196 protein-coding genes, 2 tRNA genes, 1 other RNA gene and 6 pseudogenes (1 of these 205 cut by a window edge) are annotated in these 230,686 nt (G+C 58.7%); 97 read left to right on the top strand and 108 right to left on the bottom strand.

Annotated elements, in window-relative coordinates:
- The 4 genes from AC07S6_RS11940 to mrcB all read right to left on the bottom strand — a co-directional run.
- A protein-coding gene (locus AC07S6_RS11940; protein WP_014719928.1) for an acetolactate synthase 3 large subunit crosses the window boundary here: on the bottom strand, positions 1-474 show its 5' end (the start). Its footprint begins 1,251 nt before the window's first position; the window shows 474 of its 1,725 coding nt (coding positions 1-474); the start codon lies at positions 472-474; its stop codon lies beyond the left edge, outside the window.
- Positions 475-906: 432 nt separating this feature from the next.
- Positions 907-1,236 (bottom strand): YqcC family protein, encoded by a 330-nt coding sequence (locus AC07S6_RS11935; protein ID WP_014719929.1) that lies wholly within the window; start codon positions 1,234-1,236, stop codon positions 907-909.
- Complete coding sequence (locus AC07S6_RS11930; protein ID WP_054917942.1) at positions 1,236-1,970, bottom strand: tetratricopeptide repeat protein; 735 nt, start codon at positions 1,968-1,970, stop codon at positions 1,236-1,238. Before AC07S6_RS11930 ends, AC07S6_RS11935 begins: the two co-directional genes overlap by 1 nt.
- Positions 1,971-1,986: 16 nt before the next feature.
- A complete protein-coding gene (gene mrcB / locus AC07S6_RS11925; RefSeq protein ID WP_495112365.1) occupies positions 1,987-4,311 on the bottom strand; it encodes a penicillin-binding protein 1B in 2,325 nt (774 codons plus the stop codon).
- Between the two features lie 118 nt (positions 4,312-4,429).
- On the opposite strand from mrcB, the gene AC07S6_RS11920 reads away from it, so the two are divergent.
- The 3 genes from AC07S6_RS11920 (at position 4,430) to AC07S6_RS11910 (ending at position 6,900) form a co-directional block, all read left to right on the top strand.
- A complete protein-coding gene (locus tag AC07S6_RS11920) occupies positions 4,430-5,986 on the top strand; it encodes a bifunctional aminoglycoside phosphotransferase/ATP-binding protein (protein ID WP_495112364.1) in 1,557 nt (518 codons plus the stop codon).
- A 92-nt stretch (positions 5,987-6,078) separates the two neighbouring features.
- Positions 6,079-6,423, top strand: coding sequence for a pentapeptide repeat-containing protein (locus AC07S6_RS11915; RefSeq protein ID WP_495112363.1), 345 nt, complete (start codon positions 6,079-6,081; stop codon positions 6,421-6,423).
- Positions 6,424-6,627: 204 nt separating this feature from the next.
- Positions 6,628-6,900: a TfoX/Sxy family protein gene (locus AC07S6_RS11910; RefSeq protein ID WP_057975457.1), complete on the top strand. Its 273-nt coding sequence runs from the start codon at positions 6,628-6,630 to the stop codon at positions 6,898-6,900.
- A gap of 243 nt (positions 6,901-7,143) precedes the next feature.
- Here AC07S6_RS11910 and AC07S6_RS11905 read toward each other — a convergent pair whose 3' ends face one another.
- From AC07S6_RS11905 to AC07S6_RS11895, 3 genes are read right to left on the bottom strand one after another with little or no spacing between them, the layout of a single operon-like run.
- Positions 7,144-7,911: a heme ABC transporter ATP-binding protein gene (locus AC07S6_RS11905; protein WP_495112362.1), complete on the bottom strand. Its 768-nt coding sequence runs from the start codon at positions 7,909-7,911 to the stop codon at positions 7,144-7,146.
- Positions 7,911-8,948 carry a FecCD family ABC transporter permease gene (locus AC07S6_RS11900; protein ID WP_034127021.1) on the bottom strand — a complete coding sequence of 346 codons (1,038 nt, stop codon included), beginning with the start codon at positions 8,946-8,948 and terminating at the stop codon, positions 7,911-7,913. Before AC07S6_RS11900 ends, AC07S6_RS11905 begins: the two co-directional genes overlap by 1 nt.
- Entirely contained in the window at positions 8,945-9,823 is an 879-nt protein-coding gene (locus AC07S6_RS11895; protein ID WP_054917953.1) for a heme/hemin ABC transporter substrate-binding protein, read from the bottom strand. Before AC07S6_RS11895 ends, AC07S6_RS11900 begins: the two co-directional genes overlap by 4 nt.
- Positions 9,824-9,979: 156 nt before the next feature.
- Between AC07S6_RS11895 and AC07S6_RS11890 the strand changes: the two genes are divergently transcribed.
- A complete protein-coding gene (locus AC07S6_RS11890; protein WP_495112361.1) occupies positions 9,980-10,297 on the top strand; it encodes a Rieske (2Fe-2S) protein in 318 nt (105 codons plus the stop codon).
- Here AC07S6_RS11890 and sfsA read toward each other — a convergent pair.
- Both sfsA and AC07S6_RS11880 read right to left on the bottom strand, forming a co-directional pair.
- Entirely contained in the window at positions 10,294-11,007 is a 714-nt protein-coding gene (sfsA, locus tag AC07S6_RS11885; protein WP_014719939.1) for a DNA/RNA nuclease SfsA, read from the bottom strand. The two genes, AC07S6_RS11890 and sfsA, sit on opposite strands and share 4 nt — an antisense overlap.
- Positions 11,007-12,179, bottom strand: coding sequence for a pyridoxal phosphate-dependent aminotransferase (locus tag AC07S6_RS11880; protein WP_054898029.1), 1,173 nt, complete (start codon positions 12,177-12,179; stop codon positions 11,007-11,009). The genes sfsA and AC07S6_RS11880 overlap by 1 nt, the downstream gene beginning before the upstream one ends.
- Positions 12,180-12,499: 320 nt before the next feature.
- Here AC07S6_RS11880 and dksA point away from each other — a divergent pair, with 320 nt between their 5' ends.
- The 13 genes from dksA (at position 12,500) to AC07S6_RS11815 (ending at position 31,200) form a co-directional block, all read left to right on the top strand.
- Positions 12,500-12,943: an RNA polymerase-binding protein DksA gene (gene dksA / locus AC07S6_RS11875; protein ID WP_003194150.1), complete on the top strand. Its 444-nt coding sequence runs from the start codon at positions 12,500-12,502 to the stop codon at positions 12,941-12,943.
- An 83-nt stretch (positions 12,944-13,026) separates the two neighbouring features.
- Positions 13,027-13,914 (top strand): tRNA glutamyl-Q(34) synthetase GluQRS, encoded by an 888-nt coding sequence (gene gluQRS / locus AC07S6_RS11870; protein WP_072448353.1) that lies wholly within the window; start codon positions 13,027-13,029, stop codon positions 13,912-13,914.
- 62 nt (positions 13,915-13,976) lie between these two features.
- Positions 13,977-14,153: a hypothetical protein gene (locus tag AC07S6_RS11865; protein WP_003176118.1), complete on the top strand. Its 177-nt coding sequence runs from the start codon at positions 13,977-13,979 to the stop codon at positions 14,151-14,153.
- A complete protein-coding gene (locus AC07S6_RS11860; protein ID WP_003194154.1) occupies positions 14,137-17,091 on the top strand; it encodes a sensor histidine kinase in 2,955 nt (984 codons plus the stop codon). Before AC07S6_RS11865 ends, AC07S6_RS11860 begins: the two co-directional genes overlap by 17 nt.
- Before the next feature lie 22 nt (positions 17,092-17,113).
- Positions 17,114-18,550 (top strand): sigma-54-dependent transcriptional regulator, encoded by a 1,437-nt coding sequence (locus AC07S6_RS11855; RefSeq protein WP_096144125.1) that lies wholly within the window; start codon positions 17,114-17,116, stop codon positions 18,548-18,550.
- A gap of 695 nt (positions 18,551-19,245) precedes the next feature.
- Positions 19,246-20,649, top strand: coding sequence for a polynucleotide adenylyltransferase PcnB (locus AC07S6_RS11850; RefSeq protein WP_003194157.1), 1,404 nt, complete (start codon positions 19,246-19,248; stop codon positions 20,647-20,649).
- Positions 20,650-20,651: 2 nt separating this feature from the next.
- Positions 20,652-21,137 carry a 2-amino-4-hydroxy-6-hydroxymethyldihydropteridine diphosphokinase gene (gene folK, locus AC07S6_RS11845; protein WP_032902683.1) on the top strand — a complete coding sequence of 162 codons (486 nt, stop codon included), beginning with the start codon at positions 20,652-20,654 and terminating at the stop codon, positions 21,135-21,137.
- Between the two features lie 363 nt (positions 21,138-21,500).
- The gene (panB, locus tag AC07S6_RS11840) at positions 21,501-22,301 is read left to right on the top strand and encodes a 3-methyl-2-oxobutanoate hydroxymethyltransferase (protein WP_014719944.1); all 801 of its coding nucleotides are present in this window, start codon (positions 21,501-21,503) and stop codon (positions 22,299-22,301) included.
- Positions 22,298-23,149 (top strand): pantoate--beta-alanine ligase, encoded by an 852-nt coding sequence (panC, locus tag AC07S6_RS11835; protein ID WP_014719945.1) that lies wholly within the window; start codon positions 22,298-22,300, stop codon positions 23,147-23,149. The genes panB and panC overlap by 4 nt, the downstream gene beginning before the upstream one ends.
- 224 nt (positions 23,150-23,373) lie before the next feature.
- The gene (pgi, locus tag AC07S6_RS11830) at positions 23,374-25,038 is read left to right on the top strand and encodes a glucose-6-phosphate isomerase (protein WP_034127010.1); all 1,665 of its coding nucleotides are present in this window, start codon (positions 23,374-23,376) and stop codon (positions 25,036-25,038) included.
- Positions 25,039-25,143: 105 nt separating this feature from the next.
- Positions 25,144-27,081, top strand: coding sequence for an acetate--CoA ligase (gene acs, locus AC07S6_RS11825; protein WP_495112360.1), 1,938 nt, complete (start codon positions 25,144-25,146; stop codon positions 27,079-27,081).
- A gap of 92 nt (positions 27,082-27,173) precedes the next feature.
- A complete protein-coding gene (locus tag AC07S6_RS11820) occupies positions 27,174-28,190 on the top strand; it encodes a class I SAM-dependent rRNA methyltransferase (RefSeq protein ID WP_495112359.1) in 1,017 nt (338 codons plus the stop codon).
- Positions 28,191-28,278: 88 nt separating this feature from the next.
- Positions 28,279-31,200, top strand: a complete 2,922-nt coding sequence (locus tag AC07S6_RS11815; protein WP_495112358.1) for a DUF748 domain-containing protein — start codon at positions 28,279-28,281, stop codon at positions 31,198-31,200.
- A gap of 820 nt (positions 31,201-32,020) precedes the next feature.
- On the opposite strand, the gene AC07S6_RS11810 is transcribed toward AC07S6_RS11815, so the two are convergent.
- The 16 genes from AC07S6_RS11810 to rlmE form a co-directional block, all read right to left on the bottom strand.
- On the bottom strand, positions 32,021-32,641 hold the full coding sequence (locus AC07S6_RS11810; RefSeq protein WP_014719949.1) for a BON domain-containing protein: 621 nt from the start codon (positions 32,639-32,641) through the stop codon (positions 32,021-32,023).
- Positions 32,642-32,935: 294 nt separating this feature from the next.
- Complete coding sequence (gene pnp, locus AC07S6_RS11805) at positions 32,936-35,041, bottom strand: polyribonucleotide nucleotidyltransferase (RefSeq protein ID WP_003194180.1); 2,106 nt, start codon at positions 35,039-35,041, stop codon at positions 32,936-32,938.
- Positions 35,042-35,236: 195 nt separating this feature from the next.
- Positions 35,237-35,506, bottom strand: a complete 270-nt coding sequence (gene rpsO / locus AC07S6_RS11800) for a 30S ribosomal protein S15 (RefSeq protein WP_003177875.1) — start codon at positions 35,504-35,506, stop codon at positions 35,237-35,239.
- 260 nt (positions 35,507-35,766) lie between these two features.
- On the bottom strand, positions 35,767-36,684 hold the full coding sequence (gene truB / locus AC07S6_RS11795) for a tRNA pseudouridine(55) synthase TruB (protein WP_014719950.1): 918 nt from the start codon (positions 36,682-36,684) through the stop codon (positions 35,767-35,769).
- 3 nt (positions 36,685-36,687) lie between these two features.
- Entirely contained in the window at positions 36,688-37,083 is a 396-nt protein-coding gene (gene rbfA / locus AC07S6_RS11790; RefSeq protein WP_003176137.1) for a 30S ribosome-binding factor RbfA, read from the bottom strand.
- 159 nt (positions 37,084-37,242) lie between these two features.
- Positions 37,243-39,759 carry a translation initiation factor IF-2 gene (infB, locus tag AC07S6_RS11785; RefSeq protein WP_003194185.1) on the bottom strand — a complete coding sequence of 839 codons (2,517 nt, stop codon included), beginning with the start codon at positions 39,757-39,759 and terminating at the stop codon, positions 37,243-37,245.
- 27 nt (positions 39,760-39,786) lie between these two features.
- Positions 39,787-41,268, bottom strand: a complete 1,482-nt coding sequence (gene nusA / locus AC07S6_RS11780) for a transcription termination factor NusA (RefSeq protein WP_003194187.1) — start codon at positions 41,266-41,268, stop codon at positions 39,787-39,789.
- Between the two features lie 47 nt (positions 41,269-41,315).
- Complete coding sequence (rimP, locus tag AC07S6_RS11775; protein WP_032873230.1) at positions 41,316-41,774, bottom strand: ribosome maturation factor RimP; 459 nt, start codon at positions 41,772-41,774, stop codon at positions 41,316-41,318.
- A gap of 140 nt (positions 41,775-41,914) precedes the next feature.
- A tRNA-Met gene (locus AC07S6_RS11770) sits at positions 41,915-41,991 on the bottom strand.
- 96 nt (positions 41,992-42,087) lie between these two features.
- Positions 42,088-42,173 (bottom strand) — tRNA-Leu (locus tag AC07S6_RS11765).
- 22 nt (positions 42,174-42,195) lie between these two features.
- Positions 42,196-42,579 carry a preprotein translocase subunit SecG gene (gene secG / locus AC07S6_RS11760; protein ID WP_003194191.1) on the bottom strand — a complete coding sequence of 128 codons (384 nt, stop codon included), beginning with the start codon at positions 42,577-42,579 and terminating at the stop codon, positions 42,196-42,198.
- A gap of 4 nt (positions 42,580-42,583) precedes the next feature.
- The gene (gene tpiA, locus AC07S6_RS11755) at positions 42,584-43,339 is read right to left on the bottom strand and encodes a triose-phosphate isomerase (protein ID WP_153475667.1); all 756 of its coding nucleotides are present in this window, start codon (positions 43,337-43,339) and stop codon (positions 42,584-42,586) included.
- 66 nt (positions 43,340-43,405) lie between these two features.
- Positions 43,406-44,743 (bottom strand): phosphoglucosamine mutase, encoded by a 1,338-nt coding sequence (gene glmM, locus AC07S6_RS11750; RefSeq protein WP_003194195.1) that lies wholly within the window; start codon positions 44,741-44,743, stop codon positions 43,406-43,408.
- Positions 44,744-44,759: 16 nt separating this feature from the next.
- Positions 44,760-45,611, bottom strand: coding sequence for a dihydropteroate synthase (folP, locus tag AC07S6_RS11745; RefSeq protein ID WP_034127005.1), 852 nt, complete (start codon positions 45,609-45,611; stop codon positions 44,760-44,762).
- Positions 45,612-45,619: 8 nt separating this feature from the next.
- Complete coding sequence (gene ftsH, locus AC07S6_RS11740; protein WP_019817951.1) at positions 45,620-47,530, bottom strand: ATP-dependent zinc metalloprotease FtsH; 1,911 nt, start codon at positions 47,528-47,530, stop codon at positions 45,620-45,622.
- Between the two features lie 200 nt (positions 47,531-47,730).
- A complete protein-coding gene (rlmE, locus tag AC07S6_RS11735; RefSeq protein ID WP_014719954.1) occupies positions 47,731-48,381 on the bottom strand; it encodes a 23S rRNA (uridine(2552)-2'-O)-methyltransferase RlmE in 651 nt (216 codons plus the stop codon).
- A gap of 107 nt (positions 48,382-48,488) precedes the next feature.
- Between rlmE and AC07S6_RS11730 the strand changes: the two genes are divergently transcribed.
- Positions 48,489-48,797, top strand: a complete 309-nt coding sequence (locus AC07S6_RS11730; protein WP_003176146.1) for a YhbY family RNA-binding protein — start codon at positions 48,489-48,491, stop codon at positions 48,795-48,797.
- Positions 48,798-48,806: 9 nt separating this feature from the next.
- On the opposite strand, the gene AC07S6_RS11725 is transcribed toward AC07S6_RS11730, so the two are convergent.
- The 8 genes from AC07S6_RS11725 to grpE form a co-directional block, all read right to left on the bottom strand.
- Positions 48,807-49,211, bottom strand: a complete 405-nt coding sequence (locus AC07S6_RS11725; RefSeq protein WP_060764103.1) for a hypothetical protein — start codon at positions 49,209-49,211, stop codon at positions 48,807-48,809.
- A 28-nt stretch (positions 49,212-49,239) separates the two neighbouring features.
- On the bottom strand, positions 49,240-49,716 hold the full coding sequence (greA, locus tag AC07S6_RS11720) for a transcription elongation factor GreA (RefSeq protein WP_032873232.1): 477 nt from the start codon (positions 49,714-49,716) through the stop codon (positions 49,240-49,242).
- A gap of 2 nt (positions 49,717-49,718) precedes the next feature.
- Positions 49,719-52,940: a carbamoyl-phosphate synthase large subunit gene (carB, locus tag AC07S6_RS11715; RefSeq protein WP_003194205.1), complete on the bottom strand. Its 3,222-nt coding sequence runs from the start codon at positions 52,938-52,940 to the stop codon at positions 49,719-49,721.
- A 105-nt stretch (positions 52,941-53,045) separates the two neighbouring features.
- Complete coding sequence (carA, locus tag AC07S6_RS11710; protein ID WP_003194208.1) at positions 53,046-54,182, bottom strand: glutamine-hydrolyzing carbamoyl-phosphate synthase small subunit; 1,137 nt, start codon at positions 54,180-54,182, stop codon at positions 53,046-53,048.
- A gap of 259 nt (positions 54,183-54,441) precedes the next feature.
- On the bottom strand, positions 54,442-55,248 hold the full coding sequence (gene dapB / locus AC07S6_RS11705) for a 4-hydroxy-tetrahydrodipicolinate reductase (protein ID WP_014719957.1): 807 nt from the start codon (positions 55,246-55,248) through the stop codon (positions 54,442-54,444).
- Between the two features lie 10 nt (positions 55,249-55,258).
- Positions 55,259-56,383: a molecular chaperone DnaJ gene (gene dnaJ, locus AC07S6_RS11700; RefSeq protein WP_014719958.1), complete on the bottom strand. Its 1,125-nt coding sequence runs from the start codon at positions 56,381-56,383 to the stop codon at positions 55,259-55,261.
- Between the two features lie 316 nt (positions 56,384-56,699).
- On the bottom strand, positions 56,700-58,616 hold the full coding sequence (dnaK, locus tag AC07S6_RS11695; protein ID WP_495112357.1) for a molecular chaperone DnaK: 1,917 nt from the start codon (positions 58,614-58,616) through the stop codon (positions 56,700-56,702).
- A 102-nt stretch (positions 58,617-58,718) separates the two neighbouring features.
- Entirely contained in the window at positions 58,719-59,279 is a 561-nt protein-coding gene (gene grpE, locus AC07S6_RS11690) for a nucleotide exchange factor GrpE (RefSeq protein WP_003194215.1), read from the bottom strand.
- Between the two features lie 254 nt (positions 59,280-59,533).
- Here grpE and recN point away from each other — a divergent pair, with 254 nt between their 5' ends.
- Positions 59,534-61,207 carry a DNA repair protein RecN gene (recN, locus tag AC07S6_RS11685; protein WP_191949025.1) on the top strand — a complete coding sequence of 558 codons (1,674 nt, stop codon included), beginning with the start codon at positions 59,534-59,536 and terminating at the stop codon, positions 61,205-61,207.
- Between the two features lie 85 nt (positions 61,208-61,292).
- On the opposite strand, the gene fur is transcribed toward recN, so the two are convergent.
- On the bottom strand, positions 61,293-61,697 hold the full coding sequence (fur, locus tag AC07S6_RS11680; RefSeq protein ID WP_003194220.1) for a ferric iron uptake transcriptional regulator: 405 nt from the start codon (positions 61,695-61,697) through the stop codon (positions 61,293-61,295).
- 98 nt (positions 61,698-61,795) lie between these two features.
- Between fur and AC07S6_RS11675 the strand changes: the two genes are divergently transcribed.
- Positions 61,796-62,323 (top strand): outer membrane protein assembly factor BamE, encoded by a 528-nt coding sequence (locus AC07S6_RS11675; protein WP_014719960.1) that lies wholly within the window; start codon positions 61,796-61,798, stop codon positions 62,321-62,323.
- Between the two features lie 306 nt (positions 62,324-62,629).
- Here AC07S6_RS11675 and AC07S6_RS11670 read toward each other — a convergent pair whose 3' ends face one another.
- Complete coding sequence (locus AC07S6_RS11670) at positions 62,630-62,932, bottom strand: RnfH family protein (RefSeq protein WP_127881943.1); 303 nt, start codon at positions 62,930-62,932, stop codon at positions 62,630-62,632.
- Entirely contained in the window at positions 62,925-63,359 is a 435-nt protein-coding gene (locus AC07S6_RS11665) for a type II toxin-antitoxin system RatA family toxin (RefSeq protein ID WP_003194226.1), read from the bottom strand. Before AC07S6_RS11665 ends, AC07S6_RS11670 begins: the two co-directional genes overlap by 8 nt.
- Positions 63,360-63,526: 167 nt before the next feature.
- Here AC07S6_RS11665 and smpB point away from each other — a divergent pair, with 167 nt between their 5' ends.
- Entirely contained in the window at positions 63,527-64,009 is a 483-nt protein-coding gene (smpB, locus tag AC07S6_RS11660; protein WP_014719962.1) for an SsrA-binding protein SmpB, read from the top strand.
- 27 nt (positions 64,010-64,036) lie between these two features.
- Here smpB and AC07S6_RS11655 read toward each other — a convergent pair whose 3' ends face one another.
- Positions 64,037-64,804, bottom strand: coding sequence for an FCD domain-containing protein (locus AC07S6_RS11655; RefSeq protein ID WP_014719963.1), 768 nt, complete (start codon positions 64,802-64,804; stop codon positions 64,037-64,039).
- A gap of 251 nt (positions 64,805-65,055) precedes the next feature.
- On the opposite strand from AC07S6_RS11655, the gene AC07S6_RS11650 reads away from it, so the two are divergent.
- The 5 genes from AC07S6_RS11650 to AC07S6_RS11630 all read left to right on the top strand — a co-directional run bounded on the left by AC07S6_RS11650 (position 65,056) and on the right by AC07S6_RS11630 (position 71,981).
- A complete protein-coding gene (locus AC07S6_RS11650; protein ID WP_490616106.1) occupies positions 65,056-66,750 on the top strand; it encodes a lactate permease LctP family transporter in 1,695 nt (564 codons plus the stop codon).
- Positions 66,751-66,820: 70 nt separating this feature from the next.
- Entirely contained in the window at positions 66,821-69,631 is a 2,811-nt protein-coding gene (locus AC07S6_RS11645; protein WP_495112356.1) for an FAD-binding and (Fe-S)-binding domain-containing protein, read from the top strand.
- Between the two features lie 136 nt (positions 69,632-69,767).
- Positions 69,768-70,046 (top strand): PA2433 domain-containing protein, encoded by a 279-nt coding sequence (locus tag AC07S6_RS11640; protein WP_003194233.1) that lies wholly within the window; start codon positions 69,768-69,770, stop codon positions 70,044-70,046.
- A 94-nt stretch (positions 70,047-70,140) separates the two neighbouring features.
- Positions 70,141-70,537: a transfer-messenger RNA gene (gene ssrA / locus AC07S6_RS11635) on the top strand.
- 187 nt (positions 70,538-70,724) lie between these two features.
- A complete protein-coding gene (locus tag AC07S6_RS11630; protein ID WP_495112355.1) occupies positions 70,725-71,981 on the top strand; it encodes an integrase domain-containing protein in 1,257 nt (418 codons plus the stop codon).
- 382 nt (positions 71,982-72,363) lie between these two features.
- On the opposite strand, the gene AC07S6_RS11625 is transcribed toward AC07S6_RS11630, so the two are convergent.
- The 4 genes from AC07S6_RS11625 to tnpA are packed head-to-tail and all read right to left on the bottom strand — an operon-like array spanning position 72,364 to position 75,217.
- Entirely contained in the window at positions 72,364-72,945 is a 582-nt protein-coding gene (locus AC07S6_RS11625) for a plasmid pRiA4b ORF-3 family protein (protein WP_495112354.1), read from the bottom strand.
- Positions 72,946-72,948: 3 nt separating this feature from the next.
- Positions 72,949-74,454 carry an IS66 family transposase gene (tnpC, locus tag AC07S6_RS11620; RefSeq protein ID WP_495112353.1) on the bottom strand — a complete coding sequence of 502 codons (1,506 nt, stop codon included), beginning with the start codon at positions 74,452-74,454 and terminating at the stop codon, positions 72,949-72,951.
- Between the two features lie 35 nt (positions 74,455-74,489).
- The gene (tnpB, locus tag AC07S6_RS11615; protein ID WP_495112352.1) at positions 74,490-74,834 is read right to left on the bottom strand and encodes an IS66 family insertion sequence element accessory protein TnpB; all 345 of its coding nucleotides are present in this window, start codon (positions 74,832-74,834) and stop codon (positions 74,490-74,492) included.
- On the bottom strand, positions 74,831-75,217 hold the full coding sequence (tnpA, locus tag AC07S6_RS11610) for an IS66-like element accessory protein TnpA (RefSeq protein ID WP_495112351.1): 387 nt from the start codon (positions 75,215-75,217) through the stop codon (positions 74,831-74,833). The genes tnpB and tnpA overlap by 4 nt, the downstream gene beginning before the upstream one ends.
- Before the next feature lie 216 nt (positions 75,218-75,433).
- On the opposite strand from tnpA, the gene AC07S6_RS11605 reads away from it, so the two are divergent.
- The 9 genes and pseudogenes from AC07S6_RS11605 to AC07S6_RS11565 form a co-directional block, all read left to right on the top strand.
- Entirely contained in the window at positions 75,434-76,123 is a 690-nt protein-coding gene (locus AC07S6_RS11605; protein ID WP_495112350.1) for a GntR family transcriptional regulator, read from the top strand.
- A 30-nt stretch (positions 76,124-76,153) separates the two neighbouring features.
- Positions 76,154-77,113, top strand: coding sequence for a chlorinating enzyme (locus AC07S6_RS11600; RefSeq protein WP_492616703.1), 960 nt, complete (start codon positions 76,154-76,156; stop codon positions 77,111-77,113).
- A 25-nt stretch (positions 77,114-77,138) separates the two neighbouring features.
- Positions 77,139-77,408, top strand: coding sequence for a phosphopantetheine-binding protein (locus tag AC07S6_RS11595; protein ID WP_495112349.1), 270 nt, complete (start codon positions 77,139-77,141; stop codon positions 77,406-77,408).
- A 4-nt stretch (positions 77,409-77,412) separates the two neighbouring features.
- Entirely contained in the window at positions 77,413-78,180 is a 768-nt protein-coding gene (locus tag AC07S6_RS11590; RefSeq protein WP_495112348.1) for a thioesterase II family protein, read from the top strand.
- Positions 78,167-79,762, top strand: coding sequence for an amino acid adenylation domain-containing protein (locus AC07S6_RS11585; RefSeq protein ID WP_495112347.1), 1,596 nt, complete (start codon positions 78,167-78,169; stop codon positions 79,760-79,762). The genes AC07S6_RS11590 and AC07S6_RS11585 overlap by 14 nt, the downstream gene beginning before the upstream one ends.
- Complete coding sequence (locus AC07S6_RS11580; protein ID WP_057711097.1) at positions 79,749-80,219, top strand: YbaK/EbsC family protein; 471 nt, start codon at positions 79,749-79,751, stop codon at positions 80,217-80,219. Before AC07S6_RS11585 ends, AC07S6_RS11580 begins: the two co-directional genes overlap by 14 nt.
- Positions 80,220-80,232: 13 nt before the next feature.
- Complete coding sequence (locus AC07S6_RS11575; RefSeq protein WP_495112346.1) at positions 80,233-81,363, top strand: acyl-CoA dehydrogenase family protein; 1,131 nt, start codon at positions 80,233-80,235, stop codon at positions 81,361-81,363.
- A gap of 21 nt (positions 81,364-81,384) precedes the next feature.
- Entirely contained in the window at positions 81,385-81,999 is a 615-nt protein-coding gene (locus tag AC07S6_RS11570) for a LysE family translocator (protein WP_495112345.1), read from the top strand.
- Positions 82,000-82,074: 75 nt separating this feature from the next.
- Positions 82,075-82,342 (top strand): annotated as a pseudogene (locus AC07S6_RS11565) (hypothetical protein); the annotation flags it as partial.
- Here the strand turns inward: AC07S6_RS11565 and AC07S6_RS11560 are convergent.
- The 5 genes from AC07S6_RS11560 to AC07S6_RS11540 form a co-directional block, all read right to left on the bottom strand.
- Positions 82,272-82,541, bottom strand: a complete 270-nt coding sequence (locus tag AC07S6_RS11560) for a hypothetical protein (RefSeq protein WP_495112344.1) — start codon at positions 82,539-82,541, stop codon at positions 82,272-82,274. The pseudogene AC07S6_RS11565 and the gene AC07S6_RS11560 overlap by 71 nt on opposite strands.
- Positions 82,541-83,521: an integrase domain-containing protein gene (locus tag AC07S6_RS11555; protein ID WP_495112367.1), complete on the bottom strand. Its 981-nt coding sequence runs from the start codon at positions 83,519-83,521 to the stop codon at positions 82,541-82,543. Before AC07S6_RS11555 ends, AC07S6_RS11560 begins: the two co-directional genes overlap by 1 nt.
- Positions 83,505-83,858: a hypothetical protein gene (locus tag AC07S6_RS11550; protein WP_103392131.1), complete on the bottom strand. Its 354-nt coding sequence runs from the start codon at positions 83,856-83,858 to the stop codon at positions 83,505-83,507. Before AC07S6_RS11550 ends, AC07S6_RS11555 begins: the two co-directional genes overlap by 17 nt.
- Positions 83,845-85,251 (bottom strand): YfjI family protein, encoded by a 1,407-nt coding sequence (locus tag AC07S6_RS11545; protein ID WP_495112343.1) that lies wholly within the window; start codon positions 85,249-85,251, stop codon positions 83,845-83,847. The genes AC07S6_RS11550 and AC07S6_RS11545 overlap by 14 nt, the downstream gene beginning before the upstream one ends.
- Positions 85,252-86,318: 1,067 nt before the next feature.
- Entirely contained in the window at positions 86,319-86,855 is a 537-nt protein-coding gene (locus tag AC07S6_RS11540) for a LasR-specific antiactivator QslA (protein ID WP_495112342.1), read from the bottom strand.
- A 530-nt stretch (positions 86,856-87,385) separates the two neighbouring features.
- On the opposite strand from AC07S6_RS11540, the gene AC07S6_RS11535 reads away from it, so the two are divergent.
- Positions 87,386-87,508 (top strand): hypothetical protein, encoded by a 123-nt coding sequence (locus tag AC07S6_RS11535; protein ID WP_495112341.1) that lies wholly within the window; start codon positions 87,386-87,388, stop codon positions 87,506-87,508.
- Here the strand turns inward: AC07S6_RS11535 and AC07S6_RS11530 are convergent.
- From AC07S6_RS11530 to dbpB (AC07S6_RS11520), 3 genes and pseudogenes are all read right to left on the bottom strand, one after another.
- Positions 87,502-87,588 (bottom strand): annotated as a pseudogene (locus AC07S6_RS11530) (6-carboxytetrahydropterin synthase); the annotation flags it as partial. The gene AC07S6_RS11535 and the pseudogene AC07S6_RS11530 overlap by 7 nt on opposite strands.
- 45 nt (positions 87,589-87,633) lie before the next feature.
- Positions 87,634-88,071 (bottom strand): hypothetical protein, encoded by a 438-nt coding sequence (locus AC07S6_RS11525; RefSeq protein ID WP_495112340.1) that lies wholly within the window; start codon positions 88,069-88,071, stop codon positions 87,634-87,636.
- A 32-nt stretch (positions 88,072-88,103) separates the two neighbouring features.
- The gene (dbpB, locus tag AC07S6_RS11520; protein WP_095974524.1) at positions 88,104-89,159 is read right to left on the bottom strand and encodes a DGQHR domain-containing protein DpdB; all 1,056 of its coding nucleotides are present in this window, start codon (positions 89,157-89,159) and stop codon (positions 88,104-88,106) included.
- A gap of 181 nt (positions 89,160-89,340) precedes the next feature.
- Here dbpB (AC07S6_RS11520) and AC07S6_RS11515 point away from each other — a divergent pair, with 181 nt between their 5' ends.
- From AC07S6_RS11515 to AC07S6_RS11485, 7 genes are read left to right on the top strand one after another with little or no spacing between them, the layout of a single operon-like run.
- Positions 89,341-90,276, top strand: a complete 936-nt coding sequence (locus AC07S6_RS11515) for a hypothetical protein (RefSeq protein WP_495112339.1) — start codon at positions 89,341-89,343, stop codon at positions 90,274-90,276.
- Positions 90,273-91,394 carry a DGQHR domain-containing protein DpdB gene (dbpB, locus tag AC07S6_RS11510; protein WP_029290753.1) on the top strand — a complete coding sequence of 374 codons (1,122 nt, stop codon included), beginning with the start codon at positions 90,273-90,275 and terminating at the stop codon, positions 91,392-91,394. Before AC07S6_RS11515 ends, dbpB (AC07S6_RS11510) begins: the two co-directional genes overlap by 4 nt.
- Positions 91,391-92,689 carry a tRNA-guanine transglycosylase DpdA gene (gene dpdA / locus AC07S6_RS11505; RefSeq protein WP_495112338.1) on the top strand — a complete coding sequence of 433 codons (1,299 nt, stop codon included), beginning with the start codon at positions 91,391-91,393 and terminating at the stop codon, positions 92,687-92,689. Before dbpB (AC07S6_RS11510) ends, dpdA begins: the two co-directional genes overlap by 4 nt.
- A complete protein-coding gene (gene dbpB / locus AC07S6_RS11500) occupies positions 92,686-93,741 on the top strand; it encodes a DGQHR domain-containing protein DpdB (protein WP_495112337.1) in 1,056 nt (351 codons plus the stop codon). The genes dpdA and dbpB (AC07S6_RS11500) overlap by 4 nt, the downstream gene beginning before the upstream one ends.
- Before the next feature lie 27 nt (positions 93,742-93,768).
- Positions 93,769-94,473, top strand: coding sequence for a 7-cyano-7-deazaguanine synthase QueC (gene queC, locus AC07S6_RS11495; RefSeq protein WP_495112336.1), 705 nt, complete (start codon positions 93,769-93,771; stop codon positions 94,471-94,473).
- Entirely contained in the window at positions 94,470-95,102 is a 633-nt protein-coding gene (queE, locus tag AC07S6_RS11490) for a 7-carboxy-7-deazaguanine synthase (RefSeq protein WP_495112335.1), read from the top strand. The genes queC and queE overlap by 4 nt, the downstream gene beginning before the upstream one ends.
- Positions 95,102-95,539 (top strand): 6-carboxytetrahydropterin synthase, encoded by a 438-nt coding sequence (locus AC07S6_RS11485; protein ID WP_495112334.1) that lies wholly within the window; start codon positions 95,102-95,104, stop codon positions 95,537-95,539. The genes queE and AC07S6_RS11485 overlap by 1 nt, the downstream gene beginning before the upstream one ends.
- Before the next feature lie 4 nt (positions 95,540-95,543).
- On the opposite strand, the gene dpdD is transcribed toward AC07S6_RS11485, so the two are convergent.
- The 9 genes and pseudogenes from dpdD to AC07S6_RS11440 all read right to left on the bottom strand — a co-directional run.
- Positions 95,544-97,787 carry a protein DpdD gene (gene dpdD / locus AC07S6_RS11480; protein WP_495112333.1) on the bottom strand — a complete coding sequence of 748 codons (2,244 nt, stop codon included), beginning with the start codon at positions 97,785-97,787 and terminating at the stop codon, positions 95,544-95,546.
- Positions 97,771-98,301, bottom strand: coding sequence for a phospholipase D-like domain-containing protein DpdK (gene dpdK / locus AC07S6_RS11475; RefSeq protein ID WP_495112332.1), 531 nt, complete (start codon positions 98,299-98,301; stop codon positions 97,771-97,773). Before dpdK ends, dpdD begins: the two co-directional genes overlap by 17 nt.
- Positions 98,298-103,058: a protein DpdJ gene (gene dpdJ / locus AC07S6_RS11470; RefSeq protein WP_495112331.1), complete on the bottom strand. Its 4,761-nt coding sequence runs from the start codon at positions 103,056-103,058 to the stop codon at positions 98,298-98,300. The genes dpdK and dpdJ overlap by 4 nt, the downstream gene beginning before the upstream one ends.
- The gene (locus AC07S6_RS11465; RefSeq protein WP_330735928.1) at positions 103,049-103,786 is read right to left on the bottom strand and encodes a hypothetical protein; all 738 of its coding nucleotides are present in this window, start codon (positions 103,784-103,786) and stop codon (positions 103,049-103,051) included. Before AC07S6_RS11465 ends, dpdJ begins: the two co-directional genes overlap by 10 nt.
- Positions 103,786-106,881: a protein DpdH gene (gene dpdH / locus AC07S6_RS11460; RefSeq protein ID WP_495112330.1), complete on the bottom strand. Its 3,096-nt coding sequence runs from the start codon at positions 106,879-106,881 to the stop codon at positions 103,786-103,788. The genes AC07S6_RS11465 and dpdH overlap by 1 nt, the downstream gene beginning before the upstream one ends.
- On the bottom strand, positions 106,878-107,774 hold the full coding sequence (gene dpdG / locus AC07S6_RS11455; protein WP_495112329.1) for a protein DpdG: 897 nt from the start codon (positions 107,772-107,774) through the stop codon (positions 106,878-106,880). Before dpdG ends, dpdH begins: the two co-directional genes overlap by 4 nt.
- Positions 107,771-110,341: a protein DpdF gene (gene dpdF / locus AC07S6_RS11450; protein WP_495112328.1), complete on the bottom strand. Its 2,571-nt coding sequence runs from the start codon at positions 110,339-110,341 to the stop codon at positions 107,771-107,773. Before dpdF ends, dpdG begins: the two co-directional genes overlap by 4 nt.
- Before the next feature lie 8 nt (positions 110,342-110,349).
- Entirely contained in the window at positions 110,350-113,604 is a 3,255-nt protein-coding gene (gene dpdE, locus AC07S6_RS11445) for a protein DpdE (RefSeq protein ID WP_495112327.1), read from the bottom strand.
- A 776-nt stretch (positions 113,605-114,380) separates the two neighbouring features.
- Positions 114,381-115,211, bottom strand: a pseudogene (locus AC07S6_RS11440) (IS630 family transposase); the annotation flags it as partial.
- 427 nt (positions 115,212-115,638) lie between these two features.
- Between AC07S6_RS11440 and AC07S6_RS11435 the strand changes: the two are divergent.
- The gene (locus tag AC07S6_RS11435) at positions 115,639-116,109 is read left to right on the top strand and encodes a hypothetical protein (protein WP_495112326.1); all 471 of its coding nucleotides are present in this window, start codon (positions 115,639-115,641) and stop codon (positions 116,107-116,109) included.
- A complete protein-coding gene (locus tag AC07S6_RS11430) occupies positions 116,109-116,942 on the top strand; it encodes a hypothetical protein (protein ID WP_495112325.1) in 834 nt (277 codons plus the stop codon). Before AC07S6_RS11435 ends, AC07S6_RS11430 begins: the two co-directional genes overlap by 1 nt.
- A gap of 445 nt (positions 116,943-117,387) precedes the next feature.
- Here AC07S6_RS11430 and AC07S6_RS11425 read toward each other — a convergent pair whose 3' ends face one another.
- Complete coding sequence (locus AC07S6_RS11425) at positions 117,388-117,786, bottom strand: hypothetical protein (RefSeq protein WP_330735921.1); 399 nt, start codon at positions 117,784-117,786, stop codon at positions 117,388-117,390.
- Between the two features lie 542 nt (positions 117,787-118,328).
- Between AC07S6_RS11425 and AC07S6_RS11420 the strand changes: the two are divergent.
- The 3 genes and pseudogenes from AC07S6_RS11420 to AC07S6_RS11410 all read left to right on the top strand — a co-directional run.
- A pseudogene (locus AC07S6_RS11420) lies at positions 118,329-118,643 on the top strand (integrase arm-type DNA-binding domain-containing protein); the annotation flags it as partial.
- Positions 118,643-118,876, top strand: a pseudogene (locus tag AC07S6_RS11415) (hypothetical protein); the annotation flags it as partial. The pseudogenes AC07S6_RS11420 and AC07S6_RS11415, both read left to right, overlap by 1 nt.
- Before the next feature lie 68 nt (positions 118,877-118,944).
- Positions 118,945-119,937: a hypothetical protein gene (locus AC07S6_RS11410; RefSeq protein ID WP_495112324.1), complete on the top strand. Its 993-nt coding sequence runs from the start codon at positions 118,945-118,947 to the stop codon at positions 119,935-119,937.
- Between the two features lie 41 nt (positions 119,938-119,978).
- On the opposite strand, the gene AC07S6_RS11405 is transcribed toward AC07S6_RS11410, so the two are convergent.
- Positions 119,979-120,392: a very short patch repair endonuclease gene (locus AC07S6_RS11405; RefSeq protein ID WP_495112323.1), complete on the bottom strand. Its 414-nt coding sequence runs from the start codon at positions 120,390-120,392 to the stop codon at positions 119,979-119,981.
- A gap of 29 nt (positions 120,393-120,421) precedes the next feature.
- On the opposite strand from AC07S6_RS11405, the gene AC07S6_RS11400 reads away from it, so the two are divergent.
- The 10 genes from AC07S6_RS11400 to AC07S6_RS11355 all read left to right on the top strand — a co-directional run bounded on the left by AC07S6_RS11400 (position 120,422) and on the right by AC07S6_RS11355 (position 135,528).
- On the top strand, positions 120,422-122,023 hold the full coding sequence (locus AC07S6_RS11400) for a DNA cytosine methyltransferase (protein ID WP_495112322.1): 1,602 nt from the start codon (positions 120,422-120,424) through the stop codon (positions 122,021-122,023).
- 88 nt (positions 122,024-122,111) lie between these two features.
- Positions 122,112-123,557 (top strand): ATP-binding protein, encoded by a 1,446-nt coding sequence (locus AC07S6_RS11395; RefSeq protein ID WP_495112321.1) that lies wholly within the window; start codon positions 122,112-122,114, stop codon positions 123,555-123,557.
- Positions 123,558-123,570: 13 nt separating this feature from the next.
- Positions 123,571-126,402: a Z1 domain-containing protein gene (locus AC07S6_RS11390; protein ID WP_495112320.1), complete on the top strand. Its 2,832-nt coding sequence runs from the start codon at positions 123,571-123,573 to the stop codon at positions 126,400-126,402.
- Positions 126,332-127,399, top strand: coding sequence for a PD-(D/E)XK motif protein (locus tag AC07S6_RS11385; RefSeq protein ID WP_495112319.1), 1,068 nt, complete (start codon positions 126,332-126,334; stop codon positions 127,397-127,399). Before AC07S6_RS11390 ends, AC07S6_RS11385 begins: the two co-directional genes overlap by 71 nt.
- Positions 127,399-129,243 (top strand): AIPR family protein, encoded by a 1,845-nt coding sequence (locus AC07S6_RS11380; protein ID WP_495112318.1) that lies wholly within the window; start codon positions 127,399-127,401, stop codon positions 129,241-129,243. The genes AC07S6_RS11385 and AC07S6_RS11380 overlap by 1 nt, the downstream gene beginning before the upstream one ends.
- Before the next feature lie 220 nt (positions 129,244-129,463).
- The gene (locus AC07S6_RS11375) at positions 129,464-131,278 is read left to right on the top strand and encodes a hypothetical protein (RefSeq protein ID WP_495112317.1); all 1,815 of its coding nucleotides are present in this window, start codon (positions 129,464-129,466) and stop codon (positions 131,276-131,278) included.
- A 453-nt stretch (positions 131,279-131,731) separates the two neighbouring features.
- A complete protein-coding gene (locus tag AC07S6_RS11370; protein WP_495112316.1) occupies positions 131,732-132,250 on the top strand; it encodes a cysteine hydrolase family protein in 519 nt (172 codons plus the stop codon).
- A gap of 341 nt (positions 132,251-132,591) precedes the next feature.
- Positions 132,592-132,846, top strand: coding sequence for a DUF6124 family protein (locus AC07S6_RS11365; protein ID WP_054896140.1), 255 nt, complete (start codon positions 132,592-132,594; stop codon positions 132,844-132,846).
- Between the two features lie 106 nt (positions 132,847-132,952).
- Entirely contained in the window at positions 132,953-133,978 is a 1,026-nt protein-coding gene (locus tag AC07S6_RS11360; protein ID WP_495112315.1) for a hypothetical protein, read from the top strand.
- Between the two features lie 116 nt (positions 133,979-134,094).
- Positions 134,095-135,528: an ArnT family glycosyltransferase gene (locus AC07S6_RS11355; RefSeq protein ID WP_495112314.1), complete on the top strand. Its 1,434-nt coding sequence runs from the start codon at positions 134,095-134,097 to the stop codon at positions 135,526-135,528.
- 15 nt (positions 135,529-135,543) lie between these two features.
- On the opposite strand, the gene AC07S6_RS11350 is transcribed toward AC07S6_RS11355, so the two are convergent.
- On the bottom strand, positions 135,544-136,032 hold the full coding sequence (locus AC07S6_RS11350; protein ID WP_014719996.1) for a TIGR00645 family protein: 489 nt from the start codon (positions 136,030-136,032) through the stop codon (positions 135,544-135,546).
- A gap of 162 nt (positions 136,033-136,194) precedes the next feature.
- On the opposite strand from AC07S6_RS11350, the gene AC07S6_RS11345 reads away from it, so the two are divergent.
- On the top strand, positions 136,195-138,018 hold the full coding sequence (locus AC07S6_RS11345) for a hypothetical protein (RefSeq protein WP_495112313.1): 1,824 nt from the start codon (positions 136,195-136,197) through the stop codon (positions 138,016-138,018).
- 59 nt (positions 138,019-138,077) lie between these two features.
- Here AC07S6_RS11345 and AC07S6_RS11340 read toward each other — a convergent pair whose 3' ends face one another.
- The gene (locus AC07S6_RS11340; RefSeq protein ID WP_003194269.1) at positions 138,078-138,395 is read right to left on the bottom strand and encodes a PA4575 family protein; all 318 of its coding nucleotides are present in this window, start codon (positions 138,393-138,395) and stop codon (positions 138,078-138,080) included.
- Between the two features lie 314 nt (positions 138,396-138,709).
- Positions 138,710-141,148, bottom strand: coding sequence for a Lon protease family protein (locus AC07S6_RS11335; RefSeq protein WP_495112312.1), 2,439 nt, complete (start codon positions 141,146-141,148; stop codon positions 138,710-138,712).
- A 263-nt stretch (positions 141,149-141,411) separates the two neighbouring features.
- Between AC07S6_RS11335 and AC07S6_RS11330 the strand changes: the two genes are divergently transcribed.
- From AC07S6_RS11330 to AC07S6_RS11315, 4 genes are all read left to right on the top strand, one after another.
- Positions 141,412-141,900 carry a DUF3015 domain-containing protein gene (locus tag AC07S6_RS11330; protein WP_003194274.1) on the top strand — a complete coding sequence of 163 codons (489 nt, stop codon included), beginning with the start codon at positions 141,412-141,414 and terminating at the stop codon, positions 141,898-141,900.
- Positions 141,901-141,992: 92 nt separating this feature from the next.
- Positions 141,993-143,846 carry an Lnb N-terminal periplasmic domain-containing protein gene (locus AC07S6_RS11325; protein ID WP_495112311.1) on the top strand — a complete coding sequence of 618 codons (1,854 nt, stop codon included), beginning with the start codon at positions 141,993-141,995 and terminating at the stop codon, positions 143,844-143,846.
- Between the two features lie 197 nt (positions 143,847-144,043).
- Positions 144,044-144,400 (top strand): hypothetical protein, encoded by a 357-nt coding sequence (locus AC07S6_RS11320; RefSeq protein ID WP_032895244.1) that lies wholly within the window; start codon positions 144,044-144,046, stop codon positions 144,398-144,400.
- Between the two features lie 90 nt (positions 144,401-144,490).
- Complete coding sequence (locus AC07S6_RS11315) at positions 144,491-144,988, top strand: GreA/GreB family elongation factor (protein ID WP_495112310.1); 498 nt, start codon at positions 144,491-144,493, stop codon at positions 144,986-144,988.
- Here AC07S6_RS11315 and gdhA read toward each other — a convergent pair.
- The 7 genes from gdhA to AC07S6_RS11280 all read right to left on the bottom strand — a co-directional run bounded on the left by gdhA (position 144,985) and on the right by AC07S6_RS11280 (position 153,051).
- Entirely contained in the window at positions 144,985-146,322 is a 1,338-nt protein-coding gene (gene gdhA, locus AC07S6_RS11310) for an NADP-specific glutamate dehydrogenase (protein ID WP_034126961.1), read from the bottom strand. The genes AC07S6_RS11315 and gdhA overlap by 4 nt on opposite strands.
- Positions 146,323-146,668: 346 nt before the next feature.
- A complete protein-coding gene (gene aepX / locus AC07S6_RS11305; protein WP_495112309.1) occupies positions 146,669-147,559 on the bottom strand; it encodes a phosphoenolpyruvate mutase in 891 nt (296 codons plus the stop codon).
- Positions 147,560-147,607: 48 nt separating this feature from the next.
- Positions 147,608-148,453: a hypothetical protein gene (locus AC07S6_RS11300; protein WP_069556913.1), complete on the bottom strand. Its 846-nt coding sequence runs from the start codon at positions 148,451-148,453 to the stop codon at positions 147,608-147,610.
- Positions 148,454-148,477: 24 nt separating this feature from the next.
- Positions 148,478-149,707, bottom strand: a complete 1,230-nt coding sequence (locus tag AC07S6_RS11295) for a pyridoxal phosphate-dependent aminotransferase (protein WP_495112308.1) — start codon at positions 149,705-149,707, stop codon at positions 148,478-148,480.
- A 39-nt stretch (positions 149,708-149,746) separates the two neighbouring features.
- Entirely contained in the window at positions 149,747-150,964 is a 1,218-nt protein-coding gene (locus tag AC07S6_RS11290) for an MFS transporter (protein WP_495112307.1), read from the bottom strand.
- A gap of 33 nt (positions 150,965-150,997) precedes the next feature.
- The gene (locus tag AC07S6_RS11285) at positions 150,998-151,822 is read right to left on the bottom strand and encodes a hypothetical protein (RefSeq protein ID WP_019818016.1); all 825 of its coding nucleotides are present in this window, start codon (positions 151,820-151,822) and stop codon (positions 150,998-151,000) included.
- 35 nt (positions 151,823-151,857) lie between these two features.
- Positions 151,858-153,051 (bottom strand): MFS transporter, encoded by a 1,194-nt coding sequence (locus tag AC07S6_RS11280; RefSeq protein ID WP_495112306.1) that lies wholly within the window; start codon positions 153,049-153,051, stop codon positions 151,858-151,860.
- Positions 153,052-153,146: 95 nt separating this feature from the next.
- On the opposite strand from AC07S6_RS11280, the gene AC07S6_RS11275 reads away from it, so the two are divergent.
- On the top strand, positions 153,147-154,076 hold the full coding sequence (locus AC07S6_RS11275) for a LysR family transcriptional regulator (RefSeq protein WP_073452127.1): 930 nt from the start codon (positions 153,147-153,149) through the stop codon (positions 154,074-154,076).
- Positions 154,077-154,142: 66 nt separating this feature from the next.
- Here the strand turns inward: AC07S6_RS11275 and ettA are convergent, their stop codons facing one another.
- Positions 154,143-155,807 (bottom strand): energy-dependent translational throttle protein EttA, encoded by a 1,665-nt coding sequence (gene ettA / locus AC07S6_RS11270; protein ID WP_014720011.1) that lies wholly within the window; start codon positions 155,805-155,807, stop codon positions 154,143-154,145.
- A 285-nt stretch (positions 155,808-156,092) separates the two neighbouring features.
- On the opposite strand from ettA, the gene AC07S6_RS11265 reads away from it, so the two are divergent.
- Both AC07S6_RS11265 and glyA read left to right on the top strand, forming a co-directional pair.
- A complete protein-coding gene (locus tag AC07S6_RS11265; RefSeq protein WP_495112305.1) occupies positions 156,093-159,944 on the top strand; it encodes a sensor domain-containing protein in 3,852 nt (1,283 codons plus the stop codon).
- A gap of 229 nt (positions 159,945-160,173) precedes the next feature.
- Positions 160,174-161,427, top strand: a complete 1,254-nt coding sequence (gene glyA, locus AC07S6_RS11260) for a serine hydroxymethyltransferase (RefSeq protein ID WP_003194304.1) — start codon at positions 160,174-160,176, stop codon at positions 161,425-161,427.
- A gap of 189 nt (positions 161,428-161,616) precedes the next feature.
- On the opposite strand, the gene yjiA is transcribed toward glyA, so the two are convergent.
- From yjiA to AC07S6_RS11245, 3 genes are all read right to left on the bottom strand, one after another.
- On the bottom strand, positions 161,617-162,573 hold the full coding sequence (gene yjiA, locus AC07S6_RS11255; RefSeq protein WP_089042487.1) for a GTPase: 957 nt from the start codon (positions 162,571-162,573) through the stop codon (positions 161,617-161,619).
- Between the two features lie 184 nt (positions 162,574-162,757).
- A complete protein-coding gene (locus AC07S6_RS11250; RefSeq protein WP_495112304.1) occupies positions 162,758-162,955 on the bottom strand; it encodes a YbdD/YjiX family protein in 198 nt (65 codons plus the stop codon).
- A 14-nt stretch (positions 162,956-162,969) separates the two neighbouring features.
- The gene (locus AC07S6_RS11245) at positions 162,970-165,036 is read right to left on the bottom strand and encodes a carbon starvation CstA family protein (RefSeq protein WP_014720014.1); all 2,067 of its coding nucleotides are present in this window, start codon (positions 165,034-165,036) and stop codon (positions 162,970-162,972) included.
- Positions 165,037-165,210: 174 nt separating this feature from the next.
- Here AC07S6_RS11245 and AC07S6_RS11240 point away from each other — a divergent pair, with 174 nt between their 5' ends.
- Positions 165,211-165,579 (top strand): PilZ domain-containing protein, encoded by a 369-nt coding sequence (locus AC07S6_RS11240; RefSeq protein WP_197882970.1) that lies wholly within the window; start codon positions 165,211-165,213, stop codon positions 165,577-165,579.
- A 129-nt stretch (positions 165,580-165,708) separates the two neighbouring features.
- On the opposite strand, the gene radA is transcribed toward AC07S6_RS11240, so the two are convergent.
- From radA to katB, 3 genes are read right to left on the bottom strand one after another with little or no spacing between them, the layout of a single operon-like run.
- Positions 165,709-167,076, bottom strand: a complete 1,368-nt coding sequence (radA, locus tag AC07S6_RS11235; protein WP_003194313.1) for a DNA repair protein RadA — start codon at positions 167,074-167,076, stop codon at positions 165,709-165,711.
- 35 nt (positions 167,077-167,111) lie between these two features.
- Entirely contained in the window at positions 167,112-167,651 is a 540-nt protein-coding gene (locus AC07S6_RS11230; RefSeq protein WP_495112303.1) for an ankyrin repeat domain-containing protein, read from the bottom strand.
- A gap of 57 nt (positions 167,652-167,708) precedes the next feature.
- Positions 167,709-169,250, bottom strand: a complete 1,542-nt coding sequence (katB, locus tag AC07S6_RS11225) for a catalase KatB (protein ID WP_495112302.1) — start codon at positions 169,248-169,250, stop codon at positions 167,709-167,711.
- 287 nt (positions 169,251-169,537) lie between these two features.
- Here katB and mscL point away from each other — a divergent pair, with 287 nt between their 5' ends.
- A complete protein-coding gene (mscL, locus tag AC07S6_RS11220; RefSeq protein WP_014720019.1) occupies positions 169,538-169,954 on the top strand; it encodes a large-conductance mechanosensitive channel protein MscL in 417 nt (138 codons plus the stop codon).
- A 41-nt stretch (positions 169,955-169,995) separates the two neighbouring features.
- On the opposite strand, the gene AC07S6_RS11215 is transcribed toward mscL, so the two are convergent.
- Entirely contained in the window at positions 169,996-170,772 is a 777-nt protein-coding gene (locus AC07S6_RS11215; RefSeq protein WP_019818025.1) for a ferredoxin--NADP reductase, read from the bottom strand.
- 435 nt (positions 170,773-171,207) lie between these two features.
- Here AC07S6_RS11215 and AC07S6_RS11210 point away from each other — a divergent pair, with 435 nt between their 5' ends.
- Both AC07S6_RS11210 and AC07S6_RS11205 read left to right on the top strand, forming a co-directional pair.
- A complete protein-coding gene (locus tag AC07S6_RS11210) occupies positions 171,208-171,918 on the top strand; it encodes a helix-turn-helix transcriptional regulator (protein WP_038451576.1) in 711 nt (236 codons plus the stop codon).
- Positions 171,919-172,056: 138 nt separating this feature from the next.
- Positions 172,057-173,181 (top strand): methyltransferase, encoded by a 1,125-nt coding sequence (locus AC07S6_RS11205; protein WP_495112301.1) that lies wholly within the window; start codon positions 172,057-172,059, stop codon positions 173,179-173,181.
- A gap of 49 nt (positions 173,182-173,230) precedes the next feature.
- Here the strand turns inward: AC07S6_RS11205 and AC07S6_RS11200 are convergent, their stop codons facing one another.
- Genes AC07S6_RS11200 through AC07S6_RS11190 form a run of 3 tightly spaced genes read right to left on the bottom strand, consistent with a single transcriptional unit; the run spans position 173,231 to position 175,856 of the window.
- Positions 173,231-173,395 (bottom strand): DUF2474 domain-containing protein, encoded by a 165-nt coding sequence (locus tag AC07S6_RS11200; protein WP_197882966.1) that lies wholly within the window; start codon positions 173,393-173,395, stop codon positions 173,231-173,233.
- Between the two features lie 12 nt (positions 173,396-173,407).
- Positions 173,408-174,415: a cytochrome d ubiquinol oxidase subunit II gene (gene cydB / locus AC07S6_RS11195; protein ID WP_034126946.1), complete on the bottom strand. Its 1,008-nt coding sequence runs from the start codon at positions 174,413-174,415 to the stop codon at positions 173,408-173,410.
- A 1-nt stretch (position 174,416) separates the two neighbouring features.
- Entirely contained in the window at positions 174,417-175,856 is a 1,440-nt protein-coding gene (locus AC07S6_RS11190) for a cytochrome ubiquinol oxidase subunit I (RefSeq protein ID WP_019818027.1), read from the bottom strand.
- A gap of 316 nt (positions 175,857-176,172) precedes the next feature.
- Here AC07S6_RS11190 and AC07S6_RS11185 point away from each other — a divergent pair, with 316 nt between their 5' ends.
- Positions 176,173-177,411 (top strand): MFS transporter, encoded by a 1,239-nt coding sequence (locus AC07S6_RS11185; RefSeq protein WP_133634565.1) that lies wholly within the window; start codon positions 176,173-176,175, stop codon positions 177,409-177,411.
- 135 nt (positions 177,412-177,546) lie between these two features.
- On the opposite strand, the gene AC07S6_RS11180 is transcribed toward AC07S6_RS11185, so the two are convergent.
- From AC07S6_RS11180 to AC07S6_RS11165, 4 genes are all read right to left on the bottom strand, one after another.
- Entirely contained in the window at positions 177,547-179,730 is a 2,184-nt protein-coding gene (locus tag AC07S6_RS11180; protein ID WP_495112300.1) for a xanthine dehydrogenase family protein molybdopterin-binding subunit, read from the bottom strand.
- Positions 179,727-180,716, bottom strand: coding sequence for an FAD binding domain-containing protein (locus tag AC07S6_RS11175; protein WP_102666357.1), 990 nt, complete (start codon positions 180,714-180,716; stop codon positions 179,727-179,729). Before AC07S6_RS11175 ends, AC07S6_RS11180 begins: the two co-directional genes overlap by 4 nt.
- On the bottom strand, positions 180,713-181,237 hold the full coding sequence (locus AC07S6_RS11170) for a (2Fe-2S)-binding protein (protein ID WP_495112299.1): 525 nt from the start codon (positions 181,235-181,237) through the stop codon (positions 180,713-180,715). The genes AC07S6_RS11175 and AC07S6_RS11170 overlap by 4 nt, the downstream gene beginning before the upstream one ends.
- 96 nt (positions 181,238-181,333) lie before the next feature.
- The gene (locus AC07S6_RS11165; RefSeq protein WP_495112298.1) at positions 181,334-181,780 is read right to left on the bottom strand and encodes a DUF4879 domain-containing protein; all 447 of its coding nucleotides are present in this window, start codon (positions 181,778-181,780) and stop codon (positions 181,334-181,336) included.
- A 188-nt stretch (positions 181,781-181,968) separates the two neighbouring features.
- Between AC07S6_RS11165 and AC07S6_RS11160 the strand changes: the two genes are divergently transcribed.
- Both AC07S6_RS11160 and trmA read left to right on the top strand, forming a co-directional pair.
- Positions 181,969-183,264, top strand: coding sequence for an NCS2 family permease (locus tag AC07S6_RS11160; RefSeq protein WP_003194342.1), 1,296 nt, complete (start codon positions 181,969-181,971; stop codon positions 183,262-183,264).
- The gene (trmA, locus tag AC07S6_RS11155; protein WP_495112297.1) at positions 183,261-184,340 is read left to right on the top strand and encodes a tRNA (uridine(54)-C5)-methyltransferase TrmA; all 1,080 of its coding nucleotides are present in this window, start codon (positions 183,261-183,263) and stop codon (positions 184,338-184,340) included. The genes AC07S6_RS11160 and trmA overlap by 4 nt, the downstream gene beginning before the upstream one ends.
- A gap of 113 nt (positions 184,341-184,453) precedes the next feature.
- Here the strand turns inward: trmA and AC07S6_RS11150 are convergent, their stop codons facing one another.
- The 3 genes from AC07S6_RS11150 to AC07S6_RS11140 form a co-directional block, all read right to left on the bottom strand.
- A complete protein-coding gene (locus AC07S6_RS11150; RefSeq protein ID WP_197883757.1) occupies positions 184,454-184,918 on the bottom strand; it encodes a DUF2442 domain-containing protein in 465 nt (154 codons plus the stop codon).
- Positions 184,915-185,343: a DUF4160 domain-containing protein gene (locus AC07S6_RS11145; protein ID WP_019818036.1), complete on the bottom strand. Its 429-nt coding sequence runs from the start codon at positions 185,341-185,343 to the stop codon at positions 184,915-184,917. Before AC07S6_RS11145 ends, AC07S6_RS11150 begins: the two co-directional genes overlap by 4 nt.
- 180 nt (positions 185,344-185,523) lie before the next feature.
- Positions 185,524-185,655, bottom strand: coding sequence for a hypothetical protein (locus AC07S6_RS11140; protein WP_495112296.1), 132 nt, complete (start codon positions 185,653-185,655; stop codon positions 185,524-185,526).
- 39 nt (positions 185,656-185,694) lie between these two features.
- Here AC07S6_RS11140 and aroQ point away from each other — a divergent pair, with 39 nt between their 5' ends.
- Positions 185,695-186,141 (top strand): type II 3-dehydroquinate dehydratase, encoded by a 447-nt coding sequence (gene aroQ / locus AC07S6_RS11135; RefSeq protein ID WP_019818037.1) that lies wholly within the window; start codon positions 185,695-185,697, stop codon positions 186,139-186,141.
- The gene (locus AC07S6_RS11130) at positions 186,141-186,989 is read left to right on the top strand and encodes a shikimate dehydrogenase (RefSeq protein ID WP_495112295.1); all 849 of its coding nucleotides are present in this window, start codon (positions 186,141-186,143) and stop codon (positions 186,987-186,989) included. Before aroQ ends, AC07S6_RS11130 begins: the two co-directional genes overlap by 1 nt.
- A gap of 53 nt (positions 186,990-187,042) precedes the next feature.
- On the opposite strand, the gene AC07S6_RS11125 is transcribed toward AC07S6_RS11130, so the two are convergent.
- The gene (locus AC07S6_RS11125) at positions 187,043-187,708 is read right to left on the bottom strand and encodes a TetR/AcrR family transcriptional regulator (protein WP_014720036.1); all 666 of its coding nucleotides are present in this window, start codon (positions 187,706-187,708) and stop codon (positions 187,043-187,045) included.
- 77 nt (positions 187,709-187,785) lie between these two features.
- Positions 187,786-189,687 carry a 3-dehydroshikimate dehydratase QuiC gene (gene quiC / locus AC07S6_RS11120; protein WP_490613964.1) on the bottom strand — a complete coding sequence of 634 codons (1,902 nt, stop codon included), beginning with the start codon at positions 189,685-189,687 and terminating at the stop codon, positions 187,786-187,788.
- Between the two features lie 226 nt (positions 189,688-189,913).
- Between quiC and AC07S6_RS11115 the strand changes: the two genes are divergently transcribed.
- Positions 189,914-191,248 carry an MFS transporter gene (locus tag AC07S6_RS11115; RefSeq protein WP_014720038.1) on the top strand — a complete coding sequence of 445 codons (1,335 nt, stop codon included), beginning with the start codon at positions 189,914-189,916 and terminating at the stop codon, positions 191,246-191,248.
- Position 191,249: 1 nt separating this feature from the next.
- Here the strand turns inward: AC07S6_RS11115 and AC07S6_RS11110 are convergent, their stop codons facing one another.
- A complete protein-coding gene (locus tag AC07S6_RS11110) occupies positions 191,250-192,128 on the bottom strand; it encodes a DMT family transporter (RefSeq protein WP_003194370.1) in 879 nt (292 codons plus the stop codon).
- A 199-nt stretch (positions 192,129-192,327) separates the two neighbouring features.
- On the opposite strand from AC07S6_RS11110, the gene AC07S6_RS11105 reads away from it, so the two are divergent.
- The 3 genes from AC07S6_RS11105 to AC07S6_RS11095 are packed head-to-tail and all read left to right on the top strand — an operon-like array spanning position 192,328 to position 194,649.
- Entirely contained in the window at positions 192,328-192,741 is a 414-nt protein-coding gene (locus AC07S6_RS11105; RefSeq protein ID WP_014720039.1) for a lipoprotein, read from the top strand.
- Positions 192,742-192,786: 45 nt separating this feature from the next.
- The gene (gene ypfJ, locus AC07S6_RS11100; protein ID WP_014720040.1) at positions 192,787-193,674 is read left to right on the top strand and encodes a KPN_02809 family neutral zinc metallopeptidase; all 888 of its coding nucleotides are present in this window, start codon (positions 192,787-192,789) and stop codon (positions 193,672-193,674) included.
- Positions 193,675-194,649 (top strand): alpha/beta hydrolase, encoded by a 975-nt coding sequence (locus tag AC07S6_RS11095; RefSeq protein WP_495112294.1) that lies wholly within the window; start codon positions 193,675-193,677, stop codon positions 194,647-194,649. It abuts the gene before it with no gap.
- A 132-nt stretch (positions 194,650-194,781) separates the two neighbouring features.
- On the opposite strand, the gene AC07S6_RS11090 is transcribed toward AC07S6_RS11095, so the two are convergent.
- Genes AC07S6_RS11090 through AC07S6_RS11080 form a run of 3 tightly spaced genes read right to left on the bottom strand, consistent with a single transcriptional unit; the run spans position 194,782 to position 196,843 of the window.
- Positions 194,782-195,369, bottom strand: a complete 588-nt coding sequence (locus AC07S6_RS11090; RefSeq protein WP_197883745.1) for an HAD family hydrolase — start codon at positions 195,367-195,369, stop codon at positions 194,782-194,784.
- Positions 195,366-196,235: an acyl-CoA thioesterase II gene (gene tesB, locus AC07S6_RS11085; protein ID WP_014720043.1), complete on the bottom strand. Its 870-nt coding sequence runs from the start codon at positions 196,233-196,235 to the stop codon at positions 195,366-195,368. The genes AC07S6_RS11090 and tesB overlap by 4 nt, the downstream gene beginning before the upstream one ends.
- 38 nt (positions 196,236-196,273) lie before the next feature.
- Positions 196,274-196,843 (bottom strand): GNAT family N-acetyltransferase, encoded by a 570-nt coding sequence (locus AC07S6_RS11080; protein WP_014720044.1) that lies wholly within the window; start codon positions 196,841-196,843, stop codon positions 196,274-196,276.
- Positions 196,844-196,920: 77 nt separating this feature from the next.
- On the opposite strand from AC07S6_RS11080, the gene AC07S6_RS11075 reads away from it, so the two are divergent.
- Positions 196,921-197,841: a histone deacetylase family protein gene (locus AC07S6_RS11075; RefSeq protein ID WP_058410084.1), complete on the top strand. Its 921-nt coding sequence runs from the start codon at positions 196,921-196,923 to the stop codon at positions 197,839-197,841.
- A 171-nt stretch (positions 197,842-198,012) separates the two neighbouring features.
- Positions 198,013-199,239, top strand: coding sequence for a TIGR03862 family flavoprotein (locus AC07S6_RS11070; RefSeq protein WP_495112293.1), 1,227 nt, complete (start codon positions 198,013-198,015; stop codon positions 199,237-199,239).
- A gap of 113 nt (positions 199,240-199,352) precedes the next feature.
- Here the strand turns inward: AC07S6_RS11070 and rhlE1 are convergent, their stop codons facing one another.
- Positions 199,353-200,687 (bottom strand): RNA helicase RhlE1, encoded by a 1,335-nt coding sequence (rhlE1, locus tag AC07S6_RS11065; protein WP_034126931.1) that lies wholly within the window; start codon positions 200,685-200,687, stop codon positions 199,353-199,355.
- Positions 200,688-200,735: 48 nt separating this feature from the next.
- A complete protein-coding gene (yedA, locus tag AC07S6_RS11060; RefSeq protein WP_003194388.1) occupies positions 200,736-201,632 on the bottom strand; it encodes a drug/metabolite exporter YedA in 897 nt (298 codons plus the stop codon).
- A 160-nt stretch (positions 201,633-201,792) separates the two neighbouring features.
- Between yedA and AC07S6_RS11055 the strand changes: the two genes are divergently transcribed.
- Complete coding sequence (locus AC07S6_RS11055) at positions 201,793-202,254, top strand: Lrp/AsnC family transcriptional regulator (RefSeq protein WP_054918076.1); 462 nt, start codon at positions 201,793-201,795, stop codon at positions 202,252-202,254.
- A gap of 152 nt (positions 202,255-202,406) precedes the next feature.
- Here AC07S6_RS11055 and AC07S6_RS11050 read toward each other — a convergent pair whose 3' ends face one another.
- The 5 genes from AC07S6_RS11050 to AC07S6_RS11030 form a co-directional block, all read right to left on the bottom strand.
- Positions 202,407-202,673, bottom strand: a complete 267-nt coding sequence (locus AC07S6_RS11050) for an acyl carrier protein (RefSeq protein WP_495112292.1) — start codon at positions 202,671-202,673, stop codon at positions 202,407-202,409.
- Positions 202,663-203,229, bottom strand: a complete 567-nt coding sequence (locus AC07S6_RS11045; RefSeq protein WP_495112291.1) for a hypothetical protein — start codon at positions 203,227-203,229, stop codon at positions 202,663-202,665. The genes AC07S6_RS11050 and AC07S6_RS11045 overlap by 11 nt, the downstream gene beginning before the upstream one ends.
- Before the next feature lie 592 nt (positions 203,230-203,821).
- Complete coding sequence (locus tag AC07S6_RS11040) at positions 203,822-204,433, bottom strand: 3'-5' exonuclease (RefSeq protein ID WP_495112290.1); 612 nt, start codon at positions 204,431-204,433, stop codon at positions 203,822-203,824.
- A 25-nt stretch (positions 204,434-204,458) separates the two neighbouring features.
- Positions 204,459-204,935: a LabA-like NYN domain-containing protein gene (locus AC07S6_RS11035; protein WP_003194396.1), complete on the bottom strand. Its 477-nt coding sequence runs from the start codon at positions 204,933-204,935 to the stop codon at positions 204,459-204,461.
- Positions 204,936-205,053: 118 nt separating this feature from the next.
- Entirely contained in the window at positions 205,054-205,776 is a 723-nt protein-coding gene (locus AC07S6_RS11030) for a DUF2076 domain-containing protein (RefSeq protein WP_495112289.1), read from the bottom strand.
- A 182-nt stretch (positions 205,777-205,958) separates the two neighbouring features.
- Between AC07S6_RS11030 and AC07S6_RS11025 the strand changes: the two genes are divergently transcribed.
- Together AC07S6_RS11025 and AC07S6_RS11020 are read left to right on the top strand one after the other, a co-directional pair.
- Positions 205,959-206,618 (top strand): DUF7847 domain-containing protein, encoded by a 660-nt coding sequence (locus AC07S6_RS11025; RefSeq protein ID WP_032873246.1) that lies wholly within the window; start codon positions 205,959-205,961, stop codon positions 206,616-206,618.
- 41 nt (positions 206,619-206,659) lie between these two features.
- Positions 206,660-207,748: an endonuclease/exonuclease/phosphatase family protein gene (locus AC07S6_RS11020; protein WP_495112288.1), complete on the top strand. Its 1,089-nt coding sequence runs from the start codon at positions 206,660-206,662 to the stop codon at positions 207,746-207,748.
- A 122-nt stretch (positions 207,749-207,870) separates the two neighbouring features.
- Here AC07S6_RS11020 and hrpB read toward each other — a convergent pair whose 3' ends face one another.
- Positions 207,871-210,378: an ATP-dependent helicase HrpB gene (hrpB, locus tag AC07S6_RS11015; protein ID WP_495112287.1), complete on the bottom strand. Its 2,508-nt coding sequence runs from the start codon at positions 210,376-210,378 to the stop codon at positions 207,871-207,873.
- A 252-nt stretch (positions 210,379-210,630) separates the two neighbouring features.
- On the opposite strand from hrpB, the gene pmcY reads away from it, so the two are divergent.
- Both pmcY and AC07S6_RS11005 read left to right on the top strand, forming a co-directional pair.
- Positions 210,631-211,050: a periplasmic Zn2+ metallochaperone PmcY gene (pmcY, locus tag AC07S6_RS11010; protein ID WP_014720057.1), complete on the top strand. Its 420-nt coding sequence runs from the start codon at positions 210,631-210,633 to the stop codon at positions 211,048-211,050.
- A 9-nt stretch (positions 211,051-211,059) separates the two neighbouring features.
- The gene (locus AC07S6_RS11005; protein WP_096144089.1) at positions 211,060-211,953 is read left to right on the top strand and encodes a cation diffusion facilitator family transporter; all 894 of its coding nucleotides are present in this window, start codon (positions 211,060-211,062) and stop codon (positions 211,951-211,953) included.
- Here the strand turns inward: AC07S6_RS11005 and AC07S6_RS11000 are convergent.
- Positions 211,950-212,912 (bottom strand): DUF6515 family protein, encoded by a 963-nt coding sequence (locus AC07S6_RS11000; RefSeq protein WP_289329046.1) that lies wholly within the window; start codon positions 212,910-212,912, stop codon positions 211,950-211,952. The genes AC07S6_RS11005 and AC07S6_RS11000 overlap by 4 nt on opposite strands.
- A 427-nt stretch (positions 212,913-213,339) precedes the next feature.
- Between AC07S6_RS11000 and AC07S6_RS10995 the strand changes: the two genes are divergently transcribed.
- Together AC07S6_RS10995 and AC07S6_RS10990 are read left to right on the top strand one after the other, a co-directional pair.
- Positions 213,340-213,819 (top strand): Lrp/AsnC family transcriptional regulator, encoded by a 480-nt coding sequence (locus tag AC07S6_RS10995; RefSeq protein WP_003194418.1) that lies wholly within the window; start codon positions 213,340-213,342, stop codon positions 213,817-213,819.
- Between the two features lie 196 nt (positions 213,820-214,015).
- Positions 214,016-214,225 carry a DUF2788 domain-containing protein gene (locus AC07S6_RS10990; protein ID WP_025999909.1) on the top strand — a complete coding sequence of 70 codons (210 nt, stop codon included), beginning with the start codon at positions 214,016-214,018 and terminating at the stop codon, positions 214,223-214,225.
- Here the strand turns inward: AC07S6_RS10990 and AC07S6_RS10985 are convergent.
- The 4 genes and pseudogenes from AC07S6_RS10985 to AC07S6_RS10970 form a co-directional block, all read right to left on the bottom strand.
- Positions 214,220-214,855, bottom strand: a complete 636-nt coding sequence (locus AC07S6_RS10985; protein WP_495112286.1) for a pseudouridine synthase — start codon at positions 214,853-214,855, stop codon at positions 214,220-214,222. The two genes, AC07S6_RS10990 and AC07S6_RS10985, sit on opposite strands and share 6 nt — an antisense overlap.
- A gap of 71 nt (positions 214,856-214,926) precedes the next feature.
- Positions 214,927-216,399: an AMP nucleosidase gene (gene amn, locus AC07S6_RS10980; RefSeq protein WP_161936998.1), complete on the bottom strand. Its 1,473-nt coding sequence runs from the start codon at positions 216,397-216,399 to the stop codon at positions 214,927-214,929.
- A 182-nt stretch (positions 216,400-216,581) separates the two neighbouring features.
- Positions 216,582-218,234 carry an acyl-CoA dehydrogenase family protein gene (locus tag AC07S6_RS10975; protein WP_014720060.1) on the bottom strand — a complete coding sequence of 551 codons (1,653 nt, stop codon included), beginning with the start codon at positions 218,232-218,234 and terminating at the stop codon, positions 216,582-216,584.
- Positions 218,235-218,302: 68 nt separating this feature from the next.
- A pseudogene (locus AC07S6_RS10970) lies at positions 218,303-220,698 on the bottom strand (hybrid sensor histidine kinase/response regulator).
- Between the two features lie 275 nt (positions 220,699-220,973).
- On the opposite strand from AC07S6_RS10970, the gene AC07S6_RS10965 reads away from it, so the two are divergent.
- The 4 genes from AC07S6_RS10965 (at position 220,974) to AC07S6_RS10950 (ending at position 224,507) form a co-directional block, all read left to right on the top strand.
- Positions 220,974-221,771 (top strand): hydroxymethylpyrimidine/phosphomethylpyrimidine kinase, encoded by a 798-nt coding sequence (locus AC07S6_RS10965; RefSeq protein WP_019818058.1) that lies wholly within the window; start codon positions 220,974-220,976, stop codon positions 221,769-221,771.
- A 30-nt stretch (positions 221,772-221,801) separates the two neighbouring features.
- On the top strand, positions 221,802-222,431 hold the full coding sequence (gene thiE, locus AC07S6_RS10960; protein ID WP_014720063.1) for a thiamine phosphate synthase: 630 nt from the start codon (positions 221,802-221,804) through the stop codon (positions 222,429-222,431).
- An 11-nt stretch (positions 222,432-222,442) separates the two neighbouring features.
- A complete protein-coding gene (gene hemL / locus AC07S6_RS10955; protein WP_019818059.1) occupies positions 222,443-223,726 on the top strand; it encodes a glutamate-1-semialdehyde 2,1-aminomutase in 1,284 nt (427 codons plus the stop codon).
- 226 nt (positions 223,727-223,952) lie between these two features.
- A complete protein-coding gene (locus AC07S6_RS10950) occupies positions 223,953-224,507 on the top strand; it encodes a tetratricopeptide repeat protein (protein ID WP_034126914.1) in 555 nt (184 codons plus the stop codon).
- A gap of 126 nt (positions 224,508-224,633) precedes the next feature.
- On the opposite strand, the gene AC07S6_RS10945 is transcribed toward AC07S6_RS10950, so the two are convergent.
- Positions 224,634-224,960, bottom strand: coding sequence for a DUF1820 family protein (locus AC07S6_RS10945; RefSeq protein ID WP_003215457.1), 327 nt, complete (start codon positions 224,958-224,960; stop codon positions 224,634-224,636).
- Positions 224,961-225,090: 130 nt separating this feature from the next.
- On the opposite strand from AC07S6_RS10945, the gene miaB reads away from it, so the two are divergent.
- The 5 genes from miaB to lnt all read left to right on the top strand — a co-directional run bounded on the left by miaB (position 225,091) and on the right by lnt (position 230,519).
- Positions 225,091-226,419, top strand: a complete 1,329-nt coding sequence (gene miaB, locus AC07S6_RS10940; RefSeq protein ID WP_014720071.1) for a tRNA (N6-isopentenyl adenosine(37)-C2)-methylthiotransferase MiaB — start codon at positions 225,091-225,093, stop codon at positions 226,417-226,419.
- 230 nt (positions 226,420-226,649) lie between these two features.
- Positions 226,650-227,654: a PhoH family protein gene (locus tag AC07S6_RS10935; RefSeq protein WP_019818064.1), complete on the top strand. Its 1,005-nt coding sequence runs from the start codon at positions 226,650-226,652 to the stop codon at positions 227,652-227,654.
- The gene (gene ybeY, locus AC07S6_RS10930; RefSeq protein WP_003194442.1) at positions 227,647-228,105 is read left to right on the top strand and encodes an rRNA maturation RNase YbeY; all 459 of its coding nucleotides are present in this window, start codon (positions 227,647-227,649) and stop codon (positions 228,103-228,105) included. Before AC07S6_RS10935 ends, ybeY begins: the two co-directional genes overlap by 8 nt.
- A gap of 42 nt (positions 228,106-228,147) precedes the next feature.
- Positions 228,148-228,987 (top strand): CorC family transporter, encoded by an 840-nt coding sequence (locus AC07S6_RS10925; protein ID WP_003194444.1) that lies wholly within the window; start codon positions 228,148-228,150, stop codon positions 228,985-228,987.
- A gap of 8 nt (positions 228,988-228,995) precedes the next feature.
- Entirely contained in the window at positions 228,996-230,519 is a 1,524-nt protein-coding gene (gene lnt / locus AC07S6_RS10920) for an apolipoprotein N-acyltransferase (protein WP_495112285.1), read from the top strand.
- The last annotated feature ends 167 nt before the right edge of the window (positions 230,520-230,686 follow it).

Below are 230,686 nucleotides of genomic sequence, written 5' to 3'. Positions count from 1 at the left end.
CACCACAGGGCCCGGGCGACCGGACTGTGCGAGGTAGAACGCCTTTTTCATGACTTCCGGGATTTCCGACGCGTGCTTGATCATGAAGCTGTGTTTCACGATCGGGCGGGAAATACCGATCATGTCGGTTTCCTGGAAAGCGTCGGTGCCGACCATGGTGCTAGGCACCTGGCCAGAGATGATCACCATCGGGATGGAGTCCATATAGGCAGTCGCGATGCCGGTAATGGCATTGGTTGCGCCTGGGCCGGATGTTACCAGTACCACGCCGGCTTTACCGGTGGCACGGGCGTAACCGTCAGCCATATGGGTCGCGGCCTGTTCGTGGCGAACCAGGATGTGGGTAACAGCCGGTTCCTTGAACAGTGCGTCGTAGACATGCAGCAGAGCACCACCTGGGTACCCGTAGATATAGTCGACGCCTTCGTCACGCAAAAAGCGGACGAGCATCTCACCGCCAGATAAAAGCTCCACGTTGTTCACCTCTAAAACGCCAGAATACCGTCCGTTAAAAAACCGACGGGTCTTAATAGGTTTACTTCTCAACAGAGCATGAGCGACGGTGGTCGCCGACTACGTCAGCACTGACTGAGCAAGTATTGGGATCGTCCCAAGTGTTGCGGGCTTTTCCCACCCAGCGCGAGGTAACGCGTTGCGGGTGTTACAGGTCGGCGCGGATGTGCGCCTCATGATCTGCTGAGCGGGCCTGCTTCTGGCAGTCCCGATACAGCGGACTTTGGATTCTTCTGTTTCACGCCCTTCAAGTCAAGCAATAATTGCGCTTTTTTCCTACTAAGCGCATGAGAACGCAGAAGAAAGGGCTTTGAGGAGGGATAAAACTCGCCTGAATGTCGTCAAGCGGTAGAAATGTGCGCAAGACTGCCGGAAAAACCGGCAGTCAGGCAATTAACGAGCGTCGACGATCAATTGATCGAACTTTTTCAGCGCGTTACGCAAGCCGAGGCTCTCCCGCGGCCGGTCGGCGTAGACCATCTCGGCCATTTCCAGGATCCCCGACGCATTCGGCAAGGGCAGGTCCTGTTCCAGGATCTGCTTCATACGCGCAAGGAAGATCCACTGCAGCCACTGGTGGAAGTCCAGGGTATCGACGGAAAAGGGCTCGACACTGCTGAGCGCTTCAGCACTGGGGGAGACTTCATCCCACCAGCCCTGAACGCGCAGTTCGCGCTCGATCAGCAATAACTGCTCGGCAATCGCGGGAAAACGCGCATCCATCAGAGGCTGACCTTGGCTTTTTGCCGTGCCTGCGCAGCACCCGCTGCATCGCCCTGGGCGGCACGCGCATCCCCGATCAAGGCCCACAGGCTGGCTTGCAGGTCTGGGCGCCCATTGGCCAGGCTCAGGCCACGGCGAGCGAATTGCTCCGCCTGGGGCGCATCGCCCTGGGCCATGCGCACCTGGGCCAGGCGATAGAGCACTTGTGGCTCACGCGGCGCCACGCGCTGGGCACGTTCAAGGCTCGACGAGGCGCCATTCAAATCGCCACCCGCCTGCTGCTGCTGTGCGGTTGTGAGCAACGCCAGCACCGGGCCATCGAGTTGTTCGTCAGCCGACAACCCGCCCGCACTGGACGATGACGGAATACCGCTCGGCGTCGAAGGCATGTTGTAGGTGCCCTGGTTGACCGGCGCGGTTTGAATCGGCGTGGAGTTCACCGGCCCGGAAGTGCTCGGGCCTGGGGTCCATGGCTCGGCACTGATAGGCGCCGAGGTTGCAGCCCCACTGCCGGGCACCATCACCACGACGCCGGAATCCTGGGGAATTGCCTGGGTTGCAGCTTGGGCAGGCCGTTTGACCACGGTCTGACGGAAGCCACCATTGGCCGAAATGCGGTCGTTATTGGAGACGGACGTGCTTGAGTCCACCACAGGGATAGAGCCGCGCTGCACGCTGGAGCAACCGCCGAGCAAAGCCAGAGCCGTAATTGCTGGAATCCACAACTTGTTCACTTGAAACCCTCTTTGCTTAATTCATCCAGCCCTTGACCCAATCCATCACCGAATCCGCGTCAGCAGGGGCACTGCCACTGCACGCGGCGCCGGGTGGTGGTTCGCTGCCGCGAATATACGGCATCTGCACCGCGCCCGGACAGTTGGCATCGGAGCCTTGGCCGGTGTGCGGATCAATCCAGGCCTGCACGATATTGTCCGGCTGCGGCATGTTGAGCGGCAACGGGTCAGCCTTGCGCATGAAACTGGTCCATACCTGCAGCGCGCCGGTGGCACCGGTGAACGGCGTCTTGCCATTGTCGTCGCGCCCCAGCCATACCACGGCCAATACATCCTGGCCGAAACCTGCGAACCAGCTGTCGCGGGAGTCGTTACTGGTACCGGTCTTGCCCGCCAGGGTCAGGTTCGACGGCAGCACGCTGTAGACCGAACGCCCCGTACCCTCGCGCATCACGCGCTGCATGGCATTCTGGATCAGGTAGATGGAGCCGGCGTCGAAGCGCTGCTGAATCTGGAACGGGTAGCGCTTGAGCGGTTCGCCATCGGCGGTCAGCACACTGCGAATACCGCGCATCGGCGTATTGAAGCCACCATTGGCCAGGGTCTGGTACATGGTGGTCACTTCCATCGGCGTCATGGCCGCAGCGCCCAGAAGCATGGACGGGAACGCCGGAAACTCACGTTCGATCCCCAGTCGCGCCAGGGTCTTCAGCACATTCGGCACACCGACTTCAAGCCCCAGGCGCGAGGTCGAGATGTTGTAGGAATGCGCCAATCCTTGATACAGGAACACCGTGCCATGAGAGCGGCGGTCGAAGTTCTTGGGCGTCCATACCTGGCCATCCGCGCCTTTGATCGACAGCGGGTCATCGGACAGCCAACTGGTCAGCGTGTACTTGCTGGGTTTTTCCAGTGCCGTGAGATAGACCGCGGGCTTGACCAGCGAGCCAATCGGCCGCACGGCATCCAGTGCGCGGTTGAAGCCTGCAAAACTGGCCTGGCGGCTGCCGATCATGGCCTGGACCTCGCCGGTTTCCGGGTTGGTCACGACCATGGCGGCTTCGACTTCATCCGAGCCTTTACGGCCAGTCAGGCGCTTGAAGGTGTCGTTGACCGATGCTTCGGCCTTCATCTGCAGGATGGGGTCGAAGCTGGTGAAGATCCGCAGCCCCTCTTCGGTCAAGTCTTCGTCGCGGTAGTCTTCGCGCAGTTGGCGCTTGACCAGGTCGATAAAGCCAGGGAATGAGCTATCCGCCAGCTTGCCGCGGGTTGTCACACCCAGTGGCATTTTCTTGGCAGCGGCCACTTGTTCAGCGGTGGCCACACCCTGCTGCTCCAGTACATCGAGCACCAGGTTGCGACGTTCAAGCGCACGCTCCGGGTTGCGGCGCGGGTTGTAATAGGACGGCCCCTTGACCATCCCCACCAGCAACGCGACCTGATGCAATTTCAATTCGGACAGCGGCTGCCCGAAGAAGAACTGGCTGGCCAGGCCGAAACCGTGCACGGCGCGCTGGCCATCCTGACCGACGAATACCTCGTTGAGGTAAGCCTCGAGGATTTCCTGCTTGCTGTAATGCAGCTCCAGCAACATCGCCATCATGGCTTCGGTGAGTTTACGGGTCAGGCTGCGCTCGTTGGTCAGGTAGAAGTTCTTGACCAGTTGCTGCGTCAGCGTACTGCCGCCCTGAGTCATCTTGCCGCCGGAAGTGTTGACCCAGATAGCGCGGGCAATCGACTTCGGAGAAACACCCCAGTGGCTATAGAAATCGCGGTCTTCGACAGCGACCAGGGTTTCCAGCAGATACGACGGTACCTGATCGAGCTTGATCAGGATGCGATCTTCAAGGTTCTTCGGGTAAATACCGCCGATCAGCAACGGTTCGAGACGCACCACCGGCAGCTTGGAGCCATTGAGCGAGGACAGCTCAGCCACATAATCGCCAGAGAAACGCACGCGCACCGGCTGGGCTTTTTCCAGGCCTTCGTAGAACTGGAAGCCACGGGTGTTCAGGTCGACGGTATTACCGCTGACCGCCGCAGCGCCAGGGCCATTGCTCACGGGTTCGCGGCGGTAGCCCAGCGCATCGAGCTCGGTAAGGAAGTCTTCCTTGCTCAGCTTCTGACCAGAGAACAGCTCCAGCGGGCGTGCATACACCTTGGCCGGAATCGTCCAGCGCTTGCCGGAGAATTTTTCCTGCACCACGGCATCGAGGTACACCGCAAGGCCGGCGACCGCCACAAGGCCCACAAGGCCAAGCTTGATCACCCAGCCCAGCCAAGGGCGCGGGCCGCGGGAAGGAGGTTTTTTACGGGAACGGGGAGATCGGGTTCGAGTCATGGCGGCGGATTATACGCACTTTATTGATGATCAACATGAGCCGGACAGCGGTTTGCACGACTGGCATCAGCAGCCATAATGCCCCCCATGATTTTCCCCCGACTTTGAAGGATCGCCCGTGAGCCAGACCCTGATCGCTGCCCTGCAAAACCCGGCCTTGTACCCTCATCCGGTTGACGCGTTTCAAGTCATCGAGACCCATATTTCCTGGGTGATACTGACGGGCCCCTATGCATATAAGCTGAAGAAACCGATGAACTTCGGCTTCCTGGACTTCACCAATCTGGACGACCGCGGGCATTTCTGCCGCGAGGAACTGCGCCTCAACCAGCGCCTGACCGAAGATTTGTATCTTGAAGTGTTGCCGATTACCGGCGCTGCCGAGGCGCCGCAACTGGGTGGCGACGGCCCAGCCATCGAGTACGCGCTGAAAATGCGCCAGTTCCCGCAAAGCCAGATGCTCAGCACCCTGCAAGCCAACGGCGAACTGACCAGCGCGCACATCGATGAGATGGCCAAGCAGATTGCGCAATTCCACCTCAGCGCCCCCAAAGTCCCGCAAGATCACCCCGCCGGCACGCCGGAAGAGGTGATGGCTCCGGTACGCCAGAACTTTGACCAGATCCGCCCGTTCCTCAGCGACAAGGCCGACCTGACTCAGCTGGAGGCTCTGCAAGCCTGGGCTGAAAGCAGCTTCGAACGCCTCAAGCCTTTGCTTGCGCAGCGCAAGCTCGATGGCTATACCCGCGAATGCCACGGCGACATTCACCTGGGCAACGCCACGCTGATCGATGGCCGCGTGGTGATCTTCGACTGCATCGAGTTCAACGAGCCTTTCCGCTTTACCGACGTGTACGCCGACACCGCTTTTTTGGCGATGGACCTGGAAGATCGTGGCCTGAAATGCCTGGCACGGCGCTTCATAAGCCAGTATTTGGAGCTGACCGGCGACTACCAGGGCCTGGAGCTTCTGAACTTCTATAAAGCCTACCGTGCATTGGTACGCGCCAAGGTTGCGCTGTTCAGCATGCCGAGCGAAGCCAACCCGGTGCAACGCGCTACCACCCTGCGCCAGTACCGCAACTACGCCAACCTGGCGGAAAGCTACAGCACTATCCCTTCGCGCTTCCTGGCAATCACCCATGGCGTTTCAGCCGTGGGCAAGAGCCACGTGGCCATGCGCCTGGTCGAAGCCCTGGGCGCGGTACGCCTGCGTTCGGATGTAGAGCGCAAGCGCCTGTTTGGCGAACAACAGGTAGAGAACACCCTGCAGGCCGGTATCTACAATCAGGACGCCAGCGCTGCCACCTACGCACGCCTGAACGAGATTGCCGACACCGTGCTGCGCGCCGGTTACCCGGTGGTGCTGGATGCCACTTTCCTGAAACGCGCACAGCGTGAGGCTGCCGCCCAGGTTGCCGAAGCCACTGGCGCGCCGTTCCTGATCCTCGACTGCAACGCCCCGCAAGCCGTTATCACCAGTTGGCTGGCACAACGCCAGGCGGATAAAAACGATCCGTCTGACGCCACACTGGCCGTTATCGAAGAACAACAAGCCAGTCGTGACCCGCTGACTGCCGAGGAGCTGCTGCTCAGCAAGCGTGTGGAGACCAATGAAAGCGGGACGCTCGACGCGTTGGTCGGGCATATCCGTCAACACCTGCCGGGCCTGTAAGAAATATTTCTTGGTCGCGTCGTCGTCTTCGGCGCGCGACCCAGCGATAGTGGCACTATAATGGCTCTATAACGCCAACCAGAGTCGCGATCATGAATCAGCCAAAGCTTCTTGATACCCCGCTCTACGCCTTCCTGCACAAGGACGACATCCGCGGCTTCAACCAGGAGCGCCCTGAAAATGGCCCCATCGACATGCGCGGTGGCGACTTTCGAGGGCTGGACCTGCGCGACCTGAACGCCACCGGTATTGACTTCACCGACGCCTATTTTCGCTCTGCCGACCTGCGCGGCCTGGACTTGCGTGGCTGCTCACTGGAAGGCGCCAGCCTGGCCCATGCGCAGATATCGGGGGCTTATTTCCCGCCCGAACTCACGGCTGACGAAATACTCATGTCGGTCAATTTCGGTACTCGCCTACGCTACCGCACCAAGTAACCCCACACACCGAGTTCCTGCCACATCCCCTGCCTGCCGGGCACTTTGCGCCTGCCTGCGAGTAAGCGCCGTCGCGCCATCCTTATAATCTTTTCAGGCCTTTCTGACCAAAGAACCACGCTTTTCCTACTGAACGCTACACTCATTTTCAGGCTGCCTGGTCACGACACCCACCGCACCATTCGGCCAACGCAAGGAGGCTTGATGAACGATGAGCTGCAACACCTGAAAAACCTTGGCAAGACGTCAGCGCAGTGGCTGCATGCGGTGGGCATCCACAGCGCGTCCGACTTGCGTCGCCTGGGGGCGGTCGACGCGTACCGAGCCGTGCGCACGCGCGGGTTTCGAGCTTCGAAGGTTCTGCTGTATGCCATTGAAGGGGCATTGATGGATGTGCACTGGAACGACATACCTACCGAGCGCAAGGAGGCCTTGAACCGTCAGTTGGAAGCGCTCTCAGTGCATCAGAAGAACTAGAGTGGCACTCAAACCCAGTGTTTACGGGCATTACAAACGAGCGTTTGAGAAAAATGGATGAAGCAGAAAAACAAATGTTGACCCTCAAATGAGAATCGTTATGATTATCACAACTGGTCGCGAGATCAGCCGATAACTGAAAGACCATTGGTTCGGACTCTCAGATTATCTCCTCATCAGGCTAATCACGGTTATTTGACCCGGCTCTTGCCGGGTCTTTTTTTGCCCGCGAATTAACCGGCCTCAGCGCGCAATGATCAACGGATGCCCACGCTCCGGATGCGGCTGTACCAATACATCCAGACCGAATACAGCCTTGAGCGGCTCTGGTTGCAGGATTTTAGAGGGCGTATCCAGCGCGTGGGGGCGGCCGTTTTCCAGCAACAGGATCCGGTCGCAGTAACGCGCCGCCAGGTTCAAGTCATGCAGGATGACCAGCACCGCAGCGCCTCTGTCGGCAAAATGCCGGATAGCTTGCAAGGTGGTGTGTTGGTGCAGAGGGTCGAGCATCGATGTGGGCTCATCCAGCAGCAACGTCTGCCCTGCCTCACCCGGCCATAACTGCGCCAATACCCGTGCCAGGTGCACACGCTGCCGCTCGCCACCCGACAACGCCAGGTAACTGCGGCCACTCAGGTGGCCTACATCAGCAGCCTGCAGCGCGGCGTTGATGATTTCGTCGTCGCGCACTCGCCCGGTCTGATGAGGCAAGCGGCCCATGCCCACCACCTCTTCGACACGAAAGGCAAAGTCCAGGGTGGAGGATTGTGGCAGCACCGCCAGGCGCTGAGCACGTTGCGCGCCGGTCATGTGCTTGAGCACCTGTTGATCCAGCCAGACCTTGCCCTGATCCGGCTGCAGCTCCCCGCACAGCGCCCCAAGCAAGGTACTTTTACCGGCGCCATTGGGGCCCAGCACGCCCAGCACTTCGCCCGGCAATAGGTCCAAGGTGATACCGGCGAGCACGGTCTTACCTCCGCGCCGGATCTGCAACGCTTCTACCCGCAACATCAGGCGCGCCCTCGTAATAATAAATAGAGGAAAAACGGCGCACCGATAAACGCAGTGACAATACCGATCGGCAGCTCCGCCGGCGCCAACGCCAGACGCGCCACCAAATCAGCAAACAACAGCAGGCTCGCACCCGCCAGCACTGAAGCCGGCAACAATACCCGATGGTCCGGGCCCGCCAGCAGCCGCACCAGATGTGGCACCACCAACCCGACAAAACCAATCATGCCCGCCGCTGCTACTGCGGCGCCAACGCCCAGGGCCGTGCAGAACACCAACTCGCGCTTGAGCCCCTCGACATCAATACCCAGATGGTTGGCCTCGGACTCACCCAGCAACAACGCGTTCAGCGCCTTGGCCCGGCGCGGCAACCACAGCGCCACCCCTGCACTCACCAGCAGCAAGGGCCACAACCTTGAATAACTTGCGCCATTGAGGCTGCCCAGGTTCCAGAACGTCAGGGTGCGCAAGGTGGCATCGTCCGCCAGATAGGTAAACAGGCCTACGGTGGAACTGGCCAGGGCCGTCAGCGCGATACCGGCAAGCAACATCGTCGCGACATTGGTCTGGCCATTGCGACGCCCCAGGCGATAGACCAGTGCCGTGACGCCCAGGCCACCGAGGAAGGCGCACAGCGACAACAGGTACGGCCCGAAAGCATCCGGCAGCCCGCCAAATAGCGAGCCACCGACAATCGCCACCGCCGCTCCCAGCGCGGCACCGCTGGATACCCCTACCAAGCCAGGGTCGGCCAGCGGGTTGCGGAACAACCCCTGCATCGCCACGCCCGACAACGCCAGCACACCGCCGACCGCCATCCCCAACAGGGTTCGCGGCAGGCGAATCTGCCCCAGGATCAACTCGGCCTGCTCCAACCCCTGGGCCTCAATCGGTAAGCCCATCAGCCTTAACGCAGCCCTGAGGGTGTCCACTAACGGCAGGCTGACCGGCCCCAGTGCCAATGAGAGCCAGATCGCCAATACACACAGCAGCGACAGCCCGATAAACAGCGTTTTTGGCTTAACCAGAGTGGTCATGGAGCAGGCTTAGGCTGGGACGGATAAAAACCGGCAGACAGTTTCTCCAGGCTTTGCGGCAATCGGGGCCCAAGGCCGCCTACCAGCAAGGTCGGATCCAGTTCGAAGACACGGCCACTCTTGGCTGCCGGCGTAGAGGCAAGGATCGGATTTTCCTTGAACAAAGCTGCGCGCGCCGCGTCACCGGTCAAGGCGCGATCGGCAAATACCAGCACCTCAGGGCTCAACCCTGCCAGCGATTCGACGGAAAACGGCTTGTATCCCACATGCGTGGCGAGATTACGCCCCCCAGCCTGCTGCAACATCCAATCAGCGGCGGTGTCCTTGCCCGCGATCAGCGGCTTGCCACCGGCATGGCCGAGCAGCAACAGCACGCCTGGAGCCTTTTGCGTGGCCTGGGCCTTGGCCACCCAATTTTTTTGCTGTACCAACGCATGCTCATACCCGGCAAACAAGGCATTAGCCTGGGCCTCACTGCCGAGCAGTTTCCCCAAGTGTGCAAGGTTGCCTTTGAGCGTGGGCAAATCCGGCTGGGCCGAGAACATCTCCACCTGCACCCCTGCACTGCGAATCTGCGCCAGCACCGGCGGTGGCCCCATTTCCTCCGTACCCACAAGGATTTGCGGGCGCAGGCTGAGAATGCCTTCGGCCGACAATTGCCGCTGGTAACCAATGCTCGGCAAGGCCTTGAGCGAGGCGGGATGCTGAGTGGTGGTATCCACGCCGACCAACTTCGCTTCACCGCCCATGGCCACCACCCATTCCGATAGCGCCCCGCCGGCACTGACCCAGCGTTGCGGCAGTTCAGAGGCGTGCGCCCCAGTGTTGATCAGCAGTGAGGCAACAAGCGCAATAGCGCTGGTACTCAGGCGCATAACAGGGTTTCCTTCCTAGGGCAGGGCCACTCAAGCACTCATTGATGTGACAGATAACCCCTGCCAGGCATCGTATTGAGCACCCAGTCAGCTGACGGGCGAAGCAGGCATTTGATAATTGTTTGCATTTGAACGTCAAGGCACTTAAGGATTGAAATGAAGTTTCTCTGCGCCTCTGGCGACCTCACCCCCAACAGCAGCCGCGGTTTCGATATCGATGGCCACAGGCTGTTGGCGGTGCGTCGGGACGGCATTGCGTACTTCTATCTCAACCGCTGCCCTCATCGCGGCATCCCGCTGGAATGGCAACCTGATCGCTTCCTCGACGACAGCGCCAGCCTGATCCAATGCGCCACCCATGGCGCGTTGTTCCTGATTGAAAGCGGCGAGTGCATCGCCGGGCCCTGCGCAGGCCAACACCTCACGGCCCTGCCCGGTCGCGAAGACGAACAGGGATTGTGGGTCGATCTCTAGTCGCCCAGCAGCACCTTCAACCGACGCTCGACGTAAATCTCCTGCGGCGTGACCCGTACGCCGTAGGCGAGCACCTCCACACCTGCAGCCTTGGCCTCACGTAGCGCCGCCGCATAACCGGCGTCGATTTCCACAGCCGGGCGGACCGCGTCGATCCCCGACAGGTTCACGCAATACAACTGCACCGCCCGTATACCGTCGCGAGCCAGATGAGCCAGCTCACGCAAGTGCTTGGCACCGCGCTGCGTCACCGCATCGGGGAAAGCCGCCACTGAGCTGCCATCAAAGCCCAGGGTGACGCTTTTGACCTCGACAAACGCAGCGCCTTGGGGGTAATCCAGGCGAAAGTCGATGCGGCTTTTCTCCTGGCCATAAGGCACCTCACGCTTCAACGCGGTAAAGCCGTTGAGTTCAGTGATCACACCGGCCAGCAGGGCTTCTTCCACCAATTGATTGGCACGCGCGGTGTTGACGCACGCCAGCCGGCCCTGGGGCGTTTCGGCAATTTCCCACGTGCCCGGCAGCTTGCGCTTGGGATCCGTAGAACGGCTGAACCAGACCTGGCCACCTTCGACCATGCAGTTGAGCATCGAACCGGTGTTAGGGCAGTGAATGGTGAGCAACTCGCCGGTAACGGTTTCGATATCGGTGAGAAAGCGCTTGTAGCGGCGGATCAGCCGCCCTTCTTCAAGAGGAGGATTAAAACGCATCAGCCTTGCCAACTCCGCAAACCACGGGCAATCCGCTCCACCGCTTCTTGCAGCCGATCAAGGTTTTGCGTGTAGGCAAAACGCACATGGTGCCCCGCCTGGTAGCGACCGAAATCCAACCCGGGCGTAAAGGCCACATGTTCGGTTTCGAGGAAATGCCGGCAAAACGCGAAGGCATCGCCGCCGAACGCGCTGATATCGGCATACAGATAAAAAGCACCTTCGGGCTCCACGGCGATACCGAACCCCAGCTCACGCAGGGCCGGCAGCAGGAAGTCACGGCGGCGACCAAATTCGGCACGGCGCTGCTCCAGAATCTCCAGGGTTTGCGGGGTGAAACAGGCCAAGGCGGCATGCTGGGCCATGCTTGGCGCACTGATGTAGAGGTTCTGCGCCAATTTCTCCAGTTCACCCACCGCTTCAGGGGGGGCCACCAGCCAACCGAGGCGCCAGCCGGTCATGCCGAAATACTTCGAAAAACTATTCAGGACAAAGGCGTCATCATCGACTTCCAGCACGCTGGCGGCGTCGGTGCCGTAGGTGAGTCCGTGATAAATCTCGTCGACCACCAGGTGACCGTTGCGCGCCTTGATGGCGCCCGACAGCCCAGCCAACTCGTCCCGGGTGAGGATCGTGCCGGTGGGGTTGGCGGGCGATGCCACCAATGCACCGACACTGTCCTGGTCCCAATGCCTGGCCACCAGATCGGCGGTCAACTGGTAGCGTACGTCTGGGCCGACCGGCACCAACTGCGCCGCGCCTTCCACAAGGCGCAGGAAGTGCCGGTTGCAGGGGTAGCCTGGGTCCGCCAGCAGCCAATGCTTACCCGGATCCACCAGCAAACTGCTGGCCAGCAATAACGCGCCGGAGCCACCGGGGGTGACCAGAATGCGCTGCGGGTCGATGCTCAATCCGTAGCGTTGCTGGTAGAAACCACTGATGGCCTCGCGCAACTCGGGCAAGCCGCGGGCGGCGGTGTAGCGCGTTTTACCGTTTGCCAACGCCGCTTGGCCGGCCTGTATGATCGGCTCGGCGGTGGTGAAGTCCGGCTCGCCGATTTCCAGGTGGATCACGTCGTGACCGGCTGCCTGCAGCTCATTGGCACGCGCCAGTAACGCCATGACATGAAAAGGTTCGATGGCGCGACTACGCGCACTGTAGGGCTGAGCCATTAGCCTTCCTTAGACGGTGAGGACAAAATCTGGATTCTACCGAACCCTCACGGTAAAACATGCTCTATTGCCTGATTGGGGCTGCAAGTGCACCCTGCGCGCGCTCGTAAAACAGCTAAAATCAACATTCGAGGCGATACATACCCAGTCATGGCGGGCTGCTGCGGTTTACAACCCCTTTGCCTTGGGCCTCGACAACCGGGAGTAGCGCACCCTGAATCTATCTGGTAAGTTCGCCCGCTTGCAGCCGCAGGGCCGGCAGGTGTCGGTGACGTTGCAATCCTGCGCAATGGATTAGAAGAGTGAGAGGCGGTCTATTCATGTCCACCCAAGCAAAGCAACAGCAGACTCAAGGCCTCGGCGGCTTCGAACCCTATGTCGAAAAAAAGGGCGAGGAGTACATGGGCGAGCCCATGCGCGAGCACTTCACCAAGATCCTCAACAAGTGGAAACAGGACTTGATGCAGGAAGTCGACCGTACGGTTGACCATATGAAGGATGAAGCGGCCAACTTCCCTGACCCGGCCGATCGCGCCAGCCAGGAAGAAGAGTTCGCCCTCGAACTGCGCGCCCGCGATCGCGAGCGCAAGTTGATCAAGAAGATCGACAAGACCCTGCAACTGATCAAAGACGAAGAATACGGCTGGTGTGAATCCTGCGGCGTCGAAATCGGTATTCGCCGACTGGAAGCCCGTCCAACCGCGGACCTGTGCGTAGACTGCAAGACCTTGGCTGAAATCAAGGAAAAACAGGTCGGCAAGTAACTTTGCCGAGTTGAGCGAGTGGAGCGTGCGAACGCTCCATTTTTGTTTCTGGCGTTTACCGGTTATGCAGTAGTATCCGGGCCATGACAGCCTCTACCTATATTGGGCGTTTCGCCCCCACACCCAGCGGCCATTTGCACTTCGGTTCCCTGGTTGCCGCCCTCGCCTCCTACCTCGATGCACGCGCCCACCACGGCCGTTGGTTGATGCGCATGGAAGACCTTGACCCTCCCCGTGAAGAGCCCGGCGCTCAGGCGGCGATCCTGCATGCGCTGGAAAGCTACGGCTTTGAATGGGATGGCGAACTGGTTCGCCAGAGCGAGCGGCATGATGCCTACGCCAAAGTACTGAACGATATGTTCAACCACGGCCTGGCCTACGCCTGCACCTGCTCGCGCAAGCAGTTGGAGCCCTACAACGGGGTTTACCCAGGCTTGTGCCGCAATGCCGGCCACGACCAGCAAGACGCCGCCATCCGCCTGCGCGTGCCCGAGTTGGAGTATCACTTTGTCGACCGTGTGCAGGGCGAGTTCCGGCAGCATCTGGGTCGCGATGCCGGCGACTTCATCATTCGTCGGCGCGATGGCCTCTACGCCTACCAACTGGCGGTGGTGCTCGACGACGCCTGGCAAGGTGTAACCGATATAGTACGCGGCGCCGACCTGCTCGACTCCACGCCGCGCCAGCTTTATTTGCAAGAACTGCTCGGCCTGCGCCAACCCCGTTACTTGCACGTGCCGCTGATCGTGCAGCCAGACGGCAACAAGCTGGGCAAGTCCTACCGCTCTCCACCGTTGACAGCCGACCAGGCCACGCCTTTGCTGCTCAGAGCGCTGCGTGCCCTTGGCCAAGAGCCAGACGCGCAGTTGCAGTACGCCAGCCCACGAGAACTGCTGGATTGGGGCATTGCACACTGGGACGCCACCCGCATCCCGCGCACGCTGACCCTGGCCGAAGCGCAATTGAGTTGAAGGCGCTTGCAGGTTGCCAGCCATCCGTTAACATCGCGGCAGATTTTTAATCAGAGGCCAACATGTACATCTATCGTTTGGTCCTGCTGCTGGTCGTCGGGATCTACCTGTTCTCCCCCGCCATCATGGATTGGTGGATCGACGCCACGGGCGCCTGGTATCGCCCTTATCTGCTATGGCTGATCCTGATCGTCGTGACCTTCATCCTGCAGAGCCAAAAAGATGCCGATGAGCTTTAGTCTCACCCAGATGCTGCTGATCAGCGCCGCCTACCTGGCTGCGTTATTCGGCGTGGCCTGGATCAGTGAGCGCGGAATGATTCCGCGGGCGATCATTCGCCATCCGTTGACCTACACCTTGTCCCTGGGCGTCTACGCCAGTGCATGGGCGTTCTACGGCACGGTGGGGCTGGCCTATCAGTACGGCTACGGCTTTCTCTCCAGTTACCTGGGGGTGTCCGGCGCGTTCCTGTTGGCGCCGGTGCTACTGTATCCGATCCTGAAAATCACCCGGACTTACCAGCTGTCCTCCCTGGCAGACCTGTTTGCCTTTCGCTTTCGCAGCACCTGGGCCGGCGCGCTGACCACGATCTTCATGTTGATCGGCGTGCTGCCGTTGCTGGCCCTGCAGATCCAGGCGGTGGCCGACTCCATCAGCATCCTGACTCGCGAGCCCGTGCAACATCGGGTTGCCCTGGCGTTCTGCGCGCTGATCACCTTGTTCACCATCTTCTTTGGTTCTCGCCATATCGCCACCCGTGAGAAACACCAGGGCCTGGTGTTTGCGATTGCCTTTGAGTCGGTCATCAAGCTGATCGCCATCGGCGGCGTCGGCCTTTACGCGCTTTACGGCGTGTTCGACGGGCCGCAACAGCTGGAACTGTGGCTGCTGCAAAACCAGACCGCCCTCGCCGCCTTGCATACGCCCTTGCAGGAGGGACCATGGCGTACGCTGCTGCTGGTGTTCTTCGCCTCGGCGATCGTGATGCCGCACATGTACCACATGACCTTCACCGAGAACCTCAACCCGCGCTCGTTGGTCAGCGCCAGCTGGGGCTTGCCGCTGTTCCTGTTGCTGATGAGCCTGGCGGTGCCGCTGATCCTGTGGGCCGGCCTGAAACTGGGGGCCACCACCAACCCTGAGTATTTCACCCTGGGCATCGGTATTGCCGCCAACAGCCCGGCTCTCGCGCTGCTGGCCTATGTCGGGGGGTTGTCGGCCGCCAGCGGGTTGATCATCGTCACCACCCTGGCACTCTCGGGCATGGCGCTCAATCACTTGGTACTGCCGCTGTACCAGCCGCCGGCCGAGGGCAATATCTACCGTTGGTTGAAATGGACCCGACGCGCGCTGATCGTCGCGATCATCATGGCCGGCTACGCGTTTTATCTGCTGCTGGGCGCCGGGCAAGACCTGGCCAACCTCGGCATCGTCGCGTTTGTCGCCACCTTGCAATTTCTGCCGGGCGTGTTGTCGGTGCTGTACTGGCCGACCGCCAATCGCCGTGGCTTTATCGCCGGGCTGCTGGCCGGGATCCTGGTGTGGACCGTGACCATGCTGCTACCGCTGGTCGGCAACTTACAGGGCTTCTATATCCCCTTGCTGAACATGATTTACGTGCTGGACGACACCAGTTGGCACATGGCTGCAATCGCCTCGCTGGCCGCCAACGTACTGATGTTCACCCTGATCTCGCTGTTCACCAACGCCAGCGCCGAAGAAACCAGCGCCGCCGAAGCCTGCGCGGTGGATAACGTGCGCCGCCCGCAACGCCGCGAACTGCATGCGGCCTCGCCCCAAGAGTTCGCCACGCAACTGGCCAAGCCCCTGGGCGCCAAGGCCGCACAAAAGGAAGTCGAACAGGCGCTGCGCGACCTCTACCTGCCATTTGACGAGCGCCGCCCCTATGCCCTGCGCCGCCTGCGTGACCGTATCGAAGCCAACCTGTCCGGTTTGATGGGGCCGAGCGTGTCCCAGGACATGGTGGAAACCTTCTTGCCCTACAAGGCCGGTGGCGAAAACTACGTCACCGAAGACATCCACTTCATCGAAAGCCGGCTGGAGGACTACCACTCGCGCCTCACAGGTCTGGCCGCCGAACTCGACGCCCTGCGCCGTTACCACCGCCAGACCCTGCAGGAACTGCCGATGGGCGTGTGTTCCCTGGCCAAGGACCAGGAAATCCTGATGTGGAACAAGGCCATGGAAGAACTCACCGGCATCGCCGCCCAGCGGGTGGTGGGTTCGCGCCTCAATACCCTGGGCGATCCCTGGAAAGAGCTGCTGCAGGGCTTCATCAACCTGCCAGACGAGCACTTGCACAAACAGCACTTGGCCCTCGACGGCCAGACCCGCTGGCTCAACTTGCACAAAGCGGCCATCGACGAACCTCTGGCGCCGGGTAACAGCGGCCTGGTGCTGCTGGTAGAAGATTTGACCGATACACAGATGCTCGAAGACAAGCTGGTGCACTCCGAACGCCTGGCCAGCATTGGGCGCCTGGCGGCCGGCGTGGCTCATGAAATCGGTAACCCGATCACCGGTATCGCCTGCCTGGCGCAAAACCTGCGGGAAGAGCGTGAAGAAGACGGGGAAATCACCGAAATCAGCGGGCAAATCCTTGAACAGACCAAGCGGGTTTCACGCATCGTCCAGTCGTTGATGAGCTTTGCCCACTCCGGCGCCCATCAGAATCAGGACGAAGCGGTGTGCCTGGCCGAAGTGGCCCAGGACGCCATTGGGCTGTTGGCCTTGAACCGGCGCAATTTCGAAGTACAGTTCTTTAACCTGTGCGATCCGGACCATTGGGTCGATGGCGACTCACAACGCCTGGCCCAGGTGCTGATCAACCTGCTGTCCAACGCCCGCGACGCGTCGCCGGCCGGCAGTGCTGTACGCGTCAAGAGCGAGGCTTTCGAGCACACGGTCGACCTGATCGTGGAAGACGAAGGCAGCGGCATTCCACAGAACATCATGGACCGATTGTTCGAACCCTTCTTCACCACCAAGGACCCCGGTGAAGGTACCGGTCTGGGCCTTGCACTGGTCTATTCCATCGTTGAAGAGCATTATGGACAAATCACCATCGACAGCCCGGCTGACACACAAAGCCAACGCGGCACCCGTATCCGGGTGACCTTGCCGCGTCATGTCGAAGCGACGTCCGCTGTGAACTGAGACCGTCGAGAGAATTGAATCAATGCCGCACATTTTGATCGTCGAAGACGAAACCATTATCCGCTCTGCCTTGCGTCGCCTGCTTGAACGTAATCAGTACCAGGTCAGCGAAGCCGGCTCGGTGCAGGAAGCCCAAGAGCGATTCAGCATTCCCACGTTCGACCTGATTGTCAGTGACCTGCGCCTGCCAGGCGCCCCGGGCACCGAGCTGATCAAGCTGGGCCAGGGTACCCCGGTGCTGATCATGACCAGCTACGCCAGCCTGCGCTCGGCGGTGGACTCGATGAAGATGGGCGCGGTGGACTACATCGCCAAGCCTTTCGATCACGACGAGATGCTCCAGGCCGTGGCCCGCATCCTGCGTGACCGTGTGTCGGCCAGCAGTGCGCCTGCCGAGCCACGCCCCACCGGCAAGACCAGCGGCGCCGAAAAACCAGGCGCCAGCAACAGCAATGGCGAGATCGGCATCATCGGCTCCTGCCCTCCGATGCAGGACTTGTACAGCAAGATCCGCAAGGTGGCGCCAACCGACTCCAATGTATTGATCCAGGGCGAGTCGGGCACCGGCAAAGAGCTGGTGGCCCGCGCCCTGCACAACCTGTCCAAGCGCGCCAAGGCGCCGATGATCTCGGTGAACTGCGCGGCGATCCCCGAATCCCTGATCGAGTCCGAGCTGTTCGGCCACGAGAAAGGTGCGTTCACTGGCGCCAGCGCCGGGCGTGCGGGCCTGGTGGAGGCCGCGGACGGCGGCACCTTGTTCCTTGATGAAATTGGCGAGCTGCCCCTAGAAGCCCAAGCGCGTTTGCTGCGCGTGCTGCAGGAAGGCGAAATTCGTCGCGTGGGTTCGGTGCAATCGCAGAAGGTCGATGTTCGATTGATCGCGGCGACACACCGAGACCTGAAGAGCCTGGCCAAGATCGGCCAGTTCCGTGAGGACTTGTATTACCGCCTGCATGTCATCGCGCTCAAATTGCCGGCCCTGCGCGAGCGCGGCGCCGACGTCAACGAAATCGCCAACGCGTTCTTGTTGCGTCAAGGCGCACGCATTGACCGCACCGACCTGAAGTTTGCCGCGGACGCCGAGCAGGCGATCCGTCACTACTCGTGGCCAGGGAACGTGCGTGAGCTGGAGAACGCCGTCGAGCGCGCCGTGATTCTGTCGGAGAGCCCGGAGATCTCCGCCGAGTTGCTGGGCATCGACATCGAGCTCAGCGACCTGGATGACGACGACTTCATCGGCCTGGCCCCGCAGCAGGGCGGCGGTAGCAATACCAGCCATGAGCCGACGGAAGATTTGTCACTGGAAGACTACTTCCAGCACTTCGTGCTCGAGCATCAGGACCATATGACCGAGACCGAACTGGCCCGCAAACTGGGTGTAAGTCGCAAGTGTTTGTGGGAACGGCGTCAGCGCCTGGGCATTCCACGGCGCAAGACCGGGGTGGCCAGCGAAAGCTGAGAGCGCAGCCCCACAGGTAACACCTGCTGATGTGAAAAAACTGTTACCGCTGAATTTTCACGTAACAAAAGCCGGGGCTTACGGTAACGAAGCCCCGGCTTTTTTTTGGCCCTCAATCTGGCGAAACCAGCCCAAACCCCCGGTTTTGCTGGACGGCGCAAAAGTTGGCACGCACCCTGCTATATGCTTAGTACAAAAACAATAACAAGCTTTGTACAAGACAATAAAAATAAGACGAATCGACTCACGCATAACAAAAACAACACGGCGGAGGCGCAGCTAACTGATTCTTTTGGAGAGGCGTTGCATTTGGGGCTTGCCCCGCAACCAGGCCGAGAACAACAAAAACTGCCCTAAGGCAGAGCCTGAACTGGTTGGATCGTAGATCAGCAACACAGCGACCAAAGCAATCCGTTTGCTCTTGGCTCCCGATTGGGAGTGTCATGAAGGAAGCTTCGTGGCGAGGGCGATCAACAAAAACAAGAAGCCCGACATCAATAATAAAAATAGAGCACGCAACTACTTCTGGGGGAGCTTCGGCTCCCCTTGTAGTTTCCGGGATTTGACCTGCAAACGCTTATGGCGCAATGCCTTTAGCTTGTTCCTACACCATCCCCTGACTAAATGCTAGAATCCCCGCCCATCATGCGGTCATTCTTCGTTATGGCCGAACATTCCTTCAAACAGTGCATCCCATGCTGAAGAAGTTGTTCCAGTCATTCCGTTCTCCCTTGCGTCGAACGCAACACAAACGCAGCACGCCTGAAGTGCTCAATAGCAGCCAGCATTCGCTGCAGCGCGCTCAATTCAGCCGTTATGCAGTGAACATCGTCGAACGTTTGCAGAACGCCGGATACCAGGCCTACCTGGTGGGTGGCTGCGTACGCGACATGTTGCTCAACATCACGCCCAAGGATTTCGACGTCGCCACCAGTGCCACGCCTGAACAAGTGCGCGCCGAGTTTCGTAATGCACGAATCATCGGTCGGCGCTTCAAGCTGGTGCATATCCACTTTGGTCGCGAAATCATCGAGGTCGCAACGTTCCGCGCCGGTCACCCGCAAAACGATGAAGAGGAGGACACCAACCAGTCTTCCCGCAACGAGAGCGGGCGCATCCTGCGCGATAACGTCTATGGCACCCTGGAAGAGGACGCGCAACGTCGCGACTTCACCATCAACGCCTTGTATTACGACCCGGTCAGCGAGCGCATCCTCGATTACGCCAACGGCGTACACGACATTCGCAACAACCTGATCCGGCTGATCGGCGACCCGACGCAGCGCTACCAGGAAGACCCGGTGCGCATGCTGCGTGCCGTGCGATTCGCCGCCAAGCTCAACTTTGGCATCGAAAAACACACCGCCGCACCGATTCGCGAACTGGCGCCGATGCTGCGGGAAATCCCCTCGGCACGCCTGTTTGAGGAAGTGCTCAAGCTGTTCCTTTCGGGCTACGCCGCCGACACCTTTGAAATGCTGGTGGACCTGCAGTTGTTCGACCCCCTGTTCCCGGCCAGCGCCGAGGCCTTGGAGTACAACCCGACGTACACCCACACCTTGATCAGCGAAGCCTTGATCAACACCGACCTGCGCATCAAGCAGAACAAACCGGTGACCCCGGCGTTCCTGTTTGCCGCCTTGTTGTGGCCGGCCCTGCCCAAACGCGTACTGCGCCTGCAGGACCGTGGCATGCCGCCGATCCCGGCCATGCAGGAAGCGGCTCACGAGCTGATCGCCGAACAGTGCCAACGCATCGCCATCCCCAAACGTTTCACCATGCCGATCCGCGAAATCTGGGACATGCAGGAGCGCCTGCCACGCCGCAGCGGCAAGCGCGCCGATCTGTTGCTGGACAACCCGCGCTTCCGTGCCGGCTACGACTTCCTGCTGCTACGCGAAAGCGCGGGCGAGCAGACCGATGGCCTGGGCGAATGGTGGACCGATTATCAGGACGCCAATGACAGCCAGCGCCGCGAAATGATTCGTGAACTGGGCAGCAAAGGTGATAGCGCCGGCGAAGGCCCGAAAAAGCGTCGCCGCAGCGGCACCAAGCGTAAACGCAGCAGTGCCGATGCCTCGGGCGCTGCGGGCGAATAAACGTGGAACGTATCTACATCGGCATGGGCAGCAACCTGGCTGCCCCGGAGCAACAATTGCGCAGCGCGATCGAGGCGCTGGCGCAATTGCCTGGCACTCAGCTCGCCGGTGTGTCCGCCTTCTATCAAAGCGATTCACTGCTGCCCGGCCAGCCGCCCTACACCAACGCCGTTGCGGCGCTGGACAGTCACCTGGCGCCATTGGACCTGCTCGATGCGCTGCAAGCCATCGAAAACGATCAGGGCCGCGAACGCCTGGAACGCTGGGGCCCGCGCACCTTGGACCTGGATATCCTGCTGTTCGGTGATCGCCTGATCGATGAGCCGCGCCTCAAGGTGCCGCACTACCAGATGCATCTGCGCGCGTTTGTGCTGTATCCGTTGGCTGAGCTGGCGCCAGCCGACCTGCAGCTGCCTGACGGCCAGCGTTTAAGCGACCTGCTCACCGCCTGCCCGTTCGTCGGCCTGGAACGCCTCCCTCAAGAATGACCCGGTCAATGTGGGAGCTGACTTGCCTGCGATGCAAGCGACACGGTGTATCTGCCACACCGAGGTGATGCCATCGCAGGCAAGCCAGCTCCCACATTGGATATTCAGTGCGCCCCAAGCCTGTGCCCATCTTGCTGAATCGCGTCAGTAACAGCGGTAACACCGCCATCGTAACAATGCGGTAACACATCCAATTGACTTCCCGTGTCCTCCTCACGACTATAGGCGTCCCGCTGCCGCCAACCCGGCGCGACAGGGCGCAATCCAGGCCTTATAAGCACTGCTTTCAAGACAGTGCGCCTGTATAAACGAAGACTCACGCGCGTTACTCGCTGTTTCCAAGCGCCTGAACGAGGACCTTTCATGCCAGACATTACCCTGACCACCTTGCAGAGCCTCAAGCTCAAAGGTGAAAAAATCACCATGCTGACCTGCTATGACGCCACCTTCGCCCACGCCAGCTGCCAGGCTGGCGTCGAAGTGCTGCTGGTGGGCGACTCCCTGGGCATGGTTCTTCAAGGGAATGACAGCACGCTGCCCGTGACCACCGATGAGCTCGCCTACCACACCGCCAGCGTCAAGCGTGGCAACGATGGCGCCTTGATCATCGCGGACCTGCCGTTCATGGGTTACGCCACCCTTGAGCAAACCTTCCTGAACGCCGGCAAGCTGATGCAGGCGGGCGCGCATATGATCAAAGTCGAAGGTGCCGTGTGGCTGGCCGAGTCGATCCGGTTGCTGGCCGAGCGCGGCGTGCCAGTGTGCGCGCACATGGGCCTGACACCGCAGTCGGTGAATATCCTCGGTGGTTACAAGGTCCAGGGCCGCAATGAAGCCCAGGCCCGCCAGATGCGCGCCGATGCTATTGCACTGGAACAAGCCGGTGCTGCGATGATTCTGCTGGAGTGCGTGCCGAGCGAACTGGCCGCCGAAATCACCCAGGCCGTCAAAGTGCCCGTGATCGGGATTGGCGCAGGTTCCGCCACTGACGGCCAAGTGCTGGTATTGCACGACATGCTCGGCCTGTCGATCACTGGCCACGTACCGAAGTTCGTGAAGAACTTCATGGCCGGCCAGGACAGCATCCACGCGGCCCTGAGCGCCTACGTCAGCGAAGTCAAGAATGTAACTTTCCCAGGTATTGAACACGGGTTCTCGGCATGAACACCGTTAAAACCGTCCGCGAACTGCGGGCTGCCGTAACCCACGCCCGCAGCGCCGGCAAACGCATCGGCTTTGTGCCCACCATGGGTAACCTGCACAGCGGCCACGCCACTCTGGTGACCAAGGCCGCGCAGCAAGCGGATTTCGTAGTGGCGAGCATTTTCGTCAACCCGCTGCAATTCGGCGCGGGCGAAGACCTGGACAAATACCCGCGCACGTTGGCCGCCGACCAGGAAAAACTCCTGCAGGCGGGCTGCAACCTGCTGTTCGCGCCCACGGTCGAGGAAATGTACCCCGATGGCATGAACGGCCAGACCCGAGTCAGCGTGCCACAGCTGTCCGAAGGCTTGTGCGGCGCCAGCCGCCCAGGGCACTTCGAAGGCGTGGCCACGGTGGTCAGCAAGCTGTTCAACATGGTCCAGCCGGACATGGCCGTATTCGGCCAGAAGGACTACCAGCAGTTGGCGGTGATCCGCGCCATGGTCCGCGACCTGAACATGCCGATCCAGATCATCGGCGAGCCTACCGTGCGCGCCGAGGACGGCCTCGCGCTGTCATCACGCAACGGTTACCTCACCGAGGAGCAACGTGCGGTCGCGCCAGTGCTGTACCGCGCGCTCAGCCAGATCGCCACGGCCATCCAGGGCGGCGATCATGATTTTGCCAGGCTTCGCGCCGAGCACATTCAGCAGATTGAAGCCGCAGGGCTGCGCATGGACTACCTGGAAGTGCGCCAAGGCGTACATCTGCGCCCGGCCACGGCTGAAGATCGTGATGTGGTGATCCTGGTCGCCGCTTATCTGGGGGCAACACGCCTCATCGATAACCTGCACCTGAACCTCGCCTGACCCCCGCTTTACCCTCAACCTGTTGCCCCGACGGCTGTGCCGGTATAAAAAAGTACCGGCCACAGCGCAGACAAAGCCAAGACATATCCACACGCTAGGTTTAATGTAACTGCCCTGCGCTATGGTTAGCGCTGTCTGGAACCCAATCCTTGCGATAAGACTGGATGTTCCGGGCTTTGAAGTGTCCTAAAGGCAGTCCCCGTAATAAAAGGAAACCCGCAGCGATGGCGTACTACCGCACCCCTCATGACGTTACCGCGCTGCCCGCCTGGCAAGCGCTTGTTCAACATCGCCAAGCCATGCAGGATTTCAGCATGCGCGAGGCGTTCAATGCCGATCCTCAGCGTTTTTCCCAGTTCACCTTGAGCAGCTGCGGACTTTTCCTCGATTACTCGAAAAACCTGATCACCAGCGAAACCCGCGACCTGTTGGTGGGCCTGGCCAAGGAAGTCAATCTCAAGGCGGCGATCGACGCGCAGTACGCTGGCGAACCGGTCAACTCCTCCGAGGGCCGCCCTGCCCTGCACACCGCCCTGCGCCGCCCGGTGGGCGACAAGCTGTCGGTCAACGGCGTGAACATCATGCCGGACGTGCACAAGGTGCTGAACCAGATCACTGACCTGGTCGGCCGTATCCACGACGGCCTGTGGCGCGGCTACACCGAGAAGCCGATCACCGACGTGGTGAACATCGGTATCGGTGGCTCATTCCTCGGCCCGGAACTGGTCTCGGAGGCCTTGCTGTCCTACGCCCATAAAGGTGTGCGTTGCCACTACCTGGCGAACATCGACGGCAGCGAGTTCCACGAACTGACCATGAAGCTGCGCGCCGAGACCACGCTGTTTATCGTCTCGTCCAAATCCTTCAACACCCTGGAAACCCTGAAAAACGCCCAGGCCGCCCGCGCCTGGTACCTGGCCCAGGGAGGCTCGGAAGCCGAGCTGTATCGCCACTTCATCGCCGTCTCGAGCAACAATGCCGCAGCCGTGGCCTTCGGTATCCGCGAAGAAAACATCTTCCCCATGTGGGACTGGGTCGGTGGGCGCTACTCGCTGTGGTCTGCCATCGGCTTGCCAATTGCCCTGGCTATCGGCATGTCCAACTTCAAGGAACTGCTGTCGGGTGCCTACACCATGGACCAGCACTTCCTGAACGCGCCGTTCGAAGCCAACATGCCCGTGCTGCTGGGCTTGCTGGGGGTGTGGTACGGCAACTTCTGGGGTGCGCAGAGCCATGCGATACTGCCGTACGACCATTACCTGCGTAACATCACCAAGCATTTGCAGCAGTTGGACATGGAATCCAATGGCAAGAGCGTGCGCCAGGACGGCACGCCCGTGTCCACCGATACCGGCCCGGTGATCTGGGGCGGCGTAGGCTGCAACGGCCAGCACGCTTACCACCAGTTGCTGCACCAAGGGACTCAACTGATCCCGGCCGACTTCATCGTGCCGATCGTCAGTTTCAACCCTGTGTCCGACCACCATCAGTGGCTGTACGCCAACTGCCTGTCCCAGAGCCAGGCGCTGATGCTCGGCAAGACCCGCAGCGAGGCCGAAACCGAGCTGCGTGAGAAGGGCCTGCCGGAAGCCGAAGTACAGAAGCTGGCACCGCACAAGGTGATCCCGGGTAACCGTCCGAGCAACACCCTGGTGGTCGAGCGCATCAGCCCGCGTCGCCTTGGCGCACTGGTGGCTATGTATGAACACAAGGTGTTCGTGCAGAGCGTGGTGTGGGGCATCAACGCCTTCGACCAATGGGGCGTTGAACTGGGCAAGGAGCTGGGCAAAGGCGTGTACAACCGCCTGACCGGCGCCGAAGAAACCTTGGCCGAAGATGCGTCGACCCAGGGCCTGATCAACTACTTCCGCGGTCGTCACCGCGGCTGAAGCCGTTCATTCAAGGTCAACGTGCGTTTGGACGTTGGCCTTGAACCCTCCCGTCCCAGGGTGCATCTTTATGACTTGTCGCAAAAACAAGAATAAGGAGCGCTCATGTTCGATATCAGCACCTTTCCCACCGCCGATGCCGTCCGCCGGGCTGCGCAGCTCAGTCAAGAGGACTACCAGCGCCTCTATCGCCAATCCATCGACCAGCCAGACACCTTCTGGGCCGAACAGGCCAAGGGCTTTCTCGACTGGATAAAACCTTGGCACAGCGTGCAGCAGTCAGACATCCACACCGGGGCCGCCCAATGGTTTGCCGGCGGTCAATTGAACGTCAGCTACAACTGCATTGACCGGCACCTGGCGCAACGCGCCGATCAGCCGGCCTTCATCTGGGAAGGCGACGATCCGTCAAAATCCTGCACGATTACTTACCGTCAACTGCACCAAAACGTCAGCCGCCTGGCCAATGTGTTGAAAAGCCGTGGCGTGAACAAAGGTGATCGCGTTTGCATCTACATGCCGATGATCCCCGAGGCGGCCTTCGCCATGCTGGCCTGCACGCGAATTGGCGCAGTGCACTCGGTGGTGTTTGGTGGTTTCTCTCCTGAAGCCCTGCGCGACCGCATCCTCGACGCTGATTGCCGCACCGTAATCACCGCCGACGAGGGCGTACGCGGTGGCAAGCCCGTGGCGTTGAAACATAACGTCGACAAAGCCCTGGCCAGTTGCCCGAATGTCAGCACAGTACTGGTGGTGGAGCGCACCGGGGCGAGCGTGAATTGGCACGAGGGCCGCGACCTCAAGTACCAAGCTGCCCTGGACGCCGCCAGCGACAACTGCCCACCCGAGCCGATGGACGCCGAAGACCCGCTGTTCATCCTCTATACCTCCGGCAGCACCGGCAAACCCAAAGGCGTGTTGCACACCACCGCTGGCTACCTGTTGCAAGCGGCGATGACCTTCAAGTACGTGCTCGATTACCAGGAAGGTGAAGTGTTCTGGTGCACCGCCGACGTAGGCTGGGTCACCGGCCACAGCTATATCGTCTATGGTCCGCTAGCCAATGGCGCCACCTCGCTGATGTTCGAAGGCGTACCGAGTTATCCGGACAGTTCGCGCTTCTGGCAGGTCATCGATAAACACCAGGTGAATATCTTCTACACAGCACCCACCGCCCTGCGCGCCCTGATGCGCGAAGGCCACGGCCCGCTGCAGAGCACATCGCGCGCCAGCCTGCGCCTGCTGGGCAGCGTAGGTGAGCCGATCAACCCGGAAGCCTGGGACTGGTATTTCAACGCCGTCGGCGAACAGCGCTGCCCGATTGTCGATACTTGGTGGCAGACCGAAACCGGCGGCATCATGCTCAGCCCGCTGGTCAGCGCCCAGCGCATCAAACCGGGCTGCGCGACACAGCCCATGTTCGGCGTACAACCAGTTTTGCTCGATGAACAGGGCAAGGAAATCAGTGGCGCCGGCAGTGGTGTACTCGCCATCAGATCAAGCTGGCCGGGGCAGATTCGCAGCGTCTACGGCGACCCGCAGCGCATGATCGACACCTACTTCAAGCCCTACCCCGGCTACTACTTCACCGGGGATGGCGCACGGCGCGATGAAGACGGCGACTACTGGATCACCGGGCGGATCGACGATGTGATCAACGTCTCGGGCCATCGCATCGGCACCGCTGAAGTGGAGAGCGCCCTGGTGCTGCATGATCAGGTCGCCGAAGCCGCCGTGGTGGGCTACCCCCACGACGTCAAGGGCCAGGGCATCTACGCCTTTGTCACCCCAATGAATGGCGTCGAACCCAGCGACGCGTTGAAAAAGCACCTGCTGGAGTTGGTCAGCAAGGAGATTGGCAGCTTCGCCAAACCGGAATTGATCCAATGGGCCCCTGCCCTGCCGAAAACCCGCTCCGGCAAGATCATGCGGCGCATCTTGCGCAAGATCGCCTGTAACGAACTGGACAGCCTGGGCGACACCTCGACCCTGGCCGACCCCAGCGTGGTGGACGGTTTGATCGACAAACGCCTCAACCGATAGCGCCAGGATTATCCCCGGCCTGTGCAGGCCGGGGTTAGCTGTTAAACTTCGCGCCCCATTTTTCTTATTCATCTACCAGCAAGGCGCGCTCCATGACTCCCTTGAATCAGGCGCTGCGCGCCGCCCTCGATCACCGCCAAGACCTGATCAACACGCTGCACGCCCAGGGTACGGACTGCTATCGGCTTTTTCACGGCAGCCAGGAAGGCGCCGGGGGCTTGACCATCGACCGCTACGGCCCGCAATTGCTGGTACAAAGCTTCCACCAGTCCCTGGAAACGGCAGACCTGCTGGACCTGCACCAACTGATCAACCAATACATGGGCCTGGAATTGTTGCTGGTGTACAACGACCGTGCCCGCGGCAACTCTCGCATCGACCGCGAAGACACGGTGTACCGCGCGGAGCCTGGCGCATTGGAAGATCTGGTCGGCCACGAGTGGGGCCTCAACTACCGTGTGCGCGGGCGCCACGCCGGGCAAGACCCACTGCTGTTCCTCGACCTGCGCAACACCCGGGGCTGGGTCAAGGACCACAGCTCCGGCAAAAGCGTGCTGAACCTGTTCGCTTACACGTGCGGTGTGGGTTTGAGCGCGGCAGCCGGCGGCGCACACGAGGTGTGCAACCTGGACTTTGCCGAGGGCAACCTGGCAGTGGGACGTGAAAACGGCCAGCTCAACCCGCAGTTGCCGAGCATGGAGTTTGTACAGTCCGATTACTTCCCGGCCATTCGCCAACTGGCGGGCCTGCCCATCACCCAGCGGCGCGGGCAGAAGCTGCCGAGCTATCCGCGCCTGGAGCAACGCCAGTACGACCTGGTACTGCTCGATCCTCCCGCCTGGGCCAAGAGCGCTTTCGGCACTGTCGACCTATTGCGCGACTATCAAAGCCTGCTCAAACCCGCACTGCTGGCCACCGCCGACAATGGCGTGCTGATTTGCTGCAACAACCTGGCAAAAGTCAGCATGGAGGACTGGCGTGAGCAGGTGCTGCGCTGCGCAGAAAAAGCCGGGCGCCCGGTGCGCGAATGGCAGGTTATGACACCTGGAGCCGACTTTCCCTCCAGGGACCAGCAGCCTCCGCTGAAGACGCTGATCCTGCATTTGTAGGAAGTTTCCCGGCACCCACGGTTCTTCGGAACCGAATTCCCGTGCCATACTCCAAGGCACTCCCGTTCGACATAGATGGCGTTCACCCATGCCCAAAGGATTGATCCGCGCCGTAGGCGCCTTGTTGACCGCCCTTGCTTTGTACAGCTTGCTGGGCTTTCTGATATTACCCGGCATCGCCCTTCGCATTGCCAACCAACAGTTGGCCAATTACGCCACGGTGCCGTCGCGAATCGAGCGCATCGAACTCAACCCCTTCAGCCTGGAACTGACGCTGTGGGGCCTGAAGATCGGCGAGCCAGGCAAAGAGCAAGTAGGTTTCGAACGCCTCTACGCCAACCTGCAGATCGACAGCCTCTGGACCCGCGCCCTGCACCTGGCCGACGTGCAACTGGACAAGCCCAAGACCGAACTGCTGTTCGACAAGTCCGGCCAACTGAACCTGGCGCAGTTATTCAAACTGCCGCCGAGCGAGCCAACCCCGGCCGATCCCGATGCCAAGCCGTTCCCACTGCGTATCGACAGCATCAAGCTGGCGGGCGGTAACCTGCACTTCCAGGACATGCGCCCCAGCGAGCCCATCGAATTCCTCTACGACGAACTCGACTTCGAGCTGAAAAACCTAAGCACCTTGCCCGACGACAATGCCGACATGACCCTGGTCGCCGCCGGCCCCGAAGGTGGGCAAATCGACTGGAAAGGCAACTTCAGTCTGGTACCGATCACCTCTGAAGGCACCTTGAAGGTGACCGACGGCAAGATGAAAGCCTGGTGGCCGTATGTACGTGACGCCCTGCCACTGGTGTTGGAAGACGGGGTGCTCAACTTCAGCACTGACTACAAATTCAGCCTGGCCAAAGAAACCGAGCTGAACCTGACCAACACCGCCGCCAGCATCGCCCCCTTTGCTATAAAGGCCCCCGATGGCCGGCCACTGGCACGCCTGGAACGCCTGGACGTCAGCGAAACCACGGTAGACCTGGCCAAGCAGCAGGTCATTATCGGCAAGATCCGCAGCAACAAGCTGGAAACCTGGGCCGCCCGTGAGGCCGATGGTCAATTGGACTGGCAGAAGCTGTTCGCCAGCCAACCGAGCAAACCGGCCAAGGCACCGGAACCAAGCGCTGCCGACGCGCCGTCGGCGCAACCGGCGGCCCCGAGCAAACCGTGGCAAGTGCTGCTCAAGGACGTGCAACTGCGTAACTATCAGGTGCACCTGGCCGACCGCCAGGCTAAACCGGCTGTGGCGCTGGAACTGGGCCCGTTGAATGTCGACGTACAGAACTTCGACAGCCTCAACCAGAGCCCCTTCGCCTTGAAGGTCGACACCGGCCTGGGCAAGCAAGGCAAGATCCAGGCAACCGGCGAAGTTAACCTCAACCCGGTCAGTGCCAAGCTGAAAGTGAACACCCAGGACATCGACCTGCGGGTCGCCCAGGCCTATATCAGCCCGTTTATTCGCTTGGAATTGCGCAGCGGCATGCTCGGCAGCAACCTGGACGTAAACCTCAAAAGCACCGAGCCACTGGCCCTCCAGGTCACCGGCCGCGCCCAGGTTGACCAGTTGCATACCCTGGACACCCTAAAGACCCGCGACTTCCTCAAATGGCAGCGCCTGGTGTTGGAAGGCCTGAACTACCAGCACGGCCAAAGCCTGTCGATCGACAAGGTCAACCTGTTGCAGCCGTATGCGCGCTTCATGATCAACGAAGATCGCACCACCAACATCGACGACCTGCTGATTCCGCAGCCGGCCGACAGCGGCAGCAAGTCGGCAGCCAAACCTGCCGCCAGTAACGAAAAGCCCTTGGGCATTCATATCGGGCAGATCGCGATCAACGACGGTTCGGCCAACTTTGCCGACTTCAGCCTCACCCCCAACTTTGCCACCGCGATTCAACAGCTCAACGGCCAGATTGGCACCATCGACAGTCGCCAGGCCAAACCGGCCAGCGTCGATATCAAGGGCAAGGTGGACCGTTACGCGCCAGTGACGATCAAAGGCAGCGTGAACCCGTTTGATCCGATGGCCGCGCTGGACATCGCCACCAGCTTCAAGCGTGTCGAGCTGACCAACCTGACGCCTTACTCAGGTAAATTCGCAGGCTTCCGCATCCGCAAGGGCCGCCTGAATCTCGATCTGCACTACGTGATCACCAAAGGCCAATTGAAGGCTGAAAACAAAGTGGTGGTCGAGCAACTGCAGTTGGGTGAAAAAGTCGACAGCTCTGATGCCGTCGACTTACCGATTCGCCTGGCCGTCGCCCTGCTCAAGGACTCCGATGGCAAGATCTCCATCGAACTGCCGGTAAGCGGCGACCTGAACAACCCGCAATTCAGCGTGATGCCGATTGTGTGGCAGACCCTGCGCAACCTCGTGGTACGCGCGGCAACCGCGCCCTTCAAGTTCATTGGCGGGCTGGTCACTGGTGGCGGCTCTGAAGACTTGGGCAATGTGTCGTTCGCCGCAGGCTCCAGTGAACTGAACAAAGACGCCGAAGGCGCTCTGAACACCCTGGCCAAGGCGCTGAAAGAGCGCCCTGCCCTGCGCCTGGAAATTGAAGGCACAGCCGCCGCCAGCAGTGACGGGCCGTTCCTGGCCGCACAGCGACTGGAACGTGAATACCAATACAACTATTACAAGATCCTCCAGCGCCGTGGCGACAAAGTCCCTGCCCAGGCCTCGTTGCTTGAGGTGCCGGAGAAGGAAAAAGCACCATTGCTGGAAGGCATCTACCGCACCCGCCTCAAACAGCAACCCCCGGCCGAATGGAAAGACCTGGGCAGCGATGAGCGCTCGGCGAAACTCAAGGACGGTGTGATCAAGTTCTGGAGTGGCAGTGATGTACTGCTGCGCCAGTTGGGGCAGGATCGAGCCAGCACTATCAAGGATTACCTGGTAGACAAGGGCCAGTTGGAAGATGACCGCGTGTACTTCATCGATGCGCAGCTGGGGCAGGCCGAGAAGGATGGCCGGGTGATCACTCCAATGCATCTGGATGCTGAGTAACTTCTAAGCACCACCCATCCTAATGTGGGAGCTGGCTTGCCTGCGATAGCATCACCTCGGTGCAACTGAATGACCGAGGTGCCAGCATCGCAGCATAGGTATCTACACAATTTTGTAGGTTGTAGCAGCCGACGGTAACCACGATGCGAAGCGAGTCGCTCTTGATCTTGATCTGCTTTTGATCTCAAGCGCCCCGTTAAACCACGCTGGCCGGAATTCGATAGGGATTTGGGGGGTAAACCGGCAGGGATGCCGGTTTAGCCGCCCCGCGCCATGGATGGCGCGTGGCGGCGGCCCCCCAAATCACTGGCGGATTACGGGCACACCGAGCCTAGGCGAGGTGCCGAGTGGTGGGGCAAGAGCGCTTTGCTTACTTTCGCGCTTTTCGAAAGTGAGCCGCCGTCAGGGCGGACCCTAAGTGGCCGTTACCTAAATAATGGATATGTACTCGGTCAAATCCAATATCCCGGTCGGCTGGCAGGCCGTCTTCGCAGGCAAGCCAGCTCCCACATTTGGATCGCGGTGTGTCAGTTAGAACAGCGTCGGCTATCCGGTCGTCACGGGAGCAAGCTCCCTCGCCACAGGTCCAGCGTCGCACCAAAGTTGTGTCGATACCTATGCGCATCGCAGGCAAGCCAGCTCCCACATTTTTTGACCTGATCATTCTGTTTCAGCCTGAAATAGAACAGGCCCCGACACAAGTGCCGGGGCCTGTAATGACCACATCCGTGTGGTCGGTCGCATGAACTCCAGAGGTGCGTCAGGTGGATATCTAACTCACCCTAAGCCGCCGCTATTCAGTCCAGACGAAACGTCAACGTTACTCTGCTTTCAGGCCATCGGCCGAGACAGCTTTAACGCCTTTGATCTTCTTGGTGATCGCTACAGCCGTTTCTTTCTGCGAAGCGGTCACAGCGGTAGGCGACGACAGGGATACAACACCTTTGTTGGTTTCAACCTTGATGTCGGTGCCAGGAATGCCTTTTTCAGTGACCAGGTCAGCCTTCACTTTGGTAGTGATCCAAGTATCGCTGGTGGTCTCTTTAGCGTCGTGGGCAGCGCCTTTGGTTTTGTCGATGCCGTCAGCTTTGGTAGCACCGCCAGCCAGCAGGCCGTCAGCAGAAACCGCAGTCACACCTTTGATTTTCTTGGTGATGGCTACAGCAGTAGCTTTCTGCGAATCCGAGACTGCTACGTCGGAGGACAGGGAAACCACACCTTTGTTGGTCTCAACCTTGATGTCCGAACCTGGAATGCCTTTTTCGGTCAGCAGGTCAGCTTTGACTTTAGTGGTGATCCAAGTATCCGAAACGCTTTCCTTAGCCTTGGTCGCTTCACCCGCCGCCAAAGTCATAGGGGCTTGGGAAGTCTGAGCAAAGGCTACGTTAGCACCCATGGCCAGGGTCAGAGCGGTAGCAGTAGCGAGAGCGAACTTCTTCATACGAGTAACTCCTGTTTTATTAAAAGTCTGCAGGCGTAAACCTTCATGCTGCAGCGCTACCAGGGATATTGCAGGCAGTGTGCCAACTCGCCGAACAGATTAAATCCCTTAATAAACAATGAGTTATAAAATTATCGAGTTTTCGAAATCGTGCAACTTGCATGAAGCCCATCGTGCCTGCATGCAAGTTGCGGCTTTTGGGCGGCGCTAAACGGCTGATTCTGTTTCATTTTCTCACGCCCATAAAAAAAGGACTCCGAGGAGTCCTTTTTTCAGCGTGAAGCCTGCGGGTGATTAAACGCCCGAAGCCTTGGCTGCTGCTACGTCCTTGATGGACAGCTTGATACGGCCGCGGTTGTCCACGTCCAGTACCAGCACTTCCACTTCCTGGCCTTCTTTCAGAATGTCGGTCACTTTCTCAACGCGAGCATCGCTCAGCATGGAGATGTGAACCAGACCGTCTTTGCCCGGGAGGATGTTGACGAACGCGCCGAAGTCGACGATGCGCTCAACCTTACCAACGTAGATCTTGCCGATCTCGGCCTCAGCGGTGATACCCAGGACGCGCTGGCGTGCTGCTTCAGCCGCTTCCTTGGTTTCGCCGAAGATCTTGATCGAACCGTCGTCTTCGATGTCGATCGAAGCCTTGGTTTCTTCACAGATCGCACGGATGGTCGCGCCGCCTTTACCGATGACATCACGGATTTTGTCGGTGTCGATTTTCATCGCGATCATGGTCGGAGCATTTTCCGACAGCTCGGTGCGGGACTGACCAATGATCTGGTTCATCTGGCCGAGGATGTTCAGGCGCGCTTCCAGGGCTTGGCCCAGGGCGATTTCCATGATCTCTTCGGTGATGCCCTTGATCTTGATGTCCATCTGCAGCGCGGTCACACCTTTGGCGGTACCGGCTACTTTGAAGTCCATGTCGCCCAGGTGGTCTTCGTCACCCAGGATGTCGGTCAGGATGGCGAACTTCTCGCCTTCTTTAACCAGGCCCATGGCGATACCGGCAACCGGTGCCTTCATTGGCACACCGGCGTCCATCAGCGCCAGGGAAGCACCGCAGACCGAAGCCATGGAGCTGGAACCGTTGGACTCGGTGATTTCCGATACAACACGGATGGTGTACGGGAACACGTCAGCGGCAGGCAGCATGGCCTGAACCGAACGACGAGCCAGACGGCCGTGACCGATTTCACGACGACCCGCGCCGCCCATACGACCACACTCGCCCACCGAGAACGGAGGGAAGTTGTAGTGCAGCATGAAGGGGTCTTTTTTCTCGCCTTCCAGGGTGTCCAGCAGTTGTGCGTCGCGGGCAGTACCCAGGGTCGCAACGACCAGGGCCTGGGTTTCGCCACGGGTGAACAGCGCCGAACCGTGAGTCTTCGGCAGTACGCCGACTTCGATGTTCAGCGGACGCACGGTGCGGGTGTCGCGACCGTCGATACGTGGCTTGCCGTTAACGATGTTTTCGCGAACGGTGCGGTATTCGATCTCACCGAAAGCAGCTTTGACTTCGCTGGAGGAAGGCTGGCCTTCTTCGCCGGACAGCTTGGCAACGACCTGGTCCTTCAGCTCACCCAGGCGAGCGTAGCGGTCGGCCTTGACGGTGATGGTGTAGGCGTCGGAGATGGCAGCGCCGAACTCGGAGCGGATAGCGCCCAGCAGTTCGGTGGCTTCCGGGGCAGCAGCCCAGGTCCAGGTCGGCTTGGCAGCTTCGGCAGCCAATTCTTTGACCGCATTGATCACAACCTGGAACTCGTCGTGAGCAAACAGTACGGCACCCAGCATCTGGTCTTCGGTCAGCTCTTTGGCTTCCGATTCAACCATCAATACGGCTTCGGACGTACCGGCAACGACCATGTCCAGGCTCGAGGCTTTCTGTTGCTCGTAAGTCGGGTTCAGCAGGTAGCCGGTGCTTTCGTGGAACGCAACGCGGGCAGCGCCGATCGGGCCATCGAAAGGAATACCGGAGATGGCCAGGGCAGCCGAGGTACCGATCATCGCAGCGATGTCCGGATCGGTCTTCTTGCTGGTGGAAACGACGGTGCAGACAACCTGCACTTCGTTCATGAAGCCTTCTGGGAACAGCGGACGGATCGGACGGTCGATCAGTCGGGAAGTCAGGGTTTCTTTCTCGGAAGGACGGCCTTCGCGCTTGAAGAAACCGCCAGGGATCTTACCGGCAGCGTAAGTCTTTTCCTGGTAGTGAACGGACAGAGGGAAGAAGCCCTTGCTCGGGTCAGCGGTCTTGGCGCCAACAACGGTCACCAGTACGGTCACGTCGTCGTCAACGGTAACCAGCACTGCGCCGGAGGCTTGACGGGCGATACGGCCTGTCTCGAGGGTAACGGTCGACTGACCGAACTGGAATTTTTTGATAACCGGGTTCACGGTGTCCTACCTTCTTTGTGGCTCTTGGGGGAACTTGTCTTCTTGCGAAATTCTTGGGCAATGCCGGGAATCGGCCCGACGCTCGTCCAGGGTAAAACGTGTATCCAGATAAAACTTGAGGCTGGGAGCCTACCACGGGCCACCGGGAATCCCGATGACACGCGGCAGACAACCAACCTCTAGCGCAATCGCTTATTAGCGACGCAGACCCAGGCGACCGATCAGAGTCTGATAACGACCCAGATCCTTGCCTTTCAGGTAGTCCAGCAGCTTACGGCGCTGGTTTACCATGCGGATCAGACCACGACGGGAGTGGTGGTCTTTACCGTTGGCCTTGAAGTGACCTTGCAGTTTGTTGATGTTGTGGGTCAGCAGTGCAACTTGCACTTCTGGCGAACCAGTGTCACCAACAGCTTGCTGATAGTCAGCTACGATTTGTGCTTTTTCTTGAACGTCGAGAGCCATGAGGCAATCCTTTTTTCAGGAAACCACCCAAAGGGCAGTTTCAACAGGCCAGGGACAAATCCCTGTATCTAAAAATGAGTAGTGACCGTGCCTGTTAACAGCCACACTCGTTCCAGTTTGCGTAAAAGCTACTGCGCTCGGTAATCCTGCGTCAAAAACAGGCTCGGAATGCTCATTAACAGCAGTTAACTCCGCTTCCTCGCCTGTTTTTTCCTTGTCTTACCTTCGCTCGCTACGCTTTTACCACAAACTGGTTCCGGTCATTCTGACCGAATCAGCCGACGCGGCGCGATGCGCCCGTCTTCGCTCACTTCACCGATACCGATAAAGCGACCGTTATGATCCTGTACTCGCACCATGCCGAACTTCGGGGCATCCGGGGCGCGTACCGGCTGGCCGTTGAGCCAGTAGAACGCGCTGTGCTCCGAGAAGTGCAGCAGCGGCCAATCGAGCAAACCGCTGTCCGATGGCATGAGGAAGCGATCAACCGCTTCATTGCCGCCCTCGGCGTGTACCGCTTCCAACTCTTCCAGCGTGACCGTCTGGGCCAGGCTGAAAGGCCCGGCCTGGGTGCGTCGCAGTTCTGCAACGTACGCGCCGCAACCGAGCTTTTCACCAATATCTTCCACCAGGGTACGGATATAGGTGCCTTTGCTGCAGTCCACGGCCAAACGGGCAGTGTCGCCTTCACAAGCGAGCAATTCCAAGCGCGCAATAGTAACAGAACGCGGTTCGCGCTCCACTACTTCGCCCGCACGTGCCAGCTTGTAAAGTGGCTGGCCATCGCGCTTGAGTGCCGAGTACATCGGCGGTATCTGACTGATTTGCCCACGAAAAGCGGGTAAGGCAGCTTCGATATCCGCACGACCAACGGTCACGTCGCGAACCTGCAAAACATCACCTTCGGCATCTGCCGTGGTGGTGGTCTTGCCCAGTTGCATCAGGGTTTCGTAACCCTTGTCGGAATCAAGCAGGTATTGCGAAAACTTGGTGGCCTCGCCAAAGCACAACGGCAATACACCGGTGGCCAATGGATCAAGGCTGCCGGTATGCCCGGCCTTCTCGGCATTGAGCAGCCAGCGAACCTTCTGCAACGCGGCATTGGAGGTAAAGCCAATGGGTTTGTCGAGCAGAATGATGCCACTGACGTTGCGACGGATACGTTTGACCTGAGCCACCGCTTACTCCTTGGCGTCTTCAGGTGTGGACGGATGCTGGCTGTCTTCAGCCACGGCGCGCTCGATCAGGGCCGACAGGTGCGCGCCACGCACGACGCTTTCGTCGTAGTGGAAGTGCAACTGTGGAACGCTGCGCAGCTTCATTTCACGGGCCAACTGCATACGCAGGAAACCTGCGGCGGAGTTGAGCACCTTGATGCTTTGCGCGATTTCTTCGCTGTTGTCCTGCCCCATTACGGTGATGAAGATCTTGGCGTGACCCACGTCACGGCTCACTTCAACAGCGGTAATGGTGACCAGGCCAACGCGTGGGTCTTTGACTTCGCGGCGGATCAGTTGGGCCAGCTCACGCTGCATCTGATCGCCGATACGCTGGGTACGGCTGTATTCTTTTGCCATGTCTTGTTACCTGTTACTGCCACACGGTGAAACCCGTGGGGTCTGAAAGCGGCAAACGCCCGGCCTGACAAAAGCCAGACCGGGCGTTGCGTTTAGAGTCCTGACGCTGCGCGGGGCATCTGCATGCCCACACGCTGCGCGGCTCCTGAAGTGCGCGAGTTAGAGGCTGCGAGCAACCTGAACCTTCTCGAAGACTTCGATCTTGTCGCCAACCTTGACGTCGTTGTAGCTCTTGACGCCGATACCGCATTCCATGCCGGCACGTACTTCGGCAGCGTCATCCTTGAAGCGGCGCAGGGATTCCAGCTCGCCTTCGAAGATAACGATGTCTTCACGCAGTACACGGATTGGACGGTTACGGTACACAGTGCCTTCAACCACCATGCAGCCGGCGATCGCACCGAATTTCGGCGAGCGGAACACGTCACGCACCTCGGCGATACCCAGGATGTTCTCCCGGACGTCGCTGCCAAGCATACCGGTAAGGGCTTTCTTGACGTCTTCGATGATGTCGTAGATGACGTTGTAGTAACGCATGTCCAGGCCTTCCTGCTCGACGATCTTGCGAGCGCCAGCATCGGCACGCACGTTGAAGCCGAACAGTACAGCGTTGGAAGCCAGTGCCAGGTTGGCGTCGGATTCGGTGATACCACCGACACCGCCACCGACAACGCGCACTTGCACTTCGTCGTTACCCAGGCCGTTCAAGGCGCCGTTCAACGCTTCGAGGGAACCACGAACGTCAGACTTGAGGACGATGTTAAGCGTCTTCTTCTCTTCCTGGCCCATGTTCTCGAAGATGTTTTCCAGCTTGCCGGCGTGAGCACGGGCCAGCTTGACCTCGCGGAACTTGCCTTGACGGAACAGAGCCACTTCACGGGCTTTCTTCTCATCAGCCACTACGCTCATCTCGTCGCCAGCGTCCGGCGTACCGTCCAGGCCGAGAATCTCGACTGGGATAGCAGGACCTGCTTCCTTGATTGGCTTGCCGTTCTCGTCGAGCATGGCACGTACACGGCCGTAGTTCGAACCGACCAGTACCATGTCGCCTTGGCGCAGGGTACCGTCTTGGACCAGCACGGTGGCAACCGGGCCACGGCCCTTGTCGAGACGGGACTCAACCACGACGCCACGGCCAGGAGCCGATGGAGTAGCGGTCAGTTCCAGGACTTCAGCTTGCAACAGGACCGCTTCGAGCAGTTCGTCAACGCCGGTACCCATTTTCGCCGAGACCGATACGAATGGCGTCTCGCCACCCCATTCCTCGGACGTCACGCCGTGAACCGACAGTTCGCTACGGATGCGATCGAGATCGGCGCCCGGCTTGTCGATTTTGTTCACGGCAACGACCAGAGGAACACCGGCAGCCTTGGCGTGCTGGACAGCTTCAATGGTCTGCGGCATTACGCCGTCGTCCGCTGCAACCACCAGGATCACGATGTCGGTCGCCTTGGCACCACGGGCACGCATTGCGGTAAACGCGGCGTGACCTGGGGTGTCGAGGAAGGTGACCATGCCGCGCTCGGTTTCAACGTGGTATGCACCGATGTGCTGGGTAATACCACCGGCTTCGCCTGCGGCAACCTTGGCACGACGGATGTAGTCGAGCAGGGAAGTCTTACCGTGGTCAACGTGGCCCATTACGGTCACGACCGGCGCACGGGAAACCGCTTCACCTTCAAACTTCAGGGACTCGGCCAGGGAATCTTCCAGGGCGGTGTCGCTGACCAGGGTCACTTTGTGGCCCAGCTCTTCAGCAACCAACTGGGCAGTTTCCTGGTCCAGTACCTGGTTGATGGTGGCTGGAGTACCCAGCTTGAACATGAACTTGATGATTTCAGCAGCCTTGACCGACATCTGCTGGGCCAGATCGCCCACAGTGATGGTCTCGCCGATCTTCACTTCACGCACGACAGGGCCGGTTGGGCTCTGGAAACCGTGGGCGTTGCGCTTCTTCAGCTTGGCCTTGCCGCGACCACCACGACGGAAGCCATCGCTTTCTTCGTCGGTGGTACGTGGGGCAACGCGTGGCGCAGGCGCTTTCTCTTTGACCGAGGCGCGGTGCGGAGCGTTTTTACGCTCGCCATCGCCACCACCACCGCGACGATTGTTGTCGTCAGCACGTGGTTTGTCCGGACGACGAGGCTCGTCGCGCTTGCGGGCGTCTGCTGCAGGAGCAGGTGCGGCGGCAGCCGGGGCAGCCTCACGCACAGCTTCAACAGGGGCGGCGACCGCGTCAGTGGCAGCAGGTTGCGCAGCAGCAGGCTGGCGACGCGCTTCTTCTTCGGCGCGACGCTTGGCTTCTTCTTCAGCCTTCTGACGTGCAGCATTTTCTACTGCGCGACGTTCTTCCAGCTCGCGTTTGCGCTCGGCTTCGATTTCTTCCGGGCTGCGCTGTACGAAGACTTTCTTCTTGCGTACTTCAACGCTGATGCTCTTGCTACCTGCAACCCGCAGGGTGCTGGTGGTTTTGCGCTGCAATGTAATCTTGCGCGGTTCTTCCACTTTCGCCTTGTGGCTGCTCTTCAAGTGAGTCAGCAAAGACTGCTTCTCACTATCGCTCACACCTTCATCGGCGGCGGTGTGCGGCAGACCTGCCTCACGCATCTGCTGCAACAGGCGCTCTACCGGTGTTTTGACCTCATCGGCCAGTTGTTTCACCGTGACTTGCGTCATGCACTTCTCTCCTCAGGCCGCGCCTAATTACTCGAACCAATGGGCTCGGGCGGCCATGATCAACTTGCCGGCACGATCTTCGTCAATGCCGTCGATGTCGAGCAGATCGTCAATAGACTGCTCGGCCAGGTCTTCGCGGGTAATTACGCCGCGCACCGCCAGTTCCATCGCCAAATCCTTGTCCATACCCTCAAGCGAGAGCAGGTCTTCGGCCGGATGGGCGTCTGCCAGCTTTTCCTCAGTAGCGATGGCTTTAGTCAACAAACGATCCTTGGCCCGAGCGCGGAGCTCGTTGACGATATCCTCGTCAAAGCCGTCGATGTTGAGCATTTCTTCCAACGGTACGTAGGCAATCTCTTCCAGGCTGGTGAAGCCTTCATCTACCAGCACCTGTGCCAGTTCTTCATCGACTTCCAACTCTTCGATGAAGTTGCGCAGGATGTCACCGGTTTCAGCTTGCTGCTTAGCCTGGATGTCCGATTCGGTCATCACGTTCAGGGTCCAGCCGGTCAGTTGGCTGGCCAGACGCACGTTCTGACCACCACGACCAATGGCCTGAGCCAGATTGTCTGCGCCAACGGCGATGTCCATTGCATGGGCATCTTCGTCAACGATAATTGCCGCCACTTCAGCTGGCGACATGGCGTTGATCACGAACTGCGCCGGGTTATCGTCCCACAGGACGATGTCCACACGCTCACCGCCCAATTCGCCCGACACTGCCTGGACGCGCGAACCGCGCATACCGATGCAAGCGCCTTGCGGGTCGATGCGTTTGTCCTTGGAGCGGACCGCGATCTTGGCACGCGAACCCGGGTCACGGGACGCAGCCATCACTTCGATCAGGCCTTCGGCGATTTCCGGCACTTCGATACGGAACAGCTCGATCAGCATTTCCGGCGCGGTACGCGACAGGATCAACTGCGGGCCGCGGTTCTCGGTGCGGATTTCCTTGAGCAGCGCACGCAGACGCACGCCGACACGGAAGGTTTCGCGAGAGATGATGTCTTCGCGGGCCAGCAACGCTTCGGCGTTGTTGCCCAGGTCGACGATCACGTTGTCGCGGGTAACTTTTTTCACGGTGCCAGAGATGATTTCACCCAGGCGTTCGCGATAGGCGTCAACGACTTGAGCGCGCTCGGCTTCGCGAACCTTCTGCACAATGACCTGCTTGGCGGTCTGTGCAGCAATACGGCCGAATTCGATCGACTCGATCTTTTCTTCGACAACATCGCCAACCTGAGCGCCCGGATGCGTTTGCGCAACCTTGCTTGGCCAGGTTTCGATGGCCGGATCATCAAGATCGTCCTCTTCGACCACCGTCCAGCGACGGAAAGTCTCATAGGCACCGGTGTGGCGGTTGATTTCCACACGCAGATCTACTTCGTCTTCAAAACGTTTCTTGGTAGCAGTGGCCAGGGCCAGCTCCAACGCTTCAAAAATCACGCTTGCCGGTACACCCTTTTCATTGGATACCGACTCAACAACCAGCAGTACTTCTTTGCTCATCGTACGCCTCGCCTTTCGCAAGCCATTGGATCCGCGGGATCCGCGTCTCAGTCAAAACTGGGAATAATGTTGGCCTTGTCGATCATATCGATCGGCAACAGGAACTCGTGGTCTTCTACCTGCACCACGACATCCTGCTCTTCTACACCGCGCAGAAGGCCCTGAAAGTTGCGCCGCCCTTCAAAGGGGGAGCGCAGCTTGATCTTCACTTGTTCACCGGCATATTTAGCAAACTGCTCGATAGTGAACAGTGGGCGTTCCATGCCTGGCGAGGAAACTTCAAGGGTGTATTCAACGGAGATTGGATCTTCAACATCCAGCACACCGCTGATCTGACGGCTGACAATGGCACAATCGTCCACCAGCACGCCGCCCTCTTTATCGATATAAACGCGCAACATTGAGTGGCGACCTTGAGCCGAAAACTCAATACCCCAGCATTCATAGCCTAGGGCCACGACCACCGGGGCCAACAAGGCCTGCAACTCTTCTAGCTTGCTCGACACCTGAACCCCCTCGTGCATGTATGTGCATGCTGTGCAAAATAAAAAAATGGGCGAAACGCCCATCCTTGAAACGCCGTCGAACAGCGGCGTTGAAAGTGTCCAGCTAACAAAAAGCCCCTTAAAAGGGGCTCCGCTAAAACTGGTTGCGGGGGCCGGATTTGAACCGACGACCTTCGGGTTATGAGCCCGACGAGCTACCAGACTGCTCCACCCCGCGACAAAGCTGGGGCGGAAGTATACGACCGATCCCTTACAGGGTCAATGTAACCTTCCACCTACAAGAAAGCCCGCAACAGCGGGCTCTCCTGATAATTGGTACCGAGAAGGGGACTCGAACCCCTACACCCTATGGGCACAACCACCTCAAGGTTGCGTGTCTACCAATTCCACCACCTCGGCAATACAGCGTTTACAACCCTTCTTACTTCTGCTCTTGAGCTGGAGGTACGTCAGTCGCTGGAGTAGCCGACTTTTGCTCTTGAAGCACCGGGACATCATCAGAAGCCGGTTTTGCTTTTGGAACTTCCAACACTGCTGGGTTTGGCAAACCTACTTGAGTCAGCACATGAGCTTTCTCTTTAGCAAAGTAACCTAACCCTAAGCTGGTTATGAAGAAACCTGCGGCAAGTATAGCAGTAAACTTACTAAGAAAGGTAGAGGAACCTTGGCTTCCGAACACAGTATTTGAAGCACCTGCACCGAAAGACGCACCAGCATCCGCACCTTTACCCTGTTGCAACAAAACCAGAGCAACTACGCTCAGGGCAGCCAACAGATGAAAAACGACTACGACTGTTTCCAGCATTTTTTCAGTTTCCCGCGGCGCGACAGATCGCACCGAACTCATCTGCATTCAGGGAAGCTCCACCAATGAGCCCCCCATCGATATCCGGCATGCCGAACAGTTCGACCGCATTGGCCGCCTTCACGCTGCCGCCGTATAGAAGCCGCACACCTTGTGCGACTTCAGAATTCTCTGCCGCCAACTGCGCGCGGATGGCTGCGTGCACATCCTGCGCCTGTTGCGGTGTAGCAGTCAGCCCGGTGCCAATGGCCCAGACCGGCTCGTAAGCAATAACTGCCTTTGCAAATGCACCAACACCCAGCTCCTCGATGATGCTGCCCAGCTGACGCGAGACAACTTCAAGAGTCTTGCCCGATTCGCGCTGCTCAAGGGTCTCCCCTATGCACAACACCGGAATCAAGCCACAAGCCTGTGCTGCGGCGAACTTGCGGTTGAGCGCCCCATCCCGCTCGCCCATCATCTGGCGACGCTCGGAGTGCCCGACAAGCACATAGGAACAACCCGCATCAACCAGCTGACTCGGCGAAATCTCGCCGGTCAACGCACCTTGCATCGGCTCCACCGCAGAGTTCTGCGCGCCGACCTGAATCGACTTGCCCTTCAAGCCATCAACCACTTGGTTGATATGCAAGCAAGGCGGGAACACCGCGACGTCAACACCGCTAGGCAAGGCCAAGTGACGAAGGCCGTTGATCAGCTCAGCGACACTGGCGCGGGTACCGTGCATCTTCCAGTTACCAGCTACCATAGTGCGACGCATGCTGTACCCCGTCGGTCAAAGTGGGCGCAGATGTTACCCAACCACATCATCACTGGCAAGCCGAATTCAGGCGCAAACTTCAGTTACCAGTTTTGCCAGGTCTTCGGCATGGCCGCGAACCTGTGTTTCGTCCTCGCCTTCGACCATCACACGCACCAGCGGCTCTGTGCCGGACTTGCGCAGCAACACACGCCCGCGCCCCGCCATTGCCTGGGTCACGCGCTCGCAAGCCTCTTTGACAGCAGGGTGCTCGATGGGGTTTTCGCCACCGGCAAAACGCACATTGAGCAGCACTTGCGGGCACTTGCGCAGGGCTTGACGCGCCTGGGCCAGGCTCTCCTCGCGGCGACGCAGGGCCAACAGCACCTGTAGCGCGGCGATGATCGCGTCACCCGTGGTGGTGTGCTGGAAGCAGACCACGTGCCCGGAGTTCTCGCCGCCGACCAACCAGTTACGCTCCAGCAGCTCGGCGATCACGTAGCGGTCACCGACATTGGCGCGAATAAAGGGAATCCCCAGTTCTGCCAACGCCAATTCCAGCCCGAGATTACTCATCAGAGTGCCGACCACGCCACCTTGCAGCTTGTTACGCTCATGCAGGTCACGGGCAATGATGAACAACAGGTCATCACCATCCACGATCGTGCCAGTGTGATCCACCATCAGCACGCGGTCGCCATCGCCATCAAAAGCGATGCCCAGGTCCGCATGCTCAGCCAGCACAGCAGCCTGCAGTTGCTCCATGTGGGTGGAACCGCAGTTGTCGTTGATGTTCAAGCCGTTGGGCTGAGCCGACAGCACGGTAACCTGTGCGCCCAGTTCCTTGAAGACGCTCGGCGCCACCTTGTAGGTCGCCCCATGGGCGCAATCGACAACAATCTTCAAGCCTGCAAAATTGGTGCTGCTCGGGACGCTGCTTTTACAGAATTCGATATAGCGGCCTGACGCGTCGTTAATGCGCGACACCTTGCCCAGCTTGCTGGACTCGACCACCGTCATCGGCGCATCCAGCAGCTCTTCGATCATCAACTCGATCTCGTCAGGCAGCTTGGTGCCCTGCCCCGAGAAAAACTTGATGCCATTGTCATCATGAGGATTGTGGGAGGCGCTGATCACAATACCGGCTTCAGCGTGGAAGGTACGCGTCAGGTAAGCGATTGCCGGCGTGGGCATAGGCCCCAACAGCATCACATCGGCCCCGGCGGCGGACAATCCGGCCTCCAGCGCAGACTCAAACATGTAGCCCGAAATACGGGTGTCCTTGCCCACCAGGATGCGACATGCGCCCATGCTGCGGAACGCCATGCCTGCCGCCCAACCCAGTTTGAGCATGAAATCAGGGGTGATCGGGAATTCGCCGACCCGACCACGAATGCCGTCGGTGCCAAAATATTTTTTAGTCATAAGTACTCCATCATTCTTATTCGGCTGATTCTACAGCAGCGAGCATGCGCACCACATCGACCGTTTCGGCGACATCATGCACACGCAAAATACGTGCGCCCTTGGTCACGGCAAGCGCCGCAAGCGCCAGGCCGCCATACAGGCGTTCGCCGACGGGGCGATTCAAGGCGAGCCCTATCATGCTCTTGCGCGAAACGCCGACCAACAGCGGGCGACCAAGGGCGTGCAGCGCTTCCATGTGTTTGAACAGGCTTAGATTGTGCTGCAGGGTCTTGGCAAAGCCAAACCCCGGATCGAGGATGATCTGCTCAGGCGCAATACCCACAGCCACACACTTGGCAACCCTCTCAGCAAGAAACCCACCCACCTCGCCAACCAGGTCGTCGTAATGCGGATTGTCCTGCATGTTGCCGGGCTCACCCAACATATGCATCAGGCAGACGGGCAAGCCGGTCGCAGCGGCCGCATCAAGAGCACCGTCGCGCTGAAGCGAGCGCACGTCGTTGATCAACCCAGCCCCCAGACGCGCGGTTTCGCGCATCACTGCCGGGGTGGAGGTGTCTACCGAGATGATGACATCCAGCTCGCGGGCTATGCGCTCAACCACCGGTGCCACCCGCTCCAGCTCCTCCAATGGAGAAACAACGCGGGCGCCGGGGCGGGTCGATTCCCCACCCACATCAATCAGCGTCGCACCGGCAGCCACCATCGCCTCGGCATGGCGCAACGCGGCGTCCAACTGACTGAAGCGGCCACCATCGGAAAAGGAGTCAGGGGTTACATTGAGGATGCCCATGACATGCGTCCGGGCCAAATCAAGAACCCGGTTGCCGCAAGGCAACCGGGTAGAGGACAAAGCAGAAGTCATTTCAAACCTTAGTGATCAGCTGCCGGGCCGCCGATAGGCGTTTCAGGGCGCTCATTCTGCACCACAGGCGGAGTGCCCGAAGTACCCGAACCACCTTCCCAGTCGCGCGGCTCACGCGGCGTGCGGCCCGACATGATGTCGTCGATCTGGTCGGCATCGATGGTTTCGTACTTCATCAACGCATCAGCCATGGCATCCAGCTTGTCACGGTTGTCAGTGAGGATCTGCTTGGCAGTGCCGTAGCACTGGTCAATGATGCTGCGAACCTCGGAGTCGATCAGCTTGGCTGTCTCACCCGAGAAGCTGGCGCTTTGCCCACCGCCGCCACGGCCCAGGAACACTTCGCCTTCTTCTTCGGCGTACATCAATGGGCCGAGTTTTTCCGACAAGCCCCACTTGGTCACCATGTTTCGCGCAATCTGGCTCGCACGCATGATGTCGTTGGAGGCGCCAGTGGTCACACCGTCGAAGCCAAGGGTCATTTCCTCAGCAATACGGCCACCATACAGCGAGCAGATCTGGCTGATCAGCGCACGCTTGGAGAGGCTGTAGCGATCTTCTTCCGGCAGGAACATGGTCACACCCAGTGCCCGACCACGAGGAATGATCGACACTTTGTAGACGGGGTCATGCTCAGGCACAACGCGACCTACAATGGCGTGACCTGCCTCGTGATAAGCGGTGTTCTGTTTCTCTTTCTCGGACATGACCATGGATTTGCGCTCGGCGCCCATCATGATCTTGTCTTTCGCCAATTCGAACTCTTTCATCTCAACGATGCGCTTGCCAGTACGGGCAGCAAACAGCGAAGCCTCGTTCACCAGGTTTGCCAGGTCAGCACCGGAGAAACCGGGAGTACCACGGGCGATCACAGCCGGAGCCACGTCGTCGCCCATTGGCACCTTGCGCATGTGTACTTTCAGGATCTGCTCACGACCACGAATGTCCGGCAGGCCGACCACAACCTGACGGTCGAAACGGCCCGGACGCAGCAACGCAGGGTCGAGAACGTCGGGACGGTTGGTTGCGGCGATGACGATAATGCCGTCATTCATCTCGAAACCATCCATCTCTACCAGCAACTGGTTGAGGGTCTGCTCACGCTCATCGTGACCACCACCCATGCCCGCGCCACGATGGCGACCAACGGCATCGATTTCGTCGATGAAGATGATGCATGGCGCGTGTTTCTTGGCCTGCTCGAACATATCGCGAACACGGCTGGCGCCGACGCCGACAAACATCTCGACGAAGTCAGAACCGGAAATCGTGAAGAAAGGCACCTTGGCTTCGCCGGCAATCGCCTTGGCCAGCAAGGTTTTACCGGTACCCGGAGGCCCCACCATCAGCACACCGCGAGGAATACGGCCACCCAGGCGCTGGAACTTGCCCGGATCACGCAGGAACTCGACCAACTCACCGACTTCTTCCTTGGCTTCGTCGCAACCTGCGACGTCAGCCAGGGTGGTCTTCACCTGGTCTTCGGAGAGCAGGCGCGCCTTGCTTTTGCCGAAGCTCATCGGCCCGCCCTTGCCTCCCGCACCGCCTTGCATCTGGCGCATGAAGAACATGAACACGGCGATAATCACCAGGATCGGGAAGCTGGCCACCAGGAGTTGGGTCCAGATGCTTTGCTGTTCAGGCTGCTTGCCTTCCACAACGACCTTGTTATCCACCAGGTCACCGATGAGACCGTTGTCCTGAATGGCAGGACGAATGGTCTTGAAGCTGTCGCCATCGTTGCGCTTACCGGTAATCACGTAGCCATCAACCGCTACGCGCTCGACCTTGCCATCCTTAACTTGCTGGATGAAGTCGGAATAGTTGAGGGTCTGCGGCTCGTTAGGGCTGGAGAAGTTGTTCATCACCGTCACCAGGACAGCCGCGATGATCAACCACAGGATCAGATTCTTTGCCATATCGTTCAATTAACTACCCTCTGAAGCAAGCTCCGCTACTGGCGCGCGCTTCGCATGATATTCACCGGCCTAACTTACTACATTACCTACAACTCTGGCAGGCGCCGTCTGTAACCCTTTGTGAAACTTTGACTACGCAATATTCGTAAAGCTTCGTGACGAAAGCGATATAAAAAAACCTATCGCCCTCCTCGAATTTCTCAAAAACGCTCTTCGCTCGCAGCGCCTTCGACACCGCGGAAGCCACGGCACAGCAGATACTGCTCCCTGGACCGGTCACGGGATGAGTCCGGCTTGCGTGTCTGTACCTTGTCGAACAACTTGCGAATGTTCTTGTGGTACTCGTCGAAACCTTCGCCCTGGAAGACCTTCACCAGGAAATCGCCACCCGGACGCAACACCCGACCTGCCAGATCCAGCGCCAGTTCACACAGGAACATGGCACGCGGCATATCAACAGCCGGTAATCCACTCATATTGGGGGCCATGTCGGAAATCACAAGGTCTACCTGCGAATTTCCCACAGCCTCCAGGATCTCGGCCAATACCTTGTCCTCGGTGAAATCGCCGTGAACAAAGGTCACGTCCGGGATGCTGTCCATCTCGAGGATGTCCGAAGCGATCAATCGGCCTTGCCCACCAATCAGACGACTGGTCACCTGGGACCAGCCACCGGGGGCCGCGCCGAGATCGATAACGCTCATGCCTGGACGAATCAATTTGTCCTTGTCCTGGATCTCCAGCAACTTGTAGCTGGCCCGGGAACGGTAGCCGTCCTTTTGCGCCTTTTTGACGTAAGGATCATTGAAATGTTCTTGTAGCCACTTAAGGCTGGTTTTGGAACGGGCCACGGGCCACCTCGAAAAAATAAAACGGGTCGTGATTAACTGGGCGGTCCCGGACTCGCTCGGGTAAACTGGCCGCCGCTTTTTACAAGATCAGACGCAGGGGTCAGATTATGCCGCTCACTCAAGAGCAGAAGAAACAGTACAAATCCATTGGCCACCATCTGAAACCAGTTCTGATTGTGGCAGACAACGGTTTGACTGAGGGTGTGCTAGCCGAATTCGAGCGCGCACTGAACGATCACGAACTGATCAAGATCAAGGTCAACATCCTTGATCGCGAAGCGCGCCTGGCCGCCGTTGCAGAACTGTGCAAGGTCGGCAAAGCGGACCTGGTTCAGGTCATCGGCAAGATGGCGCTGCTGTATCGCAAGAACTTCAGCGTCAACAAGCAACTGTCGAACGTTCATCGCTTCAAATGATGAAAAGGGTCAAGGGCGTGCTTCGCGCGCCCCGCCACTCCATCCCGGCGCAGGCTGCGTAACCAGCACCAAGCCAGAGAACCCTAGCACAAGATAGCTGAACAACTGCCAGCGCAACGCTTGCGGCAGCCACACATGCACCATACAAAACATTGCGCATGCATACAGCGCCATCAACAGCAGTTGCCCGCGAATATCCCGCCACAAACTCTTCAAGCCTTCGGCCGTGATCAGCACCAACGCTTGAAGCATCACGCACGCCGCCGCAAAACCCACCAGCAGCGCACTCAGCAATCCGTCGATCTCATCGATCAGCAGCGGCGCCAAGCCAATCAGGCCCAACGCCGGCAACACGCCAATATGTAACAGCCATAGGCCGCCCACCCAAAGCATCTGAGAGAGCTGCCAAAGCATGGCGCCCGCACGCAGCGGGCGCCGTCTTTCAGATGTGACGAACTTCGACAATCTCGTACTCAATGACGCCGCTCGGCGTTTTCACGGCAACCACGTCGCCTTCTTCCTTGGCAATCAAGGCGCGAGCAATCGGCGAGCCGACAGAGATCTTGCCTTGCTTGAAGTCAGCCTCATCCTCACCCACGATCTGGTAAGTCACGCTTTCGTCGGTCTCGACGTTGGCGATTTCCACGGTCGTGCCGAAAATTACCTTGCCGGTATGCGGGATGGTGGTGACATCGATGATCACCGCATTCTGCATACGGCCTTCGATGTCACGAATCCGCGCCTCGACCATACCCTGCTGCTCGCGAGCAGCGTGGTATTCGGCGTTTTCCTTCAAGTCACCCAGCTCGCGGGCCGTACCGATGTCCTGGCTCAGCTTTGGACGTACGACCTTGGTCAGATGGGCGTGCTCCTCTTCCAGGGCGCGAGCGCCCTGAACGGTCATCGGGTATTTGGTTATGCTCATGCCTTCAATCCTGCGTGTAAATCCTGCAAGCGACGCACGGTCTTTTCCGGACCGAACTTCAGCGCTTCACAGATAGCTTCGCCAGCAGCAATGGTAGTGGTGCAGTAAATCTTGTGCTGCAAGGCATTACGACGAATGGAGTAGGAGTCCGCGATCGACTGGCGACCTTCGGTGGTGTTGATGATCAGAGTGACTTCGTCATTCTTGATCATGTCGACCACATGCGGACGGCCTTCCGTCACCTTGTTCACGCGACGTACTTTCAGGCCGGCAGCTTCGATCAGCTTGGCGGTCCCGGCGGTAGCCACGACTTCAAAGCCCAAGTTGATCAGATCGCGGGCGACCCCTGCAACCAGTGGCTTGTCGTCATCACGTACGCTGATAAACGCAGTACCGCCGGTCGGCAGCACTTCGCTGGCACCCATCTGGGCCTTGGCGAACGCTTCACCGAAGGTATCGCCCACACCCATCACTTCACCGGTGGACTTCATCTCTGGGCCCAGGATCGGGTCCACACCAGGGAATTTGGCGAACGGGAACACCGCCTCTTTCACACTGTAGAAGTTCGGAATGATTTCCTTGGTAAAGCCGATTTCCTTCAGGGTCTTACCAGCCATCACACGCGCAGCGATCATGGCCAGGGACACACCGATGCACTTGGACACGAACGGTACGGTACGCGAAGCACGCGGGTTGACTTCAATGACGTAGATGTCTTCGCCTTGCAGCGCCAACTGTACGTTCATCAGGCCGACCACACCCAGTTCCAGGGCCATCTTCTTGACCTGTTCGCGCATCTCGTCCTGGATGTGCGCCGGCAGCGAGTACGGCGGCAGGGAGCACGCGGAGTCACCGGAGTGAACGCCGGCCTGCTCGATGTGCTGCATGATGGCGCCGATCACTACGTCAGTACCGTCGCAGACCGCGTCCACGTCCATTTCGATGGCGCAGTTGAGGAAGTGGTCCAGCAGCACCGGGCTGTCGTTGGAGACTTTCACCGCATCACGCAGGTAGCGCTTGAGTTCTTCTTCTTCGTAGACGATTTCCATCGCCCGGCCGCCCAGTACGTAGGACGGACGCACCACCAGCGGGTAGCCGATCTTGCTGGCCGCGCGAATGGCTTCGTCTTCGCTGCGCACGGTGGCGTTCGGCGGCTGACGCAGGTTCAGGCGCTCAACCATCTGTTGGAAACGCTCACGGTCTTCGGCACGGTCGATTGCATCCGGGCTGGTACCGATGATCGGCACGCCAGCGGCTTCGAGGGCACGCGCCAGCTTCAGCGGGGTCTGGCCGCCGTACTGGACGATCACGCCTTTAGGCTTCTCGACGCGGCAGATTTCCAATACGTCTTCCAGCGTTACCGGCTCGAAGTACAGACGGTCGGAAGTGTCGTAGTCAGTGGAAACCGTTTCCGGGTTGCAGTTGACCATGATGGTCTCGTACCCGTCTTCGCGCAGGGCGAGGGCGGCGTGTACGCAGCAGTAGTCGAATTCGATGCCCTGGCCGATACGGTTCGGACCGCCACCCAGGATGATGATCTTGTCGCGGCCCGTCGGCGCGGCTTCGCACTCTTCCTCATAGGTGGAGTACATGTAGGCCGTGTCGGTGGCGAATTCTGCGGCGCAGGTGTCAACGCGCTTGTAGACCGGGAAGATATCCAGCTTGTGGCGATGAGTACGCAGGTTCTTCTCGGTCACACCCAGCAGCTTGGCCAGACGCTGGTCGGAGAAGCCTTTGCGCTTGAGGCGGAACATCAGGTCGCGGTCGATAGACGACAGACCCAGCGTCTTGACCTTCTCTTCTTCCTTGATCAGATCTTCGATCTGCACCAGGAACCACGGGTCGATCATGTTCATGCCGAAGATATCTTCGACGCTCAGGCCGGCACGGAAGGCGTCAGCCACGTACCAGATACGCTCGGCGCCCGGCACGGTCAGCTCGCGCTTGAGGATGCTCATGCTTTCCGGGTTGCTCAGGTCGAGCTTCTCGTCCAGGCCGCAAACACCGACTTCCAGGCCGCGCAGCGCTTTCTGCAGGGATTCCTGGAACGTGCGGCCGATGGCCATGACTTCACCGACCGACTTCATCTGGGTGGTCAGGCGCGCATCCGCCTTGGCGAATTTCTCGAAGGCAAAGCGCGGCAGCTTGGTCACGACGTAGTCGATAGACGGTTCGAAAGACGCCGGCATAGCGCCGCCGGTGATTTCGTTTTGCAGCTCGTCCAAGGTGTAGCCGATAGCCAGCTTGGCAGCGATACGCGCAATCGGGAAGCCGGTCGCTTTCGAGGCCAGCGCCGAAGAACGCGATACACGCGGGTTCATCTCGATCACGACCATGCGGCCGGTGTCCGGGCAGATGCCGAACTGGACGTTGGAACCGCCGGTTTCAACGCCGATCTCGCGCAATACCGCCAAGGAGGCGTTACGCAGGATCTGGTATTCCTTGTCGGTCAGGGTCTGTGCTGGTGCCACGGTGATCGAGTCACCGGTGTGCACGCCCATCGGGTCGAAGTTTTCGATGGAGCAGACGATGATGCAGTTGTCCTTCTTATCGCGGACAACCTCCATCTCATATTCTTTCCAGCCGATCAGCGATTCGTCGATCAGCAGCTCTTTGGTCGGCGACAGGTCCAGGCCACGCGCGCAGATTTCTTCGAACTCTTCACGGTTGTAAGCAATACCACCGCCGGTGCCGCCCATGGTGAAGGACGGACGGATGATGCACGGGAAGCCCAGGGTCTCGAGGACCGCATTGGCCTCTTCCATGCTGTGGGCGATACCGGAACGTGGGCACGCCAGGCCGATGGACTTCATGGCCTTGTCGAAACGCGAACGGTCTTCAGCCTTGTCGATGGTGTCGGCATTGGCACCGATCATCTCTACGCCGAACTTTTCCAGGACGCCTTCGCGCTCCAGGTCCAAGGCGCAGTTCAGAGCGGTCTGGCCACCCATGGTCGGCAGCAGCGCGTCCGGACGCTCTTTTTCGATGATCTTGGCAACGGTCTGCCACTTGATCGGCTCGATGTAGGTGGCGTCGGCCATGGCCGGGTCGGTCATGATGGTGGCCGGGTTGGAGTTCACCAGGATGACGCGGTAGCCCTCCTCGCGCAGGGCTTTACAGGCCTGGGCGCCGGAGTAGTCGAATTCGCAGGCCTGGCCGATCACGATCGGGCCAGCGCCAAGAATCAGGATGCTTTTTATGTCTGTACGTTTTGGCATGGGTTTGTCACTCAAATCCGCAGGTCAGTCGGCAAGCCGTCTTGAACAATCTTTGAAGAGCCTGCGGGGGCCACCGCAATCCGGGGCCGCCCGCAGGCCACTCAGTCAGCGTCGCTTGGCCATCTCATTGATGAAACGGTCGAACAGCGGCGCTACGTCGTTCGGGCCCGGGCTGGCTTCAGGGTGGCCCTGGAAGCTGAACGCGCTCTTGTCGGTGCGCTCGATGCCTTGCAGGGAGCCGTCGAACAGCGACTTGTGAATGGCGCGCACGTTGCTCGGCAGGGAGGCTTCATCCACCGCAAAACCGTGGTTCTGGCTGGTGATCATCACAACGCCGGTGTCCAGGTCTTGTACCGGGTGGTTGGCACCGTGGTGGCCGTGGCCCATTTTCAGGGTCTTGGCGCCGGAGGCCAAAGCCAGCAACTGGTGACCAAGGCAGATGCCGAACACCGGAATCTCGGTCTCCAGCACGTCCTTGATGGCCTGGATAGCGTAGTCGCATGGCTCAGGGTCACCCGGGCCGTTGGACAGGAACACACCGTCCGGCTGCATCGCGAGCACATCGCTGGCAGGGGTTTGCGCGGGCACCACGGTCACACGGCAACCGCGCTCGACCAGCATGCGCAGGATGTTGTACTTGACGCCGTAGTCATAGGCGACCACGTGGTAGGGCAGATCGGCAGCCTCGATAGTCGCGTGGCTGTCAGTCTTCAGATCCCATACGGTGGAACGCCACTCGTACTTCTCTTTGACGCTGACGACTTTCGCCAGGTCCATGCCCTTCAGGCCAGGGAAGCCTTGCGCTGCGGCAATCGCCGCCTCTTCGGAAATATTGTCACCGACCATGATGCAGCCGTTCTGCGAGCCTTTTTCACGCAGGATGCGCGTGAGGCGGCGCGTATCGATACCGGCGATCGCCACAACGTTGTTGGCTTTCAGGTAATCGGACAGCGACATCGTGTTACGCCAGTTGCTCGCAACCAGTGGCAGGTCACGAATTACCAGGCCCGCCGACCAGACACGATCAGACTCGACATCTTCCGGCGTAGTGCCGGTGTTGCCGATGTGCGGATAGGTCAGGGTAACGATCTGTTGGGCGTAGGAAGGATCGGTAAGGATTTCCTGATAGCCGGTCATGGCAGTGTTAAACACCACCTCTCCAACGGTCTGACCGTCGGCTCCAATGGCTTCGCCGCGAAAAATGCTGCCATCAGCAAGGGCGAGTATGGCTGGCTTAGTCAAGAAGACCTCCCGTAAATAAAGCCTGAAAGGGCGATCGCAGGTTGTAAAAAAGCGGAGTGACGTATGGACACGTCACCCCGCTTCTTCACTGAATTATTCTGCGCGCTTTTAGTGGACACACTAAAGCTGTAGCTTACAGAAAAAGGCTTTTTTGGTCCACCGCTAATGAGCCTTAAAGGCAGGGGAATGCGACAGGACGTCGCCTAGCGGGTAAAAACGGGGCCACAGGATAATCCTGAGCCCCCGTTTTAGCTACTGGTTAGTGCAAATCCAGCACGTCACGCATGTCGTACAGGCCCGGCTCGCGGCCGTCCAACCAAAGCGCAGCACGCACCGCGCCCTTGGCGAAAGTCATGCGGCTGGAGGCTTTGTGCGTGATCTCCAGGCGCTCGCCTTCGGTGGCGAACAGCACGGTGTGATCGCCAACCACATCACCACCGCGCACGGTTGCAAAACCGATGGTGTCGCGTGCGCGCTCACCGGTGTGGCCTTCACGCCCGTATACCGCCACTTTCGACAAATCGCGGCCTAGCGCATCGGCAATAGCTTCACCCATGCGCAACGCAGTGCCCGACGGAGCGTCGATCTTGTGACGGTGATGAGTCTCGATAATCTCGATATCAGCCTCATCACCCAGCACGCGCGCCGCCAGGTCCAGCAATTTCAGCGACAGGTTTACGCCCACGCTGAAATTGGCAGCGAAGACGATCGGAATATCCTTGCCCGCCTCCACCAGCAACTGTTTCTGCTCGGCGCTCAAACCGGTGGTACCGATCACCATAGCCTTGCCCGCCTTACGGCAGAAGGCCAGATTTTTCAGCATCACTTCCGGCAGGGTGAAGTCGATCAGCACGTCGAACTCGTCAGCCACCTGCTCGAGGTTGCCAGACAGCGAAACACCGATGCGACCCAATGAGGCCAACTCACCTGCGTCCGCGCCGATCAACGTACTGCCTGGGCGAACAATCGCCGCCGTCAGCCCGGAGGCCGGCGAGCGCTGCTGCACCGCCTCGACCAGCGTCTTGCCCATGCGCCCGGCAGCGCCCATTACGGCTATACGTCGCATATTCAGATCCTTACAGGTCGCCGAAGAAGCGTTTTACACCGTCGAAGAAGCCCGTAGTCTTCGGCGAGTGGGAGTCATCGCCTTCCAGCGAGCTGCGGAACTCTTCCAGCAGTTCACGCTGACGACGATTCAGGTTCACCGGGGTTTCCACTGCCACACGGCACATCAGGTCGCCAGCACCGCCACCGCGCACGGGCGCAACGCCCTTGCCACGAATGCGGAACTGCTTGCCGGTTTGAGTCCCCTCGGGAATCTTGAGCTTGACCCGACCATCCAGCGTCGGAATCTCCAGCTCGCCACCCAGGGCCGCATCAACAAAGCTGATCGGCACTTCGCAGAACAAGTGCTTGCCGTCACGCTGGAAGATCGAGTGCTCGCGCACATTGATCACCACGTACAGGTCGCCCGTAGGGCCACCCTGGGCACCCGCCTCGCCTTCGCCCGACAGTCGAATACGATCACCGGTATCCACACCCGCCGGCACTTTCACAGACAGCGTTTTGTACTCTTCGACGCGGCCTTCGCCGTGGCAGGAGTCGCACGGATCGGAAATGATCTTGCCCTGGCCATGGCAACGCGGGCAGGTTTGCTGCACCGAGAAGAAGCCCTGCTGCATGCGTACCTGCCCGATACCGCCGCAGGTCGGGCACGTGATCGGCGAGGAGCCTTTCTTCGCACCCGAGCCGTCGCACGGCTTGCAGTTGACCAGCGTCGGCACACGGATATTGACACTGGTGCCGCGCACGGCTTCTTCCAGGTTCAGTTCCAGGGTGTAACGCAGGTCGCTGCCGCGCTGAGGGCCGCCACGCTGACCGCCACGGCCACCGCCGAAGAAGTCGCTGAATACGTCGCCGAAAATATCGGAGAAGTTCTGGCCACCAAAACCGGCACCGCCGCCGCCCATGCTCGGGTCGACGCCAGCATGGCCATATTGGTCGTAGGCCGCACGCTTATTGGGATCACACAGGCATTCGTAGGCCTCGTTGGCCTCTTTGAACATCTCTTCGGATTCTTTGTTATCCGGATTACGGTCCGGGTGGTGCTTCATCGCCAGGCGACGGTAGGCTTTTTTCAGCTCCGCCTCGCTGGCGCCACGCTCCACACCCAATACTTCGTAATAGTCACGCTTTGCCATAAGTCTTTGCACTCTTAAGGACGTTCGACCTGGCCCTCCTGAACCCTGCCAAACTCGTTGAGCCCCAATACAGGCCCGGACCCAACTCACGTCAATTCAACGATCCTGGTCATTACTGCTTTCAGCCAGGGAGCCGGCCAAAAACGCGGTGACTGTCATTCGGAAAGCAGGAGCATTCCCGTTCACACCGCCAGCATCCAAGCGTTGTCGCATGCTGTAAAAATTCGCATACCCCAGACACGCCAACGCGGGAGCAAGCTCCCGCGCGGCGACATCCTACCAGTCACCGCTTGTGCGCGGTCAACCGGGCGACAACTTACTTGTTGTCTTTAACTTCTTCGAACTCAGCATCGACAACATCGTCGTGCTTGGCTTCAGGCTCGGCTTGTTGCGCAGCGCCGTCAGCCGGCTGGCCTTGCTCGGCGTACATTTTCTGAGCAACTGGCGCGGAGACTTTCGACAGCTCCTCAACCTTGGCTTCGATGGCAGCCTTGTCGTCGCCTTTAATGGCGGCTTCCAGGGCAACCACTGCCGCTTCGATTGCGGTTTTCTCTTCGTCGGTCACTTTGTCGCCAGCATCAGCGATCATTTTGCGCGTCGAGTGAACCAGCGCGTCACCCTGGTTACGGGCGCCTGCCAACTCTTCGAACTTCTTGTCCGCTTCAGCATTGGTTTCAGCATCACGGATCATCTGTTGAATTTCTTCATCAGACAGGCCGGAGCTGGCCTTGATGGTGATCTTCTGCTCTTTGCCGGTGGCCTTGTCTTTCGCGCCGACGTGCAGGATGCCGTTGGCGTCGATGTCGAAGGTCACTTCGATTTGTGGCACGCCACGTGGTGCTGGTGGAATCTCAGCCAGGTCGAACTTGCCCAGGGACTTGTTCTGTGCGGCTTGCTTACGCTCGCCCTGCAGCACGTGGATCGTCACGGCGCCCTGGTTGTCATCGGCAGTCGAGAACACCTGGGATTTCTTGGTAGGAATCGTGGTGTTTTTCTCGATCAGCGCAGTCATCACGCCCCCCATGGTTTCGATACCCAGGGTCAGCGGGCTTACGTCCAGCAGCAGCACGTCTTTCACATCACCGGCCAGTACGGCCCCCTGGATGGCAGCACCCATGGCAACGGCTTCGTCCGGGTTCACGTCTTTACGGGCTTCTTTGCCGAAGAACTCGGTAACCAGCTTCTGAACCAGTGGCATACGGGTCTGACCGCCCACCAGGATCACGTCGTTGATCGAGCCAACGTCGATACCGGAGTCTTTCAGCGCGATGCGGCAAGGTTCGATGGTGCGCTGAACCAGGTCTTCAACCAATGCTTCGAGCTTGGAACGCGAGATCTTCACGTTCAAGTGCTTAGGACCGGTAGCGTCTGCAGTGATGTACGGCAGGTTCACGTCAGTCGACTGAGCGGAAGACAGCTCGATCTTGGCTTTTTCAGCGGCTTCTTTCAGGCGCTGCATGGCCAGCGGGTCACCCTTGAGGTTCATGCCGCTTTCTTTCTTGAATTCGTCAACGAGGTAGTCGATCAGACGAATGTCAAAGTCTTCACCACCCAGGAAGGTGTCACCGTTGGTGGCCAACACTTCGAACTGGTGCTCGCCGTCAACTTCTGCGATCTCGATCACGGAGACGTCGAACGTACCGCCACCCAGGTCGTAAACGATCACGGTGTGGTCGCCCTTGGCCTTGTCCATACCGTAAGCCAGCGCGGCTGCGGTTGGTTCGTTGATGATACGTTTTACATCCAGGCCCGCGATGCGGCCGGCGTCTTTGGTGGCCTGACGCTGGCTGTCGTTAAAGTAGGCAGGAACGGTGATCACCGCTTCAGTCACTGCTTCACCGAGGTAGTCTTCGGCGGTCTTCTTCATCTTTTTCAAGATTTCAGCCGAGATTTGCGGCGGCGACATTTTCTGGCCGTTCACTTCAACCCAGGCGTCACCGTTGTCGGCCTTGGCGATTTTGTAAGGCACCATCTTGATGTCTTTCTGTACGACTTCTTCGTCGAACTTACGACCAATCAGACGCTTTACCGCGTACAGGGTGTTGTGCGGGTTGGTCACCGCCTGACGCTTGGCCGATTGACCGACGAGGATTTCACCGTCGTTGGCGTAAGCGATGATCGACGGAGTGGTACGTGCGCCTTCGGCGTTTTCAATAACTTTTGCAACGCCGTTTTCCAGCACGGAGACGCAGGAGTTGGTGGTCCCCAGGTCGATACCGATAATTTTGCCCATGATTTACTCTCCCGAAACTTGAATTTGGTTGCCGCAGCAGTTTTGGCTAACTGCGGTAGCACTTAAACGCTTGACTTATAAATGGGGGCCTTGCGGCGAATTTCAAGCCTGCTCATCAATAGAAGGTGCAACGGGTGCAGGAGCCTTGCTCACCACCACCATTGCCGGACGCATCAGGCGACCGTTGAGCTGGTAACCCTTCTGGAACACCTTGATCACGCTATTGGGTTCCAGGTCATGGCTTTCTTGCATGGCCATGGCTTGGTGATGTTCAGCATTGAACGGCTCGCCGGCTTGCGGATCGATAGCTTCCAACTGATAACGCTTCAGGGTGTCCTGGAACATTTTCAGGGTCAGCTCGATGCCTTCACGCATTGGGCGGATGTTTTCATCGTCCGGGTTGGACAACTCAAGACCACGCTCCAGGCTGTCGATGATCGGCAGCAGGTCACCGGCGAATTTTTCCAGCGCGAACTTATGAGCCTTCTCTACATCCTGCTCGGCACGGCGGCGGACGTTCTGCAGATCGGCGGCAACACGCAACGATTGATCCTGCGCAGCGGCCAATTGCTCTTCGAGCACTTGCACACGAGTCGCCAGTTCATCACCGGCAGCCGAATTGGCGTCTGGAGTTTGCGTATCCTGCGTCTGTTCGTCAGCCATAGATTTCTCCTTTCAAAATCATGCGCGAACTCAACTCGCGCTTCTGCTCCGGTATATGGGGCCACAATTTTCAGGTTCAAGGGCGCAGGCGTTACCAAAAGTCTTTCGATTGACCTGGATCATTTCCTTCACGCTCATTCCACATCGCGCTAAAAAAATTAACGACTCAAGCAAATCGAGCTAAGTGCCAGGATTGTCAGGCCCGAGCAAAACACTGTATAAATAACCAGACCTAAAGCCTGGGAGCGGCCGTCATGCTCGTGCACCTGTCTGTACATAACTACGCCATCGTTGAACATCTGGATCTTGAACTGGATCGCGGGATGAGCGTAATCACAGGCGAAACCGGCGCCGGCAAGTCGATCATGCTCGACGCCCTCGGCCTGACGCTTGGCGACCGCGCCGACAGTGGCGTGGTACGCCCTGGCTCCGACAAGGCCGACATCCTGGCCACCTTCGACCTGGCGGACATCCCCGAAGCCGAGGCATGGCTGGCCGAGCGCGACCTTAATAATGAAGGCCCCTGCATTCTGCGCCGGGTGATCACCGCCGAGGGGCGCTCGCGCGGCTATATCAACGGCACGCCTTGCCCTCTGGGCGACTTGAAATCCCTGGGCGAATTGCTGATCGATATCCACAGTCAGCACGAACACCAATCCCTGTTGAAAACCGATACCCACCGTCGCCTGCTCGATGAGTACGCCGGCGCCACCGATCTTTCCCGGCAAGTTCAACTGGCCGCCCAACGCTGGCGCCAGACACGCCAGGAACTGGAACGCCTCTCCAACTCCGGCGACGAACAACGCGCCCGCCACCAGTTGCTCAGCTATCAACTGGAAGAGCTCGAGAGTCTGGGCCTGGGTGAGACAGAGCTGGAGCAACTTGAGCAGGAACACAAGAACCTGACCAACGCCGAGACCCTGCTGGGTATCTGCCGCCAGGTCGTCGAGCAATGTAGTGAGAGCGACTCCGGCAACGTCCTTAATGCACTGACCGCCAGCCTCAACCGCCTGTCCAGTGTGAACAATGCTTCCGGCTCACTGAGCGAAGCGACCACCCTGCTGACCAGCGCACAGATCCAGGTCGAGGAAGCCGTGGGCGAACTCAATCGTTTCCTGGACCATTTCGACGCCGACCCAGCTCGCCTGCAGGAAATAGAAGAACGCCTGGACACTATTTATACACTGGCTCGCAAGCATCGAATCCAGCCGACAGAAGTCGCAACCATGCAGCAGAAACTGCTGGATGAAATCGAAACACTCAACGCGAACGACGAATCTATCGAACGACTGGGCGAAGAGCTCGCTTCGTTTGCCCGTCATTATCAGGAAAAAGCCCGGGAGCTGAGCGCACTGCGCCAGCAGGCAGCTACTAGCCTGGCAAGCGCCGTTGAGCTGGAAATCCAACGCCTGGGCATGCCAGGCGGGCGCTTCACCATCGAGCTGCATCCCAACGCCAGTCAAGAATTGCAGCCCCATGGGCTGGAGCACGTCGAACTGCTGGTGAGTGCCAACCCCGGCCAACCGCTCAAGGCCCTGGCCAAAGTGGCCTCCGGCGGCGAACTCTCGCGGATCAGCCTGGCGATCCAAGTGATTACCGCCCAGACCTCACGGGTACCCACCCTGGTATTCGATGAAGTGGATGTGGGCATTGGCGGGCCGACCGCAGAAATTGTTGGCCAATTGCTGCGTCGCCTGGGGGATCGCGGCCAAGTGCTTACGGTGACCCACTTGCCGCAAGTGGCAGCCCAAGGGCATCAGCACCTGTTTGTGCATAAGGTGCGCGGTAGTGACGCGACACACACCGCCGTCTCCAAGCTGAACAAGTCGGAACGGGTGGAAGAAGTGGCGCGGATGCTCGGCGGTATCGACTTGACCAAGGAGTCCTTGGCTCACGCGAAAAAAATGGTGGTGGCCGCGAAGGCCTGAAGCGATATTTTCCACTCTATAGAAAGCACGAAGGCGACCCGAGGGTCGCCTTCAATCGTTTCGCAAAGCAAAACTGCGTCGATTTTTACTTTTTCTTACGGATGTACAACACGAGATTATGGTCGACCAAATCGAACCCATGCTCTTCAGCAATTTTGTGCTGCAGCGCTTCGATTTCAGGGCTGGTGAACTCGATAACCTCATTGGTATCCAGATCAACCATGTGGTCATGGTGACCACCGTCAGCCAATTCAAACACCGCATGACCGCCGTCGAAATTATGACGAACCACCAGCCCTGCGGCTTCAAACTGGGTCAGTACACGGTAGACCGTGGCCAGGCCGACGTCCTCGTTAGACTCCATCAGCGCCTTGTAAACATCTTCGGCACTCATGTGGCGCTGCTCAGCAGAATCGAGCATTTGTAGAATCTTGACTCGTGGCAGAGTCACTTTGAGACCGGCTTTGCGTAGTTCGCTATTTTCAACCATGGTTAGCTTTCTCGCGGATGCTGCTTCGCAGCTTCTCTTAATACGGGTATGATCGGCGTTTACGTTGTCCCAGCCAAGATAGTGGAAGTCGCCCACCGATGCAAAACACCAAGCTCTTGCTAACCAGTTTCACCTTTGTGGGACTGCTCGCACTCGCCGGTTGTTCATTCCCCGGGGTTTACAAAATCGACATCCAGCAGGGCAATGTCGTCACGCAGGACATGATAGACCAGTTACGCCCGGGAATGACCCGACGGCAAGTACGGTTTATCATGGGTAATCCCCTGCTGACCGACACTTTCCATGCCGATCGCTGGGATTATCTCTACAGCCTGCAGCCTGGTGGCGGTGAACGCCAGCAGGAGCGCGTCAGTGTCATCTTCAATGGCAATGACCAGCTCGTGAGCCTGTCCGGCGACTTCATGCCCGGCGTAAGCCGCGATGAAGCCTTGCTGGGCAAGGACAGCGGCACCAACGTGACCGCACCTACGCAGGAAGCTGAAAAACCAAAATCCGAGGTACCGGCCAAGCCTGGTTCGTTGCTGGACACCATCCAGAAAGACATCGACAACGTGGAAACCGTGCCCGTCCCGACGCCTGAGCCTCTGGACACCAGCCCGCAATAATTTTGCGCTCGATAAAAAGCCCGGCATGCCGGGCTTTTTGTTGCCTGCCATTTACATAGGCATCTCTACATAACCTTGGTGCGACGCTGAACCTGTGGGAGCTGGCTTGCCTGCGAAAGCGATCTGACAGTCAACCAGGATCCTGGATCAGATCGAGAACATACCCGTTATCGGGACCGCCCCTTCCACATTTGGATCGTGGGCATCAGGTAGATATGCGCCGGCTATCGGGACGTCATCGCAGGCAAGCCAGCTCCCACAGTTGGATCGCGGCGCTCCAGATAGCTAGGCTGCCATTTGGCAAGCTCAAGAATTCGCTTGCCTGGCCAATGCCGCCTTGGCCGCGCGTAGCCTGCGCACCTCTTTAGGGTCGGCCAGCAAAGGCCGGTAGATCTCAATACGGTCGCCCGCTTGTACGCAACGCGCCCCGGCATCCACGACAACCTTGCCAAATATACCCAGCGGGCAATCAGCCAGATCAACGTCAGGAAAATGCGCCGCTATTCCCGACGCCCGCACCGCCTCGCGCAAACTAGTGCCTTCAGCCACCTTTACCCCCAGCAACACTTGGCGATCCTCAGCGGCGAACACCACCTCAATCTCAACCATGCAGTTGCTTGGCGCGCTGACAGAACGCGTCCACCAGGGTATTGGCGGCCTGATTGAACAAAGGCCCCAACGTCGCACGAACAATCGGCCCGGCATAATCAAACGAAAGATCCAGGCTGATCTTGCAGGCCTTGTCCGTCAGCGCCTTGAACACCCACACACCGTGCAGTTGGGTGAACGGCCCTTCCTGCAGGTTCATTTCGATGGATTGGCCCGGCACCAGCACATTGCGCGTCACAAAATGCTGGCTGAGGCCGCCCTTGGCCACCCCCACACTGGCAACCATGTGCTCGTCACTGCTCTCCAGAACCTCGGCCGTCGAGCACCAAGGCAGAAACTCCGGGTAACGCGCCACGTCGTTGACCAGGTCATAGAGCGCCTGCGCCGGGTAGGGCAACAGGGCCGAACGTTGAATATGCGTCGTCATGTGAGCGTTACTTCCACTGCTTAAGGCAAACATCGCGAAAGAACAGCCCAATCCGCGAGAGAAAAAAACCAAAGAACTGCCCGCATTGTCCGGGATTCGTCCAACTCGCTCAAGCACACAGGTTGACCGTAGCCGACACGCTCGCAACTCCCTATAATGCCGCCCCTATGGCTAAACAAAAGAAACACCCCACAGGGACCATCGCGCAAAATAAAAAAGCGCGACACGATTACTTCATCGAACATCGGTTCGAGGCTGGTCTGGTCCTGGCCGGCTGGGAAGTAAAAAGTCTGCGTGCCAGCAAACTGCAGCTGGTCGACAGTTATGTGCTGCTCAAGGATGGCGAGGCATGGCTGCTTGGCAGTCATATCACTCCGCTGACCACCGCGAGCACCCACGTGATTGCCGACCCGGTGCGTACGCGCAAGTTGTTGCTCAATGCCCGCGAGCTCGAAAAACTCGCCGCAGCCGTGCAGCAAAAAGGCTACGCGTGTGTCTGCTTGTCCTGGTACTGGAGCAAGCACCTGGTCAAATGCGAGATCGCATTGGGCAAGGGCAAGAAGGAATACGACAAGCGCGACACCGAACGCGAGCGCGATTCCAATCGCGAACTGCATCGCGCCGTGCGCAACAAGGGCAAGGAAGAATAATCCTTGTGACGGTGTAGCCCAGGCGGGCTACATCCCTTTGCGTCGCTCCGCCCGAGCCACGCGTTGAACCTCCTGACGCACCTCCTCCAACACCTCCTGCACATACAGCAGATGCCGTGTCGAGACTTCGCGCGCCTGCTCGGCCCGCCCCTCGATGATGGCCAGGTACAAGTCCCGGTGCTGATTGATCAGCATGTCGCGGGTCTCAGTACGCTGCTGGTACATGCCACCAATATTCGTCACTACGTTACGCTTGAGCAGGTCGAACAGCCCGCGAATGGTGTGCAGCAACACGGCGTTATGACTGGCTTCGGCAATCGCCAAGTGAAACCTTGCATCCGCAGCGCCCTCCTCCACTCGGCTCACCTCGTCGGCGCGCGCATAGCAATCCTGCAACGCTTCAAACGCTGCGGTCAGCCGTTCACGGTCAACTTCCGTGGCGCGTAACGCCGCGTAATAAGCACACGAAGCCTCAAGGGTCTGGCGAAACTCCAGCAGATCGCGCTGCGCTTCGGGATTGCTTTCCAACAAGTGCAGCAGCGGATCGCTGAAGGTCGAACCCAGGGAGTCCACCACATAGTTGCCGCCTCCCTGGCGGCTGACCAGCAACCCCTTGGCCGCCAGTTTCTGAATCGCCTCACGCAACGACGGGCGCGACACACCAAAGCGCTCGGCTAACGCGCGCTCGGCCGGCAAGCGCTCGCCCGACTTCAGCGTGCCCTCGAGAATCATCCCCTCAAGCTGCTCGACAATATCGTCAGACAAACGGCGCTGACGCACCTGATCAAACCCCATAACTCACTCTCCGCCATCCCGACCACTCGCCGGGGCCCCTATTCTGGCCTATCGACGTGCCGGCAGCACCTATCAGAACGCCTTCAATTTCGCCGATCAGAACACCCCGCCTCCCGACCTACGACCAAAGTTTCGCAGGCGGCAAATTGACACACCCCTGCCCAGGCTCTTAATCTAGCCCACAGCGACTGTAAATTGGTATTACCAATTAACCAAGCTCACCAAACAACAACAATCAGGGGCCACCCCATATGCAAACCTGGCAACAGCTTTACAGCCCACTCGGCAGCCTCGGCCTGTCCGCACTGGCCGCCGTCATTCCTATCGTATTCTTCTTCCTGGCGCTGGCCGTGTTCCGCCTCAAAGGCCATTTGGCCGGCAGCATCACCCTGGCCCTGTCGATACTGGTCGCCATTTTCGCCTTCCAGATGCCGGTAGACATGGCGCTGGCCGCAGCCGGTTACGGTTTTGCCTACGGCCTGTGGCCGATCGCCTGGATCATCGTCGCGGCTGTATTCCTGTACAAATTGACGGTCAAGAGCGGCCAGTTCGAGATCATCCGCAGCTCCGTTTTGTCGATCACCGACGACCAGCGCTTGCAGGTGTTATTGATCGGTTTTTGCTTTGGCGCCTTCCTCGAAGGTGCGGCCGGTTTCGGCGCGCCCGTGGCGATCACCGCCGCGCTGCTGGTAGGCCTGGGTTTCAACCCGCTGTACGCCGCCGGCCTGTGCCTGATTGCCAATACCGCGCCCGTGGCTTTCGGCGCATTGGGCATTCCGATCATTGTCGCCGGCCAGGTCACCGGTATTGATGCGTTCAAGATTGGCGCCATGACCGGCCGCCAACTGCCGCTGCTGTCGCTGTTCGTGCCGTTCTGGCTGGTGTTCATGATGGACGGCCTGCGCGGCGTTCGCGAAACCTGGCCGGCAGCCCTGGTGGCGGGCTTGAGCTTTGCCGTCACCCAATATTTCACCTCGAATTTCATTGGCCCAGAGCTGCCGGACATCACCTCGGCACTCGCCAGCCTGATTGCCCTGACACTGTTCCTGAAAGTCTGGCAACCCAAGCGCACCGCAGGCGCACAAATTGCCGGCGCCACCTCCAGCGTGGCGGTCACCTCCAGCGCCGGCGGCTTCGGCTTGCCCCGCAACACCGTGGTTTCGCCTTACAGCCTGGGGCAAATTTTCAAGGCGTGGTCGCCGTTCCTGATCCTCACCGTACTGGTGACCATCTGGACCCTCAAACCCTTCAAGGCCCTGTTCGCCGCGGGCGGTTCGATGTACGGCTGGGTGTTCAATTTCGCGATCCCGCACCTGGATCAACTGGTGGTTAAAGTCGCGCCCATCGTGACCAACCCCACCGCCATCCCGGCCGTTTTCAAGCTGGACCCGATTTCGGCCACCGGTACTGCAATCTTCTTCTCGGCACTGGTCTCCATGCTGGTGTTGAAAATCGACGTCAAAACTGGTCTTACCACTTTAAAAGAGACCTTCTTTGAGCTGCGCTGGCCGATCCTGTCCATCGGCATGGTGCTGGCATTCGCCTTCGTCACCAACTACTCCGGCATGTCCTCGACCATGGCCCTGGTTCTGGCCGGCACCGGTGCTGCCTTCCCGTTCTTCTCGCCATTCCTTGGTTGGCTGGGAGTTTTCCTGACAGGCTCCGATACCTCATCCAACGCCCTGTTCAGCTCATTGCAAGCCACTACCGCGCACCAGATCGGCGTCAACGACACCCTGCTGGTAGCCGCGAACACCAGCGGTGGCGTGACCGGCAAAATGATCTCGCCGCAATCGATCGCCGTGGCCTGCGCCGCCACCGGCCTGGTGGGCAAGGAATCCGACCTGTTCCGCTTTACCCTCAAGCACAGCCTGTTTTTTGCCACCATCGTCGGGCTGATCACCTTGGCGCAGGCGTACTGGTTCACCGGTATGCTGGTGCACTGAGACCTGCACGTAATAGGGTAAGAATCGACGCCGGGGCACCCTTCCGGCGTCTGCTATTTCTGGAGGACCGATGAGCCTGCCTGCTGCTTTCCTGAGCGACGTCGCACAACTGATCCCGCAAGATCGTCGCTTCGACGATCCACTTTCCACCCTCGCCTTCGGCACCGACGCCAGTTTCTACCGACTGGTCCCACAGCTGGTGATCCGCGTGGAGTCAGAAGACGAAGTGGTAACCCTGCTGCAACTGGCCCAGCGCGACCGCGTACCGGTGACCTTCCGTGCCGCAGGCACCAGCCTCTCGGGCCAGGCCATCAGCGACTCGGTGCTGATCGTGCTGGGTGATAACTGGAATCACCGCGAAATTCGCGGGCAAGGCACCCAGATCCGCCTGCAACCGGGTGTGATCGGCGCCCAGGCCAACGCCTGGCTCGCACCGTTCGGGCGCAAGATCGGCCCGGACCCTGCGTCCATCAATGCTTGCAAGATCGGCGGTATCGTCGCCAACAACGCCAGTGGCATGTGCTGCGGCACGGCGCAAAACACCTACCACACCCTGGCGGGCATCCGCCTGGTGCTGGCCGATGGCAGCCGCCTGGACACCGAAGATGCCGCCAGCGTGCAAGCCTTCCGCCAGTCACATAGCGCACTGCTTGAACGCCTGGCCCTGTTAGGTCGTGAAACACGGGCAAATACTGAGCTGGCGGCGAAGATCCGCCACAAATACCGCCTGAAAAATACCACCGGCCTGTCACTCAATGCCTTGGTGGATTTCGATGACCCGCTGGACATCCTCAGCCACCTGCTGGTCGGCTCCGAGGGCACCCTGGGATTTATCAGTGCGGTCACCTACGACACCGTGATCGATCACCCAAACAAAGCCTCGGCGCTGATCGTCTTCCCGGACGTCGAAACCTGCTGCAACGCCGTCACCGTGCTGAAAACCCAGCCAGTCTCCGCCGTTGAACTGCTGGACCGACGCAGCATGCGCTCGGTGCAGGACAAACCGGGCATGCCTGCTTTCGTACAGCACCTATCGGAAAACGCCTGCGCACTGCTGATCGAATCCCGCGCCGCTTCGTCATCACTGCTGCACGAACAACTGACGCGCATCATGGCGTCCCTGGCGGCGTTTCCCGTGGAGAAACAAGTCGACTTCACCGAAGACCCATTGGAAAACGCCCGCCTGTGGGCAATCCGCAAAGACACCTTCCCCGCCGTAGGCGCCGTACGCAAAACCGGCACCACCGTGATCATCGAAGACGTGACCTTCCCGGTCGAACAACTGGCGATTGGCGTGAACCGCTTGATCGCACTGTTCGACAAACATCACTACGACGAAGCCATCCTTTTCGGACATGCCCTGGAAGGCAATCTGCACTTTGTGTTCACTCAAGGCTTCAACAGCAGCGAAGAAGTCGCACGCTATCAAGCATTCATGGACGACGTCGCGCAACTGGTGGCCGTGGAGTTCGGTGGCTCACTGAAGGCTGAACACGGCACCGGCCGCAATATGGCCCCTTTCGTCGAACTGGAATGGGGCAGCGACGCGTATCAACTGATGTGGCAGCTCAAGCGTCTGCTCGACCCTAACGGCATCCTCAACCCGGATGTGGTGCTCAGCGAAGACCCGCAGATCCACCTCAAGCACCTCAAGCCATTGCCCGCCGCCGATGAGCTTGTGGATAAGTGCATCGAATGCGGGTTCTGCGAACCGGTGTGCCCTTCAAAAGGCCTGACCCTGAGCCCGCGCCAGCGCATCGTGATCTGGCGCGATATCCAGGCCAAAAAACGCGCAGGCGTGGACACCACCGAACTGGAAGCGGCCTACCACTACCAGGGCATCGACACCTGCGCCGCCACCGGCTTATGCGCGCAACGCTGCCCTGTAGGCATCAATACCGGCGATCTGGTAAAAAAACTGCGCAGCCGCGAGGCCGACCGTACGAAAACCGCCGACTGGCTTGCCAGCCATTTCGCCACCGCGCTGCAAGGTGCGCGCTTTACCCTGCACGTCGCCAACGGTGCGCGCATGCTGCTGGGTGCTCCACGGCTGACTAGGCTCTCGAGCACGCTGACCAAGCTGTCCAAAGGGCAAATACCGCAGTGGACCAACGCCATGCCACAGCCCGAAAAAGCCATCCGCTTCAGCCCGGCAGTGACGGACGCGCGCCCACGCGTGGTTTACCTGGCCGCCTGCGTCTCCCGCGCCATGGGCCCGGCAGCCGGCGATAAAGAGCAAATGTCGCTGTACGACAAAACCCGCCAACTGCTGGAAAAAGCCGGCTACCAGGTAGTCTTCCCCGACAATCAGGACAGCCTCTGCTGCGGCCAACCCTTCGCCTCCAAAGGCTACGCCGAGCAGGCCGAACACAAGCGCCAGGAACTGATCGGCGCCCTGCTCCACGCCAGCCGCGGCGGCCTCGACCCGATCTACTGCGACACCAGCCCCTGCACCCTCCGCCTGGTGCAAGAGCTGGAAGAAACGCGCCTGGACCTCTACGACCCGGTGCGCTTTATCCGCACCCACCTGATGGACCGCCTCGACTTCACGCCCCAGGAAGCCCCCATCGCCGTGCACGTCACCTGCAGCACCCAACACCTGGGCGAGAGCCAGGCCCTGATCGAACTGGCGCGACGCTGCGCAAAAACCGTGGTGATCCCAGAAGGCATTCATTGCTGCGGCTTTGCCGGCGACAAAGGCTTCACCACCCCGGAACTCAACGCCCACGCCCTGCGCTCCCTCAAGGACGCCGTGCAATATTGCAGCGAAGGCATCTCCACCAGCCGCACCTGCGAGATCGGCCTGAGCCAGCATGGCGGCATCGACTACCACGGCCTGGTCTACCTGGTAGACCGCGTCACCCGCGCCCGCGCCCACTGACCCGGCAAAAAAACCGAACCCTCGCGCGCCGGCGCACTCATCTGCATAGGCCTCGACAAACGAGGCCCATCAGTGATGTCGCTGGCAGCGGTTGCACGCCAGCAGCGTCGAGCCCTTTTGCGCAAGGAGACACCCTATGAAGCGTTCCGCTCTTGCTGGCTTGTTCATGACCGCTGCGATGCTCGCCTCCCCCGCTTTCGCCGCCAGTGACAAAGACCTGTGCCAGATCAACCTGGACAAAATCAACAACGGCAAAGCCCTGCTCGCCACCGACACCAGCGGTAAAAGTGGCGAAATAGACACCGCCGTCTCCCAGGCCAAGGCCGCCCACGCCGCAGGTGATGAGAAGAAGTGCATCGAAATCACCTCCAAGGCCCTGCAAGACCTGCAGAACAGCGAGAAAGGCGGCCAGTAAGCGAGAGGGCCAACCTTCGGGTTGGCCTTCGCTGACGTTTTGGCGTACACTGCACAGGCTTGTCACTCACTAAGAAACAACGAGTTACAAGCACGGGGCCGTTTAGGATTCGACGCCGGTCGCGAAACTTTAGGTGCATGCCGAGTTGGTAACAGAACTCGTAAATCCACTGTTGCAACTTCTTATAGTTGCCAATGACGAAAACTACGGCCAGGAATTCGCTCTCGCTGCGTAAGCAGCCTTAGCCCTGAGCTTCTGGTACCTTCGGGTCCAGCAATCACCAGGGGATGTCTGTAAACCCAAAGTGATTGTCATATAGAACAGAATCGCCGTGCAGTACGTTGTGGACGAAGCGGCTAAAACTTACACAACTCGCCCAAAGCACCCTGCCCTTCGGGTCGCTGAGGGTTAACTTAATAGAAACGGCTACGCATGTAGTACCGACAGCGGAGTACTGGCGGACGGGGGTTCAAATCCCCCCGGCTCCACCACTTCATCATCTAAAGACGTCCACGGACGTCTTTTTTTGTGCCTGAAATCCAGTAAATACGGGGGCTTCAGGGCCACGGGAAGCTTTCCAGGCTTTTTGAGTTCCAGGCAGTTTGGTATTCCCAATGGTATTCCCGGCTCCCCGGCGCTAATCTTGGGAATACCAAAAGGTGTCATGGAGTACTTCTCATGTGCGCTCAAACCACCCGTCTCTCCGACCGCCAGCTCAAGGCGGTCAAACCGAAAGACAAGGATTACGTCCTCACGGATGGCGACGGGCTCCAACTGCGAGTCAGGGTCAATCGCTCGATGCAGTGGAATTTCAACTACCGGCATCCCGTCACCAAAAATCGAATCAACATGGCACTCGGCTCTTATCCCGAGGTTTCTCTTGCGCAAGCGAGGAAGAAAACCGTTGAGGCCAGAGAGCTGCTTGCACAGGGCATCGATCCAAAAGCTCAGCGCAATGAGCTACAGGAAGCCAAACGAGCGGAAACGGAACACACCTTCGAGAACGTGGCCACCGCCTGGTTCGAGCTGAAGAAGGATTCCGTCACGCCGGCGTATGCCGAAGACATTTGGCGCTCCCTCACACTGCATGTTTTTCCGAGCATGAAATCAACGCCTCTCTCCGAAGTCAGCGCCCCAATGGTCATCAAGCTCCTTCGTCCGATTGAGGCCAAAGGCAGCCTCGAGACAGTTAAGCGAGTGAGCCAGCGCCTTAACGAGATCATGACCTACGGGGTCAATTCCGGAATGATCTTTGCCAACCCTCTCAGCGGCATTCGAGCGGTGTTCAAGAAACCTAAGAAAGAGAACATGGCAGCGCTACCACCAGATGAGCTTCCGGAGCTCATGATGGAAATCGCGAACGCCAGCATCAAGCGGACGACCCGCTGCCTGATCGAATGGCAGCTACACACTATGACCCGCCCTGCCGAAGCGGCGACTACCCGATGGGAAGACATCGACTTCGAAAAACGCATCTGGACCATCCCTCCGGAGCGAATGAAAAAGCGTCGTCCGCACACAATCCCGCTGACCGAACATGCACTCTCGTTATTGGAGACGCTTAAGCCCCATAGCGGCCACAGGGAATATGTGTTCCCGTCAGATAGAAATCCGCGCACCCACGCGAATAGCCAGACAGCCAACATGGCGTTGAAACGAATGGGCTTTCAGGACCGCTTAGTCAGCCACGGCATGCGCTCCATGGCCAGCACAATTCTGAATGAGCATGGATGGGATCCGGAGCTAATCGAAGTCGCGCTGGCGCATGTCGATAAAGACGAAGTTCGGAGCGCCTACAACCGGGCGGATTACATAGAACGCCGGCGTCCGATGATGGCCTGGTGGAGTGAACATATCCAGAAGGCGGCCATGGGCAGCCTATCGGTATCTGCCATTAACCAAACCCGGGACCGCAATGTTCTCCCGATACGCTGAAGGCTCACGTGATGATAATGGAGCTCGCGGCTGGCGCCGAATCCTTTCCTTGCCTGTGCTGCTCATGCTAAGCCCCTAAACATGGGAAGGCTCCGCATTCCCATGTTTAGGGGCTCATTGGTGAATGACGCGGATCGGTCTAGTAGTAATTGACTCACTGCTTGCCTTTACCAACTGAACAGCACTGAAAATTCGATCTGTTCTTATAAATAATTACTACTCATTGGCTGATGGAAATTACCTGCCTCCACGAGCCACATCATCCCACCACCCAATGACCACGCTTCACCCGAAAGGCGACTAGCCATCGCCTCAGACCTGCTAATCCTCTGTTTACGTGGGCCACAGCATGGTAACCGTCCGCCCGACACCCTCTTGCTGATCAGACCTTCGCCTGCTTCAACCATTGATTGACCCGCTCGCAGTCAAACGCCGTCGGATCAAACCCATCATCCCCATACCACTCCGACATTGCCTCATGCTCAGGGTGATTCGGATCCGCCAACGCTGCCAGAAAATCGTCATACCCAGGCGCACCACCAATGTCTTCCGGCGGGCGTGCATTAGCCCCATCAATGCAACATGGCACTTGCGGAAAAATAATTGCAGGCAAGGTTTTCTCGACCTTAATCCGCAGCTCCCAGTTGTCGCCGAAGTCATAGACATAACGAAACGTCTTCTTCCCGTACAACACGCTGATCAGCTTTTTACGCTGCTCTGAAATCACCGGCGGGCCCCAATCAGGATCAGGAACGCCATAACTTTCACCATCAATTTCAAACTCGTGCAGGTGCGTGTCGCTCCAGCCAAACACCGCCTGGATGACCTGATGCAATTTGTTCAACGTGATGTTTTCAGGCACTGCGACCCGGCGCCAGATCGAAGGCTTTATCCATTTAAATTCGATGTGCAGTATCAGGACTTGGTCGGTTTTAACCACGGACAGGTGAGATTGTTTGGGCATGGATCAAGCAGCCTCGTAGTGTTCGAGAGGATTAAGAGATACGTTCCAGGGCAGCAGTTCCTCTACCCGATTGATGGGGTGGTCGGCGATTCGCTCCAGCACATGGGTCAAATAGGTTTGCGGGTTCAGGTCGTTGAGTTTGGCCGAGCCTACCAGGCTGTAAATGGCAGCGGCGCGCTCTCCACCGGCATCGGAACCCACGAACAGATAATTTTTGCGGCCCAACGCGACGGCGCGCAGCGCGCGCTCGGCAGCGTTGTTGTCGATTTCAATTCGACCGTCATCGCAGTAGCGCACCAAGGCCTGCCACCGATTGAGGGCATAGAGAATCGCACCACCCACTGCCGATTTCTTCGATACTTGAGTCCGCGTCTGATTGAGCCAGGCGTGCAACTGCTCCAGCAGTGGGCTGGCTCGGCTTTGCCGAGTCGCTTTTCGCCGGTCGGGCGGCTGGCCGCGAACTTCACGCTCAATGGCATATAGCACCGCTATTCGTTGCAGCGCTTCGGCGGCAAGCGGTGAAGACTGGTCTTTGTACACGTCGTAAAACTTGCGGCGAGCGTGAGCCCAGCATGCCGCTTCCTGAACACTGCCCGAGCTATACAACTGAGCAAAACCGGCGTAGCCGTCGGCCTGCAAGATCCCGCTGAAGTCTTTGATGTGCGAACGGGGATGTTGCCCCTTGCGGTCCGGCGAGTAAGCAAACCAGACCGCCGCCGGCGTCGTGTAACCGGCGGGACGGTCGTCACGCACATACGTCCAAAGCCGCGCCGTTTTGGTTTTGCCGGTACCAGGTGCGAGTGCGCTAATCGGTGTGTCATCGGCGTGGATTTTATGGCCGATCATGACATGACGGTTGAGGGCGTTGATCAGCGGTCTGAGCAACTGGCTGCTTTGGCCGACCCAGTCGGCCAAGGTCGAGCGCTCCAGATCCACGCCCTCGCGGGCGTAGATCTCGGACTGTCGATACAAAGGAAGATGGTCAACGAACTTGGACACCAGCACATGAGCCAGTAACCCCGGGCCCGCCAGGCCCCGGGCTATCGGGCGGCTTGGCGCAGGTACTTGGATGATGTGCTCGCAGCAGCGGCAAACCAGCCTGGGCCGAACATGGCGAATCACCTTGAAACGGGCCGGAACGTACTCCAGCACCTCAGACACATCCTCCCCCAACTGACGAAGCGTCCCGCCACAACCGGAGCATTGCGGATCGGGCTGATGGACATGGGTTTCGCGGGGGAGATGGTCAGGCAATGGTTTACGGCGGGAAACGGTGCGCGGTGCTTGCTCAGTGATCGGCCTCACTTCGGCCTGGTTGACCTCCAGCTCTTCAAGGCTCAACTGGAGTTGGTCGATCATCGCGTCCAGTTGCTCGGAACTGCGACCGAACTGCGTACGCCGCAATTTGGTGATCATCATTTTCAGGCGCTCAATCTCTGCCCGCTGGGCAGAGACCAGGGCCTTTAAGGCGTGAAGATCATTCGGCAGGGCGTCGGTCATGTGGGTCATGGCCGAATGTTACTAAGGATTTTCAGCGCGTAAAGTCAGACTGCAAGGACGGGTGCTGTACGAATTGGCCTGCGCCAATCAATGCCTTCCAGCAGCATCGATAATTGCGCCGCCGTCAGCGACACGCTGCCGCTGGTTGCCTGGGACCAGACAAAGCGGCCTTGTTCCAGGCGTTTGCAGAACAGACATAAGCCGTCGCCGTCCCACCACAGCAATTTGATTCGATCACCGCGCCGTCCGCGAAAGACAAAAATCTGGCCGGAGAAGGGATCGGCTTCCAGCTGTGTTTGTACCAACGCTGCCAATCCATCGAAGCCACGGCGCATGTCGGTGACGCCAGCGGCGATCCAGATACGGGTTCCAGCGGGAGGTGCAATCATCGCAGCAACTGCTGCAAGGTGAGTTGCAAGGTCTGTGGATCAGGCGTGCCAGTGATACGTAGCTTGGCTTTTCCTACTTCTATAAGGATCTCGGAATGGGGTTCTTGCGGTAGCGGCGCGGGTGGCGACAATTCAATAGGCGCGTCAATAACTTCAACGGGTAACAGCGTTGCCCCCCGACTGACCGGGCCGAACACCCCGTCTAGGTACTGCTGCCGCCAGCGAAAGACCATGTTGGCGTTAACGTCGTGTTCGCGAGCGATCAACGACACGGAGACACCCGGTTGGTATGAGGCTTCGACGACCTTGCGCTTGAAAGCGGGAGGGAAGTTCGGGCGGCGACCAGGGCAACGAGGGGGAGCAGTATCCAAAGTAGTGTCCACTAAAAATGGTGTCCACTATCTTGGCAAATTGGGAGGGCTCTCAGGAGAGGGTGTTGGGCGGACGGTTACACAGCATGAGACACGCTTGGATAGCAAGAATTATGCTGTTAGGACCTCCCTGATCCCTCGTACGCACGAACGCCCTAAGATATTGACGCAACTGGAGAGCTGCATTATAAATTGGCTCCAGGATCCAATGAGAAAAATGAGAATACATTGAAATCAACAGCAGACCTTAAAAATGCTTTCCCTGAAATAAATGCTCAGGTCCCGCTATCAAGAAATCTTGTGGAGGAAACGTTAAGGGATGGGATTTTGAACGGTCGCCTGGCGGGCGGTACAGCCTTACGGCAGGAGGAGATAGCCCGCATGTTCGGCGTTAGCCGTATGCCTGTCCGCGAGGCGCTGTTGAAACTTGAGGCTCAAGGGCTGGTACGAAATGTACCCAACAAAGGCGCCATCGTACTTCAGATGAATGTTGCCGATGCCGTCGAAACATATGCCATACGCCTGTTGCTTGAGCCGGAGGCGTTACGCCAATCAATTCCCAATCTGTGCAAGGAGGATTTCAAACAAGCTAGGGAACACATTGTTGCTATGGAAAGTGAAACAGATTTGGAGAGCCTTGGACGCCTCAACAGGCTATTTCACATGTCTCTATATCGACGCACGCCCAACAAGAAGCTGCTGCGTCTGATCGACATTGAATTGCAGGAAGAGGAGCGCTTCTTGCGACTTCACCTCTCGGCTATGGGGCTGGGAGAAATGGCACAGGACGACCACAAGGCATTAGTGTCGCTTGCTGAAGCCAGAGCCCCCGAAGAGGCGGCCTCTGTGTTGCGCCAGCACCTTCAGCGGGCTTGCGACACATTCAAAAACTATCTGGAAAAACAGATGACCAGTTAAAGCACGATCCACAAACCCGTGAGGTGTCAAATGGAAGAACAGGTACGTTCCCCTGACCTAGATTTTAGTCTCAGCCAGAATGAATTGGAGAAGTTCCACCGTGACGGTTACATAGGGCCTTTCGACCTCTATCACAAGGACGAAATGGAGCGCAGCTTACAAGCTCTACGGCCCAAACTGCTCAACACCAAGAAAGCGATCTATAGCCAGGACAAGGCGGTGTCAGGGATAACGAACCTGTCCAACTATGACCGTCACCTGGACGTCGACTTCCTCGCAGAGCACATTACCCGTCCAGAAATCGTCGATCGGGTGTCGAGCATCCTTGGGCGTGACACACTTTGCTGGCGCACCGAGTTCTTTCCCAAGTACCCCGGCGACGAAGGCACCGACTGGCACCAAGCCGACAATTTTTCTAACGTTGCCGGCTCCAAGCATCCTCAAATAGTCTGGCCGGAAGACGCCCAGTTCGGCGGCACAATCACCGTCTGGGCCGCATTCACCGATGCCACCATTGAAAATGGTTGTCTGCAGTTCATTCCCGGTACTCACCGGACCATGAACTACGACGAATCGAAGACCATGGATTACCAATCCGACGCCATCAATAAGATGGAAAAGGACGGCGTCCGTCGGGGCTTCTTCGGTTATGACTATCGACAACTGCAGAAAGACCCGAACTGGAAGCCCGACGAGTCCCAGGCCAAATCCATGGTCATGCGCCAAGGCCAGTTCATCATTTTCTGGTCGACCCTTATGCATGCCTCGCACCCGCACAACGGCCTGACCGACCAGATGCGCCTGGGCTTCGCCGCCCGTTATCTGCCGACCTCAGTGCAAGTCTATCCGTACTCGAACACTCTCGAGGAATTCGGCGGCCAGGCCAGCCTGGACAAGTTCGGTTGCGTACTGGTGTCCGGGGATAATCGTTTCCCTCACAACCGTTTTGTCGATCGCACCTGCAACGGCTTCCAATTCCCGCGGCGCTGAGCCAGATAAAGAAGGAGAACAGAGCATGAGCAACGTAGGAGAAATCGGCAAAATCGAGGTCTGGTTGATTAATACCTGCCGCGAATTGGGGCTACGTATGGAAAATGCCAGCAGCGACTTCTTCGCTGCAGGAGGCACGTCACTCAGCGCCATCCGCCTGATAGCGAAGGCTGAGGAGCATTTTGGCGAGGACAGTTTGCCCCCCGAGGATCTCTTCGCACAGAGCCTTGTAAGTGACATTGCTACCTGCATTCAACGTAACGCAAAACACTTTAACGCCCTGACGGAGATCTGAGGATATGTCCGGGCAAGCATACGATGAGCGCTGGCTTCTGGTGCCCCGCCCCCGGATTCGTCCGCGCTTGCGTCTGATCTGCTTCCCTTATGCGGGAGGTAACCCCGATCTATTTCGCAGTTGGGTAAATGGTTTGGACGCAGACGTGGAACTGCTCGCTGTACGCCTGCCCGGCCGAGGTTCCAGAATCAAGGAAACGCCGTATGAGGAATGGTCGCCACTGATCGAGGACTGCCTCGAGGTGCTGGAGCCCTACCTTAATGCCCCCCATGCGCTCTATGGGCACAGCTTCGGCGGACGCCTGGCCTACGAACTGGCTCAGAAAATCCGCTATCGCCATCCCGGCCAGACCCACCGGTTGTTCGTCAGCGGCTGCCGCAGCCCGGCCAGCCGACAAGCGCAGCCTTATCTGCATCAACTCTGCGCCGAGGATTTCCATCAAGCCCTACACACCATGGGCGGGACGCCGCTGGCGGTACTACAGAACGAGATTCTGATGCGCCTTATGCTCCCAGCGCTGCGCAGCGACATGCGGCTCTCGGAAATTTGGGAAGACTGGCATGAGCAACCGTTGGAGATTCCCATACACGCCTATTTCGGTCGCCACGACCCGATCGACCGACAAGCCAGCATGGCAGGTTGGTCCATGCATACCTCGAAAGAATTTGAGCTGATCGAGATCGATGGCGATCACTTTTTCCTCGACAGCCATCGCCATCAACTGCTGCACAGCTTGACCACTCGAATGAGGAATCAGCATGCAAACGCTTGAGCTCACCCCTTCAGCCTTGGCGCTGCACAATCAAGTCAACCAAACCCACGTACCTTATCCGGACCACCTATCGGTCGGCGAGTTGTTCTCCCGCACGGCAGCGCGCCACCCGAACGCCATTGCCATATGGCATCAGGATCATGAGTGTAGCTATCAACAGTTGAACACCCACGCCAACCACTTGGCGTGGTACCTGTTCGCCAAGGGCGTGCAACCTGGCGATGTAATAGCCGTCAGCCTACCGCGCAGCACCGAACTGATCGTGGCGCTCCTGGCGATCCTGAAGGCTGGAGCGAGCTACCTGCCCATCGATGCGGGTTGGCCGGAACAACGTATTCATGAAGTGCTAGGACAAGCATCCTGCGACTACCTGATGGGAAGCGAAAACACCAGGCACGACACCCGCTTTTCCCGCTACCACGTGTTGGCACCCAGTGCTGTTGCAGAAGCGACTGAGGATCGAGGCAACCCGCCGCTCACAATCGAAGCCGACGCCATCGCCTACATCAACTTTACCTCCGGCTCCACAGGCAAGCCCAAAGGCGTGCCTGTCCCACACCGGGGCATTACCCGCCTGGTATACAACGCCCGCTACGCCTGCCTGGACGAGAACAGCAGGTTGCTGCAAATGGCGCCTGCGACCTTCGATGCGGCCACCTTCGAAATCTGGGGTGCCCTGCTGCTCGGCGGCACCTGTGTGCTTTACCCGGACGTGTACATTCGCGCGTCGCGGCTACAGCACATCCTGCAGACGCAAAAGATCAGCGTGCTGTTTCTGACCACAGCCCTATTCAATACCCTGATCGACGAAATGCCACAGGCGTTGGACAGTGTCGGTACCGTCCTCACCGGCGGAGAAGCACACTCTCTGCGGCATATGGCCAAAGCCCTGGAGCGATACGGGCCGGGACGGATCGTCAGCGTCTATGGCCCAACAGAGAGCACAACATTCGCGACGTACTATCCGCTCTGCGAGCTGCGCGACGAAGATACCGCCCTCCCCATCGGCTTCCCGATCCAGAACACCCGCGTCTACCTGATTGACCAGGATCGCCTCTGCGAACAGGGTCAAAGCGGCGAGGTTTGTCTCGCCGGACCCGGCCTTTCGCCAGGCTACCTCGGACTGCCAGACGTCAACCGCGAGCGCTTCTTTGAATGCCTGATCGGCGAACGCCAGGAACGGCTCTATCGCACCGGGGACCGAGGCTACTTCCGCGGAGACGGTGCGATAGTCTTTCAAGGACGTATTGATGACCAGGTGAAAATCAACGGCTTTCGAATCGAACTGGGGGAAATTGCCTACCATCTCAACCGCCATCCGCAGGTGCGGCAAAGCGTCATTACCGTGACTGAATCACCGCAGGGCGAGAAGGCGCTGGTCGCTTTCGTGATCGCCGTCGACCCCTCGTGTTGCCCGGAGCAATTGCGTCTTAGCCTGGCCACGCAGCTGCCGGCCTACATGGTTCCACGCCACATCCAACTCTGCGAAATCCTGCCGCTGTCCGCCACCGGCAAGATCGATCATCGGCGACTGCTATCTACGCTTCATCCATCGGGAGAACCCGCTTATGACAATCAGTAAACGCGCTCAGCAATTCCAGGACACCCTTCACGAGCGCGGCCTCGACCTGACCGTTCAGGAATTGCCGGACTCGACCCGCACTGCCGACGATGCCGCCCAAGCGCTGGGATGCGAAAAGGCCCAAATCGTCAAGTCGCTGATTTTTCGCACCCGCGACAATATCCCGGTGCTGGTACTGGCAAGCGGGCCGAACCGAGTGAACGAAAAGACCATTTCGCGGCTGGTCGGCGACAAGATTTTCAAGGCAGATGCTGACTTCGTCAAAGAGGTGACCGGCTTCACCATCGGTGGCGTTCCGCCTCTCGGACATAAGCAAGAGCTGAAGCTGTTCGTCGATGAAGACCTGCTAACGTTCGACGAGATTTGGGCCGCAGCCGGTACCCCTAACGCCGTATTCAGAATTCCTGGCTGTCTGACAGACATCATCTCGGCACACCAAGTGATCTCGGTGAAATAAAAGCGAACCGACTATGCCCAGCCCCTATCTGAGCGACAGCCAACGCAACTTCGCCCTACAGGTGCGCCAGATCCTGCAGAGCCAGCTTCTGCCAATAGCAGACGCTGCCGAAGAACGTGGACATCTGTGCGAAAACGCCTGGCAGACCCTGGCCGAGCACGGCCTGCTAGGTTTGCCACAGCGTGGCGAAGGCTTTCTGGAAAGCGCTGTGTTCCTTGAAGAGCTGGGCGCGCTGGGGTACGCCGGTATCCGTGCGTCGGTTGGGGTGCATGCCTACATGGCCAGCGCCTACCTGGAGTTGTTCGGTAGCGAAGAACAAATCCAGCGCTACCTTCCTGGCATTCGCCAAGGACGGATCATTACCGCCTTGGCTATCACCGAAGAACACGCCGGAAGCGATCTCAGCCAGATGCAATGCAGGGCGCTCCCCTCGGCTAACGGTTTTATCGTTGAGGGCAGCAAACGCTATATCGCTAATGGTTCCCGCGCCTCCTTGATCGTGACCCTGGTGCGCAGCGGCGAAGGCCAGCACGCACTGGGCAGCAGCAGCCTGTTACTGATCGATGGCGACAGCCCGGGGCTGGTGCGCACGCCGCACCCCATGCTTGGCTGGTGCAGCGCCGACGTCTGCGATCTCGACTTCACCCATCTGGTGGTGCCGGCCTGCAATGTGCTCGGCAAATCCGGCAAGGGCCTGCTCTACCTGATGCAGGGCCTGGATTTCGAACGCCTGGTCGCAGGGCTTCTAGCCCTCGGTGGGGCCCACCACAGCATCCGTGTACTCGACGGGTTCGTGCGTCGACATCAACTCCAGGGCAGCCCACTCAGCGACAAACAAAGTGTCCGGCACCGTCTGGCAGACCTCGTCGGCGAACAACAAATCCTACGGCACTACGCCTATCAGGTGGCATGGCAGCACAGCAAAGGCCAACTCGACACCCGCTCCGCCTGCATCCTCAAACTGCGCGCCACCGAACTCGCTCTCAGCGCCGCGCAGGCTTGCGCGCAACTGCATGGTGCGCAGGGCTATCAACTTAACTCCGAGGTGGCACGCGTGTATCGAGATGCCATGGCCGGCACTATAGCCGCCGGTGCGAGTGAACTGATGCGCGACATGATCTTCGACAGTACGCCAGCAAGTTGAATATCCAAAGAGGCAATCACCATGGACATGGTCAATTTTCTCGGACTTTCACTGCTGCCAATTTTATCGCCCGGCCCCTCGACGATCCTCGTGGTACGTAACAGTCTGCGTTACAGCTGGATGTTTGCCGTGCGACGCCTGCTTGCCGACCTCGGCGGTACATTGATCACCGCCACTCTTCTGCTTTATGGCCTGGGCGCAGTGATTGCGGCTTCAAACCTGCTCGTCGTAAGCATCCAGTTAGCAGGTGCCTGCTACGTTCTCATCATCGGCATAAGGATTTTGAGGCATGCATATTGGCCAAGCCCCTATAGCCTTGACACGGCACACTGTTTCCACGGTTCTTGGCTAGAGGCTTTTTTTGCGGGATTGCTCAATCCCAAGACCTTGGTATTTTTCCCCCTTCTGTTTCCCTTGCTACTCGGGGAAAACAGGTCCCATTTGACGATCGCATTACTATATTCACTAAGCTATAGCCTGCTCAAAGGACTGGTTTTATCGGTTGCCTCTGGAGTTTTCCTGCTCGCTAAAAACTGGTTGCGCCCACACTTACGCCCAGCCAATGGGACTCTTGGTGCCATATTGATCGCTGCAAGCTCAATCTTTCTGGTGAAAATATCGATCAGCCTGTGGTGAATAACTGCCCTTAGAAATCACCTACCCTATTCTGATGATAAGGACGATGTTCCCTATTTAAAAATATGCCCCCTCTTGGTCAGTCACGGCATCCGCTCCATGGCTAACACCATCCTGAACGAGCGAGGGTAGCGTTCGGAGCTAATCGAAGTCGCGCTGGCGCATGTTGATAGAGATGAAGTCCGAAGTGCCATACCGGGCTAATTACAGCGAACCCCGACACCCAGTGAATACTGCGCACTCCATCCTCACGGGCTCACGCTTAAGGTCTATCAGACAACCACGACTTTTGCCTTTCTACGGCGGATCAACCCCGCTGTTAACTCGTAGTAGTAGATGGTAGCTGGAGCTGAGCATCGCAAATAGTGCTCCAGAAACCATCTCACGTGTTTGTCCCTCCAGGACCAGGGAGTCGCGCAACCCCAGCGTTCACAAATCGCCTCATGCATCCTTTCTGCTTGCCTGATGTGCCGCTGCCGCGTGGCATGCGCACCTTTGAGCACAGGGCTCAGAAACAACGCTATGTCGAACTCGGGCTTCATCACCGACCTCCGATGTAGGCGCTCACCACATCGATGCGGTTATGTCCCAACTCATGGCTGATCTGCTGTCGTGCACGGTGATCAAGCTCCGGATCTTCTCGATGAACACGACCGCCATTGACGGGGGCAGGGAAGCCGGTCATTTGCTCATAGCGCTCACAGGCGTACGCCGCCCGTAGCTCATGAAAACCTTTCAACCCCTGCTCATGCAGGAGGTCCCGTGCCGGTCGCACAACGGCCCGCATAAAGTCTTTGTAGCTTTCGTCGGGCGCCAACAAATTCCGGCTGCCCTTGGGTGAAGCCTCGCTGGCCCTGTCGAGGGCGCCACGAACTTGATCCGTGACCGCAATCCAACGCGGTGCCGATGCGCCTGATCGACCGCCTTTGGTGCCGTCCTGGATATTGATCTTGCCCAGTTGCCGAGCCTCACGTTGCAACCGGGGCAAGTCCGCCAAGATCGCTTCACGCAGGCGCATGCCGGTCTCCCGAGCAAGGAGCACAATGGCACTCACCCTCGATTGCTGGCCTCGCTCTGACAACGCCTTTGCGATCAACTCGACCTGGACACAGTCTTGGCCTTGCGGGGCCTCACTACGCACGCTTGAGCGCTGCAAGCCAAGCGCCTTACTTGGACTCGGGATTTTGACGTATTGATCACCGCGCAGCGCAGCCATCGTTCGGTTCACGCTGGACAGTCGGTTCTGCGCGGTAGCGATGCCGACGTTGCCCTGATCAACCTGCTCCCGCACGTGGACGGCGTACCGCATTAGGACTTCGCGGTCGATCTGTCGCGCATCATTGAGCCTCGGCCCTTCCTCGGATAGACACCAACGCACGAAGGCCTGCCAGCGATCACTATGGGCTTTGACGGTAGCAAAATGGCCGTCGCCAAACAGGTCTTTCAGTGCTTGCGGTCCGGCATAGCTGAGCTGGCGACCGAAGCCGAAATTGCGCCCTGCTCGCTTACCGACCCGAGCCATTTTTCTGTTCCTGATCGGCTGCTGCGAGATCATGCAAAAGGGCTCGCCAGTGCGCACTTACAATCGCGAACTGAGCCCAATCAGTCGGGCGAAAACACAGCGTGTTGTCGGTGACGTAAAGATGCGCGCCCTGCTCTTCCAACCATTGGATAATGGAGGTCGTCGAGGTGATAGTTCTATGGAGGGTGGCGACACCGGCGACACCGGCGACAACCCTTGCCTTGCCTGCCTTTGAGCGTGGCGACAAAGTGGCGACAGTACCGGCGACAAATCGCACTTTCGGCTCCTTTTGGCGCTGAGCCAGATGGTTGCGTAGCGCTTCATCAAGATTGAACATGGCGCACCTCAAAGGTGTGGCCATCGGTAATCAACCACTGATGATCAAGCAACTCGACCAGCAGCTTTGCGGCATGACGACTGCTCTTGCGGGCAAAGCGGGGACCGTTGCGATTCAGATCTCGAATACTGAAGCGCTTCCAATCCTTGACCTGCAGCCAGCGCAACAGCCGGTCCGCCTCTTCTTTTACCCTGCACACCGGCTCCTGCTCGGTCAGGCGCTGGATCTCGGAGAGGTAGTAGCCAACTAAGGCCGAGGCCCGCTGGATATGGTCGACCTCCACGACACTGCTCTCCTCCACAACGGCCAAAATGCCGGCGACGCGCAAAAGGTTGTCGGCGGCCTTCGAACCGCTGGGCCGCACGCTGGCCAGCTCGCCAAACTCACCCAGTTGAGCTTCGATAGCATCATGCAAATCAATCCAGCGACGACGCGCGAGCGGACTGAGGCTCAGCTTTGACAGTTGCAAGGCTCCGTCAGCGGAAAGTGACCAAGGCTGATAAAACAGAGCCGAAAGGCGGTGATGATAGCGCTTGAGGACAGCGTCTTTGGACAAGTCGACAGCCTGGTAGCTACGTTGCCCGGCTAGACTGGTGGGCCAGGTCATCAAGCAGCGCCCTAGAACGCCCTGCCCCTGCAGCAACGGGTCACTGAGTAACTGCATGGCCAAATACGGTTGCAGCATCAGGTGCAGGCTCAAGCGTCGGTCATAGGCTCGCAAGCTTTCACCAACCATGGAACGCGCGCGATCTATCGGGCTGCCATCCCAGAGTGACGACAAGGTCGTGACCGCTTTCAAACGGTTATCCCGACTCATGGTGCTGCTGCCGAGGAATTGTCCACCTTCATCACAGAACAGACCCATGCTAGGCAGGTCATGACAGAGCCCCTTGATCAGGGCCTCGATAGTCGGGTCCGTGGTGATCAGTCTAGGGGCTGAGGGCTCCGCTTCGAGCGACATTCCGTTTGCGGGCTCAGGATCGCCAGGCTTGATACGCTGCGCGTGTCGCTGTGCGGCACGGTACCGGGCAAGTTGTTCGCGATAGCGCTGCCACTGTTCACGCTCCCATTGCCGTGCCGGCAGCAATGCACATCGGTCTGCGGCGGTCTTGCGATCACCTGACGCGGCCACCGTGATCAGGTACAGCGACAGGGGATAATTTCTCCCGTCGAGCTGTAAGCCCGCATGACCTTGAGTGGCCAGCGCCGAGGCACCCAACACTGATTGCGCGGCCAGTGCCTGGGCCACGCCGATGACCTCGGCCATTCGCTCTACCGCAGGCCCAAGAATCCCACCCAGTGCCTGCACCGGATAAGGCTGGGCCACGGGATTCGACTCAATCAGCGGTCGAGGTGGTTGCGGTAGTTCAAGCTTCGGATCTAACTGCTGCATGGGCCCTCTCCTCGTTCATTGCTGGTTGTCCTCACGTAGTCCCGCCACGGACGTTGAGTGTTATCAGGGATCAAGGCCCCTGCAGCCTGTGAGGTGTTCACTGACGTGGAACGAACGGCTCCTTATGACCGGGAGCAAGGGCATGACCCCATGAATCTGACCTCCTTAGACGCATCCGAAGATGCGGGCGGGTGGAGGCTGTACCGACTGACGAGTTCGACACCTGGAGATCCTGAGCGGGAGAAGGCAACAACATCGACACCTGGGGCATGCCTGATTGTCAGTCAGGTGCAGTCTTTCCATAGGCTGCGGCACCGGCGCCTGTGTCGTTGCGGATTACGACGAATCGGATTTGTCAGGCCGATTGTCACGAGGAGAGATGCGGCAATGCCTTTTGCGACGGGGCTTGCAGCAGTGGTACGAGTGCCCGTCTCTTTCCAGAAGAAAGAGACGGGCACAGTCTGGCGCAGCGAAGTGCGTCGAGAGGTGAGGTTGCTGCAGCGCAGCGAGGAGGGTCCATCGTCTGCCGCAGTGGACAGATAAGTCGAGTAGGCATCCTTCACTCTTGGGGAGTGACCGTGCGAGCCGCCGGACGCTAATCGCACTTCGGGAGAACCACCACACAAGTGGCGTAGCCTTAAAGGTTCTGGCTACCTGGGCAGGTGCTGTCAACGACAGCGATCCGTGCGCCAATTTTTATACTCACTCGAAAAGGCGGTCAAGCGTCACTGCCGAAGTGCTCAGAAAGTGGCGACTGTCGCCAGTATTGTCGCCATGCTCCAAGCCACGTTCTACGTGGGTTGTCGCCGGCGTCGCCGCTGTCGCCAAACCTATATCCATGCCCAACGAAAAGATTCGCACATACACTGAAATGGCGCTGCGCTTGATAAAGGTTGCAGGGAATTACTGACGGGGGAAAGCAAGCGTGGCGCTCGTCAAATTGAAAATGGGAGGGTGGAACGCCGCGGCTTCGAGAAAAGCGAATGAACCCTCCGATCGGCGCGATCAAAGATCGCTTGATCGGAGGGTTTGGCGGGAAAAGCAAATCTCAAACGTCAATTACAGACTCAGGCATCAAAGCGGGTTGATTGAGAAGTGACGGCCTCACGTCGCATGATCAGCGTCTGCTGCAACCGAAGCAAAAAACCTGCTTCAAATGCTTCTTGGGGATCACCTGGACGATGATGCTTTCGGTTTTGCGCCAGTGCCCACCACAGCGGCAATGATGAGCCATCGAGCCAGGTCTCAGCGCACCGAACGCCGTCCTCAATCATCGGGCGGAATTCATTTCCCCATGGTGTTCGAAGACCAGGACAGCCTTCAGCTGAAGGGACAGAGACGTACTCACCAACCTGTTGATGAACGCGCTGAGCTGGGATACCGGACAAACATCGAAACGCCTTGTCGAACAACACAGCCGCGTCATCCAACAACTCTACCGCCAGTTCAACATCCTGTGGAAAATGAAGCAGGACGCTCTGTGCGCCATTAAGCCGAAGTATTGCAGCCTGCCGTAGTTTAGTCGCTGCATCTTCAGGGGTAAGCGATGAAGTATCGATGCTGTTAGGTTTGGGGAGGCCAATGAGAAGCGAAAGATCAAACATCGCGGAATCCTCCGAGATAGTTTGCAGCTTGAATCATTTGACCGGGGCGGCGCACGAGCTTAAAAGGGGGACAGGTCATTTTCCTTATCTCCTTGGTTTGATTAAGGATTGCCATCCACCGTTCTGACGCGGCATAGGGTGGCAAACCGTACGGGGGTCAGAAACCGGAAACCAAGGAACCGGCCAGGCCGAAGCCTGCCCCGCACGGTCCGCCATAGAAAAGCAGCAGCTAGCGCACGAAGCACTGGCTGTGCGGAATGGAAGAAACCACGCCTTGGTTTTGATTCAGGTTCTGACGCCCGGTCGCGGGATTGACCACGACGGAACAAAGCGTAAATGTGAAGCGGCGACAACACAAGCATGAGTGTCAATAAGCGCTGCATTCGAACGGGACCTCATAACAGGAACTAACGTTCGCCGGAATCTATAGACTATGGGAAGCGAGCTACCACGCAGCGTTTTTCATTTCCGACGCCGACCGCAGTGGTAGAATCGGAAACGCTATACAAGACACCCTCTCGAAAAATGGTATGACTACAGAGTTGACGGAAGAAGAGATGCGTCGGGGGCTATTCGGTGAGCCTGAGGCCCCGGCCTCAGTGATCGACACCCACGAGCAAGACACTGCACCGGAATTTGTGATCAAGGAATGACCATGCAGACGCCCACATTTGTGCCCTTCTGGAACATTGGGCAGTCGATTAGCGGCCTCAAAAACGAACTCTTTAAAAATCTACAATGATTCGCCCAGTATCTCACGCGATAAAAAATAGCAAGACTAAACCTTCCAAGACTCAAGATCGATGCATAGCGTTTCAAACAAAAACTCTACAACTTTGGCTCGCCCCTCACCCAGCGCTGATGCAATGGTGATGACGGAAACCAAAATGGAGTTAACAGTGTGTAAATCGGCGACATCGCTCAGGCAACTTAATATTTCTTCAAACTTCCCCAACATAGCAGTTTGGGAAAAATTTAATGCCTGCACCACATGGGTAGATGGCGTCAGATAGAGAATATTCGCACGCGTCCGCAAACCGTAGGCTTCAGTCAGCATGCCATACCCTTCCGAAGGGAAAGCTTCGTCCTGCCCTGCGAGCCTCCTCAATGCCTCCTGAAAGGCCATGGACAGATGAAGAATGACTTCAGAGAACTCTTTTACACTGGCGTCACTGGCCAGCGCTGGAGACAGATCCGAGGAAACCAAAGTAGTCATAATGCCTCCTAAATATAAGTAATGAGCACCAGTTAGCTAGGTACGAGTTCCGAACTTCGAACCACCCTTGTCAAATGATCAGTCAAAAGATGAATATCACCATGCAAATTCTGAACGCCATTCCATGGCCGGTTGCCTGTTTTAAAGGACCACTCTCCCGAATCGAGCGTCCAAGCTGTATATCCTTGTAGCTTTCTAAGGCCTAACTTGAATACTGGGGCCAGTGGCGCTCCTGTAGCACACAACTGCTCCATGACGAACCCCATGGAAATAATCCCCGCGCTATGGACGAGACGAGAGCTTTTAGGGGTGTGACCATGCCAAGCATTTCCAAACACCTCCTGGACCGCCTGGAAAAACTCACTGATGGCCAAGAAACACCGATCCTCACCTCCCGACAACTCAATCACCTCCCGGCAGTAACCGTCAGATAGGGAATTCATTACCAGTTTCTGGAGCGACGTATCACCGATGACCCCCGAGGGGTTGGTATGCTGCTTAATCTGTCCTTGCAAAGAAGATCGATCGTCATAATTCAGCATTTCCACGATGCGGGCTGCGCGGGCGCGAGAAGTCATTCTGAATGGAAGGCCGCTGACAGACGGGAGCAGTTCATATACCAGCGACTTCGGTAATGGACTGGTGTTGTTGACGAGAATGAATTGCCGGCGAAGCTCTTCCTGATTTTCACACACAAGAGCAGACACCAGTAGCTGGAACGAACTCCCCTCGAGCCCAGCTAACGCAGATAGGCGCTGCTGACCATCCACAACGAACCCTGGAGGGCCGGATGAAATATCCACCTCAATTTCTGCATAGGCTCCATTTCCTTCCACCACCCGGACTCCACTGGTAAACGCTAACACCACAGCATTGGGCATTACCGCATCGGGACGGGAGAGGTAGTCGCGGATCTCTCGTATGTGCTTGGACACCTGTGGCCGCTGAAAACCATGAAGGGCGCCACGATCATCACGCTTGACTCGGTCGATGCTAGCGATCGCCAAAATCTGCTCAACGGTAGCCGCAAACGATACCACTTGGTGGGTCGGGCTCTGTAACGCCTTGATTGCGCTGAACTTAAGCAATGAGTCTCTTCCTTCATAGAACGGCCCCCCAGAAAGAGGGGTAGCAGCAGTATTGAGGCTCTTATACCAACCCTTCCGCATAAAAACTAGCCTAAGCGCATTGGCCCATACAGTTATTAAATGGTAAATTGTCAGCCTCAGATAAATGCAACACCCGTCAAAACAGGCCTACAGTTTTCCCATGAGAACCGTCATCATCACCAACTGCACCAATCGAAAACGTCTCGACGGCCTGCCGCCGGTGGTGCTGAACGACGAGTGTTATTCATCGATTGCAGCCATGGCAAAGGCGTGGAAGGGGCAAATAGACGAGCGTCCCACCACTCTGATGGCATCTTCACTTTACGTGGGTAGAAGCGTTTCTGACGCGAGGCGCGTAGCAACGAAGTTGGACGCAAAGCTAATGTTTGCGTCGACCGGCTTAGGGTTGATTGAAGGCGATCAGAGATGTCCACCGTACAACCTGACGGTGGCTCAGGATCCGAATTCTATCATCCCACGTCTCAAAAAATTGGGTGTGCGCGCATCAGATTGGTGGGAAGCCGTGAATGTCACCCAATCAAAGGGAAGCGCCTTAGCGGACCTCGTCAGCCAACCCGACATCGACTTGGTGCTCATTGCCCTCTCTTCAAACTATGTCCAGTTGATAGGCGAAGACCTTGGAAAAATCAGGGGCACGCAGATCGACAAGCTCAGAATATTCACTTCGCGCCCAGGCATCGAGATGCTTCCCAGCCATTTACTACGCATCGCGATGCCCTATGACGAACGCCTTGAAACCTCAACACTACCAGGCACGCGCAACGATTTCCCTCAGAGAGCCCTGCGTCATTTCATTGAGATTCTTGAACTATCAAGTGCTCCTGCTGAGATCGCTCGAAAGAGCGTCAGCGCGGCGATGGATCTTTTATCCCTAGCAAAAACGACCATCCGGCGGCGCGCATCGGACAGTGAAATTGCCTACATGCTTGAGTGTGTGTGGGCTGACTACCAAGGCAGTTCCACCCGATTGTTACGCTACTTAAGGGACGACGCCCTGGTGTCGTGCGAGCAATCGCGCTTTCGGAGGATCTGGCAGGACATCAAAGGTCAAGACAGCATAGAGAGCAAAGCATGACGAGCGAAGATGCGATTGTGGTGCGTGCACTACGCACCACGCAAGGCGACAACCTTGATGTGTATGCATTATTCATCAGGGGATCTGACCTGGTCCGAATTGCCGACATCAGTCGCCTGTCGCGCGAAGACAGCAGTCCCCTCAAAGGTTTTCAGCGCCCCGAGATTAAGAGTCATGTCAAAGGGATCACTGAGTACCTCAATCAGGGAAATGTACTTTTTCCCAATGCAATTATCTTGGCGCTGTCTCCTGACCTGCGTTTTGTTGCAGCACGCGGAAGCAAGCCGACAGGCGACGCGGGGCTATCGCAAGCGGGTACCCTGACGATCCCTATCAGGGAGGAAGGAATGAGGTCTGCCTGGATCGTGGACGGGCAACAGCGCTCATTGGCGTTGGCGAAAGCGGCCAATTCGGATCTTCCTGTGCCAGTGATCGGTTTTGTATCCGACAGCCTGACCACTCAGCGCGAGCAATTTATTCTGGTCAACAAGGCCAAACCCTTGCCCACTCGACTGATCAACGAACTACTGCCGGAGACAGGCAGCATCCTTTTACCCCGTGAACTGAGTGCTCGCAAAGCACCAGCTGAGTTGTGCGGGCTTCTTAGCCGCGATCCCAACTCCCCTTTCCACAAACTCATAAAGCGGTCGTCCGAGCAAAATAGCAAAGCAGTGATCACTGACACCGCTGTAATAACGATGATCCGCAATAGCATCAGTAATCCGTTAGGGGCGTTGGCCCCCTACACCTCCAGCACCGACGGTGCGGCGAACGTTGAGTCCATGTACAACCTACTGACGACCTTCTGGCGGGCAGTGCGTGATACGTTTCCAGAGGCGTGGGCACTTGAATCCAAGAGCAGTCGACTCATGCACTCAGCGGGGATCATCGCCATGGGAGTGCTTATGGATCGGATCTACGCCAAAATCGGTGGTCAGCGCGAAACCTACGAAGCCGTGCTACAAGAACTGGCCAGAGTTGCCCCTTACTGCGCATGGACAACAGGTCAGTGGCCGATGATTAATGTCCAGTGGAATGAAATCCAAAGCACCCCTCAAGATATCAAGGCGCTGCAAGAAACCTTGATCCGCCTCTATATGACCAGCGCTCACCAATGAAATTTTTATACGCCGACACCCAAGACTACGTAGACCCGGACTACGATTTCATCAACGATCGAAATGCGCCGGGCCGGAAGAGATACTGGGACGACCAGTATGCGCACGAAATGATGACCCCCGTCCCTTATGATGGGCTCTTGGTCTCGATGAGCGCAGTGCGACCTGCAAATGGCGTCGCTAATTCAAAGGTTCGGTACTCGACTTCCGAGCAGCAGCGCTTCCTCAGAGAAGGCGCGCGCAAATTTCTACGACTCGATGGCATTCAGTTCAAAGATACGATGGTCCTAGGTGACTGCGGGGCTTTCGCCTATGTAGAGCACCCTACCCCTGCGTATAGCCCAAGCGAAGTAGTAGAGTTCTACTCAGATGCGGGATTCACCCATGGTTGCTCGCCGGACCACATCATATTCAACTGCGACTCCAGCAATCCTCCAGCGCTGAGCCAGTCGGAAGATGTGCTGTTTCGGTACGAAATCACGCTCAAAAATGCGCAAGAGTTTCTGCGTTTAGTGAAGGAGGCGGAATGGCCTTTCGAACCTCTTGGAGCGGTACAGGGTTGGTCTCCTCAAAGCATGGCGAACGCTGCAAAACAACTCGAAGACATGGGATATCGCTACTTGGCGATCGGAGGTCTAGTACCTTTGAAAGTCGATCAAATCCATGAGGTTCTGAAAGAGCTTCGAGCGGTCCTTAAGCCCGAGACAAATATTCATCTGCTGGGGTTTGCTAAAGCCGAGAACATCCATGAATTCACCGGATATGGCATTACCAGTTTTGACTCAACCTCCCCCCTTATACGCGCATTTAAAGATGCGAAGTGTAATTACTACATGGGCAACAATACAAGCAAACTGGACTACTACACAGCTATCCGCATTCCTCAGGCGATTGAAAATCCGCGCCTGATGCAAGGAATAAAAAAAGGCACTCTGAGCGCAGAAGAGTTACAAATCAAAGAAAAAGCGGCGCTGCTAGCGATCCGCGACTACGATAAAAATCTTCTCGACTTTGATTCTACCTTAGCCGTACTAGTAGACTATCTCCGACTGACTCTATCCGGCACGATATTGTCACCAATAGAAATGGAAAAAGAAATCGCCAAGCATGTCCGACTAATCTCACCCACGCTGCGAGATAAACCGTGGCAAAAATGCCAATGTTCGATTTGTCAGTCCGCGGGTATCGAAACCATTATCTTTCGAGCCAGCAATCGAAACAAAAGACGCGGATTTCATAATTTAGGCGTGTACCACCGCCACCTTCAGAAAACTCTGGAACTTTCGAAACAATGATCTATCGATTTAAGGGTGTGCGCGCCCAACAGGCCTCCGGGCATGATGTATTTTCGTTTGCGGCCACCCCAAATGAAATTTTAGAGTTTTCTGAAATTGAGAGAGTCGGCCGCGATGAAGAAGGCCACCTCAAAGGTTTTCAGCGCCATCAAGTCGCGTCGCACATCAGAGATATTCGTGACTATCTTCAGCGCGACGATGCATTGCTCCCTAATGCAATCATCTTAGCCTTTCTGGATGGGGTCACGATTAAAGACCTCGGCGAGGGTATTGTAGAAATCGTTATTGATGCTACCGAAGCCAAACCAGGCTTCGTGGTCGATGGACAACAACGACTCAGCGCCCTTGCGACGATGGAAAAGCCTGGATTCCAGGTATTTGTATCGGCATTGATTTGTAAAGACTACAACGAACTGCGGCAGCAGTTTGTGCTCGTCAACAATACGCGACCGCTGCCAAAATCGCTGATCTATGAACTTTTACCGACTGTTGACGGACTGCCAGAACGGTTCACCAGTCGTAAATTCGCTGCTCGTATTATTGATTTGTTGAATTTTTTGCCTAACTCTTCTCTATTTGGCGAGATCAAACAACATACGAATCCTAGAGGAGTACTAAGCGACATGGCGATGCAGAAGTTCGTGATGAACTCTGCGAATGATGGCGCGATTCGTAGCTTCATGAAGTTTGATGACTTTGAGGGGCGCAGCATCGAACTTATCAATAATTTCTTCCATGCAGTGCGTGTAGTTTTCAAATCGGAATGGGAGGGACTAGCGCCTAGGAATTCTCGCTTGAAGCACGGGGCGGGCTTGGTTTCCTTGAGTTTCGTTATGGAGTTGCTTTACTCAGATCAAGGCACAACCAGCAAGGAAGGATTTATCAAAGGTCTAAGACTTTTAAAACCTCATACGGCGTGGACAAGTGGCGAATGGCACATCTCTGCAACCGACCTACGCCCCTGGAACGGCATCCAAAACACGCCCACTGATATCGGATTGCTCACCAAGTATCTGACCGACAAACTCAAGCAAGAACTGAAACGGCGCTAAATCAGACCCAGTCCAGAGGAGAGCAGTATGCACAGCAAAGCCTTAGTTCTTTTTTCAGGCGGACAAGATTCCACCACCTGCCTTGCTTGGGCGCTGGAACGTTACGAGTACGTCGAGACCATTGGCTTTGATTATGGCCAGAGGCACGAAATAGAACTTGAGTGCCGGATAAATATCTTGCAGGAGATACGGAAGAGATTTCCGAACTGGGCTAAGCGGCTCGGTGAGGATCACGTGCTTGACCTCAGATTACTCGGACAGATCAGCGATACAGCGATGACAGGTGAGAAAACCATAGAGGTTGAAAAGAACGGACTCCCCAACACCTTCGTTCCCGGACGTAATCTGCTGTTCTTCACCTTTGCTGCAGCCATCTCCTATCGAAGAGGGCTTAGTGTGCTTGTGGGTGGAATGTGTGAAACGGACTACTCAGGCTATCCAGATTGTCGAGACAACACGCTGAAGTCGCTGCAGGTCTCGCTCGGCCTTGGCATGGATATGCCGTTAGTTATCGAGACACCCTTGATGTGGCTGGATAAAAGACAAACCTGGGAGTTGGCCAAAGAACTCGGCGGAGCTGGCTTTGTCGAGTTCGTTCAGGAAGAAACCCACACTTGTTACCTGGGTGATCGTCAGCGTCGACATGACTGGGGATATGGTTGCAACGACTGCCCCGCTTGCGAGTTGCGCCGAACCGGCTTCGAAGCATTCCTGCGAGATAACAACGCATGACCTACAGCATCAAAGAAATCTTCTACACCCTGCAAGGAGAAGGGCTTCGAGCGGGCCGACCAGCAGTGTTCTGTCGCTTTGCAGGGTGCAATCTTTGGAGTGGCCGAGAAGCCGACCGCTCCCAAGCTGTTTGCCAGTTCTGCGACACCGATTTTGTGGGTACGAACGGAACCTTGGGTGGCAAGTACCTGACCGCGGAGAACTTGGTCGAGCGAATTGCCTCGCAGTGGCCGGTTGGCCAAGCGCACCGTTATGTCGTGCTCACAGGGGGCGAGCCCTTGTTGCAGGTCGATGACGCGCTGATCGACGCACTTCATAACCAAGATTTCGAGGTGGCCGTTGAAACTAATGGCACCATCGCGGCGCCTGCAGGGATCGACTGGATCTGTGTCAGCCCCAAGGCTGGTACAGAGTGGGTACAGCGAAGCGGTGACGAATTGAAACTCGTTTACCCACAGCCGGGACTGCTGCCCGACACCATTACAACCAACGACTTTAAGTACTACCTATTGCAACCAATGGATGGTCCATTGCAACGCCAAAACACTCGGTCTGCGATTGCTTATTGTCAAGCCAACACCACGTGGCGACTGTCCGTGCAAACACACAAGATATTGGAGATCCGCTGATGTCCACGCCTGCAGTTGCTCGCCCCTACCCTTCGTCCGCCACTGAGCCTATGGTCAACTCGAATGGCACAATCTGCGAATTGTCGCAGCGGTTCTACTTCGAGGCTGCCCATACGTTGAATCGTGGCATAGAGACCGAGAGTAGCCGGCGCATCCATGGACATACCTATGAAGCGGAGGTCACCGTCGCAGGTCAACCAGATGCCAACTCCGGGATGCTCATTGATCTGGGCTACCTACGGAGCGAGATTGCCCGCGTTCGCGAGATGCTCGATCACCGATTACTTGACGAGGTGCAGGATCTGGGGCCGGCCACAATCGAAAACCTATGTGCGTTTATCCGTAAGCAACTCGAAGGTTCAGTGCCTAGCCTTTGCGCCGTGATGGTCGAGCGTCGCCTCAGTGGTGACCGTTGTGTGTTGCGTTGGACAAGGTGACTTCTCACGAAATCTGACTCTTATTGATCACGCAATCTACGATGCGCGTCGTACCGCTCCCTTCAACTTGAAGTAACGCTGCATCGGGCCGCAATGCAGCCTTGATGCAAAAGAAAGCCTGATGGGTAGCGACCCCTGAAACAAACACTACCCAGTCTGCATTACGAGTTCCATTCTTCAGGCGCGTGCTACATACCTCATCAGAGTTGATCTCAATTTTGGCCAATGGGAGAGTCTCTTCAAGTATTAACGCTGCACGTCGAATGGCTTGAATGTCCAAGCTGTAAAGGAAGATACGGACCCTGACGTCTGTTCGAGCTTTTTCTGCTTCATCCACTTCGTCGTCGAGTCGTTTGGGGAACTCAAGACCAAACTCTTGTACAAGCAGTTTTAGCAGGCCGCGCTCTGCAAGAGACAGTCGGGTCCAGCAATGGGTCACAGCTTGAACGATCCTAGTAGTCCACCGCAGGCGCGCCTCCTCGTCACGACAAGGATGCATAACCAACAAATCTGTCACGTCCAATGCCCATGCGGCTTCGCGTGGCGACAGCGGACTGGACAATACAGTAGCAAGCCTTTCTATAAGTCCCGTGTATTCAGACGACGTCAATCCGGCGATTAGACTATGTCGGAGTGCCAGCCTGATCATCTCTCGCTCACTATCTCCAAGACGGTCTCGCACGTTCAAGGCTTCAATGAACCCCAAATAGAGTTGACTAAGCACGCTCGAGGGTGGAGTTTGGACGATGAGCCAATCAAACCAAATAGGAAATAGGGATTCGAACAAGGGCGACGAGTCGAGAGCAGAGTCCTCTACGCTCGACAACAACGACTGGATGAAACTGGACTTGGCCAACAGAGCACTAGCCTCGGGCGACTGAACCAGTTCCCGCCAATAGACTATGACGTCGTCAACGGCCATCGGCGTATGCGTAGCCTGCAGTTGTTCTTGAAGCGATTCGCACACTTCCTCAGCGGCCAACTTCTCTACATCAGAGAGCAACCGAGCCCGAGCAGTGCGGACCTCCGCGGCAGTGTCGGGAGCACTCAAGGACAGCCGATCGAGCACCTCACGAGCGTGGCCAGGATCGCCAACCTCCTTGGCACAACGCAATTGGGCTTGGAACACTTCGACTGAATCGGCCAGTGGCAGAAGCAAAGCGAGAGCCTGCTCATAGCGCTCCAACTCCATTTCATGGAGTGCCTGCACAATTCCGGACTTGCTCTGCAGGGTCTTCGCCATAGCCATGATGGCGTCAGAAGCGGGCCCAAAAGCATTTGGTCCAAGGTCATTTAGCAGGGTCACGCAGAGTTCGGCGGAAGGCTGTTCCAAAGACAACTCATGAAGCAAAAAGCCCTTAAGAGCCGCTGGGCGACGGCTACGCCCGCGGCTTTTGAGCAGAGGAGCAGCCATGGTCCGAATCCGCTCTGCGAAAGCGTTCACCAACTGAATGGCGGCGCCCTGTGCTTCGACTTGGGCTAAGAACGTCTCGTAGAGCGCGTCCCAGATGTCACCGTAAGTCTCCGGCGGCAAACGAACCTTGATAAGGTCATCCCATTGGGGATGATTCAGAATTCGATCCCATCGGCCAAAGGCTGAATGTAAACGTATTTCCAGGAAGGTCCGGTTTTCAGCGCTGAGACCATGCTGGTCTCGTAGCGCCGCCATCGCTGCCATCGCTGCGCTTTCATTGCTAGCCACTAAGGCGCGGTCAAACAACGCTCGCAACTGGTGAAACGTACGCAGTTCCTGCCTAGGCCTGGGCGGGCGTTGGTCCAAGAGTTGCCAGTAGCGTTGCCAACTTTTGATTATGCGCGGCTCAAACTTCGGCGTGATAGAAAAAAAGGCAATCGCATTCAGACCGGCCTGCGCCAATATAGCTTTCGCGCTCGCTTGTGCGATAGAGAGCGCCACACCGTCAATCTCAAAGTCACCAAAGCTCGGCCCAATGAAAGCGCGCATTTCATCGTGCAGTTCACGCGAACTTAGCTCATCGTGCGAACAGGCCAGCCAACAGGTTCGCTCATCGGTAACCTCAGAAAATGGCAAGAGGAGCGGTCGATCCTTGAAGCCTTTCGCAAAGCGGGCGACAGCCGGAACCAATGCCTCAGGTACCGTCTGGCCATTAAGAGCTTTAGACGAGGCTAGAGGGCTCACATAAATGTTAAGACCTGAAAAGAACTGACTGAGTAAGGCCTGAGAGACTACCACTGCGGGGTTTACCATTTGGCTAGAGGCTAATGCCATGGTTCGCAAACTCCAGGCGGATGCTAGATACTGTCTGCGGGTTGAAATCAACAACGAGTGATTCAGCGTTCAGGCCGATACCGCGCTCAGTGAGGTTCATCGATCCACCAATCCAGACGCGGTCGGTGAGCAATCCCTTCGTGTGAAAATCAGGAATCTCGGACCATTGCAACGAATCTTGCAGACCAGCATCTTTCAGCGCCGCGCGCAAGCGCTTACCGAAAGGCTTATTGTGAGGTTCAGGTCGTACGCGAATATCTAACTGTGTATTGTTAGATGCGATAGTCACCAATACCTCAATCAAGCGAATGCCGCGACGGCTCCACTCCGGATTAAGCCCCTCAAAACTGCCCGTTGAATTGTCGAAAATAACAATGTTGGAAACCCATGGAGCGGCTAAGTAGAGTGTCCTGCTGGGAAGCAGGATCTCCTCGGCCAAAACCATGGCTATAACATCACGAGCGGCTTGAGGGGAAGTCGTGGCCGACTTGAAAATGTGGCGTACGTTTGTCATAGAGCGTCCGGTATCGAAAATGTCCACTCGATGCGATCACCGAGGCGCTTGACCTCACAGAGTTGAGCGAAGACGTTTAGATAATCAAATTGAATTGGCTCTATCGCCAAGGCTGCGATCACCTTGGGCAATAGTGCTCGGGCATCGGCGGCCGGTACCGAAATAACCGCACGCGAAGTGGCGAGTAAGCATTTTCGCAATTGCTCCTGCCAGTCCAGATCAGTCGGATCGATCGGTTGAGAACGAGGTGTCAGCCACTGCTCCACCAGGAGCCGTTCGGTGTCTATAGCGAACGGCGAGAAGCGATTAGACCATGGCATTGCAACAGCGCGCAGCGCATGCCCTTGAGGCCACAATATCCCCATTAGCACCCCGAAGCGCCATGCCATGCGATTGCCGAAAGGAAGGACCTGCCCAGCGCTTGCAAATGCCCGATCGAGATAATCATCCGCACTGAACAATGCGCAGACGACCCTAACGTCTATCTCGACATTATGTAACGCTTCCAACGCATCCCAGCGCTCGTGGATCAGAGCCAATAGACAATCCAACTCGTCTGGGGTGTTCGGCCGTAACAATCGCATGCTCAGAGCCACGCTGTAGCCGTGGAATATCGATTGTCCCTGAGTTACTAGCCTGAACCGCAAAGCGGCTAAATGCTTGGCAGCATCGGCAGAACTCATCGCTTGTCGAACTTGCATTACCGCCTCAGTAATAGTGGAGTTCGGCTTTGATCCACCAAGCCATTGAATTACCTGTCGCAATTGAGTGTTTGTCCATTCAAAGTCACGCGGGCTTAAGGCCGCCTCGATATGACGGTAAAGGCTATCGGGGCGAGTCGCTAACAATTCCGCGACGCTCTCAATCAGACCATTGCCACCAGGATTGACCTCGGAGATCCAAATTTCGAACCCTGGCTGGGGATCACCATCATCACTACGCACGTCGATGTCTACAATCAACCCATCGGGATCAATCTGGGGGCACGCTTGCTGTATTGCTTCCAGGCAAGCGGCACCGAGCGTGGCTCGGATCGACAGGGCGAGCCAGTCGTTCCACCCCTCATCAATAGGTTCGACTAGTACGCGAGATGCGTAACGCACTGCTTTACGCACCGCTTCTGTCTTCAGAGCCTCATCTAGCTTTTGACGAAGCTTGTCCGCCCCCTCCTCACTACTTTCGACATCCGGGACCTGGAACACCGCCTGCAGGACGTTGAGTAGCGTGTCCATCCTGGCGCCGTCAGCAACGTAGTCCAACGAGTCGCGCAGCGAGACTTCCTCAGCCATTGCTACTTGAAGGGCAGCAATTTGGAAAATCTGTGCGACCCACCCGCGCAAGAATGGATTCGGTACTGCAATGCAGAATTCGGGGCTCTGGCGAGCCTCCCAGTTGTAGCGAGCTGCACGAGTTGCACGCAAACGTCGCGGATCACCCCAATCGATGGCGCCGCTGAGATCGTGCGGCAATTCCAACTCCAATACCAACGCATCGACATCAATTTCGAAGCCCACACCGCAGGGATGGCCTGAATGCATGAACTGCCAGTCGACAGTGACGCGCTCGCTCTTACTTCCAGATCGCAATCGCAACTCTGCGCGCGAACTTACGGCATAGCGGCGTACAAAAGCATTGGATTGTTCAGCGTGGGTGTGAACAACCACTCTCTTGATCAGTTGGCTGATCCCAATGTGCGTCGGACTGGTCAGTGGCACGCCCTGGTAGGGTGCCTGTAGGAAGGATTTCCACTGCAACTGAGCGTTGGATGTGTCACTTAGCTCGGGGGCTCCATTGCCCCCCCGAGCCACTGAAGACAGGCGGGCTGCCGCTGGACGAAACGCTTTGAAAGTCACTCGGGCGGCGTCGTCCTGGACGACAAAATTTCTTTGAGGCTCGAGGTCGTACCATGTAGATACCTCTACATCCTCAGACACTTCGGTGCTACCGCAAGCGAAGAATCGAGCCAGCGCCGGCCCATCAACGCCCAACCAAAGAGCATCATCATAACGACGCGAGACCCTACCGGGCGCAAACTCAGCTAAACCGTGTTGAACAGGCAGATACTGCTCTTCAACGCTGCCATTGCGCGCAAGCCACTCGATGCGCATTTCCGGCAGACTTAGATCGGCAAAGAGGCTAGCGGGAATGAAGTCCGGTAATGGATGGCCCGCTTGGTAGTCTTTCCCTTGTTCGCCACTTGCACGCCAGTTTGATGCTAGCCGACGAACAGTTGTAGGAATCGCGCCAAGCATTAGCGGACGTGGATGACTCCACATGAGCAAATTCATATCGTCGATCGTCAGCGCCAATCGGTTAGCTAGGCTGCGAACAAGACGATCGACTTTCGCTGGACTCTCCTGAAGATCACCCAGCAGCTTGACAACACGTTGGTGTTGCAACCGCTTGGCCAACCAATTGGCACCTGCAAACTTAACAGCTGACTCCCCATGGGGAGCGAGGCTGCATGCTTGATTCCTGAGCGCTTTCCACTCCTGCGCAGAGAGCGGGAATGTTACACCTTCCGCTAGGCGCTTTACTAAAACAAACGCATCCGGGTCCCACCCATGCGGTGCGCTCTCAATATTTGGGTAAGCCAAGTCGCGCCAAACCGACAGAGGTGGTTGGTCACGGCAAGTTAAGTCTCCTAACTCGTCGAGCAACGCGTAGACCGCTTGCATTCGTTGGACGTAGCGATTGCCTAAAGGCAGTTGGCGCGCTGGAAGATCCGGATCGAACAACTGATCGTAGGCTTGATAGGCCAGACGGTCGCGACCGTAATCCGTGAGCACAACGACAGTCCATGGTCGCATGTGACGCGTTCGACCCGCTCGCCCTTTGCGTTGCAAGAACGATGCGATGTCTCTTGGCGCCTTGTGCTGAACTACAACGCCTACTGCCGGGTCATCGAAGCCTACTTCTAGAGCAGACGTAGCAACTACAACTTCTGTATGAGTACAAACCCCACTATCTAATGCAGTCGTACGCCCGACTCCGAGCCGATGGGTGAGATCGTGGCCAATGGCCTGTGGAACACTCCAGTCTTGCCCCGCGAAGTAGCGCGGGGTGCCCATGATGGGAGTGGATCCATCACGCAGCAGCGCCAGACCACCACGAGGATGTTTAATCAGGTTCGAGTTGCCACTAGGATGATAACGTCCCTCAGCATCGAGCAAGTCCTTGAAGAGTCTGTTCGTTGCGTCCAACTGATCAGTAAACGCAAATGCCCGCCAACCGAAAAACGGCATTGCTTTTTTATCAAATATCCCTGGCGGATCGAGCAAACGAGCACTCAGCATCAGCGTCTGAATAGTCGTGGACAACAGAGCTGTCTGAGACACTGGATCACCGCGCAGAGCGAGCATGTACTCGCTCCCTTCCTCCTCAATCTCTTCCTCTAGCGGTTTGATCTCCTCAACAACCGTTGGATTCAGTCCTGTTAAGTGGGAGAAAAAGGTTTGGCCTTCCGCGATGGTAGCGGACAACCCGACAAAACTAGAGCGCCGCCCGCTGGCGGCCCACCAACGACGTAACAGGTAGGCCACCTGAGCCCCATAACTGCCAGCATACAGGTGAACTTCGTCCAGCAAGATGAGGTCAGGGGCTCGTTCGGCCTTAGGACCCACACCAAAAACATGGCGCAAGTCGCTGCTAGGTAAATGCCGATTCAGCATTTCCACCGATGTGAAAAGAATGTCCGGTGGGTCTGATTGTATTGTGTCGCGGGTGAATGCCAGAGTACGTCCATCTACGACGGCGCTGCACTGCGGGCAGACGATGCGCTCCAGGCCCTTTTCCACATCTCTTTGGCGCAGCACCATTTCCCCGTGCTGACTGTCGTTAGGACAATTAAAGAACGGTACGCGTTTGCCCTGGGAGTGCTTGAGCCATTTGGCTTTGGCGACCTTCGTAGGTGTGTCCCCAAAAAGAACACCTACGCGCAGAGGTCGCCCTCCACGACGTCCGATCCAGCTGTCGAACTTGCGACATTGATCATAGACTTCGGCGAGTTGGTCCTTCAGCAATTCATTACGAGGATAGAGAGCTAACACCCTTACCCCACCGACAGTCACTGGCGGCACTCGTTGGGAGGCCAGCCATGACAACGCGGGTAGATAGAATGCGAGGGTCTTTCCGCTACCAGTCCCAGCGGATATCAACGTACCCTGACAGATACCCTCCTCCAAGCCAGTCAAAATACGTTCAACCGATTTCACCTGGAATTGCGAGAGCCCCCCCCCCTGATCCATATGATCTAGCCAGGTCTTGAGGGCCTCCAGCAATAGCGGCGATTTCACCACGTCATCCAACCTTGCATAAACGCTGGTGCCATCCACATTTCTAAGGGGGTAACGGCGGGGGCGTCTAAGGAAGCGATAGTCCGCTACCAGTGTGGCGGCTTCGGCCCACTTGTCCGTACCATGCTTGGGAAATAGCTGACGAAGTTGGGCGATCAACCGCACCCCTTCGGCCATCCGCGTACGCCAGCGCACCTCCTGATCACCCGCAAATGGCACTTGAAACAACATATTGCGATCAACCAACAGGTCTCGCAGATCCCTTGGTGTGTGAATGCTGCAATTCGGATCATTCTTGGCAGAAATTGCCTTCGGCGCGTTGAGCGCCCGTTGAAGCGCCTCCGTGACTTCATCGCGACTGAGGGCATTGTCAATCAACCCCCAGATCAGACAGCGCGCTTCCTGCGCCTCAAGCTCATCGAGTGCGAGTTCGGCCAACAGCAAATCTGGAGCTAGCGCCATGACACATTGGCCTTCGACTTCACTACGAATCGGTTGGGGTCATCATTTTCCCGGAGCCATTCCATCACCTCAGGAGTAATCAAATCCAATGAAGCCCCTCCACTCTCTATGGCCTTGAGAAATAACCGAATGGCCTCTGGTGCTGTACCTTTGAGTTGCTCTCGTAGGCCCTGCAGCATGCTCATTGCGCTGATCATCTCGTCCGAAGTCGATGCACTGGCTGGCAAGTCAGCGCGGACAATCGCTGAGTACTTGGCGTAATGCTGCCTGTAAGTCTCCAGAAGGCTCTCGTTGGCGGGTGTTTTGAGCATCCGCCCGTCTAAGACTGAAGGCGTTTCCACATACCCCAGACTCTCAATAAATTGACGCCATTGGTCGCGGGCAGCGCTGCGGGCGTCCTCATTGGCCGATGCTGCCGCTGCCGTCAGTCGGATCCACAGGTTATCCGTGGCCAGATCCTGCACATTGCCACCTGCAAGGAGCAGCTTTTGCGCTTGCTGCGCCAAACCCCTCACGTTGCAATCAGCTTGGGCGATATCTTCGCGCACGAGTAAGTAGGGATCGACAATGCGGACCTTTTCCATCAGCGCTTGCCTAGTGTCCGCGTGCCGCCCCCACTCGCGTAGGCGCTGCTGAAGCGCTGAAATCTCCTGGCGGGTCTGGTTGGCAATTTTGGCGTTCTGCAGCCCTACACGCAGTTGGCCGCAGGTTTGAATCAGAGTCGACATCAGCTCTCCCACTCTAGGCGCTTAATCAGTTCATGACGTTGGGCGAGTGCATGTTCAGACTCAACCGAACGCGTCTGGCTTTGGATCGAGCTATTAAGGCTGTTGAAGAAGCGGTTCAATTCCGACACATCGCACGCCAATTGGCTTAGACGAGGCAGGGGCACGGCACACAATGCAGCTAGACGTAAAGGTGCCGCTTCGTCGGTCGACGGTATGCTCATTTTATGTATCCGCTGGATAACCGATTCAATTCCGTCCAGTGATAATCGACCAATAATGCCGTGAACTTCAGACTCTTTGATGCCAGATGGCCATGCCGCGAGATCCAAGGCCTCTTTCACCAACTGACGCATCTCTTCGCGCCAAGCTATCCGCGCGTGGTCCGCTTCAAAAGCAGCGCTTGTCAAAGGCAAAAGCGACTGCATCGTGCTCTGCAGAGTGCTCGCCAGCGCAGGCAGGCCAGCAGTAGAAATACGCTCAAGCACATCGGACGCGTCTTCGCTCAGACGATCGCGGCCTTTCAACCCTAGGACCCACCGCTGTGGCAGTTCAGCCCTCCAAGCCTGCCGCAGGCGGTCGCTATCAATCGCCATAACCGTGCCGCCTCGATCGCCTTGGAAGCATCCGATTAGTTGCTTTAACCGATCCTGCAATTCGGATCGCGCGGCAGTTGCCTTACTTCGGACTTCCAAACATCTGGCCACCGATGAGTCTACACGCGAGTCTCGGTAAATCGACTCATCCGGACTGGCAGCGAATAACTCTTTGAAGTTAGGAGCATCCGGTTGGCCACGCGAACTCAGCCCGAGAAGGAGGCTTTGGGTGTGCAGGGCGCGCGCTAGCATGCCGGTGTCGCACTCTGCTTCAGTGCTGAGCAAGCGTAGCACTTGGCTTTCCAGTTGCTCCAATAGGACGTTAGCCGCCCCATAATCGGCTTCTGCGCCCTCGTAACACCAAGACTTTGCGTTCTTTTCCCAGCGGGCCAACGCCTTGAGTCCAGTCTGGACACTAGCCGGGATCGGCTGATCCTGGCCGACAACCTGAATGATCAAGCCATTGTTGGGATTGCCTACCGTAGTCGTGGGTGGCAACCAAAACCAACTCGCCTCGATTTTCTGGCCTTTCAAGCAGAAATTACCGAGATCCAAGCGAATGTCCAGCGCAGAGGCGATCAGATTGCGCGTTTCTCTAGCGTATGTATTTGGCAACCGATTGTTAGGCGTCCATGCTTCAAGCGCATCCGCGTACGCTGAGATATCAGGAACAGGCAGAGTCGACTCAATTTTGGGAGTCGGTGGCGAGGAGGCAGCGGGGGTAGCAGATTGCTGAGTCCCCACAGTTAAGTTACTTGGCGTGGTCGACACCGTGGGCTGACGCTCGGGAGCGCCGGCAGTGCCAAACGGCCAGGGCAATGAGAATGTCTCGAAAACAACCTTAGAGATAGGCGCACGTGCCGTCAAACTGGTAGGTCTGCCGCCCCAATAATGCAGTACTACTTCAAGCCTTTGCGACTGAACTTGTGAATATCCCTTGCGCTGCAGTTCGGTACGCACTTCAGCAATCAGTCTCGGAGACTTGAATCCGGCCGGCGGGAATTGCCCTTCCACGAAGGAGAGCCGTTCAGCGAGGGTCTTACGCAGAACCTCATTAATGAAGGCCCTTGGGTTATAGTTCCAAACTCCACCCAGTTTCATTGCAACCTCGGCAAGGCCGCGAATAGCGTTCACATTGAACGGAAACAGCGAATAGCCCCTGCCGCTACGACCGAACGCATCCAACCGTTCCGCAGCATCAGTATCCAGCGGCTCATCGAACGTAGGCACCCATGCATACAGATCAGTACCGGCTAGTGAAGCCTTAGAGAACTCACGCTTAAGGTACCTAACCCCCCAGCGCGCGGCATTGAGGTAGCGCCCAGTTAACTCCACAAGTTTGCCGATAATCAGCTCTTCGGATAGCCCCTCGCTAGGGACTACCCACTGCTCCTTAGCGCGAGTCAAGACGGTTTGCCGACCAGCCAGAAAGCCATCAGTCACGGCAACAGCAGTACGTATCGGTGCACGTACCCGACGTCCGTGTTCATCGCTCTCGGCAATCATGATATCTAGCAACGGCTGCTGGATTCCCGACAAGGCCGCTAAGTCCTCAATCAGGAGTACGAGTTCCTTTCCATCCGTGAGAAGTTGTCGGCGAATGTCATCAACCACGTCCTGGATGGACTTTTGTTGCAAAGCCTCAGTGACCCGGAAAACGGTGCGCAAAGCATTATCTAGTACTTCCTGCAAGATTTCCGCGGCAGTGCTTCGATATCGGCCGTTAGCATTGCCTAGAAACGCTAGCGCCGACTGCACTCGATGTGGCAGGTCTTGCCCTGGTGCGTCTTCTGGTGGCTCCAGGTCCACATCGCGAAACTGCCGATCTACTGGGTTCGAAGTGCCGCCAAAGCTTGCGCCGACAATACGAAGCAGCACCTTGCTCAGCCAGAGGTCACGCGCCTCAGGCGACAGTATCAGACTGCGAGCGTGCTCAGCTACAGCAACAAAAGGTTTGAGATCACCGTTTTCCGATGGTGAGTTCTGAACCAGTTCAACGGTACGCTCACGGTATTCCTTCAACCCCTCGCCCATGGCTGCCGCCAGAAGTTCCGCCGCAGTGGACGGTGTCAACGCCTCGGAAGCACGCTGTAGTTCACGCTTTAGAGCTTCGTACTGTTCGTTGGCGAGAGGCTCGAGGATTAACTCGACAACGCGGCGCAGGCTAGCGGTTTTGGGAATCGAAACGACCACCAATTCTTTGCGACGGGGATGTCGCTCCAACTGGGCGCGCAACCAGCGCACCATATGGGACTTGCCAACACCGGAGGCGCCCGTAATGGCGACAACTACAGCGCTACCATCCGTAACGGGGCGCATCAGTTCATCCAGCAGGGCGATCTCATCAGCCGATACCTCAAGCCCACTCTGAGCCGACCGTCGCAACAACGTAGTTGGCTCATGGACGGCTAAGAGCAGGGCCTCATCGACGGTTTCAGCCTCCGTGCGTAGGCACTCGGCGGCATGGTCAGATATCGGCCAATATTGTTGCAGCATACTCATGCCTCGCCTCCTTGCGCCGGCCGCGTGATCCATTGGAAGGTCAGGTCACTGCGCGCTCCGTTAGCGCCAGTGAGCGTGATGGAACTGCCGAGATCGGCCTTTTGCTGAGGAAGTAGTTCACCGCTATTCCAAAGGTTTAGCAGCGCCCGAGACAATGCCGTGGAGATCTGCCCAGGCTGGCGCAATGGCAAAGCAGCAAGGTCAACATACTCTAGGACCTCTCGCTGCCAGCGTCCTCCATCCAGCACCGGCAAGACTGCACTTAGGCGCTCTACGAACTTTTCCGCGGGCATGCCTGAACCAGGTATGAGAACCTCATTCAAGGCGTCACGTACTGCCACAGTAGGGTCAATGGCAGCAAAGGGATGGCGGCTAAACCCAAGAAACGGCGCCCAGAATTGAAGGCCAGACCGTCGTCCAGAGTTGCGCATCAACAGCCGCTCTGGATCGAGGATCTGCTGTGACTCCTGCATTTCAAACTGGTCGAAGGATGCACGATAGATATCCTGTGCAAGCATCCATGCCAGCGACCGCGTTAAATCGGCAGCCCGAGCACCTTGGCTAGCCCAAATATCCGGGTTGTTCTCCTCCGCCAAAGCTTGGCGGCAAGCCATCCGCCGCGTGAATGGTAAGACTTCCAGCATGGAGAGGTTCCGAGAGGGCAGGCGGTCTTTGACGAAAACAAGCCCCTCCTCTCGAACAAACAATCCAAGTTCCACCCAGCGGTTCAAGGTGTTACGTGCCTGTTTCCCTTCGTCGTCAACGAGCGCGCTTGGAGCTACAGTCTCTAGCAACTCGGTTTCGGGAATCGGTTTGGCTGCACGCAACACTGTCGCATGCAGTGCGACGAGGATGTTGGGCAATCCGTCATTGGTAATGTTCAAAAGGCTCATGCAATCAACTTCCGCAAGACCATTTCCTCATCTGCATGGGCAATTATGGAAACCCAAGATCGTTCTGGCCGGTACGGGTCCGGCAACTGGCTGTCGATAAAGACGACAGTCATCGCACTAGGAGAGGTACGCAATGCTGTAGCAGCCTGAGTTGTGATCTTCGACTCAGCCCACAGAATGAATCGGACTTCGTCAGTAGCCCCATGCAAGGCGATGGAATCGAGAGGGTCGAAGCGATCGACAAAGGTGTCGCTGCGCGTTATTGCCATTTGCTCAATCAGCCCTTCGACCAGGACGTTGCTAATCGACTGTGGCACTAGCAAGGAGTGGGGGCGTACCTTTTGCAGCATCAACGCGAAGCACGAGCGGCTATCAGCGCAATTGCGTATCAAATCGTGAATCGCAACAAACACCAAGCTAGGCTGGTCCTGCGGGAAGCTTTGGAGTGTTGGCCATTGCTCGATGCGGAGTGAAAACTGGGCGATTCTCGCTACGAACGGACGCAATCGACGCAGGGGCATGCGATTACCAGCCCAGTGCTGCTTACAGCCTCCGCAATATGCCGTCACCGGCCCCCATTGGTTGGGTAGTGCCAAACCATAGAGTTGGACTAGTGCATGCGATATCTCTACTTGAGACGTGGCAGTCCGCGCCATCAGATCAAATGCCTTATCCGTAGCCAGAAGCAGCCCGTTTCGGGCTGCATTCATTTGCTCTTCAAAGACTGCACGATCACGGTGATTCGGATGGCGGATTCGCAAGCCCGCATAGGCTACTTGGGAATCGCTGTACTCCGTATCCTCACTAGAATTACCGCTACCGGGTGGCAAAGAACTCAACGCGGTGATTTCGATGAGACCAGCGGTGGCCATTAGGTTGAGCGTTCGCAGATTCCAGATGCGGTTCATCCTCCCCTTTACGCTCAATTTGGCCCTCAGCCGATTGAGATCAACCCAAATCTCACCGTCCCGCGTAACCGGGCGAGCCGGATCGTCGAGCAAAGATTCCCATCGGTCATAGCCCAACTCATTACCAATCAGAGTCGGACCAGACATCTCCTTGGCCTGTTCAAAATCCTGCTCTGTGTAAAGCAACAGACTTGCAGAGGCTTTGCCGTCTCGTCCGCTTCGCCCAACTTCCTGATAAAAACGATCGAGCGACTCAGGCAGCGTGGCGTGAATTACCGTCCGTACGTCGCTCTTGTCCACTCCAAGGCCAAATGCTGAAGTCGCTACCATGCCATCGAGCGTGTTGGCGTCCCAGGCCGAGATCAGAGTTTGACGCTGCTGCGGGGGCGTGTCGCCGGTGAAGGCGGCTATCCGACCCAGTCCATTCTCAATCAATAAACGCGTCCATTCCTCAGCCTCATCAGGCCTAGTCACATAAAGGATGAAGGGCCGTGGCGACTTCATCACCGCTTCCAGAACGCGATTCACCTGTTCCGCCGGAGAGACCATCGCCTTCATCGCGTAGCGCGGCTCGGGTCGCAGGTAAATCCCAGAAACCACGCAATGACCGTTAGTCCCAGCAAATAGAGCTTGCAAGCTCGTGACGGTATGCGGAGTAAGGGTGGCTGAGGCTAGTGCGATACGTATGGCCTGCGGCGATTCAGGATTGCGCGCATGACGAAGGCTGGCTATGAAGGCAGGCAGCAACTGGAAGGCCGGACGAAATCCGCTGCCCCAAGTTACCACCAAGTGCGCTTCATCGATCACAATGTGTGAGATACGACCTTCATATGCACAGTCGAGCAAGATGCTGCGCAGCGAACCGGTGGCGGCTTCTGGGGAGGTGAAAAGGACCCGCTGCTCGCCACTGCGCAGGGCGAGGAAGATGGAAGCCCTCTCTTCTACCGACAGGCCACTGTGAAAAGACAGATGGCGCTCCGTCCAATGGGAATCGCGAGCTTTAAGGAGTTCTGCCATTCGACGGCCTTGATCGATTGCCAACGCTACAGTGGGCACGATCACCAAGGTCAAAGTGCCTTGACCGCCTAACAGCGGGGGAATCTGGGCCAACAACGACTTGCCACTACCAGTCGGCAAATTGGCAATTAGTGTCATGTCTGCGGGCAGGTGCATCTGCGCCCGAATTGCCTCACGTTGACCTGGACCGGTGTACGCTGTTTTACCCAACAGAGTGCGTAGCGGTGGATCCGCCGTTACCCAGGTGTGAAGGCGCGCCTCGACACCATTGAACGCGTCGTCAAATATATCTTGCTGCTCACCCAGCCACTCTAACCGGGGGTAGATCGGACGTACCTGAGCAGCCCCCCCAATCACCGCCACTTCAAAGCCCTGCTCGTGCCAAACTTCACTGGCTGGCCAAGGTGCAGCAAGGGGAACTTGCAGCCAAGCCCGAGCCCCACCCTTGGCTTGGGCTAGCAGCCAATGTCGTAACAGCGCGATCAGATCAATAAAGGTGGCTGTTCCACGCTGACCCAACAGTTCCCGCAGGCATTGCTGAGCACGGCCCAAAAGGCTGTCAGCGGCGGTCTCACCTTCTAGATAGACATGACTGTCTGGCCAATGGGCCAGGGTTTCGCGCAGGTCGAACTCAGAGAACATAGTGAAGGTCATTCGTTAAAGGGCGAAATAGAAGACAAGAAGACTGCGCCTACCACATCTAAGTCGAGACTAGGATTAGCTATGGCTGCCTCTAGCGCCGCATACATTTCTTCAGCCTGGTGCAGTTCGTCTAGTTCTTGTTGTCGGGCCAGTCCTTGCAGGCGACTAGCCCTCGCCTCACCTTGCGCCCGGCGCAATCGACGCTCCTGAGCGCAGGCGTTTAACGCGCTCTGTATATGCTCGATATATGCCGGTGCGCTCCGCACTGCGGTTGTGGCGATGTCCCTCTGACTCCCGCACAGTCCGCTCCAGTTGCGTAACCAGGTCGACTTGATGCCCGCAGGTAACCTGCGCCAGCGGTGAGAATTCAGATTGAAATCACGTCGATCGCCCTTCAACGCAGGGGAATACCCGCTAATCAAAAACTCGCTGGGCTCAGTTTCAATCGTTCCATTACCGTGCACCCAAACTCGCATGACTAGAGGAGGCAGCAAGGTGCTGGCCTTACGAGCCAGTGCATGCTGTTTCAGAGGCAATGTTTTCTCGTTCGCCAGGTTGAGTGCCGGACGCACCATAAAGTCAAAACGAAAGTACAAATCGGCCCCACTGGGATCGCTGACTTCGTACTGCCGATTAGCCCGCCAAACCGCAAATGCACGACCGCGGTCGTCAGTTTTGCAGAATTGCTCCAGCGAGGCCACAAGAGGGTCGCCGATGCGAAGTAGGCGTAATCCTTGCGCCAGCCCTCGACGATTGGTGACGGTGTTTCGCTTGAACGCATAGAGGTGACTCAGCGGAAAACGAGCGCTTCCACCGATTGCACTCTGGTCCACTGTCGCCAAAAAATGCTTGAGGAAACCCGCCAGAGGTAACAGAGTTGCTCTCCCGCCGTCGCGATACGCATAACCAATTCGAAACGGAGTATCCGTAGTTTGGCCGCCTAATTCGCTCTCGTTACGCGAGACAAATTGCAGCGAATCTACCGCTAGCGCGTTGAAAGCGGCACGCCATTCCGCCCAATCGCTATCTACATCCTCCAGCGCGTCCATTCCGGGAATTTCCCGGCTAGCCAGAGCATCCAGGCTATCTTGGTGATTCAACTGCCGCACTTCACGCTGAACCCAGCCGCCTGGTCCGCCGAGTTGATCCGCGTGAACTTGGAGGGCTGCAGTGCCCTGCTCGGACCAGCTGCATGCCAACGACTCAGAGGTCGACTCGATTAGGTACTGTAGGCTTGCCACCGATTGACGGAAGACCCCCCAACCACTATCCAGGACTTGAGCCCAAGCAGCTTCGTCGGAATTCGCCTCATCAAGCAAGACATAAGACACGATAAGGTCGCCGGTTCCGTAGCGATCCAATCTCCCCAATCGTTGTTCAATGCGGTTCGGAGATGATGGCAGATCATAATGGACGGCCACCTTGCGCCCTCCATGCAGATTAACGCCCTCCTCAGCACGTGCATCACATACCAGTACACGCACCCGGTCGGGCAAGTTAAGAAACTGCTCCCACTCAAGCGCAGTTACCTCCCCATCTTCGTCCACTTCGACCGGCTCGTGACGGGCGACTCTGTCACCTATCTCGCGAACCAAGGCATCAGCAACCCGATCGGCATCCTGTAGCCGATCGCAAAAGACGACAACCTGGACCGCCGGGTTTTCTAGGAGCATGCGGACCTGACCGCACAACGCAATTACCCGCGCGGGGTCGGAAAGTAGACGTTCAGCCGCATGATCAACACCTCTCGCCTGAGCGAGCAAGTCAGGCTCATCCAGTCCAGCACGCGTCAAGGCCTGGAGTAGCGATTGTCCCGAATGGGGGTGAACGGCTGCCTGGAGCAGCGACTGGGAGACAGGGGGAAATGATCCGTAGGCTGCCAACGCCAAGCGCAAGGCTTCCAAACGATCGCGCCACGTCGCAGTAGCCTCACCACTAAAGGCAACTGACTGCATCCCAGCTCGTCGAGGCGTGGCCCATGGTACCGATGTACGACGGTTGCGCAGGAGCCTGCGGTGCAGTCGGTAGCTCTCTACCAAGTGGGTCTTGAGATCCTCCAAAGCAGCTAAGAACCGAGCATTTTCCTCGTCAGGAAAAGTATCCAATACGCTTTGCAGGGTACCGACCTTCTCCACTAGCAGAGGATCGTCAGGATAGCTCTCTAGCAATCGTTCTAGGTCGGGGCCAAGACCCCAGACGTTTTCAGGCAATAGCGTCGAAACCACTTCCGCAATGACTTGGCGGGATGCAATGCGCCGCTTGAAGCCGTCAAGGTCATCAAGCGGAAACACTACCGGGTCCAGTAGGTGTAGAACCCGAAGAAACTCCTCCGCGTTGCCCAAGACCGGGGTCGCCGACAGCAGTAACAGCCGCGGCAAGGAAAGTGCGTGGGATCGCAGTAACTCATACAGTTCGCGCTGTTCAGCGGTAGCTTGCTTGGACAGATGGTGAGCCTCATCAACCACCAACATGCCGGCGTTAGCAATCACCTTAGACAATCGCTTCAGGTCGTCATGCGCAATGACATGCAACAAGTCATCCAGTTCAGCCCCGAGACCGAACCGGACTGTCAACTCACGACGCCACTGGTACACCAAGGCAGGTGGGACAATCAGCACCGCCCTTGCAGCAGGATCGTCGATAAAGTACTGCCGCACGATGATCGCCGCCTCGATCGTTTTCCCCAGTCCCACCTCATCTGCCAATAGATACCGCTGAATAGGGTCCGAGAGGACCCGGCGTACGACATCAAACTGGTAATCTACGAGATCGATCGAAGAACAGAGAGCAGCCGAAACACCTGCCACTGCATGATGTTGACTAGCCACAGCACGGACAAAATTTGCCCTCGCATCGGCTAGGAACGGCGTCTCAGTGGCCTCAACTGCCAATAAAGGCAGAGGATCGTTAAGTGGCCAACTCCACCGGACTTGCAACTGTTCGGCCGCGAGGTTCTCCATCTCCCCATTGGGAAACTGCACAAAAATGATCGCACCATCATCCTCAAGCACACGACCGACCTGCCAATGGAGCTCTGCTGTCCGACGATAGACTCGAGTTTGCGCTGGCAATCTCGCCTGGATGATTTGAGAAAATGGCACTTCGACAGGGTCAGGCAGTATGCCCCCCGGTGCATCAAAGTATTGGACTTTCGCAGTACATTGAGACACCCCAAGGAGCTTTCCAATGCCCCACCCCAAATATAGAGGATTGGTAATCTTTACAAAGATGCCTAGCTTAACTGAGGCTCCGCGACTAGCCATCACAGAGACCTCAAAAGCGGGTATGCCTTACTGTCACCGCTTTTGAGTACCCTTCCACCCCAAATAACGCAATCGTCTCTGACGGACAGACGCGCTTGGTTAAAAACTTGGGTTAGGCTCATCTTTGCATCCTTGCATCCCAGGGTTAATTGGGCCAATACCATTTTTCGAGGCCGATCTTACCCTATAAAAGATGCCAATAGGCCATTTGAGTGAGCGGAAGTCGGTGGAAGCGGTCTAGTCAGTCTGCGAAGTGGCGCGCTCTTGCTGCTGCGCCCTGTATCACTCCGACCAGGACAGCCCAATTGAGTCGTGTTGCTCGGATGATTGCGTTCGTAAGCGAAGCGTCATCAGCGCGGGGCAGGAGAAGGTGGAGACGCTCAAGCAAGCGCTCGGTGAGCGTTTCACGATGAATTCCGGATTCTACATTTCGCACAAAATGCACCAACGCTTCCGGCGAGACAAAATCGGGAGATGTCCGTGAGCAGTCGGACGCTCTACGCTCAAGCTCAGCAGCGCCTATGACCTCGAGGTATTGGATTTCAGCTTCGACGGCCGGACGTCGGGAATACAGCGCTCCATGAAGTTTGACCTTATGAAGGGGACGTGCCACGACTACTCCTTTTTCTCGTGCCCAAGACCTTCTGTTCGGCCCTGACTGTAACATCGGAGCAGTGTTTGATCACAGGTGTATCAGCGGATGGCGAGTACATCTTTCGAACTTCAGCATTAAGGGCAGTTGTGCCCGCCACTACACGCAGACGCGACCACCTTTAGCGCGGCCGCGCCGCAAGGCACGCCCTGACCTTGTCGGTCTTGTGATTCGCGTAGTTGTCCATGATCAGATGAATTGGCATATCGGCAGGCACTGACACATCGATTTCTCTCAGAAAAGCGAGGAACTCAGTGCTGCGATGTTGGCGTTTGAGTCGGCCGATCATCTCACCGGTAGCCACATCCAGGGCAGCAAACAGCGAGGTCGTTCCGTGCCGCGTGTAGTCATGTGTGCGGGTTGCAGAGTTGCCAGGGAAAGGCGGTAAGCCCGGCGGCGTGAGGTTCAGCGCTTGGATCTGGCTCTTCTCATCAACGCAAGGCACCAGGACTCTCTCGGGTGGGTTCAAGTAGAGCCAACGATGTCGTGAACCTTGTCGACAAACAACGGATCAGTGGAAAGCTTAAAGGTCTTTTCCAAGTGCGGCTTGATCCCGAACGCGTGCCAAATACATATCACGCTCGCAGGAGATAGGCCCGTCTCACGACTCATCCGCCGCGTGCTCCAGTGACTGGAGCCGTCGGGCTTGCCTTGCAGCATTGGTTTACCACTTGCTGAACTTGCTCATCGGGAATGGTACGTGGTCGGCCAGAGCGTGGTTCATCGTTCAGTCCCAGCAGCCCCAATTTAGAGAAGCGCTGGCGCCACCGTGACACTACATCCTTACTCGTGCCAAGCGCTGAGCGATGTCATTGCCTGATTCGCCTGCCGCACACGCAAGAATTATTTCCGCTCGCAGGCGAGCATCCTGAGCACCTTTGCGAAGCTTGATCCGGCGTAGCAGTTCCGACTTTACAGTTTCGGAAAGGGCAATGACGGTTGCTGGTCGGCACATGTCGATGCCCTTAGATAGTGACCATCTACAGATGCCTAGCTCAAATTTTCAGCGGTATTTCTGAAACACCATACTAGTCGGGCTGTCGATGGAATGTGCAGTCGGATGGGGTGGAGACGGCACCTGCCAGCTAGAATCGAAAATCGCCCGCAACCGACGGTAATGCGCTAGATAGACGGTTAGACACCAGCATGTCCAATTAGTAGTATGGACATTGAAACCCGCAAGATCTTACCCTTTCTCGGGTGGTAACGCTGTCCAGCACGCCTACCATGAAGCCACTCATTCGATTGGCTCAGGGAACCTGGGTCGAAGGGCTTCTCTCTTGGCCCACTTGTGTTCGACGCAAATTTGCTAAGGGCTGCTGCCCAGGCTATCCAAGTCAGATCGGGCGCTACTGCTTTTTTTGATTAACCATGGAGTCGTAATGAGAGCTCAAACGTTCGAAGAGGAAATCGGGGAGCATAGCGCGGAGTCACGCATCATTGATGAGGGCATCGAACGCGAAAGTACCATTGCATTGCTCATACCTATCCCAGAGGAAGGCGTAGGTATTGTTGGCGCGGATGCGGTTGAATTCATGCAGTACCTGAGAGAAAGGGAAACCGACGATCTGGAAGTCAAGATCATAGGGGATGGGGAAGACCTCCATTACTCGCAGATGAACAGCATCATCGTCGACATCGGTACCTACCTAGTCACTGACGTCGCAGTACCCATTTTTGTCGCCGTGCTTTCAGCTTTCGTGGAGGACAAACTTAGGCAATACAAATCCGACGACATTGAACTGCGCATCAGCGTCATCAAAGAGAAGGGCAAGGGAAAAAGCAAGAAGAAATACCAAGTATCCGGCAAGGCTAAAGACGTTTTGAAGATCGTCAAGGAACTGGAAAAATAATGATTTCCGATTGCTTGCTCTCCGAAATAGATGCCCTACTCCATGACTGGTGGAAAATCGACTTTGACTGCGAGCACTACCTGTCTCAACTCGACGACCTGAAAACTCAGACTCAGGATGACAGCCAGAAAAATAGGATCTGGGTGTACCACGCTCTTTTGGATTGTCATCTACTCAATCTGAAAATTTTCGACTTATTGAAGTCTGGCACGTACTACTCCGCGTGGTGCTTGTTAGAACAACTGGAAATCACAATTTCCGATATCCAATACAATAAAGAGCACGTGAGGGGGGAGTATGGCCTGGCGTTTCTAGACAATGCGGTATCCAGTTGGCAAGCGTTGTTTCCTTACAAGATTTTTTTCAGCACAAGGGAAATCATAAAGAAAAAGTCCTGCAGCATCTGTGGCGAACCTAGATCGGTAATGCGAAGTTGTGGCCACAGAAAGCGGAAGATCTATGGCGGCGAGTTTTGCTACGATGTCGTTAATGAGTTCGAACTCATCAGCTTTGACGCAGTGGCTAATCCGGTTAGGAAAATTTCTGTTCCAATTGACCCTGACAACGACCACTATAGATATTCCATGCTAGAAGCGGTGCTTCAGGAAGTGAAGACGCCCAGGCAGCAATTTTGGGCGGTGAAAACCAGTCGACCTGCCGCTCACCACACGGGCGTGCATGCGCCAGACTTTCCATGCCCCTGCTCAAGAAATACCCACACTTATCTGAATTGCTGCATGACTCAGCCTTTTGTAGAGCGTAATCATATCGAGATCGGCTTCCTGACGCCGATGCAGGTGTGCTTGCAGGACGAAGACTCTTACACCTACTAAGGCAACTCAGACTTTTGGCGTTCGGCCTGTAGACCCAACGCCTCTTCCATCTCTGCAAAGCATGGCTGATCAATCAAACGGCTTTGGCGCATGGGAAAAAGTAGTGCCACGTCTTTTCTTTCGTTTACTTGGACTAACGATAGATTGACCTCAGCCTGTAGCCTCCGGTTCCTGCTGGCTCGGCGCGCCTGCGTAAACCATATGGTGGCGAAACTGCCACTGGTTGCGCCCCCGATGCCCTTTAAGGTGTCTGGTCGCAGCGACACCATCGAGACAAGTACTCAAACCTCGACTTGGCAGTGGGATAAGTTACAATTGTCACTTCATGATATTGCGCCATCTGCCACCTTGGATTCAGCCAACATCGACATAAAATAAAACAGCGATGTGAACAGATTTAGTGAACCTTCAGCTTGCCTAAATCTCGTTTTTTTGTCATACCCACTTAAACCCGCGCCGAACCGAGTAGGTCAGTCCCAGCATCCTTCTTCAGCAACTCATACACCACCGCCAGGAACACATTTCGCGTGGACTCGTCGCTCAACAACTTGGTAGCCATTCTGGTGTGGCTGCTCATGGCGCAGGCAATAGCCTGGATTGCTTTGCTCGGCAGGTCAGCCTTCATCGCCTGGTCCATAGTGTTGTTCTGCACCTGAGCAATGACAACGCCGCGCAGCTTTTCGGCGACATGCACCGCGAAGGCCACCTGATCTGTATCGGTGATGTCCTTTCCGAAAGCGTTGTTGAGCTTTTCTATCAACTCGGTGAGGTACTTTTTCTCCAGGTCACGGGCGTCGCACAGACCGTTGTCGGTGATGCCATACAACTCTCGCGTTTCGCCCACGGCTGAAAGCCCTGCCAGTCCCTCCCCTGTCGGCGCTGATTGAAAACTGACCGGGTCAGTTTTCGGTCAGCGGCAACACTCTACTTGGAGAAAGTTAAAATACGCTGGTGCACCCAGAAATAGCGCGAGAAAGCCTCCGAAACAAACAGTACAACTTTGTGCTTACCCACGATGTTAACGCCTCCCTTGATAATCTTGCCCATGAGCATCAGGTATCTAGGACAAAAATACTTGAACTCCGAGCTCAAACTCATCGACGGGTATTCCAAAAGGTATTCCATTCAAATACCTAACTGTAAATTTCACATTAAAATCAGTATGTTAACTGACTAATTCAGATTACCCCGGCCCACCACTTCATCATCTAAAGACGTCCACGGACGTCTTTTTTTGTGTCTGAAATCCAGTAAAATCAAGGAGTTAAGCGCTACCGGGCTCTGCAGAGTTTTTTTGAGTTCCAGCCGTTTGGGTATTCCAAATGGTATTCCAAGCCTTCCGGTGCTATTTTTCGGAATACCAAAACGGTGTCAGAGGTAGCTCTCATGCCTGCCCTAGCCCTTCGCCTCTCCGACCGCCAGCTCAAGGTAGTCAGGGCAAAAGACAAGGATTACGTCCTCAGCGATGGTGATGGCCTTGAGCTCCGAGTCAGGAGCAATGACTCGATGCTGTGGAACTTCAACTACCGCAAGCAGGCAACCAAAAACAGTATCAATATGGGGCTGGGCATCTACCCAGAGCTCTCGCTAGCGAACGCCAACGAGCTGCTTGCACAACGCATAGCTCCCAAGGTGCAACGCAATGCACAGGACGAAGCCAAACGAGCGGAGACGGAACATACGTTCGAGAACGTGGCCACCAAGCCCGAATCATCCAGGCGGCCATACAACAGCGATGGCAACGCTATAATCCTTGGACCTGGCAGCCCAAGCATGTGCGCTGGTTTCTCACTCAGCACCTGAAGGATCATTCCGACGCCACCCGGTATTACTATCGCCTCACCACCCTATTGATCTGGAAACGATTAGGGGATCACCGAGAAATGCTCATCCAACGCTCGAATAGAGCCCCTTGGAAGCAGTGTCGTTTCTAGGCATGATACTGCATGTGGCCAGCATTACGACATCGAGTGCTGTTAGTTTCCGTTTAGGCGATAGGGATATGGAAGTAGCGATAAGGGTGATGTCTCGCGGACAGGAAATCGACCGCATCATACGCCCCCTCAGAATGGATGGGGGGCGGCCTGTCGTCACCTACAGAAAATTGCTCTGGCCATTAGAAGACGGCTGTATCCATATCGAAACCGAACACGATGCGGCCCTCTACCATGGGAGTACGAAGCTTGACGACTGGGTGGAGCTTGTCATGCGCGTACTACCAAAGTCACTCCCAACTCACATCGATGAGTGCGCAGAACTACTTCGTGCCTGCTTCCGGGAAAATCTGCCTCATGGCGTTATACGCGCATCTTCCTCGCTGGTATCTGTTGGCCTAGAGAATGAAGCGCGCGGCCTGCTAGTAGATTTCCTGCGCGAAAAGCACGACTCAGAACGCCTGAGCAAGCTGATACAGATGCAGCTGCTTTTCAGCGAAAGATCCAGCACACCGCCCCCCCCTACGAATACAAATCCATCTGCTGAAAATACAGAGCCTGAGATCGATACAGCCATATCCATCGAAGATGAGAAAACACTGGACTGGGATTGGATACCAGCAGATGAGGCGCAAAAACCAGAAGTAGATGACCAAGTCCTGAGAACACAGGCCGAATGCACCCAAGAAACTATAGGCGCCTACCGCACCATAGAACGTGGCGCAGTGATTTCGGACCTCGCCGAATCTCTGAGCGAATCAGTATGGGTCGAAGAGCTTCTTCTCCCGCCACAAGGTCGCACTTCCTCACTTGGGGAGAACACGCTTTTGGAGCGCACGGCAAAACTCGGAACGATCGCATTGGACCTATTGAGATACTTTGCAGACAACCCGGGGGACCGAGCTGCCCACGCTGAATTGGTACTTGGATACCCTGTCGCGGATATCAACAAGCTACTTACGGGCTCCCTAAGCCACTACCTGAAGAGAAGCGGGCCTGGTGGATGGGAATGCCACCCGTGGGCTTTAAGCATTCTAACCGCCCTCGACGAAGCCTTGTGAACACATCGGAGCGCTGGGATGCTCACCGGCAATCTGCCGCACTACTCAAGAGCCCTCAGGCGCTCAAGCAACGCAAGCAGGGCGGTCTCAGGATGTCTGAGCTCGCACTCCCACAAGACCAGAACGTTCCATCCATCACTCTCCAACCTCTGCAATACCGTCAAGTCTCTTTCAACATTGGATTGAAGCTTAGCCGCCCAGAAATCGACTCGTGTCTTGGGCATGACAGCATATTTACATCCAACATGGCGATGCCAAAAACACCCATGTACAAAAATACAGACCCTGAGTCTAGACAGTATAATATCCGGCTTTCCCGGCAGGTCTTTGCGATGAAGTCGGAACCGGTAGCCATGGGCGTGCAGAAAGCGCCTGACTGTCATTTCCGGCTTGGTGCCCTTCCCTTTGATGCCAGCCATCATGCGGGATCTTGTGGCGCGGTCGACGACATCCATTTAGTACTTCCTCAAAACAGCGTGGTTTCATGAGTCGTAGCTATCCCATCCAGGTCGTGGATCTCTTTGCTGGCCCAGGCGGTCTCGGAGAGGGCTTTTCCTCTCACTCCAGCAACAATGCTGAGACCTTCGAGATCAAGGTCTCAGCCGAGATGGAGATCTCGGCTCGCTCCACCCTGCGACTCCGGGCTTTCTACCGGCTGCTGAAAAACAAACAACCCGAGTCCCTAGAGGATTATTACAACTTTTGCGAAACAGCAGATATAGCGGAGCCCTACACAAACAGAAGTCTTGAGGCCTGGAAGCATGCTGACAACGAGGCGCAGCTGCTGGAGCTGGGTACAGAAGAAGGCAACATCCGGCTCGACAGAATGCTGGAACATCGCCTCGACGAAACCAAACCATGGGTTCTGATCGGCGGCCCACCATGCCAGGCCTACTCAATCGTCGGGCGTGCAAGAAATCGCGGAAAACTGGACTATCGAGCAGAGGACGATCATCGACACTTTCTCTATCGCGAATACCTGAGGATCATTCAAAAGAAAAGACCCGCAGTCTTCGTGATGGAAAACGTGAAAGGGATTCTTTCATCGAAAGTAGCTGGCGAGCAGATGTTTCCACAGATCCTGCGAGACCTCGCTGACCCGGACGCAGCATTGGGAGAAAGCGAAAACGGGCCAAAGTACAGGATCTGTTCGCTGGTAGCCGATGATATCTACGAAAGCGGAGCTGACCCGGACAGCATCGAACCAAGCAACTACATCATTCGGGCCGAGAACTACGGCGTTCCTCAGGCCAGGCATCGAGTGATACTTCTCGGTGTTTCCGAGGAGTATCTAAACGCTCTTGGTGATCACAAGCTATCACCAGTCCAAGGACCATCAATAGACAAGGTCATCGGCTGTCTACCGCCCTTGCGAAGCACTCTTACCAAAGTAAAGGACTCTCCTGATGCCTGGGCAGATACCGTGCGTGAGCATCTGAGGGAGCTTAACCAAGAGTGCCTTCTACAGGTACCCGATACGCCTGAAAGACTTGGTCTAGCCACAAAACTCGGCATTCTCGCCAGCAGCTACGATGGTAGAGACCTGAACTCGGGAGGATTACGTGTTCTCAAAAAGAGTGCATGGAATGGCGTGACAAGCACCCACCTCGATGGCTGGCTGCAGGATCCTAGGCTCAAGTATTGGCTCAATCACGAAGCACGAGGGCACATGAGCTCCGATCTGCGTAGATACGTTTACGCTACCGCCTTTGCCGAGACATACAAGGACTCGCCCAAAGGCCACCATGACTTCAACCTGCCAGGACTCGAACCAGACCATAAAAACTGGAAGACCGGAAAGTTCAGCGACCGCTTCCGGGTACAGAGATCGGGCATTCCCTCCACGACGATAACCAGCCATATCGCCAAGGACGGGCACTACTTTATTCATTATGATCCCAGACAATGCAGAAGCCTGACTGTCCGCGAGGCCGCCCGACTGCAAACTTTCCCTGACAACTATTTCTTTCTCGGAAACAGAACGCAGCAATTCCATCAAGTGGGCAACGCAGTTCCACCACTTCTGGCTCGACAGATTGCAGATGTTGTAGCTCGCATTATCAGAAACGGAAAAGACACGAGATAGAGTCAATCTAGGCACTACATACTCGACAGGGAGAGTTCACTTGCCACCGTCATTCAAGAGTCGAAATGCCCCTCCAAAGGCCAGCGCAATGGTCGAGGCGCTGCGTGGGCTTGGCTACAACACACAGACAGCACTGGCTGACATTATCGACAACAGTGTAGCGGCAGGTGCGTCGGAAGTCAGAGTCGAACTCATCTGGGCAGAGACAGAGAGTCGAATTATCTGCCTAGACAACGGCTCTGGAATGTCAGCAGCCGGGCTTGATCTTGCCATGAGACTGGGCGAGCGAAACCCGCTAGAGGAGCGATCAAAGTCTGATCTTGGTCGTTTTGGCCTTGGACTCAAGACCGCGTCCTTCTCACAGTGTCGCAGGCTGACTGTAGCGACAATCGGCACCGACAACATGCAGTCTCTACGCTGGGACCTCGACTACCTAGCCAATAGCCATGATGGCGGCTGGCACCTTCTAGAGGGCCCCCATCCAGGCTCGGAGAAATGTCTGGAGCCTCTTTCTGATGCAGGCAAAGGAACAATGGTGCTGTGGGAGGAACTAGACAGAATTATTACGCCGGGAAGTACGGTTCAGGACTTTCTTAACCTTGCCGACAAGGTGGAGCAGCATCTCGGAATGGTCTTTCACCGATACCTTGAAGGAAGCAGGCCCCGCCTCAGAGTTCTGCTCAATGGTCAGCCCGTAAGGCCTTGGGATCCCTTTATGACGGACCATCCGGGAAAGCCATACAACCCTCCAGTATTCAAACATCCATCCATCAGAGGTATCGAGGCCGAATGCCATGTTCTACCGCACAAGGACATGCTTTCGCCTGAAGACTTCGAGCGCTTGGGCGGCCCTGATGGCTGGACAGCGCAACAGGGATTCTACGTTTATCGCAACGAACGCCTTCTGGTAGCAGGCAGCTGGCTTGGGCTGGGAACCGGTAGATCTTGGACAAAGGACGAAGCCCATCGCCTGGCCAGAATCCGGATTGATATCCCGAACTCTGCAGATGCCGACTGGAAAATCGATATCAGGAAGTCCACAGCACGGCCCCCCATCTATCTTAGAGACTGGTTGACCAGCTTAGCCGAAGCGACCCGTGCCCGCGCCAGACGAGCTTTTGCCCATAGAGGACGTCCAACATTGCTTGGCAACAAGCAGGTTGCTGAAGCATGGAAGGTCGAACGGCTCGCCAGTGGAATGCGATACAGAATAGATAGCGACCACCCTGCAGTAAGAGACGTTCTGGATGAAGCAGGAACATTGCTCCCCCAAATCAAGGCAATGCTGCGAGTTATCGAAGAAACCGTTCCTGTCCAGCGGATATGGATTGATACGGCAGAAAACAAGGATACCCCGTGTACGGGGTTCGAGAAGACACCATCCAGCGAGGTCAGTGAGATTCTGATGGTCATGTACCGCGGCATGGTCGAGAGGAAGGGATATTCAGCCTCCTCCGCCAAGGAACAACTCCGAGCGACAGAACCCTTCCATGCCTTCCCTTACTTGATAGATGCTCTGCCTGACAATTTATAAGGAGTCGTAGCGAATGTCCGAGGACAACAAATGGAGTGTGGTCAAAATCGTCCAAGAAATGCTTGCAGACGAACAGGACAAGTCAGCAATTACTCCGACCCTGATTTCGCAAAAGATCGACATGGTGCTGAAGATCATGCCGAACAAGGCAGAAGGGCTCGACCGCACCGCTGTCACTGACGAACTAATTAGACGATTCAGTATCTGGGTTGGTGATGATTCGTCGCTTGTCGATATGGCCGGGCACATACCCTGGCTTACCAGCGAGCGAAAGAAGGAGTGGCGCTACTGGCGGCGATACAGAGAATGGCAGGAGAAGAAACTGCCATGGAGCGCTATAGAAGCACTCGACAAGACAACCGATAACATCCTCTCGATGCTCGAAGATCCGAAACGCGAAGGCTCATGGGATCGTCGCGGTATGGTGGTTGGTCATGTGCAGTCAGGAAAGACAGGGAACTATACGGGCCTGATCTGCAAGGCTGCCGATGCCGGCTACAAAATAATCATCGTACTGGCAGGCCTTCACAACAATCTGCGTTCCCAAACGCAAATGCGACTGGATGAAGGATTTCTTGGCTACGAGACCAGCCCCATTGAGGGTGAAGGCAACGTTGCCATTGGAGTAGGAAAGATTGATCCTTCACCGGCTCTACGCCCGCAGTACGTAACCAATAGGACAGAGACAGGTGACTTCAATACCAAGTTCGTAAAGAACCTTGGCGTATCGCCTGAACAGAAGCCGTGGCTTTTCGTAGTAAAGAAGAACAAGACAGTCCTACAGCGCCTTTTGAAGTGGATTCACAGACATGTGGCTGAAACGACAGACCCGGAGACTGGCCGCCCACTGGTAACGCATCTCCCCCTTCTTATCGTTGACGACGAGGCGGACCATGCATCAGTGGATACAGGAGAGAAAGTTGTCGACGACAACGGCCAGCCGGACCTTGAACACGAGCCGACGGCAATCAACAGCCTCATTCGCCAGATACTGCACTCCTTTTCAAGAAAGGCCTATATCGGCTACACCGCCACGCCGTTTGCGAACATCTATATCCATGAACAAGGCGAAACCACCAAGGAAGGACCAGACCTGTTCCCGGCAGCATTTATCACCAATCTCTCAGCCCCATCCAGTTACGTAGGTCCGTCAAAAGTCTTCGGGCTAGCTAGCGAAAATGGGCGACTCGGTGCACTCGATCTGGTTCGCCCGGTCACGGACCAATGCTCGGAAGATGGCAAGAGTGGCTGGATGCCTCTTAGTCACAAAAGCAGTCATACGCCCCCAGATACCATGCCGCCCTCACTTATCGAGGCAATACAAGCATTCATCCTTGCATGCACAATTCGACAACTTCGTGGTCAGGGAGCAGAGCACAGCTCCATGCTGATTCACGTTACCCGCTTCAACCTTGTTCAGCAGCATGTACACGGACAAGTCCACGATTACGTTATGCATTTGAAACAGCGTCTCAGACGACGCATTGATCATCAGGGCGCTCTATCTGAACTGCGTAGCCTGTGGAGCCGTGACTTCTTGTCAACTAGCGACAGCGTTGAAAAGCAAACGTCGGAGTCGCCTCACCGCACAATTACAGACTGGATTGAGATAGAACAGGCTCTACCGGATCTGCTGGAACAGATCGATGTGCGCATGATCAATGGTACGGCAAAGGATGCATTGGACTATGCCGACAGCGCCACGGGACTAAAAGTCATTGCCATCGGCGGTGACAAACTGGCACGTGGGCTTACACTTGAGGGACTATGCGTCAGCTACTTTCTCCGAGCCTCCAAGATGTACGACACACTGATGCAAATGGGCCGCTGGTTTGGCTATCGACCAGGCTACCTAGATTTGTGTCGCCTTTACACCACGGAAGATCTTGTCGAATGGTTCGAACACATTGCCGATGCTGCCGAAGAGCTTAGAGCCGAATTCGACTTCATGATGGATAGCGGCCTTACGCCACGCGATTATGGTCTCAAGGTAGTGTCCCATCCCGTGTTGATGGTCACATCACCGCTGAAAATGCGGACGGCAAAAACCCTACATCTATCTTTCAGCGGTGACATTGTCGAAACGGTCAGTTTCTTCAAAAACCCTGCAAAGCTCGAACAGAACCTAGATGCTTTCAACTTCCTTGCCGATAGCTTGGGAGTGCCGTCCTTAATCCCTTCTCAGAGCCGAAATGGCCGAAAAGACAACTGGAACGGTGTGAATTGGGTTAATGTTCCGGTGCATCCGGTAGTCGACTTTCTAAGGTCGTATCAAACGCACCCGGATTCCCGGAAGGTTAGAAGCGATCTACTCGCGAACTTCATAGAGGAAATGAGTCGCATCGGCGAGCTTACCTCTTGGACTGTTGCCGTAATCGGTGGTGGTGTTGCGGAGACGGAGAACGTTGCAGGCTTTCAGATCAAACGCATGAAGCGAAAAAACAAATCTCTGGATACTGACGATAAGTATTCCATTGGCCGCCTGCTGTCACCTCAGGACGAGGCGCTGGATATCGATGAGCCGGCATGGAATGCCGCACTTGAGTTGACGCAGAAAAGTTGGAAACCCGACCCGGGTCGCTCAAGAGGCAGAGAATTGCCTGAGGTTCCAAGCGGTCCCTACATCAGACGTATCCGTGGCCTTGGGGCCGACACTATAGTCCCTGCCCCCGAAAGAGGGCTGCTGCTGATATCTATTCTCGACCCGGAGCAATCTGACGTTTCAGGCGTTAAAACTCCTATCATTGCATTTGCTATCAGCTTTCCTTCGAGCCATGCGGGCAAATCAGTGCCCTATGTCGTCACAAACCTCCTGTGGGAGCAGCAATATGGCGGCGCTGAGTAGCACCGAAATTCTGGGTACCTGGAGGGCGCTTCCCGGTAACGCATCGATCCCCGGATGGAGATCCATAGATCTCTTTCAGTCAGGCACCTGTCGAGTAAAAGCCGCCAGGCATGCTCCCGGAAATGAAGAGGCCATTCTGATTGGATTTTCGGGTGCCAAGTTAGCTCCGACCTCACAGCTACCCCAAGGACAGGGATTTCGCATGGAAAGAGCGACTCTTGGCGAGACTGCTGGCGAATATCAATGGCTTGCAGTCGTTCGCCAATCTGCGGGTAATCTTGAACTGTTTGCCACTGTTGTGACAGATGTCTGCGGGCTTATTGACTCATCCGATAGCTGCCCTGAAGAGCTGCTGTATCAACGGCTGCTTGGAAGGGTACGCGGATGGCAGGAGTTCATGCGCAGGGGCCGTGAAGGACTTAGCATCGAGGCCGAACTGGGGCTTGTAGGTGAGATCTGCCTGCTGCGTTACCTTTTTGATGAAGGCGTACCGCTTTTCTCTGCAGTTGATGGATGGAAAGGACCGCTCGACGGCCTGCATGACTTCCAACTGGGGACAGGTGCAATAGAGGTCAAATCAACACTGGCCACGGAAGGCTTTCCAGTAAGGATTGCCTCTTTGGACCAGTTGGACGACTCCCAGTGCCCGCAGCTCTTCCTTGCAGCGCTCCGCTTTGGACCGAACGAGGCTGGCATAACGCTCCCCGAGTACGTATCGAATACTCGCCATCTTCTGGAGCCCGATCCTGCAGCGACAAGACTTTTCGAGCAGGCACTGCTTCATGTCGGCTATCTGGATATGCAGGCAGAAACCTACACACGTCGTTTTTCGCTAAGAGAGATCAGGATCCATCTCGTGGATTCGGACTTTCCTAGGCTGACATCTTTCAACATCCCTACACCCATTCGCCGAGCACAGTATGAACTCGATCTGGCATTGCTTCCGGTCGATGACTACCCTCTTTCGGATGTGCTTGAGAAACTTGGAGTCGTTTGATGGAACTTATGGACTTTCTGCGAGAAACGCAGGCATCAATCAGAGAAGAAATAGAGAAAGATGTGGCTCCAGGTGCAGCGCCGGTTCCTGCCGAGGCCGCTTTCACCGAACAGGTAATGACACATATGGCAGATGAAGGCATCACCTTCGAGCCAACGGTCTGTCATTACGAGGCAAAAGTCGGAGGCAGCATCGGCGGGAAAAGCGCGGCCTATAAGGTCAGAATCAGTGGCTACTCGGTGTCTGAAACCACAGACGAAAATGGAAACCCCGACAGGCTCGACCTTTTTGTCAGTCTCTATAAGGCACTAGACGAAATCGAATCCCTTCCCGACCAAGAAGTAGGCAAGGCGGCAAAAGAAGGCCTGCAGTTTCTCAGGTTCTGCGCAACCGGGCAGCTAGCCGGAAAGCTCGATGAGACCAATGATGTCTACGCGCTGGTAAAGGAAGTCGAACGTATCTTCAAGACGCTCGACAGCATAAGGATCTTCATAATTACTGACGCACTGGTCAAAACAAGGACCTACGCCCCCCATGATGTCGAAGGCAAGCAGGTCCGACTTGAAGTCATGGATATTCAGCGCTTGTTTAACCACTGGCAACAGGGCCGACCGCGTGATGAACTAGTAGTCAATTTTCAGGACCTCTGTGGGACAGCGCTACCAAGCGTATGGGTTCCGGGCTCAGGTGACGACGAGTATGACTATGCTCTGACAGCAGTACCTGGTGAGGCACTACGCTTTCTCTACGAAAAATACGGTCCGCGTATTCTTGAAGCCAACGTACGCTCATTCCTTGGGGTAAACAGCAAAGGGGTGAACAAGGGAATTCGCGACAGCCTGCGAAATAATCCTGACCGTTTCATGGCATACAACAATGGCATCGTTGTTGTGGCCGATGCCGCCAAACTGGACCGTGCTAAAGATGGATCAACGGGCATCCTGTGGCTGCAGGGTATGCAAATAGTTAACGGCGGGCAGACGACTGCCTCCATCTACTTCGCCAAGAAGAAAAATCCTGAGATAGATCTGAGTAATGTACGAGTTCCAGCCAAGATCATCGTGCTGCGAAATGGGCAAGGCGATGACGAAGAGCTGATCTCGAATATTTCTCGCTATGCGAACAGCCAGAATGTCGTCAAGCAGTCAGACCTTTCCGCAAACAAGCCATTCCACCGTGAGTTGGAAAAACTGTCCATGCGCACATATTGTCCGGATGGTGTGGGCCGCTGGTTCTACGAACGATCAGCAGGAAGCTACAAGGTGATGCTGGAAAAGGAGACGACTACACCTGTTCAAAAGAAAAAACTGCAGGCTGCCATTCCGACATTCCGCAAGATCACCAAGCCTGATCTAGCGAAGTTTCTGCTCACTTGGGAGCAAAAACCTCATATTGTTGCGTTGGGTAGCCAGAAGAATTTTCAGGCATTCATGGATGAGTTAGCCGAACGAGAGGGTGCTGGAGAGAATGTGATCCCGCATCAAGAACAGTTCAAAGAAATGATTGCAAAGGCAATCCTCTTCAAGTCTGCCCAGAAGATTATCAGACCCTTGTTCCCCGCATTCCAAGGCAACATCACGGTCTACACGGTCTCGGTGCTCGCGCTCAAAATGGGTAATAATTTCAACTTTCAACGTGTCTGGCAGGAACAAGCCATTTCACCGCAGCTGCAAAGGCAACTAGCAATTTGGGCACATGAGGTAAATGAAGCGCTTCATCGCGGCGCTGGTGGAAAAATGATCTCCGAATGGGCCAAGAAACAAGAGTGCTGGGGACAGGTAAGCGATACCCGCTATTCTGAAGTAAAGAAAAACATCCCGGAGCTCTCCGCCCCCGAAATTTAAAGCGAGGAAAACAAATCTGCAATTTGGAAACAGGTGCAAGAGATGACTACGTAGCAGATAACCAAAAAAACGCCTTAGAAGCGCTGCAATTTTATCTCTTTAAAAACCATTTCATGAAGAAAAATTGAAACAACCGCCAACAACATTATTAAATACAGCCAAAATAGCCAAACCACAAGACTTCGGCCAACACAACTTTAATTTTACAGGAATACTAAATATGGCCCCCTCAGCGGAGCAAAATTTAAGAAAACTAGCAAACTCAGAGCTAATACGAATACTAGATTTACTCCCTAAAGACCCAATATCAAAAATGACTTTATTCATAGACATGATGAGATTTCTAGATTATTGGAGCGTATACAAAGACTCGCTACCTAAGGAGCAAAGAGCTTCCGCTTCAGAGGCTGAGCTATATAGACTTGGCTGGGGAATGGCCATAAAGCATTTTTTTATAGATATCGGAAAGCCGGGAATACCTGTTAGAGAAAGCACTATCGAAACAAGAGAATTTGCAGCTCAAGTACTGTATCGACTAGGAGCGATCGCCTTCCTAGAAAACATTTCAGACTTAAACTGTACCGGACTAATAGATATCCACACCGCAACTGACCAAATAACAGTGACCGCACGAGAAGAGATCACCTATCAACTTATGGATGCACTACAGTCCACATACGCATCTCAAATCGATCTAGCGGTGAGGAAAGACACAACCGGCGTCTCGAATGGATGGAAAGTTTTTAGCTTTGATGAAGAATTCGATGAAATAAAGGCAGTTGGTGCATTCTATGGCTTCAATAACTCCAGCCTACACAAAGACGAAAAGGTTGAAAATGTAAGAGCACTGATGGAACCATTGATATTCCCTCATGACTTGGGGCATGGAGTCATGATGGGATACGGTGCTGACCTTCGAGTCGATAATCATTTTTTCTCTTTTGCCCTTGACTGGATAAGAGAGGCACGAGACCAAGCAGGGCTTCATCCTAGTGTAAAAATCAACGGAATAAGCGCCGTACACATCATAGTCGTCACTGCTGTGGTCGTAGCACTGCATACTAAACATATTACATTTGCAGATATAGCACTCCATAGAATAAAGGAAATATCAATACCACAAAGCCTGACCATCTGGACTACGCGAAGTGATCTTATAGATGCAGTTATGGCTCATACAAACTTCGAGAAAAACCTGACATCTGACATCCTTGACCTAATATCTTTTAAAATATCAGACCTCTCCACATTCAAAAGCGGAAGTTATATATCTCCCCTACTACTTGACATGGGCAATGGTATGTTCCTTCGACCCGTGGCCAGCATACTCAGAAACCCCTTTCACTCGATGATTGAACTACTCACGCAAAGAGATACGAGTATAACAAACGCTATCGCGCTTCCCAGAGAAGATTGGTTTAGAAGCCACATTTATCACATGTTCATGGGAAATCGATACAAGCGGGTACCAGGAAACATTAAGTTACGCAATGCAGGGCGAACAATCACTGATCTAGACGGTGCTATTTATGATACCATTTCAGGACACCTTGCACTTTTCCAGTTCAAGTGGCAAGACTATTTTGTTTTTGATATTAAAAAGCTTAGAAGCAAGGCAAAAAATCTTGCTTCCGATATAGATTCGTGGGGAGAGGCTGTAGAATCATGGCTAAAAGACAAAAGCTCAGATGATCTTGTAAAAATGCTACGACTGAAGCTTCCAGAAGGAAGATCAATTACCAAAATTTATCTTTTTGGAATCTCTTGGTCGGCCTTCCGCGTTCAAGGCTATGGCTACAACCGGGAAACCAACCATATAGCCTATTGCAACTTTCCAATGTTTCGTCGAGTTCGTTACAGCATTGGGAAAAGCATTGATGTGTTTGGCGACATCTTTGAACAGCTTTTGAAAGAACAGACGTACATAGATGAAAACATAAAAAAAGAGTCCTTAGATCTGTATCTGCCCGGGATAAAAGTAAGTCTAAAAGATCTGTTCTTTAGTTACTCCCCCCCCAAAATCTTGTCTGAGTGATCTGCTCTTGGTCGATTTCTGCTTGTCGCCTTCGGCAGCTATAGGGAGTTCACCGTCAATCATGACTATGAAGCATGCTGTCAGATCGACTTCAATACGGGTGGTCAAGTAGAGGACCGTATTCCGAGTGGTATTCCAAGAAAATAAATTTATATGTTTTTTATAAATCAATAACTTACCAACCAGATTCAAATCCTCCCGACCCGCAACCTCAATGAAAAAAGACGTCCGAAGTCGTCTTCTTATGTGTCTGGCATTCCATCAACCACAATGCTAGTGTCGCCCCATGACTACCTATTGCCTCACATCGACAACCACCACCACGACCGCATCAAGCGGAGCGTGCGAGGTGTCGTGAGCCAATAACAAACGAACACTTCAAAGGCCCGCCAGCGATGGACAGGGCCTTTTTTATGCCTTGTGTCGCTGGTTCACACGCAAGGAGATGCACCCATGTACGCCCTGTTGATACTGGATATCCAAGTCGGACTCATCCACGGCCCGGAAAAACCCTGGCGCTGCGAAGAGCTGTTGGAAACGCTGAATACCCTGATGGACAAGGCCCGCAGCGCAGGCGCACCAATTTTTCTCGCTCGCCACATCGGCCCCGCTGGCTCGCCAATCGAATCGGGCAGCCCGCTTACGCTGGTTGCAGAGGAACTGAAGTTGCTGGGTGGGGAAGTGGTGTTCGAAAAGCGCCGGCCAAACGCTTTTGCAATGACTGACCTGGCTGACAATCTGCGCTCTAGCGGCGCCACTGGCGTGGTAGTCACTGGGATGAAAACGCAATACTGCGTCGACAGCACCTGCCGTGCCGCGCGTGATCTTGGCTTCGATGCGGTGCTTATCGCCGACGGTCATACCTGTTCTGATACGCCCTTGATGAAAGCCGAGGCTATCGTGGCTCATCACAATGCCACGCTCAACGGGCCGTTCTGCCAGATGGTTCAGGCTGTGGACTGGAGCTTTTAACAGAGCCTGACGACGGGGACGCCAACAGGGCCAAGCTTCGGAATTTTCCCGCAAGTTGCCGCGCTGTTGGTGAACTAGCGCAAGCCACCTCACAACGCTAACTTCTTTGCGCCGCTGATGATCAGCGACCGGCTTTGACAGGCCGAAAAGTGTAACCTTTCACACCCCGTGATAAGACGGCATGCTTGCGCATTCCGCTCCGTTCATGGCGGCTGTGCGTGGGGCATCTTCGGGTGCGCCGGGTTCCTACACTTCCGGTCTGTCAACCCGCGTACAGCTGCCACCCAATCCTGTTTGACAGCAGGGGGAGGCAGCTCCTTGAACAGTGTAGGAGCTTCATCATGAAAAAAATCACCCCCAATCCCCCAACCACCCTCTTCACCCTCGCCGAAAACATCCACCCCGAAACCCTGCTAATCCAAGCCAGCGAAACCCTCGCCTCTCTCAACGCGATGACCACCGACCTGGCTTTCGAACTTGAAGGCGCGCACCGCCACAAGTTGCTGGCCGCCCAACAATTGATCGTTCTGGGTGAGCTACTGGTAGAACGAGTGCTGAACACCCAACCATTCACCAGCCAGACGCCACAGCCCTAAAACACGCAAACGGGCGAGACGCCTCACCGCATCTCGCCCGCTGGCATCCCCCCACACTTCCCATTACCCTGACGGCCTTTATCAGACAACCGGAAGTCAGATACCCGTGCTCAAGCCCTTCGCCGTCATCGCCCTCACCGTCATGCCCTTGCTCGCCACCGCTGCCGAGTTGGCCGGGGTTTGGCAAGGCACCTTGGGCAAGTCCGCTATCACCGTCTGTTTCAACGGCGCTGACGGGGAGCATGGCAGTTATTACTACCAGCGCATCCGTACCCCGATTCAACTGACCCAGGCCAACGACAACGCGCCTTGGGTGGAGGAAGGCAACACCGGTTTCTGGGCCCTGCAAAAACCTCAGGCCGATACTCTTTCTGGTGCTTGGAGCAAAACCGATGGCGGTACGCCGCTGCCACTGGCCCTGCGCCGCATTGGTACGGACGGCTGCGGCAGCGATGCCTATAACGCGCCCATGGAAGCCGCGCCGCTGCCGATCAAGACTGAGAAGAAAACTTTCCAAAACCACACCTACCAGCTCAAGACCCAAGGCCCCCGCGTCACGCTCAAGCTGGAGGGCGATGGCCCGGCGGTGCAGAAGATCAATCAGCAACTCGCCGCCCTGGCCGTCAATGACGAAGACCTAACCGACTATTTTTATGAACGGCGTGAATACCTGGGTCGAAACGGTTCGGTCTATACCAGTGAAATCGAGGTTGAGCCCGCCTATTGGTCATCGCAATTTCTCACCGTGCGGTTCTACCGCTGGGCCGCGGGCCAAGGCGCCATGGGCATCAGTTGGGGCCTGCACTCCTGGAACCTGCAAACCGGCGAGAGTGTGGACCCATGGACTTGGCTCGGCGGCCATCAGCAATGGCACGACGCCTATTCCGGCCATTTGAAGCTGCCGGCCGCCTTCAGCACTTGGTTGGCCAAGCAAACCACTACCGACGAGGGCTGCCCGGCGATCACCGATTACTCCAACTTTCACCTCAGTTTCAACACCCAGGGCCTGCAACTCTCGACACCGGCCAATGGTGACGGTTGCGACAACAACTTGGCCTTCACCTGGGAGCAGTTGGAGCCGGTGCTGACCGCACAAGGCAAAGCGGCAGTGCCCAGCTTGAAACTGCCTTGACGCGCCGGAGAAAAACCCCGCGGCCGTTCACCAAAGGTTAAGAATCGCACTCGTATACTCCCTGACTACCCATGACCGGTCGCCCGATCGGTCTCATGCCTCGGTAGCCAGACTCCATGACGCGCCCCGCTCCCCTGCTGCTCTTGCTTGCTGCTCTGTTGTTCTTTTTCGCCCTCGGCAACCACGAGCTGCAAGGCTCTACCGAAGCGCGGGTGTCCGGGATCGCCATGGCGATGCACCTGGACAATGACTGGGTGGTGCCGCGCCTGTTTCGTGAACCCTTTCTGGAAAAACCACCCCTGAGCCTGTGGCTGGACGCGGGTGCGATTCGCCTGTTTGGCGCCAGCACCGGGGCGGTGCGCTTGGCGTCGGCGTTTGCCGGGTTGTTCAGTGTGATGCTGTTGTACGGGATGTTGCGTCGGTTCGGGCGGCCGCAAACGCTGGCGTTCAGCGCTGCGCTGATCCTGGCGACCATGGCCAGTTACTGGGGCAATGTGCGGGGTGTGGGTGAGGATTCGTTGCTCAGCCTCGGTGTCACCGCGGCCCTGCTGGGGTTTTACCAGGCGGTACGGCCCGAGCGTGAAGGTTCGAGTACCTGGGCCTGGGCGTTGTTTACCGCCGGGATGGTCATCGCCACGTTGAGCAAGGGCGTGTTGGGCCTGGCGATGCCGGGCATTGTGATCTTTGTGTACTTGCTCAGCACCAGCCTGATGGATAAACGCCTGCGGCTGGGCGACTGGCTCAAACCGGCGCTGTTCACGCTGTTGGCGTTGGTGCCGTTGCTGATCTGGCTGGGGTTTCTGTTTCAGCGCGGCGGGATGCAGGCGGTGGGTGAAGTGTTATGGACCAATAGCGTCGGGCGCTTCAGCGGTTCGTTTGTCGAGGCTGGGCATTACGAGCCTTTCTACTATTACCTCGCGAAACTGCCCGAGGCCTTCCTGCCCTGGAACATCCTGGTGTACTTGGGCCTGTGGCACTTCCGCAAAAGCCTGGTGCGCAACCGCTATCGGTTGTTTTTCAGTGTGTGGCTGGTGGCGCAGTTCACCCTGCTGACCCTGGCTTCCAGCAAACGCACGGTGTACTTGATGGCGCTGACGCCAGCCGCTGCGGTACTGGCTGCCGAGTATGCGCGGGTGTTGCTGGAGTGGGCCAAGGACCATAAGCCGGGGCTGTACCGCTATCACCGGCAGATCATCGGCGGGGTTTTCACCCTGGCGATCGCCTGCTACCTGAGCGCAGCGTTCTGGTTTGCACCCAAAGCCGATGTGCGCCATTCATTCGTACCCGTGATCAGCCAGATCCAGACCCTGCAAGACGAAGGCAGGACGGTGGCGATGTACCAACCCAACGAGCGCATCGACGGGGCCAGCGTGTTCTACCTACAGGCCTACTTGCCGATCCTGAACACCGAAGCCGAACTGCGCGCCTTCCTCAGCGCCAAGCCCGGCAACGTTGCATTGACAGACCACACCGACCGGCTGAACGAGAAGGTTACGGTGATCAAGCAAATGGCGGTCAACCGCCAGCCTTATTACTTCGTGGAGCAGTAAGGCCAGCGCGGGGTATCAATGCTTGGTGAGCTTGTCCAGGTAACCCATGGCGAACGCTGAGACCACGAACGTCATGTGGATGATCACGTACCACATCAGGTGCTGTGGATCGACGTTCTTGGCGTCCATGAAGATGCGCAGCAGGTGGATGGAGGAAATCGCCACGATGGAGGCCGCCACTTTCATCTTCAGCGACGAAGAGTCCATGGTGCCCAGCCAGTTGAGCTTTTCCTTGTTCTCGTCGATATCCAGCTGCGAGACGAAGTTCTCGTAGCCGGAAATCATCACCATCACCAGCAAGCCACCGACCAGGGCCATGTCGATCAACGACAGCAGCAGCAGGATCACTTCGGCTTCCAACATGGTGAAGATGTTGGGAATCACGTGAATGATTTCCTGGAAGAATTTCAGCGCCAGGACCAGCAAGCCCAGGGACAGGCCCAGGTAGATCGGCGCCAGCAGCCAACGCGAGGCGTACATTGTATTTTCGATAAAGCGTTCCATTGAATCTCACACAGCTTGGCTAAAAATGGCGCCGAGTATACCAGCCGCCACCTGGCCCCTGTCACCGCGAGAAAACTGACCCAAGTGGCATCTGTAAGAGAATTTTTCTGCTAGTGTCGAGGCCATTCACTCGGCTCGATGATGTCGGATAGGAAAACTCAGATGATGGATGTGCGATCCCCTTTGGCCACTTTCGGCCTGTGCGCGGCGTTGCTGATAGCCAGCGGCTGCTCCCCTAAAGAAGAGCAGAAGCAGGCGACCCTCGAAGAGAAAACCACGAAGTTCGAACAGTCCCTGGACAGTATTCAGGACCCCAAGCTGCGCGATGCCATTGCGGACCTGGGCGGCTCGCTGCTGTTGCTGGAGCGTGCACGCGTCAAGCTCGCCAGCAAGCCCATCGAAGCCGAGTACGGCGAAGATAGCCTGGCCCTGCTCAAGCATTACCCTACGCCCCAAGCGCTGGTGGACACCTACATCAATGGCCTGTTCGTGCTGCGCAAAACCTCGCACTCCGACTACCTGACGGATTTGCAGCCGGTCTTCCCGTTCAACTTCAACGCCCCGGACCAGTTCCCCTTCCCCCATGGCCTGGAATGGCAGTCGGTCACCCTGAGCAACAATAAAGTCATTCCCTTCCAGCCGGAATGGTCAGAAACCGACCCCGGCATCCAACTGAGCCCCAGCAGCTCCAACCTGACCAACCCCGACGACCTGACGGTGACCTACCCGTTTATTGAAGGGATCGAGACGGAAAACAAGAGCCAGCCACAACCCATCAGCCTCAAGGGCGCGGTGGAGGTGATCACCCCGGGCAAGGTGCTGACGTTTGACCTGACCAAACAAGACGTGGGCCATAAACGCACCGACGGCAATATCACCCTCAACCTGCTGACGCTGGAAAAGAACTACGCCGAGATCGAACTGACCAACAGCCAGCCCCTGGCCGCCGAAGTCGGCGACGCGTCACCCAACCCACTGCTGGTGCAGGCACGGGACAGCACCGGGCAGTTTCTGACCCGCTCAGGCTCGATCAACGAGAGTGCCGCGCAAGTGGCGTTCTATGAAAAACAACTGGCCGAGATGCAAAAACAGACCGCGTGGTCCGATGCCTTCGATAAACAGCTCACCGACGCGCAAAAAGCCTTCGAGCGCCAGCAGACCAGCCATTACGCCAAGGTGTATTTCAACGGGCTGATCGATAACCTGCAGGTGAATGTGCTGGATTTTTCCAAGGCCACGGTCACCCGTAAAGACCTGGACCTGCCGGTGATGCGCTTTGACAGGAACAGCCTGCAAAACACCATACAGCCCCTGCCAATGCCGGTCACGGTGTATGACGACGGCGCCACCAGTTGGCTCAAAGATGCCTCGATGACAGAGGACCAGCTGAAAAACAGCGTCACCATCAGCCAATCGACCGAAGACGCCAGTGCCGCAAAAATCGTGTTCGACCACCCGTTCACCTTCAATGACGACCTGGTCGGTGCCGAGCGCAACAACAGTGACGCGCCTATCACCTTTTTCACCGCCGATGACAAGGGCGAGCGCGGCGAGCCTATCGAGCTGCCGACCGAGGCTTTCGAGCTGAACGCAGTAAGCGGCACGCTCACCTACGACCTCAACCTGTTCCCGGAAACACCGGCGTTTGTGGTGGGCTCGGTACCGTTGTTTCTGGCCACCATCGAGAAGGCCACGATTGACGCCGCCAAGCTGCCCAAGGGCCTGTCGCTCAAGGACAACGCGCTGATCGTCGACCAGAAGGACTTCCCCGCCGACAGCTGGCGCTTCTACGCCAAGGATGCCAGCGGCAATTACCTCAAGGAGATCCTCGGCGTCAGCCACCGCGCCGAGGAATACGGCACGGCGATGTTTGACGTGCATTACTTCTACGGCCAGCCGACCACGCTGGAAAGTTACCAGCGCACCGACCTCAGCACCGTGCAGTACGGCTTTGAGGTGAAGCTGGACAGGCCTGAGAGCAAATAGCCCTGGGTGGACGCGGAGCGTCCGGGGCGGCGTTACCACGCGGAGCGTGGGAACGATCCTCAGAGGGCTAGCCGCTCCTGGCCGCCATTGAGTTGGCGCAGATGAGCCTGCAGGTGCAGGCACCAGATCTGCGGCTCGTCCATTTGCTCGTAGCCGTGCAAGGTCAGGCTATCAACGATGGTGCCCAGCATGCGTTCTGCCACGAAGGGCCCATGGAACGGGCCCTGGGATTTGACGGTGGAAGGCTGCTCGCCCGACATGCCGGCGGCAAACAACAGCGTCCACATCCCGTTATCCCCGGCGAGAGGGCGAATGGAGCATTCGATACGGGTGACCAGGCCCAGGCACTGGCGAGTAAGGCAAAGGTTGCGCGACATGGCGGCGCCCCTCGGTAGATCGGTATTCAGCCCCAGCGCAAGGCGAGGCTGTTTCTATCCTGCGACTCCTGTGGATATCCCTGACTCTGAGAATAGAATAAAAACGCGACAAACCAAGGTTGTAGGGACCAACGGGCGTTGGTCCCTGAGGGTGGAGTCAATTTTGTGGCACGCTAAACGTTCCCAAAAACACCACGGACCAGTGTGGGAGCTGGCTTGCCTGCGATGACAGACTCACAGCCAACCTCCCAGTTGACTGATACACCGCTATCGCAGGCAAGCCAGCTCCCACCTTGACCGAGTGATGACAGCAATCAGGTTGGCTTGGCTTCCGCCAACGCCTGCTGCGCCAGCTCCTTCTCCGCCTCCTTCAAATCCTCCTCACTGATCATCTCGGCAATCGCCCGCAAGCGTTCCACCACCCGCGCATTCACGGTGCCTTCCGGGAACTGTCCCTCGGCGTCCGGCTCACCGGCATCCTCGCCCACCAGCAGGCTCAAGGCCTCATCCGCCTGGCGCACCGCATAGATGTGAAATTGCCCGGCACGCACGGCCTGCAACACCTTCTCGTCGAGCATCAGCGTGGCCACGTTGGCTTGAGGGATGATCGCCCCCTGCTCACCAGTCAACCCACGGGCTTCGCAGAGGCGGAAGAAGCCTTCGATCTTCTCGTTGACCCCGCCCACCGCCTGCACTTCACCAAACTGGTTGATCGAGCCGGTGATGGCAAAACATTGCTTGAGCGGCGTCTTCGACAGAGCCGAGATCAAGGTGCATGCCTCGCCCAGGGACGCACTGTCGCCGTCCACATACCCGTAGGACTGCTCCAGGGCAATACTGGCGGAGATGGCCAACGGGAATTCCTGGGCATAGCGGCTGCCCAGGTAACCGGTGAGGATCATCACGCCCTTGGAGTGAATCGGCTGGCCGAGGTTAACTTCGCGCTCGATGTCGACAATGCCGCTACCACCTGGGTACACCGTGGCGGAAATCCGCGCCGGCACGCCGAATGCCGAGTCGCCGACCTCAAGTACCGTCAAGCCGTTGCACTTGCCCACAGCGGCGCCGGCGGTGTCGATCAGGATGACGCCGGCGAGCATGTCGTCGAGAATCCGCGCCGACACGCGGCCGGTGCGCGTGGCCTTGGCCTTGAGGGCGCGCTCGATATGCCCGGCATCGGTCATTTCGTCGCCGGCCAGGTGGCGAATAAAGTCCGCCTCGCTGACCAACTGGAACAGGTCGCCAATACGCGCCGACAAACGGCCCTGATGTTCGGCCAGGCGTGCGCTGTAAGTCGCCAGGCGCGCGACCGCATCCGAGGTCAGCGGCGCCATGCCCTCTTCCGAAGTACGGGTTTTGAGCAACTGGGCGAACTGCTCCAGGCTCTCGTCGACCATGGGGATGTCTTCGTCGAAGTCCACCAGTACGCGGAACATCTCCTGGAAGTCCGGGTCGGCGTCCTGCAAGGCGTAATACAACTGGCGCGAGCCGATGATAATGACCTTGACCTGCAAGGGAATCATCTGCGGGTTGAGGGTCACGGTGGCCAGGCGGCCCAGTTCGCCCAGGGGCGATTCCATCTTCAGCTTGCGCGATTGCAGGGAGCGCTTGAGCGCATCCCACACAAACGGCTCGCTGAGCATTTTTTCGGCTTCCAGGATCAGGAAACCGCCGTTGGCGCGGTGCAACGCACCTGGACGCAACTGGCGATAGGTGGTGTAGAGCGCGCCCTGGTCGGTGCTGTATTCGATACGGCCGAACAGGTTGTCGTAGGTCGGGTGCGGTTCAAACACCACCGGCGCGCCACCGTTGACCGAGTGCCCCACTACCAGGCTCGGGCAGTATTGTTCTTCGAGCAGCTTGCGCGCCTGGGCGTCGGTCTTGGCGTCGTCCACCAATTGCTCCACCACGGTTTTGAGCAGGTACACCTGCATGGCCTGCAGGTAGCCACAGACGCCGGCATTTTCTGCGTATTTTTCCGACAACGGCGCCAGCAAAGGCTGCAGGGCCAGGGTGATGGTTTCTTCGTTGAACTGGCGCAGCTGGTTGTTGGACTCACGCTTCCACTGCGGCAGGCTGGCCAGCTCTTCGTTGAGGCGCTCTTCCAGCTCGGAGATATCGGTGTGGAAGCGCTCGCGATCGGCTTCCGGCAGTTGCGAAAACTCGGCTTCGTCCAGCGCCTTGCCGTCGAGCATCGGCGTAAAGGCGATATTGGAGCTGTCGCGGTACAGCGCCACGTCTTTTTCCAGGGCCAGGCGCTCGATCACGTCCAGCGCTTTGTCGTAGCGCTGGTTGAACGCCCGGTCGATGGCGCTTTTACGCTGTTGATAAGTCGGGTGCTCGAACACCGCCGGGAAGGTGGCGACCAGGTTATCGACCAGGCCGTTGATATCGGCAATAAACGCCGCGGCGCCGCCACCTGGCAATTCCAGGGCGCGGGGCTCGCGGGGCTCATCGAAATTATTCACATAAACCCAGTCCGCCGGGGTTTGCAGGCGCTTGCCTTCGGCTTTCAGGTAGCGTTTGACGAACGAAAAGCGGCCGGTGCCCGGCTCGCCCATGACAAACACGTTGTAACCGGGGCGTGGCATGGCCACGCCGAACTGCAAGGCTTCAACCGCACGTTCCTGGCCAAGCACACCGCGAAAGGGCTCCAAATCATTGGTGGTCGAGAAGCTGAACTGTTCAGCGGAGAAAGGGCGAGTCAGCGCTTCGGGCGCTAGACGCAAGCTGGCAGCAACAGGATCAGGCATCGGGCTTCCTTACATCAGGCGGGGCAGATGGGGCATTCTGGCTCCCGGTTGAGCGCTCTGGCAAGGCGCGCTTTCGGGAAAGCATAGCCACCGCACGCGTCCTGCAAAAAAATCACCCGTCACTGAATGTTTATAAAAAAACACGGAACCCTGGGAACGTGCCTAAACTCCAAACTGCGCGGGTTGGACTAATAACTGGCCCCTAGGGTGCGTTGAGCACCTGAACCCTTGTCCATTGGTTTGCACACAAAGAGAACAAAGCTATGAAACGGATCCTTCTTGGTACTCTCTTCACCGTCGTCTCCCTCAATGCAATGGCAGAAGCACCAGGTGGCCCGAACTGCGGTTGGGGCAACATGTTGTTCGAAGGCCAGCGCGGTACTCCGGCCCACTTCCTCGCCTCCACCACCAACGGTACTTCGGGTAACGCCACCTTCGGCATGACCTCGGGCACCAACGGTTGCAGCACCAACAGCGCCCTGACCTACGGCGGCAAGTCCTGGATTGCCATGAATGGCATGATGAACGAGCTGTCCGAAGACATGGCCAAAGGCAACGGCGAAGCGCTGACCACCTACGCGGTGGTACTGGGTGTTGCGCCGGAAGATCGCGATCACTTCGCGGCCGTGACCCACGAGCACTTCCAGCAGATCTTCAGCAAGGCTGACGTGACCGCTGACGACGTGCACAACAACACCATTGCTGTACTGAAAAGCGATGCCCGTCTGGCGAAATACGCAACCCAGGCTTAAGCTCGACCTGCCCGCGCCTTTCGAGGCGCGGGTTTTATTTTTTCGACCCGTCCACCTTGGGTCTTTTTTTCCGTCCGACTTAAGTAGCCTCCATGCTCAAACGCCTCGCTTGCCTGGCTCTCTTCGCCTGCGCCCCGCTGCATGCGGCACCGCACCTCGACGATCAACGTTTGCAGCAACTGGCCAATGATCCGTTCTGGCTGTCGCTGGGGCACTACGAAGCCGGCAAGATCAGTGGCTGGCGCAGCTATGTCAGCGACAAGAAATTCTTCATCGCTCCCGATGGCGCACACCATCCGGACGCCGAACTCAAGGCCACCGTTGATGCGCTGTATGCACCGGCAAGCCTGGGTGAAAAGCACGCCCAATGCGTCTACCCCGCACGCACCCGCTGGCTCAAGGCGCAGTTGCAACTGAACGACCTGCCCGCCCTGGAGTGCAAAGAGTTCACCCAGTGGTTCAAGGATGTCGCACCCCATAGCGCGGTGATGATCTTCCCGGCGGCCTACCTCAACAGCCCGTCGTCGATGTTCGGCCACACCCTGCTGCGCATCGACCAGGCCGACGTGCAAAGCAACAACACCGCGCTGCTCAGCTATGCGATCAACTTCGGCGCCTATATCGAAGGCTCCGACAACAGCATCCTCTATGCCTGGAAGGGCCTGATGGGCGGTTATCCGGGCCTGTTCGCCCTGGTGCCCTATCAGGAGAAACTCTCGGAATACCGCAGCCTCGAAAACCGCGATTTGTGGGAATACCGCTTGAATCTCACCGAGGTCGAGACCAAGCGTATGGTCGAGCACGTGTGGGAGCTCAAGCAGATCCAGTTCGATTACTTCTTCTTCGACGAAAACTGCTCCTACCGCCTGCTCGAACTGCTGCAAGTGGCCCGCCCCGGCCTGCGCCTGACCGAACAGTTCCCGCTCACCGCGATCCCTACCGATACCGTCAAGGCGGTAAAGGACGCAGGTCTGGTCGAAAAGATCGACTATCGCCCCTCCCGTGAACGTGAACTGCTGGAACGCGCCAAGCCACTCGATAGCGATGAGCAACAGTGGGTGCTGAAAATCAGCGACGACCAAAAGCAACTGCAGGAACCGGCATTCAAAGCACGGCCCCGCGAGCGCCAGGCACTGATCGTGGATGCTGCTTACCGCCTGGGCCGCTACCGCGCCAATGGCCTGGAGCGCGACGCGACACGCTCCCAGCGCAGCTTCGAACTGCTGCGCGCGATCAACCAGAACCCGGCACCAGACCTGAAAATCACCCCGCCTGGCCTGCCGGAAAACGGCCACGAGTCGCGCACTTGGCAAGCCGGCATCGGCACCCGCGGCGACAAAGCCTTCGGCGAATACGGCCTGCGCATGGCCTACCACGACCTCAACGACAACGCCGAAGGCTTCCCCCTGGGCGCGCAGATCGAAATCCTGCAAATGAAACTGCGCCAGTACGAGGGCAATCACTGGCAGCTCCAGCAACTGGACCTGGCCACCATCCGCTCGCTTACGCCGCGCAATGCGCTGCTGCAACCCTGGTCGTGGCAAGTCACCGGCGGCCTGGAACGCGTACCGGGCAAACACGACGACGAAACCCTGGTCGCCCACGTCAACGGCGGCGCCGGTGGCACCTGGCAACTCTCCGACGACATGCTCGGCTTCGCCCTCGGCACCGTGCGCGTGGAGCACAACAACGACTTCAGCGAAGCCATCTCCCCGGCCGCTGGCTTCAACACCGGCGTGCTGTGGAAAAACCCGTTGGGCAACCTGAGCCTGGAAGCCAAGGGTGATTTCTTCACCAACGGCGAAGTGCGGCGCAGCATCAGCCTCAACCAGCAGTGGGAACTGTCGCGCAACCTGGGCCTGCGCTTGAGCGCCCAGCGTGAATACAGCCACCTGTCCACGCCAGTGAATGAAGTGATGCTTGAGCTGAAGTGGTACCACTACTGATTAATGAGTGCGGGCTTGCTCGCGATATACGGTATATCAGCCAAGGTTCAAGTGACTGACGCACCGCCATCGCAGGCAAGCCAGCTCCCACAGGTTTTATACTCGGCCCACAACTTTCTGACCTGCCTTTCACACCGCCCCAACAAATCCCCTTCTAGACTTCCCTTATCAGCCGTAAAACGGCCAGGGAGTACGCCATGTGGCGGTATGCGGTCATGCTGTGCGCGGTGGTGGGGTTGTCGGGTTGCCAGTCAACCCATCAGGAATTGCTGGCCAAAGGTTATCCACCGGCCTTCGCCGACGGTTTTGACGACGGTTGCAGCAGCGGGCGCCAGGCCGCTGGGGTGATTACCGGAGAGTTTCGGAAGAATGTGCCGCGCTACCTGAAAGACCGGCCATACGCCGAAGGTTGGGAAGATGGGTTTCGTCAGTGCAAGGCCATGCGCGAGAGCCAGGAACTGCGCGATTACGAGGAAAACCGCAGGGACGACCGCGAACACGATTGGCAGCAGGAAAAAGATCGTGACGCCGCCAAAGCCTATCGCTCACGCTGATCGTTCCCACGCTCCGCGTGGGAACGATCAGCGCCGGTGGGAACGATCAGGCAGCGAACGTGGCCCAACCTTCATAGGAAGGAGAACGCCATGAGCCGAGCTTTTGTAAATGAAGATAACGCGGCGGCCCAGGCTGATCAGCCGGTGGAGCGTCAGGTCAGCGCGCAACCTAACCGCCTGACCGCGCAAGGGTTGGCGCAATTGCAGGCCAGGGTGGCACAGTTGCAAGGGGAGCACAGCGACGTAGCCGCCAAGGGTGAGCAGGCCGACAAGCAGCGCCAGGCGGACCTTGAGCGGGATCTGCGCTACTTCAACCAACGAGTGCAGAGCGCCCAGGTAGTCGCGCCGGCCACGTCCACCGACAAGGTGCAGATCGGCAGTTGGGTCACGTTCGCCAACGAGCAGGACGAACAGCAGCGCATCCAGTTGGTCGGTGAAGACCAGGCCGATGCCAACGCAGGCTTGATCAACTGGGGCTCGCCCCTGGGCCGTGCCTTGTTGGGCGCCCAGGTGGGCGACGAGGTGCTGTGGCAGCGCCCCGTCGGCGATCAGTTGATCGAAGTGCTGCGCATCGAACCCGAGGCCTAGACGATACCCTGGGCCAGCATCGCGTCAGCCACTTTCACGAAGCCCGCGATGTTCGCGCCCTTGACGTAGTTGATACGGCCGTTTTCTTCACCGTAATGCACGCAGGCATGGTGGATCGACTGCATGATGTTGTGCAGCTTGCTGTCCACTTCCCCGGCGGTCCACAGCAGGCGCATGGCGTTCTGCGACATTTCCAGGCCGCTCACCGCCACACCACCGGCATTGGACGCCTTGCCCGGCGCAAACAGAATGCCCGCGTCGATAAAGATATCCACAGCCTCCAACGTGGTCGGCATGTTCGCGCCTTCGGCCACGCAGAGGCAGCCGTTGCGCAGCAAGGTGCGCGCAGCGTCGGCATCAAGTTCGTTCTGGGTAGCGCAAGGCAGCGCGATATCACAGGCCAGTTCCCACGGCGCCTGGCCTTTGCGGAACTCCAGGCCGAAACGTGTGGCCAGTTCACTGATACGCCCGCGCTGTACGTTTTTCAGCTCCAGCAGGGCCGACCATTGTTCTTCGGTCAACCCGCTTTCGGCGTACAGGGTGCCTTCGGAGTCCGACAGGGAAATCACCTTGCCGCCCAGGTCCATGACCTTGCGCGCCGCGTATTGCGCCACGTTACCGGAGCCGGACACGGCCACACGCTTGCCTTCGACGCGCTGGCCTTGGCGCTTGAGCATTTCCTCGGCGAAATACACACAGCCGAAACCGGTGGCTTCAGGGCGGATCAGGCTACCGCCATAGGTCATGCCCTTGCCGGTCAGCACTGAGGTGAATTGATTGCTCAGGCGTTTGTACTGGCCGAACAGGAAGCCGATTTCCCGTGCGCCCACGCCGATATCACCGGCCGGTACGTCCACGTCCGCACCGATATGGCGGTACAGCTCGCTCATGAATGCCTGGCAGAAGCGCATCACTTCGGCGTCGCTCTTGCCCTTGGGGTCGAAGTCCGAGCCGCCTTTGCCGCCGCCCATGGGCAGCGAGGTCAGAGAGTTCTTGAAGGTCTGTTCGAAGGCGAGGAATTTCAGCACACCCAGGTTGACTGAGGGGTGAAAGCGCAAACCGCCTTTGTAGGGCCCAATGGCGCTGTTCATCTGGATACGGAAACCGCGATTGACCTGGACCTTGCCATGGTCATCCACCCACGACACTCGGAACGTGATCGCGCGTTCCGGCTCGCAGATGCGCTCCAGGATGCCCGAGGTCAGATAGTGCGGGTTGGCTTCAAGAAAGGGCCACAGGCTGCGTAGAACTTCTTCTACAGCCTGGTGGAATTCCGGTTGGTCCGGGTCGCGTTTCTTGAGGCGGGCAAGGAAGGAATCGACGGATTCGGTCATGAACAGTCTCGGCAAATTGATTGTTGTTAAACGGAGATTGAGCCGGACTTTATCAATTCGTTTCGCACCGCGACAGGGCAAAATGTCGCCTTTGTGAAATTAAATGGTGCAATAAGTATAAATAACTGCCTTTTTTTGCCCTTAAATGGGGATTTCACTCTGAGTTTTGCACCGACAGGTAGGCCGCCATCGCAGGCAAGCCAGTTCCCACATTTGATCGAGTACACCGGTCATGTGGGAGCTGGCTTGCCTGCGATAGCGGCGGTGCAGTTACAGATGCAGCGACTGACCCACCGCTTTCGCGAGCAAGCCCGCACAGCATTTGCCCACAGACTCGCGCAGGGCACTAGCGCGTGCCCGGCACCAGGTCGAGTATCTCGTCAATGCCCAGGCAACGTGACTCCAGTTCCAGCGTCCTGCCATTGGCGAGTATGCCGACGGCGGTATCGCGCATGGCCAGGTAGGCACTGCGCAACATGTGATTGGCATAAATCACCGCGTTGAAACCTGCTCGCTCCAGCACCTCGAACTTCAGGTGAACATAGCTGGTCGGCACGCAAATCAGCGGTACCCTGGGCCGCTGCAGGCGAAACTGCCGGGCGAATTCCAGGATTTCCAGGCCATCCTGCTTGCGGCTGTGGATCATGATGCCATCCGCCCCCGCCTCCACATACGCCAGGCACCGCGCCGTCGCCTCTTCCATGCCGCGATCCAGGATCAAGCTTTCACACCGGGCAATCATCATCAGCCCTGAGCCGGTGCGACTCGTGCACCCGGCCTGGAGCTTGGCGCAAAAGGCCTCGATGGACTCCTGCGCCTGGTCGACCTCGATACCCAAGAGTGAATTCTTCTTCAGGCCGCATTTGTCTTCGATCACCACCGCCGAGACGCCCGCGCGCTCCAGCATCTTGATATGAATCGCGAAATGTTCGGCCTTGCCGCCGGTATCGGCATCGAATATCAGCGGCAGCGAGCACACATCGAATATTTCGCGAATCCCCGGCAACCGGTTACTGGGCGAAAGGATTTCGATGTCGGGTAACCCGCGCTGGGTCGAGTCGGTCAGCGAACTCGACCAGATGGCGTCGTACCCCACCGTATGCCCTGGGCTGATTTCCAGCCTGGCGCGCTGCGCGAGCAACGCCGATATCGGGCTATGGGCTTCGAGTACACGCAGGCAACGGTTGCTATCCAACAGCGCCGACAGAGGGCGTCGGCGCGCTTCGGTATCCATCATAGGGTTCAGGCTCCTTATCAGCGGCACAACAAGGGTTATCGGACAGCCTCAATCCCAGGCGGGCTGTTCGCACTTGAGCACCGACGCCATCTTTTGCAGATGTTCGCAGGCCCTGGCCACGTACTCCCTGGAGAGCCGTGCGATACGCGCGTAATCCACGGCCTGCCCGGTGGCGCTGGCATACAGCCGCAACGCCTCAGCGGCATGCTTGAAGTGGCGTGCTTCCACGCTGCCGCAATGCACGCTGAGAAAACTTGCGACGCGGCTGGCCTCACCGGCGCTATAGCCCCGTACATCGCGCAACCACTGCTTCCATAGCGGGGTCATCAGGTTGTATTCGCCGGTATTGAACAACTCCGTCATGGCCATCATTTCCAGCGCTTCGATGAGTTGCGGCGCCAATGGGCGTTTTTCCCCCACCCAACCGGAGAACTCTTTGGTAATCGGGTTGAGGAATTTGTCTTGCAGGCGCCAATCATCGGAGCCGCAGATGGCCGAAGCCATGCGGTAATACAGCTTGGAATGGTGCGGATGCCCATGCATTTCACCCAGCCCGATGTCCTCGACAATGATCTCCCCACAATGGGCCGCCGCTTCGAGCATTTTCAACCGGGCGTCATCCGTCAACGATGCCGACTCCTGGAGGATGCGCACGATGATGCTCGAGACGGCATGGGCGGCGCCGTCCGGGCTACGCCAGCCACAAAAGAACGTACACAGTGACGACTCGCTCCAATTACTGGAGGTCATGTCGACATAGGTCTCGCAGTACGTGTCCAGCGCGGCGGTTTGACTGTTGAAACCGCTGAGCAGGGCCTGGGCCAGATGTCCGTCCTCGACATCCACCAGCGCCTGGTTCACGTACCCGATAAATTGGCGGCTCAGATTTTCCACGGCTCATATCCTTTTAAGGTGGGGTTAATGCACAACGATTTCTGACATGAAACGAGCGAAGCGTGTGAGGCCCTCAATCAGCGCTTCACGCTCAACGGCGTAGGAGATACGGATGCTGTTGCCGTCACCACAGCCAGAGCCTGGCACTACCGCAATATGGGCCTCGGTCAATAACAGATCGGCCAAGTGGTCGACGTCACGAATAACGGTGCCCAGGTAGCGGCCCCCCAACTTGCGGGACACATCGATAAACAGATAAAACGCCCCTTCGGGCGGGGCGCACCGAATGCCGTCGACATACCCCAGGCAGGTGCAGGCCGCCAGCAATTGCTGGTCGAGGAAGGCATTGACCTGGCGGGTAAAGTGCGGCGCGTCCGCCATCAGGCTGCCGAGCGCGGCATATTGGGACAGACTGCTGGGGTTGGACGTCGTATGCCCTTGCAGGTTGTGCATGGCGGCGATGACTGGGGCGGGCGCACACGCATACCCTACCCGCCAGCCGGTGACCGCGTGGCTCTTGGAAAACGAATCGACCAGTACCGTCTGATGTTTGAGCGGCGCAAACAGCGACACGATGTTGTGATGTTCATGGGGCGCGCGCACCAGTTTGCGGTAACACTCGTCGAACACCACCCAAAGCCTATGTGCGAAGGCGAGCCGGGCAATACCCAGCAGTTCTTCGCGCTGATAAACCGTGCCCGTCGGATTGTTCGGGGTGTTGATCACAATCATCCGGGTGCGCGGGGTCAGGGCCTTCTGGACCGCTGCGCAGGTGAGGCGATAGTCATCCGCAGCCGTGTCGACATAGACGGGAACGCCACCGGCCAGTTGGATCTGGGTGGGGAAGGTTTCCCAGTACGGCACCGCGACGATGACTTCATCCCCCGGATTGAGCAGCACCATTGCGGCGTTGTACAGCGCCTGCTTGGCACCGGCGGTCACCGCTATTTCATCGGCGGCGTAATTCACCGCGCAGCGCTGAGTGACCTGCTGCGCCAGCGCGTGGCGAAGCTGGGGCAGGCCGATGGGCGGCGTGTAGCGGTTGCGGGCAGTGGCGAGCGCATCGGCCGCGGCGGCTTTCATGATCGGGCAGGCATCGAAGGACAATTCGCCAGCGGCAAAGTTGACCACGTTGATGCCGGCTTCTTTCAAGGCATTGGCTTTACTGCGCATGCTGGATGTGCCGGGTGCGCTAAGACGTTGCGCACGCTGGGACAACGGCAATGACACGGCAGAGGGTTCACTGTTATTCATTGTTATACCTGCCAGAACACGCTGAAAAATTCGTTCGCCTTACCGGGCTTGGGCCTCCAACCCTTGCTGAACCCGCCAGGACAGCGGCAAGGTCAGCAACAGGGTGGCGGCCAGCAACAGGACGGCCATGGGCACACCGGTGGCATCCCCAAGGCTGCCGAACAGCACCGGCGCCAAGGCGCCGCCACCGATGGTGCCGGTGTAGAACACGGCGAACGCCTGGTCGCGCCTGCCCGGCCCTGCCAAGTCCGGGACTGCGCCGTACAGCACCGACGACGTGCCGTTCAGCGCCAGCCCCAGCAGCGGCAACATCACCATCAAGCCGGCGTAGGGCAAATACACCGCCATGACGATCAACACGGCCGTGGTGAACTCCGTGGCCCATACCGTTTTCATCATGCCGATGCGCGCACCGAGGTAACCGCACAACAATTTGCCGAAGGCGCCCCCCACGAACAGCATGGTCAGCGCCAGGCCGATGCCCGCAGGCCCGGCGCCCTTGGTCTTGAGCAAAAACGGCAGGAACGTGAGGAAACCCATGCGCACGGCGCTGTCCAGCGTGCCGGTCACGATCAGCGCACGCAGGCCGCTCGCGGAGCCGGCGCCGCCGCCCGTACGGGTGGCTTTCAGCGGCGCCGCCGAAGCCTCGGCGCGTGCCGGGATCAGCCACCACAACAGGCCTGCCGCCAGCAGCCCGAGTACACCCAGCAGGGTGACACTGGCGCGCCAACTGATGACCGCCAGCAACAGGCCGATCAGCCCCGGGATCAGGGTCTTGCCGATATCGCCGCTGAAGTTGTACTGCGACAGCGCTTGTTTGACGCCCCCGCCGGCCTCGTGCGTATCGGTGATCAACGACGAGGCCAGCGGGTGCTGCGTACTCGCGCCGAGCCCGCCCAGCAGCAGCGCCAACAGCAACACGCCCAGCCCACCGGCCTGGCCGGCCAGCAGGTAGGCCAGGCCCGCCAACGCCGTGCCACCTACCAGCAAGCGTTCACGCCCCCAGCGCGCGGCAGCCCGGCTGGCCAGTAACTGAAAACCGGCCATCATGCCCGCGTAAGCACCACGCAACAGGCCGATCTGGGCGTAGCTGAGGCCGAACTGCGCTTGCCAGATCGGCAACAGCACATAAATCACATCGGTCAGCCCGTCGTGCACGGCATGCGCGCCGCAGCCGGCCACCAGAGCGCGGCGACGCACGGTGACCGGGTCAGGCGGCGACAACGATGGCGCTGCGGTCTGCTTCAGGGTGTTCATCTGGGTCAGAGGCTCTCAGGCAAAAAGGCCGGGTTAACCCAGCAACTGCGCACAGTCGCTCATCACACTGGCTTTACGCTGCAGGTATTGGGCAAAAATGTCGCGTGCCGTGGCGGGGTCCACTTCAATCTGCATGGCAGTGGTGAACTCATTCACCGCCGCCACCGCATGGGCGAAATGGTTGCTCTCGGTACCGCCGGTGTGCACCGTGACCCAGGCCACCGTCGCACGGGATTTCTCCGGCGGCACGCCCATGTCCCGCACGAACCACTGCGAGTACAACGGGTGGATGAACTCCACTTCGCCGTGGGTGTACACCTCGTGGATCAACGTGGTCAGTAACCCCTGCAACAGGTCGCGATCTCGCAGGCGGCGGGTGTCGGTCCAGTCCTTGAACGCCTGTGCCGAGGGCAGGCAATTGTCCTTCAATATCCACTGGTCATCGCCGCACAGCGCGGTGGCCATGGTGTAGAACAGGTCTGCGTGCAAGGTGTTGCCCAACGCGCCCAGATCTTCATCGGTGATGCGTTGCAGGCTGCCGCAGGCGCGGTACAACTGCGCGGCGGCGGCGGAGCCTTCATCGGAGCGCGCCAGCAAGGTAATGCGGTTGGCCAGGCCGGACACACTGGCTGCCGAATTATTGGTCTTGGACCAACTGGCGAAGAACTTGCGCAGTACCGCCGGCGAATGCCGACGCGAGGTGAGTCGCGCAAAAGCGTCTTCGATATCCACCAGCGCGTCTTCCTGAGCCCAGAAGGCTTCGAACAGCGCGTGGCGCAAGGCACCGGCCGGCATGTCGTTCAATACCGGTTCGATGAGCTTCAACAACTGGCTGCGCTTGATCACGGTGTTAGTCATGTTCACCTCTCATAGTCCTTTATTGGATGAAAAAATCAGGCTGGTTTGCCGCGTTGTTCGACGACCTGGGCCTGGGGCTTTACCGGTTTCCAGCCCAGCAGGGCAATCGCCAGCGACAACAGCTGAAAACCTGCGACCAACGCCACGCAGCCCGGCCAGCCCCATTGATTCCAGAGCATGGCCGGGGCCACGGCGCCGGCGCTGCCGCCCAGGTAATAACCGGTCAGGTACAGCCCCACGGCGCCGGACTTGTCCGGGCCTGCCGTGGTGGCGATATACGCATTGGCGGATGCCTGTGCCAGGAATACGCCGGTCGAACTCAGGGCCAGCCCCAACACGATCAGCCACAGGGACGGCAACAATGTCAGCGCCGAGCCACAGATGCCGAGCGCCACAGCGCCGGTCAGTAACTGCGATTGTGGTCGCGTTTTGCTCAAGCGCCCCGCAACAGGAATGACCACCAGCGCCAGCAGGAACACCGCATACAAAGTGCCCAAGGCGGCGGCGCCCAGGTTGAACGGGGCTTGGCTGAGATACAGCCCGGCATAGGTAAAGGTTGCGACTTGGGAGAACAGCACGCAGAAACCGACGCCATAGGCCGCCAGCAAGGGTTTGCGCAGAAGCCGGCGCACCCCGTGCATGCCCACGGCCGCAACGCCGGGCCGCGCCACCGGATTGGCCGGCAACAGCCACACAATCAGCAGGCCGACCAGCAGGCTGATCACCGCCAACAGTTCGAAGGCTTCGCGCCAGCCCACATATTGGGTCATGACCCCCGAGACAAAGCGCCCGGCAAACCCACCGAGCACCGTCCCCGCGACGTACAAACTGGTGATCTCGGTGACCGTGGCCGCACGCCAGCGATCACCGATATAAGCCACGCTGGTGGCGAACACCACGGGAATCAACATCCCTTCGACAAAACGCCACACCAGCAGCTCGGCAAAACTGTCCACATAGGCCGTCAGCAGCGTCGGTAGCGCCAGCAGCAATGCAGCCACGGCAATCACCGTGCGCTGCTCGAAACGGCCGGTCAGGCGCCCGACAAACGGCGCGGTCACCGCCACGGCCAACGTGGTCACCGTGATGCTCCACCCTGCCTGTCGGGCACTCACCTGGAAGCTTTCGGCAAACGCAGGCAGGATGCTCTGTGTCGCATAAAGATTCAGAAACGCCGCACAGCCACACAGGAACACGGCGAAGCGGGCGTGATGCATGCGCGGGTTCATGTGGCCTCTCGTCTTATAGTCGAGGATGTTTATAGAATACCCAGCGCAGGGAACACCAATACCGAATTCGGACCGATCAATACCCAGGAAACAGAATGCTTGATCTACGCAAGTTACGGTACTTCCTGACGGTCGCCGAAGAGCTGCACTTCGGCCGCGCAGCCCAGCGCCTGCACCTTGCCCAGCCGCCCCTGACGCGGCAGATTTCGGCCCTGGAAACCGAGCTTGGCTTTCGCCTGTTCGACCGCACCAGTCGCACGGTCACACTGACCGCCCAAGGCCAGCACTTTTTGCCGTATGCCCGCGCAGCGCTGGAGCACGCCAGGCTTGCACAAGACATCGCCGCCAAGCTGGCTGCCGGCTCGACCGGCCAACTGGTCGTAGGCTATGCCAGCTCGATCGCGTTGTCGGAACTCTTCAGCCAAACCCTGCAAGCCTTCGCCCAGCGTTTTCCCGATGTGCAACTGACCCTGGTGGAAAGCGCTTCCGGTAGCCTGCACACGCACGTACTGGACGGGCGCATCGACGTCGGCATGAGCCGCCTGCTGCCGGAGGCCGGGCAAACCGGCGTCGAGGCTTTGTCCTTGGGGCAAGAACCGCTGGTGGCGGCGCTTTGCAGCGACAACCCGCTGGCGGACCAGGACGAAGTCACCCTCGCCCAGCTCAGTGAGTACCCGTTGATTCTGTTCCCCAGCGACTACGGTTCGGGCCTCAACGGCTCCATCGAGCACCTGTATCAACGCCGCGGCCTGGCGCTGCGCCCGGGCCCTGCGGGGCGTCAGATCACCTCGATCATCGCCCTGGTGGCGGCAGGCCAAGGTGTCTCGCTCGTGCCCCAGTGCACCCGCACCCTGGCCAGGGAAGGCGTGGTCTACCGCCCCTTGGCAGACCCCGAAGCCTGGGTACACCTGCTGATACTCACGCGCTCACCGTCACGCTCATTGTTGGTCGAGGCGTTTATGGGGGTGGTCGAAGAATTGCTGCGCAGCCGCCCAGCCCTGGCGCCCACGACGCTTCCGGCATAACGCGGGCAAAAAAATACCCCTGCGTGAGGGGTATTTTTTCAACAGGCTGTTGCGGCTATTGCAGCATCAGGCCAGTTTTTTGTGGCGTACGCGGTGCGGCTGGGCGGCGGCCTCACCCAAGCGTTTCTTGCGGTCGGCTTCGTACTCGGTGTAGTTACCTTCGAAGAACACCGCCTGGGAGTCATCTTCGTACGCCAGGATGTGGGTCGCGACGCGGTCAAGGAACCACCGATCGTGAGAGATCACAATGGCGGCGCCCGGGAAGTCCAGCAGGGCTTCTTCCAGGGAACGCAGGGTTTCAACGTCGAGGTCGTTGGACGGTTCGTCGAGCAGCAGGACGTTGCCGCCCTCTTTCAGGGTCAGGGCCAGGTGCAAGCGACCGCGCTCACCACCGGACAGGTCCTTGACGAACTTCTGCTGGTCGCCGCCCTTGAAGTTGAAACGGCCGACGTAGGTGCGCGACGGGATTTCATAGTTGCCGATACGGATCTGGTCGGAACCGTCGGAGATCTGCTGGAACACAGTCTTGCTGCCGTCGAGGTCGTCGCGGCTCTGGTCCACACAGGCCAGTTGCACGGTGTCACCGATCTCGATGCTGCCGGAGTCCGGGGTTTCCTTGCCCATCAGCATGCGGAACAGCGTGGATTTACCCGCACCGTTACCGCCGATAACGCCGACGATCGCGCCTTTTGGCATGGCGAACGACAGGTTGTCGATCAGCACGCGGTCGCCATAGCCTTTGGTCACGTTCTTGAACTCGATGACCTTGTCACCCAGGCGCGGACCGGCCGGGATGTAGATCTCGTTGGTCTCGCTGCGCTTCTGGAATTCCTGCGACTGCATTTCTTCAAAGCGTTGCAGACGGGCCTTGGATTTGGACTGGCGGGCCTTGGCGCCTTTGCGCACCCACTCCAGTTCTTCCTTCATGGCTTTTTCGTGGGCCGATTGCTGCTTGGATTCGGCGGCCAAACGGTCGGACTTGGCTTCCAGCCAACCGGAGTAGTTGCCCTCGTAAGGGATACCGGCGCCGCGGTCGAGTTCGAGGATCCAGCCGGCAACGTTGTCCAGGAAGTAACGGTCGTGCGTGATCGCAACCACGGTGCCCGGGAAATCGTGCAGGAAGTGCTCCAGCCAGGCGACGGAATCGGCGTCCAGGTGGTTGGTCGGTTCGTCGAGCAGCAGCATGTCAGGGGCCGACAGCAGCAGGCGGCACAGGGCCACACGACGCTTCTCACCACCGGACAGGTGCTCGACCTTGGCGTCCCAGGCTGGCAGGCGCAGCGCATCGGCGGCGACTTCCAGTTGGCGCTCCAGGTTGTGGCCATCGCCCGCCTGAAGGATCGCTTCGAGCTTGGCCTGTTCGGCAGCCAGCTTGTCGAAGTCGGCATCCGGTTCGGCGTAGGCGGCGTACACCTCATCGAGGCGGGCCTGGGCGTCCTTGATCACGCTGACGGCTTCTTCGACCACTTCACGCACGGTCTTGGTCGGGTCCAGGATCGGCTCTTGCGGCAGGTAGCCGATGTTCAGGTCCGGCATCGGACGGGCTTCGCCTTCGAACTCGGTGTCAACGCCCGCCATGATTTTCAGCAGGGTGGACTTACCCGAACCGTTGAGGCCGAGCACGCCGATCTTGGCGCCTGGGAAGAAGGACAGCGAAATGTTTTTCAGGATTTCCCGCTTCGGCGGAACAACTTTTCCCAGCCGATGCATGGTGAAGACGTATTGAGCCATGGTGAACCTAGCGTCAGTGACTGATGAATTAAGCGGACGAAGCCCGTGCCAGGCCATGCGCCGCGCGGGCCTTTGACTATCATCAATGCCAGCGAGCAAAAAAAGCCTGAATGTCTGGGGCTGGAACGCCCCCGCGTAACCGGCAAAGCTACCTGAATGCGCTGGGGCAGTCCAGCCAGGCAGGACTGGCACTTTGCCACAACTCAAGGCATGCTAGCCGCCCTTCGGGCGTCCGGCTTATAGTGCACGTCGCGCGCCAGTCCAGCCAAACCGCAGGATCACAGTTTGTCCAACGTCACGCCGCCCACGCCCTTGCGCGCCGCTCATATTGCGCCGGGAGCGCCCCTGCACGGCACCTTGAAAGGCGCGTTGGCGACGCTTGTCCTGCTGTTGCTCGCCTTGTTGTTCTGGCAACTGTTGGACCAATTGCAGCAGAACCAGAAAAACCAACAGCAATACACCATCGACTACAGCGCCGACCTGGCCGAGCAGATCAGCCAGAGCATGGCCCTGAGCGCGCAGATCGCCCTGAACCTGTTGCCGATTGTCGAGCCGCCGCGCAATGCCGAACAGCAGCAGGCCCTGATGCGCACCTTGCAGCGCTCGCTGCCGGACCTGCGCAGCTTCGCCCTGCTCGCCCCCAGCGGCGCACTGATCAGCGACACTGCCGAAGGCAGCCAAGACAGTGCCCTGCTCGAAGACCTGGTCAAGCGCAGTCACGCCCAGTCCTACTACCTGAGCAACGACAATGACGGCACGGTCATCTATCTGTTGCTGCACCAACCCAGCGGTGGCTCCAAGGTGTACTGGGCCTTGCGCCTGGCGCCCAATTATCTGGCCAACCTCACACGCCAGGATGTCCAGGGCCAGCGCCCGATGTGGGCAATCGAGAACAGCCTGAACCATCGTGTGGTCAGCCGTGACAGCGGCATGCCGGCGCAGTGGTCCAGCGCCCTGACACCGGAAGAATTGAACCGCAGCGTGCTGGTCACGCCGTTGAGCAAAAGCGATTGGCAACTGCGCGGCATGTTTGACCGCAGTGCGGTGCTGGAACAACTGCTGCCGGCCTTTATCGGCAAGTGCCTGCTGGGCCTGGCGTTTTCGCTGATCCCGGTGATCGTGCTGCTCAACATGCGCCGTCGCCAACGCCAGGTGAACGAAGGCCGGCGACGCTATCAGGACATCTTCGAAGGCACCGGCGTCGCGTTGTGCGTGTTGGACCTGTCGGGGCTCAAGGCGTTTTGCAACAAGACCCAGGTGCAAAGCCGTGAGCAGTTGCACGCCTGGTTGCAGGCCAACCCCGCCGAGCGCAAGCAACTGCTCAAGGAGTTGCGCGTCACCGAGGTCAACCAGATGGCCGTGCGCCTGCTCAACGTCGCGTCTTGCGAGCAGGCGTGGGAGCGCCTGATCGATGATTGCCCGAGCAATGCCACGTCCATCGGCTATCAGGTGCTGGAGGCCGTACTGACCCGGCAAAAACAGCTGGAGCTGGAAATCCAGCTCAACGACGTGGCCGGCAACGAACAGTACCTGTGGCTGGTGATGCGTTTGCCGGAGCAGCAGGATGACGTCAAGGCCGTGATTCTCAGCATCAGCGACATCACCAGCCGCAAGCTGATCGAGTTATCGCTGGTGGAGCGTGAAAGTTTCTGGTCGGATGTGGTGCGCACCGTGCCCGATCACCTGTATGTGCAAGATGTGATCAGCCAGCGCATGATTTTCAGCAACCATCATCTGGGCCACACCCTGGGCTACAACAAAGCCGAGTTGCAGCAAATGGGTGAGTACTTCTGGGAAATCCTGCTGCACCCCGAAGACGCCGAGCACTACCATGACGCGCGCGAACAACAACGCCAGGTCGGCTATACGACCCAATTGCACTGCCAACTGCGCTTTCGTCACCGCAATAACCAGTGGCGCCGCTTCGATATCCGCGAACAGGCCCTGGCCCGCGATACGTCTACGGTGGTCACCCGGATCATCGGCGTGGCCAAGGACATTACCGACCAGATCGAGGCCAGTGAATCACTGCGCGACAGTGAACAGCGCTACCGGATGCTGGCCGAAAGCATCAGCGACGTGATCTGCTCCACCGACAGCCAACTGGCCCTCAACTACATCAGCCCCTCGGTCAACACCGTCCTGGGCTATGACGTGGACTGGGTGTTCAAGAACGGCTGGCAGTCGATCGTTGCCAACCCTCAGCAGTTGACCGGCATTTACAGCCTGATGGAACAGGTCAGCCGCGCCCTCGGCAACCCCGACGCCTTGAACACCTTGCGCGATGAACTGCAGACCCAACTGTTTCTGTTCGACTGCCTGCGCGCCGACGGGCGCAAGGTGCCGATAGAACTGCGCCTGGTGCTGGTGTGGGATGAAAATGGCGCGTTTGAAGGCATCCTCGGCGTGGGCCGCGATATCAGCCAGCAACGCCGCGCCGAAAAAGACCTGCGCATGGCGGCCACGGTATTCGAGCATTCCACCTCGGCGATCCTGATCACCGACCCGGCCGGTTATATCGTGCAAGCCAACGAGGCGTTCAGCCGGGTCAGCGGCTATGCGGTGAGCGATGTGCTCGACCAGTTGCCCAATATGCTCACCGTCGATGAGCAGCAGGAAGCCCATCTGCGTTATGTGCTCAAGCAATTGCACCAGCACAGCACCTGGGAAGGCGAGGTGTGGCTCAAGCGTCTCAATGGCGAGCATTACCCGGCCTGGGTCGGCATTACCGCTGTGTTCGACGATGAAGGCGACCTGGCCAGCTACGTGTGCTTCTTCAGCGATATCAGCGAGCGCAAGGCCAGTGAGCAGCGCATCCACCGCCTGGCCTACTATGACGCCCTGACCCACCTGCCCAACCGCACGCTGTTCCAGGACCGCCTGCACACCGCGTTGCAGTCCGCCGAACGGCAGAAGTCGTGGGTGGTGCTGATGTTCCTCGACCTCGACCGTTTCAAGCCGATCAACGACTCCCTCGGCCACGCGGCCGGCGACCGGATGCTCAAGGAAATGGCCACGCGCCTGCTCGGCTGCGTGGCCGAGGACGACACCGTGGCGCGCATGGGCGGCGACGAATTCACCTTGCTCCTGCAACCACGGGTCAGCCGCGACATGGCGCTGAACCGCGCCATTCATGTGGCCGAGCAGATCCTCGCCAGCCTGGTCAAACCTTTTGTGCTGGAGGGCCGCGAATTCTTCGTGACCGCCAGCATCGGCATCGCCCTGAGCCCGCAAGACGGCAACGAGCTGAGCCAATTGATGAAAAACGCCGACACGGCGATGTATCACGCTAAAGAGCGCGGCAAGAACAACTTCCAGTTCTACCAGGCCGACATGAACGCCAGCGCCCTGGAGCGCCTGGAACTGGAAAGCGACCTGCGCCACGCCTTGGACCAGAACGAATTCGTGCTCTATTACCAGCCGCAATTCAGCGGCGACGGCAAACGCCTGACCGGCGCCGAAGCCCTGCTGCGCTGGCGCCACCCGCGCCGTGGCCTGGTACCGCCCGGGGACTTTATCCCGGTGCTGGAAGAGCTCGGGCTGGTGGTGGATGTGGGCGACTGGGTGATCGGCGAAGCCTGTCGCCAGCTCAAGACCTGGCACCAGAACAAGGTGCGAGTCCCTAAAGTCTCGGTAAACATCTCGGCGCGGCAGTTCTCCGACGGCCAACTGGGCACGCGTATCGCCACCATTCTCAAGGACACCGGCCTGCCGCCGGCGTGCCTGGAGCTGGAGCTGACCGAAAGCATCCTGATGCGCGAAGTCAACGAAGCCCTGCAGATCCTCGCCAGCCTGAAAAACCTGGGTCTGAGCATCGCGGTGGACGATTTTGGCACCGGCTATTCGTCGCTCAACTACCTCAAGCAATTCCCTATCGATGTGCTGAAGATCGACCGCACCTTCGTCGACGGCCTGCCCTCCGGTGAGCAGGACGCACAGATTGCCCGGGCGATCATTGCCATGGCCCACAGCCTGAACCTGGCGGTGATTGCCGAAGGGGTGGAAACCCATGAGCAGTTGGACTTCCTGCGTGAACATGGCTGTGATGAGGTGCAGGGTTACCTGTTCGGGCGGCCGATGCCGGCGAATCGGTTTGAGGTGCAGTTCAGTAATGATGCGCTGTTCATGTTTGACTGAAGTCCCTGATCGTTCCCACGCTCCGCGTGGGAACGCAATTCTGGACGCTCTGCGTCCGCTTTTAAATGTGACGCAGAGCGCCACGGGATGCATTCCCACGCAGAGCGTGGGAATGATCAGGGGCTGAGTGAAAACCACTTGTCCGCGACATGATGTCCTTTCATATGCCATCTAAAACCCATTGGGTTAGAATGCCCTCCTTTTCTGCCCCCGATCCTTGAGGACCGCCATGTTCAGCCGTGATTTGACTATTGCCAAGTACGACGCCGATCTCTTCGCCGCCATGGAGCAAGAAGCCGTGCGCCAGGAAGAGCACATTGAGCTGATCGCTTCGGAAAACTACACCAGCCCTGCGGTGATGGAGGCTCAAGGTTCGGTTCTGACCAACAAGTACGCCGAAGGCTACCCAGGCAAGCGCTACTACGGTGGTTGCGAGTACGTCGACGTGGTTGAGCAGTTGGCCATCGACCGTGCCAAAGAGCTGTTCGGCGCCGATTACGCCAACGTCCAGCCACACGCCGGTTCCCAAGCCAACAGCGCCGTGTACCTGGCCCTGCTGCAAGGCGGCGACACCATCCTGGGCATGAGCCTGGCCCATGGCGGTCACCTGACCCACGGCGCCACGGTTTCGTCCTCCGGCAAGCTGTACAACGCCGTTCAGTACGGTATCGATGCCAACGGCCTGATCGACTACGATGAAGTCGAGCGCCTGGCCGTCGAGCACAAGCCAAAAATGATCGTGGCCGGTTTCTCTGCCTACTCGCAGATCCTGGACTTCCCACGTTTCCGTGAAATCGCCGACAAGGTCGGTGCCTACCTGTTCGTCGACATGGCCCACGTGGCCGGTCTGGTAGCTGCGGGCGTTTACCCCAACCCAGTGCCTTACGCTGACGTGGTCACCACCACGACCCACAAGACCCTGCGCGGTCCACGTGGCGGCCTGATCCTGGCGCGTGCCAACGCCGAGATCGAGAAGAAGCTCAACTCCGCCGTTTTCCCGGGCGCCCAAGGCGGCCCGCTGGAGCACGTGATCGCGGCCAAGGCGATCTGCTTCAAGGAAGCACTGCAGCCTGAGTTCAAGACCTACCAGCAACAAGTGGTCAAGAACGCCAAGACCATGGCCAGCGTGTTCATCGAGCGCGGTTTTGACGTGGTGTCCGGCGGTACTGAAAACCACCTGTTCCTGCTGTCGCTGATCAAGCAGGACATTTCCGGTAAAGATGCTGACGCTGCCCTGGGCAAAGCTTTCATCACCGTGAACAAGAACTCCGTGCCGAACGACCCACGTTCGCCGTTCGTCACCTCCGGCCTGCGCTTCGGCACCCCGGCAGTGACCACCCGTGGCTTCAAGGAAGCCGAGTGCAAGGAACTGGCGGGCTGGATCTGCGACATCCTGGCCGACCTGAACAACGAAGCCGTGATCGACGCGGTACGTGAGAAGGTCAAGGCCATCTGCAAGAAGCTGCCGGTATACGGCGCTTGATGGCAGTTGCGTGAATAAGAAGCCCGGCTCATGAGCCGGGCTTTTTTATGCCGATTTCAATTTGAAACAGGGTCAAGTGTGGGAGCTGGCTTGCATGCGATGGCGGTTGTGCAGTCAGCCCATCAGTGATTGACCCACCGCTATCGCAGGCAAGCCAGCTCCCACATTGGCGTGCATTTCAAGCCGGGTTCATTGGTAGACCCGCTCAAAGCCTTGGCGAATCTTGTCTTCGGGCAGCTCATCGGCAATAAACACGATCACACTTTCGCGCACTTCGCCCTCGGCCCATTCGGTATCCCAGTCGAAGCCATACAGCTTCAACACGCCCTGGAACACCATGCGTCGATCCTCCCCGGCAATGTTCAACACGCCTTTGTAACGCAGCAGTTGCTTGCCATGGTCTTCCAGCAGTTCGTTCATGAACTCGCTGAGACGGTCGATATCCAGCGGCTGGTCGGTGCGCAGCACCAGGCTGGAAATACGGTCGACCGAAGGCGCTGCACTGACCGGGCGCAGGCTCATGCCGGCATTGAGGTTGAAGCCTCGCACGTCCAGCAGCTCGGCCAAATCAATCTTGCCGTGGTCCACTACGCGAATCGGCGCACGGCGGTTGATACGGGTGAGGCGCTGGCTGAGGGCGTCGAAGCTGGCGTCGTCTACCAAGTCGCGTTTGCTCACCAGCAAGCGGTCGGCAAAGCCGATCTGGGCCTGGGCGATGGTCTGGGTCAGGTGATGCTCGGCGTGGGCCGCATCCACCAGGGTGATGATGCCGTCGAGGATATAACGCTCGCGCAGTTCTTCGTCGATGAAGAACGTCTGGGCCACCGGCGCCGGGTCGGCCAAGCCGGTGCATTCGATCACCAGCCGGTCGAAGGCGATCTCGCCGCTGTCCAGGCGTTCCAGCAGCAGGTACAGGGCTTTGGTCAGGTCGGTGTGGATGGTGCAGCACACGCAGCCGTTGGACAGGGTCATCACTTGCACCGGCTCGTCGCCCAGCAGTTGGGTGTCGATACCGGCGTCACTGAATTCGTTTTCGATCACGGCGATTTTCAAGCCGTGCTCGGCTTTGAGCAGGTGGCGCAGCAAGGTGGTCTTGCCGGCGCCGAGAAAGCCACTGAGGATGGTGACGGGGATGGGAGAGGACAAAGAGATTCTCCTTGAGGAAACACAGAAACAAATGTGGGAGCAAAGGCCCCTGTGGGAGCTGACTTGCCTGCGATGCAGACAACTCGGTGCTTGCGTCAGACCGAGGCGATGCTATCGCAGGCAAGCCAGCTCCCACAGAAAGCCCTGCTCCCACAGGGATATCGCATTGGCCCGCGTTACCGGGTCAGCAGCACTTGGGCCCACCCTTGCCGCCGTAACGGGCTTCCTGGCGTTCCCGGAAGAACGCCTTGTAGTCCATCACCGGCTTGTCCGGGTGTTTGGTTTGCATATGCTCGACGTAGGTGTCGTAGTCGGGCATGCCGACCATCAGGCGGGCGGCCTGACCGAGGTATTTACCGAGGCGACTGGTGTCATTGAACATGTCTGCAATCCTCGTTATGCGTCCGGTACAGCCTGGAACGGGGCTTCTTTATCCGTACGCTCTTTGTTGCCCCAGGCGGCGACGCCGACTTTGAGCGCATAGAACAGGATGCTGAACACCACGAACAGGAACAGCGCCGTCAGCGTTGCGTTGGTGTAGGCGTTCCAGATCACGTGCTGCATCTGGTCGATGCTCTTGGCCGGGGCGAGGATCTGGCCGTTAGCCAGGGCATCGCTGTATTTCTTGGCCAGCGACAGGAAGCCGATCGCCGGGTTGGCGTCGAACAGCTTGATGAAGCCTGCCGTGGTGGTGCAGATCAGCAGCCAGACAGCCGGCAACATGGTCACCCAGATGTAGCGCTGACGCTTCATTTTGATCAGCACAACGGTCGCCAGCATCAGCGCGATACCGGCCAGCATCTGGTTGGAGATACCGAACAGCGGCCACAAGGTATTGATGCCACCCAGCGGGTCGATCACGCCTTGGTACAGCAAGTAGCCCCACATGGCCACGCAACCGGCCGTGGCGATCAGGTTGGCGGTCCAGGATTCGGTGCGTTTGAGCGCAGGCACGAACGACCCCAGCAGGTCCTGCAGCATGAAGCGACCGGCACGGGTACCGGCGTCCACCGCTGTGAGGATAAACAGCGCTTCGAACAAGATCGCAAAGTGGTACCAGAACGCCATGGTGTTTTCACCCGGCAGCACGCTGTGCAGGATCTGCGCGATACCTACCGCCAGAGTCGGCGCGCCGCCGGCACGTGCCAGGATGGTGGTTTCACCGATATCGTGGGCAACGGCCGACAGCGCCTCAGGCGTAATGGCAAAGCCCCAACTGCTGACGGTTTGCGCCACGGTGACCACGTCGGTGCCGACAATGGCAGCCGGGCTGTTCATGGCGAAGTACACGCCAGGCTCAATCACCGAGGCGGCAACCATCGCCATGATGGCCACGAACGACTCCATCAGCATGCCGCCGTAACCGATGTAACGGGCATGGCTCTCACTGGCGAGCAACTTGGGCGTGGTGCCCGAGGAGATCAGCGCATGGAAGCCCGAGACCGCGCCACAGGCAATGGTGATGAACAGGAACGGGAACAGGCCGCCCTTCCACACCGGGCCGGTGCCGTCGATGAACTGGGTGAGTGCCGGCATTTTAAGATCAGGCATGGTGATCAGGATGCCAATCGCCAGGGCGATGATGGTGCCGATTTTCAGGAACGTCGACAGGTAGTCGCGGGGCGCCAGGATCAGCCACACCGGCAGCACAGCGGCCACGAAACCGTAGCCGATCAGCATCCAGGTGATCTGGATACCGGTGAAGGTGAACGCCTTGGCCCACACCGGATCAGCGGCAATCTGCCCGCCCAGCCAGATCGAACCGAGCAGCAACAGCACGCCGATGATCGAGATTTCACCGATGCGGCCCGGGCGGATGTAGCGCATGTAGATGCCCATGAACATCGCGATCGGGATGGTCGCCATCACCGTGAAGATGCCCCATGGGCTCTCGGCCAGGGCTTTGACCACGATCAGCGCCAGCACCGCGAGGATGATGATCATGATCAGGAAGCAGCCAAACAGCGCGATGGTCCCCGGAATGCGGCCCATCTCTTCGCGAACCATGTCCCCCAGGGAACGGCCATTGCGACGGGTGGACAGGAACAGGACCATGAAGTCTTGCACCGCACCGGCCAGCACCACCCCGGCAATCAGCCACAGGGTACCGGGCAGATAGCCCATTTGCGCCGCCAGCACCGGGCCGACCAACGGGCCTGCACCGGCAATCGCCGCAAAGTGGTGACCGAAAAGAATGTGTTTGTTGGTCGGCACATAGTCCAGACCATCGTTGTTGACCACCGCAGGGGTTGCCCGCCGGGGATCGAGTTGCATCACGTTGTTGGCGATGAACAGACTGTAGTAACGGTACGCAACCAGGTAGATGGCCACCGCAGCGACCACAATCCACAAGGCGTTGATCGCCTCGCCGCGGCGCAAGGCCACTACGCCCAGGGCGCACGCTCCTACAATTGCCAGCACCAGCCAGGGTAAGTGGCGTAGCAGGCTATTATTATTTTTCATTTTTATATTCCAGCCAGGGTGGACAGAAAGGACAGCCAGCCCGAGTTTAGCGCTACTGGCCTTAAAGACCAGCCCCCTACGTTGGTCTAGAGCCTTCAACCGTTAAAAAAAGCCGAAATAAACGCCCCTTGATGGCCCCGGGCTACACTCTTCCCATTCACAGAGGGCTTTACCATGACCGAGCATGCGTCCGAACGTCGCCGTTTTCGCCGGATCGCCTTTGATGCCAAGGCCGAACTTCGGCAAAGCGGCAGCGAATGGCCGGTAAAACTGGTGGATCTGTCACTCAAAGGATTGCTGGTGGAACGGCCTGACAACTGGAAGGGAAATAAAGCGCTGCCCTTTGACGTCGACATACGCCTGGACCAGAAGACGCATATAAAGATGCAAGCGCGGCTGACCCATGAAGATCAGGGTCAATTGGGCTTTGTGTGCAAACACATTGATCTGGATTCGATCAGCCATTTGCGTAGGTTCGTTGAGCTGAACCTGGGTGATGAGCAAGAACTGGAGCGCGAGCTGGGCGCCCTGCTGGAGATCTGAAAACGCACATCAATCAAAATGTGGGAGCTGGCTTGCCTGCGATAGCGGCGGGTCAGCTTACCCATTCTTGCCTGATACACCGCCATCGCAGGCAAGCCAGCTCCCACAGGTGTTCAGCAGTGTTGCGGATTATTCGAACAGGGCATCCAACGCCTGCTCCAGCCGCGTCACAGCAATAATCTGCAACCCCGGCGGCGCCTCCTTCGGCGCATTGCCCTTGGGCACAATCGCCCGTTTGAAGCCATGCTTGGCCGCTTCCTTCAAGCGCTCCTGCCCACTCGGCACCGGGCGCACTTCGCCCGACAACCCCACCTCGCCAAACACCAGCAAGTCATGGGGCAACGGCCGATTACGCAGGCTGGACATCACCGCCGCCATCAACGCCAGGTCGGACGCGGTCTCCAACACCTTGACCCCGCCCACCACGTTGAGGAACACATCCTGGTCGTGGGTCGGAATGCCGCCATGCCGGTGCAGCACCGCCAGCAGCATCGCCAGGCGGTTCTGGTCCAGGCCCAGTGTGACCCGCCGTGGGTTGGCCAAATGGCTGTCATCCACCAGCGCCTGGACTTCCACCAGCATCGGCCGGGTGCCTTCCCAGGTGGCCATCACCACACTGCCTGGGACTTCTTCCTGAGCGCGGGTGAGAAAAATCGCCGAGGGGTTCGAGACTTCTTTCAGCCCCCGATCGGTCATAGCGAACACACCCAGTTCGTTGACGGCGCCAAAACGGTTCTTCACCGCCCGAAGCAGGCGCAGGCGACCGTCGGACTCCCCTTCGAAATACAACACGGTGTCGACCATATGTTCCAACACCCGTGGCCCGGCCAGTGCGCCTTCTTTGGTCACGTGGCCGACCAGGAAGATCGCCGTGCCGCTCTGCTTGGCGTAACGCACCAGCAGCGCCGCGCTTTCACGTACCTGGGACACGCCACCAGGGGCCGATTGCAGTTGTTCGGTGAAAATCGTCTGGATCGAGTCGATAACCATGACCTTGGGCTTTTCGATGCGCGCCGTGGCGATGATGCTTTCGATGCAGGTTTCGGTCATGACCCGCAGTTGGTCCTGGGGCAAGCCCAATCGTCGGGCACGCATGGCCACTTGCTGCTGGGACTCTTCGCCGGTGACATACAGCGCAGGCATGCGGCTGGCGATGCTGCACAGGGTTTGCAGCAGGATCGTGGACTTGCCGATGCCCGGGTCACCGCCGATCAGCACCACCGAGCCGTCCACCAGACCACCGCCCAAGACCCGGTCCAGTTCGCCGGAGGCGGTGGAAAAGCGCGGAATCTCTTCGACGCTGACTTCGGCCAGGGTCTTGATCTGCGCCTGTTGCCCGGTCCAGCCGGCACGGCCGGTGGGGGCCGCGGCACCGCCGCTCTCGATCATGGTTTCAGTCAGGGTGTTCCACGCGCCGCATTCGGAGCACTGGCCCGCCCATTTGGGAAAGGTCGCGCCGCACTCTGTGCAGCCGTACATGCGCTTGGCCTTTGCCATGTGAGAACCTCCAATCGAAAAACCGCGATGATAGCTCAGCGCGACGCTGGGGTCCGGATTTCGCCCTTGGCTAAACGTGAAGCACTGTTACCCACGGGGTCCTCGGCGTTCAGGTCTGCGCCTTTGGCTTGCAGCGCACCCAACAATTCGACGCGCTTGAACAACCCGGCGTACATGGCAGCGGTCTGCCCTGCGCCGTTGCGCTGGTCGGGGTTGCAGTCGGTGGCCAACAGGCGCTGGGCGATTTTCAGCTCACCTTTGAAGATGGCGCCCATCAACGCTGTGTTACCGCGTTTATCCTGCACGCAGGCGTCGGCGCCGGCATCGAGCAGACGCTCCACATACGGGCCCTGGCCGTGATAAGCAGCCAGGATCAACGCGGTGTAGCCCTTGTCATCCTGGGCATTGAGGCCGTAGCCGGACTCAATGAAGGTGTTGAGCATGTCGAGGTCGCCACGACGAGCGGCGTCTAAATAGTAGTCCTGCAACTGTGCCTTGAGCGCCACCGGGTCGGGGGACTCGGCTTGGGCAGCGAAGGCCAGCATGGCCATCAGTAAACCGATAGTGATGCGCATAGGGTGTTCTCCTGCCAAAGGTCGACGCCCGTGCAGGCGCCGACCATAACCAACGAATCAGTCAGTCAGTTTTTCCGCCAGCGCCTTTACGCGAGCCAGGTCGCCCTTGGCGACCTTGGCCACGCCGGTGCCGTACTCGGGATCGGCCTTGTAGAGGAACGACAGGATGATGTGCTTGCTCTCGTCATCGGTGGTGGCCAATGAGCCGCCGAAGTTGTTGATCAGGTCTTCGCGCTCTTTCTTGGTGTAGGAACGGTACAGGTCACCGGCCTGCTTGAAGTTCTGCTCACGCTGGATCTTGGCCTGCTGGGTGCTGCCCGACAGCGGCGCCTGGCTGTAGCGTGCGGCTTGCGGCTCTTCCCGCGGCAACAGGCGGCTTGGCTGGTAATTCACACCGGTGGTGGTCTTGCCAAAGTTCATCGCGCCATCCTGGTTGCCGTTGTTGACGGTGACCCGTGGAGCGTTGATCGGCAACTGCAGGGCGTTCGCGCCCAGGCGGTACATCTGCGTATCGGCGTAGGAGAAAACCCGCCCCTGCAGCAAGCGGTCTTCCGACGGCTCGATACCCGGTACCAGGTTGGCCGGGGCCATCGCGACTTGCTCGGTTTCCTGGAACACATTGGCCGGGTTGCGGTTCAGCACCATTTGCCCGACTTTGCGCTCGGGCACATTCGGCCAGATCTTGGTGGCATCCAGTGGGTCGAAATCAAACTTGGCCAGGTCTTCAGGCTTGAGCACCTGCACATACAGGTCCCACTTAGGGAAGTCGCCTTTGTTGATGTGCGTGACCAGATCATTGGTCATATGGCTGTAATCACGCCCTTGCACCTCGGTAACTTGCTTGGGATCAAGATTCTTGATGCCCTGCAGGCTCTTCCAATGGAACTTGACGTAGTGCACTTCACCTTTAGTGTTAATCAACTTGTAGGCATGTACGCCATTACCGTCCATTTCGCGGTAACTGGCTGGGGTGCCGGAGTCCGAGTACAACTCGGTCAGTGTACGAGTGGACTCTGGAACATGGGAGAAGAAGTCGAAACGGCGCGAGTCATCGTCCAGGTTAGTGCGCGGGTCCGGTTTAAAGGCATGGACCATGTCCGGGAACTTGATGGCATCGCGAATAAAGAACGTGGGGAAGTTATTACCGACCAGGTCCCAGTTACCTTCGGCGGTATAGAACTTGGTGGCGAAGCCCCGTGGGTCCCGCAGGGTTTCCGGGGAGTGGTTGCCATGCACCACCGCCGAGAAGCGCACGAACACCGGCGTGGTTTCACCGGGGGCGAACACTTTGGCCTTGGTCAGGTCGCTGAGGTTGTCGGTCACGGTGAAGGTGCCATGGGCGCCCGTGCCGCGCGCGTGCACCACGCGCTCCGGGATGCGTTCGCGGTCGAAGCGCTGCAGCTTCTGGATCAGTTGCACATCCTGCAGCAACACCGGGCCATTTGCGCCGGCGGTCTGGGAGTTCTGGTTATCACCGACGTTGGCCCCGTTATCGCGGGTCAGGTTGGCGGCTTGCACAGAGAGGGAAAGCAGGCTGGCGGTCACCAGTGCCAGCGCGTGGCGCGCCGACACGGGCCTGCGGCTGATTGGAGTATTCATCGAGGTTTCCTCTGGTTTTTTTAATGCACATTCAGTTGTGCTTGCCAGAGGCTAGTGACCTGCGAGTCAGAAGATAAATAGAAAAACACCACAGACCCGATTAAGAAAAAAATCTGGTAACCCGCTGAAATAGCAGCTAATTCGCGCGCGATTGATGGCACTTTGCAAACTATTTGCGATTTGATGTGTCGATAAAAACCGACAGTGTTAACAGTTGTGTCGAGCAAGCGCTGTTCGACTGAATTACACTGACCTCCACCCTCCTCAACTGTAACAAGGAATAACCTATGGGCGTGATCAGTGAGTTCAAGGCCTTCGCGGTCAAAGGTAATGTGGTCGACATGGCCGTCGGTATCATCATCGGTGCTGCCTTCGGCAAGATTGTTTCCTCATTTGTAGGCGACGTGATAATGCCTCCCATCGGCCTGCTGATCGGTGGCGTGGACTTTGCCGATCTGGCCGTCACGCTCAAGGCAGCACAAGGTGATGTACCCGCTGTTGTCCTGGCCTACGGCAAGTTCATCCAGAGCATCATCGACTTTATAATCGTCGCGTTTGCAATCTTCATGGGCGTGAAGGCGATCAACCGTCTGAAGCGCGAAGAGGCCGTGGCCCCAAGCTTGCCGCCGACGCCGAGCAAGGAAGAAGTGCTGCTGGGCGAGATCCGCGATCTGCTCAAGGCACAGAACAACAAGCCGCTTTAACCGGCGGATGCAAAAAAGGCGCCTCGCAAGGCGCCTTTTTTCTACCAATAATTTTCTACCGCCACCTGGCCAGGCCGTCGGCTCAGGCTCAGTTGCATGTCCCGCTGCTTGAGCAACTGGCGCGTGTCATCCACCATCTGCGGGTTGCCGCAAATCAGTACGCGCGAATCCTGCGCCGTCAGCTCCACGCCGGCGGCCCGCTCCAATTCGCCATTTTCGATCAAGGCTGTAATACGCCCATTCAACGCGCCCGGATGCTGCTCGCGGGTGACGATGGGAATGTAGGTGAGCTTGTGGGCGTACTCGGCCAGGTACTCGCGCTCACCCAGTGTGTCGATCAGCGACTGGTAGGCCAGTTCCTTGGCTTCCCGGGCGCTGTACACCAGGATGATGCGCTCGAATTTTTCCCAGACTTCGAAGTCCTGCAGGATCGACAGGAACGGCGCGACGCCCGTACCGGTTCCCAGCAACCACAGGTCGCGCCCGTCGACAAAGCGGTTGAGGGTCAGAAAACCCGTAGCCTGGCGCTCTACCAGCAAGGTATCGCCCACCTTCAGGCGGCTCAGTTCACTGGTGAACTCACCACCGGGGACCACGATGGAAAAGAAATCCAGATGCTCGTCAAACGGCGAAGACACGATGGAATAGGCACGCCAGACGGTGCTGCCATCCGCCTTGGTAACGCCCAGGCGCACGAACTGGCCGGCGGTAAAACGAAAACCGGCATCGCGGGTGGTGCGCAGGGTGAACAGGCTGGGGGTCAGCGATTGCACATCGAGCAGGGTCTGGCGGGTAAATTTCTCAGCACTGGCCGTCATGGGGGGCTCCGTTTTGCACAGGCCTTTAGTGTCCCTCAAAACAGACCGCGCAAACACCGATGATTGGTACTGGCTTTGCAATCGCTCAAAGCACACTCAGTTGGGCTGCACGTTTTTTGCCCATCACGGGGTCAACCATGCACTCCACTCCGGAACTAACTATTTGGCTATTAACGTGCCCCGAATACCTCACTAGAAGCAACGGCACTTACAGCGACATCATTTTGATACCACCTTCAAAACATTGAAAAAAAAGCCCCTGCCAAGCGCTCCTATACAAAACTTCGAGTCTTGTACAAAACCGGCGAACTAAACGAGCCCTGTAGATAAAATTTTTTTAAACTCAATTGTAGGACTTACCCTACACTTCTTTTCGAGTTGCATTGGGAGATCAGGACGTACCCAGGTTACACAGACACCTATGGAGAGTCACCGATGGTCAATTGGCATAATACCCGGCTACCCAAGCTGGACGGCGAGAGTGAAATCACCAGTGTGTTTGAGATGGTGATAAACCACACCTATGAACTAGGCTTCGAATATTGCTCCTTTACCATGAGCACCCAATCACAATGCCCCCCTACAAAACCAATTTTATTCAATAACTATCCAAATGAATGGCTCAGTATTTATAAAAAAGCACACTTCTTCGATGTAGACCCCGTTGTAACCCACTGTAAAACTTCGGTACTGCCCATTCTCTGGGAGCAAAAAACCTTTGCTGACGCCCCCCAGCTGTGGGAGTTGGCCCAGGCATGCGGAGTGCATTTCGGCTGGACCCAACCCGTGCATGATTTCCAAGGGGTGTTCAGCATGCTGACCCTGGTTCGCAGCAAGGGCAAGGTCACCCCTGCAGAGCTCTACGAAAAAACCGCCCAGGTGTTGTGGCTTTGCCATGTGATGCATGCGGTGGTCGCGCGCAAGTACGCCAACGCACCCGAGATCAAAGCGCCCAGCAAATTGACTGCCCGGGAAACAGAAATACTCAAGTGGTCCGCGATGGGCAAGACCGCCTCCGAGATTGCCGCGATTCTTTGCCTGTCCGAGCGCACCGTGGGCTTTCATATCAGCAGTACCTTCAAGAAGCTGGGCGTGCATAACAAGATCCAGGCGGTGCTGCGTGCCGCTAAAGCCGGGCTGTTTTAGCCCACGCAAAACACCGCATGTCATCGCGTTGAAAAAAACGTAATATTTACGGCCAATTCTGAGTGTTGAGGGTGCGCTTCGCGTGGCCCCCGCCGTTCACTCAGACGGTCCGTCGATTACCCAGAGCCTTGCCCCGCCATGCCCCTGCTTGACAGCCCTTTCGCCCAGCTCGACCTGATTCGTCAGCCAGAGCAACACAATGATCCGCTGCAAGCCTTCGATGCCGCCGACGAATACCTGCTCAGCCACCTCGCCGCGCAACAGCCCACTGCCGCCACCCGCGTGCTGATCCTCAATGACAGCTTCGGCGCCCTGGCGGCCAGCCTTCAGGGCCAGGTACAGGTAACCTCCAGCGGCGATTCGTTCCTCGCCGCCCAGGGCCTGGAAAAAAACCTGGTGCGCAACGGCAAGCCCTTCGATGCCGTGCCCTTCATACCGGCTAGCCAGCTCGCGACCGGGCCGTTCGATCGCGTGTTGATCCGCGTGCCGAAAACCCTGGCGTTGCTGGAAGAACAACTGATCCGCCTGCAAGGGCAACTGGCGCCCGGCGCCGAGGTGATCGCAGGTGCGATGGTCAAGCATTTGCCCCGGGCCGCAGGTGAATTGCTGGAACGTTACATCGGGCCCATGCACGCCTCATTGGCGGTCAAAAAGGCACGGTTGCTGATCGCCAGCGTCGAGCAGCGCCCTGCCGCGGTCTCGCCCTACCCGACCAGCTATACCTTGGATGCGCCGGACATCGAACTGCGTAACCACGCCAACGTGTTTTGCCGCGAAGGCCTGGACATCGGCACCCGTGCCTTCCTGCCGCATCTGCCAAAAAACCTGGGCAGCGCCCGCGTGGCGGACCTGGGCTGCGGCAACGGCGTACTGGCGATTGCCAGCGCCCTGCAAAACCCCGACGCGCACTACACCTTGGTGGATGAGTCATACATGGCAGTGCAATCGGCCGCCGAAAACTGGCAAGCCGCCTTGGGTGAACGGGACGTCAGCGTACGTGCCGACGATGGCCTGGCCGGCCAGGAGGCGCAATCGCTGGACGTGGTGCTGTGCAACCCGCCGTTCCACCAACAACAAGTGGTCGGTGACTTCCTCGCCTGGCGTATGTTCCAGCAGGCACGCGAAGCACTGGTGGTCGGTGGCGCCTTGTACATCGTCGGGAATCGTCACCTGGGCTACCACAGCAAGCTGGCGCGGCTGTTCCGTGGTGTCGAGCAAGTAGCGGCCACGCCCAAGTTCGTGATCCTCAAGGCGCGTAAATAAAAAAGCCCTGCTTTTCGATCAAGAAAAGCAGGGCTTTTTCGTAGGAGCATCAGTGCGTGCTCAGGCCTGCCGCATTCATGAACATGCGCATCAGGCTGGCCACCACGAACAGGGCCACCACACTCCCGGTCCAGATCATCGCCAGCCACCCCAGGCGCCGCCACAGCGGCTGCTTCTCGGCCTGTTCAATTTCGTGCAACGAAGGTTTTGACATGTTTCAACCCTCCTAGTGATAACCGTCTTCGTGGGTGACCTTGCCGCGGAACACGTAGTAGCTCCAGAAGGTGTAGCCCAGAATGAACGGGATAATGAATAGCGTGCCCACCAGCATGAAGCCCTGGCTTTGCGGCGGCGCGGCGGCATCCCAGATCGACACGGACGGCGGGATGATGTTCGGCCACAGGCTGATCCCCAAGCCACTGTAGCCGAGGAAAATCAGCACCAGCGTCAACAGGAACGGCGTGTAGTGCGCATTACGTGCAACAGCGCGGATCAGCCCGTACATGGTGACCAGCACCAGGATCGGCACCGGCAGGAACCAGAACAGGTTCGGCAAGGTGAACCAGCGCGACGCGATTTCCGGGTGGGTCAGCGGCGTCCAGATGCTGACGATGCCGATCACCGCCAACACCACAAACGCCAAAGGCCGCGCCAGGTTGTGCATCTGTTCCTGCAACTTGCCTTCGGTCTTCATGATCAGCCAGGTGCAGCCGAGCAAGGCATACGCCACGATCAGCGCCACGCCGCAGAACATCGTGAAGGGTGTGAGCCAGTCCAGTGAGCCGCCGGCGAACTGGCGATCCACCACCGGAATACCGTCGATAAAGGCGCCCAACGCCACCCCCTGGAAGAAAGTCGCCGCCAGCGAGCCGCCAATAAACGCCTTGTCCCACAGGTGACGCTTGTGGTCCTTGGCCTTGAAGCGGAACTCAAAGGCCACGCCGCGAAAGATCAGGCCGATCAGCATCAGGATCAGCGGCAGGTACAGCGCCGACAACACCACCGAATAGGCCAGCGGGAACGCGCCGAACAACGCCGCGCCCCCGAGTACCAGCCAGGTTTCGTTGCCGTCCCATACGGGCGCCACGGTGTTCATCATTACGTCACGGTCGACTTTGCCCGGAACAAACGGGAAAAGAATGCCGATCCCCAGGTCGAAGCCGTCCATGACCACGTACATCATAATGCCGAAGATGATGATCACGGCCCAGATCAGCGGAAGATCAATACCCATCTCAATTCCCCTTGTGCTGGATGTGGTCGTGGTCGTTATCACTGCCATCGTCGGCAGCAGACAACGGACGCGCGGGGGTGCGTTTCTGGCCGGGGCCACCGTGGGCGGGCTCGGTACTGTCGTGGGTCACGGGGCCTTTGCGCACCAGGCGCATCATGTAGCCCAGGCCCGCTCCGAACAGCGCGAAGTACACCACCACGAACAACACCAGGGTAATGGTCATCTGCGTCAGGCTATGCCCGGAGGAGGCATCCGCCGTGCGCATCAACCCGTAGACCACCCAGGGCTGGCGGCCGATTTCGGTGGTGAACCAACCGGCAAGAATCGCAATCAGCCCAGACGGGCCCATCCACAGCGCCAGGTACAGGAACGGTTTGGACGTGTACATCTTGTCGCCCCGGCGCAGCCACAGGCTGAACAGACCGGTGAAGATCATCAGGAACCCCAGGCCGACCATGACCCGGAACGACCAGAACACAACGGTGGAGTTGGGGCGGTCTTCAGGTGGGAACTCCTTGAGCGCCGGCACTTGCTTGTCGAGGGAGTGAGTCAGGATCAGGCTGCCCAGGTATGGAATCTCGACCGCGTATTTGGTTTTCTCGGCTTGCATGTCCGGCCAGCCGAACAGGATCAGCGGCGTGGGCTCGTTGCCGATATTTTCCCAGTGGCCTTCAATCGCGGCGATCTTGGCCGGCTGATGCTTGAGGGTATTGAGGCCGTGGAAGTCGCCGATCACCGCCTGGATGGGCGCAACGATCAGGGCCATCCACATCGCCATCGAGAGCATTTTGCGGATCGCCGGGTTGTCCTTGCCGCGCAGTAAATGCCAGGCGGCCGACGAGCCGACGAAGAAGGCCGTGGCCACGAACGCCGCCGTGGCCATGTGCATAAGGCGGTAGGGGAACGACGGGTTGAAGATCACCGCCAGCCAGTCGGTCGGTATCACGCGGCCATCGATGATTTCAAAGCCCTGGGGCGTCTGCATCCAGCTGTTGGAGGCGAGAATCCAGAACGTGGAGATCAACGTACCCACGGCCACCATCACCGTGGCGAAGAAGTGCAGCTTGCGCCCCACCTTGTTCCAGCCGAACAACATCACGCCCAGGAAACCGGCCTCGAGGAAGAAGGCCGTGAGCACTTCGTACGTCAGCAATGGCCCGGTGACGGCACCGGCGAAGTCCGAGAAGCGGCTCCAGTTGGTACCGAACTGGTAGGCCATGACCAGGCCCGATACCACGCCCATGCCGAAGTTGACGGCAAAGATCTTCGACCAGAAATGGTAGAGGTCACGGTAGGTGTCGTTGTGGGTCTTGAGCCACAAGCCCTCCAGCACCGCAAGGTAACTGGCCAGGCCGATGGTGATCGCCGGGAACAGGATGTGGAACGAGATGGTGAACGCGAATTGAATTCGGGCGAGATCTAGCGCCTCCAAACCGAACATAAGTCTTCCTCTGTCAGGTAATACCGGCTGCTGGCTGGGAGCCTGCACCCACTGCCCCCACGGATATGGAGTGTGGCGAATTTCAATTCGTTTCTTTTATTACCCATCGCGTGGGGAATCTGGCCTTTCGACCGCCAGAACAATCCCGGGGCAGGTTTTGATCTGGATCAAGCATCGTTGAAAGAGTAGTCCCATTTTTGCTGTAGGACTGTGTGGTCTTTTGCCGCGTGACAGCTTGCCTCAGCTCAGTTCTTGCAACTATTTGTTACAGCTTGATGCTAATCTCGCCATTCTCCCGTTGCCGACCTGATTGCCGATGCCCAGTGAACCTGCGTTGCTGTTACGTCACCACCGCCCTTTCATCGCGTTCTGGCTGGCGCGGATCTTTACCGCCAGCGGCTTCCAGATGCTCACCGTGGCGATCGGCTGGAACCTCTACCAACTGACCGGCAACGTCTTGGACCTGGGCCTGGTCGGCCTGGTGGAATTCGTGCCGCGCGTGCTGTTCATGCTGCACACCGGGCACGTGGCTGACCGCTATGAACGCCGCAGGGTCGCTGCCATCTGCCAGACCTTGCAGGCACTGATTGCCTTGTCCCTGGCCATCGGCGGCCTGACCGGCAACGTGACCCGCGAGATGATCTTTATCCTCGCCTTCCTGCTCGGCGCCGCGCGATCGTTTGAAATGCCCACCACCCAGGCGCTCTTGCCCAGCATCGTGCCCAGCGCGCTGTTCCCCCGCGCTGTGGCCGCCTCGCAATCGGCCCAGCAACTGGCGACCATCGTCGCACCGGCCTTGGGCGGCCTGCTTTATGCGTTTGGCAGTGTGTGGGTGTACGGCCCCACCGTGGCGCTGTACCTGATCGCCTGCGTGCTGACCCTTAACCTGCCCGCACGCCAGACCCCGCTGAACAAAGCCAAGGCCACCATGGACTCGCTGCTGGCCGGCATACGCTTTATCCGCAGCCGCCCGGACATTCTGGGCGCCATCTCCCTGGACCTGTTTGCCGTGCTGCTGGGCGGCGCCACAGCGCTGTTACCGGTGTTCGCCAAGGACATCCTGCTGACCGGTGCCTGGGGCCTGGGCCTGCTGCGGTCGGCCCCGGCCGTGGGCGCATTGCTGATGTCACTGTGGCTGGCGCGCTTTTCGGTGGACCGCCAGGTGGGCCGCGTGATGTTCACCGCCGTCGGTGTGTTCGGGGTGGCAACCATTGCCTTCGGCCTGTCGACTTCGTTCTGGTTTTCACTGGCGGTGCTGGTGGTACTGGGCGCGGCAGACATGATCAGCATGGTGATCCGTGCGTCGTTCGTGCAGTTGGAAACGCCAGATGAAATGCGCGGGCGGGTGAGTGCGGTCAATGGCCTGTTTATCGGTGCGTCCAATCAATTGGGCGAATTCGAATCCGGGATTACCGCCCACTGGTTTGGCACCGTGCCTGCGGTGGTGATGGGCGGGGTTGGCACGCTGGTGGTGACCGGGGTGTGGATCAAGCTGTTCCCGACCCTGGCCAACCGGGATCGCATGCATGTGCCGGTGGAAGAAACCAAGCCATAGGCTTCACCGCCATACCCTGTGGGAGCCGGGCTTGCCCGCATAGCGGTGTATCAGGCAACTTTCTGGTGGCTGATACACCGCTATCGCAGGCAAGCCAGCTCCCACACTGGAACTTCATTGGTCTGACGGTTTGGGCTATAGCACCTTATCCAAGGTAATCGGAAACTCCCGAACCCGCCTGCCGGTGGCATGGTAAACCGCATTCGCCACCGCCGCCGCCACCCCGACAATGCCGATTTCCCCCACGCCCTTGGACCCGAGCGCATTGACGATCTCGTCGTGCTCTTCGACAAACAGCACGTCAATCTCGCCAATATCGGCGTTCACCGGGATGTGGTACTCGGCCAGGCTATGGTTCATGTAACGCCCCAGCTCATGGTCGACCTGGGTCTCTTCATGCAGCGCCATGCCAATGCCCCACACCACGCCGCCAAGGATCTGGCTGCGGGCCATCTTGGGGTTGACCACGCGTCCGGCGGCAATGGCGCTGACCACACGGCTGACCTTGATGGTGCCCAGGTCTTCGTCGACCCGCACCTCGACAAACACCGCCGAGTGGGTCGCGCAGGCATAGCCCTGGCGTTTCTTGTCCGGCTCGCTGTCAACCTGTGCTTGCAGCACCTCTTCACCGCTGTCCTTGACCAGTTGCGCCAACGACACACTCACATCACCGGCATGCAGTTGGCCCTCTTCGAACCGCACGGCTTCGGCGTCCTTGAACACCGGGTAGGTCTGCCGGGCGACCTGCAACAACTTGGCATTCAGCGCTTCACAGGCTTGCTGCACCGCCGTACCCACCGAGGACACGGTAAACGAGCCGCCCTGCAACGGCGCGGTGGGCAACGACGAATCGCCCAGCACAAAACGCACGTCGGCCATGGCCACGCCGCTGGCCTGGGAGGCGATCTGGGTCATCACCGTGTAGGTGCCAGTGCCAATGTCGGTGGTGGCGCTACTGACGGTGAGCTTGCCCTCGGCGTCGAGGCGCGCCTTGGCGCTGGCTTTCATCTGCATGGCCTCCCACACGCCGCCGGCCATGCCCCAGCCAATCAGTTGGCGGCCGTCACGCATGCTGCGCGGTTCCGGGTTGCGCTGGTGCCAGCCGAAGCGTTCAGCGCCCTCGCTGTAGCACTCGCGCAGGGCCTTGCTCGACCAGGGCTTGCCTTCGTTCTGGTTACGTTCGGCGTAGTTGATCAGGCGCAATTGCACCGGGTCGATGGCCAGGGCACACGCCAGTTCGTCCATGGCGCACTCCAGGCCGAGCACGCCTAGTGCGGCGCCGGGGGCACGCATGTCCAGCGGGGTAAACACATCCAACGGCGCCAACTTGTACGTCAGTTGCACGTTGTCGCAGTGGTAGAGCATGCCGCTCCACTCCACCACGTGCTCGCTGAAATCCTCAAAGCGCGACGTCTGGCCAATCGCGGTATGCCCCAACGCCAGCAAGCGCCCATTGGCGGCGGCGCCCATCTGCAAACGCTGCAAGGTGCGCGGACGATAGCCGAAGGTGAACATCTGCTGGCGCGTCAGGGTGACCCGCACTGAACGCTTGAGCGCCATGGCCGCCATCACCGCGAGCGGCAACTGGTATTGCGGGCGCAGGCCCGAACCGAAGGCACCGCCGACGAAAGCAGCGAAGATGCGCACCTGGCGCTTGTCCAGGCCGAAGACTTTTTGCACATAGGCCTGGCAGTTCTGCGGGCCCTGGGTCTTGTCGTGGATATGCAGAGTGCCGTCGGACTGATACAGCACGGTGCTGGCGTGGGGTTCCATCGGGTTGTGATGCTCGATGGGCGTGCTGTAGTGCAGGTCCAGACTGATTGCGGCACCGGCCCATTCAGCCTCGAAGTTGCCTCGCGGTTTAGGTGGGGTCTGGGGCGACGGGTGCGCCGTCGCTTGCTGGGTGAGCAGGTCGGTTTCGAAGGTTTCGGGCACGTAGTCGATCTGCACCAGCGAGCCGGCATGCCGCGCCAGTTCGAGGTTATCGGCAATCACCAGGGCCAGGGGCTGGCCACTGTAGAGTACGCGGTCGTTATACAGCGGGCGAAAAGGCGAGCCATCGGCCGCATCGGCATCGGCGAACGCCTCGTCATAGCTGGCGATTTTCGGCCGATTGAGGTGATGGATCACGTCCACCACACCCGGCAACGCCAACGCCTTGGACGCATCGATGCGCAGCACCCGGCCTTTGGCGATCGTGCTCGACACTACGCTGCCATGCAGCAGGCAGTCCTCGGGAAATTCACCGGCGTAGCGCGCTTGGCCGGTGACCTTGAGCAGACCGTCGACACGGTCCAGGGGTTTGCCGATGGCGCTCATGGCTGTTCTCCTGCGACGGCGGCGTCGCTCAGGGCACGAATGATTGCGCGTCGCGCCAGCTTGACCTTGAAGCCGTTGTGTTCCAACGGTTCGGCGTCTTGCAGCAGGGCGTCGGCGGCGGCGCTGAAGGTTTCGCGGCTGACCGTGCGGCCGATCAGCAAGGCTTCCACTGCGCGGTCACGCCAGGGTTTATGCGCCACACCGCCGAGGGCCAGGCGGGCGTCGATGATTTCATCGCCGTCCAGTTCCAAGGCGGCGGCCACCGAAACCAGGGCAAAGGCATAGGAGGCACGGTCACGGATTTTCAGGTAATGGCTGTGGCGGGCCAGGTGATCGGCGGGCAGCTCAATGGCCGTGATCAGCTCATCGTCGGCCAATTGGTTGTCACGTTGCGGCGCATCGCCTGGCAAGCGATGGAAGTCGGCGAACTCGATCACCCGCGCACCGCCACGTCCCTCTACATGCACCCGCGCCGCAAGCGCCGCCAGGGCCACGCACATGTCCGATGGATGGGTGGCCACGCACTGTTCACTGGCGCCGAGGATCGCATGGATACGGTTCAAACCGTCGCGCGCCGGGCAGCCGCTGCCGGGCTGGCGCTTGTTGCACGGCACCGCGGCGTCGTAGAAGTAATAGCAACGGGTGCGCTGCAACAGATTGCCGCCGGTACTGGCCATGTTGCGTAACTGCGGGGACGCCCCGGCGAGGATAGCCTGGGACAGCAACGGGTAACGCTGCTCAATGAGTGGGTGCCAGGCCAGGTCTGCGTTGCTCACCAGCGCACCGATACGCAGGCCACCCTCGGCGGTCTCTTGAATGTCATGCAGCGGCAAGCCGGTGATGTCGATCAGGTGCTCGGGATGGCTGATGTTTTCCTTCATAAGGTCCAGCAGGTTGGTGCCACCGGCGATAAAGCGCGAGGCGGCGCTGCTCATCTGAACGGCCTGCTGCACATCGGTCGGCCTGCTGTAGTGGAAGGGGTTCATGACTCACCTCCCTGGCCGCGACAGGCCGGTAGCGCGTCTTCGATGGCATCGCGGATGTTGTTGTAGGCGCCGCAGCGGCACAGGTTGCCGCTCATCAATTCCTGTATCTGCGCACGGTCGTGGGCGCGGGCTTCATTGGCCAGGCCCACGGCAGAACAGATCTGGCCGGGGGTGCAATAGCCGCACTGGAAAGCGTCGTGCTGGATAAAGGCCTGTTGCATGGGGTGCAGTTGGTCGCCGTCGGCCAGGCCTTCGATGGTGGTCAATTCGGCACCGTCGCACATCACGGCCAGGGTCAGGCAGGCATTCACGCGTTTGCCGTCACGCAACACGGTGCAGGCGCCGCACTGGCCGTGGTCGCAGCCTTTTTTGCTGCCCACCAGGTCCAACTGTTCACGCAGCAAGTCCAGCAAGGTGGTCCAGGGCAACACGTTCAGTTGGCGATCCTGGCCGTTGAGTGTCAGGCGTATCGGGTGGGCGACGAACGGCTGGGCCGCCGCGCCATTAGGGGTAGCGCTCATAAACACCTCACGGGTTGGTGTACGTCCGCGGCGTTCAGGAAAGTCGCCGTCTTAGGGGTACGACTTCCTGGGGTTTTGAGCGTTCAAGATGATTGATCAGCGGATATTGAGCTGGGCTTTCAGGGTGTTTTGCGGTGGGTTGATCGAGGTATTGGTGAATTCGAACCAGCCCTGGGCCTGGACGTTCAGGTCGAACACATAGATGTAGCCCATCAAGGTGCCCACGCCGTTGCACGCCTCACTGATGTTGCCGACCTGGCACACCGCTGTGCGTTGCCCATTCAACTCTGCGCCGTTAAAGCGGCCCATGGGGCTGTTGCCCAGGCCGACTTCCATCACCGAGACCTGGGTGGGCCCGCGGTGCTCGCACATCTGGGTGGTGTTGACCCGCTCCGGGATCGCTTCGCTGCAGTCGGCCGATTCCACCTTGAACACCCGCACCTCGCTCAAGGCCGGTGCAGACGCGCCCCATGCCGGTGCCGCGCCCAGCCACAGGCTGATACTGGCGATCAGAGCTAGACTCCACGGGTTGGCTTTTTTCATGCTGTCGATGACCGGCTGTTGAACGTCGGCGCAGTATGCCTCAAGCCCATGCGCCACACAGCCTCGGCTGCTGGTATGATGCGCCGCTTTTTCCGATCCTCTCTGAAACCACAAGCGTTTGGCGCAGTTTGTGCTTTGACTTAGAGGTCAACAAATCACGACGCACACTAGCGTCACAGGGAGCCGGCATGCTGGAAAAGCTGTTTCAACTCAAAGCCCACAACACCAATGTGCGCACCGAGATTCTCGCGGGGATCACCACCTTCCTGGCCATGGCCTACATCCTGTTCGTGAACCCGAGCATCCTCGGCGAGACCGGCATGGACAAGGGCGCGGTGTTTGTCGCCACCTGCCTGGCGGCGGCCATCGGTTCGACCGTGATGGGCCTGATCGCCAACTACCCGATTGCCCTGGCACCGGGCATGGGCCTCAACGCCTTCTTCACCTACACCGTGGTCCTGCACATGGGCCACACCTGGCAGGTGGCGCTGGGCGCGGTATTCATTTCGGCGGTGCTGTTTTTCCTGCTGTCGATCTTCCGCATTCGTGAGTGGATCATCAACGCCATCCCCCTGCCCCTGCGCTCGGCGATTGCCGCCGGCATCGGCCTGTTCCTGGCGCTGATCGCCCTGCATAACGCCGGTATCGTGGTGAGCAACCCGGCCACCATGGTTGGCCTGGGCGACCTGAAACAACCGGCGCCGATCCTGGCCACCCTGGGTTTCGTGCTGATCGTCGCGCTGGAAGCCCTGGCCGTACGCGGCGCAGTGCTGATCGGCATCCTGGCGGTGACCGTCGCCTCCATCGTCCTGGGCTTCACGCCGTTCATCGGTGTGACCTCGGTACCGCCGTCCCTGGCGCCGACCTTCCTGCAGCTGGATATCAAGGGCGCGCTGGACATCGGCCTGGTCAGCGTGATCTTCGCCTTCCTGTTCGTTGACCTGTTCGACAACTCCGGCACCCTGATCGGCGTGGCCAAGCGCGCCGGCCTGATGGGTAAGGACGGCCATATGCCGAAAATGGGCCGCGCGCTGATTGCCGACAGCACCGCCGCCATGGCCGGCTCCCTGCTGGGCACCTCGACCACCACCAGCTACATCGAATCGGCTGCAGGCGTGAGCGCCGGTGGCCGGACCGGCTTGACCGCCATCGTGGTCGCGATTCTGTTTTTGCTGGCGCTGTTCTTCTCGCCATTGGCCGCCAGCGTGCCGGCCTATGCCACCGCGCCAGCCTTGCTGTTTGTGGCGGTGCTGATGAGCCAAGGCCTGGCCGAAATCGACTGGGACGACATTACGGTGGCAGCGCCGGTGGTGATCACCGCCCTGGCGATGCCCTTCACTTACTCCATCGCCAACGGCATCGCCTTCGGTTTCATCGCCTGGACCGCTATCAAGCTGCTTTCGGGCCGCTACCGTGAGCTGAACCCGGCACTGGTGATCCTGTCGATCCTGTTTGTGATCAAGCTGGGCTGGTTCAACGCATGACTTTCGACGCCGCAAGTTACACCGTTCAACTGCAAGACAAGGTCACGCGCCTGCGTGACCTGCTCGCACCGTTCGACGCGCCCGAGCCGCAGGTCTTCGACTCGCCGCTGCAGCACTTCCGCCTGCGCGCGGAGTTCCGCCTGTGGCGCGAAGGCGGCGAGCGCCACTACGCGATGTTCTCCCAGGAGGACAAGCGCACGCCGATCCTCATCGAAGAGTTCCCCATCGCCAGCCAGCGCATCAACCAGTTGATGCCGCAACTCAAGGCCGCCTGGCAAGCCAGCGCCGCCCTGAGCCACAAGCTGTTCCAGGTGGAGTTCCTCACCACCCTGGCCGGCGACGCGATGATCACCCTGTGTTATCACCGCCCGCTGGATGAACATTGGCACACCGCCGCGAACAAATTGGCCGCTGAGCTGAATGTGAGCATCATCGGCCGTTCCAAGGGCAAGCGCGATGTGATCGGCCATGACTACGTGGTGGAGAAACTCGACGTCGGTGGGCGCACCTTCAGCTACCGCCAACCCGAAGGCGCGTTCACCCAGCCCAACGGCACGGTGAACCAGAAGATGCTCAACTGGGCCTACGAAGCGCTGGGCGATCGCCCGGACGATTTGTTGGAGCTGTACTGCGGCAACGGCAACTTCACCCTGCCGCTGGCGACCCGCGTGCGCAAGGTGCTGGCCACCGAGATCAGCAAGACCTCGGTGAATGCGGCCCTGAGCAACCTGGATGAAAATGGCGTGGATAACGTCACCCTGGTGCGCCTCTCCGCCGAAGAACTCACCCAAGCCCTGAACGAAGTGCGCCCGTTCCGCCGCCTGCACGGCATCGACCTGAAAAGCTACGCGTTCGGTAGCGTCTTCGTCGACCCGCCCCGCGCTGGCATGGACCCGGACACCTGCGAGCTGACCCGGCGCTTCGACAACATCCTGTACATCTCCTGCAACCCGGAGACGCTGGCGGCGAATATCGCGCAACTGCACGACACGCACCGGATCACCCAGTGTGCAATGTTTGACCAGTTCCCGTGGACGCACCATATGGAGTCGGGTGTGTTGCTGACCCGCCGATAAACCTGCGAGGTAGGAGCGAGCTTGCTCGCGAAAAACGTCAACGATAACGCGTGCTTCCTGGATAAACGCGGTGCCTGTGAGTTTTTCGCGAGCAAGCTCGCTCCTACAGTTATTCAAGTGTCTGTTGTCTCTGGGGGCTGCGGTACTTCCTTGCGTGGCCGGCCCCCCTTCTTGCCATTGGCCCGGGCCGCTGCGGTCTTGGCCGCGCTGCTTTTGCGACCATTGCGCGATGCCACCAGGCTGGTTGCCAGGTCCATCAGCGGCTGGCTTGTAGCGATCAACCCTGTGATCGAAACATCCAGGTCCTGCGCTTCACAGCTAATCGCCTTGCCACCGAAAGTCACTTCCAACTGCTGGAAATCCTTCGCTGAAAACCCTTCGAACTCCGGCAGGCCAGCCACCGGCAACACCACGCGGCTGCCATCGGAGAAGCCAATGGAGAGGCAGTCGTGTTCATAACGCACATTGCTGGCGTTGGCGTACAGGCGTTTCAACCTGCGTCCTCGGGCGATTGCCTTGTCAACGTCGGCTTCAGTGAGAGGTACATAAGGTGTGACTTTGGCTTTTATGATTTTCATAAATTAATCCCCACGCAATCTGGCGCTCTTACCAGATTCAAAATAGTCCGTTGCGCTACGACATCGTGCCTGGCGCTGGCGATGACATAGACGCCGTGTCGAATGACCAATCCTGGAACCAACTCACCAGCGTCCCAATTCCAGGAATGATTCTCCAGGCAAACCGTCTGCAGTTTTTCCCACCAGATCCTGCGTGCCCGCGCCAAGTAGTGCCGCTGCATGATCGCCACGCGTATCTCCTTCAGAAGTGCTGTGGGTGGCCGCCTCCGTTCAGGCTCTACATCCCACAACTCAACTTCCCCATCCAGGAAACTGAAACGAAACCGCGCATCCCATCCCTTGCCCCTGACATGCACATGGGGCGGGCAATGCTCATCCCTGATAAACACCGAAATGACATAGCCTTTGTAAGCACCTACTCTCATCGTAACCCATCCGTTAGGTTATTTTCCGTCAGGTAACAATTTCCCTCTGCCACCCGACAACCGGCTCCTATTCCCGAAGCTGTTTCACAGATTAGTAAGCACAAAAAACCCGGCGAATGCCGGGTTGTAACCAGGGATGCCAACGACTGGAACGACCCGGCCAATGCTCGAAAGTCCTCGTCATTCAGCAACCTCGCGCAATACTTCAACCGAATGCACATCAGCCGGTGATCCAGCAATTGCATTGATTAAGCGTTCGATCACCGAACAGATCCGCAGCCATCCATTGACCAAATTAACCAACCAGTACATTTTGACTCCACAACCAATAAGAACTGTGGAGAAGCCTCTATGCCGCCCATCGTGCTGGTGCTCAACGGCCCCAATCTCAACCTGCTCGGCACTCGCGAGCCTGCCACTTATGGCCATGAAACCCTGGCCGACATTGCCGCCCTGTGTGGTCGCAGCGCCGACAAGCTCGGGCTGAAGATCGAGTTTCGCCAGACCAACCACGAGGGCGAATTGCTCGACTGGATCCACGGCGCCCGCAACCGCTGCGCGGGTATTGTGATCAACCCGGCGGCCTGGACTCACACTTCGGTCGCGATCCGCGATGCCCTGGTGGCCAGTGAAGTGCCGGTGATCGAAGTGCATTTATCCAACGTGCATGCCCGTGAAGCCTTTCGTCATCACTCGTTTGTGTCACCGATCGCCCAGGCCGTGCTGGCCGGGTTTGGCAGCCATGGCTACCACCTGGCACTGGAACATTTCAGCCTGACGCTGAAGGGACGCACGTAATGAAACCACGCATTCTCGCTGGCCTGATCGGCGCCGGCATCCAGGCCTCACGCACACCGGCACTGCATGAGCAGGAAGGCGATGCCCAAGGCTTGCGCTACCTGTATCGCCTGATCGACCTGGAGCCGCTGCACCTGGACCTCAAAGCCCTGCCGGAATTACTACGGGCCGCTGAGTTGATGCACTTCACCGGTTTGAACATTACTTACCCGTGCAAGCAGGCGATTCTGCCGTTGCTCGATGAGCTCTCCGATGAGGCCAGGGGTATTGGTGCGGTCAACACCGTGGTGTTCAAGGGCGGCAAACGCATCGGTCATAACACCGACTGCCTGGGGTTCGCCGAAGGCTTTCGCCGCAACTTGCACAACGTGCCGCGCCAACGCGTGGTGCAGATGGGCGCCGGTGGTGCGGGCGCGGCAGTGGCCCATGCACTGTTGGCAGAAGGCGTGGAGTACTTGAGCATCTTCGATGTCGACCGCACTCGCGCCCAGAACCTTGTGGATAACCTTGCCCAGCAGTTCGGCACCGGTCGAGCTCAGGTCGGCAGCCACTTGGAGAACGCCATGGCCGAGGCCGATGGCCTGGTGAACACCACGCCGATGGGCATGGCCAAGTTGCCCGGCACGCCAGTGCCAGCGGCGTTGTTGCGGGCCGAATTGTGGGTAGCGGAGATCGTGTACTTCCCGCTGGAAACCCAACTGCTGCGCGACGCGCGCGCCTTGGGTTGCCGTACCCTGGATGGCGGCAATATGGCGGTGTTTCAGGCGGTGAAGGCGTTTGAGTTGTTCAGCGGCGAAGTGGCGGATGCAGACAGGATGCTGGCGCACTTCCAGAGCATGAATATCTAGGGATGCAACCCCATCATGATCGTTCCCACGCTCTGCGTGGAAACGATCAGTTCTCAGGCTTGCAGGTAGCGCAACACCGACTCGCAAATCATTTCCCGATGGCGCTGCTTGATCGCCTCATCCGACAGTTCGATCTGGAAAATCTCGCTGAAGGTGTGCCGGTTGGACACCCGGTAGAAACTGAACGAGTTGATCAGCAAGTGCACATCCAGCGGCTCCAGCCCTTCGCGAAACAGCCCCAACTCAGCCCCGCGGCGCAGGGTCTCCCCCAACCCTTCCAGGATTTTGCTGTTCATCGCCTTGATGGTCTCGGTGCGTTTGACGTACTCGGCGTTGTGGATGTTTTCGATGCTGACGATGCGCACGAAATCCACGTTCTGGTCGTGGTGATCAAAGGTGAATTCCACCAGCCGGCGAATCGCCTCACGCGGCTCCAGGGCGGTGAGGTTCATGCGCGTTTCGGTGTTGCGGATATCACCGTAGAGCTTCTCCAGCACCTCGACGTATAGCTGCTCCTTGCTGCCGAAGTAGTAATAGATCATGCGCTTGGAGGTATGGATACGCTCGGCGATGGCGTCTACGCGAGCGCCGGCCAGGCCCTGTTGAACAAACTCGACAATGGCTTCCTGGAGAATATTCTCCCGGGTCTTTTCCGGATTGTTCTTGCGACTCTTGCGCGGTGCGTCAGCTACCGCGGGGAGATCGGGACTCGAGGTCATGGTGCGCTCACGGCCATTGTTGTGCAGGCGCTGATTATGGGCCGCGGCGCTCCCCGAAGGAAGCACCTGCCTTGCGGTTATAGCCGGGCCTGGCGTACCGCCCCACTGCGCGACTTGGCCATCGCCGCCAGACGCACCGCCACGTTGGCAGCGCCGTAGCCGGCATAGCCATTCTTGCGCTGGATGATCTCGAAGAAAAACCGCCCCTCGAACGCCTCGGTGTACACATGAAACAACTCACCGCCCTGGGCGTCGCGGTCGTACAGCACGTTGTAATACGCCAACTCACTGAGGAACTCATCGTCAAAATCAAAGCGCGCCGCCAGGTCGTCGTAATAGTTGAGCGGGATATCCAGCAACGGCACACCGGCCTCTTTGGCCCGGCGTACCTCGGCGAAAATATCCGCGCAATCGAAGGCAATGTGGTGCACGCCCGAACCGCGATAGCTGGAGAGCGCGTGGGAAATCGCGGTGTTGCGGTTTTCGGAGATATTCAACGGCAGGCGAATCGAACTGCAACGGCTGCGCAATGCACGGCTTTTCACCAGGCCGTAGGGGTCGGGCAGGACCACTTCGTCATCGGCTTCGAAATCCAGCAGGCTTTTGTAGAACAACACCCAACTGTCGAGGCTGTCGGCCGGCAGCGCCATGGCCATATGGTCGATGCGCAGCAAGCCGCCACTGGCGGGCGCAGCCGTTTGCAGGTTGAAATCGGTGTCGTACAGCCCGCCTTCGCTGGGGTCGACCAGGTAAATCAGGCTGCCATCCGGTGCACGCACGGCGGCCAATTCCAGTTCGTTGGGGCCGACCAGGCCGCGATAAGGCTGGCCCTTGTAGGCCACCGCCCGCTCCAGGGCCTTGGCACTGTCCTTGACCCGAATTGCGGTGGCGCACAGCGACGGGCCATGGGCCTCGAAAAAGTTGTGGGCGAAGGAATAGGGTTCGCAGTTGAGGATCAGATTGATATCGCCCTGGCGCAACAGGCTCACATTCTTCGAGCGATGCTGGCCGGCCTTGGCAAACCCCAGGCGTTCCAGCCAATTGCTCAGTTTGGCGCCAAGGCTTTCATCCACGGCAAATTCGAGGAATTCGATCCCGTCGTACTCGCTGGCCGCCGGGGTTTCAAACAGGATGTCCACTGGCGCAGCGGGTGCCTCTTGCGCCAGGCGCTGGCGGGTTTTTTCCTCGAGGTACAGCAACGAGCGCAAACCATCTGCCGCATTCGCACGAGTGGGCGCAGCGCGGAAGCCATCGTTGAAAATTTCCAGGGACAAGGGCCCGGTGTAGCCACTTTGGATGATCGGCGCGAGAAAGCCCGCCAGGTCAAATTCGCCCTGGCCGGGGAAGCAACGGAAATGCCGGCTCCACTCCAACACATCCATGGCCAGGATCGGCGCGTCGGCCATCTGCACGAAGAAAATCTTGTCGCCCGGAATCTGGGCGATGCCGCTGGGGTCGCCCTTGAGCGACAAGGTGTGGAAGCTGTCGAGCAACACACCGAGGCTTGGGTGATCGACCTGGCGCACCAGGTTCCACACCTGCTGCCAGGTGTTCACATGCTTGCCCCAGGCCAGAGCTTCATAGCCGATGCGCAGGCCGCGCTTGCCCGCATGTTCGGCCAGCAGGCTCAGGTCATCGAGCAAAATACGTTCGTCACCCACGCTGTCGGCCGAGGCATTGCTGCACACCAATACCAGATCGGTGCCCAGTTCCTGCATCAAATCGAATTTGCGTTCGGCACGCTCCAGGTTGCGTGCCAGGCGATCACGGCGGCAGCCTTCGAAGTCGCGAAACGGCTGGAACAGGGTGATGGCGATGCCGAGGTCGGCGCACATCTGCCTGACTTCCCGGGGGCTGCCGTCGTAATACAACAAGTCGTTCTCAAAGATCTCCACCCCATCAAACCCGGCGGCGGCGATGGCTTCGAGTTTTTCCGGCAGGGTGCCGCTCAAGGACACAGTGGCAATAGAACGTTGCATGGAAGACTCCCGGCAATTGTTGTTTGTGGCAAATTATTCGCCCCCAGCCTACAGGCAGCAATTAAAATGTACGAACCGGTTAGTTTTTGGTGCGATTATCGAACACTAAGCCTCTTTGGCGAATTGACGACTTTTTAACCACTGCGCACCATCGACCGGGCAATTCGCTCACGTAACAAAGACCCAGAACACACCATAAGAATTTCAAAAAACGGGTACAAACCTCATGCCTCTGCAAAATTCAGCCCTGGCCGCGCGCCCGGGCAACCCGCACGCCGGCATCGGCGACAAGATCCGCGGTGCCCTGGCCGTGGGTAAAACGCGCTGGGGCATGCTGGCCCTGGTGTTCTTTGCCACCACTTTGAACTACATCGACCGCGCCGCCCTGGGCGTGATGCAACCGATCCTCGCCAAGGAAATGAGCTGGACGGCGATGGACTACGCCAACATCAACTTCTGGTTCCAGGTCGGCTACGCCATCGGCTTTGTGCTGCAAGGCCGCTTGATCGACCGAGTCGGCGTCAAGCGCGTGTTCTTCTGCGCCGTGCTGCTGTGGAGCCTGGCCACCGGCGCCCATGGCCTGGCCACCTCGGCGGTCGGCTTTATGGTCTGCCGGTTTGTCCTCGGGCTGACCGAAGCCGCCAACTACCCGGCCTGCGTCAAGACCACACGCTTGTGGTTCCCGGCGGGTGAACGTGCAGTGGCCACCGGCATCTTCAACGCCGGCACCAACGTCGGCGCGATGATGACGCCCATGCTGCTGCCGTTGATCCTGCACGTGTGGGGCTGGCAGGCAGCGTTCCTGTGCATGTCGGCACTGGGCGGTATCTGGCTGGTGCTCTGGGGCTTGAAGTATTACAACCCGGAAGACCACCCCACGGTTAAACAATCCGAATTGGACTACGTGCAACAGGAAGTCGAACCCGAACAACCCCGCGTGCCGTTCAGCCGCATCCTGCGCATGCGTGGCACTTGGGCCTTCGCCCTCGCCTACTCGCTGACCGCGCCGGTGTTCTGGTTCTACCTGTATTGGCTGCCGCCGTTCTTGAATCAGCAATACAACCTGGGCATCAACGTGACCCAGATGGGCATTCCGCTGATCATCATTTACCTCACCGCCGACTTTGGCAGCGTCGGGGGCGGGATCCTGTCGTCATTCCTGATTGGCCGTGGGATGAACTCGATCAAGGCGCGGCTGTTGTCGATGCTGCTGTTCGCCTGCTGCATCGTCGGCGTCATCATGGCGGCCGGCTCCAGCCAGCTGTGGGTCGCGGTGTTTGCCATCTCCCTGGCCATCGGCGCGCACCAGGCCTGGACCGCCAACATCTGGAGCCTGGTGATGGACTACACGCCCAAGCACATGATGAGCACGGTGTTCGGTTTCGGCGGCATGTGCGCGGCCATCGGCGGCATGTTCATGACCCAGATCGTCGGCCATATCCTCACGGTGACCAACAACAACTACACGGTGTTGTTCACCCTGATCCCGGCGATGTACTTCATCGCACTGGTGTGGATGTACTTCATGGCGCCGCGCAAGATCCCCACGGTAGACGTTTGATCTACCTGCGCCGCTGCTGCCAGGCAGCGGCCAACCCGCTCATGCAGATCACCCCGATACCCACCACCGTGGTCATATCGGGGGTATGGCTGAACACCAGCCAGCCCAACAACCCCGCAAACACGATCTGGCAATAGCCAAACGGCGCCAGCAAGGCCGGCGCCGCGAAGCGGAACGCCTGGGTGAGCATCAGGTGCGCGGTCATCCCGCAGGTGCCCAGCGCCAGCATCATCACCGCGTGCCACAGCGTCGGCACTTGCCAGAAGAACGGCACCATTGCACTCATCACCAAGGTGTTGCACAGGCCGGCGAAGAAGTTGCTGGTGGTCGGGCTGTCGTATTGGCTGAGGATGCGCGTGAGCAACTGGTAGAAGCAGAAGAACAGCGCCGAACACAGCGGCAGCAACACCGCCGGGGTAAACAGCTCGCCGCCGGGGTGGATAATGATCACCACGCCGATAAACCCGCAGATCACCGCTAGCCACTGGCCACGAGTCACGTGCTCACCGAGCAACGGCACCGACAGCGCCGTCACCAGGATCGGCGCCAGGAAGTTCACCGCTGTAGCTTCGGCCAGCGGGATGTAATGCAGCGCTGTGGTGAAGAACAGGCTGGTGCCCAACAGGCATAACGCCCGCACCACCTGCATGCCCGGCCGCTTGCTGCGCAACACGCGCAGGCCCGATTGCGGCAGAAAGATCCCGGCCATCAGCAAGGTGTGCACCATGTACCGCGCCCACACCACCATCACGATCGGGTAGAACCCGGCCAGGTATTTGGACAAGGCGTCGTGACTGGAGAACAGGAACGTCGCCAGCACAATCAGCAGGATGCCTTTGAACGGATGGTTGACGCCGGAGAGCGGGGTACTGACAGTCATTGAATTCTCTTGTGTGGCGAGCGGGACGCTGAGCACTGAACCAAGTCGCGCTCAACCCGGTAATCTAGCAGCCGGGCCGGAGTCTGCCCCAAGAGCATAACCAAACAACGGGCGAACAGCGCACTAAATCGATGGATCCGAGTCCAACGCTGCACGCTCGCCCCGGCGTTGCACACTATTTAACCAAGGCCTTGCCGCTATGAAAAAAATCCTCTTTGCCCTGTCTGCCCTCGCCCTGCTCGCCGCCTGCGATAAAACCCCGAAAGAAGCCCCCAAGCCCGCGCCGGCTTCCGTGCAAGCGACCCTGGTGCCCGAGACTCCGCCGACCGATAAATGGGTAGGCAAGTGGGTCGGTGTCGAAGGCTTGCACCTGACCATCGCCAAGGACGACAGCATTGGCCGTGGCCACTACCTGCTGACCATGCAATACGGCCTCGACGCCGATGACGCCGGCACCTTCAAAGGTGAGGCCACCGAAGACGGCATCGCCTTCATCCGCCCCGACGGCCCGCAGTTGTTGCGCGCTGGCGACGGCGCCGCCACCGGCTTGAAGTGGCTGGCAGATAAAAAAGACTGCCTGATCGTCGCCACTGGCGAAGGCTATTGCCGTTAATACCGACCATAATCAATCACGGTTTGCACACAGAGGATTGCTCCCATGCTATGGAAAAAAGGCCGACGCAGCGACAACGTGGTGGATGCCCGTAACGACAGTGGTGGCGGCGGTGGCGGTATGCGCTTCGGCGGCGGCAAGGGCCTGAGCCTCACGGCCATCGTGCTGATCGTCGGCATTGGCTGGCTGACCGGCCAGGACCCGATGCAGATTCTTGGCCAATTGACCGGCCAGATGGAACAGGCGCCATCGGTCAGTACCCAGCCGCGTCAAGCGCCGCCAGCCAACGATGAGCAAGCCGACTTTGTGCGCGCTGTGCTGGGCGATACCGAAGACACCTGGGGCCAGGTGTTCCAGGAAAATGGGCTGGCCTATAAGAACCCGAAACTGATCCTGTTCCGTGGCCGGGTGAACTCAGCCTGTGGTGGCGCCACCTCAGCCAGCGGCCCGTTCTACTGCCCGGCTGACCAGCAAGTGTACCTGGACCTGGATTTTTTCCGGGAAATGTCGCAACGCTTCCAGGCCGCCGGTGATTTCGCCCAGGCCTACGTGATCGCCCACGAAATCGGGCACCACGTACAAACGTTGCTGGGCATCTCGTCCAAGATCCAGGCGGCGCGCCAACAGGGTCGGCAGATGGAAGGCGACGGTGGCCTGCTGGTTCGCCAGGAGCTGCAAGCCGACTGCTTTGCCGGCGTGTGGGCCAACCATGCGCAAAAACGTCTGAACTGGCTGGAACCCGGCGATATCGAAGAAGCCCTGAACGCAGCCAATGCCATCGGCGATGACCGCTTGCAGCAACAGGGCCAGGGGCGCGTGGTACCAGACTCGTTCACCCACGGCACCTCGGCCCAGCGCGTGCGCTGGTTCAAGACCGGCTTCGCCCAAGGCCAGATAACTCAATGCGATACCTTCGCGGCCAAGAGTCTCTAAATGATCAAACGATTGGGGTTGCTGCTGGGTGTGCTCGTGTCCTGTTGCACCTTCGCAGCCGAACACGGCGTCAAGGTGGTCAGCCCCGATCGCCTTCATCTGGAGGCCGGCGACCTCAGCCTGGGCCTGAGCCAGGATTGGCGCGAACCACTGCCTAAGGTCACACGCGCATTGATCATCGTGCATGGCCGCCTGCGCAATGCACAAACCTACCTGCAAAGCGGCATCGACGCCGCCGAGCATGCCGGGGTGGGCGGTACTACGCTGGTGATCGCGCCGCAGTTTCTCAATCAAGCCGACGTGAAGCGCAATCACCTGGGCCACGAGGTGGTGCGTTGGACGGGTAACGACTGGATGGCCGGCGAAGCGTCCACCGGCCCAGGGCAGATCAGCTCTTATGGCGCTCTGGACCAGATCATCAAGCACTTGGGCAACCACAAACTGTTCCCGGCGCTGAAAGAAATCGTGGTCGCCGGGCATTCCGGTGGCGGCCAAGTGGTGCAACGCTTCGCCCTCACCGGCCACGACCACCCATTGCTGATCTCCGAGGGCATCCGCCTGCGGTATGTGGTGGCTAACCCGTCGTCCTATGCGTACTTCAGCCCGCAACGCCCGGTGACGTTCGACATCGCCAATTGCCCAGGCTTTAACGACTGGAAGTACGGCATGCAAAACCTGCCGGATTACGTGGGGGGCCGAGGTGCCCAGCAACTGGAACAAGACTACGTCTCACGCGACGTCACTTACCTGTTGGGCCAGCAGGACACCGACCCCAACCACCCGGCATTGGATAAAAGTTGCGAAGCCGAAACCCAGGGTGCGTATCGGCTGATGCGTGGCCACAACTACTTTGATTACCTCAAACAGCGGCATCCGCAGTTGGGCCACAGGCTGGTAGAAGTGCCAGGGGTGGGGCATGACGGGGACAAAATGTTTACCTCGCCAGAGGGAGAAAAGGTGCTGTTCGCCCAGTAGCACCTGAAGGAACCCCATCAAAATGTGGGAGCTGGCTTGCCTGCGATGACGGACTGTCAGTTGATAAAGTGTCAGCTGACCCACCGCTATCGCAGGCAAGCCAGCTCCCACATTTGCTCTCTGTCGCCCGGGTTAGATCATTCGGCGCAACGCCGCACAATCCTCGGCATGCCAATCCGCCAATTCCGGCCAAGGGTTCTCCGGCAAGTTCACCAACACCGTCTTGGTGCCCGCTGCCCGGCCACAATCCAGGTCAAAGCGATAATCCCCCACCATCACCATTTCGCGGGGTGCTACGTCCCAAGCCGCCGCCAGTTTCAGCAACCCACCGGGGTCCGGCTTGTGCGGCGCATCATCGCGCCCCAGCACATCCTCAATCGCAAAGCAGTCCGCCAGGCCTATCGCCTCCAGGGTGATATGGGCCAGCTCCCGCGCATTGCGGGTCAGGATCCCCAGGCGGTAACCGCGCCCGGCCAATTCCTGTACCAGCTCCACCGCGCCCTGCGCCGCCACCGAACCCAGGGCCAGCTCGCGCTCGTGCTCCAGCAACCAGGCGTGCTTGGCGGCTGCAACCGGCGCAGGCAAGGCCGCCAGGTGCGTGAGGATGTCGTCTTCAGGTGGAATGTCCAGCGCCACGCGGATAGCGGCAAAATCATGCACCGCCACCGTGAGGGTGCCGTCCATGTCGAACACCCAGTGCCTAACGTCGCCGAGGCTCATGCCCAATCCTTGCGATGGCGGATCAAACCTTCCTGGGTCACCGACGCCACCAGTTGCCCGGCGCGGTTGTACACGCTGCCCCGGGAGAACCCCCTGGAGTTGCCAGCCCACGGGCTGTCCATGGCGTACAACAACCAGTCATCGGCACGCAGGTCGGCGTGGAACCACAGCGCGTGATCGAGGCTGGCGACCTGCATGTCTTTCTGCCACACGGTCTTGCCATGGGGCAGCAGCGAGGTGGTCAGCAGGCCGAAGTCCGAGGCGTAGGCCAACAGGTACTTATGCAGCGCCGGCGTGTCCGCCAAGGCACCGTCGGCACGAAACCACACGTACTTGACCGGGTCGGACGGCTGCGGGTTGAACGGGTCTTTTTCGGTGACCGGGCGCACTTCGATGGGCTTGGGGCACAGCAGCTTGTCGCGCATGTGCTCGGGGATCAGGTGCGCACGTTGCTGGGTCAGCTCCAGTTCCGACGGCAGGTTTTCCGGGCCCACAACCACCGGCATGGTGGTCTGGTGCTCGAAGCCTTGTTCGTCGTACTGGAACGAGGTCGTGCAGGTGAAGATCGGATTGCCCTTTTGAATCGCGGTGACACGACGTGTGCTGAAACTGCCACCATCGCGCACGCGGTCCACCGAATACACCACCGGCAACGCGGCATCGCCAGGGCGCAGGAAATAACCGTGCAGGGAATGCACATGCCGCGCTTCTTCTACGGTCTGGCTGGCCGCCGACAGCGACTGGCCGAGCACTTGGCCGCCGAACAGTTGGCGAAAGCCCAGGTCCTGGCTGCGGCCGCGAAAGAGGTTTTCCTCGATCGGCTCCAGGGTCAGCAAGTCCACCAGATCTTCCAATACTTGGCTCATAGAGCAACTCCTACAATCAATAGGGCATTCCGGGCTGCTTATCCGTGCAGCGTGTCCAACCATTGGGCGCGGGTGATGCGGTACAAAACATGCGGTCGCAGCGGGTCACCGGCTGCGACTTTCGGGTGTTCAAAATCTGCCTGCGGATCGTAATGCATACCGATGGCCTGCATGACTTTTTGTGAGGGCAGGTTGCTCTCGGTGGTGAAGGCCAGGATTTCGTCCAGTTGCAAGCGGTCAAAACCACAGCGCAACGCTGTCCAGGCGGCCTCACTGGCATAACCCAGCCCCCAATGTTCGCGGGCCAGGCGCCAGCCGATTTCCACCGCCGGGGTAAAGCCGGCTTCAAAGCTGACATTCGCAAGCCCGGTCAGGCCGATAAATTCGCCCGTGTCCTTGCGCTGCAATGCCCAAAAACCAAAGCCATATTCAGCAAAATGCCCGCGAATCCGGCCGATCAACGCGGCGCTTTCCAAGTGGCTCAATTGAGCCGGAAAGTAGCGCATCACCTGCGGGTCGGCGCACATGCGCGCAAAGTCCGGCAGGTCGCTGTCGCGCCATTGGCGCAGCACCAAGCGTGCACTTTCCAATTCCAGTATCGGCTCCATGGGGCCCCCCTGCCTTGCCATGTGCGTGAGTGTACAGCGCTGTTAAGATCCGTCGCAGGTTCCCGTCAGAAAATGCCATGTCCTTGCCATTGATCTACCACGAAGACTACAGCCCTGAGTTCCCGGCGGACCACCGGTTCCCCATGGACAAGTTTCGCCTGTTGCGTGACCACTTGGTGGACAGCGGCCTGACCGAAGACAGCCAATTGCTGCGCCCGCCGCTGTGCCCGGCAGACATTTTGGCCCTGGCCCATGAACCGGGATATATCGAACGCTACATGAGCGGCGAACTGTCCCGCGAAGACCAACGCCGCCTCGGCCTGCCGTGGAGCGAAGCCCTGGCCCGGCGCACCGTGCGCGCGGTGGGCGGCTCGATCCTGGCCGCCGAACAAGCCCTGGAACATGGCCTGGCCTGCCATTTGGCGGGCGGCACCCACCATGCCCATTACGATTATCCGGCGGGTTTCTGCATTTTTAATGACCTGGCGGTGATCAGCCATTACCTGTTGGCCAACGGCCGGGTCAATCGCGTGCTGATCTTCGATTGCGACGTACACCAGGGTGACGGCACCGCACGCATCCTGCACGACACGCCGGACGCCATCACCGTGTCGCTGCACTGCGAAAAGAACTTCCCGGCACGCAAGGCCCAGAGCGACTGGGACATCCCGCTGCCCATGGGCATGGGAGATGCCGACTACCTCAAGGTGGTGGATGACGCGCTCAACTACCTGCTGCCGCTCTACCAGCCGGATCTGGTGCTGTACGACGCCGGCGTGGATGTGCACAAGGACGACGCCCTTGGTTACCTCAAGCTGACAGATGCAGGCGTCGCCGCCCGTGATGAAAGCGTGATGCGCCACTGCCTGGGCCGCGACATACCGGTGATGGGCGTGATCGGCGGCGGTTACAGCAAGGACCGCCCCGCCCTCGCCCGCCGCCACGGCATCCTGCACCACAGCGCGCAGCGGGTGTGGACGTCATCAGGCTGTCATTGAAGTGTGAGCGTTACCCACAATGCCTGTGGAACGGCCTGTGGATAACTTGAGCGTAAGCGGCTACAAGCGTTTGACCGCATGGCCTGTAGGAAAGTGTACGTTTTTTGATCAGGCAGCGGCGTCATGGTCGGGTAGAATGCTCGGCCTATTCACATCACCGTAGCCCTGCCCATGCCTCAGACTTCTGCCCACCACGTCTCCATTATCGGCGGCGGCCCCGCCGGGCTGATGGCCGCTGAAGTCTTGAGCCAGGCGGGCGTGCGCGTGGACCTGTACGACGGCATGCCTTCAGTGGGGCGCAAGTTCCTGCTGGCCGGCGTGGGCGGCATGAACATCACCCACTCCGAGGCGTACCCGGCGTTCCTGTCGCGCTACGCCGAACGCGCCCCGCACATGGCACCGCTACTGCGCAGCTTTGGCGCCGAGGCGTTGTGCGAATGGATTCATGGCCTGGGCATTCAAACTTTTGTCGGTACCTCCGGCCGCGTATTTCCTACCGATATGAAAGCCGCGCCACTGTTGCGCGCCTGGCTCAAGCGTCTGCGGGAGCAAGGTGTGGTTATCCACACCCGGCATCGGTGGACGGGTTGGAATGCCGAGGGCGATTTACTTATCCACAGCCCGGACGGCGAAAAAGTTGTCCACAGCGACGCTGTGCTGCTGGCCCTGGGCGGCGGCAGCTGGTCGCGATTGGGCTCCGACGGCGCATGGCTCAACCTGTTTGAAGGCAAAGGCCTGCCCTATGTGCGGCTGCAACCGAGCAACTGCGGGTTTGAAGTATCGGCGTGGAGCGAGTTGATGGTCAGCAAATTCGCTGGCGCACCGTTGAAAAACGTCGCCATTGGCCTGGGGGATGACAAGCCTCGGCTGGGTGAATGCGTGATCACCGCCACCGGCATTGAAGGCAGTTTGATTTACGCCTTGTCGGCGCCGATTCGCGAAGCGATCAACCGCGACGGGGCGGCCACGGTGCATATCGATTTGCTGCCCAGCAAGCCGTTGGACAAGGTGCAGGCCGCATTGGCCAAGCCCCGTGGCTCGCGGTCGATGAGCAAGCACTTGCACAGTCAGTTGGGGTTGGATGGCGTGAAGGCAGCGTTGTTGCGCGAGCTGACGCCCGCTGAACACTTCACCGATCCGGCGCAATTGGCGGTGGATATCAAGGCGTTGCCGCTGACGCTGGTGAGGACGCGGCCGATGGATGAGGCGATCAGCACGGCGGGTGGTGTGCCGTTTGAAGCGCTGGATGAGCGGTTGATGCTCAAGCCATTGCCTGGCGTGTTTTGTGCGGGGGAAATGCTGGATTGGGAGGCGCCCACTGGTGGGTATTTGCTGACGGGGTGTTTTGCCAGTGGTAGAGCGGCTGGGCGGGGGATTTTGGAATGGCTCCACCGCTGATCGTTCCCACGCTCTGCGTGGGGATGCCGCCAGGGACGCTCTGCGTCCCGCTTTAGGTTCGTGACGCAGAGCGTCACAGGATGCGTTCCCACGCGGAGCGTGGGAACGATCAATCACTTCTTCTTACGCGGCCCAGTGTTAAAAACCGGCACCTTGCGCACCGGCTTGATCGAAGGCTCGGCCGGCGCCACTTCCCCACTGTCCACCCACTTGCCCAGGTTGCGCTTGCCGCCACCGCCGGACGCTTTAGGCTTCTTCGGCTTTTTCGGCTTCTTGACCACCTGCCCGCTGGCATCGGTGTCCGGCACGCGGTGCTCCGGCTCGAAATCCGGTTCCATCTTGCGGGTGAGGGTCTGACGGGTCAGCATTTCGATCGCCGAGAGCATGTTCACCTCGTCGGCACACACCAGGGAAATCGCCTCACCGGTGTTGCCCGCACGCCCGGTACGGCCGATACGGTGGATGTAGTCTTCGGCCACGATCGGCAGGTCGAAGTTGACCACCAGCGGCAGGTCTTCGATATCCAGGCCACGGGCCGCCACATCGGTGGCCACCAGGATTTGCACTTCGCTGGCCTTGAAGCGGTCCAGTGCGCGTTGGCGGGTGGCTTGGGGTTTGTCGCCATGGATGCCGTCGGCGTTGATCCCCAGGCCCTGCAACTTGTCCACCAGCGCATCCACGCCGTTGCGGGTCTTGGCGAATACCAGCACCTGCTTCCAGCGGCCTTTGCGCATCAGGTGCACAAACAGCTCCGGCTTGCGCTTCTTGTCCACCGGTACCACCCACTGCTTGACGGTGTTGGCGGCAACGTTGCGTGGGCTGACTTCGATGCTCAGCGGGTCGTTGAGCATTTGCCCGGCGAGCAGGCGGATGTCATCGGAGAAGGTCGCGGAGAATAGCAGGGTCTGGCGCTTTTTCGGCAGCATGCGATAAATGTTGGCAAGCTCTTCGGAGAAGCCCAGGTCGAGCATGCGGTCGGCTTCATCCAGCACCAGGGTTTGCAGCTGGTTGAGCTTCAGCGCGTTCTGGCGGAACAGGTCGATCAGGCGCCCAGGGGTGGCGACCAGAATGTCGACGCCTTTGCGCAGCTTCATCATCTGCGGGTTGATGCTCACGCCGCCGTACACCGCGTAAGTGGTCAGCGGCAGGTGTTGGGCGTACTCGGCAACGCTGGCATGAACCTGCTCGGCCAGTTCACGGGTGGGGCACAGGATCAGCGCACGCGCCGAGTTGGCGGCGACTTTCGGCCCTTCCATGGTCAGCAGTTGCAGCAGCGGCAAAGCGAAACCTGCGGTCTTGCCGGTGCCGGTCTGGGCCGCGGCCATCAGGTCGCGACCGGCCAGCACGGCCGGAATGGCTTGCGCCTGCACCGGCGTCGGGGTCTGGTAGCCAAGCGTCTCAAGGGCGCGCAGCAAGGGTTCGATCAGGCCAAGGGTGGCGAAAGTCATGTAGTTACCGTAGGAAAAATTCAGCGCAAGGGCGTAATGCGCGGCAGTTTACCTTATTTCCGGTTTGGGCTTGCGCCATTGGGGCAGGCTGATCAGCAACACCGCGCTGATGATCACCAGCATTGCCAGGGCTTCTTCCAGGCCGATGCTCTCACCGACGAACACAATCCCCAGTAACACGGCCACGGCCGGGTTCACATAGGCGTAGCTGGTCGCCGCCGCCGGGCGTACGTGCTTGAGCAGGTACATATAAGCGTTGAAGGCGATGATCGAGCCGAACACCGTGAGGTACGCCAGAGCCAGCCAGCCTTCCAGCGGCGGCATGGCCTGCAGGTGTTCGCCAGACAACGCGCTGACGATCAGCAGCGCCACACCGGCCACGAGCATTTCCGCGGCGCTGGCCATGGCGCCTTGGGGCAGCGGCAAGTGGCGGCTCCACACCGAGCCGAAGGCCCAGGACGCCGCCGCCATCAACAGCAACACCGCGCCCAGTGGGCTCGACTGCAAGGTACTGCCCATGTTGAGCATGGCAATGCCGATAATCCCCAGCAGCACCCCGGCCCATTCCAACCGTGTATTACGTGCGCCCCAGAAAAACCCACACAGCAAGGTAAACAGCGGCACCGTCGCCACCGCCAGCGCGGCCACGCCGGACGACACGCCCATATGTTCGGCCACACTCACGCCACCATTGCCCACGGTGAGCAACAAAATGCCGATCATCCCGGCCGCCTTCCACTGCGGCCAGGTCGGCGCCGGCACCCCGCGCCACCTGAGAAAGCCGTACATCAACGCGCCCGCCGTGCAAAACCGAATCCCCGCCAGCAACAGCGGCGGCCAGTACTCCACGCCAATGCGGATCACCAGGTAGGTGGAACCCCAGATCACATACAACGCAAAAAAGGCGGCGATCAACGGTAAGGGAAAGCGACGTGGGCCAGGCATTGGGCGGCTCTATGGCAGGAAATGGGAGACTTATTCTAGAAACGAAGGTGGATAAACTTAAGTTACAAAACCTGTTTAAAACGCCAATACACTTCTCAAACCATGGTTATCAAGGCTATAAACCGTGCTTTCGAAAGCCATGCGCAACCGGAGCCTTATCATGGACAAATACGACCGCATGCTCCTCAGCGCCCTGCTTGAAGATGGCCGTGCTTCCTACGCGCAACTGGCGCGCACCGTGAACCTCTCCGCACCCGCCGTGGCCGAACGCGTGGCCAAGCTTGAGGCCAGCGGCGTGATCACCGGGTACCAGGCCAAGGTGGATTTATCCAAAGTGGGTTTGCCGATTCAATGCGTGATTGAACTGCGACTGACCAACCATGGCAGCCAAAAGGTTTACGACGCCCTGGCGGAAATACCCGAACTGACCGAATGCCACCGCGTCACAGGCGACCCGTGCGTGATCATGCAAGCGGCGGTGGGCTCGATGCCCGAGTTGGAGAGCCTGATTAACCGCGTAGCGAAGTTTGGCTTCAGCAAGACCTCGATTATTTTGTCCAGCGCGATAGAGCGGCGGGTGCCGTTGGGGCAATTGGAAGCCAATGGGAAAAATGCTGGCTGAGCGATCGTTCGATCGTTCCCACGCTCCGCGTGGGAATGCATCCCGTGACGCTTTGCGTCACGACTTTAAGGGCGGACGCAGAGCGTCCAGGGCAGCATTCCCACGCAGAGCGTGGGAACGATCAGCCCGGCTGTTCTGCCCGAGCGACGCGGTTAACTGTAGGAGCTTGATCTGCGCTCGATCAAATCAACTATCTGCTTGATGGTCGTGATGTGATTCCAATCCTCCTGCGTCGCTTGCAGCTTGAACTGCCACTTGATCTGCATGACAAAGCAGGTCAGGTCGTCATCAATGATGTCGAAGTCATGGATGAAATCGGTTTGCTCCGTCACTTCGCTTCGGTCGACAAAACCGATGATATCGACGAATAGCTGGATAACTTTTTCGCTGATGTCGGCTCTTGCCAGGCTACCTTCCATTTTTCGCCTCATAGGCACACTTACCAATACTGACCAGGTCAAAGACTGCAAGCCCGGCAGCGACGAAGGGCATGCCTCGCCCGATGATCCCAAATACCCGGACCGTGCCAAACGTTGCCTTTGCCATTCTGGCCATGGTGGGGTGCTTGATCAACGTACGAGGGAAAAAGCGCATTCCGATCAGGCTAGCCAGGTTCGTGGTTTTGCTGGAGCCGACGTGAACCCAAGCACCCACCGCAATTTTGCTTATGGGTATGCCCGCCGCGCCAGTGATCACTGTGGCTGCCGTGAGGCCGTAGTGTTGCTGTGTACATTTCCAGAGTTCATCAAACGTCGTATCGGGCGCAACGGGGTCAGCGTGAATCGGCTTGAGTAACTGGTAATGAGGGCCATGACTCCAACCTGGCGAACTCGGCAACACCATGACTGCCGGGCAGCTTGTCATCGTGTTGCCCACATGAAACGCCATGCTTGAACTGGAACCCAGATCAATGCCATGTGGTTCGAGTTCCAACTTGCTTTGCATGATCGCTGTATGAAGGTCGCTTTCCTGCATTATCATTATCCCTGTGCGTGAATGACAGACAGGATGGTAGGTCGCAGTAAGACGCGATAGATGAGCAAAGAGGAAAACCAGAAAGGTCCTAGGTCATAGCCGGATTTGACCTACCGACCACTCAGCGCCCAGGTGCCTTGTTTGCGTCGGATTCGGTAGCCAGTCTCGCCCTGTCATCGAATGCTTGGTGACCGGACGTGCAAGTCCGACGCCCTGGCCCACGCGTCGGGCGGAGTGATGAGATGCGTTGGGTGGAGATGGCGAAGGGGGTGGTGGACCAGGCGTTGGAGTGCGCGCAGCCTCGATAAACGACGCATACCCCCTGTGGGAGCCGGGCTTGCCCGCGATAGCGGAGGGTCAGGCAATAAATGGCTGGCTGATACACCGCTATCGCAGGCAAGCCAGCTCCCACATTGGAGCTCCAGTGTTCTTGAGGCAGTAGCTGGAACAGAATCCGCGCTGTTTGCTGATCGTTCCCACGCTCTGCGTGGGAATGCCGCCCTGGACGCTCTGCGTCCGCTCTTAAAATCGTGACGCTGAGCGTCACCAGATGCATGCCCACGCGGAGCGTGGGGACGATCAGCGCCAGGCCTTAAAACCCGCGATGTTTCTTCAGGTGTTCATTGATCTTCGCAGCAGGCACTTTCTGCAAGGTGCATAGCAAGTCATGGGACAGTTCGCGCAGGCCGTGGGTCTGGCGCAGTTCCTGGGCCAGGTGGGCCGTGAGGTTGGCGGCCATTTCAGCATCCGCCAGCGCCCGGTGAGCCTGGCCGGTGTGGGGCAGTTTGGCGTAGGTGTTGAGGGTGCCGAGCTTGTGGTTGGGCGCCGCCGGCATCAGGCGGCGGGCCAGCAGCAAGGAGCAGGCGAATTTCTGCAGGCGGGTGCGGCGGATCAGGCCCAGCTCAAAGTCCCAGAACTTCTGGTCGAACGCGGCGTTGTGCGCCATCAAGGGCGTGGTGCCGACGAACTCATTGACTTCGTTCATCACCCGTTCAGCCGGTGGCGCGCTGCGCAGCATGGCGTTGCTGATGCCGGTGAGCTGTTCGATAAACGCCGGTATGCGCACGCCAGCATTCATCAGGCTCTGGTAGCGGTCCACGATTTGCCCGTGCTCGAGGATGACCACGCCAATCTCCGTGGCCCGGCAGTGGCTGCTGGGGGTGATGCCGGTGGTTTCAAAGTCGATGACCGCTATACGTTCCAAACCTGTTCCAACTCCGTTCTACGATCTATTTGAGCAACAACGCGCCTTCGATCGGCACATAGTGGCTGGCGGCGCGTATCAATGAGTTGGCCGTCAGCCCCGGCACGCCGTAGGCCACGGCCCGCACGCCATGCTTGTGGATAATGCGCTCGAGCAGCATGTCGAAATCACCGTCACCGGAGGCCAGCACGACTTCGTCGACATGGTCGGCGGCGTCCATGATGTCGAGGGTGATGCCCACGTCCCAGTCGCCCTTGGCGGAGCCGTCGCTGCGCTGGATATACGGCTTGAGTTTTACCGTGAAGCCCAGGTTGCGCAGGATCTGCTGGAACTGTTGCTGCTTGCTGTCGCCGCGGTCAATGGCATAGGCGTACGCCTCGACAATCTGCCCGCGCGCGCTGATGTCAGCCCAGAGGGCCGCGTAGTTGAAGTGGCAACCATAGGCCTGGCGCACGGTGTAGTAGAGGTTTTGCACATCGGCGAACACTGCAATTTTCTTCACCGCACTTCCTCATGGACAGCCAGGCGCCAGCGCCCGGAAAGGGCGTCAGTATGCCAGCCAAGGGAGCATTTCCGGGAAAAAATCAGACCGGAGCGCCGCAGCGCCCCGGCTTGGTGTATCAGACGAAGGAATCGTCGTCGCCAAAGGATGAGGAGTCGTCGGAATAATCGCTGTCGGCGAAGTTGTCAGAGTTGCTGCCCCAGCTGTCATTGCCGGCAAACTTCTGGTCATCGTTGCCCCAGTTGCCTTGATCACTGGCCGGTGCCGGTTGTTCGATGATTTCTTCCACCACCTGCGGCTGCTGGTTGTGATGGAACAGGCTGCTGATGCCTTCGGCCAGCAACACGCCCCCTGCCACACCGGCGGCGGTTTTCATGGCGCCACCGAGGAAGCCGCTGCCGGCTGGCGCGGCGGCCGGTGCTTGCGGCGGTTGGTAGTTCTGCTGCGGCGCTGGCTGACCAAAAGCGGGTCGCGCCGGCTCACGCCAGCCGCCACCTGAGTTGCTCGGCGCAGGCTGTGGCTCACGGGAGCCGCCGCCAAAGATGCTCGACAGGAACCCACCACCGCTGGCCGGCGCCGGTTGCGTGGCCCTGGCCCGTTGCAGCTCGTCCTGCAATTGCTGAATCTGCTGGGCCTGTTGCTTGTTCTGCGCGTCGAGGCTCTGCAGCGCATGTTCCTGTACCAGAATCGACTGGGTCATGTAGTAGCCGACTGCAGGTTGGCGAGCCATATGCTCCTTGATCCGCGCTTCGGCCTGGGCGTCGCGGGGGGCTGAGTCCGTTTCGGCTTGCTGCAACCGTGAAAACAGTCCATCGATCAGGGTTTGCTCTTCGCTGTTCATGGCGACCTCGTTAGATTGCCGATAAAAAATTCCGGTCCCGCCTGTGATCAGGCTGGGGGCTTTCCAGTTATGGGGATGTTACGAGTTGTTTCAATGGTCTTTACTCAAGGTTTACGTTTGCGCCCCTTGGACCCTGATCGGTTAAAGTGTGGCCCTCTGCTTCCAGGCCTGTGATGACCCTGATGAATCCGTTAGACGTTTTGCGCGACTCCTTCCGCTTTACCCAGCGCAACCTGGGCGCCATCGTCCAGCTGTGCCTGCCATTGGTGATCCTCGAAGCCTTGCTGCAACAGGTGCTGGACCACACGCTGGGCCCGGATGCGTTTCCCGGCTACAGCGTGGTCGTAGGTTTGTTGGTGTACCCGCTGTACACCGGCGCCCTGATCCTGTTTCTCGACGCCCGCACCCGGGGCGAGTCGCCGCGCACCAAGGACGTGTGGGCCATGGCCTTGAGCCTGTGGCCGCGTTTTGCCCTGCTGACAGCCATGAGCACCTTGCTGATTCTGTTGGGGCTGTCGCTGTATTTCCTGCCGGGCTTGTGGCTGATGGTGGTGCTGGCGTTTGCCGAATACCTGCTGGTGCTGCGCGGCATGCCCGCCCTGGAGGCGATGAAGGAAAGCTTTCGCCTGACCCGCGGGCATTTCTGGCGCATCCTGGTGTGCCTGCTGTGTGTGATGACGCCGTTGTGGCTGCTCAAGGGCGCCAGCGTGGCGGCGTACCCTGAGCCCGCGCCGTTGCTGGGGTTGCTGATGGACAGCGCCCACAGCTTCCTGCAACTGTTCACCAGCGTGGTGCTGTTCCGTTTATTCATGCTGATCGGTGGCGACGCCGACGTGCGGTGATATGCTCCGTGGCTCTTCTGACACGCATATAAGCCAAGCCGATGACCCGTTTATTGCGCATAACCCTATTGAGCCTGTTGATCATCGCCGGCCTGCTGGCCGCGCTGATCTACAGCCTGACCTGGCGCCCCGCCGACAAAGAGACCCTGCCCGTCAGCTGCGTGGCACCCCGTGCGCCGACACTGTTGCCGGGGCAGGCGCTCAAGGTCATGACCTGGAATGTGCAATACCTGGCCGGCAAGAACTACGTGTTCTGGTACGACACCCCGGACGGCAGCGGCCCCGACGATCGCCCCACCGTCGAAGACATGGCCTTTAGCCTCGACGAAGTGGCGCGGGTGATTCGCGACGAACAACCCGACATCCTGCTGTTGCAGGAAGTCGACGAAGGCGCCAAGCCTTCCCACTATCAGGACCAGCTTGCGCTGTTGCAGGAGCGTCTGGTCGACCTCTACCCGTGCAGCGCCCAGGCCTTCGACTGGAAAGCCGATTTTGTGCCCAGCCTGCATATCTTCGGCAGCGTCGGGCGCAAGCTCGCTACGCTCAGCCGCTACCAGATCGAACACGCCGAGCGCCTGCAACTGCCGGCCGCCGAAACCAACTTCATCAGCCGGCAGTTCCAACCTAAACCTGCGTTGCTACTGACTTACCTGCCCTTGAGCGATGGCGGCCAACTGGCGGTGCTCAATACACGCCTGGACGGCGGCGCACCTGGCCGCTCGGCAGCGCAACAACAAGTGCAAGCCGCGGCCAAGCTGCTGGACAAGTTCGAAGGCCGGGGCACGCCCTGGTTGATCGGTGGGGATTTCAACCTGCTGCCACTGGGCCAATACCTGCGCCTGGACGCGGCTAAGCGTGGGCAGTATGCGCCGGACAGCGAGTTGCACCTGCTGTGGGACAAGTACCCGATGATCCCGCGTAACAGCGAGTCCAGCGGGATTGATCGAGAAAAATGGCTGACGCACTTCCCCAATGACCCGAGCCTGGACGGGCCGGATCGCACCTTGGATTATCTGTTCTACAGCCCGCGCATCAAGCGGGTGGAGGCGAAGGTGAGGCAGGAGGACACATTGCGCATTTCCAACCATCTACCGGTTATCGCCCGCTTCCTGCTGCCTGCCGCGCAATAACCCACATCCTTAATCTTTTGTGGGAGCTGGCTTGCCTGCGATGCCGCCGATGCGGTCTTTCAGTGACACCGCAGCGATGCGATCGCAGGCAAGCCAGCTCCCACATTTGAACTGCATCGCGCCTACTTACGCGGCTTGATCCGGGCCGTCGCTTCGGCCACCAACGGGTCATCCGGCCAGTAATGCTTGGGGTAGCGCCCTTTCAAATCCTTCTTCACCTCGGCATAGGTACTGCGCCAAAAGTTCGCCAGGTCCTGCGTGACCTGCACCGGTCGCCGCGCCGGGGACAGCAGGTGCAGCTTCACGGCCAGGCGCCCACCGGCAATGCGCGGGGTGTCTGCCAACCCGAACAATTCCTGCAAGCGCACCGCCAGGATCGGCGGCTGCTCGCTGTAGTCCAGGCGTACCGATGACCCCGACGGCACTTTCACATGCTGCGGCGCCAGCTCTTCCAGGCGTTGGGGCAAGGGCCATGGCAGCAGGTTGTGCAGGTAGCTGGAAATATCCAGGTTGGCGAAATGGCTGAGGCGCGAGACCTTGCCCAGGTAAGGCATCAGCCAGTGCTCCAGGCTCGCGAGCAGGGCCTTGTCACTGATGTCGGGCCACTCGCTGGTGTTGCCGGTATCCAGTTGGCGCAGCAGCATCACTCGGGCTTGCCATTGGCGCAGCTCCGGGGTCCAGGGCAGCAGTTCCAGGCCTTTGCGGCGCACCAGGTTGACCAGCGCCTGGCTGCGGGCGGATTCGTCGAGGCCGGTCAGGGGCTCGCGGCTGAGCACCAGCTCACCGACTTTGCGTTGGCGCTCGGCGCGCAACACGCCTTCGCGCTCGTCCCAGTCGAGTTGGTCGACGTTGCGCACTTGCTCGGCCAGCACCGTGTCGAACAGCGCCGGGTCAAAATCCGCCGCCAGGTAGATGCGCTCTTCACGCTGGCCCTGGCGGCTGCCCAGGTCGGCGATCACCAGCCAGGGTTGTTTCATCAGGCTGTCGGCTTCGGCAAACAGCGCTGCTCGGCCATTGGCCAGGCGATATTCAGCGCCACCAGGGCGCCGTTGCTGGGCGACGCGGTCCGGGTAGGCCAATGCCAGCAAGGCGCCGAGCCAGCGCGGGTGGTCGGGGTTGTCCACCGGCTGGGTCGCCTTGCCGCGCAGGTAGCCACGGTATTGCCGGGCCAGTTGCTTGGCGCGCTGCACGCCCCCCTGGGTGCCGCGCGCACGTTCTTCACCGGACATCAGCGCCAGGCGGCTGTGCAAATCGGCACCGCCGCCGCGCAAGATGTCGCGTTCGCCCAACAAGGCTGCCACGTCGCAGGCGGTGGCGGCGAGACCCAGGTCCTGGCCACGCAATAACAGGTGGGCAATACGCGGGTGGGCGGGCAACTCGGCCATCTTCTGGCCATGGGCGGTGAGGTTTTCCTCGTCCAATGCACCGAGGCGTTGCAACAGATCCTGAGCCTGGGCATACGCGGCTGTGGGTGGCGCATCCAGCCACACCAACTGGCTGGGCGTCACACCCCAACGGGCCAGTTGCAAGGCCAGCCCCGCCAGGTCGGCGGCGAGGATTTCCGCGCTGCCATAAGCGGCCAGACCGTCGTGCTGGTCTTCGGACCACAACCGGTAACACACCCCCGGCTGCAGGCGCCCAGCGCGACCGGCGCGCTGGGTGGCGCTGGCGCGTGAGATGCGCTGGGTGTCGAGGCGGGTCATGCCGCTGCCGGGGTCGAAACGCGGCACCCGCGCCAGCCCGGCGTCGATCACCACGCGCACGCCGTTGATGGTCAGGCTGGTCTCGGCGATGTTGGTGGCCAGCACCACTTTGCGCTTGCCAGCCGGCGCCGGGTCGATGGCGGCGCGCTGGGCGTTGAGGTCCAACTCGCCATGCAGCGGGCATAACAGCACATCAGGGCGATCACCCAGGGCGTCGGCCAATTGCTGGTTGACCCGGCGAATCTCCGCCTGCCCCGGCAAAAACACCAGCACGCTGCCGGTCTCGTCATGCAGGGCTTCGAGGACGGTTTGCACCACGCGCGGCTCGATAAACTCGCCGGCCTGAAAGGGTCGCCCCCAGCGCATCTGCACCGGGAACATGCGCCCTTCACTGCGCAGGATCGGCGCGTCATCCAGCAAGCCGGCCAGGCGTTCGCCTTCAAGGGTGGCGGACATCAGCAGGATTTTCAGCGGCTGCTCGTCGCGGAACAACTCGCGGCCGTTGAGGCTCAAGGCTAGCGCCAGGTCAGCATCGAGGCTGCGCTCGTGGAATTCGTCAAAGATCAACAGGCCCACGCCATCCAGCGCCGGGTCGTCCTGCAGGCGGCGGGTGAGGATACCTTCGGTGACCACCTCGATACGCGTGTTGGGGCCGACTTTGCTGTCCAGGCGAATGCGGTAGCCCACGGTCTCACCGACCTTTTCACCCAGCTCACTGGCCAGCCGTTCGGCAGCAGCGCGGGCAGCCAGGCGCCGGGGTTCGAGCATCAGGATGGTTTGCCCGGCAAGCCACGGCTCATGCAACAAGGCCAAGGGCACGCGGGTGGTTTTACCGGCGCCGGGGGGCGCTTCCAGCACGGCTTCATGGCGATGCGCCAAGGCGTCACGCAGGGCGGGTAAAACATCATCAATCGGCAACGAATTCATACTGGCTCCAAAGCAGAGCGGCGAGTATAACGGCGAACTGCCGGATGCCGATGCGGGTCTCAAAAACACCCACGCGTTGGGCTGTGAATGCAGTCAAAGGTGGGAGCTGGCTTGCCTGCGATAGCGGTGTGACAGTTACCGCTGTATTCCCTGAACCGACGCTATCGCAGGCAAGCCAGCTCCCACATTGGTTCATCGGCGTCTGGCCGATCTGGCTTATAGTCACCCTTAAATATGTTCAGGAGACTTTTTATGCGTATCGCTTCCCGTGTCATCGGCGGTGTCCTCGCCGTTACCCTGCTGAGCCAACTCACCGCCTGCGGGTCGATTTTCTACCCCGACCGCCGTGGCCAGATCGACGGCAAAATCGACCCGACCATCGCGGTACTCGATGCCCTCGGCCTGTTGTTTTATGTGATCCCCGGCCTGATCGCCTTCGGTGTCGACTTCGCCACGGGCGCCATTTACTTCGAACCGGGCAAGACCGCCCAGGTCGCCCCCGAGAAACTGCACGAAGCCATCGGCGCTGACGGCAAGGTCGATAACGCCAAGCTGCAGAGCATCATCCAGAAAGAAACCGGCCGCACCTTGCCGCTGGACGACCCACGCCTGATCCAGTTCAAGGGCAGCGTGCAGCAACTGGCGGCCCTGGGCCTGCAGCCTGCCGCGTAAGGACAGCTCATGACCAGCAGCCCCGAACACGCAAGGCTCTTGCGCCTGGCCACCCGCGCCTCGGTGGGCGTGGCCTGTGTGTTGATTGTGACCAAGGCCATCGCCTGGTGGCTCAGCGGCTCGGTGAGCATGCTCGCCGGGTTGACCGACTCGCTGCTCGACGGCGTGACCTCGCTGCTGAACTTGCTGGCGGTGCATTACGCCCTGCGCCCCGCCGATGACGATCATCGTTATGGGCATGGCAAGGCAGAGTCGCTGGCGGGTATGGCGCAAGCCTTGTTTATCGCCGGCAGTGCGGTACTGATTGCGCTCCAGGCCTATGAACGGCTCAAGCACCCAGAGCCGGTCGGCGCACCGTGGCTGAGTATCGGCGTGATTATCTTGTCGCTGGGGCTGACCGTGGCCCTGCTGATGCTGCAACACCGCGTGGTGCGCGAGACCGGCTCCAACGCGGTGCGTGCCGACTCGCTGCATTACCGCTCAGACTTGCTGCTCAATGGCAGCATCCTGATTGCGCTGGTGTTGGCAGGCTTTGGCTTTCATCAGGTCGACGCCTGGTTCGGCCTGGGAATCGCCGCTTACATTCTGTGGAGCGCGATCCAGATCGCCCGGGAAAGCTTTGCGGTGCTGATGGATGAAGAGTTACCGCCAGACGTCAGCCAGCACATGCTGGAACTGGCCCGGGGCGTACCCGGCGTGCTGGGTGCCCACGACTTGCGTACGCGGGTTTCCGGCAACCACTGGTTTGTGCAGTTGCACCTGGAGTTGCCGGGCGAGTTAACGCTGTCGGTGGCCCACGGTATCAGCGACCAGGCCGCCGATGCCATCCACCGGGAATACCCGAAAGCCGAAGTGCTGGTGCACGCCGACCCACGGGAAGTGGTCACCGGCAACAAAACCTAGTACTGCACCTGATATCCACGACTGCCCAGGCAGTTGCCCTGGGCCTGGCGGTAAGTTTGTACCACCGCAGGGTCCGGGGCATAGGTAACGGTGCGCGGGTCGAAGCCACTTTGTTGCACCGCCCAGCGATAACAGTCGTAGCCGTCCTGCTGTACCTGGGCTGGCGATTGGCCGTTGGCCGGGTAAGCCACCACGTCATAGCCGTTGCCTTGAGGCGTCGGCGGAGGTGATGGCACCTGCGTCGGTGGTTGTACCACCACGTATTGCTGGGTGCTTTGCTCGTAAGCGTAATAGGCGCCTGCGGCGAGGAACAACAGCGAGCCGCCTACCCACACTTCACGTGCGTAGTCCGGCAGGTAATGCACGCGAATGCCATAGGGCGGCGTCACCACTACGTAGCGTGGGCCTTGGGGGCGATACCAGTAGCCGCCGGAGAAAAAGTAGTCCTGGCCACGGTAAGGCACGCGGTAATTGCGATCGGGGAAACGGTCTATGACATATCCAGGGCGATGCTGCGGGCCTGGGCCCCAGCCATTGCCATGCCCGTCGGGGCGGCCTGGCCAGCGGTTATCACCGGGGCGATCGTTACTCGGACGCGAACCGGGGCCGCCGGCCTCCCAATGCCGGTTGTCATCGGGGCGTCTGGGAATATCACGGTAATAACCCTGGCGCGGCTCCTGGGTCTGGCGCACGGTATCGGGCCGGCCCTGGATCGGCAGGTTATTGGAGGGTTGCGGTTGCGGTGCTGGTCGCCCCGGCTCATGACCTTGAGGCCGACCTTGCCATTGGCCACCCTCGTGCTGGCCGCCACGATCACCCTGCGGGTTTTGTGGGCGTGGCTGATTGTGCTCAGGCCGTTGCCCCTGGCCCGGTGAGTTATCGCGTTCGTCGGCCATCGCCTGGGAGCCGACGCTGACCACCAGCAAACCAACACCTGCCATACGCCAGATGCGCTTCATGCTTTTCCTCACTGCGGATTGGGGCTTGATCATGAGACTGGAAAAGCCTCGCCCGGTTCTGAGACAGGTTATCAGTCACGAGAACTATTTTCTGAAGGCAAAACGCGCACAAAGAAAAAGGGGTGACCCGTCGGCCACCCCTTGAGAATTTCGTCCGTGCTCAACGCTTTTGACGTTGGCTCACCTCACGCCGTCTTGTGGACAGTGTGCAGCCTGGAGGCCGGCTCAACCCTGCTGGGGCGGCGGCCGCAACGGGCCTGATTGGGCGCGCTGCTGTGGACTGTTGTCCAGGCGGTGATTCTGTTGGTAATCATAGGCGTGCCAGGCGGGCAGAGGATTGCGAAGATTGCGTCAATAAACAGTGCTTGCGCAATTTTTAACCCTTCATGGATAATTAACCGCAATAGTTACGACAAAGGCCAACCCAATGAGCAAGCTTGACCGATACGACCTGAGTATTCTGGCGGAATTGCAGCGCGACGCGAGGATCTCCAACCAGGAGCTGGCCGAACGCATCGGCCTGTCGCCTTCGCCCTGCTCACGCCGGGTCAAGCAATTGGAGGACGACGGCTACATCGCCCGCCAGGTCGCCCTGCTCGACCGCAAGATGCTCGGCCTGAGCCTCACCGCTTATGTATTGATCGGCATGGACCGTCACACGCCGGAACGCTTCGAGAATTTCGAGGCCGCCATCCGCACCCTGCCGCAAGTGCTGGAGTGCAGCCTCGTGACCGGGATGGATGCGGACTACCAGTTGAAGGTGGTAGTGCCGGACATGGATCACTATCAGAAATTGCTGCTGGGGCATCTGACCCGGATCGAAGGGGTGACCAGCGTGCGGTCCAGCTTTGTGCTGAACCAAGTGCTCAACAGCACCGAACTGCCCCTGACCCACCTGCGCACCTGAGAACAACGATGTTCAACGGTGGGAGCTGGCTTGCCTGCGATGGCGGCGGGCCAGTTTGTCTCACGATCACTGACAGACCGCTATCGCAGGCAAGCCAGCGCCCACCGTTTGACCGCGTACGACTCAGGTCAATGTTGCGTTTGTGACGCTGCCGTATACTGCTCGCTTGTCTTGTCGGAAGAGTCCCATGAACAACATCGACCCCGCCCTGTTTGAAGAATGGATGATGACCGGCCTGGTCACTATCCTGATCATTTTCATGGGCTTCATCGTCTGGGACCTGGCGAAGAAATCCAAGGCCGGGCGCTTTGGTTCGTTCATCCTGTTTTTCGTGCTGGGCCTGGGCGTGGCGGCGTTCATCATCAAGAGCGTGGTGATCGGCCTGATTGAATCCGGCGCCTTATAAGCGCGCCGGTACTGCTTTCCATTGGCCTTGATCCAGGCCGTCGATAGACCAGTCGCCAATGCGCACGCGCACCAGGCGCAGCGTCGGCAGGCCCACTGCTGCGGTCATGCGCCGTACCTGACGGTTGCGCCCTTCACGTATCACCAACTCCAGCCAATGCGTCGGCACGCTTTTGCGAAAGCGTACCGGCGGGTTGCGCGGCCATAATGCCGGCTCATCCAGTTGCCGTGCCTCGGCCGGCAAGGTCATGCCGTCGTTGAGTTCCACGCCTTCGCGCAGGCGTTGCAGCTGTTCTTCGGTGGGTTCACCTTCTACCTGCACCCAGTAGGTTTTCGCCAGTTTGTGCTTGGGGTCGGCAATCCGCGCTTGTAGCTGACCATCGTTGGTCAACAGCAGCAGGCCCTCGCTGTCACGGTCCAGGCGCCCTGCCGGGTAAATGCCGGGGATATCAATAAAATCCTTGAGGGTCGCGCGCCCACCTTCGTCGCTGAACTGGGTCAGCACATCGAAGGGTTTATTGAACAGGATCAACTTGGGCTCGGCCGGTGGCGCCTTGGCAACGCGGCGAGCGGCAGAGTGCGGTGGTTTCACGCCAGGACGGCGCGAATCAGGACGGCTGGGACGGGACATGGCAAAGGAACATCTAACGGTCAGGACCGACAATGCTAGTGGCCTGACCGCCAAATGACCATCCCAACCGCTTAGCGGAACGGCGGTTCGTCGAAGCTGCGCAGTTTGCGCGAGTGCAACGAGTTGAGTTCGGTGCGCAACAGGTCGACCGCCTCGATGCCGATCTTCAAGTGCTGGCTGACCGCACGCTCGTAGAACGCGTTGGCCGAACCTGGCAGCTTGATCTCGCTGTGCAGCGGCTTGTCGGATACGCATAACAAGGTGCCGTAAGGCACGCGCAAACGGTAACCCTGGGCGGCGATGGTGCCGCTTTCCATGTCCACGGCCACGGCGCGGGACAGGTTGATCAGCGGCCGCTCCTGGGCCCAGCGCAGTTCCCAGTTACGGTCGTCGTAGGTCAGCACGGTACCGGTGCGCAGGCGTTTTTTCAGCTCTTCGCCTTTTTCGCCGGTGACTTTCGCCGCCGCTTGCTGAAGCGCCAGCTGCACTTCGGCCAGGGCCGGGATCGGGATGTTCGGCGGTACTACACGGTCCAGAATCCCGTCGCGGCGCATATAGGCGTGGGCCAGTACGTAGTCGCCGATGGTCTGGGATTGGCGCAAGCCGCCGCAGTGGCCGATCATCAGCCAGCAATGCGGGCGCAATACAGCCAGGTGGTCGGTGATGTTCTTGGCGTTGGACGGGCCCACGCCGATATTCACCAGGGTCACGCCGTGGCCGTCACTGGCTTGCAGGTGATACGCCGGCATCTGGTAGCGGTGCCAGACCACGCCGGCGGCAATGGCCGAGGCTTCGCCGTGGTCCATGCTCTTGTCGATCACCACGTTGCCGGGCAGCACCATGCGGATAAAACGCGGGTCGCTGCGCAGTTGCTCCAGACCATGCAGGATGAACTGGTCAACGTAGCGGTGGTAGTTGGTCAGCAGGATCCACGGCTGCACATGGCGCCAGTCGCTGCCGGTGTAATGCACCAGGCGGCGCAGGGAAAAATCCACACGGGCGGCATCGAACAGGGCCAGGGGCAGCGGGTCGGTGTTTTCCCAGTCGTACAGGCCATCGGCAATGCCGTCGGTGGCGGCGGACAAGTCGGTACTGGGGAATACACGGGCCAGGGTCGCGGCGGTGACGCCGGAGCCGGCCAGTTCATCGCCCTGCTCCACCACGTACGGATATGGAATGTTCTGCTGGCTGACGCCTACTTCCACCGTGACGGTGAAGTCGTGCATCAGCGGCACCAGTTGCTCCAGCAGGTACTTACGGAACGCGGCCGGGTGGGTCACGGTGACGCTGTAGGTACCCGGCAGTTGCACCTTGGCATACGCCCGAGTGGTTTGGGGGACTTCACCGTGGCAGTGGTAGGTCAAGCGCAGTTCCGGGTAGCGAAACAATGCGCGCTGCTCGGCGTCGGGCTCGACGCGGTCCTTGAGATATTGCTTGAGCGCCTGGTTGAGCGCGCCAGTGGCACGCTCATGCAGCGCCGCCAGCCGGTCCACGGCTTCTTCGGCGGTTTTAACGACAACAAAAGCTTCGGTCACGGTAAGCATCCTGTGTTCTGACTTGCAGGCCTTTATCTTGCCTGTATCCAGGCCTCACCGAAACACCAGAAGTGGAATGCGTTGATAGGTGGGAGCTGGCTTGCCTGCGATAGCGGTCTATCAGCTACATAATTGCTGGCTGGACCACCGCTATCGCCGGCAAGCCGCTCCCACATTTGGATTGTGTTTATTCAGAGCGATTGCGGGGTTGAGCGGGCGACAATTGCTTCCACGTCGACGCCACGCGGCAAGGTGCCATATACCCGCCCCGACGATTCACCCAGCCGGCTGGCGATAAACCCATCACTCACCGCCGCATTACCCGCCTCCAGCAACAACTTGGCCTGTAACGCCAGGGCGATGTCCTCGGTCAGTTGCCGCGCCCGATACTGGATGTCCTGGGTGTCCATGAATGCCGCCTTCAACTGCTCGATATGCCGCGCCAACTGCTTGTCGCCGTGGCCATCGCCCAGCTCCACAAACAACGCCTCCAGTACCCCCGGCTCTTTGGACAGTGCACGCAATACGTCCAGGCACTGCACATTGCCGGAACCTTCCCACGTCGAATTCACCGGTGCCTCACGGTAAAGGCGCGGCAGGATGCTGTCCTCCACATACCCGGCACCGCCCATGCATTCGGCGGCTTCGTTGATCATCGCGGGCGCGCGTTTGCAGATCCAGTACTTGCCCACGGCCGTGACCAGCCGGGCGAATTTGGCTTCATGTTCATCATCAAGATGATCCAGGGCGCGGCCCATGCGCAGGCTCAAGGCCAGGGCCGCTTCGCTTTCCAGGGCCAGGTCGGCCAGCACGTTCTGCATCAGCGGCTGCTCGCTGAGCACGCGGCCACCCACCTGCCGATGAGCGCAGTGATGGCTGGCCTGGGTCAGCGCCTGACGCATCAAGGCGCTGGAGCCGACCATGCAATCGAAGCGCGTCATGGCAACCATTTCGATGATGGTTGGAACGCCGCGGCCTTCTTCACCGACCATCCACGCCAGGGCCCCGCGAAACTCCACTTCGCTGGAGGCGTTGGAGCAGTTGCCGAGTTTGTTCTTCAAGCGCTGGATGTAGAACTCGTTGCGCGTGTCATCCGGGCGGTGCCGGGGCAGCAGGAAACAGGTCAGGCCCTTGTCGGTCTGGGCTAGGGTCAGAAAGCCATCGCACATCGGTGCCGAGCAGAACCACTTATGCCCCACCAACTCGTAGGCTTGGCCAGGGCCACTCGCGCCCACGGGGTAAGCGCGGGTGGTGTTGGCGCGCACGTCGGTGCCGCCCTGCTTCTCGGTCATGGCCATGCCGATAGTAGCGCCAGCCTTGTGGGCGATGCCGACATTACGGGGGTCGTATTGGGTACTGAGGACTTTAGGCAGCCAGAGGTCCGCCAGCTCCGGTTGCAGGCGCAGGGCCGGAACGCAGGCGAAGGTCATGGTCAACGGGCAGCCGCTGCCGGCTTCGGCCTGGCTGTGCAGGTAGGTCATCGCCGCACGCGCCACATGGGCGCCCGCCTGGGGATGGGCCCACGGCAACGACGGCAGGCCATGCTCGACGGCGGTGCGCATCAGCTCGTGATAAGCCGGGTGAAACTCAACCAGGTCAATGCGATGGCCATAACGGTCATGGCTGCTGAACACCGGTTTGTTCTGGTTGGCCAGGAAGCCGGCTGCCATCAACGGCCCACCCGCCAGCGCGCCGTAGGCATCAATGCGCGCTTGGGCCCAGCCGGCGCCAAAGCGGCGTGACCATTCCTGCAAAGGCAAGTCGATGCGATACAGGTTGGTGCCGTCCAGGGACGGTGGCTGGTTGGTGACGTCGTGGGTTTCGGCAAACTGATGCAGGTTCATGACGGGCCTCCTGGAAAAAAGGCCGTATGAACAGTGGCCCGGAATTCAGTTAAGCACCGTGCAAGACCTTAAAAAAGTGGCATACGCGCCGAATGTTCGGCGCTTTCACCCTCATCCGCGCACAGCACGCTACGTTCAAGTGCCGCCTGCAAAGCATCGAAACGCACCGGCTTGGCTAGCCGATCCGTCATGCCAATGCCATGGCAGCGCTCACGCTCCGGCCCATTGGGCGAAGAGCTCAGGGCGATCACCGGCAATTCACCGCAGCCAGGCAATGCGCGAATCTGACAGCACAACGAAAAGCCACCCTCTGGCACATCCAGCAGCACGGCGTCGAAGCTGTGCGCTTGCAATGCAGCGAGTGCCGCCGGGCCGCTGTCCACGGTTTTGACCCGGTAACCGAGCTTGAGCAACATGCCACGCACCGCCAGTTGGCCCACGCTGTTGTCGTCCACCAACAGTACCGTGCACTCCTGAGGCGCACGCTGTGCAGGCAGCGTTTGCGTGGCGGGCGTCACCTGCTGCGGCACGGCGCTGACGTCCACTTCCAACTGGAAGCGACTGCCTTTACGGGGCTCAGAATGATGGGTCAGGCGCCCGCCCAGCAGTTCGATCAACTGCCGGCAAATCGCCAGGCCAATGCCCAGGCCGCCGTATTCACGCGTCATCGAGCCGTCCAACTGAAAGAAACGCTGATACAGCGTGGCCTCATCGAGAAAGGCGAAGCCGATACCGGTGTCGGTGACGATAAAGCTCAGGTGCAAGGCGCCATCCCCTTGGGGCACGCCCACCACTCGCAAGCGCACCGCGCCGACGTGAATTTGAAAGCGTTATCGAGCAGGCAATCCAGGCACTGGAGCAGTTTGTCGGCGTCGCCGATCAGCCGGTCCGGCACCTCATCGGCCACATCAATGGAGAACGCCAGGCCTTTGCTCTGGGCGCTGCCGGTGAATTGCTGGCGCAAGGTATCGAGCGTGCCGCGCAGGCTGAACACTTGCGGCTGGGCCACCAGTCGACCGGCCTGCAACTCGGTGAGGGTGAGGATGCCGTTGACCATGCGCATCATGTCACGCGCCGAGCCGGCGGCGGTTTGCTGGTACTGCGTCAGGTCATCGTCCAATGACACGGTTTGCATCAGCTCCAGCGAGCCGATCACACCGTTCATCGGCGTGCGCAATTCGTGGGTCAGGGTGGCGAGAAATTCGTCTTTGAGGCGATTACTGCGGGCCAGTTGCTGGTTGAGCGCTTCCAGCTTCTGGCTGGCATCGAGGAGAATCTGCGCCTGCTGTTCGCGCATGCCGTTGATGCGGTCGGCCAGGGCCAGGGACAACAGCGCCACTTCAATGGCTGAGCCGAGCTGGCTAGCGTACATGGTCAGGAACACGTTAGGCAGGTAACCCAGCACCATCAGGGTGTTGACCACTCCGCCGAGCAGGAAGGCCGACCAGGCGATGATGAAATAACGCGCCATGCGCTGCCCGCAATACCAGGCCTTGATGGCCGCCACGAAGATGGTCACGGTAAACACCAGCGCCAGCGCAGTGGCCAGGCGCAGGGCCACGGCGTAACTGGTCAACAACGCCAGCGCCATCACCAACCCACCACAGGCCGCCAGGGCCAGCAGGATACGGTTGAGCCAGCGGCTGTGCTGCGCGGTGTGCAGGAAACTGCGCGCGAACAGGCTGCCGAACAAGGCCGCCGAGCCGATCAGGAAGGGCACCGCCGCATTCGCCCACCACGGGTTGTTCGGCCAGAAGTACTCCACCGCGACGCCATTGACCGACAGCTGATACAAGCCGAACGAGGCGATATAGAGGATGTAATACAGGTAGCTGGTGTCGCGCACGCTCAGGTAGATGAACAGGTTGTAGATCAGCATGCCCAGCAACACACCGTAGATGGCGCCGAGCACGTACAAGCGCAGCGGCTGCTCCTCCATGTAGGCGGTGCCGGCCCATAATGTCAGTGGTGCCTGGATCGAGCCTTGGCTTTGCAAGCGCAGGTAGACGGTTTGTTGCTGGTCGGGCAAGAAGCTGAGCTTGAACAGGTAGTTGCTCTGGCTCACCTCACGGCTGGAAAACGGCAACGCGCTGCCGGTGCGGGTGGTGAGGCGGAAGTGACCAGTGCCGTCGTCCTGGTAAAGGTCCAGGCGATTGAGCGGCGGGTAGGCCAGTTCCAGAAACCAGGTGCGTGGTGCCCGGGGATCTGTGGCGGTGTAGTGCAGGTTGACCTTCAGCCAGAACACCGAGCGTGAATAACCGGCGTTAAGGGTGTCTTTGTCGTGGGTCTTGAATTGGGCGGCATAGGCGGGGGAACTGACATCGGCGATGGTGAGGGCATCGGTCGGGTCTTCGAGCACTTGCATGACCCGGCCCAACGGGAGGCTTCGCGTGTCCTGGTTGAACTCGACGGCGCTGGCGAGCATCGGCAGCCCGCACAATAAAAAAATCAGCAAATAGCGCATAGAGCCCCAGCGTAGCCTGGTCCGGTTGTGTCAAAAGCCCCCCATTCCTTTTGAGAAGACGTACACCGGCGATACAGTAAGTTGTTTGGATGCACTTTAGCATAGCCAGTAAAAGCCATTAGCCACCGCGGGAACTTTTTTTAGGACAGCTCTAGGGCAATGCTTTCAGCTCATCTCAGTGCAGCGCTCAGCCACGGCAAATCGCGCCGCAGCGGCAAACTCCTGCCATCGCCAGGCAGCCACGCAAAAAGCGTTTGGTGGTAAGCTCGCGCACCATGAATATCTACAGCTCTCGCCCCGTTGTCCTCTGTCTCTCCGGCCACGACCCCAGTGGTGGCGCCGGTCTGCAGGCAGATATCGAAGCCCTGCTCGCCCAGGGTTGCCACGCGGCCCCGGCCGTCACCGCGTTGACCGTGCAAAATACTGTCAATGTCAGTGATTTCCGCGTGCTTGACCGTGAGTGGGTACTGGCCCAGGCCAATGCCGTGCTCGGCGACTCTGAAGTTGCGGCAGTCAAGCTGGGCATGCTCGGCTCCACCGCGATGGTCGACACCGTGGTCGAACTGCTGCAGGCGCACCCGCATTTGCCGGTGGTCTGCGACCCGGTGCTGCGCGCCGGCGGCGGCGGTAGCCTGGGCAAGGACGAGGTCGGTTATGCAATGCGCGAGCGGCTGCTGCCCTTGTCATTGATCGCCACCCCCAACCTGCCCGAAGCGCGCATCCTCGCGGAACTGCCCGACGGCAGCGCCGACGACTGCGCCGAGAAGCTGTTGCCGTACATCAAGCACCTGCTGATCACCGGCGGCCATGGCGACGAGCACGAAGTGCACAACCGCCTGTACAGCCGCGACGGCACGCGCCAGACCTTTACCTGCCAGCGCTTGCCCGGCAGTTATCACGGCTCGGGTTGCACCTTGGCCAGTGCGCTGGCCGGGCGCATTGCCCAAGGCGAAGGTTTGGCCAGCGCCGTGCAAACGGCTCTCAACTACACGTGGCGTACCCTGCGTGATGCCGAACAACTCGGCCAGGGCCAGTTCGTGCCGCGTCGATTGCCGCTGGATTTCTGCTCGTAACTTATCGCTCGTCAGCAAGGGGTTTGCCCGATGAAACTACGCGGCCTTTACGCCATTACCGACAGCCAACTGTTGGCCGGCAAATTCCTCGCCTACGTCGAGGCGGCGCTGGACGGTGGCGTCACCCTGTTGCAGTACCGCGACAAAAGCAGCGACGAGGCACGGCGCCTGCGTGAAGCCGAAAAGCTCTATGAACTGTGCTCGCGCTACAAGACTCAATTGATCATCAACGACGATGCCGAACTGGCCGCGCGACTGGGTGTCGGCGTACATCTGGGCCAGACCGACGGCCCGCTGACCTCGGCCCGGGCACTGCTCGGCGCCAAGGCGATCATCGGCGCCACCTGCCACAGCCAGATCGAACTGGCCGAACAGGCCGCCAAAGAAGGCGCCAGCTACGTGGCCTTCGGCCGTTTCTTCAATTCCACGACCAAACCCGGCGCACCCGCCGCCACCGTTGACATGCTGGCCCAGGCCCGCAAGCGCCTGCACCTGCCGATCTGCGTAATCGGCGGCGTCACCCTGGAAAACGCCGAGCCGCTGGTGGCCCACGGGGCTGACCTGCTCGCCGTGGTCCATGGCCTGTTCGGTGCCGACAGCACCCAGGAAGTCACCCGCCGCGCCCGTGCATTCAACGACCTTCTTAAATCTTCAGTTTAGAGAGCCCGATCATGTCCCGTTCCGAAACCCTGTTTGCCAACGCCCAGAAACACATCCCCGGCGGTGTGAACTCCCCCGTGCGTGCGTTCAAGAGCGTGGGCGGCACGCCGTTGTTCTTCAAGCATGCCGAAGGCGCCTACGTCACCGATGAAGACGACAAGCGCTATGTCGACTACGTCGGCTCCTGGGGCCCGATGATCCTCGGCCACAGCCATCCGGATGTGCTGGAGGCGGTGCGCCAGCAACTGCAACACGGCTTGTCCTACGGCGCCCCGACCGCGATGGAAACCGAGATGGCCGACCTGGTCTGCTCGATCGTACCGTCGATGGAAATGGTGCGCATGGTCAGCTCCGGCACCGAAGCCACCATGAGCGCGATCCGCCTGGCCCGTGGTTTCACCGGCCGCGACAACATCATCAAGTTCGAAGGCTGCTACCACGGCCACTCCGACAGCCTGCTGGTGAAAGCCGGCTCCGGCGCGCTGACCCAGGGCGTTCCCAATTCCGCTGGCGTACCTGCGGCATTCGCCAAGCACACCCTGACCTTGCCGTTCAACGACATCGCAGCCGTCGAGCAGATGCTCAGCGAAGTCGGCCAGGACGTTGCCTGCATCATCGTCGAGCCGGTTGCCGGCAACATGAACTGCGTTCCACCGGCCCCGGGTTTTCTTGAGGGCTTGCGCGAGCAGTGCGACAAGCATGGCGTGGTGCTGATTTTTGACGAAGTGATGACCGGTTTCCGGGTCGCCCTCGGTGGCGCCCAGGCTTACTACGGCGTTACGCCAGACCTGAGCACCTTCGGCAAGATCATCGGCGGCGGCATGCCGGTAGGCTGCTTCGGCGGCAAGCGCGAGATCATGCAACACATCGCCCCGCTCGGCCCGGTATACCAGGCAGGCACCTTGTCGGGTAACCCACTGGCCATGGCCGCCGGCCTGACCACCCTGCGCCTGATCAGCCGCCCGGGCTTCCACGCCGAGCTGACCGACTACACCACGCGCCTGCTCGACGGTCTGCAACAACGCGCCGACGCCGCCGGCATCCCGTTTGTGACCACCCAGGCCGGTGGCATGTTCGGCCTGTACTTCAGCGGCGCCGACGATATCGTCACCTTCGATGACGTGATGGGCAGCGATGCCGAGCTGTTCAAGCGCTTCTTCCACCTGATGCTCGAAGGCGGCGTATACCTGGCACCGAGCGCCTTTGAAGCCGGCTTCACTTCGATCGCCCATGGCGAAGCCGAACTGAAATTGACCCTGGATGCTGCCGAGCGCGCGTTCGCGGCCCTGAAATAAGTGACGGCAACCTCTGGCGTTGCCCCTGGCAGCGTCAGATTTGCTACTTTGCTTACAGAGAATTCCTGGTTTTTTCGAGAATTGCCCTGCAATCCGGCAGATAACTTGCCCAAGCAGCAGAAAAACGAGTAAAGACTTTGTAAGCAGAGGCCTGCTTATTTCATAATGCGCGCTTATTGGACTCCCTCGAGGGTCCGCGCGCCCCGTCAGAGGTAAGTCGATTCCCATGAAACGCACCGGCCGCACCCTGGTTCTGGGCTGCCTGTTGCTCCTTCAACCGCTACTGGCACATGCCCAGGCCGGCGGCAACTCGTTGTTAATCCCAGCGATGGGTCGTTGCACCCTCAATACCCAGCCAGAGAGCCAGGCCGAAGCCCTGAGCGCGTGCCAGAAACAGGCCGAGGAAGGGGATGCGCAAGCACAATACGAGTTGGGCGAGTACTACCACGACAGCAAGAACCCGGCCGTTGACCTCAACAAAGCGTTGAGCTACTTCGAGAAAGCCTCGTTGCAGGGCCACGCCCAGGCGCAATACCAGTTGGGCAACATGTTCTTCAAAGGCGAAGGCGTGCCGGCCAACAACGTTCAGGCGTACATCGTGCTGAAAATGGCCGCGGTCAATGGCGCCGAAGACGCACTGGACACCGCCGACGAAGTCGCCGAGCACATGCAGCGCGATGAACTGGAAGTGGCGACCCAGGTGCTAGGGCAGATTTTCCGCAACTACCTGCAGGAATTGCAGAGTGCTGATGGGCGTTCGCCGTTCTCACCCCTTCCCTGATTTTTTGTAGACCTTACATCGCTATCGCAGGCAAGCCAGCTCCCACAGTGACTGCATTCCAGCATTGAAACGCGGTCGAGTGTGGGAGCTGGCTTGCCTGCGATAGACCCCCCTCGGTCTAAAGCCCTACTTCTCAGGCATCGGCATCGGAAACGGCATCACATTGCTCATGCCCCGAGCTTCACTGATCTTCGGCGTCCCCAAGCGCTCGACTTCATCGATGCGCACAATCGAATGCATGGGCACAAAGCTGCGCACTACCCCTTCGAACTGGGCCTTGAGCTTTTCTTCGCCCGGATCGACCACCAACTGGGTGCGCTCGCCAAAGACGAACTCTTCCACCTCCAGGAAGCCCCACAGATCACTTTGATAGATCTGCTTGGCGTACATTTCGAACACCTGGCCCTGGTTGAGGAAAATCACCTTATAGATTGGAGCTTCACGTTTGGTCATGGTGGGCGAACAACACATGGGGATATAAAAGAGGGCGCGAACTATAGCATGGCACCCGATGCACAGCGCTAGGAACCAATGGGCATGCCCCCTATAATGCGCGGTTCTTTACCACCAGTTGACGATTCCCATGGCCAAGAAGCTTTACATCGAAACCCACGGTTGCCAGATGAACGAGTACGACAGCTCGCGCATGGTCGACTTGCTGGGCGAACACCAGGCCCTGGAAGTCACTGCCCGCGCCGAAGATGCCGACGTGATCCTGCTCAATACCTGCTCGATCCGCGAGCGGGCCCAGGACCGTGTGTATTCGCAGCTGGGCCGCTGGCGCGAATTGAAACTGGCCAACCCGGACATGGTGATCGCCGTCGGCGGGTGCGTGGCCAGCCAGGAAGGCGCTGCGATCCGCGACCGCGCGCCCTATGTCGATGTGGTGTTCGGCCCGCAAACCCTGCACCGTCTGCCAGAGATGATCGACGCCGCACGTATCACCAAGCTGCCGCAGGTTGACGTGTCGTTCCCCGAAATCGAAAAATTCGACCATCTGCCCGAACCGCGCATCGATGGGCCGAGCGCCTATGTGTCGGTGATGGAAGGCTGCAGCAAGTACTGCACCTTCTGCGTAGTGCCTTACACCCGTGGCGAAGAAGTCAGCCGGCCGTTTGACGATGTGCTGTCGGAAATCATCCACCTGGCTGAAAACGGCGTGCGCGAAGTGACCCTGCTGGGTCAGAACGTCAACGGCTACCGTGGCCAGACCGATGACGGCCGCCTGGCCGACCTGGCGGAATTGATCCGCGTGGTCGCCGCCGTCGATGGCATCGAGCGTATCCGCTACACCACCTCGCACCCGCTGGAGTTCTCCGACAGCCTGATCCAGGCCCACGCCGAAGTGCCAGAGCTGGTCAAGCACTTGCACTTGCCGGTGCAATCGGGTTCGGACCGCATTTTGTCGGCGATGAAGCGCAACCACACCGCGCTGGAATACAAATCCAAACTGCGCAAACTGCGCGCTGCCGTGCCGGGCATCTGCATCAGTTCGGACTTTATCGTCGGCTTCCCGGGCGAAACCGAGAAAGACTTCCAGCAGACCATGAAGCTGATCGAAGACGTCGGTTTCGACTTCTCCTACTCGTTCGTCTACAGCCAGCGCCCGGGCACCCCGGCTGCCGACCTGCTGGATGAAACCCCGGAAGCGTTGAAAAAAGAGCGTTTGAACGCGCTGCAACATCGCCTCAATCAGCAGGGCTTTGAAATCAGCCGACAAATGGTCGGTTCGATCCAGCGCATTCTGGTCACCGATTATTCGAAGAAAGACCCGGGTGAATTGCAGGGGCGTACCGAGAACAACCGAATCGTCAACTTCCGCTGCGACAATCCCACGCTGATCGGCCAGTTTGCCGATGTGCACATTGATGCGGCGCAGCCACACTCGTTGCGTGGCTCGTTGATCAACTGATCTCGCTGACCGGATGAAGATCAAAATGTGGAAGCTGGCTTGCCTGCGATAGCGATGTATCAGTGCCTTATGTGCCAACTGACCCACCGCTATCGCAGGCAAGCCAGCTCCCACAGGGGTTCTTCAGGGTTATCGAGAGTGGGGCCAGGCTATTTAAGTGCTTTCGCACACCAGCGCCTGGCGTTATTCTCTCTCTCACCTCATCAGCCAAAGGGCGGCTAAAAGCAACCTTGAACGCACCCATAGCAGAACCCCATCGTTTTATCCTCGAGCCGTTTGAGGCTCGCCGTTTCGCCAACCTGTGCGGACAGTTCGACGAGCACCTGCGCCTGATCGAACAACGCCTGAGCATCGAGATCCGCAACCGCGGCAATCAGTTCGAGCTTATTGGTGAACCCCAACACACCACGTCTGCAGAAAACCTGCTGCGCCGTCTCTACCGCGAAACCAAGGGTAGCGAGCTGTCGCCGGAGACCGTGCACCTGTACCTGCAGGAGTCGGCTGTGGAAGACCTGGCCAATAACCCGGTGGCCGAAGCCAGCGTGGCCTTGCGTACCAAAAAAGGCATGATTCGCCCACGCGGCTTGAATCAGCAGAAGTACGTCAAGGAAATCCTCGGCAACGACATCAACTTCGGCATCGGCCCGGCCGGTACCGGCAAGACCTACCTCGCGGTGGCCTGCGCCGTCGACGCCCTGGAACGCGAGCAAGTGCGGCGCATCCTGCTGGTGCGCCCAGCGGTCGAGGCTGGCGAAAAGCTCGGTTTCCTGCCCGGCGATCTGGCCCAGAAGATCGACCCGTACCTGCGCCCGCTCTACGATGCGCTGTACGAGATGCTCGGCTTTGAATACGTGGCCAAGCTGATCGAGCGCCAGGTGATCGAGATCGCCCCGCTGGCCTACATGCGTGGCCGTACGCTCAACAACAGCTTCATCATTCTCGACGAAAGCCAGAACACCACCGTCGAGCAGATGAAGATGTTCCTCACCCGTATCGGTTTCGGCTCCACTGCCGTGATCACGGGCGACATCACCCAGGTCGACCTGCCCAAGGGCACCAAGTCGGGCCTGGGCCAGGTGATCGAGGTGCTCAAGGACGTGCCGGGTATCAGCTTCACGCACTTCATGCCCAAGGACGTGGTGCGCCACCCGCTGGTGCAGCGCATTGTCGAAGCCTATGAGCGTTTCGAACACCGCGACGACGCGCCCGCCAAGGACGCTCGCCACGATGCTTGAGCTAGACCTGCAGCTGGCCACCGACGCGCCCGCCCCCAGCGAAGCCCAGTTCCGCCAATGGTGTGAACTGGCTTTGCGCCAGCGCACCGCTGACTCGGAGCTGACCATTCGTCTGGTGGACGAGGCCGAAGGCCGTGAGCTGAACCACACCTGGCGCCAGAAAGACTACGCGACCAACGTGCTGTCCTTCCCCGCCGACGTGCCCGACGAATTGCTGGATATCCCGCTGCTGGGCGACCTGGTGATCTGCGTCGCGGTGGTCGAGCGAGAAGCGGCGGAACAAGGCAAGGAACTTGAGGCCCATTGGGCCCATCTAGTCATCCACGGCTGCTTGCATCTCTTGGGTTACGACCATATAGACGATGACGAAGCCGAGGAAATGGAAGCACTGGAACGAACGTTGCTTGCAGAACTGGGTCACCGCGATCCATATGCAGACGACGAAAGCTGATCAACACTCAACTGTCATATCAAAGGATTTAGAGTAATCGCTATGAGCGAAGACCGATCGAGCAACGGGCAGAAGTCATGGCTGGGTAAACTGACCCAGGCTTTTGCCCACGAGCCGAAAAACCGCCAGGAGCTCTTGGAGCTGCTGCGCGATGCACACCAGAACAAGTTGCTGGACAGCGAAGCGCTGGCCATCGTCGAAGGCGCCATCCAGGTGGCTGACCTGCAAGTACGCGACATCATGGTCCCGCGCTCGCAGATGATCAGCATCAAGGCGACCCAGACCCCACGGGAATTCCTCCCGGCCGTGATCGACTCGGCGCATTCGCGCTACCCGGTGATCGGTGAAAGCCATGACGACGTCATGGGCGTCCTGCTGGCCAAGGACTTGCTGCCGTTGATCCTCAAGGAGAACGGCGACAGCTTCAACATCAAGGACCTGCTGCGCCCGGCCACCTTCGTGCCCGAGTCCAAGCGCCTGAATGTGCTGCTGCGCGAGTTCCGCGCCAACCACAATCACATGGCCATTGTGATTGACGAATACGGCGGCGTGGCCGGCCTGGTCACCATCGAAGACGTGCTGGAGCAGATCGTCGGCGACATCGAAGACGAGCACGACGTCGAAGAAGACAGCTACATCAAGCCGCTGCCCAGTGGTGATTTCCTGATCAAGGCGCTGACGCCGATCGAGAACTTCAACGAGTTTTTCGACAGCGAGTTCTCGGACGATGAGTTCGACACCGTCGGCGGCCTGGTGATGAGTGCGTTCGGGCACCTGCCCAAGCGTAATGAAACCACCGAGATCGGCGCCTATCGCTTCCGCATCCTCAATGCTGATAGCCGTCGCATCCACCTGATCCGCCTGACACCCATCGCCCGCTAAGGACTGACATGCGCCGTCTCACCTCACCCGGCTGGCCCGGTAATTTGCTGGCCGTGGTGGCCGGCGCCATCACAACCCTGGCGCTGGCGCCGTTCGATATCTGGCCGTTGGCGCTGGTAGCGGTAGGCCTGTTCTATATCGGCCTGCGGGAGCTGACACCCCGCCAGGCCCTGGGCCGTGGCTGGTGTTTCGGCTTCGGCCTGTTTGGTGCCGGCACCAGTTGGATCTACTACAGCATCCACCACTTCGGCGGCGCTTCGGTGCTGCTGGCGGGGTTCCTGATGCTGCTGTTCACGGCTGCCATCGCCTGGTTCTTTGCCCTGCCCGCCTGGCTATGGGCGCGCTGGTTGCGCCGTAACGAAGCACCACTGGCGGATGCATTGACGTTCGCCGCGTTGTGGGTCGGCCAGGAAGCCTTTCGTGGCTGGTTCCTTACCGGTTTCCCGTGGTTGTACTCCGGTTACAGTCAACTCGATGGGCCTTTGACCGGCCTCGCGCCATTGGGTGGGATGTGGCTGATTTCCTTCGCCCTCGCACTCACCGCCGCATTGCTGTGCAACCTGCCGCGCCTGCTGGCCAGCAAGCGCAATGCCTTCATCGGCGCGGGCCTGTTATTGCTGGTTGCACCTTGGGCCATTGGCCTGGCGCTCAAGCATCACGCCTGGACGTCGCCGTCTGGCGCGCCGCTGAGCGTGGCTGCGATTCAGGGCAACGTCGAGCAAAGCATGAAGTGGGACCCGGACCAGCTCAATGCACAGTTGGCGCTGTACCGCGACATGAGCCTGAGTTCCAAGCGCGTCGACCTGCTGGTCTGGCCGGAAACTGCCGTGCCGGTGCTCAAGGAATCCGTGGAGGGCTACCTGGGCATGATGGGCAAGTTCGCCGCCGACCGGGACAGTGCGCTGATCACCGGGGTACCGATTCGCCAGGAAGTGCACCACCAGAAGCGCTACTTCAACGGCATCACCGTGGTCGGCGAAGGCGACGGCACCTACCTCAAGCAAAAACTGGTGCCGTTTGGCGAGTACGTTCCGCTGCAGGACATGCTGCGCGGGCTGATTGCCTTCTTCGACCTGCCCATGTCCGACTTCGCCCGCGGCCCTTCTGACCAGTCCATGCTGCAGGCCAAGGGTTATCAGATTGCGCCGTTCATTTGCTATGAAGTGGTGTACCCCGAATTCGCCGCCGGCCTGTCGGCCCAGAGCGACCTGCTGCTGACTATCAGCAACGACACCTGGTTCGGCCGCTCCATCGGCCCGCTACAGCACCTGCAAATGGCGCAAATGCGTGCGCTGGAGGCTGGCCGCTGGATGATCCGCGCCACCAACAACGGCGTGACCGGGCTGATCAACCCGTTTGGGCAGATCACCGCGCAGATCCCGCAGTTCGAGCGTGGCATTCTCTATGGAGAGGTGGTGCCGATGCATAACCTCACGCCGTACCTGCAATGGCGTTCGTGGCCGTTGATCATTGTGTGTGTGCTGCTCTTTGGCTGGGCGCTGTTGGCGGCTCGGATGGCCAAAACGCTCTGACCTGTGGGGGCTGGCTTGCCTGCGATAGCCATAGGTATCTACACAACACTGTAACGCTCAACGGTAACCACGATGCGAAGCGAGTCGCTCTTGATCTGCTTTTGATCTTGATCTTAGGCGCCCCGTTAAACCACGCTGGCCGGAATTCGACAGGGATTTGGGGGGTA

This window comes from Pseudomonas sp. GW821-FHT07B01, assembly GCF_059419065.1.
The sequence above is the reverse complement of the archived record's forward strand: the minus strand, read 5'-3'. Positions and strand labels throughout refer to the sequence as shown.

Bases quoted from the DNA above. Each gene is read 5' to 3' on its own strand.
- AC07S6_RS11935 (WP_014719929.1), bottom strand. From the start codon at position 1,236: ATGGATGCGCGTTTTCCCGCGATTGCCGAGCAGTTATTGCTGATCGAG.
- mrcB (WP_495112365.1), bottom strand. From the start codon at position 4,311: ATGACTCGAACCCGATCTCCCCGTTCCCGTAAAAAACCTCCTTCCCGC.
- AC07S6_RS11915 (WP_495112363.1), top strand. From the start codon at position 6,079: ATGAATCAGCCAAAGCTTCTTGATACCCCGCTCTACGCCTTCCTGCAC.
- AC07S6_RS11910 (WP_057975457.1), top strand. From the start codon at position 6,628: ATGAACGATGAGCTGCAACACCTGAAAAACCTTGGCAAGACGTCAGCG.
- AC07S6_RS11905 (WP_495112362.1), bottom strand. From the start codon at position 7,911: ATGTTGCGGGTAGAAGCGTTGCAGATCCGGCGCGGAGGTAAGACCGTG.
- AC07S6_RS11900 (WP_034127021.1), bottom strand. From the start codon at position 8,948: ATGACCACTCTGGTTAAGCCAAAAACGCTGTTTATCGGGCTGTCGCTG.
- AC07S6_RS11895 (WP_054917953.1), bottom strand. From the start codon at position 9,823: ATGCGCCTGAGTACCAGCGCTATTGCGCTTGTTGCCTCACTGCTGATC.
- AC07S6_RS11890 (WP_495112361.1), top strand. From the start codon at position 9,980: ATGAAGTTTCTCTGCGCCTCTGGCGACCTCACCCCCAACAGCAGCCGC.
- sfsA (WP_014719939.1), bottom strand. From the start codon at position 11,007: ATGCGTTTTAATCCTCCTCTTGAAGAAGGGCGGCTGATCCGCCGCTAC.
- AC07S6_RS11880 (WP_054898029.1), bottom strand. From the start codon at position 12,179: ATGGCTCAGCCCTACAGTGCGCGTAGTCGCGCCATCGAACCTTTTCAT.
- dksA (WP_003194150.1), top strand. From the start codon at position 12,500: ATGTCCACCCAAGCAAAGCAACAGCAGACTCAAGGCCTCGGCGGCTTC.
- gluQRS (WP_072448353.1), top strand. From the start codon at position 13,027: ATGACAGCCTCTACCTATATTGGGCGTTTCGCCCCCACACCCAGCGGC.
- AC07S6_RS11865 (WP_003176118.1), top strand. From the start codon at position 13,977: ATGTACATCTATCGTTTGGTCCTGCTGCTGGTCGTCGGGATCTACCTG.
- AC07S6_RS11860 (WP_003194154.1), top strand. From the start codon at position 14,137: ATGCCGATGAGCTTTAGTCTCACCCAGATGCTGCTGATCAGCGCCGCC.
- AC07S6_RS11855 (WP_096144125.1), top strand. From the start codon at position 17,114: ATGCCGCACATTTTGATCGTCGAAGACGAAACCATTATCCGCTCTGCC.
- AC07S6_RS11850 (WP_003194157.1), top strand. From the start codon at position 19,246: ATGCTGAAGAAGTTGTTCCAGTCATTCCGTTCTCCCTTGCGTCGAACG.
- panB (WP_014719944.1), top strand. From the start codon at position 21,501: ATGCCAGACATTACCCTGACCACCTTGCAGAGCCTCAAGCTCAAAGGT.
- panC (WP_014719945.1), top strand. From the start codon at position 22,298: ATGAACACCGTTAAAACCGTCCGCGAACTGCGGGCTGCCGTAACCCAC.
- pgi (WP_034127010.1), top strand. From the start codon at position 23,374: ATGGCGTACTACCGCACCCCTCATGACGTTACCGCGCTGCCCGCCTGG.
- acs (WP_495112360.1), top strand. From the start codon at position 25,144: ATGTTCGATATCAGCACCTTTCCCACCGCCGATGCCGTCCGCCGGGCT.
- AC07S6_RS11820 (WP_495112359.1), top strand. From the start codon at position 27,174: ATGACTCCCTTGAATCAGGCGCTGCGCGCCGCCCTCGATCACCGCCAA.
- AC07S6_RS11815 (WP_495112358.1), top strand. From the start codon at position 28,279: ATGCCCAAAGGATTGATCCGCGCCGTAGGCGCCTTGTTGACCGCCCTT.
- AC07S6_RS11810 (WP_014719949.1), bottom strand. From the start codon at position 32,641: ATGAAGAAGTTCGCTCTCGCTACTGCTACCGCTCTGACCCTGGCCATG.
- rpsO (WP_003177875.1), bottom strand. From the start codon at position 35,506: ATGGCTCTCGACGTTCAAGAAAAAGCACAAATCGTAGCTGACTATCAG.
- rbfA (WP_003176137.1), bottom strand. From the start codon at position 37,083: ATGGCAAAAGAATACAGCCGTACCCAGCGTATCGGCGATCAGATGCAG.
- infB (WP_003194185.1), bottom strand. From the start codon at position 39,759: ATGACGCAAGTCACGGTGAAACAACTGGCCGATGAGGTCAAAACACCG.
- nusA (WP_003194187.1), bottom strand. From the start codon at position 41,268: ATGAGCAAAGAAGTACTGCTGGTTGTTGAGTCGGTATCCAATGAAAAG.
- secG (WP_003194191.1), bottom strand. From the start codon at position 42,579: ATGCTGGAAACAGTCGTAGTCGTTTTTCATCTGTTGGCTGCCCTGAGC.
- tpiA (WP_153475667.1), bottom strand. From the start codon at position 43,339: ATGCGTCGCACTATGGTAGCTGGTAACTGGAAGATGCACGGTACCCGC.
- glmM (WP_003194195.1), bottom strand. From the start codon at position 44,743: ATGACTAAAAAATATTTTGGCACCGACGGCATTCGTGGTCGGGTCGGC.
- folP (WP_034127005.1), bottom strand. From the start codon at position 45,611: ATGACTTCTGCTTTGTCCTCTACCCGGTTGCCTTGCGGCAACCGGGTT.
- ftsH (WP_019817951.1), bottom strand. From the start codon at position 47,530: ATGGCAAAGAATCTGATCCTGTGGTTGATCATCGCGGCTGTCCTGGTG.
- AC07S6_RS11730 (WP_003176146.1), top strand. From the start codon at position 48,489: ATGCCGCTCACTCAAGAGCAGAAGAAACAGTACAAATCCATTGGCCAC.
- AC07S6_RS11725 (WP_060764103.1), bottom strand. From the start codon at position 49,211: ATGCTTTGGCAGCTCTCTCAGATGCTTTGGGTGGGCGGCCTATGGCTG.
- carB (WP_003194205.1), bottom strand. From the start codon at position 52,940: ATGCCAAAACGTACAGACATAAAAAGCATCCTGATTCTTGGCGCTGGC.
- dapB (WP_014719957.1), bottom strand. From the start codon at position 55,248: ATGCGACGTATAGCCGTAATGGGCGCTGCCGGGCGCATGGGCAAGACG.
- dnaJ (WP_014719958.1), bottom strand. From the start codon at position 56,383: ATGGCAAAGCGTGACTATTACGAAGTATTGGGTGTGGAGCGTGGCGCC.
- dnaK (WP_495112357.1), bottom strand. From the start codon at position 58,616: ATGGGCAAAATTATCGGTATCGACCTGGGGACCACCAACTCCTGCGTC.
- grpE (WP_003194215.1), bottom strand. From the start codon at position 59,279: ATGGCTGACGAACAGACGCAGGATACGCAAACTCCAGACGCCAATTCG.
- recN (WP_191949025.1), top strand. From the start codon at position 59,534: ATGCTCGTGCACCTGTCTGTACATAACTACGCCATCGTTGAACATCTG.
- fur (WP_003194220.1), bottom strand. From the start codon at position 61,697: ATGGTTGAAAATAGCGAACTACGCAAAGCCGGTCTCAAAGTGACTCTG.
- AC07S6_RS11675 (WP_014719960.1), top strand. From the start codon at position 61,796: ATGCAAAACACCAAGCTCTTGCTAACCAGTTTCACCTTTGTGGGACTG.
- AC07S6_RS11670 (WP_127881943.1), bottom strand. From the start codon at position 62,932: ATGGTTGAGATTGAGGTGGTGTTCGCCGCTGAGGATCGCCAAGTGTTG.
- AC07S6_RS11665 (WP_003194226.1), bottom strand. From the start codon at position 63,359: ATGACGACGCATATTCAACGTTCGGCCCTGTTGCCCTACCCGGCGCAG.
- smpB (WP_014719962.1), top strand. From the start codon at position 63,527: ATGGCTAAACAAAAGAAACACCCCACAGGGACCATCGCGCAAAATAAA.
- AC07S6_RS11655 (WP_014719963.1), bottom strand. From the start codon at position 64,804: ATGGGGTTTGATCAGGTGCGTCAGCGCCGTTTGTCTGACGATATTGTC.
- AC07S6_RS11650 (WP_490616106.1), top strand. From the start codon at position 65,056: ATGCAAACCTGGCAACAGCTTTACAGCCCACTCGGCAGCCTCGGCCTG.
- AC07S6_RS11645 (WP_495112356.1), top strand. From the start codon at position 66,821: ATGAGCCTGCCTGCTGCTTTCCTGAGCGACGTCGCACAACTGATCCCG.
- AC07S6_RS11640 (WP_003194233.1), top strand. From the start codon at position 69,768: ATGAAGCGTTCCGCTCTTGCTGGCTTGTTCATGACCGCTGCGATGCTC.
- AC07S6_RS11630 (WP_495112355.1), top strand. From the start codon at position 70,725: ATGTGCGCTCAAACCACCCGTCTCTCCGACCGCCAGCTCAAGGCGGTC.
- AC07S6_RS11625 (WP_495112354.1), bottom strand. From the start codon at position 72,945: ATGCCCAAACAATCTCACCTGTCCGTGGTTAAAACCGACCAAGTCCTG.
- tnpC (WP_495112353.1), bottom strand. From the start codon at position 74,454: ATGACCCACATGACCGACGCCCTGCCGAATGATCTTCACGCCTTAAAG.
- tnpB (WP_495112352.1), bottom strand. From the start codon at position 74,834: ATGATTGCACCTCCCGCTGGAACCCGTATCTGGATCGCCGCTGGCGTC.
- AC07S6_RS11600 (WP_492616703.1), top strand. From the start codon at position 76,154: ATGGAAGAACAGGTACGTTCCCCTGACCTAGATTTTAGTCTCAGCCAG.
- AC07S6_RS11595 (WP_495112349.1), top strand. From the start codon at position 77,139: ATGAGCAACGTAGGAGAAATCGGCAAAATCGAGGTCTGGTTGATTAAT.
- AC07S6_RS11590 (WP_495112348.1), top strand. From the start codon at position 77,413: ATGTCCGGGCAAGCATACGATGAGCGCTGGCTTCTGGTGCCCCGCCCC.
- AC07S6_RS11585 (WP_495112347.1), top strand. From the start codon at position 78,167: ATGCAAACGCTTGAGCTCACCCCTTCAGCCTTGGCGCTGCACAATCAA.
- AC07S6_RS11580 (WP_057711097.1), top strand. From the start codon at position 79,749: ATGACAATCAGTAAACGCGCTCAGCAATTCCAGGACACCCTTCACGAG.
- AC07S6_RS11575 (WP_495112346.1), top strand. From the start codon at position 80,233: ATGCCCAGCCCCTATCTGAGCGACAGCCAACGCAACTTCGCCCTACAG.
- AC07S6_RS11570 (WP_495112345.1), top strand. From the start codon at position 81,385: ATGGACATGGTCAATTTTCTCGGACTTTCACTGCTGCCAATTTTATCG.
- AC07S6_RS11560 (WP_495112344.1), bottom strand. From the start codon at position 82,541: ATGAAGCCCGAGTTCGACATAGCGTTGTTTCTGAGCCCTGTGCTCAAA.
- AC07S6_RS11555 (WP_495112367.1), bottom strand. From the start codon at position 83,521: ATGGCTCGGGTCGGTAAGCGAGCAGGGCGCAATTTCGGCTTCGGTCGC.
- AC07S6_RS11550 (WP_103392131.1), bottom strand. From the start codon at position 83,858: ATGTTCAATCTTGATGAAGCGCTACGCAACCATCTGGCTCAGCGCCAA.
- AC07S6_RS11545 (WP_495112343.1), bottom strand. From the start codon at position 85,251: ATGCAGCAGTTAGATCCGAAGCTTGAACTACCGCAACCACCTCGACCG.
- AC07S6_RS11540 (WP_495112342.1), bottom strand. From the start codon at position 86,855: ATGTTTGATCTTTCGCTTCTCATTGGCCTCCCCAAACCTAACAGCATC.
- AC07S6_RS11535 (WP_495112341.1), top strand. From the start codon at position 87,386: ATGACTACAGAGTTGACGGAAGAAGAGATGCGTCGGGGGCTATTCGGT.
- AC07S6_RS11525 (WP_495112340.1), bottom strand. From the start codon at position 88,071: ATGACTACTTTGGTTTCCTCGGATCTGTCTCCAGCGCTGGCCAGTGAC.
- AC07S6_RS11515 (WP_495112339.1), top strand. From the start codon at position 89,341: ATGAGAACCGTCATCATCACCAACTGCACCAATCGAAAACGTCTCGAC.
- dbpB (WP_029290753.1), top strand. From the start codon at position 90,273: ATGACGAGCGAAGATGCGATTGTGGTGCGTGCACTACGCACCACGCAA.
- dpdA (WP_495112338.1), top strand. From the start codon at position 91,391: ATGAAATTTTTATACGCCGACACCCAAGACTACGTAGACCCGGACTAC.
- dbpB (WP_495112337.1), top strand. From the start codon at position 92,686: ATGATCTATCGATTTAAGGGTGTGCGCGCCCAACAGGCCTCCGGGCAT.
- queC (WP_495112336.1), top strand. From the start codon at position 93,769: ATGCACAGCAAAGCCTTAGTTCTTTTTTCAGGCGGACAAGATTCCACC.
- queE (WP_495112335.1), top strand. From the start codon at position 94,470: ATGACCTACAGCATCAAAGAAATCTTCTACACCCTGCAAGGAGAAGGG.
- AC07S6_RS11485 (WP_495112334.1), top strand. From the start codon at position 95,102: ATGTCCACGCCTGCAGTTGCTCGCCCCTACCCTTCGTCCGCCACTGAG.
- dpdD (WP_495112333.1), bottom strand. From the start codon at position 97,787: ATGGCATTAGCCTCTAGCCAAATGGTAAACCCCGCAGTGGTAGTCTCT.
- dpdK (WP_495112332.1), bottom strand. From the start codon at position 98,301: ATGACAAACGTACGCCACATTTTCAAGTCGGCCACGACTTCCCCTCAA.
- dpdJ (WP_495112331.1), bottom strand. From the start codon at position 103,058: ATGGCGCTAGCTCCAGATTTGCTGTTGGCCGAACTCGCACTCGATGAG.
- AC07S6_RS11465 (WP_330735928.1), bottom strand. From the start codon at position 103,786: ATGTCGACTCTGATTCAAACCTGCGGCCAACTGCGTGTAGGGCTGCAG.
- dpdH (WP_495112330.1), bottom strand. From the start codon at position 106,881: ATGAGTATGCTGCAACAATATTGGCCGATATCTGACCATGCCGCCGAG.
- dpdG (WP_495112329.1), bottom strand. From the start codon at position 107,774: ATGAGCCTTTTGAACATTACCAATGACGGATTGCCCAACATCCTCGTC.
- dpdF (WP_495112328.1), bottom strand. From the start codon at position 110,341: ATGTTCTCTGAGTTCGACCTGCGCGAAACCCTGGCCCATTGGCCAGAC.
- dpdE (WP_495112327.1), bottom strand. From the start codon at position 113,604: ATGGCTAGTCGCGGAGCCTCAGTTAAGCTAGGCATCTTTGTAAAGATT.
- AC07S6_RS11435 (WP_495112326.1), top strand. From the start codon at position 115,639: ATGAGAGCTCAAACGTTCGAAGAGGAAATCGGGGAGCATAGCGCGGAG.
- AC07S6_RS11430 (WP_495112325.1), top strand. From the start codon at position 116,109: ATGATTTCCGATTGCTTGCTCTCCGAAATAGATGCCCTACTCCATGAC.
- AC07S6_RS11410 (WP_495112324.1), top strand. From the start codon at position 118,945: ATGGAAGTAGCGATAAGGGTGATGTCTCGCGGACAGGAAATCGACCGC.
- AC07S6_RS11405 (WP_495112323.1), bottom strand. From the start codon at position 120,392: ATGGATGTCGTCGACCGCGCCACAAGATCCCGCATGATGGCTGGCATC.
- AC07S6_RS11400 (WP_495112322.1), top strand. From the start codon at position 120,422: ATGAGTCGTAGCTATCCCATCCAGGTCGTGGATCTCTTTGCTGGCCCA.
- AC07S6_RS11395 (WP_495112321.1), top strand. From the start codon at position 122,112: ATGGTCGAGGCGCTGCGTGGGCTTGGCTACAACACACAGACAGCACTG.
- AC07S6_RS11390 (WP_495112320.1), top strand. From the start codon at position 123,571: ATGTCCGAGGACAACAAATGGAGTGTGGTCAAAATCGTCCAAGAAATG.
- AC07S6_RS11385 (WP_495112319.1), top strand. From the start codon at position 126,332: ATGCGGGCAAATCAGTGCCCTATGTCGTCACAAACCTCCTGTGGGAGC.
- AC07S6_RS11380 (WP_495112318.1), top strand. From the start codon at position 127,399: ATGGAACTTATGGACTTTCTGCGAGAAACGCAGGCATCAATCAGAGAA.
- AC07S6_RS11375 (WP_495112317.1), top strand. From the start codon at position 129,464: ATGGCCCCCTCAGCGGAGCAAAATTTAAGAAAACTAGCAAACTCAGAG.
- AC07S6_RS11370 (WP_495112316.1), top strand. From the start codon at position 131,732: ATGTACGCCCTGTTGATACTGGATATCCAAGTCGGACTCATCCACGGC.
- AC07S6_RS11365 (WP_054896140.1), top strand. From the start codon at position 132,592: ATGAAAAAAATCACCCCCAATCCCCCAACCACCCTCTTCACCCTCGCC.
- AC07S6_RS11355 (WP_495112314.1), top strand. From the start codon at position 134,095: ATGACGCGCCCCGCTCCCCTGCTGCTCTTGCTTGCTGCTCTGTTGTTC.
- AC07S6_RS11350 (WP_014719996.1), bottom strand. From the start codon at position 136,032: ATGGAACGCTTTATCGAAAATACAATGTACGCCTCGCGTTGGCTGCTG.
- AC07S6_RS11345 (WP_495112313.1), top strand. From the start codon at position 136,195: ATGATGGATGTGCGATCCCCTTTGGCCACTTTCGGCCTGTGCGCGGCG.
- AC07S6_RS11340 (WP_003194269.1), bottom strand. From the start codon at position 138,395: ATGTCGCGCAACCTTTGCCTTACTCGCCAGTGCCTGGGCCTGGTCACC.
- AC07S6_RS11335 (WP_495112312.1), bottom strand. From the start codon at position 141,148: ATGCCTGATCCTGTTGCTGCCAGCTTGCGTCTAGCGCCCGAAGCGCTG.
- AC07S6_RS11330 (WP_003194274.1), top strand. From the start codon at position 141,412: ATGAAACGGATCCTTCTTGGTACTCTCTTCACCGTCGTCTCCCTCAAT.
- AC07S6_RS11325 (WP_495112311.1), top strand. From the start codon at position 141,993: ATGCTCAAACGCCTCGCTTGCCTGGCTCTCTTCGCCTGCGCCCCGCTG.
- AC07S6_RS11320 (WP_032895244.1), top strand. From the start codon at position 144,044: ATGTGGCGGTATGCGGTCATGCTGTGCGCGGTGGTGGGGTTGTCGGGT.
- AC07S6_RS11315 (WP_495112310.1), top strand. From the start codon at position 144,491: ATGAGCCGAGCTTTTGTAAATGAAGATAACGCGGCGGCCCAGGCTGAT.
- gdhA (WP_034126961.1), bottom strand. From the start codon at position 146,322: ATGACCGAATCCGTCGATTCCTTCCTTGCCCGCCTCAAGAAACGCGAC.
- aepX (WP_495112309.1), bottom strand. From the start codon at position 147,559: ATGATGGATACCGAAGCGCGCCGACGCCCTCTGTCGGCGCTGTTGGAT.
- AC07S6_RS11295 (WP_495112308.1), bottom strand. From the start codon at position 149,707: ATGAATAACAGTGAACCCTCTGCCGTGTCATTGCCGTTGTCCCAGCGT.
- AC07S6_RS11290 (WP_495112307.1), bottom strand. From the start codon at position 150,964: ATGAACACCCTGAAGCAGACCGCAGCGCCATCGTTGTCGCCGCCTGAC.
- AC07S6_RS11285 (WP_019818016.1), bottom strand. From the start codon at position 151,822: ATGACTAACACCGTGATCAAGCGCAGCCAGTTGTTGAAGCTCATCGAA.
- AC07S6_RS11280 (WP_495112306.1), bottom strand. From the start codon at position 153,051: ATGAACCCGCGCATGCATCACGCCCGCTTCGCCGTGTTCCTGTGTGGC.
- AC07S6_RS11275 (WP_073452127.1), top strand. From the start codon at position 153,147: ATGCTTGATCTACGCAAGTTACGGTACTTCCTGACGGTCGCCGAAGAG.
- ettA (WP_014720011.1), bottom strand. From the start codon at position 155,807: ATGGCTCAATACGTCTTCACCATGCATCGGCTGGGAAAAGTTGTTCCG.
- glyA (WP_003194304.1), top strand. From the start codon at position 160,174: ATGTTCAGCCGTGATTTGACTATTGCCAAGTACGACGCCGATCTCTTC.
- AC07S6_RS11250 (WP_495112304.1), bottom strand. From the start codon at position 162,955: ATGTTCAATGACACCAGTCGCCTCGGTAAATACCTCGGTCAGGCCGCC.
- AC07S6_RS11245 (WP_014720014.1), bottom strand. From the start codon at position 165,036: ATGAAAAATAATAATAGCCTGCTACGCCACTTACCCTGGCTGGTGCTG.
- AC07S6_RS11240 (WP_197882970.1), top strand. From the start codon at position 165,211: ATGACCGAGCATGCGTCCGAACGTCGCCGTTTTCGCCGGATCGCCTTT.
- radA (WP_003194313.1), bottom strand. From the start codon at position 167,076: ATGGCAAAGGCCAAGCGCATGTACGGCTGCACAGAGTGCGGCGCGACC.
- AC07S6_RS11230 (WP_495112303.1), bottom strand. From the start codon at position 167,651: ATGCGCATCACTATCGGTTTACTGATGGCCATGCTGGCCTTCGCTGCC.
- katB (WP_495112302.1), bottom strand. From the start codon at position 169,250: ATGAATACTCCAATCAGCCGCAGGCCCGTGTCGGCGCGCCACGCGCTG.
- mscL (WP_014720019.1), top strand. From the start codon at position 169,538: ATGGGCGTGATCAGTGAGTTCAAGGCCTTCGCGGTCAAAGGTAATGTG.
- AC07S6_RS11215 (WP_019818025.1), bottom strand. From the start codon at position 170,772: ATGACGGCCAGTGCTGAGAAATTTACCCGCCAGACCCTGCTCGATGTG.
- AC07S6_RS11210 (WP_038451576.1), top strand. From the start codon at position 171,208: ATGGTCAATTGGCATAATACCCGGCTACCCAAGCTGGACGGCGAGAGT.
- AC07S6_RS11205 (WP_495112301.1), top strand. From the start codon at position 172,057: ATGCCCCTGCTTGACAGCCCTTTCGCCCAGCTCGACCTGATTCGTCAG.
- AC07S6_RS11200 (WP_197882966.1), bottom strand. From the start codon at position 173,395: ATGTCAAAACCTTCGTTGCACGAAATTGAACAGGCCGAGAAGCAGCCG.
- cydB (WP_034126946.1), bottom strand. From the start codon at position 174,415: ATGGGTATTGATCTTCCGCTGATCTGGGCCGTGATCATCATCTTCGGC.
- AC07S6_RS11190 (WP_019818027.1), bottom strand. From the start codon at position 175,856: ATGTTCGGTTTGGAGGCGCTAGATCTCGCCCGAATTCAATTCGCGTTC.
- AC07S6_RS11185 (WP_133634565.1), top strand. From the start codon at position 176,173: ATGCCCAGTGAACCTGCGTTGCTGTTACGTCACCACCGCCCTTTCATC.
- AC07S6_RS11180 (WP_495112300.1), bottom strand. From the start codon at position 179,730: ATGAGCGCCATCGGCAAACCCCTGGACCGTGTCGACGGTCTGCTCAAG.
- AC07S6_RS11175 (WP_102666357.1), bottom strand. From the start codon at position 180,716: ATGAACCCCTTCCACTACAGCAGGCCGACCGATGTGCAGCAGGCCGTT.
- AC07S6_RS11170 (WP_495112299.1), bottom strand. From the start codon at position 181,237: ATGAGCGCTACCCCTAATGGCGCGGCGGCCCAGCCGTTCGTCGCCCAC.
- AC07S6_RS11165 (WP_495112298.1), bottom strand. From the start codon at position 181,780: ATGAAAAAAGCCAACCCGTGGAGTCTAGCTCTGATCGCCAGTATCAGC.
- AC07S6_RS11160 (WP_003194342.1), top strand. From the start codon at position 181,969: ATGCTGGAAAAGCTGTTTCAACTCAAAGCCCACAACACCAATGTGCGC.
- trmA (WP_495112297.1), top strand. From the start codon at position 183,261: ATGACTTTCGACGCCGCAAGTTACACCGTTCAACTGCAAGACAAGGTC.
- AC07S6_RS11150 (WP_197883757.1), bottom strand. From the start codon at position 184,918: ATGAAAATCATAAAAGCCAAAGTCACACCTTATGTACCTCTCACTGAA.
- AC07S6_RS11145 (WP_019818036.1), bottom strand. From the start codon at position 185,343: ATGAGAGTAGGTGCTTACAAAGGCTATGTCATTTCGGTGTTTATCAGG.
- AC07S6_RS11140 (WP_495112296.1), bottom strand. From the start codon at position 185,655: ATGTACTGGTTGGTTAATTTGGTCAATGGATGGCTGCGGATCTGTTCG.
- aroQ (WP_019818037.1), top strand. From the start codon at position 185,695: ATGCCGCCCATCGTGCTGGTGCTCAACGGCCCCAATCTCAACCTGCTC.
- AC07S6_RS11130 (WP_495112295.1), top strand. From the start codon at position 186,141: ATGAAACCACGCATTCTCGCTGGCCTGATCGGCGCCGGCATCCAGGCC.
- AC07S6_RS11125 (WP_014720036.1), bottom strand. From the start codon at position 187,708: ATGACCTCGAGTCCCGATCTCCCCGCGGTAGCTGACGCACCGCGCAAG.
- quiC (WP_490613964.1), bottom strand. From the start codon at position 189,687: ATGCAACGTTCTATTGCCACTGTGTCCTTGAGCGGCACCCTGCCGGAA.
- AC07S6_RS11115 (WP_014720038.1), top strand. From the start codon at position 189,914: ATGCCTCTGCAAAATTCAGCCCTGGCCGCGCGCCCGGGCAACCCGCAC.
- AC07S6_RS11110 (WP_003194370.1), bottom strand. From the start codon at position 192,128: ATGACTGTCAGTACCCCGCTCTCCGGCGTCAACCATCCGTTCAAAGGC.
- AC07S6_RS11105 (WP_014720039.1), top strand. From the start codon at position 192,328: ATGAAAAAAATCCTCTTTGCCCTGTCTGCCCTCGCCCTGCTCGCCGCC.
- ypfJ (WP_014720040.1), top strand. From the start codon at position 192,787: ATGCTATGGAAAAAAGGCCGACGCAGCGACAACGTGGTGGATGCCCGT.
- AC07S6_RS11095 (WP_495112294.1), top strand. From the start codon at position 193,675: ATGATCAAACGATTGGGGTTGCTGCTGGGTGTGCTCGTGTCCTGTTGC.
- AC07S6_RS11090 (WP_197883745.1), bottom strand. From the start codon at position 195,369: ATGAGCCTCGGCGACGTTAGGCACTGGGTGTTCGACATGGACGGCACC.
- tesB (WP_014720043.1), bottom strand. From the start codon at position 196,235: ATGAGCCAAGTATTGGAAGATCTGGTGGACTTGCTGACCCTGGAGCCG.
- AC07S6_RS11080 (WP_014720044.1), bottom strand. From the start codon at position 196,843: ATGGAGCCGATACTGGAATTGGAAAGTGCACGCTTGGTGCTGCGCCAA.
- AC07S6_RS11075 (WP_058410084.1), top strand. From the start codon at position 196,921: ATGTCCTTGCCATTGATCTACCACGAAGACTACAGCCCTGAGTTCCCG.
- AC07S6_RS11070 (WP_495112293.1), top strand. From the start codon at position 198,013: ATGCCTCAGACTTCTGCCCACCACGTCTCCATTATCGGCGGCGGCCCC.
- rhlE1 (WP_034126931.1), bottom strand. From the start codon at position 200,687: ATGACTTTCGCCACCCTTGGCCTGATCGAACCCTTGCTGCGCGCCCTT.
- yedA (WP_003194388.1), bottom strand. From the start codon at position 201,632: ATGCCTGGCCCACGTCGCTTTCCCTTACCGTTGATCGCCGCCTTTTTT.
- AC07S6_RS11055 (WP_054918076.1), top strand. From the start codon at position 201,793: ATGGACAAATACGACCGCATGCTCCTCAGCGCCCTGCTTGAAGATGGC.
- AC07S6_RS11050 (WP_495112292.1), bottom strand. From the start codon at position 202,673: ATGGAAGGTAGCCTGGCAAGAGCCGACATCAGCGAAAAAGTTATCCAG.
- AC07S6_RS11045 (WP_495112291.1), bottom strand. From the start codon at position 203,229: ATGCAGGAAAGCGACCTTCATACAGCGATCATGCAAAGCAAGTTGGAA.
- AC07S6_RS11030 (WP_495112289.1), bottom strand. From the start codon at position 205,776: ATGAACAGCGAAGAGCAAACCCTGATCGATGGACTGTTTTCACGGTTG.
- AC07S6_RS11025 (WP_032873246.1), top strand. From the start codon at position 205,959: ATGAATCCGTTAGACGTTTTGCGCGACTCCTTCCGCTTTACCCAGCGC.
- AC07S6_RS11020 (WP_495112288.1), top strand. From the start codon at position 206,660: ATGACCCGTTTATTGCGCATAACCCTATTGAGCCTGTTGATCATCGCC.
- hrpB (WP_495112287.1), bottom strand. From the start codon at position 210,378: ATGAATTCGTTGCCGATTGATGATGTTTTACCCGCCCTGCGTGACGCC.
- pmcY (WP_014720057.1), top strand. From the start codon at position 210,631: ATGCGTATCGCTTCCCGTGTCATCGGCGGTGTCCTCGCCGTTACCCTG.
- AC07S6_RS11005 (WP_096144089.1), top strand. From the start codon at position 211,060: ATGACCAGCAGCCCCGAACACGCAAGGCTCTTGCGCCTGGCCACCCGC.
- AC07S6_RS11000 (WP_289329046.1), bottom strand. From the start codon at position 212,912: ATGAAGCGCATCTGGCGTATGGCAGGTGTTGGTTTGCTGGTGGTCAGC.
- AC07S6_RS10995 (WP_003194418.1), top strand. From the start codon at position 213,340: ATGAGCAAGCTTGACCGATACGACCTGAGTATTCTGGCGGAATTGCAG.
- AC07S6_RS10985 (WP_495112286.1), bottom strand. From the start codon at position 214,855: ATGTCCCGTCCCAGCCGTCCTGATTCGCGCCGTCCTGGCGTGAAACCA.
- amn (WP_161936998.1), bottom strand. From the start codon at position 216,399: ATGCTTACCGTGACCGAAGCTTTTGTTGTCGTTAAAACCGCCGAAGAA.
- AC07S6_RS10975 (WP_014720060.1), bottom strand. From the start codon at position 218,234: ATGAACCTGCATCAGTTTGCCGAAACCCACGACGTCACCAACCAGCCA.
- AC07S6_RS10965 (WP_019818058.1), top strand. From the start codon at position 220,974: ATGAATATCTACAGCTCTCGCCCCGTTGTCCTCTGTCTCTCCGGCCAC.
- thiE (WP_014720063.1), top strand. From the start codon at position 221,802: ATGAAACTACGCGGCCTTTACGCCATTACCGACAGCCAACTGTTGGCC.
- hemL (WP_019818059.1), top strand. From the start codon at position 222,443: ATGTCCCGTTCCGAAACCCTGTTTGCCAACGCCCAGAAACACATCCCC.
- AC07S6_RS10950 (WP_034126914.1), top strand. From the start codon at position 223,953: ATGAAACGCACCGGCCGCACCCTGGTTCTGGGCTGCCTGTTGCTCCTT.
- AC07S6_RS10945 (WP_003215457.1), bottom strand. From the start codon at position 224,960: ATGACCAAACGTGAAGCTCCAATCTATAAGGTGATTTTCCTCAACCAG.
- miaB (WP_014720071.1), top strand. From the start codon at position 225,091: ATGGCCAAGAAGCTTTACATCGAAACCCACGGTTGCCAGATGAACGAG.
- ybeY (WP_003194442.1), top strand. From the start codon at position 227,647: ATGCTTGAGCTAGACCTGCAGCTGGCCACCGACGCGCCCGCCCCCAGC.
- AC07S6_RS10925 (WP_003194444.1), top strand. From the start codon at position 228,148: ATGAGCGAAGACCGATCGAGCAACGGGCAGAAGTCATGGCTGGGTAAA.
- lnt (WP_495112285.1), top strand. From the start codon at position 228,996: ATGCGCCGTCTCACCTCACCCGGCTGGCCCGGTAATTTGCTGGCCGTG.